The 228,296-nt window shown below is 59.1% G+C and carries 210 protein-coding genes, 4 tRNA genes and 1 other RNA gene (2 of these 215 running past the window's edge); 106 read left to right on the top strand and 109 right to left on the bottom strand.

Features of this window, described 5'->3' with window-relative positions; genetic code table 11:
* The 7 genes from ACZ1HH_RS05905 to ACZ1HH_RS05935 all read left to right on the top strand — a co-directional run.
* Nucleotides 1-51: the end of a DUF2059 domain-containing protein gene (locus ACZ1HH_RS05905; protein WP_472636130.1), read on the top strand. The gene continues 822 nt to the left of window position 1, outside the view; only the last 51 of its 873 coding nucleotides appear in the window; the start codon falls outside the window, past its left edge; the stop codon is at nt 49-51.
* Between the two features lie 252 nt (nt 52-303).
* On the top strand, nt 304-900 hold the full coding sequence (locus ACZ1HH_RS05910) for a 50S ribosomal protein L21 (protein ID WP_011538540.1): 597 nt from the start codon (nt 304-306) through the stop codon (nt 898-900).
* Between the two features lie 12 nt (nt 901-912).
* A complete protein-coding gene (gene rpmA, locus ACZ1HH_RS05915; RefSeq protein WP_005611266.1) occupies nt 913-1,182 on the top strand; it encodes a 50S ribosomal protein L27 in 270 nt (89 codons plus the stop codon).
* 222 nt (nt 1,183-1,404) lie between these two features.
* The gene (locus ACZ1HH_RS05920) at nt 1,405-1,941 is read left to right on the top strand and encodes a GNAT family N-acetyltransferase (protein ID WP_011538541.1); all 537 of its coding nucleotides are present in this window, start codon (nt 1,405-1,407) and stop codon (nt 1,939-1,941) included.
* A gap of 174 nt (nt 1,942-2,115) precedes the next feature.
* Nucleotides 2,116-3,162: a GTPase ObgE gene (gene obgE / locus ACZ1HH_RS05925; protein WP_011538542.1), complete on the top strand. Its 1,047-nt coding sequence runs from the start codon at nt 2,116-2,118 to the stop codon at nt 3,160-3,162.
* The gene (proB, locus tag ACZ1HH_RS05930; protein ID WP_472636131.1) at nt 3,150-4,256 is read left to right on the top strand and encodes a glutamate 5-kinase; all 1,107 of its coding nucleotides are present in this window, start codon (nt 3,150-3,152) and stop codon (nt 4,254-4,256) included. Before obgE ends, proB begins: the two co-directional genes overlap by 13 nt.
* 91 nt (nt 4,257-4,347) lie before the next feature.
* Complete coding sequence (locus ACZ1HH_RS05935; RefSeq protein ID WP_472636132.1) at nt 4,348-5,613, top strand: glutamate-5-semialdehyde dehydrogenase; 1,266 nt, start codon at nt 4,348-4,350, stop codon at nt 5,611-5,613.
* 85 nt (nt 5,614-5,698) lie between these two features.
* Here the strand turns inward: ACZ1HH_RS05935 and ACZ1HH_RS05940 are convergent, their stop codons facing one another.
* A complete protein-coding gene (locus ACZ1HH_RS05940; RefSeq protein WP_472636133.1) occupies nt 5,699-6,295 on the bottom strand; it encodes a histidine phosphotransferase family protein in 597 nt (198 codons plus the stop codon).
* Nucleotides 6,296-6,324: 29 nt separating this feature from the next.
* On the opposite strand from ACZ1HH_RS05940, the gene ACZ1HH_RS05945 reads away from it, so the two are divergent.
* From ACZ1HH_RS05945 to tsf, 5 genes are all read left to right on the top strand, one after another.
* Nucleotides 6,325-6,507 (top strand): DUF3553 domain-containing protein, encoded by a 183-nt coding sequence (locus ACZ1HH_RS05945; protein WP_011538546.1) that lies wholly within the window; start codon nt 6,325-6,327, stop codon nt 6,505-6,507.
* A 107-nt stretch (nt 6,508-6,614) separates the two neighbouring features.
* The gene (gene olsB / locus ACZ1HH_RS05950) at nt 6,615-7,376 is read left to right on the top strand and encodes an L-ornithine N(alpha)-acyltransferase (RefSeq protein ID WP_472636134.1); all 762 of its coding nucleotides are present in this window, start codon (nt 6,615-6,617) and stop codon (nt 7,374-7,376) included.
* A complete protein-coding gene (gene olsA, locus ACZ1HH_RS05955) occupies nt 7,373-8,233 on the top strand; it encodes a lyso-ornithine lipid O-acyltransferase (protein ID WP_487320425.1) in 861 nt (286 codons plus the stop codon). The genes olsB and olsA overlap by 4 nt, the downstream gene beginning before the upstream one ends.
* Nucleotides 8,234-8,402: 169 nt before the next feature.
* Nucleotides 8,403-9,173 carry a 30S ribosomal protein S2 gene (gene rpsB, locus ACZ1HH_RS05960; protein WP_011538549.1) on the top strand — a complete coding sequence of 257 codons (771 nt, stop codon included), beginning with the start codon at nt 8,403-8,405 and terminating at the stop codon, nt 9,171-9,173.
* 80 nt (nt 9,174-9,253) lie between these two features.
* Nucleotides 9,254-10,129 (top strand): translation elongation factor Ts, encoded by an 876-nt coding sequence (gene tsf, locus ACZ1HH_RS05965; protein WP_416368365.1) that lies wholly within the window; start codon nt 9,254-9,256, stop codon nt 10,127-10,129.
* Between the two features lie 453 nt (nt 10,130-10,582).
* On the opposite strand, the gene ACZ1HH_RS05970 is transcribed toward tsf, so the two are convergent.
* The gene (locus tag ACZ1HH_RS05970; protein ID WP_011538551.1) at nt 10,583-11,338 is read right to left on the bottom strand and encodes a helix-turn-helix transcriptional regulator; all 756 of its coding nucleotides are present in this window, start codon (nt 11,336-11,338) and stop codon (nt 10,583-10,585) included.
* A 528-nt stretch (nt 11,339-11,866) separates the two neighbouring features.
* On the opposite strand from ACZ1HH_RS05970, the gene ACZ1HH_RS05975 reads away from it, so the two are divergent.
* Both ACZ1HH_RS05975 and ACZ1HH_RS05980 read left to right on the top strand, forming a co-directional pair.
* The gene (locus ACZ1HH_RS05975) at nt 11,867-12,634 is read left to right on the top strand and encodes an enoyl-CoA hydratase/isomerase family protein (RefSeq protein ID WP_472636136.1); all 768 of its coding nucleotides are present in this window, start codon (nt 11,867-11,869) and stop codon (nt 12,632-12,634) included.
* Between the two features lie 70 nt (nt 12,635-12,704).
* Nucleotides 12,705-12,893 carry a hypothetical protein gene (locus ACZ1HH_RS05980; RefSeq protein WP_044026729.1) on the top strand — a complete coding sequence of 63 codons (189 nt, stop codon included), beginning with the start codon at nt 12,705-12,707 and terminating at the stop codon, nt 12,891-12,893.
* 387 nt (nt 12,894-13,280) lie between these two features.
* On the opposite strand, the gene ACZ1HH_RS05985 is transcribed toward ACZ1HH_RS05980, so the two are convergent.
* The 4 genes from ACZ1HH_RS05985 to mepK form a co-directional block, all read right to left on the bottom strand.
* Nucleotides 13,281-13,742 (bottom strand): response regulator, encoded by a 462-nt coding sequence (locus ACZ1HH_RS05985; protein WP_011538554.1) that lies wholly within the window; start codon nt 13,740-13,742, stop codon nt 13,281-13,283.
* Nucleotides 13,732-16,041 carry a sensor histidine kinase gene (locus tag ACZ1HH_RS05990; protein WP_472636137.1) on the bottom strand — a complete coding sequence of 770 codons (2,310 nt, stop codon included), beginning with the start codon at nt 16,039-16,041 and terminating at the stop codon, nt 13,732-13,734. Before ACZ1HH_RS05990 ends, ACZ1HH_RS05985 begins: the two co-directional genes overlap by 11 nt.
* Nucleotides 16,042-16,339: 298 nt before the next feature.
* Nucleotides 16,340-16,416 (bottom strand) — tRNA-Arg (locus ACZ1HH_RS05995).
* Nucleotides 16,417-16,654: 238 nt separating this feature from the next.
* Nucleotides 16,655-17,221, bottom strand: a complete 567-nt coding sequence (gene mepK / locus ACZ1HH_RS06000) for a peptidoglycan L,D-endopeptidase MepK (protein ID WP_416368368.1) — start codon at nt 17,219-17,221, stop codon at nt 16,655-16,657.
* 355 nt (nt 17,222-17,576) lie between these two features.
* On the opposite strand from mepK, the gene ACZ1HH_RS06005 reads away from it, so the two are divergent.
* From ACZ1HH_RS06005 to ACZ1HH_RS06020, 4 genes are read left to right on the top strand one after another with little or no spacing between them, the layout of a single operon-like run.
* The gene (locus tag ACZ1HH_RS06005) at nt 17,577-19,199 is read left to right on the top strand and encodes a L,D-transpeptidase family protein (protein WP_487320426.1); all 1,623 of its coding nucleotides are present in this window, start codon (nt 17,577-17,579) and stop codon (nt 19,197-19,199) included.
* A gap of 37 nt (nt 19,200-19,236) precedes the next feature.
* A complete protein-coding gene (gene lpxD, locus ACZ1HH_RS06010; RefSeq protein WP_472636138.1) occupies nt 19,237-20,310 on the top strand; it encodes a UDP-3-O-(3-hydroxymyristoyl)glucosamine N-acyltransferase in 1,074 nt (357 codons plus the stop codon).
* A 51-nt stretch (nt 20,311-20,361) separates the two neighbouring features.
* Complete coding sequence (locus ACZ1HH_RS06015) at nt 20,362-20,619, top strand: acyl carrier protein (RefSeq protein ID WP_472636139.1); 258 nt, start codon at nt 20,362-20,364, stop codon at nt 20,617-20,619.
* 34 nt (nt 20,620-20,653) lie between these two features.
* Entirely contained in the window at nt 20,654-21,862 is a 1,209-nt protein-coding gene (locus tag ACZ1HH_RS06020) for a beta-ketoacyl-[acyl-carrier-protein] synthase family protein (RefSeq protein WP_011538560.1), read from the top strand.
* 140 nt (nt 21,863-22,002) lie between these two features.
* On the opposite strand, the gene ACZ1HH_RS06025 is transcribed toward ACZ1HH_RS06020, so the two are convergent.
* Nucleotides 22,003-22,638 carry an invasion associated locus B family protein gene (locus ACZ1HH_RS06025; RefSeq protein WP_011538561.1) on the bottom strand — a complete coding sequence of 212 codons (636 nt, stop codon included), beginning with the start codon at nt 22,636-22,638 and terminating at the stop codon, nt 22,003-22,005.
* Nucleotides 22,639-23,231: 593 nt separating this feature from the next.
* Between ACZ1HH_RS06025 and ACZ1HH_RS06030 the strand changes: the two genes are divergently transcribed.
* The gene (locus tag ACZ1HH_RS06030) at nt 23,232-24,776 is read left to right on the top strand and encodes a helicase HerA-like domain-containing protein (RefSeq protein WP_472636140.1); all 1,545 of its coding nucleotides are present in this window, start codon (nt 23,232-23,234) and stop codon (nt 24,774-24,776) included.
* A 61-nt stretch (nt 24,777-24,837) separates the two neighbouring features.
* Here the strand turns inward: ACZ1HH_RS06030 and guaB are convergent, their stop codons facing one another.
* A complete protein-coding gene (gene guaB / locus ACZ1HH_RS06035) occupies nt 24,838-26,286 on the bottom strand; it encodes an IMP dehydrogenase (protein WP_416368373.1) in 1,449 nt (482 codons plus the stop codon).
* A 186-nt stretch (nt 26,287-26,472) separates the two neighbouring features.
* Here guaB and ACZ1HH_RS06040 point away from each other — a divergent pair, with 186 nt between their 5' ends.
* The 4 genes from ACZ1HH_RS06040 to ACZ1HH_RS06055 all read left to right on the top strand — a co-directional run bounded on the left by ACZ1HH_RS06040 (nt 26,473) and on the right by ACZ1HH_RS06055 (nt 33,504).
* A complete protein-coding gene (locus ACZ1HH_RS06040) occupies nt 26,473-27,621 on the top strand; it encodes a CaiB/BaiF CoA transferase family protein (protein ID WP_487320427.1) in 1,149 nt (382 codons plus the stop codon).
* A 121-nt stretch (nt 27,622-27,742) separates the two neighbouring features.
* Complete coding sequence (locus ACZ1HH_RS06045) at nt 27,743-29,788, top strand: ASKHA domain-containing protein (protein WP_487320428.1); 2,046 nt, start codon at nt 27,743-27,745, stop codon at nt 29,786-29,788.
* Nucleotides 29,789-29,922: 134 nt separating this feature from the next.
* Entirely contained in the window at nt 29,923-31,098 is a 1,176-nt protein-coding gene (locus ACZ1HH_RS06050; RefSeq protein WP_472636141.1) for an RsmB/NOP family class I SAM-dependent RNA methyltransferase, read from the top strand.
* Nucleotides 31,099-31,194: 96 nt separating this feature from the next.
* Nucleotides 31,195-33,504, top strand: a complete 2,310-nt coding sequence (locus tag ACZ1HH_RS06055; protein WP_472636142.1) for an ATP-binding response regulator — start codon at nt 31,195-31,197, stop codon at nt 33,502-33,504.
* A gap of 30 nt (nt 33,505-33,534) precedes the next feature.
* On the opposite strand, the gene ACZ1HH_RS06060 is transcribed toward ACZ1HH_RS06055, so the two are convergent.
* Nucleotides 33,535-34,131: a gamma-glutamyl kinase gene (locus ACZ1HH_RS06060; protein WP_472636143.1), complete on the bottom strand. Its 597-nt coding sequence runs from the start codon at nt 34,129-34,131 to the stop codon at nt 33,535-33,537.
* A gap of 195 nt (nt 34,132-34,326) precedes the next feature.
* On the opposite strand from ACZ1HH_RS06060, the gene recA reads away from it, so the two are divergent.
* The 5 genes from recA (at nt 34,327) to ACZ1HH_RS06085 (ending at nt 39,914) form a co-directional block, all read left to right on the top strand.
* Entirely contained in the window at nt 34,327-35,400 is a 1,074-nt protein-coding gene (gene recA / locus ACZ1HH_RS06065; RefSeq protein ID WP_011538569.1) for a recombinase RecA, read from the top strand.
* A 2-nt stretch (nt 35,401-35,402) separates the two neighbouring features.
* Entirely contained in the window at nt 35,403-35,951 is a 549-nt protein-coding gene (locus tag ACZ1HH_RS06070) for a hypothetical protein (protein WP_472636144.1), read from the top strand.
* A gap of 118 nt (nt 35,952-36,069) precedes the next feature.
* Complete coding sequence (alaS, locus tag ACZ1HH_RS06075) at nt 36,070-38,724, top strand: alanine--tRNA ligase (RefSeq protein ID WP_472636145.1); 2,655 nt, start codon at nt 36,070-36,072, stop codon at nt 38,722-38,724.
* A gap of 6 nt (nt 38,725-38,730) precedes the next feature.
* Nucleotides 38,731-39,018 carry a DUF1330 domain-containing protein gene (locus tag ACZ1HH_RS06080; protein WP_011538572.1) on the top strand — a complete coding sequence of 96 codons (288 nt, stop codon included), beginning with the start codon at nt 38,731-38,733 and terminating at the stop codon, nt 39,016-39,018.
* A gap of 119 nt (nt 39,019-39,137) precedes the next feature.
* Nucleotides 39,138-39,914: a class II glutamine amidotransferase gene (locus tag ACZ1HH_RS06085; protein ID WP_472636146.1), complete on the top strand. Its 777-nt coding sequence runs from the start codon at nt 39,138-39,140 to the stop codon at nt 39,912-39,914.
* A gap of 69 nt (nt 39,915-39,983) precedes the next feature.
* On the opposite strand, the gene typA is transcribed toward ACZ1HH_RS06085, so the two are convergent.
* From typA to ACZ1HH_RS06110, 5 genes are all read right to left on the bottom strand, one after another.
* Complete coding sequence (gene typA, locus ACZ1HH_RS06090) at nt 39,984-41,804, bottom strand: translational GTPase TypA (protein ID WP_011538574.1); 1,821 nt, start codon at nt 41,802-41,804, stop codon at nt 39,984-39,986.
* 126 nt (nt 41,805-41,930) lie between these two features.
* Entirely contained in the window at nt 41,931-42,260 is a 330-nt protein-coding gene (locus tag ACZ1HH_RS06095) for a DMT family transporter (RefSeq protein ID WP_011538575.1), read from the bottom strand.
* Between the two features lie 140 nt (nt 42,261-42,400).
* On the bottom strand, nt 42,401-43,567 hold the full coding sequence (locus tag ACZ1HH_RS06100; RefSeq protein WP_472636147.1) for an HD domain-containing protein: 1,167 nt from the start codon (nt 43,565-43,567) through the stop codon (nt 42,401-42,403).
* On the bottom strand, nt 43,564-43,812 hold the full coding sequence (locus ACZ1HH_RS06105; protein WP_011538577.1) for a hypothetical protein: 249 nt from the start codon (nt 43,810-43,812) through the stop codon (nt 43,564-43,566). Before ACZ1HH_RS06105 ends, ACZ1HH_RS06100 begins: the two co-directional genes overlap by 4 nt.
* Nucleotides 43,812-44,465: an alpha/beta hydrolase gene (locus ACZ1HH_RS06110; protein WP_011538578.1), complete on the bottom strand. Its 654-nt coding sequence runs from the start codon at nt 44,463-44,465 to the stop codon at nt 43,812-43,814. The genes ACZ1HH_RS06105 and ACZ1HH_RS06110 overlap by 1 nt, the downstream gene beginning before the upstream one ends.
* A 186-nt stretch (nt 44,466-44,651) precedes the next feature.
* Here ACZ1HH_RS06110 and iscR point away from each other — a divergent pair, with 186 nt between their 5' ends.
* From iscR to ACZ1HH_RS06160, 10 genes are all read left to right on the top strand, one after another.
* Nucleotides 44,652-45,110 carry a Fe-S cluster assembly transcriptional regulator IscR gene (gene iscR / locus ACZ1HH_RS06115; protein WP_011538579.1) on the top strand — a complete coding sequence of 153 codons (459 nt, stop codon included), beginning with the start codon at nt 44,652-44,654 and terminating at the stop codon, nt 45,108-45,110.
* Between the two features lie 67 nt (nt 45,111-45,177).
* Nucleotides 45,178-46,221: a cysteine desulfurase family protein gene (locus ACZ1HH_RS06120; RefSeq protein ID WP_472636148.1), complete on the top strand. Its 1,044-nt coding sequence runs from the start codon at nt 45,178-45,180 to the stop codon at nt 46,219-46,221.
* Between the two features lie 15 nt (nt 46,222-46,236).
* The gene (sufB, locus tag ACZ1HH_RS06125; protein WP_416368382.1) at nt 46,237-47,757 is read left to right on the top strand and encodes a Fe-S cluster assembly protein SufB; all 1,521 of its coding nucleotides are present in this window, start codon (nt 46,237-46,239) and stop codon (nt 47,755-47,757) included.
* A gap of 38 nt (nt 47,758-47,795) precedes the next feature.
* Nucleotides 47,796-48,110, top strand: a complete 315-nt coding sequence (locus ACZ1HH_RS06130) for a heavy metal-binding domain-containing protein (protein WP_011538582.1) — start codon at nt 47,796-47,798, stop codon at nt 48,108-48,110.
* A 12-nt stretch (nt 48,111-48,122) separates the two neighbouring features.
* Nucleotides 48,123-48,887, top strand: coding sequence for an FkbM family methyltransferase (locus tag ACZ1HH_RS06135; protein ID WP_011538583.1), 765 nt, complete (start codon nt 48,123-48,125; stop codon nt 48,885-48,887).
* Nucleotides 48,888-48,949: 62 nt separating this feature from the next.
* On the top strand, nt 48,950-49,705 hold the full coding sequence (gene sufC / locus ACZ1HH_RS06140) for a Fe-S cluster assembly ATPase SufC (RefSeq protein WP_472636149.1): 756 nt from the start codon (nt 48,950-48,952) through the stop codon (nt 49,703-49,705).
* A complete protein-coding gene (locus ACZ1HH_RS06145) occupies nt 49,705-50,985 on the top strand; it encodes a SufB/SufD family protein (RefSeq protein WP_168610868.1) in 1,281 nt (426 codons plus the stop codon). Before sufC ends, ACZ1HH_RS06145 begins: the two co-directional genes overlap by 1 nt.
* An 8-nt stretch (nt 50,986-50,993) precedes the next feature.
* Complete coding sequence (locus ACZ1HH_RS06150; protein ID WP_168610867.1) at nt 50,994-51,482, top strand: YIP1 family protein; 489 nt, start codon at nt 50,994-50,996, stop codon at nt 51,480-51,482.
* The gene (locus ACZ1HH_RS06155; RefSeq protein WP_472636150.1) at nt 51,479-52,057 is read left to right on the top strand and encodes a YIP1 family protein; all 579 of its coding nucleotides are present in this window, start codon (nt 51,479-51,481) and stop codon (nt 52,055-52,057) included. Before ACZ1HH_RS06150 ends, ACZ1HH_RS06155 begins: the two co-directional genes overlap by 4 nt.
* Nucleotides 52,050-53,270 carry a cysteine desulfurase gene (locus ACZ1HH_RS06160; protein WP_472636151.1) on the top strand — a complete coding sequence of 407 codons (1,221 nt, stop codon included), beginning with the start codon at nt 52,050-52,052 and terminating at the stop codon, nt 53,268-53,270. Before ACZ1HH_RS06155 ends, ACZ1HH_RS06160 begins: the two co-directional genes overlap by 8 nt.
* Before the next feature lie 176 nt (nt 53,271-53,446).
* Here the strand turns inward: ACZ1HH_RS06160 and ACZ1HH_RS06165 are convergent, their stop codons facing one another.
* The 4 genes from ACZ1HH_RS06165 to ACZ1HH_RS06180 form a co-directional block, all read right to left on the bottom strand.
* Nucleotides 53,447-53,878, bottom strand: a complete 432-nt coding sequence (locus ACZ1HH_RS06165) for a universal stress protein (protein WP_472636152.1) — start codon at nt 53,876-53,878, stop codon at nt 53,447-53,449.
* Entirely contained in the window at nt 53,878-56,475 is a 2,598-nt protein-coding gene (locus tag ACZ1HH_RS06170; RefSeq protein WP_472636153.1) for a TRAP transporter permease, read from the bottom strand. The genes ACZ1HH_RS06165 and ACZ1HH_RS06170 overlap by 1 nt, the downstream gene beginning before the upstream one ends.
* Before the next feature lie 104 nt (nt 56,476-56,579).
* Complete coding sequence (locus ACZ1HH_RS06175) at nt 56,580-57,551, bottom strand: TAXI family TRAP transporter solute-binding subunit (protein WP_011538591.1); 972 nt, start codon at nt 57,549-57,551, stop codon at nt 56,580-56,582.
* 94 nt (nt 57,552-57,645) lie between these two features.
* Complete coding sequence (locus ACZ1HH_RS06180) at nt 57,646-58,533, bottom strand: MurR/RpiR family transcriptional regulator (protein ID WP_011538592.1); 888 nt, start codon at nt 58,531-58,533, stop codon at nt 57,646-57,648.
* Nucleotides 58,534-58,680: 147 nt separating this feature from the next.
* On the opposite strand from ACZ1HH_RS06180, the gene ACZ1HH_RS06185 reads away from it, so the two are divergent.
* The gene (locus ACZ1HH_RS06185) at nt 58,681-61,080 is read left to right on the top strand and encodes a GcvT family protein (RefSeq protein WP_487320429.1); all 2,400 of its coding nucleotides are present in this window, start codon (nt 58,681-58,683) and stop codon (nt 61,078-61,080) included.
* Between the two features lie 457 nt (nt 61,081-61,537).
* Here the strand turns inward: ACZ1HH_RS06185 and ACZ1HH_RS06190 are convergent, their stop codons facing one another.
* Entirely contained in the window at nt 61,538-62,761 is a 1,224-nt protein-coding gene (locus ACZ1HH_RS06190) for an acyl-CoA dehydrogenase (RefSeq protein ID WP_472636156.1), read from the bottom strand.
* Nucleotides 62,762-62,856: 95 nt separating this feature from the next.
* Here ACZ1HH_RS06190 and ACZ1HH_RS06195 point away from each other — a divergent pair, with 95 nt between their 5' ends.
* The gene (locus ACZ1HH_RS06195; RefSeq protein WP_487320430.1) at nt 62,857-63,768 is read left to right on the top strand and encodes a LysR family transcriptional regulator; all 912 of its coding nucleotides are present in this window, start codon (nt 62,857-62,859) and stop codon (nt 63,766-63,768) included.
* Nucleotides 63,769-63,847: 79 nt separating this feature from the next.
* Here ACZ1HH_RS06195 and phoB read toward each other — a convergent pair whose 3' ends face one another.
* From phoB to ACZ1HH_RS06250, 11 genes are all read right to left on the bottom strand, one after another.
* Nucleotides 63,848-64,537, bottom strand: a complete 690-nt coding sequence (gene phoB, locus ACZ1HH_RS06200) for a phosphate regulon transcriptional regulator PhoB (protein ID WP_011538596.1) — start codon at nt 64,535-64,537, stop codon at nt 63,848-63,850.
* A gap of 3 nt (nt 64,538-64,540) precedes the next feature.
* The gene (phoU, locus tag ACZ1HH_RS06205) at nt 64,541-65,251 is read right to left on the bottom strand and encodes a phosphate signaling complex protein PhoU (protein ID WP_416368391.1); all 711 of its coding nucleotides are present in this window, start codon (nt 65,249-65,251) and stop codon (nt 64,541-64,543) included.
* 16 nt (nt 65,252-65,267) lie between these two features.
* The gene (pstB, locus tag ACZ1HH_RS06210) at nt 65,268-66,065 is read right to left on the bottom strand and encodes a phosphate ABC transporter ATP-binding protein PstB (RefSeq protein WP_011538598.1); all 798 of its coding nucleotides are present in this window, start codon (nt 66,063-66,065) and stop codon (nt 65,268-65,270) included.
* A gap of 12 nt (nt 66,066-66,077) precedes the next feature.
* Nucleotides 66,078-67,445 (bottom strand): phosphate ABC transporter permease PstA, encoded by a 1,368-nt coding sequence (gene pstA, locus ACZ1HH_RS06215; protein WP_472636157.1) that lies wholly within the window; start codon nt 67,443-67,445, stop codon nt 66,078-66,080.
* Nucleotides 67,445-68,923, bottom strand: a complete 1,479-nt coding sequence (gene pstC / locus ACZ1HH_RS06220; RefSeq protein WP_472636158.1) for a phosphate ABC transporter permease subunit PstC — start codon at nt 68,921-68,923, stop codon at nt 67,445-67,447. Before pstC ends, pstA begins: the two co-directional genes overlap by 1 nt.
* 109 nt (nt 68,924-69,032) lie before the next feature.
* Nucleotides 69,033-70,073, bottom strand: coding sequence for a substrate-binding domain-containing protein (locus ACZ1HH_RS06225; RefSeq protein WP_011538601.1), 1,041 nt, complete (start codon nt 70,071-70,073; stop codon nt 69,033-69,035).
* Between the two features lie 301 nt (nt 70,074-70,374).
* Nucleotides 70,375-71,415 (bottom strand): sensor histidine kinase, encoded by a 1,041-nt coding sequence (locus tag ACZ1HH_RS06230; RefSeq protein ID WP_472637307.1) that lies wholly within the window; start codon nt 71,413-71,415, stop codon nt 70,375-70,377.
* A gap of 53 nt (nt 71,416-71,468) precedes the next feature.
* The gene (locus ACZ1HH_RS06235) at nt 71,469-72,626 is read right to left on the bottom strand and encodes a trans-sulfuration enzyme family protein (RefSeq protein WP_416369382.1); all 1,158 of its coding nucleotides are present in this window, start codon (nt 72,624-72,626) and stop codon (nt 71,469-71,471) included.
* Between the two features lie 26 nt (nt 72,627-72,652).
* Entirely contained in the window at nt 72,653-73,174 is a 522-nt protein-coding gene (locus ACZ1HH_RS06240; protein WP_416368394.1) for a gamma carbonic anhydrase family protein, read from the bottom strand.
* The gene (gene gmk, locus ACZ1HH_RS06245) at nt 73,171-73,824 is read right to left on the bottom strand and encodes a guanylate kinase (protein ID WP_472636159.1); all 654 of its coding nucleotides are present in this window, start codon (nt 73,822-73,824) and stop codon (nt 73,171-73,173) included. The genes ACZ1HH_RS06240 and gmk overlap by 4 nt, the downstream gene beginning before the upstream one ends.
* Nucleotides 73,825-73,839: 15 nt before the next feature.
* On the bottom strand, nt 73,840-74,736 hold the full coding sequence (locus ACZ1HH_RS06250; protein ID WP_472636160.1) for a YicC/YloC family endoribonuclease: 897 nt from the start codon (nt 74,734-74,736) through the stop codon (nt 73,840-73,842).
* A 241-nt stretch (nt 74,737-74,977) separates the two neighbouring features.
* On the opposite strand from ACZ1HH_RS06250, the gene ACZ1HH_RS06255 reads away from it, so the two are divergent.
* Entirely contained in the window at nt 74,978-75,925 is a 948-nt protein-coding gene (locus tag ACZ1HH_RS06255; protein WP_472636161.1) for a PAS domain-containing protein, read from the top strand.
* Between the two features lie 229 nt (nt 75,926-76,154).
* Here ACZ1HH_RS06255 and ACZ1HH_RS06260 read toward each other — a convergent pair whose 3' ends face one another.
* A complete protein-coding gene (locus tag ACZ1HH_RS06260) occupies nt 76,155-77,525 on the bottom strand; it encodes a class II 3-deoxy-7-phosphoheptulonate synthase (RefSeq protein ID WP_011538608.1) in 1,371 nt (456 codons plus the stop codon).
* A gap of 200 nt (nt 77,526-77,725) precedes the next feature.
* Between ACZ1HH_RS06260 and ACZ1HH_RS06265 the strand changes: the two genes are divergently transcribed.
* Nucleotides 77,726-78,730, top strand: coding sequence for a GlxA family transcriptional regulator (locus tag ACZ1HH_RS06265; RefSeq protein WP_011538609.1), 1,005 nt, complete (start codon nt 77,726-77,728; stop codon nt 78,728-78,730).
* 6 nt (nt 78,731-78,736) lie between these two features.
* On the opposite strand, the gene ACZ1HH_RS06270 is transcribed toward ACZ1HH_RS06265, so the two are convergent.
* Entirely contained in the window at nt 78,737-79,843 is a 1,107-nt protein-coding gene (locus ACZ1HH_RS06270; RefSeq protein ID WP_487320431.1) for a PQQ-dependent sugar dehydrogenase, read from the bottom strand.
* 139 nt (nt 79,844-79,982) lie between these two features.
* On the opposite strand from ACZ1HH_RS06270, the gene ACZ1HH_RS06275 reads away from it, so the two are divergent.
* From ACZ1HH_RS06275 to ACZ1HH_RS06295, 5 genes are all read left to right on the top strand, one after another.
* Nucleotides 79,983-81,182 carry an ABC transporter substrate-binding protein gene (locus tag ACZ1HH_RS06275; RefSeq protein ID WP_011538611.1) on the top strand — a complete coding sequence of 400 codons (1,200 nt, stop codon included), beginning with the start codon at nt 79,983-79,985 and terminating at the stop codon, nt 81,180-81,182.
* Between the two features lie 106 nt (nt 81,183-81,288).
* Nucleotides 81,289-82,080: an ABC transporter ATP-binding protein gene (locus ACZ1HH_RS06280; protein WP_472636162.1), complete on the top strand. Its 792-nt coding sequence runs from the start codon at nt 81,289-81,291 to the stop codon at nt 82,078-82,080.
* Nucleotides 82,077-82,790, top strand: a complete 714-nt coding sequence (locus ACZ1HH_RS06285; protein WP_472636163.1) for an ABC transporter ATP-binding protein — start codon at nt 82,077-82,079, stop codon at nt 82,788-82,790. The genes ACZ1HH_RS06280 and ACZ1HH_RS06285 overlap by 4 nt, the downstream gene beginning before the upstream one ends.
* A 3-nt stretch (nt 82,791-82,793) precedes the next feature.
* A complete protein-coding gene (locus ACZ1HH_RS06290; protein WP_011538614.1) occupies nt 82,794-83,804 on the top strand; it encodes a branched-chain amino acid ABC transporter permease in 1,011 nt (336 codons plus the stop codon).
* Nucleotides 83,801-85,126, top strand: a complete 1,326-nt coding sequence (locus ACZ1HH_RS06295; RefSeq protein WP_472636164.1) for a branched-chain amino acid ABC transporter permease — start codon at nt 83,801-83,803, stop codon at nt 85,124-85,126. The genes ACZ1HH_RS06290 and ACZ1HH_RS06295 overlap by 4 nt, the downstream gene beginning before the upstream one ends.
* 81 nt (nt 85,127-85,207) lie before the next feature.
* Here ACZ1HH_RS06295 and ACZ1HH_RS06300 read toward each other — a convergent pair whose 3' ends face one another.
* Together ACZ1HH_RS06300 and ACZ1HH_RS06305 are read right to left on the bottom strand one after the other, a co-directional pair.
* Nucleotides 85,208-85,543, bottom strand: coding sequence for a hypothetical protein (locus ACZ1HH_RS06300; RefSeq protein ID WP_416368401.1), 336 nt, complete (start codon nt 85,541-85,543; stop codon nt 85,208-85,210).
* Between the two features lie 250 nt (nt 85,544-85,793).
* Nucleotides 85,794-85,878, bottom strand: a tRNA-Leu gene (locus ACZ1HH_RS06305).
* A gap of 214 nt (nt 85,879-86,092) precedes the next feature.
* On the opposite strand from ACZ1HH_RS06305, the gene ACZ1HH_RS06310 reads away from it, so the two are divergent.
* Nucleotides 86,093-86,166: transfer RNA gene (locus ACZ1HH_RS06310), tRNA-Gly, on the top strand.
* Nucleotides 86,167-86,249: 83 nt separating this feature from the next.
* On the top strand, nt 86,250-86,624 hold the full coding sequence (locus tag ACZ1HH_RS06315) for an acyl-CoA thioesterase (RefSeq protein ID WP_472636165.1): 375 nt from the start codon (nt 86,250-86,252) through the stop codon (nt 86,622-86,624).
* 128 nt (nt 86,625-86,752) lie between these two features.
* Here ACZ1HH_RS06315 and pgl read toward each other — a convergent pair whose 3' ends face one another.
* Nucleotides 86,753-87,424, bottom strand: coding sequence for a 6-phosphogluconolactonase (gene pgl, locus ACZ1HH_RS06320; RefSeq protein WP_472636166.1), 672 nt, complete (start codon nt 87,422-87,424; stop codon nt 86,753-86,755).
* A 100-nt stretch (nt 87,425-87,524) separates the two neighbouring features.
* Nucleotides 87,525-87,794 (bottom strand): usg protein, encoded by a 270-nt coding sequence (locus tag ACZ1HH_RS06325; protein ID WP_011538670.1) that lies wholly within the window; start codon nt 87,792-87,794, stop codon nt 87,525-87,527.
* A gap of 190 nt (nt 87,795-87,984) precedes the next feature.
* Between ACZ1HH_RS06325 and gyrA the strand changes: the two genes are divergently transcribed.
* Together gyrA and ACZ1HH_RS06335 are read left to right on the top strand one after the other, a co-directional pair.
* Entirely contained in the window at nt 87,985-90,723 is a 2,739-nt protein-coding gene (gene gyrA, locus ACZ1HH_RS06330; protein ID WP_472636167.1) for a DNA gyrase subunit A, read from the top strand.
* Nucleotides 90,724-90,853: 130 nt separating this feature from the next.
* A complete protein-coding gene (locus ACZ1HH_RS06335) occupies nt 90,854-91,204 on the top strand; it encodes a DUF6614 family protein (RefSeq protein ID WP_416368404.1) in 351 nt (116 codons plus the stop codon).
* Between the two features lie 53 nt (nt 91,205-91,257).
* On the opposite strand, the gene ACZ1HH_RS06340 is transcribed toward ACZ1HH_RS06335, so the two are convergent.
* The 3 genes from ACZ1HH_RS06340 to ACZ1HH_RS06350 all read right to left on the bottom strand — a co-directional run bounded on the left by ACZ1HH_RS06340 (nt 91,258) and on the right by ACZ1HH_RS06350 (nt 94,690).
* On the bottom strand, nt 91,258-92,727 hold the full coding sequence (locus ACZ1HH_RS06340; protein WP_472636168.1) for a carboxypeptidase M32: 1,470 nt from the start codon (nt 92,725-92,727) through the stop codon (nt 91,258-91,260).
* Nucleotides 92,728-92,731: 4 nt separating this feature from the next.
* Nucleotides 92,732-93,877, bottom strand: a complete 1,146-nt coding sequence (gene ctaA / locus ACZ1HH_RS06345) for a heme A synthase (protein WP_472636169.1) — start codon at nt 93,875-93,877, stop codon at nt 92,732-92,734.
* A 63-nt stretch (nt 93,878-93,940) separates the two neighbouring features.
* Entirely contained in the window at nt 93,941-94,690 is a 750-nt protein-coding gene (locus tag ACZ1HH_RS06350; RefSeq protein WP_416368406.1) for an RNA methyltransferase, read from the bottom strand.
* Nucleotides 94,691-94,846: 156 nt separating this feature from the next.
* On the opposite strand from ACZ1HH_RS06350, the gene ACZ1HH_RS06355 reads away from it, so the two are divergent.
* The 4 genes from ACZ1HH_RS06355 to ACZ1HH_RS06370 all read left to right on the top strand — a co-directional run bounded on the left by ACZ1HH_RS06355 (nt 94,847) and on the right by ACZ1HH_RS06370 (nt 98,227).
* Nucleotides 94,847-95,479 (top strand): thiamine phosphate synthase, encoded by a 633-nt coding sequence (locus ACZ1HH_RS06355; RefSeq protein WP_416368407.1) that lies wholly within the window; start codon nt 94,847-94,849, stop codon nt 95,477-95,479.
* A gap of 139 nt (nt 95,480-95,618) precedes the next feature.
* Nucleotides 95,619-96,527 (top strand): PfkB family carbohydrate kinase, encoded by a 909-nt coding sequence (locus ACZ1HH_RS06360; RefSeq protein WP_472636170.1) that lies wholly within the window; start codon nt 95,619-95,621, stop codon nt 96,525-96,527.
* Nucleotides 96,524-97,432 (top strand): pseudouridine-5'-phosphate glycosidase, encoded by a 909-nt coding sequence (locus ACZ1HH_RS06365; RefSeq protein ID WP_472636171.1) that lies wholly within the window; start codon nt 96,524-96,526, stop codon nt 97,430-97,432. The genes ACZ1HH_RS06360 and ACZ1HH_RS06365 overlap by 4 nt, the downstream gene beginning before the upstream one ends.
* An 87-nt stretch (nt 97,433-97,519) precedes the next feature.
* Complete coding sequence (locus ACZ1HH_RS06370; RefSeq protein ID WP_011538679.1) at nt 97,520-98,227, top strand: DUF502 domain-containing protein; 708 nt, start codon at nt 97,520-97,522, stop codon at nt 98,225-98,227.
* Here the strand turns inward: ACZ1HH_RS06370 and ACZ1HH_RS06375 are convergent, their stop codons facing one another.
* Entirely contained in the window at nt 98,228-99,256 is a 1,029-nt protein-coding gene (locus tag ACZ1HH_RS06375; RefSeq protein WP_487320432.1) for a patatin-like phospholipase family protein, read from the bottom strand.
* Between the two features lie 94 nt (nt 99,257-99,350).
* A complete protein-coding gene (locus ACZ1HH_RS06380; protein ID WP_011538681.1) occupies nt 99,351-100,124 on the bottom strand; it encodes a 3-hydroxybutyrate dehydrogenase in 774 nt (257 codons plus the stop codon).
* Nucleotides 100,125-100,458: 334 nt separating this feature from the next.
* Between ACZ1HH_RS06380 and ACZ1HH_RS06385 the strand changes: the two genes are divergently transcribed.
* Both ACZ1HH_RS06385 and ACZ1HH_RS06390 read left to right on the top strand, forming a co-directional pair.
* The gene (locus ACZ1HH_RS06385; protein WP_472636172.1) at nt 100,459-102,288 is read left to right on the top strand and encodes an extracellular solute-binding protein; all 1,830 of its coding nucleotides are present in this window, start codon (nt 100,459-100,461) and stop codon (nt 102,286-102,288) included.
* Nucleotides 102,289-102,523: 235 nt separating this feature from the next.
* Nucleotides 102,524-102,748, top strand: coding sequence for a hypothetical protein (locus ACZ1HH_RS06390; RefSeq protein WP_044026743.1), 225 nt, complete (start codon nt 102,524-102,526; stop codon nt 102,746-102,748).
* A 58-nt stretch (nt 102,749-102,806) separates the two neighbouring features.
* Here ACZ1HH_RS06390 and ACZ1HH_RS06395 read toward each other — a convergent pair whose 3' ends face one another.
* Nucleotides 102,807-103,436, bottom strand: coding sequence for a helix-turn-helix domain-containing protein (locus ACZ1HH_RS06395; protein ID WP_011538684.1), 630 nt, complete (start codon nt 103,434-103,436; stop codon nt 102,807-102,809).
* A gap of 78 nt (nt 103,437-103,514) precedes the next feature.
* On the opposite strand from ACZ1HH_RS06395, the gene ACZ1HH_RS06400 reads away from it, so the two are divergent.
* From ACZ1HH_RS06400 to ACZ1HH_RS06410, 3 genes are all read left to right on the top strand, one after another.
* Nucleotides 103,515-105,023 carry a class I adenylate-forming enzyme family protein gene (locus ACZ1HH_RS06400; protein ID WP_472636174.1) on the top strand — a complete coding sequence of 503 codons (1,509 nt, stop codon included), beginning with the start codon at nt 103,515-103,517 and terminating at the stop codon, nt 105,021-105,023.
* A 3-nt stretch (nt 105,024-105,026) separates the two neighbouring features.
* Nucleotides 105,027-105,728: a DsbA family oxidoreductase gene (locus ACZ1HH_RS06405; protein WP_472636175.1), complete on the top strand. Its 702-nt coding sequence runs from the start codon at nt 105,027-105,029 to the stop codon at nt 105,726-105,728.
* 190 nt (nt 105,729-105,918) lie between these two features.
* Entirely contained in the window at nt 105,919-107,142 is a 1,224-nt protein-coding gene (locus tag ACZ1HH_RS06410) for a multidrug effflux MFS transporter (protein ID WP_472636176.1), read from the top strand.
* Nucleotides 107,143-107,222: 80 nt separating this feature from the next.
* Here the strand turns inward: ACZ1HH_RS06410 and mfd are convergent, their stop codons facing one another.
* Together mfd and ACZ1HH_RS06420 are read right to left on the bottom strand one after the other, a co-directional pair.
* Nucleotides 107,223-110,672 (bottom strand): transcription-repair coupling factor, encoded by a 3,450-nt coding sequence (mfd, locus tag ACZ1HH_RS06415; protein WP_472636177.1) that lies wholly within the window; start codon nt 110,670-110,672, stop codon nt 107,223-107,225.
* Nucleotides 110,673-110,702: 30 nt separating this feature from the next.
* Nucleotides 110,703-111,224, bottom strand: a complete 522-nt coding sequence (locus tag ACZ1HH_RS06420) for a component of SufBCD complex (protein WP_472636178.1) — start codon at nt 111,222-111,224, stop codon at nt 110,703-110,705.
* A 177-nt stretch (nt 111,225-111,401) separates the two neighbouring features.
* On the opposite strand from ACZ1HH_RS06420, the gene hemB reads away from it, so the two are divergent.
* Nucleotides 111,402-112,400 (top strand): porphobilinogen synthase, encoded by a 999-nt coding sequence (gene hemB, locus ACZ1HH_RS06425; RefSeq protein ID WP_044027115.1) that lies wholly within the window; start codon nt 111,402-111,404, stop codon nt 112,398-112,400.
* 129 nt (nt 112,401-112,529) lie between these two features.
* Nucleotides 112,530-113,102: a lipid-binding SYLF domain-containing protein gene (locus tag ACZ1HH_RS06430; RefSeq protein ID WP_011538691.1), complete on the top strand. Its 573-nt coding sequence runs from the start codon at nt 112,530-112,532 to the stop codon at nt 113,100-113,102.
* Nucleotides 113,103-113,160: 58 nt separating this feature from the next.
* Here ACZ1HH_RS06430 and ACZ1HH_RS06435 read toward each other — a convergent pair whose 3' ends face one another.
* Nucleotides 113,161-114,033: an NAD(P)-dependent oxidoreductase gene (locus ACZ1HH_RS06435; protein WP_472636179.1), complete on the bottom strand. Its 873-nt coding sequence runs from the start codon at nt 114,031-114,033 to the stop codon at nt 113,161-113,163.
* A 113-nt stretch (nt 114,034-114,146) separates the two neighbouring features.
* Between ACZ1HH_RS06435 and ACZ1HH_RS06440 the strand changes: the two genes are divergently transcribed.
* The gene (locus ACZ1HH_RS06440) at nt 114,147-116,636 is read left to right on the top strand and encodes a penicillin acylase family protein (RefSeq protein ID WP_472636180.1); all 2,490 of its coding nucleotides are present in this window, start codon (nt 114,147-114,149) and stop codon (nt 116,634-116,636) included.
* Nucleotides 116,637-116,652: 16 nt separating this feature from the next.
* On the opposite strand, the gene hflX is transcribed toward ACZ1HH_RS06440, so the two are convergent.
* The 9 genes from hflX to dusB form a co-directional block, all read right to left on the bottom strand.
* Entirely contained in the window at nt 116,653-117,924 is a 1,272-nt protein-coding gene (gene hflX / locus ACZ1HH_RS06445; protein ID WP_472636181.1) for a GTPase HflX, read from the bottom strand.
* Nucleotides 117,924-118,163 carry an RNA chaperone Hfq gene (gene hfq / locus ACZ1HH_RS06450; protein ID WP_005611588.1) on the bottom strand — a complete coding sequence of 80 codons (240 nt, stop codon included), beginning with the start codon at nt 118,161-118,163 and terminating at the stop codon, nt 117,924-117,926. The genes hflX and hfq overlap by 1 nt, the downstream gene beginning before the upstream one ends.
* A gap of 132 nt (nt 118,164-118,295) precedes the next feature.
* Complete coding sequence (locus ACZ1HH_RS06455; RefSeq protein ID WP_472636182.1) at nt 118,296-119,834, bottom strand: TrkH family potassium uptake protein; 1,539 nt, start codon at nt 119,832-119,834, stop codon at nt 118,296-118,298.
* Between the two features lies 1 nt (nt 119,835).
* Nucleotides 119,836-121,212 carry a Trk system potassium transporter TrkA gene (trkA, locus tag ACZ1HH_RS06460; RefSeq protein ID WP_011538696.1) on the bottom strand — a complete coding sequence of 459 codons (1,377 nt, stop codon included), beginning with the start codon at nt 121,210-121,212 and terminating at the stop codon, nt 119,836-119,838.
* Nucleotides 121,213-121,311: 99 nt separating this feature from the next.
* Nucleotides 121,312-122,730, bottom strand: a complete 1,419-nt coding sequence (ntrX, locus tag ACZ1HH_RS06465) for a nitrogen assimilation response regulator NtrX (RefSeq protein WP_472636183.1) — start codon at nt 122,728-122,730, stop codon at nt 121,312-121,314.
* Nucleotides 122,727-125,006, bottom strand: coding sequence for a sensor histidine kinase NtrY-like (locus ACZ1HH_RS06470; protein ID WP_472636184.1), 2,280 nt, complete (start codon nt 125,004-125,006; stop codon nt 122,727-122,729). Before ACZ1HH_RS06470 ends, ntrX begins: the two co-directional genes overlap by 4 nt.
* 99 nt (nt 125,007-125,105) lie before the next feature.
* A complete protein-coding gene (locus tag ACZ1HH_RS06475) occupies nt 125,106-126,485 on the bottom strand; it encodes a response regulator (RefSeq protein ID WP_011538699.1) in 1,380 nt (459 codons plus the stop codon).
* Nucleotides 126,486-126,502: 17 nt separating this feature from the next.
* Nucleotides 126,503-127,591 (bottom strand): two-component system sensor histidine kinase NtrB, encoded by a 1,089-nt coding sequence (locus ACZ1HH_RS06480; RefSeq protein ID WP_011538700.1) that lies wholly within the window; start codon nt 127,589-127,591, stop codon nt 126,503-126,505.
* Nucleotides 127,588-128,574, bottom strand: a complete 987-nt coding sequence (dusB, locus tag ACZ1HH_RS06485) for a tRNA dihydrouridine synthase DusB (RefSeq protein WP_011538701.1) — start codon at nt 128,572-128,574, stop codon at nt 127,588-127,590. The genes ACZ1HH_RS06480 and dusB overlap by 4 nt, the downstream gene beginning before the upstream one ends.
* A 194-nt stretch (nt 128,575-128,768) precedes the next feature.
* Between dusB and ACZ1HH_RS06490 the strand changes: the two genes are divergently transcribed.
* Genes ACZ1HH_RS06490 through ACZ1HH_RS06500 form a run of 3 tightly spaced genes read left to right on the top strand, consistent with a single transcriptional unit; the run spans nt 128,769 to nt 130,887 of the window.
* Nucleotides 128,769-129,917 (top strand): bifunctional 2-C-methyl-D-erythritol 4-phosphate cytidylyltransferase/2-C-methyl-D-erythritol 2,4-cyclodiphosphate synthase, encoded by a 1,149-nt coding sequence (locus ACZ1HH_RS06490; RefSeq protein ID WP_472636185.1) that lies wholly within the window; start codon nt 128,769-128,771, stop codon nt 129,915-129,917.
* Nucleotides 129,914-130,411, top strand: a complete 498-nt coding sequence (locus tag ACZ1HH_RS06495; RefSeq protein ID WP_011538703.1) for a phosphatidylglycerophosphatase A family protein — start codon at nt 129,914-129,916, stop codon at nt 130,409-130,411. The genes ACZ1HH_RS06490 and ACZ1HH_RS06495 overlap by 4 nt, the downstream gene beginning before the upstream one ends.
* The gene (locus tag ACZ1HH_RS06500; protein WP_472636186.1) at nt 130,408-130,887 is read left to right on the top strand and encodes a CinA family protein; all 480 of its coding nucleotides are present in this window, start codon (nt 130,408-130,410) and stop codon (nt 130,885-130,887) included. Before ACZ1HH_RS06495 ends, ACZ1HH_RS06500 begins: the two co-directional genes overlap by 4 nt.
* A 33-nt stretch (nt 130,888-130,920) precedes the next feature.
* Here ACZ1HH_RS06500 and ACZ1HH_RS06505 read toward each other — a convergent pair whose 3' ends face one another.
* Nucleotides 130,921-131,367: a type II toxin-antitoxin system RatA family toxin gene (locus ACZ1HH_RS06505; protein WP_011538705.1), complete on the bottom strand. Its 447-nt coding sequence runs from the start codon at nt 131,365-131,367 to the stop codon at nt 130,921-130,923.
* A 74-nt stretch (nt 131,368-131,441) separates the two neighbouring features.
* Between ACZ1HH_RS06505 and hpt the strand changes: the two genes are divergently transcribed.
* The gene (hpt, locus tag ACZ1HH_RS06510; protein ID WP_011538706.1) at nt 131,442-131,984 is read left to right on the top strand and encodes a hypoxanthine phosphoribosyltransferase; all 543 of its coding nucleotides are present in this window, start codon (nt 131,442-131,444) and stop codon (nt 131,982-131,984) included.
* Nucleotides 131,985-132,109: 125 nt separating this feature from the next.
* A complete protein-coding gene (locus ACZ1HH_RS06515) occupies nt 132,110-132,436 on the top strand; it encodes a hypothetical protein (protein ID WP_011538707.1) in 327 nt (108 codons plus the stop codon).
* Between the two features lie 32 nt (nt 132,437-132,468).
* On the opposite strand, the gene ACZ1HH_RS06520 is transcribed toward ACZ1HH_RS06515, so the two are convergent.
* The 3 genes from ACZ1HH_RS06520 to ACZ1HH_RS06530 form a co-directional block, all read right to left on the bottom strand.
* A complete protein-coding gene (locus ACZ1HH_RS06520) occupies nt 132,469-133,611 on the bottom strand; it encodes an amidohydrolase (RefSeq protein ID WP_472636187.1) in 1,143 nt (380 codons plus the stop codon).
* The gene (gene lipA, locus ACZ1HH_RS06525; protein ID WP_044027117.1) at nt 133,608-134,558 is read right to left on the bottom strand and encodes a lipoyl synthase; all 951 of its coding nucleotides are present in this window, start codon (nt 134,556-134,558) and stop codon (nt 133,608-133,610) included. The genes ACZ1HH_RS06520 and lipA overlap by 4 nt, the downstream gene beginning before the upstream one ends.
* A gap of 191 nt (nt 134,559-134,749) precedes the next feature.
* Nucleotides 134,750-135,796 (bottom strand): DUF6456 domain-containing protein, encoded by a 1,047-nt coding sequence (locus ACZ1HH_RS06530; protein ID WP_472636188.1) that lies wholly within the window; start codon nt 135,794-135,796, stop codon nt 134,750-134,752.
* 234 nt (nt 135,797-136,030) lie between these two features.
* Here ACZ1HH_RS06530 and ACZ1HH_RS06535 point away from each other — a divergent pair, with 234 nt between their 5' ends.
* Entirely contained in the window at nt 136,031-136,363 is a 333-nt protein-coding gene (locus ACZ1HH_RS06535; protein ID WP_472636189.1) for a DUF6477 family protein, read from the top strand.
* 19 nt (nt 136,364-136,382) lie between these two features.
* Here ACZ1HH_RS06535 and ACZ1HH_RS06540 read toward each other — a convergent pair whose 3' ends face one another.
* Nucleotides 136,383-137,927, bottom strand: a complete 1,545-nt coding sequence (locus ACZ1HH_RS06540; RefSeq protein WP_011538712.1) for a trimethylamine methyltransferase family protein — start codon at nt 137,925-137,927, stop codon at nt 136,383-136,385.
* 196 nt (nt 137,928-138,123) lie between these two features.
* Here ACZ1HH_RS06540 and guaA point away from each other — a divergent pair, with 196 nt between their 5' ends.
* The 9 genes from guaA to ACZ1HH_RS06585 all read left to right on the top strand — a co-directional run bounded on the left by guaA (nt 138,124) and on the right by ACZ1HH_RS06585 (nt 148,832).
* Complete coding sequence (guaA, locus tag ACZ1HH_RS06545) at nt 138,124-139,686, top strand: glutamine-hydrolyzing GMP synthase (protein ID WP_011538713.1); 1,563 nt, start codon at nt 138,124-138,126, stop codon at nt 139,684-139,686.
* A 175-nt stretch (nt 139,687-139,861) separates the two neighbouring features.
* On the top strand, nt 139,862-140,755 hold the full coding sequence (locus ACZ1HH_RS06550) for a DMT family transporter (RefSeq protein ID WP_011538714.1): 894 nt from the start codon (nt 139,862-139,864) through the stop codon (nt 140,753-140,755).
* Between the two features lie 132 nt (nt 140,756-140,887).
* Nucleotides 140,888-142,027 (top strand): OmpP1/FadL family transporter, encoded by a 1,140-nt coding sequence (locus ACZ1HH_RS06555; protein ID WP_011538715.1) that lies wholly within the window; start codon nt 140,888-140,890, stop codon nt 142,025-142,027.
* 159 nt (nt 142,028-142,186) lie between these two features.
* A complete protein-coding gene (locus tag ACZ1HH_RS06560) occupies nt 142,187-143,059 on the top strand; it encodes an ATPase (RefSeq protein ID WP_472636190.1) in 873 nt (290 codons plus the stop codon).
* A gap of 45 nt (nt 143,060-143,104) precedes the next feature.
* Entirely contained in the window at nt 143,105-144,043 is a 939-nt protein-coding gene (metA, locus tag ACZ1HH_RS06565) for a homoserine O-acetyltransferase MetA (protein WP_011538717.1), read from the top strand.
* A gap of 9 nt (nt 144,044-144,052) precedes the next feature.
* Nucleotides 144,053-145,018, top strand: coding sequence for an alpha/beta fold hydrolase (locus tag ACZ1HH_RS06570; RefSeq protein WP_472636191.1), 966 nt, complete (start codon nt 144,053-144,055; stop codon nt 145,016-145,018).
* Between the two features lie 61 nt (nt 145,019-145,079).
* Nucleotides 145,080-145,949, top strand: a complete 870-nt coding sequence (gene ppk2, locus ACZ1HH_RS06575) for a polyphosphate kinase 2 (RefSeq protein WP_011538719.1) — start codon at nt 145,080-145,082, stop codon at nt 145,947-145,949.
* The gene (locus tag ACZ1HH_RS06580; protein ID WP_011538720.1) at nt 145,942-146,559 is read left to right on the top strand and encodes a TetR/AcrR family transcriptional regulator; all 618 of its coding nucleotides are present in this window, start codon (nt 145,942-145,944) and stop codon (nt 146,557-146,559) included. Before ppk2 ends, ACZ1HH_RS06580 begins: the two co-directional genes overlap by 8 nt.
* A 155-nt stretch (nt 146,560-146,714) precedes the next feature.
* Nucleotides 146,715-148,832: a methyl-accepting chemotaxis protein gene (locus ACZ1HH_RS06585; protein ID WP_472636192.1), complete on the top strand. Its 2,118-nt coding sequence runs from the start codon at nt 146,715-146,717 to the stop codon at nt 148,830-148,832.
* A gap of 97 nt (nt 148,833-148,929) precedes the next feature.
* Here the strand turns inward: ACZ1HH_RS06585 and rpsI are convergent, their stop codons facing one another.
* The 3 genes from rpsI to ACZ1HH_RS06600 all read right to left on the bottom strand — a co-directional run bounded on the left by rpsI (nt 148,930) and on the right by ACZ1HH_RS06600 (nt 151,478).
* Nucleotides 148,930-149,415, bottom strand: coding sequence for a 30S ribosomal protein S9 (gene rpsI / locus ACZ1HH_RS06590; RefSeq protein WP_005611659.1), 486 nt, complete (start codon nt 149,413-149,415; stop codon nt 148,930-148,932).
* Between the two features lie 5 nt (nt 149,416-149,420).
* On the bottom strand, nt 149,421-149,879 hold the full coding sequence (gene rplM, locus ACZ1HH_RS06595) for a 50S ribosomal protein L13 (protein ID WP_011538722.1): 459 nt from the start codon (nt 149,877-149,879) through the stop codon (nt 149,421-149,423).
* A gap of 183 nt (nt 149,880-150,062) precedes the next feature.
* On the bottom strand, nt 150,063-151,478 hold the full coding sequence (locus tag ACZ1HH_RS06600; RefSeq protein ID WP_011538723.1) for an aminotransferase-like domain-containing protein: 1,416 nt from the start codon (nt 151,476-151,478) through the stop codon (nt 150,063-150,065).
* Between the two features lie 92 nt (nt 151,479-151,570).
* Here ACZ1HH_RS06600 and ACZ1HH_RS06605 point away from each other — a divergent pair, with 92 nt between their 5' ends.
* From ACZ1HH_RS06605 to speE, 3 genes are all read left to right on the top strand, one after another.
* Nucleotides 151,571-151,801: a DUF1127 domain-containing protein gene (locus ACZ1HH_RS06605; RefSeq protein ID WP_044026746.1), complete on the top strand. Its 231-nt coding sequence runs from the start codon at nt 151,571-151,573 to the stop codon at nt 151,799-151,801.
* 231 nt (nt 151,802-152,032) lie between these two features.
* Nucleotides 152,033-152,539: an adenosylmethionine decarboxylase gene (gene speD, locus ACZ1HH_RS06610; RefSeq protein ID WP_416368433.1), complete on the top strand. Its 507-nt coding sequence runs from the start codon at nt 152,033-152,035 to the stop codon at nt 152,537-152,539.
* On the top strand, nt 152,536-153,390 hold the full coding sequence (speE, locus tag ACZ1HH_RS06615) for a polyamine aminopropyltransferase (RefSeq protein ID WP_472636193.1): 855 nt from the start codon (nt 152,536-152,538) through the stop codon (nt 153,388-153,390). Before speD ends, speE begins: the two co-directional genes overlap by 4 nt.
* Before the next feature lie 57 nt (nt 153,391-153,447).
* Here the strand turns inward: speE and ACZ1HH_RS06620 are convergent, their stop codons facing one another.
* Nucleotides 153,448-153,870, bottom strand: a complete 423-nt coding sequence (locus ACZ1HH_RS06620; RefSeq protein WP_472636194.1) for a PaaI family thioesterase — start codon at nt 153,868-153,870, stop codon at nt 153,448-153,450.
* Nucleotides 153,871-154,266: 396 nt separating this feature from the next.
* Here ACZ1HH_RS06620 and trmFO point away from each other — a divergent pair, with 396 nt between their 5' ends.
* The 3 genes from trmFO to gluQRS are packed head-to-tail and all read left to right on the top strand — an operon-like array spanning nt 154,267 to nt 157,103.
* A complete protein-coding gene (gene trmFO, locus ACZ1HH_RS06625) occupies nt 154,267-155,607 on the top strand; it encodes a methylenetetrahydrofolate--tRNA-(uracil(54)-C(5))-methyltransferase (FADH(2)-oxidizing) TrmFO (protein ID WP_472636195.1) in 1,341 nt (446 codons plus the stop codon).
* A gap of 36 nt (nt 155,608-155,643) precedes the next feature.
* Nucleotides 155,644-156,258, top strand: a complete 615-nt coding sequence (locus ACZ1HH_RS06630; RefSeq protein ID WP_472636196.1) for a class I SAM-dependent DNA methyltransferase — start codon at nt 155,644-155,646, stop codon at nt 156,256-156,258.
* A complete protein-coding gene (gluQRS, locus tag ACZ1HH_RS06635; protein ID WP_472636197.1) occupies nt 156,255-157,103 on the top strand; it encodes a tRNA glutamyl-Q(34) synthetase GluQRS in 849 nt (282 codons plus the stop codon). The genes ACZ1HH_RS06630 and gluQRS overlap by 4 nt, the downstream gene beginning before the upstream one ends.
* A gap of 9 nt (nt 157,104-157,112) precedes the next feature.
* Here gluQRS and hisI read toward each other — a convergent pair whose 3' ends face one another.
* Nucleotides 157,113-157,502, bottom strand: coding sequence for a phosphoribosyl-AMP cyclohydrolase (hisI, locus tag ACZ1HH_RS06640; RefSeq protein WP_472636198.1), 390 nt, complete (start codon nt 157,500-157,502; stop codon nt 157,113-157,115).
* A gap of 59 nt (nt 157,503-157,561) precedes the next feature.
* Here hisI and ACZ1HH_RS06645 point away from each other — a divergent pair, with 59 nt between their 5' ends.
* Nucleotides 157,562-158,014 (top strand): iron-sulfur cluster assembly scaffold protein, encoded by a 453-nt coding sequence (locus ACZ1HH_RS06645; RefSeq protein WP_472636199.1) that lies wholly within the window; start codon nt 157,562-157,564, stop codon nt 158,012-158,014.
* Nucleotides 158,015-158,250: 236 nt separating this feature from the next.
* On the opposite strand, the gene ACZ1HH_RS06650 is transcribed toward ACZ1HH_RS06645, so the two are convergent.
* The 5 genes from ACZ1HH_RS06650 to sciP form a co-directional block, all read right to left on the bottom strand.
* A complete protein-coding gene (locus ACZ1HH_RS06650) occupies nt 158,251-158,373 on the bottom strand; it encodes a hypothetical protein (protein WP_256378221.1) in 123 nt (40 codons plus the stop codon).
* A 146-nt stretch (nt 158,374-158,519) separates the two neighbouring features.
* A complete protein-coding gene (recG, locus tag ACZ1HH_RS06655; RefSeq protein WP_472636200.1) occupies nt 158,520-160,610 on the bottom strand; it encodes an ATP-dependent DNA helicase RecG in 2,091 nt (696 codons plus the stop codon).
* Nucleotides 160,611-160,617: 7 nt separating this feature from the next.
* A complete protein-coding gene (gene ligA / locus ACZ1HH_RS06660; RefSeq protein WP_487320443.1) occupies nt 160,618-162,837 on the bottom strand; it encodes an NAD-dependent DNA ligase LigA in 2,220 nt (739 codons plus the stop codon).
* Nucleotides 162,838-163,014: 177 nt separating this feature from the next.
* Nucleotides 163,015-163,734: a response regulator transcription factor CtrA gene (gene ctrA / locus ACZ1HH_RS06665; protein ID WP_011538736.1), complete on the bottom strand. Its 720-nt coding sequence runs from the start codon at nt 163,732-163,734 to the stop codon at nt 163,015-163,017.
* A 125-nt stretch (nt 163,735-163,859) separates the two neighbouring features.
* A complete protein-coding gene (sciP, locus tag ACZ1HH_RS06670; RefSeq protein ID WP_011538737.1) occupies nt 163,860-164,138 on the bottom strand; it encodes a CtrA inhibitor SciP in 279 nt (92 codons plus the stop codon).
* A gap of 157 nt (nt 164,139-164,295) precedes the next feature.
* Between sciP and mnmA the strand changes: the two genes are divergently transcribed.
* Entirely contained in the window at nt 164,296-165,441 is a 1,146-nt protein-coding gene (gene mnmA, locus ACZ1HH_RS06675; RefSeq protein ID WP_416368442.1) for a tRNA 2-thiouridine(34) synthase MnmA, read from the top strand.
* 67 nt (nt 165,442-165,508) lie between these two features.
* Here mnmA and lpxB read toward each other — a convergent pair whose 3' ends face one another.
* The 13 genes from lpxB to pyrH form a co-directional block, all read right to left on the bottom strand.
* Nucleotides 165,509-166,669 carry a lipid-A-disaccharide synthase gene (gene lpxB / locus ACZ1HH_RS06680; protein ID WP_472636201.1) on the bottom strand — a complete coding sequence of 387 codons (1,161 nt, stop codon included), beginning with the start codon at nt 166,667-166,669 and terminating at the stop codon, nt 165,509-165,511.
* 3 nt (nt 166,670-166,672) lie between these two features.
* On the bottom strand, nt 166,673-167,461 hold the full coding sequence (locus ACZ1HH_RS06685) for an LpxI family protein (protein WP_472636202.1): 789 nt from the start codon (nt 167,459-167,461) through the stop codon (nt 166,673-166,675).
* Between the two features lie 13 nt (nt 167,462-167,474).
* Complete coding sequence (lpxA, locus tag ACZ1HH_RS06690) at nt 167,475-168,260, bottom strand: acyl-ACP--UDP-N-acetylglucosamine O-acyltransferase (protein WP_011538741.1); 786 nt, start codon at nt 168,258-168,260, stop codon at nt 167,475-167,477.
* A complete protein-coding gene (gene fabZ / locus ACZ1HH_RS06695; protein ID WP_005617880.1) occupies nt 168,260-168,742 on the bottom strand; it encodes a 3-hydroxyacyl-ACP dehydratase FabZ in 483 nt (160 codons plus the stop codon). Before fabZ ends, lpxA begins: the two co-directional genes overlap by 1 nt.
* Before the next feature lie 63 nt (nt 168,743-168,805).
* Nucleotides 168,806-169,351 (bottom strand): OmpH family outer membrane protein, encoded by a 546-nt coding sequence (locus ACZ1HH_RS06700; protein ID WP_416368444.1) that lies wholly within the window; start codon nt 169,349-169,351, stop codon nt 168,806-168,808.
* Between the two features lie 95 nt (nt 169,352-169,446).
* Complete coding sequence (gene bamA, locus ACZ1HH_RS06705) at nt 169,447-171,783, bottom strand: outer membrane protein assembly factor BamA (protein WP_472636203.1); 2,337 nt, start codon at nt 171,781-171,783, stop codon at nt 169,447-169,449.
* Between the two features lie 209 nt (nt 171,784-171,992).
* Nucleotides 171,993-172,121, bottom strand: a complete 129-nt coding sequence (locus ACZ1HH_RS06710) for a hypothetical protein (RefSeq protein WP_011538744.1) — start codon at nt 172,119-172,121, stop codon at nt 171,993-171,995.
* Nucleotides 172,122-172,260: 139 nt separating this feature from the next.
* A complete protein-coding gene (gene rseP / locus ACZ1HH_RS06715) occupies nt 172,261-173,613 on the bottom strand; it encodes an RIP metalloprotease RseP (protein WP_472636204.1) in 1,353 nt (450 codons plus the stop codon).
* Between the two features lie 4 nt (nt 173,614-173,617).
* Nucleotides 173,618-174,790 carry a 1-deoxy-D-xylulose-5-phosphate reductoisomerase gene (gene dxr / locus ACZ1HH_RS06720; protein WP_472636205.1) on the bottom strand — a complete coding sequence of 391 codons (1,173 nt, stop codon included), beginning with the start codon at nt 174,788-174,790 and terminating at the stop codon, nt 173,618-173,620.
* Between the two features lie 47 nt (nt 174,791-174,837).
* A complete protein-coding gene (locus ACZ1HH_RS06725; RefSeq protein ID WP_472636206.1) occupies nt 174,838-175,635 on the bottom strand; it encodes a phosphatidate cytidylyltransferase in 798 nt (265 codons plus the stop codon).
* Entirely contained in the window at nt 175,632-176,402 is a 771-nt protein-coding gene (gene uppS, locus ACZ1HH_RS06730; protein ID WP_011538748.1) for an undecaprenyl pyrophosphate synthase, read from the bottom strand. The genes ACZ1HH_RS06725 and uppS overlap by 4 nt, the downstream gene beginning before the upstream one ends.
* A 9-nt stretch (nt 176,403-176,411) precedes the next feature.
* Entirely contained in the window at nt 176,412-176,975 is a 564-nt protein-coding gene (gene frr / locus ACZ1HH_RS06735; RefSeq protein WP_011538749.1) for a ribosome recycling factor, read from the bottom strand.
* A 176-nt stretch (nt 176,976-177,151) separates the two neighbouring features.
* Complete coding sequence (gene pyrH / locus ACZ1HH_RS06740) at nt 177,152-177,901, bottom strand: UMP kinase (protein ID WP_011538750.1); 750 nt, start codon at nt 177,899-177,901, stop codon at nt 177,152-177,154.
* Nucleotides 177,902-178,054: 153 nt separating this feature from the next.
* On the opposite strand from pyrH, the gene miaA reads away from it, so the two are divergent.
* The 6 genes from miaA (at nt 178,055) to ACZ1HH_RS06770 (ending at nt 186,712) form a co-directional block, all read left to right on the top strand.
* The gene (gene miaA / locus ACZ1HH_RS06745) at nt 178,055-178,918 is read left to right on the top strand and encodes a tRNA (adenosine(37)-N6)-dimethylallyltransferase MiaA (protein ID WP_487320433.1); all 864 of its coding nucleotides are present in this window, start codon (nt 178,055-178,057) and stop codon (nt 178,916-178,918) included.
* Nucleotides 178,919-179,097: 179 nt separating this feature from the next.
* Nucleotides 179,098-179,928 carry an AraC family transcriptional regulator gene (locus ACZ1HH_RS06750; protein ID WP_472636208.1) on the top strand — a complete coding sequence of 277 codons (831 nt, stop codon included), beginning with the start codon at nt 179,098-179,100 and terminating at the stop codon, nt 179,926-179,928.
* A 260-nt stretch (nt 179,929-180,188) separates the two neighbouring features.
* Nucleotides 180,189-181,856, top strand: a complete 1,668-nt coding sequence (locus ACZ1HH_RS06755) for an ABC transporter substrate-binding protein (RefSeq protein WP_011538753.1) — start codon at nt 180,189-180,191, stop codon at nt 181,854-181,856.
* Between the two features lie 168 nt (nt 181,857-182,024).
* Nucleotides 182,025-183,077, top strand: coding sequence for an ABC transporter permease (locus tag ACZ1HH_RS06760; RefSeq protein WP_011538754.1), 1,053 nt, complete (start codon nt 182,025-182,027; stop codon nt 183,075-183,077).
* A gap of 15 nt (nt 183,078-183,092) precedes the next feature.
* Complete coding sequence (locus ACZ1HH_RS06765; protein WP_011538755.1) at nt 183,093-184,529, top strand: ABC transporter permease; 1,437 nt, start codon at nt 183,093-183,095, stop codon at nt 184,527-184,529.
* A 95-nt stretch (nt 184,530-184,624) separates the two neighbouring features.
* Nucleotides 184,625-186,712 (top strand): dipeptide ABC transporter ATP-binding protein, encoded by a 2,088-nt coding sequence (locus tag ACZ1HH_RS06770; RefSeq protein WP_168610652.1) that lies wholly within the window; start codon nt 184,625-184,627, stop codon nt 186,710-186,712.
* A gap of 118 nt (nt 186,713-186,830) precedes the next feature.
* On the opposite strand, the gene ACZ1HH_RS06775 is transcribed toward ACZ1HH_RS06770, so the two are convergent.
* From ACZ1HH_RS06775 to ACZ1HH_RS06790, 4 genes are all read right to left on the bottom strand, one after another.
* On the bottom strand, nt 186,831-188,246 hold the full coding sequence (locus ACZ1HH_RS06775; RefSeq protein WP_011538757.1) for a tetratricopeptide repeat-containing sulfotransferase family protein: 1,416 nt from the start codon (nt 188,244-188,246) through the stop codon (nt 186,831-186,833).
* A 128-nt stretch (nt 188,247-188,374) separates the two neighbouring features.
* Entirely contained in the window at nt 188,375-189,511 is a 1,137-nt protein-coding gene (locus tag ACZ1HH_RS06780) for a cytochrome-c peroxidase (RefSeq protein ID WP_487320434.1), read from the bottom strand.
* Nucleotides 189,512-189,642: 131 nt separating this feature from the next.
* Nucleotides 189,643-190,017 (bottom strand): hypothetical protein, encoded by a 375-nt coding sequence (locus ACZ1HH_RS06785; RefSeq protein WP_011538759.1) that lies wholly within the window; start codon nt 190,015-190,017, stop codon nt 189,643-189,645.
* 165 nt (nt 190,018-190,182) lie between these two features.
* Complete coding sequence (locus ACZ1HH_RS06790) at nt 190,183-190,758, bottom strand: lytic transglycosylase domain-containing protein (RefSeq protein WP_011538760.1); 576 nt, start codon at nt 190,756-190,758, stop codon at nt 190,183-190,185.
* A gap of 282 nt (nt 190,759-191,040) precedes the next feature.
* Here ACZ1HH_RS06790 and ssb point away from each other — a divergent pair, with 282 nt between their 5' ends.
* Nucleotides 191,041-191,571, top strand: a complete 531-nt coding sequence (gene ssb / locus ACZ1HH_RS06795; RefSeq protein WP_416368456.1) for a single-stranded DNA-binding protein — start codon at nt 191,041-191,043, stop codon at nt 191,569-191,571.
* A 109-nt stretch (nt 191,572-191,680) separates the two neighbouring features.
* Here ssb and ACZ1HH_RS06800 read toward each other — a convergent pair whose 3' ends face one another.
* The 5 genes from ACZ1HH_RS06800 to ACZ1HH_RS06820 all read right to left on the bottom strand — a co-directional run bounded on the left by ACZ1HH_RS06800 (nt 191,681) and on the right by ACZ1HH_RS06820 (nt 198,367).
* Nucleotides 191,681-194,098 (bottom strand): GcvT family protein, encoded by a 2,418-nt coding sequence (locus ACZ1HH_RS06800; protein WP_472636209.1) that lies wholly within the window; start codon nt 194,096-194,098, stop codon nt 191,681-191,683.
* Nucleotides 194,099-194,345: 247 nt separating this feature from the next.
* Nucleotides 194,346-195,659 (bottom strand): HlyC/CorC family transporter, encoded by a 1,314-nt coding sequence (locus ACZ1HH_RS06805; protein WP_011538763.1) that lies wholly within the window; start codon nt 195,657-195,659, stop codon nt 194,346-194,348.
* Between the two features lie 79 nt (nt 195,660-195,738).
* Entirely contained in the window at nt 195,739-196,692 is a 954-nt protein-coding gene (locus ACZ1HH_RS06810) for a site-specific tyrosine recombinase XerD (RefSeq protein ID WP_472636210.1), read from the bottom strand.
* Nucleotides 196,693-196,695: 3 nt separating this feature from the next.
* A complete protein-coding gene (locus ACZ1HH_RS06815) occupies nt 196,696-198,228 on the bottom strand; it encodes a hypothetical protein (RefSeq protein WP_416368459.1) in 1,533 nt (510 codons plus the stop codon).
* Nucleotides 198,218-198,367: a hypothetical protein gene (locus ACZ1HH_RS06820; protein WP_011538766.1), complete on the bottom strand. Its 150-nt coding sequence runs from the start codon at nt 198,365-198,367 to the stop codon at nt 198,218-198,220. Before ACZ1HH_RS06820 ends, ACZ1HH_RS06815 begins: the two co-directional genes overlap by 11 nt.
* 83 nt (nt 198,368-198,450) lie before the next feature.
* Here ACZ1HH_RS06820 and ACZ1HH_RS06825 point away from each other — a divergent pair, with 83 nt between their 5' ends.
* Genes ACZ1HH_RS06825 through ACZ1HH_RS06835 form a run of 3 tightly spaced genes read left to right on the top strand, consistent with a single transcriptional unit; the run spans nt 198,451 to nt 200,806 of the window.
* A complete protein-coding gene (locus ACZ1HH_RS06825; protein ID WP_011538767.1) occupies nt 198,451-199,041 on the top strand; it encodes a shikimate kinase in 591 nt (196 codons plus the stop codon).
* Nucleotides 199,041-200,162, top strand: a complete 1,122-nt coding sequence (gene aroB, locus ACZ1HH_RS06830) for a 3-dehydroquinate synthase (protein WP_487320435.1) — start codon at nt 199,041-199,043, stop codon at nt 200,160-200,162. The genes ACZ1HH_RS06825 and aroB overlap by 1 nt, the downstream gene beginning before the upstream one ends.
* 17 nt (nt 200,163-200,179) lie before the next feature.
* The gene (locus ACZ1HH_RS06835) at nt 200,180-200,806 is read left to right on the top strand and encodes a nucleotidyltransferase family protein (protein WP_472636211.1); all 627 of its coding nucleotides are present in this window, start codon (nt 200,180-200,182) and stop codon (nt 200,804-200,806) included.
* Here ACZ1HH_RS06835 and ACZ1HH_RS06840 read toward each other — a convergent pair whose 3' ends face one another.
* From ACZ1HH_RS06840 to ACZ1HH_RS06900, 13 genes are all read right to left on the bottom strand, one after another.
* A complete protein-coding gene (locus tag ACZ1HH_RS06840; protein ID WP_011538770.1) occupies nt 200,807-201,469 on the bottom strand; it encodes a Hint domain-containing protein in 663 nt (220 codons plus the stop codon).
* Nucleotides 201,470-201,992: 523 nt separating this feature from the next.
* The gene (locus ACZ1HH_RS06845; protein ID WP_472636212.1) at nt 201,993-202,820 is read right to left on the bottom strand and encodes an enoyl-CoA hydratase; all 828 of its coding nucleotides are present in this window, start codon (nt 202,818-202,820) and stop codon (nt 201,993-201,995) included.
* A 63-nt stretch (nt 202,821-202,883) separates the two neighbouring features.
* Entirely contained in the window at nt 202,884-203,729 is an 846-nt protein-coding gene (locus ACZ1HH_RS06850) for an inositol monophosphatase family protein (RefSeq protein WP_472636213.1), read from the bottom strand.
* 202 nt (nt 203,730-203,931) lie between these two features.
* Nucleotides 203,932-204,021 (bottom strand) — tRNA-Ser (locus tag ACZ1HH_RS06855).
* A 243-nt stretch (nt 204,022-204,264) separates the two neighbouring features.
* Nucleotides 204,265-206,787, bottom strand: coding sequence for a DUF3772 domain-containing protein (locus ACZ1HH_RS06860; protein WP_472636214.1), 2,523 nt, complete (start codon nt 206,785-206,787; stop codon nt 204,265-204,267).
* A 5-nt stretch (nt 206,788-206,792) separates the two neighbouring features.
* Entirely contained in the window at nt 206,793-207,827 is a 1,035-nt protein-coding gene (locus ACZ1HH_RS06865; RefSeq protein ID WP_044027127.1) for a cysteine synthase A, read from the bottom strand.
* A gap of 269 nt (nt 207,828-208,096) precedes the next feature.
* The gene (locus tag ACZ1HH_RS06870) at nt 208,097-208,537 is read right to left on the bottom strand and encodes a TrgA family protein (protein WP_044027129.1); all 441 of its coding nucleotides are present in this window, start codon (nt 208,535-208,537) and stop codon (nt 208,097-208,099) included.
* Nucleotides 208,538-208,669: 132 nt separating this feature from the next.
* Nucleotides 208,670-210,094: a cryptochrome/photolyase family protein gene (locus ACZ1HH_RS06875; RefSeq protein ID WP_472636215.1), complete on the bottom strand. Its 1,425-nt coding sequence runs from the start codon at nt 210,092-210,094 to the stop codon at nt 208,670-208,672.
* A gap of 30 nt (nt 210,095-210,124) precedes the next feature.
* Entirely contained in the window at nt 210,125-211,354 is a 1,230-nt protein-coding gene (locus ACZ1HH_RS06880) for an aminotransferase class V-fold PLP-dependent enzyme (RefSeq protein WP_472636216.1), read from the bottom strand.
* 108 nt (nt 211,355-211,462) lie between these two features.
* Nucleotides 211,463-212,458, bottom strand: coding sequence for an acryloyl-CoA reductase (gene acuI, locus ACZ1HH_RS06885; protein ID WP_472636217.1), 996 nt, complete (start codon nt 212,456-212,458; stop codon nt 211,463-211,465).
* Nucleotides 212,459-212,472: 14 nt separating this feature from the next.
* On the bottom strand, nt 212,473-213,588 hold the full coding sequence (locus tag ACZ1HH_RS06890) for a dimethylsulfoniopropionate demethylase (protein ID WP_487320436.1): 1,116 nt from the start codon (nt 213,586-213,588) through the stop codon (nt 212,473-212,475).
* A gap of 81 nt (nt 213,589-213,669) precedes the next feature.
* Nucleotides 213,670-214,344, bottom strand: a complete 675-nt coding sequence (locus ACZ1HH_RS06895) for a DUF1326 domain-containing protein (RefSeq protein WP_416368469.1) — start codon at nt 214,342-214,344, stop codon at nt 213,670-213,672.
* Nucleotides 214,345-214,362: 18 nt separating this feature from the next.
* Entirely contained in the window at nt 214,363-215,136 is a 774-nt protein-coding gene (locus ACZ1HH_RS06900; RefSeq protein WP_472636218.1) for a DUF2182 domain-containing protein, read from the bottom strand.
* A gap of 124 nt (nt 215,137-215,260) precedes the next feature.
* On the opposite strand from ACZ1HH_RS06900, the gene ACZ1HH_RS06905 reads away from it, so the two are divergent.
* From ACZ1HH_RS06905 to ACZ1HH_RS06925, 5 genes are all read left to right on the top strand, one after another.
* Nucleotides 215,261-215,992, top strand: a complete 732-nt coding sequence (locus ACZ1HH_RS06905; RefSeq protein ID WP_011538783.1) for a FadR/GntR family transcriptional regulator — start codon at nt 215,261-215,263, stop codon at nt 215,990-215,992.
* Between the two features lie 61 nt (nt 215,993-216,053).
* Nucleotides 216,054-216,430: a transfer-messenger RNA gene (ssrA, locus tag ACZ1HH_RS06910) on the top strand.
* A gap of 240 nt (nt 216,431-216,670) precedes the next feature.
* On the top strand, nt 216,671-217,105 hold the full coding sequence (locus tag ACZ1HH_RS06915; protein ID WP_011538784.1) for an ester cyclase: 435 nt from the start codon (nt 216,671-216,673) through the stop codon (nt 217,103-217,105).
* Between the two features lie 110 nt (nt 217,106-217,215).
* The gene (chrA, locus tag ACZ1HH_RS06920; protein WP_472636219.1) at nt 217,216-218,502 is read left to right on the top strand and encodes a chromate efflux transporter; all 1,287 of its coding nucleotides are present in this window, start codon (nt 217,216-217,218) and stop codon (nt 218,500-218,502) included.
* A 114-nt stretch (nt 218,503-218,616) separates the two neighbouring features.
* Complete coding sequence (locus ACZ1HH_RS06925) at nt 218,617-219,096, top strand: SspB family protein (RefSeq protein WP_011538786.1); 480 nt, start codon at nt 218,617-218,619, stop codon at nt 219,094-219,096.
* A gap of 145 nt (nt 219,097-219,241) precedes the next feature.
* On the opposite strand, the gene ACZ1HH_RS06930 is transcribed toward ACZ1HH_RS06925, so the two are convergent.
* Nucleotides 219,242-219,826: a hypothetical protein gene (locus ACZ1HH_RS06930; protein ID WP_472636220.1), complete on the bottom strand. Its 585-nt coding sequence runs from the start codon at nt 219,824-219,826 to the stop codon at nt 219,242-219,244.
* A 244-nt stretch (nt 219,827-220,070) separates the two neighbouring features.
* Here ACZ1HH_RS06930 and fumC point away from each other — a divergent pair, with 244 nt between their 5' ends.
* The 4 genes from fumC (at nt 220,071) to ACZ1HH_RS06950 (ending at nt 223,147) form a co-directional block, all read left to right on the top strand.
* Complete coding sequence (gene fumC / locus ACZ1HH_RS06935; protein WP_011538788.1) at nt 220,071-221,468, top strand: class II fumarate hydratase; 1,398 nt, start codon at nt 220,071-220,073, stop codon at nt 221,466-221,468.
* A complete protein-coding gene (locus ACZ1HH_RS06940; RefSeq protein ID WP_487320437.1) occupies nt 221,468-221,644 on the top strand; it encodes a DUF4169 family protein in 177 nt (58 codons plus the stop codon). The genes fumC and ACZ1HH_RS06940 overlap by 1 nt, the downstream gene beginning before the upstream one ends.
* Nucleotides 221,645-221,817: 173 nt before the next feature.
* Nucleotides 221,818-222,912, top strand: coding sequence for a Hint domain-containing protein (locus ACZ1HH_RS06945; protein ID WP_472636221.1), 1,095 nt, complete (start codon nt 221,818-221,820; stop codon nt 222,910-222,912).
* A gap of 4 nt (nt 222,913-222,916) precedes the next feature.
* The gene (locus ACZ1HH_RS06950; RefSeq protein WP_011538790.1) at nt 222,917-223,147 is read left to right on the top strand and encodes a ribbon-helix-helix domain-containing protein; all 231 of its coding nucleotides are present in this window, start codon (nt 222,917-222,919) and stop codon (nt 223,145-223,147) included.
* 8 nt (nt 223,148-223,155) lie between these two features.
* On the opposite strand, the gene ACZ1HH_RS06955 is transcribed toward ACZ1HH_RS06950, so the two are convergent.
* The 3 genes from ACZ1HH_RS06955 to ACZ1HH_RS06965 all read right to left on the bottom strand — a co-directional run bounded on the left by ACZ1HH_RS06955 (nt 223,156) and on the right by ACZ1HH_RS06965 (nt 226,624).
* Entirely contained in the window at nt 223,156-224,514 is a 1,359-nt protein-coding gene (locus ACZ1HH_RS06955; RefSeq protein WP_472636222.1) for a cytochrome P450, read from the bottom strand.
* On the bottom strand, nt 224,511-225,758 hold the full coding sequence (locus ACZ1HH_RS06960; protein WP_472636223.1) for a hypothetical protein: 1,248 nt from the start codon (nt 225,756-225,758) through the stop codon (nt 224,511-224,513). The genes ACZ1HH_RS06955 and ACZ1HH_RS06960 overlap by 4 nt, the downstream gene beginning before the upstream one ends.
* Before the next feature lie 113 nt (nt 225,759-225,871).
* Nucleotides 225,872-226,624: a cytochrome c biogenesis CcdA family protein gene (locus ACZ1HH_RS06965; RefSeq protein WP_472637308.1), complete on the bottom strand. Its 753-nt coding sequence runs from the start codon at nt 226,622-226,624 to the stop codon at nt 225,872-225,874.
* 94 nt (nt 226,625-226,718) lie between these two features.
* On the opposite strand from ACZ1HH_RS06965, the gene ACZ1HH_RS06970 reads away from it, so the two are divergent.
* Nucleotides 226,719-226,955: a sulfurtransferase TusA family protein gene (locus tag ACZ1HH_RS06970; protein ID WP_011538794.1), complete on the top strand. Its 237-nt coding sequence runs from the start codon at nt 226,719-226,721 to the stop codon at nt 226,953-226,955.
* A 121-nt stretch (nt 226,956-227,076) separates the two neighbouring features.
* Here ACZ1HH_RS06970 and ACZ1HH_RS06975 read toward each other — a convergent pair whose 3' ends face one another.
* On the bottom strand, nt 227,077-228,296 hold the 3' portion of the coding sequence (locus ACZ1HH_RS06975; protein ID WP_472636224.1) for a ribonuclease E/G. It continues 1,720 nt past the right edge of the window; the window shows 1,220 of its 2,940 coding nt (coding positions 1,721-2,940); its start codon lies off the right edge, out of view; its stop codon occupies nt 227,077-227,079.

Genomic DNA, 228,296 nt, shown 5'->3' on the forward strand with positions numbered 1-228,296 from the left:
GAGGAACTGGCGCATCGGATGTCGGATCTGCAGCCCGTGCAGGAACTCTGAGCATCCAACGGCCCCGTAGCAGGTGCTGGGTCATGTCCGTCTGTGGATAAATCTTTGCCGAGTGCAGACGAAGGCTTGACTTTGACTTTGTTCAGGTCCAAAAGCCCGTATCCCGGCCCGGAATCCCCGCGCCGGGGTTTTATTGTCATACCGTCCCGATAGGGGCGCGCTGTTCGAGGTGACACGGGCCAAGCCCTGTCGCAAACGCCCGCAAGGGGACCGAAGGACGCGGTGAGAAAAGGAAAGACTGAAATGTTCGCAGTCCTCAAGACTGGCGGCAAGCAGTACAAAGTTCAGGCGGGCGACATGCTCCGCGTTGAGAAACTGGCTGCAGACGCTGGCGAAACCGTCCAATTCAATGACGTTCTGATGATCGGTGGCGATGCCCCCGTCGTTGGTGCTCCGTTTGTGTCCGGCGCTGCCGTGCAGGCGGAAGTGGTCGAACAGATCAAAGGTGACAAGGTCATCAAGTTCGTCAAGCGTCGCCGTAAGCACTCCTCCAAGCGGACTGTCGGTCACCGTCAGAAGCTGACCCTGGTCAAGATCACCGAGATCCTGGCTTCTGGTGCGGATGCATCCGGCGTGAAAGCGGCAACCGGCAAAGGCGAGGCGGCTCCTGCTGCCAAAGCGGCGCCGAAAGCCAAAGCTGCTGCACCTGCAGCCGCAGGCTCCGACGATCTGACCCAGCTGACCGGTGTTGGCCCTGCCGCCGCCAAGAAGCTGGAGGCCGCTGGCCTCACCACCTTCGCTCAGATCGCAGCCTTGTCTGAAGACGACATTGCTGGTATCGACGCCATCAAGATCAAACCCGAATGGGTTGAGCAGGCCAAAGAGCTGGCTCAAGGCTAAGGAGAGACAAGAATGGCACATAAAAAAGCTGGCGGTTCGTCCCGTAACGGTCGCGACTCCGCAGGTCGTCGTCTTGGCGTGAAACTTTATGGTGGTCAGTCTGCAATCGCGGGCAACATCATTGTGCGTCAGCGCGGCACCAAGTTCTGGCCGGGCGAAGGCGTTGGTATTGGCAAAGATCACACCATCTTTGCGACCGCCAACGGCAACGTGACCTTCCACAAGGGCCTCAAAGGCCGCACCTTTATTTCGGTTCTCCCGGCGGCGGAGGCCGCTGAGTAAACCGGACCCAAAGGGTAATAAAATCTTTAGGGGGATCGGTTAAAAGACCGGTCCCTCTTTTCGTTTCTGGATGGGCCTGCTGGATCTAGCTGGGTGTGCGTGCAGGGGTGACTTGTTTGTAGCCTGTGCACTCCCCATCTCTTTGGCGCGGGGCAGAGGAGATAAGCCCCGGAAAGCCAAGTGTATTATCGAGGTCAGAGTTTCTTGAGGAGGAGCGTCGTTATGGGTTTGGATCAGACAGATCAGCAAGCCATCATCGAGGCGGATCGTTTTGATCTGCGGCCCTTGCGTCCGTCGGATGTGGGATTGATCGAACACTACGCAGGAGATGCGCGCATCGCCAAGATGACCGCGCCGATCCCGCATCCGTATCCCCCCGGCGCAGCCGAAGCCTATGTCAAACGCGGCATCGAGGCAGAGCAGGGCGAGTTCATCTGGGCGATGGACGGCACGAAGGACGGCAATCCTGAACTCATGGGTGTGATCTCGCTGAAGTCCATGGACCGCAACCAGTCCGAGGTTGGCTATTGGGTGGCACCAGCGTTCTGGAACACGGGCCTTGCGTCGATGGCGGTACAACTTCTGGTCGAGGCGAACCCTCTGGGCGATGCCACCATGTTTGCAAGTGTGTTTCAGGACAACCCGGCCTCGGCGCGGGTACTGGCGCATTGCGGCTTTGAATACCTTGGTGACGCAGAAGATTTCAGCGTCGCACGGGATGCCAATGTCCCAACATGGACCTACAGCCGAAAGCTGTAACCGACAGGCAGCATGCGGTATCATCGCGGGCGCGCCACCGGGCGGGTCCGCGTTTTTATGCCGGGCTGCGCAGCTTGGGCATGGAACGGGATCTCCTCAGATCCAAAGACGCAGGGTTGAGCCATCCCCTGAATTCAAGTATTGGCGATCCAACTCGAACATAGAGGCCTACTCATGAAATTCCTCGATCTGGCAAAGGTCTATATTCGCTCCGGCGCCGGCGGGAACGGTTGCGTCAGTTTTCGGCGCGAAAAATTCATCGAATACGGCGGCCCCGATGGCGGTGACGGCGGCAAGGGCGGCTCGGTCTGGGCGGAGGCCGTGGATGGTCTCAACACGCTCATCGATTTTCGCTATCAGCAGCATTTCTTTGCCAAAAACGGCCAGTCCGGCATGGGGCGCCAGCGCTCCGGCAAGGACGGTGACGAGATCGTGCTGCGGGTGCCTGTGGGCACCGAAATCCTCGATGAGGACGAAGAGACGGTTCTGGCGGATCTGACCCATGTGGGCGAACGCGTGCTGCTGGCCAAAGGCGGCAATGGCGGCTTTGGCAACCTGCACTTCAAATCCTCCACCAACCAGGCGCCCCGGCGCGCGAATTCCGGTCAGGAGGGTGTCGAACGCACCATCTGGCTGCGCCTGAAGCTGATTGCGGATGCGGGTCTATTGGGTCTGCCGAATGCGGGCAAATCGACGTTCCTGTCGTCGACCTCCAACGCGCGACCCAAGATCGCCGACTATCCTTTCACCACATTGCACCCGAATCTCGGGGTGGTGGGCATCGACAATACCGAATTTGTGATGGCGGATATTCCGGGCCTCATCGAGGGGGCGCACGAAGGCCGTGGCATTGGGGATCGTTTCCTAGGCCATGTGGAGCGCTGCGCTGTGCTGCTCCACCTGGTTGATGGCACCTCTGAAACGGTGGCCGAGGATTACCGCACAATCATCAACGAACTCGAAGCCTATGGCGGCGAGCTTGCGAGCAAGCCCCGTGTCACCGCGCTCAACAAGATTGACGCGCTGGATGACGAGGAACGGGCCGAGGCGCGTGCTGCGCTTGAGGCCGAGGTGGGAGCGCCGGTTCTGATGATGTCGAGCGTGAGCCGGGAAGGTCTGGATCTGGTCCTGCGTGCGGTGCGCGCCGAGATTGATGATGACCGCCTTCGGATCAAACAGGCGGAGGCGTCCGAGGAGGAGGACACCCCTTGGCAGCCCTAAGCACGGCGCGGCGCGTCGTCATCAAGATCGGCTCCGCCCTTTTGGTGGATCGCACCAGCAGTGCCTTGCGGCAGGAGTGGCTCCTGTCGCTGGCAGAGGATGTGGCCCGCCTGAAAAAACAGGGCAAGGATGTGATCCTCGTGTCCTCGGGCTCGATTGCGCTGGGGCGCGGTGCCCTGGGCCTGCCGCGCAAGGATCTGCCGCTTGAACAGTCACAGGCCGCCGCAGCTGTGGGCCAGATCCGGCTTGCGCGCGCTTATGAGGAGGCCCTGGCGCCGCATGGGATCACCACGGCGCAGGTGCTTGTAACGCTGGAGGACAGCGAAAACCGCCGCCGTTACCTCAATTCCCGCGCCACGCTCGAGACTTTGATCGGTCTGGGCGCGGTGCCCATCGTCAATGAGAACGATACCATCGCCACCGACGAGATCCGCTATGGCGACAACGACCGTCTGGCGGCCCAGGTCGCGGTGACGGTGGGGGCCGATGTGCTGATCCTGTTGTCGGATGTGGACGGGTTCTACAGCGCCAATCCTGCGCTTGATCCAGACGCCAAACGGTTTGACCGTATCGAACAGATCACGCCCGAGATCGAGGCAATGGCGGGCGATGGGGTCTCGGGGCTGTCCAAGGGTGGCATGATTACCAAGCTCTTGGCGGCCAAGATGGCCACCGCTGCGGGCTGCGCCATGGCAATCTCCGAAGGATCGGTGATGTCGCCGGTTTCGGCACTTGAGGCTGGGGCTGCTTCGACGTGGTTCACAGCCCAAGGTGATCCGCAGGTCGCGCGCAAACGCTGGATCGCCGCGATGAAAACCCGCGGCGTGATCACCGTGGATGAAGGTGCGGCCAAGGCGCTGTACAACGGAAACAGTCTGCTGCCCGCAGGGGTGCGTCATGTGGAGGGTGACTTTGGCCGCGGAGATCCGCTGGCCATCCTCGGCCCAGATGGCCGCAAGCTGGGGCAGGGGCTGAGCCGCTACACGGCCGAGGAAGCCCGCGCCCTTCAGGGACATCGTTCGGATGAGATCGAGGCGATCCTCGGCTATGCTGGACGTGCGGCCCTGATCCACCGGGATGACATGGCGCTTTGATCCTGTCATTCTGGCGCTAAGAAGACGTCCTGCCGGCGCGTGATGTGGCGGTATGGCTCGCACCCCGCCTGGGGAAGAAAAGGGCAAAGACATGAAAGATCTGGAAAATATTCCCGCGCTGATGGAAGACATCGGCAAGCGCGCCAAAGCGGCTGCGCAACAGCTTGCGACAGCCTCGGCGGCGCAAAAGGAGCAGGCGCTCAACGCGGCCGCCGATGCGGTCTGGGCTCAGCGCGGCGAGATCATTGCCGCCAATGCCAAGGACCTGGAGTTCGGGCGCGACAAGGGCTTGTCCTCGGCGATGATGGATCGCTTGATGCTGGATGAAGCCCGTATTCAGGGCATCGTGGACGGGTTGCGCGCCGTGGCAGCGCAGGCGGACCCGGTCGGCGCCGTCCTGGACGAATGGACCCAGCCCAGTGGTCTGCGCATTCAGCGCGTGCGTACGCCGCTGGGTGTCATTGGTGTGATCTATGAGAGCCGCCCCAATGTTACCGCAGACGCAGGCGCGCTGTGTCTGAAATCCGGCAACGCGGTGATCCTGCGCGGCGGCTCTGAGAGCCTGCATTCCGCGCAGGCAATCCATGGCTGTCTTGCGGCGGGATTGCGCGCCGCAGATCTGCCCGAGGATGCGGTGCAACTGGTGCCGACCCGCGATCGCGCGGCGGTGCAGGAGCTCCTGACGATGACCGCGTATGTGGATGTGATCGTTCCGCGCGGTGGCAAAGGGCTGGTGGGGCTGGTGCAGCGCGAGGCCCGGGTGCCTGTCTTTGCCCACCTTGAGGGGATCGTGCATATCTACCTCGACAAAGATGCCGACCGTAAAAAGGCAATCGACGTGGTCTTGAACGCCAAGACCCGGCGTACCGGCATCTGTGGCGCGGCGGAGTGTTTGCTGATCCACGAGGACATTGCCGACAGCATCGGCAAGGATGTGCTGGATCTGCTTGCCATGGGTGGGGTCGAAATCCATGCCGAAGAGGGGCTGCCCGGCCCTAATAGCATGCAGGTCGCCACGTCCGAGGATTGGGGCAAGGAATATCTCGACGCGATTATCGCCGCCAAAAAAGTGGCAAGCATCGACGAGGCAATTGCCCATATCCGCACGTATCACTCGGCCCATACCGATTGCATCATTACCGAGAATGACGCTGCCGTGGCGCAGTTTTTCTCTGAGCTCGACAGCGCGATCCTGATGCACAATGCCTCCACCCAGTTTGCCGATGGCGGCGAGTTTGGCATGGGAGCAGAGATTGGCATTGCAACGGGCAAGATGCACGCGCGGGGACCGGTTGGGGCGACGCAGCTGACGAGTTTCAAATATCTCGTGCGCGGTGACGGCACCGTGCGCGCCTGACCTGCGTGACGGATGTGACGCCTTGCTGAAACGCAAAAACGCCGCTGAGAGATCAGCGGCGTTTTTCATAGGGCTGGCGACATGATCAGAAGCTGATCGAGATCTTCTCCGCAGTCTGGTTGAAGGCCAGCGTGTAGCCGGCTTCGTTGGCCGCGGCGGGCAGCAGTGCAAATTGCACCAGTGCTGGCGTGATTTCCGCAGGTGTGGTGTCTGCCACCAGACCAGACCAGAGCGTCTCGTCCACGTTGATTTTGCGCCCTTCGCCGGTGACGGTCCAGCCGTCGGTACTGCGCAGGATCTGGACAGTGCCGCCGTAGGGCAGTGCGCTTTCGAGACAGAGCCCCGCCAGAAACGCCATTCGTACATCGCGGCGCGCAGCCGAGTCCTGAGACGACCAGTTGTATTTGATCCGCCCGCCTTTGCTGACGTCGCTGAGAACGCTCATGATTTCCATTCGGCCCAGTTCTTGTTCGCCAGCGGCGCCAAAAGCGACACGAAAGAAACGAATGCGGGCGTTGGCATTGTTCACACTGTCCGAAATCAGTTCAAGCTCCGGCCCCTCGAGCGAATTGGACATGCCGAGCAATTCCAGACCGTTGTTGATCGCGCCCACCGGGCTGATCAGGTCGTGACATATGCGTGAGCCTACCAATGCGGCCAGATTGGCGTTATCTACACTCATAACTTTCCTCCAATAGGGCCACCCAAGCGATGAATGACCTGAATGCGATCCTGGCACCCGGCATGTTTGTCCGTCATCCCGACCACCCGGATTGGGGGCTGGGGCAGGTACAGTCAAACGTGGGCGGTAAGATCACTGTCAATTTTCCCGACCAGGGCAAAGTCGTCTTTGACGGCGCGCGTATTGCCCTTGTTCCTGTCTTTGATCCGTAAAAACGGTTTATGAAAGGTTAACCAATCATAGACAAGTGTGCATATTTCTTGCGCACGAATATGCCGATGGGCTATTGCCCGCGACAAATCAAGGGTAGAGCTGAACCATGCACGATGGCGCGCCACAGTTTTCCGTGAGGATGGCAAAGACCGACGAGGACCTACGCGCCGCGCAGGCGCTGCGCTACGAGGTCTTTGTGCGCGAGCTGGGCGGAAGCGGGGCTCTGGTGGATCACGAAGCCGGGCTGGAGCGCGACCAGTTCGACCCTTATTTCGATCATATGCTGGTGAGCGACGACACCTCGGGCGAGGTGGTTGGCGTCTACCGGTTGCTCCGAGGGGATCAGGCCGAGCGTTTGGGGCGGTTCTACTCCGAGGATGAATATGACCTTGCGCCCTTGCGGGCTTCGGGGCGCAAGCTTTTGGAGTTGGGGCGCTCCTGCCTCCATGCGCAGTATCGCGGTGGCATGGCGATGTTTCACCTCTGGAACGGGCTTGCGGCTTATGTGGCCGAACATGAAGTCGAAGTGCTCTTTGGGGTGGCGTCCTTTCATGGCACTGATGCCATGGATCTGGCGCAACCTCTGTCCATGCTACATGCAAACCATCTCGCGCCCGAAGAATTACGCGTTTGTTCAAGGGCTTATCAGCCAATGAATGTATTGCCCGAAGATCAGATCGACCGCCGCAAGGCGATGCTGAAGACACCTGCGCTCATCAAGGCATATCTGCGGCTTGGCGGGTTTGTTGGCGACGGCGCTTATGTGGATCATGATTTCAACACCACGGATGTCTGTCTGATCCTCGACACCGCGCGCATGAACGCGCGCCAGAAGAGCATCTATACCCGCGGAACCGCCTCTGCATGAGTGTCAGCTGGCAGAGCGAGACGCCCCCCGAGAAGACCCGGATCACGGCGCTTGGTTGGGGCATGGTGGTGCTACGGGGCAGTGCGCTCGCGGTGCTTGTATTTGGCTGTCTGGCACTGTTGCTGATCGTCCGCCTCATTGAGCGCCCGCTTTTTGGGGTTCAGAGGCCGCTGACGCCGTTCATCACCGTGTTTGTCTGCCGCAACGCCTTTCGCATTCTTGGCATGCGGTTTCACACCCGTGGCCGCAGCATGCGCGCACCGGGGATTGTGGTGGCGAACCATTCGTCCTGGCTCGACATTTTTGCGCTGAATGCCAAGAAGCGAATTTATTTTGTTTCAAAGTCCGAGGTCGCGGGCTGGCCCGGCATCGGCTGGCTGGCGCGGGCGACAGGGACCGTGTTCATCGAACGCAACCGAGCCAAGGCCCAAGAGCAAAAGGCGCTGTTTGCCGCACGCCTCAAGGCCGGGCACAAGCTGTTGTTTTTTCCCGAAGGCACCTCTACCGACGGGCTGAGGGTGTTGCCGTTCAAGACCACGCTGTTTGCCTCCCTCTTTGAAGAAGATCTGCGTGAGGAAATGCATGTGCAGCCTGTCTCTGTCGTCTTTGATGCCCCCAAAGGCGCCGAGCGCCGGTTTTATGGCTGGTGGGGCGACATGGACTTTGGCTCGCATCTTCTAAAAGTGCTTGCGGCGCAGCCACAGGGCGGGGTGGAGATCCTGTATCATACGCCGGTTCGGGTGGCGGATTTTGCCGATCGCAAGGCGCTGGCGGCCTATTGCGAAGAAGTGGTGCGCGACGGACATGCCTCTGCGCTGCCTCTGGTGGCCGACGCGGTAGCCAAAGATCACCCCTGAGCCGTGCGCTTTTGCGCTTGCGCAACAGGAAAACCTGCCTTATACGCGCGCCATCGAACCCGCAGGCGGGGTTTGGCCTGTTCAGGGGAGACATCCCTGACAGACCGCCGGTTGGACACATTCCTGTCTGAACCCCCGCTGAGGATAAAACCGGAAAGGAAAGAATAGCATGGCTCTTCCCGAGTTCACCATGCGTCAGCTGCTCGAAGCTGGCGTTCACTTTGGTCACCAGACTCAGCGCTGGAACCCGCGCATGTCGCCCTTCATCTACGGCGCGCGCAACGGCATCCACATCATGGACCTCACCCAGACTGTTCCGATGCTGGACCAAGCTCTGACCGCGATCCGTGACACCGTCGCCAAAGGCGGCCGCGTTCTGTTTGTTGGCACCAAGCGTCAGGCCGCAGCGCCGATCGCCGAAGCCGCAGAGAAATCCGCGCAGTACTACATGAACCACCGTTGGCTCGGCGGCACGCTGACCAACTGGAAAACCGTGTCCCAGTCGATCAACCGTCTGAAAGAGATCGACGAGCGCATGGCTGCTGGCGCCGAAGGCCTGACCAAGAAAGAGCGTCTGGGCATGGAGCGTGACCAGGAGAAGCTGCAAGCGTCCCTCGGCGGTATCCGCGATATGGGCGGCGTGCCGGACCTGCTGTTCGTCATCGACGTGAAAAAAGAAGCGCTGGCAATCGCCGAAGCCAACAAACTGGGTATCCCGGTTGTGGCTGTTGTCGATACCAACTGCTCGCCCGATGGTGTAGACTACATCATCCCCGGCAACGATGACGCGGCGCGCGCGATTTCGCTCTACTGCGATCTGGTTGCCCGTGCAGCACTGGACGGCATGTCCGCGCAGCTCGGCGCTGCCGGTGTTGACCTCGGTGCTCTGGAAGAGGCACCTGTCGAAGAAGCCGTCGCTGAAGAAGCAGCCGGCGCCTGATCCGACAGCGTGTCATCGAATTGACATGTGGGGCAGGGTAGACCTGCCCCAAACCGCATTTGACTTGAGGAGAGCCTAAGATGGCAATCACTGCAGCAATGGTGAAAGAACTGCGCGAATCCACCGGCGCAGGCATGATGGACGCGAAAAAAGCACTGGTCGAAAACGACGGCGACATGGAAGCCGCTGTTGACTGGCTGCGCACCAAGGGCCTCGCCAAAGCGGCCAAGAAATCCGGCCGTACCGCCGCAGAAGGTCTCGTGGCAGTTGTCGTCGACGGCGGCAAAGGTGTTGCTGTTGAGGTGAACTCCGAAACCGACTTCGTCGCGAAAAACGGCGAGTTCCAGACCATGGTTGCTGGCATCGCCAAAGCAGCCCTGTCCGTGGACTCTGTCGAAGCTCTGGCCGAAGCAGATCTGGGTGGCAAGACTGTTGCCAACACACTGACCGACAAGATCGCGACCATCGGCGAGAACATGACCCTGCGCCGCATGGCGAAGCTCGAAGGTGAGACCGTTGTGTCCTACGTGCACAACGCTGCCACCGACGGCATGGGCAAAATCGGCGTTCTCGTTGCGCTCTCGGGTGGTGACGAAGCGATCGGCAAGCAGGTAGCGATGCACATCGCAGCTGTGAACCCGGCGGCTCTCTCCGAGGCAGACCTTGATCCGGCGATCGTTGAAAAAGAGCGTCAGGTTCAGATCGACATCGCGCGCGAGTCCGGCAAGCCCGAGCAGGTCATCGAGAAGATGATCGAAGGCCGCATGAAGAAATTCGTTGCTGAATCCACACTGCTGAACCAGCAGTTCGTGGTGAACCCCGACCTGACCGTGGAAGCGGCAGCGAAAGAAGCAGGCGCAACCGTCACCGGCTTCATCCGCGTTGAGGTTGGCGAAGGCATCGAAGTCGAAAAAGAAGACTTCGCAGCAGAAGTGGCAAAGGCCGCTCAGGGCTGATTGCCCGTCTGAATAAGTGTTGAAGAGACCCCCGTAACCTTATGGTTGCGGGGGGTTTTCTATTTGATCTGCGCGTTTTCGGCAGGTGTATTGGCGATATCGATGCAGGCTCTGGCGCATTCCGCTTCTAGTGAAAGAGCGCGTTCTGAATTGTGTCTGCGTTGTAAGCTGAAGCTCCGGCCATCAGCGCGGAAAAATACACGCTGACAGGCCGGACAGGTCAGAGAGCCCTTGTAATATCAGGGATCGTTTCCTGAAGTTCCCAGGCTAAGCCACCACTCACGGAACATCCTTAGTCTGAGCCGCCGATAAGATTCCGTAAAGTCTGCTTTTCCATACCATTTGAGGGGCTTACTGCATGAAAGTCACACGGAATCGTCATGAAAATGTAGCGATTTATCGGGTACTCCCGGCACCGTGTTGGGCGTTTCAATGCACTTTGAGGGCTGCGTTTTAATGCTCGACCGCATACATTTGATTGTGCAACGCCGCCTTCAGCACCGCCTGGGCCGTTGTTTCAACACTCAGTGTCGCGCGCGCCAGACGGAGGTGCTTTTCGATCGTCGCAGGCGTCAGCCCCATCAGGAGCGCGATGTCCTGAGTGGTTTTGCCGTCGCCCACCCATTGCAGCACCTCGCGCTGTCGCTTGGTCAGGCCTCGTTTCGGTGCGTGGTAGGGCAGGGTCAGAATCTTGAGATGCGCCACATTGTTCATCAACACGATGTCCGCGCCATGCTCGGCCCAGATCTGATCGATTCCATCCTGATCGAGGTCCGCGCGCGCCGCCAGTGAGATCGCCCCCTTGAAGCGCTCTGAAGCGGAGTTGAAGCTGATCGTATACCCGGCATGCACCCCCATGGATTGATTGAAGTCCTGCACTTTGCGGGCCTGTTTGTCCAAGAGCCCCTGCGCGGCCATCTCCTGCGACACGCGCCAGCTTGCATGGCCCTCGTTCTCCAAGGCCCAGGTCAGCATCGGCGCATGTGCGTATAGCCCATCGGCAAGAAAGCCCTGCAGATACTCTGGGCAATGGTTGGTCAGGATCACAAAATCATCCGGATCCCCCAACGAGGTGCGTGTCTTGAACAGCGTGTAGCCATAGAGCAGGCGATCAAAGCCATAGCGGCTCATTTGTTGGACATGCGCGCGCCACAACTCCTCGATGGTTTTGAACTGGGTCAGTTGTTGCAAATACTCAGACAGGGTCATGTCTGAGTCTCCAGCTTCCATGCGGGACACGGGACTGTTCGTGCATTGAGGCATAGTGCATGCGGGGTCCAGAGACGCCGATCATGAATTCGCGGCGTCTCGGGATCAAAGCGGACTGTGGCGGTGCCAGCTGCGTGTTCGTTCTGCCAATTCAGTTTATCGCGCGTGTTCATGTCGCTTTTTGGTGCCCCCGTTGACCCAAACCGTTGGTTCAGGTTGCGAAAACCTGATGCGTGATGGGGTGTCACCTGCGTGAAAGCCGGTCTTGCCGCAGTCATTTAAAGCGACGTGGCATCCCATTGGTTTTGCAAAGGCAGCCCCCTGATCCCCAGACGTGTTTGCACAAACCTTGCGCAAAATGACCGGGCATTCAACTGCGGGTTGCCGCTTTGGAGGAAATCTTCTGCTGATGAGGTCGCAAAGCGCCAATGCGGCCCACCAGGGTGATGGTTCCAATACGATTAGAATTGCGCGTGGATCGGCTGAGGCTGGTAACACAATAGCAAACCTCCCTCTCCAGACTCAATCATGGTGGGTTTGCTGCAGGATTATCTGCGGTGCCAAGAATTTGAATTTGGGGGACTTATGGAACGCGAGGAATGGATCAACCGTCGGCTGCATGGTGACGGCGTGGTCGAGCTACAGTTGGGGCATGCGCCTCAAAACCAGCTCACGTCAGCTTTTCTGAAGGATTTTGCGCAAGAAATCAATGAGATGCGTTCTGATTCTGACGTGAGGTCCGTGCTGTTGACCAGCCCGTTCAAGGATTTTTCTACCGGCGTAGATCCTGAACTTAAGGATGTCAGCGCGCTGGAAGGCGACCTCAACGCTGCATTTCTGGCGCTCTATTCCTTCCCCAAGCCTGTTGTCGTTGCGTCTGTCGGCCTGAGCTCCGGGGCGGGCATGTTTTTTGTCTTGGCCAGCGATCTGCGGGTCGCCCACGCGCGGGCCGGATTTGAGCTGATCGACGTACAGTTGGGGCGTGCCTATCCCGCCGCCTTGATGGAGATTGCCCGCGCGACGCTTGATACCAACACCCAGCGACGCTTGATGCTCACTGGACAGCGCCTGGGTCCGATTGCGGCCCGCAACGCGCAGTTCATCGAAGTCTTGGCAGATGACCTTGAGGATCTGCACGGCTACGCTCTGAAAGAGGCCCGACGCATGGCGCAACTGCCGGCGGAGGCTTATGCGGCGATCAAACGCGATCTGCGGACCGATACAATCAAAAGGATCGAATCCCGCCTCGACGCCGCATTGCAGCCCACTTTTGGCACGTCGCGCCTCGCGAGCTGAGCGCGTGCTTGGATTTTTGAACCTGCGCGGTTAAACATGGCTCAAAACCAATAGGTTGGAGCGGGATGTTATGATCGCGAACAAGATCGAAGTGCGCCGCGCCGAGGACGGACAGATCGTGGTGAGCAAAGGCACCTGGTCTGATACCTTTCCGGAAGAACAGCGCGAAGCCTGGGCAACTTGGTATGAGCAGATGTATCAGGACTATGCCTATGATGGTTATGCGCTGATGGCGCAATCCCTGCGCGATCTCGCCTAGCGCGCGGAGGTAGTTCTTTTACCAAAGATGCATCGCCGCAGAGGATTGAGGTTCGCCCCGCACATTCTCTGCGCCGTGGTCGGAACTGAACGATCCGAGAGCCGGGGAATGGAGCCTTTATGTCGGATACGTGTTGATGCTTGCCACGATAGCAATGCGTGCGTATTCGAGCGGTTCAACCCGTTGGCTAAGGGCCTTCACTTGATTACTCAAGCAGTCGAGTGATCGTGCTCTCGTGCTCTCGTGCTCTCGTGCTCTCGTGCTCTCGTGCTTCTCGGCCTGAGGGGCGAGGTAGCAAGCTCCTGCAGCGTTTCGAGTGGCCCCGTCACGGGGCGCCTTCGTCGGCTAAACCGCCAACCCGTCAGCGCGCGAAATTCGCGCACCGTATCAGTGTCTGGGCGTATCGGGCAGTTCCACGGTGATCCAGTAATCGTCCAGAAGGGAGAGCAGCCGTGTGAAATCCTGGCCTGCGGTTTCTTTGACGACATAGCCCGCCACATGGCTGCTATAGGCCTGATGGATGTCTCCGGGATCTCGGGAGGTCGTGAGCATGAAGCAGATTAAATTCTGCAAGGCAGGCTTTGATCGAATGATCTCAACCAATTCGAGCCCGGTCATTTTCGGCATATTGATGTCGATGAGTGCGATGAGTGGCGTCGGCACGTGAATATGCGGGTGTGTGTTCTCAAGGATGGCCAGAGCCTCTTCCCCGTTCACGGCGCGCACGATTTCGTTCTTGATGCGGGCTTTGTGAAATGCGCGGCGCACGGCCTTTGCCTCAAAATCATCGTCCTCAACGAGAAGGATATTTGCCTTCTGCAAACCCTCCATCGCGTTTTCATGCAACATTTTGTACCTCCTCCAAATTTGGTTTTGGCCAGGTGAAAACGAACTCTGCACCGTTGCCATCGCCTTCTGAAATCACTTTGATCGACTGACCAAGGACCGCGAGGTGCTTGGCGACAAAAGCGAGACCCATCCCGCTGCCCTCGACTTCGTCCTTGGATTTCAGGGTGCGGAACAGGCCAAAGATAGCCTCCTGGAATTTCGGGTGAATGCCGGGGCCATTGTCCTTGACTGAAATCTCGAAGTGATCGCCTTGATCCTTGAGCGCCACGAGAACATGGCCCTGTGCCTTGTCATTGTGCTTGAAGGCATTGGACACCAGATTGAGCAAAACGACCTGCAACGGCATCTGGTTCATCTGCGCAGCAAGGAAGTCCTGCGAAAACTCGAGCTGAGTATCCTGGCCGGAGCCGCAAAGATCGGCAATGTTATGCGACAGATCCAAACCGGACATGATGTTGGATTTTGGATCAAAATCCCTTGTCCCGATCTTGGAGTGCGCAAGCAGATCGTCCAGCAAGCCAGACATCCGCAGGATGCGGGATTTCATGTAGTGAAGATGCTCTGTGGTTTCCTCTGTAAGATGCTCCTCGAGATCCTCCTCAAGCCAGGTTGCGGCGTGAGAGACTGCTCTCAGCGGGGCTTTCAGATCATGCGAGGCCACATATGCAAATTCCTCGAGATCCTTGTTGGACCGGTTGAGCTGCTCGATCAGGTCCTTTTGAGATTTCGACATCGCCTCGCGTTCCGTCACGTCCCGGATCACCACCAGCGCCAGTTTTTGCTCGGCCTCCCTGAGCAGGGCGAGGGTAACTTCGAACCAGTTCGAGCTGCCATCTTTTGCGTCTCTTTTGCCGCGGCATAATACGGCCTCCGCAAAATGTTTTCCGGCGTTGCCGGAAGCCAGAAGTTTGACTTTGGCCTCAATCGCCTGGGCGTCCCCTGAGGCGAAGTAGTCCGTTAGGGTGCTCTCCCCCATGACGACCGGGCCAAACAATGCACCAAAGGCCGCGTTGGACTGCTGGATCAGGCCATTGGAGGTGACCAAAACCATTCCATCGGTGGTGCCGTCAAAGACTTGGCGAGCGTCGGATTCCTGGCTGCGCAGGCGGGTGATCAGACCTTTGAAGGATTGCGCGAGATCGCCGACCTCATCCTCGAGATGGATGGGGAGAACGGGATCCTGCCCGGTTTCTGCTGATGCGAGAATACTGCCGCGCATGGTTTGCATTGGCGCCAGTGCCGTTTCAATGCCGCGTCTCGCAAAGGCGTAGCTGCAGAAAATGAGCAAAAGCCCCAAGACGATGAGATTGAGTGTGCTGAACGGCAGTATATTGGAAAAGAAATGCCGCTCCTTGATCAGTGTGAGAAATACGCTGTGTGTGGCTGAGCTCACGCTCTCGAGCTTGAGGGTGATGTATTCCGCGCCCTCGTTCACGAGCCGGAGCGGCTGCTCTGCATTGGCCCGGGATAGGTCGGTGCGCACGATTTCTGGCAATCCAACAACCGTGCCGCCGTGATACTGTCCCGATTGCGCCTCTGCATCCCAGACGTAGCTGCTCCCCTTGGAGTTATGTATGACGAAACTTGATGCCAGATTGAGCGGCTTGTACGCGACTTGGTTATGTTTCAACAGGTCGACGTTGATAACGATAAAGCCAAATCTATGACCCTCGAATTTGTAGCCTGCCGGTTCCAACACGGGCACAAGCACCCGATACATCAGGGTTTTGGGTTCCTGGATGATGCCATTTTCGCGGTTGTAGGAGGGAGGCAGCGGTACTGCCTGACCGATGGGAACAGTCCGCGCAGCCTCGACATAGGGTTCGTTTCCCTTTTGCTGGAGCCGATCATCAGGAACCCGCTCTATCCGTTCCCCGACTTTGTCAACACGCAGGATCTCCTGAGCGTTGTCCGCAAAGCCGACAAAGCGGATTTGCAGGTAATTCGGGCGAAGCGCGTGAAACGAGGAGAAAATCGTTGTCAGCCGTTCTTTCCATTCCTCGGTGGAATCGCCACTCACTGGGTCGATCCCATTATTGTAATGCGCCCTGATCAATGCAGCGACCGGGGGCATATTCGCAAGGATTTCGGCGTCGGTAATGATGGCCGCGGTGGCATCCGCACTCGCGCGGCTGATTTTGTCGGCCGTTTCCCGTGTTAGAATGTTGGCATGCTGCAATTCAAGGTTTCGGGTGACCAAGGCGCTGGCCAAGGTGAGGGACGTCACCGCTGCAACGGCCACGATCACGGCAATTTTGCGCACCTTTGCGCTGATCGACTTTCTGGCGGAGCTGGTCAATGTCCGAGAACCTATGTGAGCGGCGCGCAAGACATCTCATTGAGGCTTGCATTGGAAAGCCTGCGCAGGAGTGGTCAAGCAAAGGTTAACACAGCAGGCGCAAAGGACGATATTGCGCTATTGTAACGCTTTATGTGGTCTTCGGGGAAGCCTTCACCAAAGAGCCCGCGGACAGGATCGGTTGCGTTTTGCGCCTTGTGCGACGGTGCCTTGGGATTGTCAGGCGCGCGAGAGTAGAGTTGATGCATGCGAACATGCACGATCTGCGAAAAGCAACTCTCTTGGGATAAAGGGGAAATGGCGCACCTGAGAGGATTCGAACCTCTGGCCTCTGCCTTCGGAGGGCAGCGCTCTATCCAGCTGAGCTACAGGTGCGTCTGTCTGCGCGATATACGCGGCTGTGAAAACCACTGCAATCGAAAAATCACCGTCTCTGATCATTCATTGAATTTCCAGTGAATGATCAATGAGTTCCGCAGCGCATGCAAAAAAATCTGCCGCGAACAGAGCGCAGGCTAGGCGAGGGCTTGGGCGGGCCCTATCATGCCTGACACAGGTTCAGGACCACGCTGCGCGTGCAGCGAGGCTCCGATTGCAATCGGATGGGGCGCTGTTAGCCGCGCCAGCTACGGACCACGCCGCAGTCCATGTGTACGAAGTTCGAGCCATAGTAGCGCCCGACGCCACCCGCTTTGCAGGCCTGAGCGGCTTGCGCCATCTGGCTGACGGTACGGGTAGACAGACGCAGGTCTGCAGCCTGACCCTTCATGTGAAGCGAGTTCTTGGCCACACCACGCGAGCGGCTGCGCAGCATCGCATTGGTCTGCGGGCTCCGGTAGCCGGAGAGCAGCAGGTAGGGTTCGTTCACTTCAAGAAGGTTCGACGAGGCCGCCATGATGTCAATCGTGCGCAGGTCGATCGCCTTGACCTGATCATTGCGCCAGTCGCGCATGAAGTGATTGATCTCTTTCACCGCGTCCTTGATGTACTTGCCATCGATCCAATAGATCATGTCCAAGCGCTCGCCTGTGCGACCGGAGTACATACGAATGCGGCGGATGTCGCCACCTCCACGGAGGAAGCCGGCTGCCTGTGAGTAGGTTGGGGCTGCTGCGACTGTTGTGGCCGCAAATGCCTTTAGGAGTGCTCGACGGGATAACCCGGTAGTTTTTTCTGTCATCGTGATGAGCGTTGTCCCATACGCTTTTGTTTTCACACGTCCCGAAGTTTCGGGAAATTTGCGCTATTTCGCGCGAGAACTGTATGGCACAGCGAGAATCGACTGCCAACTGATGAATGATTGATTAAGACAGAGGGGCGTTTTTTCGGCAAAAATTTGCGCAAAAGGGGAGGGAGTGAGCTATTTTCCCCCTCATGCGATGCGCGTTTCTGCGTCAATTGGGGTTTCAAAGCATCACTGCGCCGCCTTCGGGTGCCGGTGAAGCAAATGTGAGTGGACTTGCAAGGGTCTCGTTTACCAACACTCGGATACAGTCTAACTGGACGTCTGCGTTACATACTGGAGTTTTTCAACAATGCCGCTGGCTCGCGCCCCGAAATTTGCTTCGTTCGTCACTGGTGGAATTTTTGCCGCCGTTCTGGGGACGACCCTGCTTTTTGCTGAAAAGGCCGAGGCGGCGAGCACCGGGTTTCGCCAAGCGGTTGCCGAGATGGCGTGGGAGGACGAGGCGGTCTCCAGCTATTACCGTCAAAACCAATACGCCCCCCTTTGGACCGCAGACACACCAGAGGCGACGGCGCGGCGCCGTGCCCTGATGCAGGCGCTCGAAGAGGCCTCCATGCATGGGCTGCCTGATATGTCGGCGCGGGCGGCGGACCTCGTTGAACAGATGCGCAACGTCCGTTCCACCCGCGATCTTGGCGCGGTCGAGGTTGCTCTGAGCCGGGCCCTGGTGGACTACGCAACGGACTTGCAGACCGGTCTGATCGACACGCCCGTCCGCATTGATGAAGGCATCGTGCGGGAAAAGCACAAGGTGGATGCGACGCGTTTCCTCGAGGGGATTGCGACCGATCGCCCGGCAGCCTTCCTGCAGGATCTTGTTCCGACCTCCTCTCAATATCGTGCACTGCTGCGCGAGAAGATGCGGCTTGAGGCGCTGCTGCAGGCTGGCGGCTGGGGCGCAACCGTTCCCGTGCGCAAGATCGAGCCGGGCGACACGGGCCAGAGCGTGCTTGCCCTGCGCAACAGGCTGGTGTCTATGGGCTACCTGGCGCCCACGGCGACACGCAGCTATGACCTTGATGTTGAGGACGCCGTACGCCGGTTCCAGTCTGAACATGGCCTCGAAGTCGATGGCGTCGCAGGCGAGGGCACACTCAAGGAGCTGAACCGCCCGGTTTCGGATCGGATCAAGTCGGTTCTGGTCGCCATGGAGCGCGAACGCTGGCTCACCCCTGAGCGCGGCCTGCGTCATATCCTTGTGAATCTCACGGATTTCTCGGCCAAGATCATGGATGAGGGTGAAATCTCCTTTGAGACGCGCTCTGTGATCGGCAGCACCAAAAGCGACCGCCGCACGCCCGAGTTCTCGGACGAGATGGATCATATGGTGATCAACCCGAGCTGGTATGTCCCGCGCTCGATCATCACCAAGGAATATCTGCCCAAACTCAAGAATAACCCCAACGCCCACAGCTATATCGAGATCACCGATAATCGGGGTCGGGTGGTCAATCGAAACAACGTGGACTTTAGCCAGTTCACCGCGCGCAGCTTTCCGTTTGCCATGCGCCAGCCTCCGAGCAGCCGCAATGCGCTTGGTCTGGTCAAGTTCATGTTCCCGAACAAATACAACATCTACCTGCATGACACCCCGCAAAAGCATCTCTTTGGCCGCGAGGTGCGCGCCTTCTCGCATGGCTGCGTCCGTCTGCATCAACCCTTTGAATTTGCGTACGAACTCTTGACGCCTCAGACGGAGAACCCAAAGGACTACTTCCACCGGGTGCTGAACAGCGGCAAGGAAACCAAAGTGCCGCTGGAAACCAAGGTGCCGGTGCATCTGATCTATCGCACCGCCTTTGTGTCGCAGGATGGCCGCGCCGAATTCCGCCGCGATGTCTACGGACGTGACGCAAAGATCTGGTCCGCTTTGGAGCGGGCAGGGGTGGCACTTCCCGGCGTTCAAGGCTAAGTCTCAGGCCAAGATCCGCATTTGGAGGGATGGCCTGATGTTCACCGTTCGTGAAATTGCCACGGCACTTGGCGCGCAGGCGGCGGGTGATCTAGACCTCAAGATCACACATGCCTCAGAGCCCCAGGATGCGGGCGCTGAGGCGCTCGCGATGGCGATGTCGCCGCAATATGGCAAGGCCCTGACACAGGGCAATGCACGCGCCGCCCTTGTCTGGGAGGGCGCAGACTGGCAGGCCCTGGGTCTAGACGCTGCGATTTTTGTTGTCCGACCGCGACTCGCCATGAGCGGTGTCACCCGCATGCTGGACCGAGGTCAGCGCTTAGCTGTGGGAATCCATCCTTCTGCCGTCATCGACCCCTCAGCCGAGATCGGCGCGGATGTCACGATTGGGCCTCTTTGCGTGGTTGGACCGGACGCCAAGATCGGGGCGGGGTCGCTTATCGGGGCGCATTGTTTCATCGGCGCGGATGTCACAATTGGTCCAGAGGCCACCCTGCGGGAAATGGTGTCGATTGGTGCGCGCGTCACCATTGGTGCGCGGTTTCGCGCCCAGCCAGGCGCGCGGATTGCTGCGGATGGGTTTTCCTATGTGACGCCCGAGACCTCTGGCGTCGAGAATGCCCGAAAAACGCTTGGAGATCAGGGCGACACCTCCGCCCAGTCCTGGGTTCGGATTCATTCGCTCGGCTCGGTGCGGATCGGCGACGATGTAGAGATCGGCGCAAACTGCACCATCGACAATGGCACCATTCGGGACACTGTGATCGGCAATGGAACCAAGCTCGACAATCAGGTGCATGTAGGCCACAACTGCAGCATCGGCAATGATTGCCTGCTCTGCGGCCAGACTGGCCTCTCTGGTTCGGTCGATATTGGCAACAACGTTGTCCTTGGCGGGCAATGTGGCGTCGCCGACAACCTCTTTATCGGTGACCGCGTGATTGCGGGAGGAGGCACCAAAATCCTCTCGAATGTTCCGGCCGGGCGAGTGATGATGGGCTATCCTGCGGTCAAGATGGACACCCACACAGAGATGTACAAAGCCCAGCGCCGTTTGCCGCGCCTGATGCGCGATCTCGATGCGTTGAAAAAGGCTGTTTTCAAATAGCGGCGCAGTCAGTAAACCACAGGCAATCTTATCTCCCGCAGGAGCCGCCCTATGAGCACGCAGGACAAGGTCATCGCAATCATCGCAGAGCAGGCGGTGTTGGAACCTACGGATGTTTCTCTCGACAGCACGCTGGAAGATCTTGGCATTGACAGCCTCGGACTGGTCGAAAGCATCTTTGCGATCGAGGAGGAGTTTGACATCTCGATCCCGTTTAACGCGAATGAACCCGAGCAGAGCGATTTCGATATTTCAAATGTCGCAGCCATTGTGGCCGGGATTGACAAGCTGATCGCTGAAAAGGGCTAACCGCCCAGAGCGCCATCGGACAAGAGGATTTGCGATGAAACGGGTTGTGATTACCGGCGCCGGGACCATCAACGCGCTGGGGCATTCGGTCGCCGAAACCTTGGAGTCCATGCGTGAAGGGCGTTGCGGAATTGGCGAGTTGGACTTTCGCGATGTTGATCGTCTTGCGATTAAGATAGGCGGGCAAGTCCAGAACTTCGAAGCAGAAGGTCGCTTCAATCGCCAGCAGATGGTGCTCTATGATCGGTTCACGCAGTTCACCTTGGTGGCGGCCTCTGAGGCGATCCGTCAATCCGGTCTCGAGTTCACCGGCGACTTGGCTGCGCGGTCCGGGGTCGTGCTGGGAACGGCAGGTGGTGGTGTCTCGACCTGGGATGACAACTACCGATCGGTCTACGAGGATGGCAAGAATCGCGTGCATCCTTTTGTTGTTCCGAAACTTATGAACAACGCCGCTGCCAGCCATGTGTCGATGGAATACAACCTCAAGGGGCCGAGCTTTACGGTTTCTACCGCCTGTGCGTCCTCAAATCATGCGATGGCGCAGGCCTTTCAGATGGTGCGCAGCGGCATGAGTCCCGCCATGGTCACGGGTGGGTCTGAATCGATGCTCTGCTTCGGCGGGGTGAAGGCGTGGGAAGGACTGCGCGTGATGTCCAAGGACGCCTGCCGCCCCTTCAGTGCCAACCGCAATGGCATGGTGCAGGGCGAGGGTGCTGGGATCTTTGTGTTTGAGGAATATGAACACGCCAAGGCCCGCGGCGCGGAGATCCTGTGCGAAGTGATCGGCTACGCCATGAGCTCGGATGCGGCCGACATTGTGATGCCCAGCAAACAGGGCGCGGCGCGTGCAATCTCGGGCGCGCTCAGGGATGCTCAGATCAACGCCAGCGACGTGGGGTATATCAACGCGCATGGGACCGGCACCGCCGCCAATGACAAGACCGAATGCGCAGCTGTTGCGGATGTCTTTGGGCCGCATGCTGATAACCTCATGATTTCGTCAACAAAATCCATGCATGGTCACCTTATTGGTGGGACGGGCGCGGTAGAGCTTTTGGCCTGCATCATGGCGTTGCGCGACGGGGTGATCGCGCCGACCATCGGCTATGAAGAGGCCGACCCTGAATGCGCGCTGGACGTGGTGCCCAATGAGGCGCGAGAGGCCAAGGTAGACGTGGCCTTGTCAAATGCCTTTGCCTTTGGCGGCCTCAACGCTGTGCTAGCGCTGCGTCGGGTCTGACGGTCAGGGCTGAGACCTGTCCGAGCGCACAGTAATCTTCTGCCGGGGCTCAAACCCGCCAGACCTCATATCGACCAGACATTAAAAAGCCCCGCCTGATTGATATGTCAGGCGGGGCTTTTTGTTGTTAGGCCAGAGGCTTACTGCTGGACAACGTCGACGGCGTTATAGCCTGCGGTAAAGCCTTTGAGCGACATCGGCACGGAGACGGTGGTGTCCGGTGCTGGCGCCGGGCGCAGGCTGAAGATGGCCTGGCTACCTTGTTTGAACGCGTTGATATCGGCTTCTGTAAGGCCGATCTGCGCGATGCAGCCAGCGGTGTTGCAGAAGGAGAAGTTATAGCGCTTGCCCGGAGCCCCATCGACGGAGACGGTCAGGCCTGCAGGCAGCAGGGTTTCAAGCGGTGCAATCACGGTTGCGCCTGCCACAGCCTGCCCACCGGTCTGTTCAATGCGAAAGAGGGAGACTTCGGCGACCGGGCCACCTTCTTCGTCGAGGAGAACCTGCAACAACGAGCACGGATCATCGCCGGACTGGGTCCGGACACAGGCCAGATCCCAATCGCCAAATTTTTCTTTGGAATATCGCTGACCAACCTGAAGCGCAGCCTCCGCAGGGGTTCCCAGATCGAGCAGTTGATCTGCAGAAGCCGTAGGGGCGTCTGCGCTTTCCTCTGCGGTTTGATCGGCGGTGTCCTGATCTGTCGTCTCTTGCGCCACCAGCGGCGACGCCGCAAGAAGAAGTGCGAGAGAGACGGAGCTGAGGGATTTCAACATAAATGCCTCTTCTGTTTGAATCTGTCCTCGCCGTTTACCACGCTATCCCATGAGTGTCAGGCGAATAAGCGGGCGGGCCCAAACATATCCCTGATTTCCGCCGATTTGCAGCTGAGTTGCGTCTTGATCGGCCGCCGTCATCGCGTCTGACCTGGCAAGGGCGTGTTTTGTGGGATTGGTCGGGCGAGGGCGAACACACTGTATACGGGTGCACCGAAAAAAGGGGGCCGAAGCCCCCTTTTTGCGTCTACATCTCCCCGTCGGACTGGCCGACTTAGTTATTATTCAGAACGTTACGAGCGAAATCGCCATCGGTCAACATGGAATAGAAAAAAAATGATCCCAGACTGCTGCGCGGCGTTTTACGGTCCAGTTACTGTGAAAATATGACAAGCTGGCTGCAGTCTGGCGAAGGTTTCGGCGATGAGGCAGAGAGCGAGATAAAAAAAGGCCGTGCGCGAGGCACGGCCAGTCTGACAGGGAGGAAATGTCCGATGACTCAACCGCATTCGAGCCAACGGGCATCTTCACGCTGGCACATAAAGGTTAACATTGTATTTTGATCCGGGCGCAATTTGGGGAGATACACGGGCATGGCAGAAGAAATATTCGTCGGTGGCGGAGGGGACGTATATGGCGATCCACAATACCTCACGTTGAAATATGCCAACCGGCACGGTCTGATTGCAGGCGCAACGGGAACCGGTAAAACCGTTACACTTCAAATTCTTGCCGAGAGTTTCTCGAATGAGGGCGTGCCGGTCATCTTGGCGGATGTCAAAGGAGACCTGTCGGGACTGGCGCGCGCAGGCAGCGAAACGGCGGAGTTGCATGCACCTTTCGTGAAAAGAGCGCAAAAAATTGGATTTACCTCTTTTTCCTATCACGACACGCCCGTCACCTTCTGGGATCTCTTTGCACAACAGGGCCATCCGATCCGGACCACGGTTGCCGAAATGGGGCCTTTGCTGCTGTCGCGTCTGCTGGAACTCAGCGAAGCACAGGAGGGCATCCTTAACATTGCCTTCCGGCTTGCGGATGAGCAGGGGCTTCCGCTGCTGGACCTCAAGGATCTACAAGCGCTGTTGGTCTGGGTCGGCGAGAACCGCGAAAGCCTGTCCCTGCGTTACGGCAATGTCTCCACCGCTTCGATCGGCGCCATCCAGCGCCGCCTGCTGGTTCTGGAGAACCAGGGCGGGGCGCAGATCTTTGGCGAGCCGGCCTTGGATCTTGAGGATCTGATGCGCTTTGATGCTGCGGGTCGGGGCATGGTGAACATTCTGGCCGCGGATAAATTGATGGCGTCTCCAAAGCTTTACGCGACGTTCTTGCTGTGGCTATTGAGCGAGCTGTTCGAGAGCCTTCCTGAAGTCGGAGATCCGGAAAAGCCCAAGCTGGTGTTCTTTTTCGACGAGGCGCATCTCCTGTTTGAAGACGCACCCAAAGCCCTCATCGACAAGGTGGAACAGGTCGCACGGCTGATCCGCTCCAAGGGGGTTGGGATCTATTTTGTCACCCAGTCTCCGGACGACATTCCTGAGGATATTCTGGGGCAGTTGGGCAATCGCATTCAACATGCGCTGCGTGCGTTTACGGCGCGGGATCAGAAGAAGCTGAAGCTTGCCGCAGAAACCTATCGTGCAAACCCGCGTTTTTCGACCGAAGACGCCATCCGTGAGGTCGGCGTCGGCGAGGCCGTGACCTCCATGCTTGAGAAAAAGGCCGTACCGGGCGTTGTGGAGCGGACGCTTATTCGCCCGCCCTCGAGCCAGCTTGGACCGATCACCGAAGAGTTCCGCAGGAGTGTAATGCAAGCGTCTGATATGGCGGGAAAATATGACAAGTCTGTTGATCGCCATTCAGCCTATGAAATCCTGAAAGAGCGGGCGGACAAAGCCTCGAGAGAAGCGGCAGACGCCGAGGCGCAAGCTGAAACAGCGCCTGATCCGGTGGTGCGTGAGTTCAGCGCCGCGCGGCGTTATAGCGGCAGTCGTGTGGGGCGGTCCACCTCGCGCCGGATCGGCGGCGGTGACACTATTGCCTCCGCCATGTCCGAGGCGGTGATCAAAGAACTGAAAGGCACCACCGGGCGGCGCATCGTTCGCGGGATTCTGGGCGGGCTCTTCAAGGGGCGCTGATGTAAAAAGAGCCGGAACCTCAGTGGGTTCCGGCTCTTTCTTTGTCTGTGATTTGGAGCGATCAGCCGATCCGGTAGTTCGGGGATTCGCGGGTGATCTGCACATCGTGCACGTGGCTCTCTTTGAGGCCTGCGCCCGTGATGCGAACAAATTCACAAGAGGTGCGCATGTCATCGACCGTGGCGCAGCCGGTATAGCCCATGGCTGCACGCAGGCCGCCGACGAGCTGGTGGATCACTGCGCCAGCGGCGCCCTTATACGGAACCTGGCCTTCGATACCTTCGGGCACCAGCTTGTCGCTGGCAGCGTCTTTCTGGAAATAGCGATCCGCAGACCCGCGCGCCATCGCACCCATGGAGCCCATGCCGCGATAGGATTTGAAAGAGCGGCCCTGGTAGAGAATGACTTCGCCGGGCGACTCGTCGGTGCCCGCAATCATCGACCCTACCATAGCGCAAGAGGCGCCAGCCGCGATGGCCTTGGCAAAGTCACCAGAGAACTTGATGCCACCATCCGCAATTACAGGCGTATCGCCCGCAGCGCTTGCGCAATCCATGATGGCCGTCAGCTGAGGCACGCCGACGCCGGCCACCATGCGGGTGGTGCAGATGGAGCCCGGACCAATGCCGACCTTGACCGCATCCGCGCCCGCATCGATGAGCGCCCGTGTTGCGGCCGCGGTGGCGACGTTGCCTGCGATGACCTGAACATCGCTCGATAGCGCCTTGATGCGTTTCACGGCTTCGATCACGCCAGCGGAGTGGCCGTGGGCTGTATCGACCACAACCACGTCGACGCCCGCGTCAATCAACGCCTCGGAACGCTCGAACCCGCTATCCCCGACGGAGCTTGCTGCTGCAACACGAAGGCGGCCCAGGTCGTCTTTCACCGCTGTCGGGTTCAGGACGGCCTGTTCGGTGTCCTTGAGGGTCAAGAGGCCCGTCAGCTTGCCGTCCTTGTCGGTCACGAGCAGCTTCTCGATCCGCCGCGCCTTCATCAAAGAGATCGCCTCGTCGCGCTCTGCCGGTTCTTGCAGCATTGCAAGATTGTCAGAGGTCATCATCACCGAAACCGGCGTCTTGTCATCGGAGGCAAAGCGCATGTCGCGATTGGTCACGATCCCGACCACACGGCCGCTGTCATCCACAACCGGGAACCCGGTGACGCGATAGCGCTCTTGCAGTGCTTTTGCATCTGCCAGCGTCTGGTCGGCGCGCAGGGTGATGGGGTTGTAGACGATGCCGCTCTCGAAACGCTTCACGCGACGCACCTGACGGGCCTGCTCCTCGATGTCGAGGTTCTTGTGGATCACGCCCATGCCACCGGCCTGCGCCATGGTGATCGCCATGCGCGATTCCGTGACCGTGTCCATTGCCGAACTCAGCAGCGGGATATTGAGCGAGATAGCACGGGTCACCCGCGTGCGCGTGTCCGCCGTATTTGGCAGTACACTGGATGCGGCCGGAACCAGCAAAACATCGTCAAAGGTGAGAGCCTCACGAATCTGCATCTGTCTTCCCCATGCAAAACACCGTTTGGCGGTGACCCTATTGCACAGTTCCGCAAAAGGGGGAAGGGGGGCGCGACATTTTTCGCCGCATCGCGGCGGTCTTCGCCCCGGTGGCTGATGCAGATCAAAGAGGTGTTGGAATGGCCGGGTATTGGGTAGGCATATGGAAAACGCGCGGAGACTCCTATGTTAGCCCCCCTCGACGGATTGATCATTCTCGACCTCACACATGTTCTTGCCGGGCCCTATGCCTCCATGACGCTTTCGGATCTTGGCGCGCGGGTCATCAAGGTGGAACGCCCTGGCGTTGGTGACGACACCCGCGCCTTTCCGCCGTTCAAAGACGGCGAGAGCGCCTATTTTGCAACCATCAATCATGGCAAGGAAAGCATCGCGCTCGACCTCAAGAATGCCAAGGACCGTATTGTTTTTGAAGAGCTACTTCAAAAATCGGATGTGGTTCTTGAGAACTATCGCCCCGGTGTGATGGAACGCCTCGGATATGGTTGGGATGACCTTCAGCCAAAGTACCCCAAGCTCATCTATGGTGCGGTTTCCGGCTTTGGTCACAGTGGTCCCGACAGCCAGCGCCCGGCCTATGACATGGTGGTGCAGGCCCGGGGCGGCGTGATGTCGATCACCGGTGAACGAGACCGCGAACCTGTGCGCGTGGGCGCCTCTATCGGAGACATCGCCGCCGGTATGTTTCTGGCGCAAGGGATCCTGGCCGCCCTGTTGCAGCGCGAGAAAACCGGCGAAGGGCAAAAGATCGACATTGCCATGCTCGATTGCCAACTCGCCATGCTGGAACATGCAATTGCACTGACCACCATCAGCGGCGAGGCCCCCCGGCCCTCGGGGGCAAGACATCCCTCGATCACCCCGTTTGAGACCTTTCATGCGGCAGATGGGCTGTTTGTAATCGCGGCAGGAAATGACGTTCTGTTTGCCCGGCTCTGCGAGGCATTGGAGTTGCCCATTGCGCAGGATGAGCGCTTTGCCACCAATCCCGCAAGATGCGAAAATGCGCGCCTTCTCAAGCGGTTGATAGAAGCAGTTACACTGGAGCATGGCAAACGGCACTGGATCGACCTACTGACCAAAGCTGGGGTGCCCACAGGGCCGATACAGAATGTGGCCGAGGTGCTGGAGGACCCGCAGATCCGGGCGCGAAACATGGTGGTGGATGTGCTCGATCGGGACGGAAACCCGGCCTATGTGGCGGCAGGCAACCCGATCAAGATGAGCGCGCTCAAGGACCCAAGCACCCGCCCCGCCGCGCCCAAGCTGGACGAGAATCGCGAAGAGATCCTGACGTGGCTGAGAGAGGCCTGAGGTCTCTCGGGTATTTTGCGCAAATGCCGCCGTTGGAACAGAAAACGGCGGTGTTCGACGTTCTCGCGCCTGAAACTGCCATATGCTTCGCATCAACTGCGCAGAATTAAAGGCTAAAGACATGTCGAACGATCCCCTCGTCGTGTTCACCCCCTCCGGCAAACGCGGACGTTTTCCAGTTGGCACTCCGGTGCTGACGGCGGCGCGCCAGCTGGGGGTCGATCTTGATTCCGTTTGTGGTGGGCGGGGCATCTGCTCCAAATGCCAGATCACGCCGTCTTATGGTGAATTCTCGAAACACGGTGTCACCGTGGCCGATGACGCCCTGTCGGAATGGAACAAGGTCGAGCAGCGCTATAAGGACAAGCGCGGCCTGATCGACGGGCGCCGTCTGGGCTGTCAGGCGAAGATCGAAAAAGACGTGGTGATCGACGTCCCGGCCGAGAGCCAGGTCCACAAACAAGTGGTTCGCAAGCGGGTCGAGGCGCGCGACATCGTCATGAACCCCTCAATCCGCCTGTATTATGTCGAGGTAGAAGAACCGGATATGCACAAGCCCACCGGCGACTTGGAGCGTCTGTGTGAGGGGCTTGAGAAGCAGTGGAATATCAAGGGCGTAAAAGCCGATTTTGAGGTTCTTAGAGAGCTGCAGCCGACCCTGCGCAAAGGCGGCTGGACGGTGACGGTCGCGGTGCAACTGGGGACTGAGACCGCGCCCGCGCGCATCATGCAGATCTGGCCGGGCTACTATGAAGGTACGGTCTACGGGCTGGCGGTGGACCTTGGCTCTACCACCATTGCGGCGCATCTGTGCGATCTCAAAACCGGCGAGGTTCTGGCGTCCTCGGGGATCATGAACCCGCAGATCCGCTTTGGCGAAGATCTGATGAGCCGGGTGTCCTATGCGATGATGAACAAGGGCGGTGATCTGGAGATGACCCGCGCCGTGCGTGAAGGGATGAACGCGCTCTTTTCGCAGATTTCAGAAGAGGCGCAGATTGATCAGGGGCTGATCATGGACGCGGTCTTTGTCTGCAACCCCGTCATGCATCACCTGTTTCTCGGAATCGATCCCTTTGAACTTGGACAGGCACCCTTTGCGCTGGCCACATCGGACGCCTTGGCGCTGCAAGCACGCGATCTGGATCTGAAACTTCACCGTGCGGCGCGGATCTATCTGTTGCCCTGTATCGCGGGACACGTCGGCGCGGATGCAGCGGCCGTCGCCCTCTCTGAGGCACCGGATAAATCCGATGACCTCGTGCTCGTTGTCGATGTGGGAACAAATGCCGAGATCCTCCTGGGAAACAAGGATAAAGTGCTGGCGTGCTCTTCGCCAACGGGCCCTGCCTTTGAGGGGGCGCAGATTTCCTCCGGTCAGCGTGCAGCCCCCGGTGCCATCGAACGTGTCGAGATCGATCCCGTCACCAAAGAGCCCCGGTTCCGTGTCATCGGGTCCGAGATCTGGTCGGATCAGGACGGGTTTGAACAGAGCATCGCAACCACCGGGATAACTGGCATCTGCGGCTCTGGCATCATCGAAGCCATCGCAGAGATGCGGCTGGCTGGTGTTCTGGATGCCTCTGGTCTGATCGGATCCGCCGAGCAGACCGGAAGCGCGCGGTGTGTCCCCGAAGGTCGCACCAATGCCTATCTCCTGTGGGACGCAACCGCAGAGGGGGGGCCACGCATTACAGTCACCAATCCCGACATCCGGGCGATCCAGATGGCCAAGGCGGCGCTCTATTCCGGGGCGCGGCTGCTGATGGACAAGATCGGCGTGGATCAGGTGGACCGCGTGGTTCTCGCGGGGGCCTTTGGCGCGCATATCTCGGCCAAACATGCGATGGTGCTGGGCATGATCCCCGATTGCCCCCTCGACAAGGTGACAAGCGCAGGCAACGCGGCGGGAACGGGCGCGCGGATTGCGCTCCTCAACACTGACGCGCGTCAAGAGATCGAAGATACCGTGCGCAAGATCGAGAAAGTCGAAACCGCTGTCGAGCCACGTTTCCAGGAGCATTTTGTCAATGCTTCTGCAATTCCGAACTCCGCCGAGCCTTTCCCGATCCTGCAAAGCGTGGTGAGCCTGCCGGAGGTGAGCTTCAACTCCGCCGGGGCAGACGCCGCCCGCAGCGGTGGTCGGCGCAGGCGCCGCGGCGGCTGAGGAATAGCACACGCCTCGGGTCATCGCCATCGGTGTTGAAACCGCTTGTGGCGTGCCCGGCGCGGGCGTTAGAGAGGCATCCAAACGGAAACCGCGCCGGCAATCTGCATGGCGTCTCTGGAGCGGATGCAAATATGACACCGGGTGCGCGTGTACAGGCGGCTATTGAAATTCTCGATGAAATCCTCACGGGTCAGGCGGTGGAAAAGACCCTGACCAACTGGGCGCGGCGCAGTCGATTTGCCGGATCAAAAGACCGCGCCGCGGTGCGCGATCACGTCTATCAGGCGCTTCGGTGCCGCCGATCCTATGCGGTTCTGGGGGGAAGTGAGACCGGACGGGGCTTGATGCTTGGCGCTTGCAAGGATCAAGGGCTTGATCCGGCGGCCCTCTTTCACGGTGAAGGGCATGCGCCGTCCGCCCTCAGCGCCGCCGAACAGAGCATCGCGCCCGAATTTCACAGCGACGCAGAGCGTCATGATATCCCGGAGTGGCTCTGGCCCGTGTTTTCACGCAGTCTCGGCACTGAGGCGATTGCAGCGGCAACCGCGCTCAGGTCTCGAGCGGCAGTTCATCTGCGGGTGAACCTTTTGAAAGGAGATCGCGACAACGCCATCGAGCGGCTCACGCGGGAGGGCATTGCCACAGAGCCGCATCCAGCCTCGCCGACCGCCCTGACCGTGACAGAGGGCGCGCGCCGCATAAAAAACGCAGAAAGCTACCTGCAAGGCTTTGTGGAATTGCAGGACGCTGCCAGTCAGGCAGTCGTCGATAAGCTGCCAGTGCAAAATGCCCCGAGGATATTGGACTATTGTTCCGGCGGTGGAGGCAAGGCTCTGGCGATTGCGGCACAGACCCAGGCTGAGGTCTGTGCGCATGATGCAGACCCACGACGCATGCGCGACATTCCCGAACGCGCCATGCGGGCGGGGGCGGATATTCGCTGCCTTACCTCCGAGGAGCTTGTAACGCAGGCGCCGTTTGACCTCGTGCTCTGTGATGCGCCCTGCAGTGGTAGCGGATCTTGGAGGCGTGATCCCGAGGGTAAGTGGCGCCTCACGCAGGACACACTTGATGACACCGTAGCGCTGCAGGCCCGAATTCTGGATGAAGCTGCTCAACGCGTCGCGCCGGGGGGCGTCCTAGCCTTTGCGACCTGTTCGATGCTGGATGTGGAAAACAGCCAGCAGACACAGCGCTTTCAGGAGCGGCACACCGGCTGGGCGCACTTGTCTGAAACGGCATGGCATGTGCATAGTGGAACAGACGGATTTTACGTATCGGTGTTTCGGCGGAATGGCACAGAATAAACGATTGTAAAGTTTCGCATTTCGGCGCTGTGGTTAACCTCGCTTTAACCATCCGTGTCATGATAGTGCGTCAATAAGACTGTTAACGGAGCCGTAATGATTGGTCGCTCTTCTTCGATTGCCCCCAGCCTGAAGATCCAGACGCCGGAGCAGGCGCGCTTGGCGGCGACCTTTCTGCTATCGGCGCTGTTGATCGTGTTGCCGTGGCTGTTGCCGGTGCCGGAGTGGATCGGGCGGGCGCTGGTGGCGGTCGGGCTGACGCTGGGCGGTGTCTCTGCGATGATCTTGATACAGACCCGGGTCCGCATGGGCGCGCGCACGATGGCGAGCGAGTTGCTGACGGGCTTTATCGACAAGGACGCATCCGCCAGCTTCGTCACCGACGAGGACGGGGTGATCCATGCCTGCAACACCGCTGCGCTCAAGCGATTTGAGGGCAGCGAAAGTGATACGATCTCGGGCACATTGCGCTCGGTTCTGGCCAATCCGTCCGCTGTGCTCTTCCGTTTGCAGAGCCGTGCCAAGCTCGAAGGGTCGGCCCGCGAGGACATCGTGACGCGGCGTGGAAACGTCCGCATTGCGGTGCATGAGATGGCCAATGGCAGCTTCTTGTGGCGAGTTGAGGACATGGGCGAACGCCCCTCCGGGCGCACGGCGGATGCCAGCCCGGTGCCGATGATCTCGGTTGGACGCACGGGCGCCGTCCTGTTCATGAACGAATCCGCGCGCAGCCTGATCGGAGAGCGCGTGAAATCGACAGAGCGGCTCTTTACGTCACTGCCGGTGATCCCGGGGCGGATCAACACGATCATGACCAAAAGCGGCCCCGTTGAGGTGCTGGTCAGCGAACACGCGCGCGGCCAGGGACGCAGCGAAATCTACTTCATGAAAGCCGTTGTCGAGGACAGTGGGCCTCATACCGGGTTCGAGAGCCTGCCGGTGCCGCTCCTCAAGGTTCGCGCGGGTGGTGAGGTGATGGCGGTCAACCGCATGGCCATGCGGCTTTTGGGCATCGAAGAAGCCGAAGGCGTGCAGTTGGGGCAATTGATGGAGGGCCTTGGCCGCCCCATGAACGATTGGCTGCAAGAAACGTCCAAGGGGCTTGCGCCGCATAAGTCCGAGTTCCTGCGGGTGTCACGCGACGACAAGGAAGTCTTTGTGCAGGTGACGCTCACGCGGATCATCGAGGATGGCGAGACGCTATTGCTGGCGGTTCTGAACGATGCAACCGAGCTGAAAACCCTTGAGGCGCAATTTGTTCAAAGCCAGAAGATGCAGGCGATCGGTCAGCTCGCCGGCGGCGTGGCACATGATTTCAACAATCTTTTGACTGCGATTTCAGGGCATTGCGACCTGCTTTTACTGCGTCACGATCAGGGCGATCAGGATTATGGTGATCTGATCCAGATCCATGAAAACGCCAATCGCGCTGCTGCCTTGGTGAGCCAGCTGCTCGCGTTTTCGCGCAAGCAGACCCTGCAACCCGAAGTGCTGGATGTGCGCGAGACGCTCTCGGATCTGACCCATCTGCTGAACCGTCTGGTGGGGGAGAAAGTCTCGCTCACGCTGAGCCATGACCCGGTTATGCGCTCCATTCGGGCTGACAAACGCCAGCTTGAACAAGTTCTGATGAACCTCGTGGTGAATGCGCGGGACGCGATGCCACACGGGGGCGAAATCCGCGTGGAAACCGAGGTGGTTGCGCTCGACACAGCACTTGAACGCGATCGCGCCGTTGTGCCGCCGGGCGAGTGGGTCACCATCCAGGTGAGCGACGAGGGCACAGGGATCTCGCCGGACAAGCTTCAAAAGGTGTTTGAGCCCTTCTACACCACCAAACGCACCGGCGAAGGCACGGGGCTTGGGCTTTCCACCGCCTATGGCATCATCAAACAGACTGGTGGCTTCATTTTTGTAGATTCCGTGCTCAATCAGGGCACCAAGTTTACGCTCTATTTCCCGGTTTATCGCAGCGATGCGTCACACGACGTCGAAGAAGCGGTCGCGCCGGCCAAGATCAAGGCGCCGGCAGCACAACACGGCGAAGGCGTGGTTCTCCTGGTGGAGGACGAAGCTCCGGTTCGGGCCTTTGCATCGCGCGCGCTGCGCATGCGCGGCTATACGGTCCTTGAGGCCGAATCCGCTGAAGAGGCGCTCGACACGCTCGAAGATCCAAACCTCAGCGTTGATGTCTTTGTGACCGATGTCATCATGCCCGGGATGGATGGGCCGACTTGGGTGCGGGAAGCCCTCAAAACGCGGCCCGGCACCAAGGTGGTCTTTGTGTCCGGGTACTCCGAAGGGGCCTTTGGCGATGCGGAGCCGGACGTGCCGAATTCGGTCTTCCTGGCCAAGCCGTTCTCGCTCTCGCAGCTCACGGAAACTGTTCAGTCGCAGCTTCAGTAAGCGGGCTCCGCGTTGTGCGGCGTGCCGGCTTCAGGTGGTGATCGATTGATAGAGCGCAAACTCCTCAGGGTGTTTGCGCTTGAATTTTTGCTCCGTGGCCGCCGAAAGTGTTAGATCGCCCTTGGGGCTCACATTTTCCGGCTGCGTCTCATAGTTTAGGCCCGTACGATCCTTCAAAAAGGCGTGAAAGGGCGCGAGGTCTTCATAGGCGAAGAGATGCGTCACGCGGCAGCCATTTGGCTGAGATTCCAGAAACTTGGCCTGACTTCCTACATTGGCATGAGCGGGTCGTTTGCCGCGGCAATAGTCAGTCACGAATTCATCAAAGCTGAGGTCTTTGGTTGATGCGGGCTGCCCGTCCAGATGCGGACGTTGGCGAAACCGGTACCAGCTGCCGAGCCAGCTGATCGGCTCGCGCATGATGGCGGCGACTTCGAGTTCGGCATCGCAGACCTTCTCAAACATTGGACGGATCCAGCGATTGTAGCGATAGAGCGGCGCGTGTTTGAGCTCTGGCGGGTCGGAAATCACCAGATCGGCATGAGGCCTCAGCGCGCTCTGCAGGGCGGTTGTGCCGGTCTTGGGCACCGAAAGCAGCACCAGCCGCGCGCGGTAAAATACCATCATGACGTTAAAGCTCCGGCAATAGTTCAAACTGTCTTCGCTTTGTAAACCTATCCTTAACCACACTGCCAGTCCCGTAAACGAACTGGAAATCATCTTGCAATGTTCTTGTTTTGACCCCATAAGGAACAAGAGGAGAACAAAGCAGTCATTGTCGTCCGCCTCCGGGTGTGACACATAGAGAAGGACACGGGTACTATGGCGGATCTATTGACCATGAAGGACGACAAGAAGAGCGGCGACAAGCAGAAGGCCTTGGACAGCGCGCTTGCCCAGATCGAACGGCAGTTCGGCAAGGGCTCGATCATGAAACTCGGCGATGGCACAGCCTTGCAAGAGATCGAGGCAAGCTCTACCGGCTCTCTTGGGCTGGATATCGCGCTTGGCATTGGTGGTCTGCCGATGGGCCGGATCGTCGAGATCTACGGGCCGGAAAGCTCCGGGAAAACCACGCTGACGCTGCACTGTATTGCTGAGCAGCAGAAAAAGGGCGGCGTTTGCGCCTTTGTGGATGCCGAACACGCGCTGGACCCGCAATATGCCAAAAAGCTGGGCGTCGATCTGGACGAGCTGCTGATTTCGCAGCCCGACACCGGCGAACAGGCGCTTGAGATCACCGACACGCTGGTGCGCTCCGGTGCGGTCAACATGGTGATCGTCGACTCGGTGGCGGCTTTGACCCCGAAGTCAGAGCTCGAGGGCGACATGGGTGACAGCAACGTGGGCGTGCAGGCCCGCCTGATGAGTCAGGCGATGCGCAAGCTCACCGGTTCCATCAGCCGCTCCAAATGCATGGTGATCTTTATCAACCAGATCCGCATGAAGATCGGCGTGATGTTCGGCTCGCCCGAGACCACCACCGGCGGCAACGCGCTGAAGTTCTACTCCTCGGTGCGACTGGACATCCGCCGCATCGGGTCGATCAAGGACCGCGACGAGGTTGTCGGCAACGCCACCCGCGTGAAGGTCGTCAAGAACAAGGTCGCACCGCCGTTCAAACAGGTGGAATTCGACATCATGTATGGCGAAGGCATCTCCAAGATGGGCGAATTGCTCGACCTGGGTGTGGCCGCAGGCGTGGTCAACAAGTCCGGTGCCTGGTTCTCTTATGGGGACGAGCGGATCGGGCAGGGGCGCGAGAATGCCAAAGGGTATCTGCGCGAAAACTCCCGCATCGCACTGGAGATCGAAGACAAGATCCGCGCTGCGCATGGGCTTGATTTCGACATGCCCCCCGAAGCGCAAGACGACGATGTTCTGTTTGAAGGCTGACGATGCACGTCACCGCTGAGGAACTTGATGCGGCGCTGCCGCATGTGATGGCCGCCCCGAAGGATCGGGCGGCCATTTCCATGTTGTGCCTGCGTCCCGGCTATAATCAGCGCCACTTTGTGGATGAGATTACTGTCACCCCCGAGGGCGGCATTCCCGGCGAACGCTGGTCGAGCCGACCTTGGCTGCAATTGGACGACGGCAGCGCCCATCCGGGCATTCAGGTCTGCATCCTGTCAAAGCGGGTGCTGGATCTGGTCTGGCGTCACCGGGAAGAGGTGCCCCATCCGGGCGATACATTTATCGTCGATATGGATCTGTCCGAAGAAAACCTCCCCGTGGGGCAGCTGCTGCAGGTGGGCAGCGCGCTGTTGAGGGTGTCGGATGTGTTCAACGATGGCTGCGTAAAATGGAAAACCCGCTATGGTGTCGCGGCAAAGGATTGGGTGAACCGGCCAGAATACCGCGCATTGCGGCTGCGCGGTATTCTCTGTTCCGTCGCGCAGGCTGGACGCTTTCAAACCGGGGATCTTATGATCAAAAAACAGTGACCAACCCCACTGTTTTCCTTGGGAATATGCGCCAGGCAACTTGGGCGGTGGACAGCCCTGCATGGGCGCGATAAACCGCTTTGGACTGTTCCAATCACATCTAGAGAGCCGCGTTGACATGCCCAGCTTGAACGACATCCGGTCGACCTTTCTGAACTACTTTGCAAAGCAGGGCCATGAGGTCGTGGATTCCAGCCCGTTGGTTCCGCGCAATGACCCGACGCTCATGTTCACCAACTCCGGCATGGTGCAATTCAAAAATTGCTTCACCGGTGTGGACCGGCGTGACTATGTCCGCGCCACCACGGCGCAAAAATGTGTGCGTGCTGGCGGCAAGCACAATGACCTCGACAATGTCGGCTATACCGCCCGCCATCACACGTTTTTCGAGATGCTCGGCAACTTCTCCTTTGGGGATTATTTCAAAAACGAGGCGATCCCCTTTGCTTGGGAGCTGATCACCGGCGAGTTTGATATTCCCAAGGATAAACTCTACACGACCGTCTATCACACAGACGACGAAGCCTTTGAAATCTGGAAGAAAGTAGGCGTCCCGGAGGAGCGGATCATTCGGATTGCGACCTCTGACAACTTCTGGCAGATGGGCGACACGGGCCCCTGTGGTCCCTGCACCGAGATTTTCTATGACCACGGCGATCACATCTGGGGTGGCCCTCCGGGCTCGCCCGAGGAAGATGGCGACCGGTTCATCGAAATCTGGAACCTCGTTTTTATGCAGAACGAGCGCTTTGCGGATGGATCCATGGTGGACCTCGACATGCAGTCGATCGACACCGGCATGGGGCTGGAGCGGATTGCGGCTCTTTTGCAGGGCACCCATGACAACTATGAGACCGATCTTTTCAAATATCTCATCGAGGCCTCGGCCACGGTGACCAAGAGCGAGCCCTATGGTGACCAGAACGTGCATCACCGGGTGATTGCGGATCATCTGCGCTCCTGTTCGTTCCTGATTGCCGAAGGTGTGCTGCCCTCCAACGAGGGACGGGGCTATGTGCTCCGCCGCATCATGCGCCGCGCGATGCGCCATGCTTCTCTCTTGGGGGCGACCGATCCGGTGATGCACAAGCTGGTGCCCGCGCTCGTGAGCCAGATGGGAGCGGCCTATCCGGAACTGGGTCAGGGGCAGGCGCTCATTGAAGAGACCTTCGAGCAGGAAGAAACCCGTTTTCTCAAGACCTTGGATCGCGGCCTTAAGCTCCTGGACGATGCGTCCGGTGATCTTGAAAAAGGCGATGTCCTGCCGGGCGAGACGGCCTTCAAGCTCTATGATACCTTCGGTTTCCCGCTTGACCTCACCCAGGATGCGTTGCGTGCGAAGGGCATCGAGGTGGACACCGACGGCTTTGACGCCGCGATGAAAGCCCAGAAAGAGCAGTCGCGCGCCGGGGGGTTGGGTCTGGACGCCTCACGCATGGATGCAAAGACTTACTTCGATATAGTTGATGAATTCGGTCCAACCGAATTCTTGGGGTATGAAACCGAAACTGCCGAGGGACAGATCCTTGCAATCATTGCTGATGGAGAGAGGTTTGATTCGGCTAGTGAAGGACAGGAGTTCGAGCTAGTTTTGAACCAGACACCCTTTTATGCGGAAAGTGGCGGACAAGTGGGGGACCGCGGAATAATTTCGGTAGGGCACAACCATATCGAGATTTCCGACACAAAGAAATTCGAAGGGCTGATCATACATTTTGCCAAACTTGTAAAAGGAGAGGTGAAAACTGGTGACAATTCGTTGCTTGAAGTCGACCACGCCCGCCGCAGCCAGATCCGGGCGAACCACTCTGCCACCCACCTGCTGCACGAGGCGCTGCGCAATGCGCTTGGCGATCACGTCGCCCAGAAAGGCTCGCTCAACGCCGCAGATCGTCTGCGCTTTGACTTTAGTCACAACAAGGCGGTAAGCGCAGAGGACTTGTCGAAGATCTCCGCAGAAGTGAATGATTTCATTCGCCAAAACTCGGCCGTAAGCACCCGCATCATGACGCCCGATGATGCCCGCGCCCTGGGCGCTCAGGCGCTCTTTGGTGAGAAATACGGCGAAGAGGTTCGCGTTGTCTCCATGGGGCGCGCACCGACTGGCAAGGGTGCGGATGGCGAAACCTACTCCATCGAACTCTGCGGTGGCACCCATGTGAAACAGACTGGTGACATTGGCACCTTTGTGATCTTGGGTGACAGCGCATCCTCGGCTGGCGTGCGCCGGATCGAGGCGCTCACGGGCGCGGCCGCTTTTGCGCATCTGGAACGCGAAGCCGGGCGTATGGCTGAGGTTGCCGCCTCGCTCAAGGCACAGCCTGCGGATGTGATGGAACGGCTGAAGGCGCTTATGGACGAGCGCAAGGCCCTGCAGAACGAGATTGCGACCCTCAAGCAGCAGATCGCCATGGGCGACGGCGCCGGTGGCGGTGCTGAAACCAAAGAGATCGGCGGCAAGACCTTCCTCGGTCAGGCTCTGCAGGGGGTATCGGGCAAGGATCTGCGTGGGCTGATCGATGCGCATAAGCAGAAAATCGGCTCTGGCGTGATCCTGCTGATTGCCGAGGATGACGGCAAGGTCGCCGTTGCTGCCGGGGTCACCGATGATCTGACCGGCGAAATTTCTGCTGTGGATGTGCTCAAGGCGGCTGTGCCAGCTGTGGGCGGCAAAGGGGGCGGTGGTCGTCCCGACATGGCGCAGGGCGGCGGTAAGGATTTCTCCGGCGCCGACGAGGCCATCAAGGCTGCCGAAGCTCTTTTGAAAGGATAAGACATCATGCCAGCTCTTTGGATTGCTCATGTAACCGTCACCGATGCCGACGCGTATGGAAAATACGCCGAGCTTGCCGGGCCAGCGATTGCGAAACATGGCGGAGAGTTCATCGCCCGGGGAGGCCGCTTTGTGCAGCTCGAGGGCAAGGAGCGTCCGCGCAATGTGGTTGCAAAGTTCCCCAGCGTTGAGGCCGCAGTCGACTGCTACAACAGCCCCGAATACCAAGAGGCGCTGAGCCACGCACGCGATGCCTCCGAACGTGAGCTGATGGTTGTCGAAACCAGCGCCTGAGGCGTAAAACCTGTGCAAAACAGAAGATTGGGCTGCGCGTTTCGCGTGGCCCTTTTTCGTGATTAACAGCACCTTGACGTCTGGGTGAGAGAATAGCCAGACGAGTTGAGGAGAACATCATGTGCCGTTGGGCCGCCTATATTGGTCCCCCCGTCCATCTGGACGAAGTCGTGTGCAAGCCCGAGCATTCGCTGGTCGCGCAATCTGTCCACGCCTTTGAGTGCAAAACACAAACCAATGCCGACGGGTTTGGGATCGCCTGGTATGACAGCCGCGAGGAACCGGGGCTTTATCGCGACACCCACCCGGCCTGGTCCGATCCGAACCTGAAGTCGATCACCTATCAGGTGCGCTCCGGGTTGTTTCTGGCGCATGTGCGCGCCTCAACCGGAACCGCGACCAGTCGCAATAACTGTCATCCCTTCACCCATGGGTGCTGGTCCTTCATGCACAACGGTCAGGTGGGCGGGTTTGAAAACTTTCGCCGTCGCGCCGATATGATGATCCCGGATGAGCTTTATTCTGCGCGAAAGGGGGCGACGGATAGCGAAGCGCTGTTCCTGATCGCCATAGCGGAAGGGCTCTACGAGGACCCCAAGGGCGCCATGCAGCGCGCAGTCGGCAGGCTGGAGGCGTTGAGCAGAGAGTTTGGTCACACACCCCACATGCGGATTGGCGCGGCCTTCAGCTGCGGCGGCGCACTCTATGCGGTGCGCTATGCCTCGGATCACCTGGCACCCACGGTCTACAGCAGCAAAAGCGCAGATGGCACCGGGCGGCTCGTGGTGTCCGAGCCCCTCCACAAAGGCGAATGCTGGGAAGCAGTTCCCGCAGGATCTTTCTGCCGTTTCACGGCTGATGACACGGAGATCGAGGACTTTGTTCCTCAATTCTGATACCAAGCGCTCAAATGAAAAGGCCCGGTCAGTTTTGACCGGGCCTTTTTGCATTTCTGAGGGGGGCGATCAGCTGTTTGCCTTGGCCATCCGCTTGCGCTCATGCGGATCGAGGTAGCGCTTGCGCAGACGCACGGAGTTCGGCGTCACTTCGACCAGCTCGTCGTCGTTGATATAGGCAATCGCCTCTTCCAGCGAGAGCGTGACGGGCGTGGTCAGGCGCACGGCGTCATCAGAGCCAGAGGCCCGCACGTTGGTGAGCTTCTTTCCCTTGAGCGGGTTCACCTCAAGATCATTGTCGCGGCTGTGCTCGCCAATGATCATGCCGGTGTAAACGTCGGCTTGTGCGCCGATGAACATTTTGCCGCGTTCTTCGAGGTTCCACAGCGCATAGGCCACGGATTGACCGTTCTCCATGGAGATCAGAACGCCCGCGCGACGGCCCGGGATGGCGCCCTTGTGCGGAGTCCAGCCATGGAACACGCGGTTCAGAACGCCAGTGCCGCGGGTGTCGGTCAGGAACTCGCCGTGATAGCCGATCAGGCCACGCGACGGCACATGCGCGATGATGCGGGTCTTGCCTGCACCGGCGGGCTTCATCTCTACGAGCTCGCCCTTGCGGTTGCCGGTAAGCTTTTCAATCACCACGCCGGAGTATTCGTCATCCACGTCAATGGTGGCTTCCTCAACCGGCTCCATGCGCTGACCGTTCTCTTCTTTGAACAGAACCTGCGGGCGCGAAATAGAGAGTTCAAAGCCCTCGCGGCGCATGTTCTCGATTAGAACGCCCATCTGCAATTCGCCACGACCTGCGACCTCAAAGGCCTCACCGCCGGGGGTGTCGGTGACCTCGATGGCGACATTGAGCTCGGCCTCTTTCAGGAGGCGATCCCGGATCACGCGCGACTGGACTTTCTTGCCATCACGACCCGCCAGCGGGCTGTCGTTGATGCCAAAGGTCACGGTGATCGTCGGCGGATCGATCGGCTGGGCGGGCAGGGCTTCGGTGACGGAGGTGTCCACGAGCGAATCCGCAACGGTGGCCTTTGCCATGCCGGCGATGGTCACGATGTCGCCGGCTTCGGCGAGATCGATTGGCTGCTGGGCCAGACCACGGAACGCGAGGATCTTGGTGGCGCGGAAGTTCTCGATCAGCTCGCCCTCACGAGTCAGCGCCTTGAGGCTGTCGCCCACCTTGAGCGTGCCGCTTTCCACACGACCGGTCAGGATGCGGCCCATGAAAGGGTCGGAGCCGAGCGTGGTTGCGAGCATGCGGAAGGGTTCATCCTTCTGCGCGATCTGCTTGGGCGCGGGGACGTGCTTCACGATGAGGTCAAACAGCGCCGAGAGATCCTTGCGCGGACCATCCAGTTCCATATCGGCCCAGCCGGAGCGGCCGGACGCATACATGGAGGGGAAGTCGAGCTGATCGTCATCCGCACCGAGGTTTGCAAACAAGTCAAAACACTCGTCGAGCGCGCGGTCGGGCTCGGCATCGGGCTTGTCGACCTTGTTCAGCACAACGATCGGGCGAAGGCCCAGCGCAAGCGCTTTCGAGGTCACGAATTTGGTCTGCGGCATCGGGCCTTCGGCGGCGTCCACAAGCAGAACAACACCGTCCACCATAGAGAGGATGCGTTCTACTTCGCCACCAAAGTCGGCGTGGCCGGGAGTGTCGACGATGTTGATCCGCGTGCCGTTCCATTCCACCGAGGTGGCTTTGGCCAGGATGGTGATGCCGCGCTCGCGTTCCAGATCGTTGGAGTCCATGGCGCGTTCAGCCACGGCCTGGTTTTCGCGAAAGGCGCCGGATTGTTTCAGAAGCTCGTCAACCAGAGTGGTTTTGCCGTGGTCAACGTGCGCGATGATCGCAATATTGCGCAGGTCCATGAGGTATGCCTTTGATTGGGGTTGCCGGGCGCATACCGCGATAAAGCCCCCATGGCTAGTGCAAAAGAGGGACAAAGCCACAACTGTCGCCGCACTGCCGCGTGATCCTGGTCTTTGCGGCGGGTGTCAGTGGCCAGAGCTGCTTGAGAACAGGTGGATCACCAGAATGCCTGTGATGATCAACGCCATTCCCGCAATTGCAGGCAGATCAATGCGTTGGCCAAAGACAAGAAAGCCGATGGTGGCGATCAAAACAATCCCGAGCCCGGACCAGATCGCATACACGATCCCCACTGGCATCACCTTGAGCGTGAGGCTCATCAGAAAGAAAGACAGGCCGTAAGCAACGACAACAATCACCGAGGGCAGCAGCCGGGTGAATTGCTGGCTGGCCTGAAGCGCGGTTGTCCCAATGGTTTCGGCCAAAACGGCGGCCATCAGGTAAAGATAATGCATGGCATCTCCTCATCGGTCCTGAGAGTCCCACCTCAAGCGGGCAGGGCATGCTCCCCTCAAATCCTGCCATGCGCGCCGACGCAAGAGGGGAAATGCAGGCGCGCCCCTCGTTTGAGCCGTGCGCGCCGGGTTCTTAGCCTTCAGAGGCGGCCTTGTGCCGTAAACCAGGGCAACAGAAGCGCGCGCACATGGTCCCAGACCTTTGGTGCGCCGCGCGCAATTTTGACGCCCACGCGGGTTTCCAGCTGCGGTAGGGTGACGTCATAGGCCACCCAGCTGCCACCGCCGGTGGCAATATTCAACAAGACCGGCTGCACCCGGTCGATGGATTTGGCAAAGACCGCATCCGCGCTCTGGGCGGCTTCGAATTCCTGCCAGATCATGAGGCAGTCCTTGGCCTGCGCGTCCGGCAACAGCCCAAAGATCCGCTCTGCGGCGGCTTTCTCAGTCTCTTCGATCTGGCGCAGCGCGGCGGCGTCCAGATTGGAGTGAATGGGCACATCGCCGGCGTCAATCTCGACCAGATCGTGCAGTAGCAGCATCTTGAGAACGCGCGAGACGTCGACTTCCGACAGGCTATGCGGAGCGAGGATCCAGCCATAGAGCATGATGTGCCAGCTGTGTTCTGCCGAGTTTTCATATCGGGCGCCGGAGGCAATCCGCGAGGCGCGTAGAACCGACTTCAACCGGTCAGCTTCGGACAGAAACGCGAGCCGTGCTGCAAAGTCCGGATCGCTGACGGTCTGACCGTCAATGAGGCTGCATGCTGCTGCATAAGCCTCGGGAAACCGCTCTCGAAGAGAGGTGGCGCGACCGGTGGTCAGGTTTTCGCGTACCACCCGAAGGTGATCGGCGGGAGGCGAAACAGCGCAAAGCGTCTGGAAGATCGGCTGGCAGTAGTCCAGCGATTTTGCAAAGCGCGCATCTGCTGTATGCGCCGCTTCAAATTCCTGCCAGAGCGCCTGCAGCCGGTGGCCCTGCGCTTCTGGAAGCAGTCCGAATATCCGTCGCTGCGCGCGGTCTTCGGCTTGTGCCACCGCCTCCCAGTCTGTTGGCTCATCAATCGGATGATCGCCAACGTCGATCTCCACGATGTCATGCAGCAAGAGCATCTCGATGACACGGGTTATGGACACGTCGGAGGGCGCATAGGGGGCAAACACCAGCGCATAGAGCGCCAGATGCCAGCTGTGCTCGGCCGAATTTTCAACCCGGCTGCCGTCCAGCAGAAGGTTTTGCCGTTCCACCTCGCGCAGCCTTTCGATTTCAGTGAGGAATTCGAATTGCTGCTCAAGATCTGTGGTCATTGGTGTTTTTTGGCCTCTGCTTCGAGTGCAGCCTTGGCGGCCTCTAGGCGTTTGCTGAGAAAATCACGGGCCTTGCGCTCGGCAAGACGAATGCGAACCTCTGTCAGAAAGGCTTCTTCAAGAGATTGGGAGGCCGCCCCGAGCACCTGGGCGATCTCCATGTAGATGCGATCTTCGCCGAGCGCATCTTGGACCTTGAGGGTGTCCTCCGCCAGCTTTGCAGCCAGTGTGTCCAGCGTCCCCATCAGCGGGTGTTCTCTGTCAGGCGTCGCTTCACATAATCGGTCACGCTGCCGATCATCGTGTCCATATGCGGCTCCTGGAAGAAATGATCCGCGCCTTCGACTTCTTCGTGGGTGATGGTGATGCCCTTCTGCTCGTGCAGCTTGTTCACCAGCCCCACGGTGTCCGCAGGCGGCGCCACGCGGTCGGCGGTGCCGTTGATGATCAGACCAGAAGACGGGCAGGGCGCCAGGAAGGAGAAATCATACATATTGGCAGGCGGCGCGACAGAGATAAATCCGGTGATCTCCGGACGGCGCATCAGCAGCTGCATGCCGATCCAGGCCCCGAAGGAGAAGCCCGCAACCCAGCAGTGCTTGGAGTTGTTGTTCATCGACTGCAGGTAGTCCAGAGCAGAGGCAGCATCCGAGAGCTCGCCAACGCCCTGATCATATTCGCCTTGCGAGCGGCCCACGCCACGGAAATTGAACCGCAAAACGGTAAAGCCCATGTTGTAGAAGGCATAATGGAGGTTGTAGACCACCTTGTTGTTCATTGTGCCGCCGAACTGCGGATGCGGGTGCAACACGATCGCGATCGGCGCATCCTTTTCCTTTTGCGGGTGATAACGGCCTTCCAGGCGTCCTTCGGGTCCGGGGAAAATGACCTCAGGCATGGGTGGGTTAATCCTACTCTGCTTCTTGGCGAGGTGGCGGAGACAAATACTTGACGAATTTTATCCGGCACCTTAGAACTGTTCTAAAGAGGCGCAGGTGAAGGACCGGCACCCTGTCAAGCTGAGATACGCATTGGCAGGGCTATCGTCAATCATTTGCTGCTTTTTCGACAAAAGGGTTGGCAGATGAAGCTTTCGACAAAAGGACGGTACGCAATGGTGGCCTTGGCTGACATCGCGTTGCAGCCATCAGAGGGACTGGTCGTCCTGGCCGATATCTCCAAGCGTCAGCAGATCTCTTTGCCGTATCTCGAGCAGCTCTTCGTGAAACTACGTCGTGGCGGGCTTGTGGCCTCCGTGCGTGGGCCCGGGGGTGGGTATCGTCTGGCGCGGCCCGCATCCGAAATTCGGGTCGTTGAGATCCTCGCCGCCGTTGATGAGACCGTAGACGCCATGCACAAGGGGGCAGGGGCGTCGGGTGGATCAAGTGGGAGCAGGGCGCAATCACTGACCAACCGTCTGTGGGAGGGGCTGAGTGCGCATGTCTACGTCTTTCTTCATCAAACACGCCTTTCGGATGTGATCGAGAACGACCTCGCGCCCTGTCCAGCAGTGCCCAATCTCTTCTCCGTGGTCGATGAATAGACCATGCGCGAGGGCCCCCCTTGACCTCTGCGTGAATGCAACTGTGACTGCCTGAAAATATGACTCCATGACTCGTGTTTATTTAGATCATAACGCCACATCGCCCCTGCGCCACGACGCGCGGGCAGCGATGATCGCGGCCATGGATGTGTGCGGCAACCCGTCGTCGGTGCACGCCGAAGGACGCGCGGCCAAGGCCGTGGTGGAGCGTGCCCGGGCCCAGATTGAAGCGGCCTTTGGCGCCGACGGGGCAGACATCGTGTTTACCTCGGGTTCGACCGAGGGAGCAGCACTTGCGTTGATGGGGCGTGATCTACACGGATCCGCGCTTGAGCATGACGCTGTAAGGGCTTGGATCAAAGAGGATCTCACAGTTGATGCTCAGGGTCGTGTCGCGGTTTTGGACCCGCAGATTTCCTGTCTTCAGCTTGCCAACTCGGAAACCGGCGTCATCCAGGATCTGCCCGAAGGGCTTGCGGTCACGGATGCCACGCAGGCCTTTGGAAAGCTGCCGGTCGCCTTCAACTGGATGGGCGCGACGATGGCGCTCATCTCGGCGCACAAGCTCGGTGGACCCAAGGGTGTCGGGGCGGTTGTGCTGAAGCGCGGGACGGATTTGGCCGCGCAGATCAGGGGTGGCGGCCAGGAGATGGGGCGCCGCTCCGGGACGGAAAATGTCATTGGAATCGCAGGGTTCGGCGCCGCAGCTGAAGCAGCCGCGAAGGATCTTGATAACGGTGTCTGGGACCGGGTTGCAGAAATTAGAAATATTCTAGAAAAGGCGGTTGCGGCCCAGTGCCCGGGCACTATTTTTATTGGCAACGAGGCGCGCCGCCTGCCCAATACCTCGTGTTTTGCGACCCCCGGCTGGAAGGGCGAGACGCAGGTGATGCAGATGGACCTTGCGGGGTTTGCCATCAGCGCGGGGAGCGCCTGCTCTAGCGGCAAGGTGCGCGCAAGTGCGGTTCTGACCGCGATGGGATTTGATGAGAAGACAGCTCAGGGAGCGATCCGCGTATCGCTTGGGGCTGACACGACCGAAACGGATGTGCTGCGGTTTGCAGAAACGTGGTGCGCCAAACAGAAGAAACATCGCGCCCGCTCGGCGTGAGTGCAGGAGAAGACGATGGCCGCTCTGGACCAATTCGAAGCCAAGGAAGGCGTTGATCAGGAAACCGTGGATGCGGTGCGCGAGGTCAGCACATATAAATACGGCTGGGACACCGATATCGAGATGGAATACGCCCCCAAAGGCGTGAACCCGGATATCGTGCGCCTGATTTCCGAGAAAAATGAAGAGCCTGAGTGGATGACCGAATGGCGTCTGCAGGCCTTTGAGCGCTGGGAAGGCATGAAAGAGCCGAACTGGGCGATGGTGAACTACCCTGAAATCGACTTTCAGAACCAGTATTATTACGCCCGTCCCAAGAGCATGGAAGTGAAGCCGAAATCGCTGGATGAAGTCGATCCAAAGCTGCTTGCTACTTACGAAAAGCTCGGCATCCCCTTGAAAGAGCAGATGATTCTTGCGGGTGTTGAGGGCGCAGAGGATGCGCCCGCAGAGGGCCGCAAGGTGGCTGTGGATGCGGTGTTTGACTCCGTGTCTGTCGGCACGACCTTCCAGGACGAACTCAAGAAGGCTGGCGTGATCTTCTGTTCCATCTCCGAAGCCATCCGCGAGCATCCCGAGCTGGTCAAGAAATACCTCGGCTCTGTGGTCCCGGTATCGGACAATTTCTACGCCACACTGAACTCGGCCGTGTTCTCTGACGGATCCTTCGTGTATGTGCCGCCAGGCGTGCGCTGCCCGATGGAACTCAGCACCTATTTCCGCATCAATGCCGAAAACACCGGACAGTTTGAGCGGACGCTGATCATTGCCGATAAAGGCAGCTATGTCAGCTACTTGGAAGGCTGTACTGCACCACAGCGTGACACTGCGCAGCTGCATGCTGCCGTGGTTGAGATCATCATCGAAGAAGATGCCGAGGTGAAATATTCCACCGTGCAGAACTGGTTCCCCGGCGATGAGAACGGCAAGGGTGGCATCTACAACTTCGTGACCAAACGTGCCGATTGCCGCGGCGACCGCTCCAAGGTGATGTGGACGCAGGTGGAGACCGGATCTGCAGTGACCTGGAAGTATCCCTCCTGCATTTTGCGCGGCAATGAAAGCCAGGGTGAGTTTTATTCCATCGCCATCGCCAACAACATGCAGCAGGCCGATACCGGCACCAAGATGATCCACCTTGGCAAGGACACCAAGAGCCGGATCGTGTCCAAAGGGATCTCTGCCGGCAAGGCGCAGAACACCTATCGCGGTCTGGTGTCGATGCACCCAAAGGCCAAGAATTCGCGCAATTATACCCAGTGCGACAGCTTGCTGATCGGCGATAAATGTGGCGCGCATACAGTGCCTTACATTGAGGTCAAGAACAATTCCTCGCGCTGCGAACACGAGGCGACAACCTCCAAGGTGGATGATGATCAGCTGTTCTACTGCCGCCAGCGCGGTATGGACGAAGAAGAAGCGGTTGCACTGGTCGTGAACGGTTTCTGCAAGGACGTCCTACAGGCTCTGCCGATGGAATTTGCGATGGAAGCGCAGCAGCTTGTTGCAATCTCCCTTGAGGGCTCGGTCGGCTAATGGCCGGCCCCTGGCAAACGAGCGAAGGAGCGACCTCCATGATCGTCACGACAACAAATAGCGTCGAAGGCTACCAGATCTCCGAGTACAAAGGCATCGTCGTGGGCGAGGCGATCATGGGTGCCAATGTGGTGCGCGATGTATTTGCCCAGATCACCGACATTGTTGGCGGTAGATCAGGCGCTTATGAGAGTAAGCTGCAGGACGCGCGCGAGACGGCTTTGAGCGAACTCGAAGACCGGGCGCGTGCGCTTGGCGCGAATGCCGTTGTGGGGGTCGACCTCGATTATGAAGTTGTCGGGCAATCGATGCTCATGGTCTCTGCCAGCGGCACCGCTGTCGTGATCGGCTAAAGAGGAAACGCCGTGCTGTTTGACCCTTCAAAACTCCCTGACATTGTTGCCCGGATCTCTTCCGGGCAATCAGTGGGGTTTGCGGATGTGTCGCTCTACACGAGCGAAATTCACGGGCGCCGCATGGTGTTTTCTGTCGATATGCAGCGCGACCCGATCCAGCGCTCCCATCGCGAAGGGCACTTTTACGAAGAGGAAGAACTCTCTGTAATCAAGTCTCTTTTCCCGCTTGGGGGCACCTTTGTCGACATCGGGGCCAATGTTGGAAATCACGGGCTTTATGCCGCAGCCTTCTTGTCGGCTGCGCGCGTGATCCCCTTTGAGCCGAACCCAAAAGCGCTAAAGCTCTTGCTGGCAAATATCTCTGCCAATGGGCTCGCCCCCAAATATGACCTCAGCCATCTTGGCAAAGGTCTGGGGGACGCGCCACGCGCGGGGTTTGGGATGGAGGCCAGAGACCGCAATCTCGGGGCTGCAAAGATGCTTGCCGGAGAGGGTGATATCGAGATCACCACGGGGGATCTGGCGCTTCAGGATGAGCAGGTCGATTTCATCAAGATCGACGTGGAAGGTATGGAAATCCTGGTGCTTTCCGGCCTGCAGGACACGATCAAACGATGCCGGCCAGCCTTGCTTGTCGAGGTCGACCGGGAAAACGATGCAGCGTTCCACGCCCTGATTGAACAGATGGGCTACGGGGTGTTCGACACCCTACAGCGCTATAACCGAAACAAGAATTACGTCATCAAGCCGCTTCAGTTGGATGCGGAGAGCTGACGAAACCACGATCTGCAGATCGCGCAGCCAGCGCTGACTGCAAGCAGAAAAAGGCGAAAAACATGCTAGAAATCAAAAACCTGCACGTGAAACTTGAGGAAGAAGACAAGCAAATCCTCAAAGGTGTGAACCTCACCGTCGAAGCTGGCAAAGTGCATGCGATCATGGGGCCGAACGGCTCAGGCAAATCGACGCTGTCCTATGTGCTGTCCGGCAAGGACGGCTATGAGGTCACTGAGGGCTCCGCATCCCTGTTGGGCGAAGAACTCCTGGAGCTAGAGCCCGAAGAGCGCGCAGCGCTTGGCGTGTTCCTCGCGTTCCAATACCCGGTCGAGATCCCCGGTGTGGGTAACATGACCTTCCTGCGGACTGCGGTGAATGCGCAGCGCAAGGCGCGTGGCGAAGACGAACTCTCAGCGACCGACTTCCTGAAGCACGTGCGCGCGCAGGCCAAAGAGCTGAAGATCGACGCCGACATGCTGAAGCGTCCGGTCAATGTCGGCTTCTCCGGCGGTGAGAAAAAGCGCAACGAAATCCTGCAGATGGCGATGCTTGAGCCCAAGATGTGCATCCTCGACGAGACCGACTCCGGCCTTGACGTGGACGCGATGAAACTGGTCGCGGACGGCGTCAACGCGCTGCGTGACGAAGGTCGCGGCTTCCTCGTTATCACCCACTACCAGCGTCTTCTGGATCACATCAAACCGGATGTGGTGCACATCATGGCGGATGGTCGCATCGTTAAAACCGGTGGTCCCGAGCTGGCGCTTGAGGTCGAAAACAACGGTTACGCAGACATCCTGTCCGAGGTGGCATAATGGGACTTCCCGAGCTGAAACAAACAACGACGGAGGCACGCCTGGCGGCGTTGTCCTTGCCCGAAGGTGGATGTCTTGAGGCGGCGCGTCGCGCTGCTGTGGCCCGGGTTCAGACCATGGGACTTCCGGACCGTCGGGATGAGTATTGGAAATACACCCGCCCGGACACGCTAACGGCGGCAGACGCACCTGCGGCTGCCGTTTTCGACAGCGGCGAGGCGCCGATGTTCGACAGCTTCGACCGGCTGCGCATCGTTTTTGTGGATGGCGTGTTTGACGCAGAGGCCTCTGATGACCTCGCGCTTGAGGGCGTGAGCATCGAGCGTCTGGCTGACATCGATCGCAAAGATATCCATTGGGCCAAGGACATCTACGGTGTTCTTGAAGCGCGTGGCCAATCCCCGGTGGAGCGTCCTCTGGCAGCGCTCAACACGGCTTTTGCGACGGATGGCGTGGTCATCCACGTCACCGGCAAGCCGTCCAAGCCGATCAACTTGGTCTATCAGCACGCGAGCGAAAACTCGGATGCGATCCTGCACCACGTGATCAAAGTCGACAGCGGGGCCGAAGCGACGATCCTCGAAAATGGCCCAGCCGCGTCTCGCTTTAACAAAGCGATGGAAATCGACATCGCAGACACGGGCAAGCTGCATCTGGTGCGCGCCCAGGGGCGCGATCACGAGCGCCGCGCCGCAACGCATCTCTTTGCGCGGCTTGGGACGGAGTCCGTTTTCAAGAGCTTTACGCTGACGGTGAACGGTGTGCTGACGCGCAACGAGGCCGTGGTCGAATTCCTCGGTGATGACGCTGTGGCGCATCTGGCTGGTGCCTGTGTTGGTGATGGTGATTTTCACCACGATGACACCGTGTTTGTTACGCATGACGCGGTCAATTGTGAGAGCCGCCAGGTCTTTAAGAAGGTCCTGCGCAACGGCGCCACCGGCGTTTTCCAGGGTAAGATCCTTGTGAAGGAAGGCGCGCAAAAAACTGATGGGTATCAGATTTCTCAGTCTTTGCTCTTGGACGACGACAGCCAGTTCCTCGCCAAGCCAGAGCTTGAGATCTACGCAGACGACGTGGCCTGTTCGCACGGGTCCACCTCCGGTGCCATTGATGAGGATGGTTTGTTTTACCTGCGTTCTCGTGGCGTGCCTGAGGCCGAGGCCACTGACCTGATGACGCTCGCGTTCCTGGCCGAAGCGGTTGAGGAAATCGAAGACGACGAGATCGCCGCAAGCATCAACGACCGCCTTTACGGCTGGCTCGCACGGCGGCGCTGAGGTCCGGGATGGCTGTGACCGCAGACATCACGGCGACATATCGGGGGCCGCGCAAGGTGATTGCGCGGCTTCTCGCTATGGGGCCGCGTGAAGACCGGCTTTTGGCTTTTGTCATGGGCGCTTGCGTGCTGTTGTTCATTGCACAGATGCCGAGATTGGCCCGTGAGGCTCATCTGAGTGGGCAAGAGCTGAATATGCTGCTGGGCGGAGCATTGATGGGGATCATCTTCATCGCTCCTTTGGCGCTCTATGCGCTTGCGTTGATCTCGCATCTGTTCGTGCGACTGGTCGGAGGGCAGGGCGATGCCTACTGTGGTCGGCTTGCCCTGTTCTGGGCGCTTCTGGCGTCTTCGCCATTGTTGTTGCTCAATGGTTTGGTGGCAGGCTTTATTGGGCCGAGCCCTGCACTGAGTTCAGTTGGACTTTTGTGGCTTGCTGTTTTCCTTTGGTTCTGGATCTCTGGTCTGATCGAGGCCTACTGGGGTAAAAACCTATGAACTTCAAAGACCTATTGGTCGAAACTATCGTTAATCCTGCCTCGGCTGCGCGCCGGATCATGGCGCTCAATCTCACTGACGAAGTGGTCTGGACGGGGTTTGCGCTGAATGTCGTGCTCAGCGTTCTGCTCTATGCGGGGCAGAGCGTGTTGCTGGGAGATCCCTCCAATGCGCTCTTTCCGGGACTGAGCCCCGCGCTCTTTGGCGCGTTCCTTGTCGTGCTGCAGCTCAGCTACACTGCCGCGTCGATGGTTGCGGCGAGGTGGATGGGCGGAGACGCAGAATTTGGCACCATTCTGGGACTGCTCGTCTGGCTGCGCATCGTGAACATCGTTGTGCAGGTTATTGCGATTGCGATGGTTTTTGTCATTGCACCCTTGGCCGTTCTGTTTAACTTCGCAGCCGCGCTCTATGGGCTCTATGTCTTGGCGCACTTCACCAAAGAAGGGTTTGGCCTCTCTTCGCTTGGCAAATCTGCAGGCGTGATCCTGTTGGCCGGGCTTGGTGCGATGATCGCTGTTTTGATCCTGATGGGCCTTTTTGCGCCCACAATTCTGGAGACGTCCAATGTATGATGTCGAAAAAATCCGCTCTGACTTTCCGATCCTGTCACGCGAAGTGAACGGAAAGCCACTGGTCTATCTCGATAACGGGGCCTCTGCGCAGAAACCTCAGGTTGTGATTGATGCCGTGACAAAGGCATACGCGGAAGAATATTCAAATGTTCACCGTGGCTTGCATTATCTTTCTAATCTCGCGACTGAGAAATACGAAGGCGTACGCGGCATCATCGCAAAGTTTCTGAACGCGGCTCACGAAGATCACATCGTGCTGAATTCCGGGACCACAGAGGGTATCAATCTCGTGGCATATTCCTGGGCCATGCCGCGGATGGAAGCAGGCGATGAGATCATCCTCTCCGTCATGGAGCACCATGCGAACATTGTGCCCTGGCATTTCCTGCGCGAACGCCAAGGTGTCGTCATCAAATGGATCGACACGGACGCGGATGGAAGCCTGGACCCGCAAAAGGTGCTGGACGCCATTACACCAAAGACCAAGCTGGTCGCAGTCACCCAGTGTTCCAATGTCTTGGGAACCGTTGTTGATGTAAAATCCATCACAAAAGGCGCGCATGACAAAGGCGTGCCAGTGCTTGTCGACGGCTCTCAGGGCGCGGTTCACATGCCCGTGGATGTGCAGGATCTCGACTGTGATTTCTATGCCGTCACCGGGCACAAGCTCTATGGTCCGTCCGGGTCCGGCGCGATCTATATCAAGCCGGAGCGTCTGGCCGAGATGCGTCCGTTTATTGGCGGCGGCGATATGATCAAAGAAGTGTCCAAGGATCAGGTGATCTACAACGATCCGCCGATGAAGTTCGAGGCTGGTACGCCAGGGATCGTGCAGACGATCGGTTTCGGCGTCGCGCTTGACTATATGATGGAGATCGGAATGGCAGAAATTGCCGCCCATGAGGCCGATCTACGAGACTATGCTTCGGAGCGTTTCAAGGGATTGAACTGGTTGAATATTCAGGGCCATGCTCCTGGAAAAGCAGCGATATTCAGTCTGACGCTTGAGGGCGCTGCACATGCGCATGACATCTCAACCATTCTCGACAAGAAAGGTGTCGCGGTGCGTGCCGGGCATCATTGTGCGGGGCCTTTGATGGATCATCTTGGCGTCTCTGCAACGTGCCGCGCGAGCTTTGGCATGTACAACACGCGTGCAGAGGTAGATACGTTGATTGAGGCGCTAGAACTCGCACATGAGCTTTTTGGCTAGGACTGGTGGGGCTCCAATCGGAGTGTATGCTCTATAGAAGCACATTTTACATAATACTGATTATGGGATTTGTATTCGCCCTCATATCCAGCGTCGATCAGCACCCTTGAGCCCATGAAAACAGACAAAAAAACGCGCTCCGGTTTGGAGCGCGTTTTCTTTTATTTGATGTTGGTTCAGTCTCGCACGATCAGCACCGAACATGGTGCGTAGCGCGCCACGCGTGCTGAGTTTGGACCTTGCAGTCGATCCATCAACTCAGGCTTATGCGCGCCCATCACGACGAGATCTGCTTCGGAGCGTTTGATCGCATCCAGGATCATCTCGTAGACATTTGCCCCGACTTCAACGATGTGCTGCACGTCCCTCATGTCCGGCACGACCTTTTTGACATAGGCATGCAATTGGCGGTCCGCTTCTTTGACTGCCTCTTTCATGGTGCCGTCCTTGAAGAACGATCCCACAATGCTCATGCCGTAGTCCGGGACCACGGTCACCACGCTCAGCGTGGCACCGTAGAATTCCGCAAGCTCTGCTGCGCGCTTCAGCAAGGTCTCTTCCGCGTCCATATGCGTCAGGTCGATGGCGCAAAGTACATGTTTGGTCATCAGGCTACTCCTTCTTCTTTGCGCTTCCGGCCCATTTGCAGGAAGACCACGAAACCAAGGATCAAGAACGCCGGCAGATAGAAGACTTCTTTCGGCAGACGATCAGCCTCAACCTCCATCTCGACCAGTTCCCAGTCGAAATCGATGCCAAGCTGCTCTGCCGGACCGCCAAAGTTCAGGTTGTCGACGTAGATCTTGCCATCCTCATCGCGGAACTCAATCCCAGCGCCATCATAGAGACGGGTCTGCCCATCCGCGCCCTTTTCGCCAAGCGGCAACAGGAAACGGGCATCGACCATATCGCCTTCAAGGCTTTCGCCCATCAGACGCACACGCAGTGTTCCGCCATCTTCGACCGCTTCGGCCATCTCGTAGATCGCAGAGCCCGGTCGGGTTTCAAAGGCGGGTTGCAACTGATCGAGGAAGAACCCGGGCCTGAACAAGGTAAAGGCCACCAGGAGCAACAAGACACTTTCCCAAATCTTTGATTTCACGATGAAATAGTTCATCGTCGAGGCCGCAAACAGCAGCATCGCAATCATCGCGACGATAAAGACAAAGATGGCCTGGATCGGTCCCACATCAATCAACAGAAGATCGGTGTTGAAGATGAAGAGGAATGGCAACAGCGCGGTGCGGATCGAGTAGAAAAACGCCTGAAAGCCGGTGCGCAGCGGATCACCCTTGGAGATTGCCGCAGCTGCAAAGCTTGCAAGGCCCACGGGTGGCGTCACATCCGCCATGATCCCGAAGTAGAAGACGAACATATGGACAGCAACCAGCGGCACGATCAGGCCGTTTTGCGCGCCAAGTTCGACCACAACGCCGGCCATCAGCGAACTCACCACGATATAGTTGGCGGTTGTTGGCAGACCCATGCCCAGAACAATGGAGATGAGCGCGACAAATATCAGCATCAGCATGACGCTGCCACCCGAGAGGAATTCTACGAATTCCGCCATCACCTGCCCGATCCCCGTAAGGGTCACGGCGCCCACGATGATCCCGGCAACACCCATGGCGCAGGCCAGGCCAATCATGTTGCGCGCACCGATGATCAGACCTTCAAAGATGTCCGCAATGCCTTGTTTGAAATCAGCAATTGCAGTGTCTTGACCTCGGAACATCGACTTGATCGGGTTCTGCGTCGCGAGGATCACAAGCATTGCGACGGACGACCAGAAGGCCGACAGACCCGGCGATTTCCGTTCGATCATCAGAAGGTACATCAGCAGCAGGATCGGCATGATATAATGAATGCCGGTTTTAAAGATCTCGCGCGTGGGAGGCAGGTTTTGCATCGACTCGATGCTGATCTCCAGATCCTCTTGTGCGGCAGCCACTTTCAGCGCCAGAACATAGAGCACCGCCATGATCACGACGATCAGCCATGTGGTTGCGCCACCTGCAATGCTCTCCAGCGCGTTCACGAGAACACCGCAGAGCCAGAGCGTGCCGCCCCCGATCAGGATCGAGATCGAGATGGTGAAGATTGCACCGAGGAAGAACTTGACCGGATGCATCCGGCTCGAGCCCTTCATGCCCATTTTCAGCGCTTCAAGGTGCACGATGTAGATCAGCGCGATATAGGAAATCGCTGCCGGGATGATCGCAGTTTTGACCACTTCCACATAAGGAATGCCGACATACTCGGTCATCAGGAAGGCCACCGCGCCCATCACGGGCGGCGTCAGAACGCCGTTGATTGACGAAGAAACTTCGATCGCGCCTGCCTTGGTGGCGGGAAAGCCCACGCGCTTCATCAGCGGAATGGTGAAGGTCCCGGTTGTGACCACATTGGCGATGGACGAACCCGAAATAAGACCGGTGGCGGCCGAGCCGATCACAGCTGCTTTGGCGGGGCCGCCGCGCAGGTGCCCGAGGGCCGCAAAGGCCAGTTTCAGAAAGTAGTTCCCTGCCCCGGCTTGATTAAGAAGTGCACCGAAGAGCACAAAAAGAAACACAAAACCCGAGGATACGCCCAGAGCGACACCAAAAACGCCCTCAGTGGTGAGCCACATATGGCTCATGGCTTTGTTGATCGAGGCGCCCTTCCATTGCACCACTTCCGGCAACCATGGCGAAGAGCCAAAAAAGACATAGGCGAGGAAGAACAGCGCAACACCCATCAACGGGAAACCAAGGCTGCGGCGTGCGGCCTCCAGCAGCAGCACCAGCCCCACGATGGAGACGATCACATCGGTCTGGTTGGGCGCACCAGAGCGCGCGGCGACGCCGGAGTAGGCATAAAACAGATAGGAGGCACAGAGCGCACCAACGGCACCAATGATCCAGGTTGGGATCGGAATGTGGTGTCTTGGGCTCGATTTCAGACCGGGAAACGCGATGAAGGCCAGAAGCACCGCAAAACCAAGGTGAATGGCCCGGGTCTGGGTGTCATTCCACACGCCAACCCCGAGGATAAAGGGCAGCGGTGAGGCGATCCAAAGCTGATACAGCGACCAGACAAGCGGTAGATACCACAGCGCATTACGTCCCAACGCATCCTGCGGCAAGCGACCGCCAGTGTCGCTATCGGCTACAAAATCCTCAAGCGAACGGTCTTCTTGAGCCGTCGCGCTCTGGTTATCTGTCATCGTGTCCCCACCCGGTTTGTTATGCACTCTTGTTAAAACGAAAACGGCTCCCGCCCCTTAAAGAAAGGGCGAAAGCCTTTGATTTCACGAGAGAAGTGATTGGATCACTTCCAGCCGCGCTCTTTGTAGTACTTCATCGCGCCGGGGTGGATTTCAGCCGACAGCGCGTCGCTTACCATCTCTTCTTCGGAGAGACGGGAGAAGGCCGGGTGCAGCTTTTTGAAGTCGTCGAAGTTTTCGAATACCGCGCTTACAACCGCATAGACCACTTCGTCGGAGACGTCAGCGGAGGTCACGAAGGTTGCTTTGGGCCCCCAGGACGGAATGTCGTCCGGGTTACCCGGATACATGCCACCGGGGATGGTTGCGGCTGCGTACGGCGTGTTCTCTGCCAAGAGAGTGTCAATGTTTTCACCGGACAGCGGAACGATGTTCACGTCACAGGACGAGGTCGCTTCCTGGCTCGAACCATTCGGCAGACCGGAGGCCCAGATGGTTGCATCGATCTTGCCGTCGCACAGCGCCGCGGCCTGCTCGGAGGACTTCAGCTCTGCTGCCAGCGCAAAATCATCGGTGGTCAGACCGGAGTACTTCATCAGGGTTTCGGCCAGAACGCGGGTCCCGGAGCCGGGGTTCGCGATGTTGACTTTCTTGCCCTTCAGATCGTCGACGGAGGCGATTTCCGCATCCTTGCGCGCCATCAGGTGCATCGGCTCCGGGTGGACCGAGAACAGAGCGCGCAGACCTTCGAACGGGCCGTCTGCTTCAAATGCGCCGGTGCCGTCGAGACCAGCCTTCTGAACGTCGGACTGGACAACGCCGAACTCCAGCTCGCCTTCACGGATGGTGCGGGTGTTGTAAACGGAACCACCGGTGGATTCCACGGAGCAGCGAATGCCGTGCTCTTTGCGGTCTTTGTTCACCAGACGGCAGATCGCGCCACCCGTAGGGTAGTAAACGCCGGTCACGCCACCGGTGCCGATGGTGATGAACTGCTGTTCAGCCGCGGACGCCGCCCCGGCAAAGCCGAGCGCAACAGTTGCAGCAGATGCAAGAAGTGTGTGCTTGAGGACCATAAGTACTCTCCCTGATTTAAAACCTAAAATCGGTCGCGGTGCCGATAGTATGCGCGCGATGCTTCCACAAGTTATTTTTGCAGTCACGACATAACTAATGTTTTTTCTTCGCCACCCAGTAGGCGTTGTTGTCCTTGCGCAGGGTCTCATAAGACGTGATTCTGTCCTTCACGTCCTGACCGCCCAAAGCCACCAGCAATGACACAAGATTTTCGGCCACCGCCATAACCCCCGTGTAACACCCAAAGTGATGTGTGCTCAACGTAGACGCAACAAGAGTTTCTTCAGGGGTGAATTTTGAAGAAATCACCTCACTATCGGAGATCATGACCAGTTTGACCCCCTTTTTACGTGCAAATTCACAGGCTTCGATGGTCTCGCGCGAATAAGGCGTGAGCGTGATCGCGATCATCACGTCGCCTTCGTCGGCATAGTTCAACTCATCAATGGCGCTGTTGATATGGCGAGGAATCAGTTGCAGCGATGGCAGCGCCATGCGGCCGACGTAATGAAAATAGTAGGCAATGGAATAGCTTGCGCGCACAGCGGTCAGATAGACATTCTTGGCACCAAGGAGCATCTCGGCCACCCGCTGCAATTGCCTTAGATTCTGCCCCTCCAAGCTGCGTTGGACAATTGCCATCGAATTCAGCGCCGCTTCAGCCTGTTTCTGGCCAAGCTCTCCACTTTCGCGCCATCGGTTGATCCATTCAGGCGCATCGACAAACTGTGTTGGTGCCACCAGCGCGACACGAAACGGATCCCGCATGTCCTCGTAGCTGTCAAAGCCGAGCCGTTCGGAGATCCGCACCAAGGTATAGGTCGAAACCTCGGCCTTGCGTGCCGTGTCGCGGATCGAGTCGAGCCCAAAGTCGGCCGGGTGATCCACGATGTATTTTGCGGCCACCTGGAGGCGCGGTGACAGGTCTGAAAGCTCCTCTTTGAGGCGTGTTATCGTTTTATTTCTGAGGGTTGGGTCCATACTCTCACCCGTTTTCTCTCCTGTTGCGATTATAACGAACGTTATTTTTTGCTCACATTGACGGGTTTCGTGATTTCATCAAGGCTTTTTTGCACGCCCGGTTCGTCGGGACGCTGATCCTGATTCCGCCTGAAATGGAATGACACCATGCCCAAAGACCTTCCCGCACACGCCTCCGTAGTCGTCATCGGCGGCGGCATCATGGGGTGTTCGACACTCTATCACCTCGCAAAGATGGGGGCGCACGACGCGATCCTGCTCGAACGCAACCAGCTGACCTCTGGCACCACCTGGCACTCTGCGGCTCAGGTGCGGGCGCTGCGCCATTCGCGCAACCTCACCCGGATGATCCAATACTCGGTGGAGCTCTACAGCCAGCTCGAGCGCGAAACCGGGCAGAGCGTCGGCTGGATACAAAAAGGCTCCCTGTCGCTGGCCACCAATCCTGACCGGCTGGTTCATATCCAGCGGCAGGAGGCGCTTGCACATGCCTATGGTATTGAAGCGACATCGATTTCACCGCAGGAGGCCAAAGAACGCTGGCCGCTGATGAACGCGGATGATGTGCTTGGCGCAGTGTGGTCGCCCGATGATGGCCGGGTCTCGCCCTCGGACGTCTGTGCCGCATTGGTCAAGGGCGCTAAATCCCTGGGTGCGCGTCTCTTTGAACAAACCGGTGTGACGGGAATTCTGACGGAGAATGGCCGCGTCAAAGGGGTCGAAACGAGCCGTGGTGTCGTCATGTGCGATGCGATTGCCCTATGTGCGGGGCTGTGGTCGCGTGAGATCGGTGCCATGGCCGGGGCCGAGGTCCCTGCCCTTGCCTGCGAGCATTTCTACCTGCTGACCAAGCCGATTGACGGAATCCAGGGCAACACGCCGACCCTCTCGGATCACGACAACCATCTGTATATTCGAGACGATTCCGGCGGGCTGCTGGTGGGTTGTTTTGAACCCATGGGCAAAGCAATCGCGCCCGGGCGTCTTGATGAAAGCTTTGAATTTGGCCTGCTCCCCGAGGATTGGGACCATTTTGAGCCGATGATGCTGAACGCGCTGCACCGTTTGCCCGCATTGGAAACGGCAGAGGTCAAAATGCTGCTCAACGGCCCCGAGAGTTTCACGCCCGATGGCACGTTTATGCTCGGTGAAACCGCCGAGACGCGCGGGTTGTTCTTGGGGTGTGGGATGAATTCGGTGGGGATCGCGTCGGGAGGTGGAGCGGGCATGAACCTTGCGCATGCAATCCTGCATGGCGCGCCGGCCTATGATCTCTCTGAAGCGGACGCAAAGCGCTTTGCGCCGGTCTTCAATTCATTGAATCACCTGATGGCGCGCGCGCCCGAGATCCTCGGCACCCATTACGAAATTGCATACCCGGGCCGACAATTGTCTACTGCGCGCAATCTGCGCCCCCTGCCCGTTCACACGGCGCATGTCTCCTCCGCTGCGCATTTTGGTCAGGTCTACGGGTGGGAACGCCCGCTCTATTTCGGAAAGACCGCGGAACCAAGGCTGAGGTTCGATCGGCCAGACTGGTTCTCCAATGTCGCCAATGAGGTCAAGGCCGCACACACCCGTGCCGCAGTGTTTGATGCCTCTTCCTTTGGCAAAATTGACGTGACAGGACCGGATTCTGAGGCGTTTCTTTTGCATGTTTGTTCGGGTCACATGGCGCGCGCGCCCGGATCCGTCATCTATACCGCCATGCTGAATGCTCAAGGTCGGTTTGAATCTGACATTACTGTGCACCGTCTTGCGACAGATCATTACCGTTTGTTTGTCGGCACAGCGGCCATCAAGCGAGACATGGCTTGGCTTCTGCGGCACAGCCGCGAGTTCGACGTAAATATATGTGATACAACAGAAGATTTCGCCACCTTTGGTTTGATGGGGCCAGAGGCTATGCGCATTGCGCGCGATCTTGGCGCCGCAGAGCTGGCCTCACTTGGCTATTTCAAACATGGCGAAGCGATGATCGCGGGGCATCCTGTGCGCGCGGCCCGGCTCTCTTATGTTGGCGAGGCTGGTTGGGAAATCACCTGCAAGACTACATCCGCGCAAGAGGTCTACACCGCGCTCCTTGATGCAGGTGCGACCCCGGCCGGGCTCTATGCGCAGACCTCCATGCGCATCGAGAAAGGGTTCTGCGCGATGGGGCATGAATTGGACAGCGATGTAAGCCCGCTTGAGGTCGGCCTTGGTTTCGCCCTACGCAAGAGTGGTGGCTTTATCGGTGCTCAAGCGCTTGAAGAGATGAAGAAAAAAAGCCTCAACCATCAAATCGTTTCGCTCCTGTTCGAGGAGGGGGATGTGGTGCCGCTGGGGCATGAGCCGGTCAGTGCGCGCGGTGACATCATAGGGCATACGACCTCCTGTGCCTTTGGCTACCGCGTCGGGCGCCCGGTCGCTTTGGCTTTTTGCAAAGCGGGACTGGAAACCGGCCATGAGGTAGAGGTCAATATTGCAGGGCGTCGGGCGACAGCGCGGGTTCAGATTGGGCCGGTGTTCGATCCTGAAGGCCTCCGGATGCGCGACATTGGCTAAAACAGGGCGCGAAACTGCGATTCTAGGGGTGATTTTGCAAAAACGCACCTCAAATCCCACCCGATTGGGGGTGCTTGGATGAGATATCGCAAAGCGCATTAACCTCTGGAAGGGCACGCCTTAGCACTGTTCGTTCAGAGGTTTTGCGCGGATACCCCTGCCTTTCTGATGGGCGCACATGTGAAGGAGATCTGCAAAAATGTCCCTGCACTACGCCAAGATGATGCATTGGGATGATCCATGTGCAAAGCGACTTGGGATCAATTAAGACCTCTTAATCGCAGAGCCGCTGGCCTAAGCGGTTTTGCCTCCTGTGTTAATCCGCGCCTTAAGGTTTGTCGCGAGCTGCTCACCGATCCCGTGAGTGTTGGCGCCTCTTGCGTCGCGGAATCCCCGCAAAATAGCCGCCCTTGCATTTCTGCAAGGGCGGCTTTGCGTTTTTGAGCCTCGTTAAGGCTTAGAAGAACGCCTGCAGGCCGGTCTGCGCGCGCCCAAGGATCAGGGCATGGACGTCATGCGTGCCTTCATAGGTGTTCACGGTCTCAAGGTTCATCATGTGACGGATGACCTGGAACTCAAGGCTGATGCCGTTGCCGCCGTGCATGTCACGCGCATGCCGTGCAATTTCGAGCGCCTTGCCGCAGTTGTTGCGCTTTACGATGGAGATCATCTCCGGCGCTGCATTGGCCTCATCCATGAGGCGCCCAACACGCAAGGAGGCTTGCAGGCCCAACGCGATCTCGGTTTGCATATTTGCCAGTTTCAACTGGAAAAGCTGCGTGTTCGCCAGAGGGCGTCCAAACTGATGGCGGTCGAGGCCATACTGGCGCGCCGCATGCCAGCAGGCTTCCGCCGCCCCCATGACACCCCAGCTGATCCCGTAACGCGCGCGGTTCAAACAGCCAAAGGGTCCCTTCAGTCCTTCGACATGTGGCAGCAGCGCCTCGTCGCCAACCTCGACCCCATCCAGGACGATCTCACCCGTGATCGAAGCGCGCAGTGACATCTTCTGTTGAATTTTCGGAGCCGACAGGCCCTTGGTGCCCTTATCGAGCACAAATCCGCGGATCTTGCCGCCGTGGGCTTCGGATTTTGCCCAAACCACAAAGACATCGGCGATGGGCGCGTTCGAAATCCACATTTTGGAGCCCGTGAGGCGATAGCCATCTGCGGTCTTTTCGGCGCGTGTTTTCATGCCGGCCGGATCAGAGCCCGCATCGGGTTCGGTTAAACCAAAACAACCGATCCACTCACCGGAGGCAAGTTTCGGCAGATATTTCTGGCGCTGCTCCTCGCTGCCATAAGCGTAGATCGGGTACATCACCAGCGAGCTTTGCACCGACATCATGGAGCGATAGCCGCTGTCGACACGTTCCACTTCGCGTGCCACCAGACCGTAGGAGACATAACCGCCACCGAGGCCGCCGTATTCCTCTGGGATCGTGGTGCCCAGAAGCCCCATTTCGCCCATTTCGCGGAAAATCTCGGGATCGGTCTGTTCGGTCTCATAGGCCTCAGTCACACGGCTTTGCAGTTTTTCCTGTGCGTAAGCGCGTGCAGAGGCTTCGATCATGCGTTCGTCTTCGGTCAGCTGATCGCTCAGGCGCAGCGGGTCGTCCCAAGCAAAGCGGCCAAGGTCAGGTGCATCTTTTGCGCGAAGTGTGGGTTTGTCATCCAGCATGTGGGCCTCCAATCAAAGTGTTGACGAGAGCTTAAGCGCGGCTGGCCGCAAAAAACAGCGAGACTTTGGAAAGAATGTATGACAAAAAATCATACATGTCGGTACCTCGCAGATTTCTTCCTTCGATTGCGTCCCTCCGCGCGCTGGAGGCGGTTGACCGCCTCGGGAGCGCTTCTGCGGCTGCGGTAGAGCTCTCCTTGACGCAAGGGGCTGTGAGTCGCCAGTTGCAGGCGCTGGAGCGGCAGCTTGGCATTGAGCTTGTCCTGCGCGATGGAAAGGCGCTCTCTTTGACGCCAGATGCGACGGACTATGCCCAGGAGGTACGCCATGCGCTCGACCGGATTGCGCAGGCAACCCTGCAGGTGCAATCTGTTCCATTGGCCGGAAGCCTGAACCTCGCCATTTTGCCCGCCTTTGGCATGCGCTGGCTGATGCCTCGTTTGCCGGCGTTCTCACGGCGACATCCGGATGTGACAATCAATATGTCCACCCGGTTGTCGCCTTTTAACTTTGCAACGCAAAGCTTTGATGCCGCGCTTCATTTTGGACATGCAGACTGGCCGGGGACGGATTCTCTGCTGCTCAAGCACGAGCAGCTTTTGCCGGTCTGTGCGCCGGAGCTTGTCAAACGCGCCAAGGTTGATGCACCGGGCGATATCCTCGCCCTACCGCTTTTGCATATTCAAACCCGGCCGACCGCTTGGGCGGATTGGTTTCAACGGCAGCTAGTTCCGACTTCGGGCACGCTCGGTGGTAGCATGTATGACCAGTTCTCGACCATCAACCAGGCTGCGCTGCATGGTTTGGGGGTAGCCTTGATGCCGGATTATCTCGTGGAACAGGACCTCGCGACAGGGCGGCTGGTGTCATTGCATCCCGTGCCCGAAGACATTGGCGGCGCATACTATCTGGTCTGGCCGACCAGCAAGTCTCGCCACAGCGGCCTTCAGAAATTTCGTGACTGGCTAGCCGGACAGGCACAGCCCGAAGATCCCTTGCCGCGCTAAGCCCACTGTTTGATGGAAAAACGGCTCCGGAAAACCGGAGCCGCAATAAATCGTTACAGTACAAATCTAATGTGGTCGGCTACCCGAGCGCATAGCCCGCACCGCGTACCGTGCGGACGGGGTCATCGCCGCCGTGCTGGGTCAGCGCCTTGCGCAGACGGCCGATGTGAACATCGACGGTGCGGGTATCGACATAGATATCCCGCCCCCAGACGCGATCCAGCAGCTGTTCACGGCTCCAGACACGGCCCGGCTTCTCCATAAAGGTCGAGAGCAGGCGAAACTCGGTCGGGCCAAGCTTGAGCGGGTGTTCCGAGCGGCTCACCTTGTGCGTTTCCGCGTCAAGGATAATGTCGTCAAACTCGAGCCGCATGCCAACGGTGGCTGGCCGGACGCGGCGCAGTTGCGTGCGCACCCGGGCCATCAGCTCGATCACGGAGTAAGGTTTCACCACATAGTCGTCCGCGCCGGTCTCCAGACCGCGCACCTTGTCGACCTCTTCCGAGCGCGCGGAGAGCATGATGATCGGAATGCTCCGGGTGTCCGTGCGCGTCTTCAGGCGGCGGCAGATCTCGATTCCGGTCAGATTGGGCATCATCCAGTCGAGTACGATGATGTCAGGCATGTCCTCTTCGACGAGCAGCAGCGCCTCTTCGCCGTTCTCCGCCTTGATCACCCGAAAGCCGTCCGCCTCCAGATTGTAAGCAAGCACTTCGCGCTGCGCCAGTTCGTCCTCGACGACCAGAACAGTGGGCTGATCGACTGCCATGGCTTAGATCTCCTGCATCGTCACCGACGTATTGTCGGCTTTTGCGCGTTCTTCCTCGGGCTTGTTGCCGGTCACGAGATAGACCACCTGCTCTGCGATCGCGGTGACATGATCGCCCATGCGTTCGATGTTTTTTGCAATAAAGTGCAGGTGCATACAGGATGAAATGTTGCGCGGGTCTTCCATCATATGCGTGAGGAATTCCCGAAACAGAGCGTTGTACATTTGGTCCACGTCGCGGTCGCGCTGGATCACGTCGCGCGCCAGCTCATCATCTCGCTGAATATAGCTGTCGAGCGCGTCCCGGAGCATCAACTCCACCTCACGCGCCATGCGCCGCAAGGCTGCTGCACTGTCCGCAACTGCCGGGCTCTGGGCCAGAACGCTGGTGCGTTTCGCCATGTTCTTGGCATAGTCGCCAACCCGCTCCAGGTGCCCCGAGATCTTAATGACGCTGAGCACGACGCGCAGATCAACGGCGGCCGGTGCGCGGATGGCGATCACGCGGGCGGCATCCTCATTGATCAGCTCTTCGAGTCCGTCGATAGCTTTGTCGTCCTGCACCACTTTTGCGGCCAGCTCTTCGTCGCGTGTTTCAAGCGCGCGCGCGCCTTCCATGATGGCGGCCTCGACAAGCCCGCCCATCTTCATGATCCGGGCCTGAATGGCCTCCAGGTCGCGGTCGAATGCAGATGCAATATGTTGTTCAACCATTTGATATGTCTCCAACTTAGCCGATGCGGCCAGTGATGTAGCTTTCGGTGCGCGGATCTTCGGGATTGGTAAAGATCTGACCGGTTGGGCCGAACTCCACGAGGTTTCCGAGGTGGAAAAACGCGGTCTTTTGGCTCACGCGTGCAGCCTGCTGCATGGAGTGTGTCACGATCACAACCGAATAGTTTTCGCGCAGCTCGTCGATCAGTTCTTCTACCTGTGCAGTTGCGATCGGGTCCAGTGCTGAGCACGGTTCGTCCATCAGCAGAACCTCGGGCTCTGTGGCGACCGCACGGGCAATACAGAGGCGCTGCTGCTGGCCACCGGAGAGCCCGGTGCCCGGCGCGTGAAGCCGGTCTTTGACCTCGTCCCAGATCGCTCCGCGACGCAGGGATTTCTCAACAATTTCATCGAGTTCCGCTTTGTTCTTGGCCAGGCCATGAATGCGGGGACCATATGCGACATTGTCATAGATCGACTTGGGGAACGGGTTGGGTTTCTGAAACACCATGCCAACCTGCGCGCGCAGCTGGACCGGGTCGACGCGTTTGTCGTAGATATCCTCGCCCTCAAGCAGGATGTCCCCGGTGACGCGGCAGATGTCGATCGTGTCGTTCATCCGGTTGAGGCAGCGCAGAAAGGTCGATTTTCCGCAGCCCGACGGACCGATGAAGGCGGTCACGGTCTTGTCCTCGATCTCGACGTTCACGTCCTTGATGGCGTGGCTGTCGCCGTAATAGACGTTGACGCCCTTGGCTGCGATCTTGGTGCGTTGTGTTTCCACGGTGCTGTCCATTGCTGTCATATCGTTCATTGTAGGGCCCCTTTACCAGCGGCGTTCAAATCGGCGGCGCAAGATAACGGCCAATGTGTTCATGGTGATCAAGAAGACCAGCAGGATGATGATACCGCCCCAGGCGCGTTCGTAAAACGCTGGATCGGCGCGTTTGGCCCACTCATAGATCTGTGCGGGCATGGCGGAGTTCGGCGACAAGAGACCGGAGGCAATGCTGTCGGGGGCGTTGGAGGCGATAAAGCCCACCATGCCGATCAGCAGAAGCGGCGCGGTTTCACCCAGTGCTTGTGCCAGACCGATGATGGTCCCGGTGAGGATCCCCGGTGCGGCGAGCGGCAGAACATGGTGAAACACGGCCTGCATCTTGGAGGCGCCCACGCCCAATGCGGCATCGCGGATCGAAGGCGGTACGGCCTTAAGCGACGCGCGGGTCGAGATGATGATGGTCGGCAGTGTCATCAGCGTGAGCACCAGACCGCCCACAAGCGGCGCCGAGGTCGGCAGGTGCATGTAGTTGATAAAGACCGCAAGCCCCAGAATACCAAAGACAATCGAGGGTACCGCCGCGAGGTTGGAGATGTTCACCTCGATGATGTCGGTAATCCAGTTCTGCGGTGCAAACTCCTCAAGATAGATCGAAGCCGCAACCCCGATCGGCAGTGCAAGCGCCAGCACCACGAACATCATGAAGAGCGACCCCAACATGGAGACCCCCATGCCTGCAGCTTCGGGGCGTGCGTCCGATGCATCCGCGCCAAGGATGAAGTCGAGGTTGAAGGTTTTTTCGATCACATTGGCCGCCACCAGCGCGTCAACGAGATCGAGCTGTTCAGCCGAGATATTCTTGTCATTCTCGATGCTGTCCCGGCTCACGCGCCCTTTCAGATACCCGTCGACACGGCTCTGTGCGAGGAAGCGGAACTCCACAGTGGTGCCGATCTGATCCGGATTGGCGATCACGAATTCGCGCAGGGTTGCGGCGGCGTTCTTGGACAGAAGCCCCGCCATGTCCTTGGCCTTGAGCGAGGTTTCAACGCCAAGCTCGGTCACTTTCGCCTCGACGGCGTTGCGAATGATCGGCGCATATCCAAAGGTCGTGACCTTCTTGATGTCTTCAATATCGCGGTTGCCGTTCTTGTCGAGCTTGTTTTCCAAGAGCTCGACCGGGAGCGTGATGAATGTCTGCTGAAACGCGCCTGTGCCCTTGCTGACGATGGTTGTCACCAGAACAACAAGCATCAACAGGCCGACCGCGATGGCGGCAATGCCATAGGCCTTGAACCGGGTCTCGGCGGCGTTGCGGCGTTTGGTGCGATCCGACAGTTCCAGCAGTGAGGTGCCAGGTTTGCGCGACATGGGTGCGTCTCCGGAGGAGGGATTTTGGCTAAGATCGGTCATCAGTCATACTGCTCCCGGTATCTGCGCACGATGTAGAGTGCGAGGACATTGAGCCCGAGGGTCAGCACGAAGAGTGTCAGGCCAAGGGCAAAAGCGACCAGGGTTTCCGGGCTGGCGAAATCGGTATCGCCAGTCAGCTGGCTCACGATCCGGGTGGTGATTGTTGTCATGGAATCAAGCGGGTTGAGCGAGAACTTCGCAATCGCGCCTGCGCCCATCACCACGATCATGGTCTCGCCGATCGCGCGGGAGGCTGCCAGCAGGATCGCGCCGACGATGCCGGGCAAGGCTGCGGGCATGACCACCTGGCGCACGGTCTCGGACTTTGTGGCGCCAAGACCAAGCGAGCCATCGCGCATTGCCTGTGGCACCGCGTTGATGATGTCATCAGAGAGCGAGGAGACAAAAGGAATGAGCATGATCCCCATCACGACGCCTGCGGTCAGAACCGAAGTCGCGCCGCTCATCCACTCCACCCCCAGGACGCCATTTTCGCCCTGCCCGAAGAAACGCACAAGCGCCGGTCCCACGGTCAAAAGCGCAAAGAGGCCATAAACGATGGTCGGGATCCCGGCGAGGATCTCAAGCAGAGGCTTGGCAAAGGAACGGGTGGTCTTGCTGGCATATTCGCTGAGGTAGATCGCGGCAAACAAACCGATCGGCACTGCAACCATGAGCGCAATAAAGGAGATATAGAGTGTGCCCCACAGAAGCGGCAGGATCGACAGATCGGAATCACCGCGAAAGTTCGGAGCCCAGGTGTCGCCAAAGAAGAAATCGGTCCAGGAATGCAGCGCAAAGAAGTTGCGTGTCTCAAACAGCATCGAAAGGACAATACCGATGGTGGTGAGGATCGCGAGCGATGCCGCAAGGATCAGCAGTGCCATGATGCCCTGCTCGACCACGTTGCGGGCGCGAAAATCCTTGTGCGTGCGCCCGTAGGACCAGCCAAAGCCGCCCAGAGCCACCAGAATAACGCTCACCCACATGGACAAATGGCCGGTGCTGGAAAGCGCGCGATAGGTTTGCGCGGCGCTCAGCACCTCGGGACGCACGTCCGATCCCAAGGCGACGCCAACATCGCCCAGAACGGCGCGTACGTCGGTGGTGCCGCTGCTGAGGTCATCTGACTGTGCCTGCGTCATGGCCCCCTGGGCCACGGCAATGTCGAGCCCCTCGGCCACGCGGCGCACGTCGCTCATGACAAGGCTCAGGGTCGAGCCTTCGGAGATCGCCGCGTCGGGGATCATGCCGGAAACCCGTTTGTCGATGATCATGGGCTGCGCCAAGAGCCAGACGGCAAGAAGGACAAGCGCCGGCACCAAAGCCGACAGTGCCACGTTATGCCCATAATAAGAGGGCAGCGAGTGTAGATCCTTGGGGTTTCCATCCGCGGAAACCAAGGCCCGATTGCGGCCGAGGAAGAACCCGGCGACCGAGAGGGCGATCAAGCCGAGGATAAGCCATAGGGTAGGCATCAAGAGCTCCGTTTGGCGGTGCAAGAAGGGAGGAAAACAGCGATACTTTTGAAACGAAAGGCCGGGACGTCATATCCGCCCCGGCCTGAACTTTACATGCGCGGGGCTATTAGGAGTTGCCGCCCATGGTTGCTTCTGCTGCAACAGCTTCCTGAGTCTTTGCAAGCTCGGGGTCTGCTACGAGGCCGTATTCGGCCAGCGGGCCGTCGGGGCCAGCAACTTCATCTGCAACGAAGAACTCAGCGAATTCCTTGAGGCCGGGGATCACGCCGATGTGCGCTTTCTTCACGTAGAAGTACAGCGGGCGGGACACCGGATATTCGCCGGTTGCGATGGATTCGGTGGAGGGAACAACGCCGGACATGGTTGCAACCTGCAGCTTGTCGGTGTTGTTCTCGTAGAAGGCCAGACCGAACACGCCGATACCGTCCTTGTTGGAGTCGATACGTGCGAGGGTCTCGGTGTAGTCACCGTCGATGTCCACGGACACGCCGTCGGTGCGCAGAGCGATACAGGCTTTCTCGGCTGCTTTCTTGTCGCCGCCGTTGGCTTCTTTCAGCAGATCGAACGCGCCGGTTTCTTCACAGCCAGCGAGGATAACTTTGTCTTCAAAGACTTCGCGGGTGCCGTGCTTGGTGCCGGGGATGAAGGCCTGGATAGGCTGTGCCGGGAAAGCGGCGTTTACATCGGCCCAGGTCTTGTTCGGGTTGTCGACCAGCGCGCCGTCAACAACAACTTTGTCGGAGAGCGCGAGGAACCAATCGGTCGGGGTGAATTCAAAACCGTTGCCGTCGATGTCGGAGGCAAACACGATGCCATCATAACCGATGCGGACTTCGATGATGTCGGTCACGCCGGCTTCGGCACAGGCCTTGATCTCTTTTTCTTTGATCGCGCGGGAGGCGTTTGCAATGTCGATGGTGTTTTCGCCAACGCCTTCGCAGAAACGCTTGAGGCCGGCGGAGGATCCACCGGATTCGACAACCGGTGTCGGGAAGTCGAAGTTTTCGCCAAAGGCTTCGGCAACGATCGAGGCATAGGGCAGAACGGTGGAAGAACCTGCGACCTGCACCTGCTCACGTGCAGAAGCTGCGGTGGCCGATACGGCTGCGATGGCGAGAGTGGATGCGGTCAGTTTCACAAAGGACATTGAAGTCTCCATGAGTTTAAGAAGTTTACGATCACCCCCAAGATGATCTTGCGCCCCTCCTAGAAGGCTCAGGTGTGGCTTTTGTGACAGCTATGTAACAGCTGTATGACAAGAGCGGGCCTGAGGTGAAAAAAATCCGAAACACTTGGAAAAGAGACCTGTGAACTTGGTGCAACGGCCGGTTTGCCGGGGATGGCGTGGCAGAAAGTATGAATCCTGTGTCACAAAACGCGCCAGTACCAATGGTTCGCGCGCAGGATTGCACGTGAAAGCCGTCTCAACGAAGAGAAGGACGCGGGACCTATTGGGGCAAGATCACGGTGAAGGTCGCGCCTTTGCCAAGGTCGCTCTCGACGCGCAGGCGTCCGCGGTGGCGGTTGATGATGTGTTTTACAATCGCGAGTCCAAGGCCCGTGCCCCCCAACTCGCGGGAGCGGTGATTGTCGGCGCGATAGAATCGTTCGGTCAGGCGCGGCAGGTGAACCGGATCAATGCCAGGGCCATCATCGATCACCTGCACCCGCACCGCCGGACATCTGAGCGCGGGATCCCGCTCCAGCGCCATCAGGGAGACGGTCACATTGTCCCCACCATATTTCAGCGCATTCTCTATGAGGTTGGTGAAAACCTGCTGGAGCTGATCCGGATCCGCAGGGATCTCCACTGCGCCTGCGGGCGCATCAAGCGTAAGCTGGGTGCCGCCGCTCTCGGCGAGGGGCGCCAGCGATTTGATCGTGGACTGAAGATGCGCCAAGAGGTCGATACGTTCCTTCGGGCGTACGCGTTCCTCGCTCTCGACACGGTTGAGCGACAGCAGATCCCCCACAAGGCGATTCATCCGGCTCGCCTCGCCTTCCATGATTTCCAGGAAACGATCCCGTGCCGTCGCATCATTGCGCGCAGCACCCCGCAGGGTCTCGATGAACCCCATCAATGCGGTCAGTGGCGTGCGCAGCTCGTGGCTGACATTGGCGACAAAATCACGCCGCATCTGGCTGGCCTGCTCGCGGTCGGTGATGTCGTCAAAACACAAGAGCACCGCGCCGCCATTCACGGCCCCTACTCCCGGCACATATCGCAGGGTCACTTCAAAGGTGGTGTCCTGCGCGCCATCATTGGAAAGATGGCGCGCGGTGCGCGGTTTGCGGTCCAGAAGACAGGCCTCGATCGCAGTGGTCACATTGGGCTGACGCAGGATCGTTGCAAAATGACGCCCGATGACTTGCGGGCCAAGCAGGGTCGCCCCCTCCACATTGGCCGCAATCAACCGCTCTGTCTGATCGATCAAAACAGCCGGCATCGGAAACGCGGCCAGAAGCCCGTCGATCAGCTCTTGCGACATGATTTTATGCCTCGTCATTGCGTCGTGGCGGCCTTCTTAGGGTTCAATTGTAACTAGGACATGGCAGAGGTGATGGCGTTCTCGAAGATCGCGCAGAGGGCCTCTGGATCCTCCAGCCCCACGGACACGCGAAAGAAACCCTCGTGCAGGCCGAGTTCTGCCCGGTTTTCAGCCGTGAGCGCCCGATGCGATGAGGATGCAGGATGCGAGAGCGTCGTGCCCACATCGCCCAAGGTTGGCGCAAAGGACAGGCCTTCTGCTGCGCGGGTAAAGGCATTGGCCGCCGCGCGCCCGCCATCAAGCTCAAAGCTCACCATATTGCAGCCCCGCCCCTTCAGGAGCGCCTCTGCGCGCGCATGATCGGGATGATCCTTGCGCGTGGGGTAGATCACGCGTTTGATGCCCGGCAGGGTTGCGATGTGATCCGCAAGCCGTGCAGCCGTCGCCTCGGCGCGGTCAAAGCGCAGATCAAAGGACAACAGCCCCCGCTCCGCCAACCAGCAGTCAAAGGGGCTTGGCGTCATGCCGGTGGTCACGGAGAACACGCGCATCCGGTCATTGAGCGCCGGATCTTTGGCGACCACATACCCAAGCATCACATCAGAGTGACCCGCGAGCAGCTTTGTCACTGAATGGATCACGATGTCCGCACCATGCTCAAAGGGTTTGAACGCGCGCGGCGTGGTGAAGGTATTGTCGACAGCCAGCAAAATACCGTGCTCGCGGCAGAGCGCTGCAAGGCCATCGATGTCGGCCACCGCCAGTGTCGGATTGGAAACGGCCTCGACCAGAATGAGCTTGGTCTCGGGGCGGATTGCCGCGCGGATCGCCGCAACGTCACCGGGGTTGGCGAGGGTTGTTGCGATCCCCAGCCGTGGCAGGTCTTCTTTCATCAGGCGCAGCGAGCGCCCGTAGAGCTGATCGCCGCCGATGACATGATCACCGGTTTGCAACAGCCCCAGCAGCACCGCTGAGACCGCCGCCATCCCGGAGCCACAAACAACGCCGCCCGACGCCCCTTCCATGTCGTCGAGCCGCCGCGCGATCACATCCGCGTTTGGGTGTCCCTCGCGCGAGTAGGTATAGCCATGGACGCGGCCCTCATATTGATCATCCAGCGCATCCGGGGTTTCAGACGCGTAAACGACCGAGGGGCTCAGCGGAGTGACAACCGGGTGGCTGGCGCTGTCCGGCAGGCCATGGGGACGCATTACGGAGGGGCGAGAATTCTTCACGGTCAAATTTCCTTCAGGTCTTCTTTGAAACGGCGCATGTTGTCCTGGTAGTGAATGGCGCTTGCGGTGAGCTTGGCGACAAGCGCATCGTCCACCTCGCGCACCACTTTGCCGGGGGCGCCCATCACCAGAGAATTATCAGGGATCTCCTTATTCTCGGTGATCAGGGCGCCCGCCCCGATCAGGCAGTTTTTACCGATCTTGGCGCCATTCAGGATGGTAGCCCCCATCCCGATCAGGGAGTTGTCGCCGATGGTGCAGCCATGCAGCATGACCTTATGGCCGATGGTGCAGTTCGCGCCAATGGTGAGCGGGTAGCCCGCATCAATATGCATCACCACGTTTTCCTGCACATTGGAGCCACGGCCAACGCGGATTTCCTCGTGATCGGCGCGGATGGTGACGCCAAACCAGACCGAGGCCCCCTCTTCCAGCACCACTTTGCCAATGAGATTTGCGTCAGGCGCGACCCATGTGTCGGCATGGATCTGGGGGCGGTCTTCTCCGAGGGCGTAGAGGGTCATGACAAGTCCTCAAATTCCTGCTGCAGGGTGCGTGCGTGTTCGATGAGCGACGGCTGTTGAATGCGGCGCAAGCGGGTGGCGGTGATGATCGTCTTCAAGGCTTCTTCGGTCTCATCGAGATCCTCATTGATCAGCACATGATCATAGGACCCCCAGTGCGAGATCTCGTCCCAGCTCTTTTGCATGCGACGGCTGATGGTTTCCGCGTCGTCCTGACCGCGGCTTTCGAGGCGGCGGCGTAGCTCGGTAATGGAGGGCGGCAACAAAAAGATCGACAGCGTGTGTTTGCCGAGATCCGAATTGGTGATCTGCTGCGCGCCCTGCCAGTCGATGTCAAAGAGCACATCGCGGCCTTCGTTGATGGCTGTCTGAACCGGCCCCTTGGGAGAGCCGTAGAAATTCCCGAACACATGGGCGTGTTCGAGCATATCGCCATTGGCCACGTCCTGTTTGAACGACTCGACCGTGACAAAATGATAGTCCTGCCCATCGACCTCGCCCGGGCGGGGCTTGCGCGTCGTGGCCGAGACCGAAAAGCTGATGTCGTTGTCCCAGGCCCGCAGCCGCTTGGCGAGGGTGGATTTGCCTGCACCGGAGGGGGAGGACAGGATGATGAGAAGACCCCGTCGCTGCGCTTTTGAATGTGCCATGTTAGGGAGTTCTCCTTATTCTATGTTCTGAACCTGCTCGCGCATCTGGTCGATCACGGTTTTGAGTTCCAAACCCACTTCGGTCAAGGCCGCGTTCTGCGCCTTTGAACAGAGCGTGTTGGCCTCCCGGTTGAACTCCTGCATCAGGAAGTCGAGTTTGCGTCCCACCAATCCCCCCTGCCCGAGCAGTTTGCGTGCGGCGGCAACATGCGCCTTCAGGCGGTCGAGTTCTTCGGTAACATCTGCTTTGACCGCGATCATGGCGAGCTCCTGCGCAACGCGGTCGGGATCTGCGCCGTCGCTTTGGTCCAGCACACGGGCAAGATTTGCGCGAAGCGCCTCCTTTATGAGGGGGTCGCGAGCTGCGGCGCGCTGGGCGGCCTCCTGGCTCAGGGATTCGATCCGTTCAAGTTGTGCGCTCAAAACCACCTCCAGAGCCGCCCCTTCATTAGAACGCATGTTAATGAAGTCGGCCAAAAGTGAGTCGAATTCGGATAGCAGCTGGGTCACGAGGTCTTCGGTTTTGGCTTCTTGACTGACCTGTTCGAGCACGCCACGTATCTGAAGGATATCCGTCGCTCGTACCGGTGCGAGGTCTAGGCCCGCTTCGGTGGCGGCAGCCTGTGTCTGCTGGATCGCCGCCAGTGCAGCCGTCATCGCAGCAGCATTGATCTGTAGCTCGCCTTTGCCATCGTCGGCACGGCTCAGCCGCAATCCGATCGTGACATTGCCACGGCCTAGGCTTTTGGTTGCGCGTTTTTTAATTTCATTTTCAAGACCTTCGAGCCAGTCAGGCACGCGCACACGCACATCCAGCCCCTTGGCGTTCACCGATCTGATGTCCCAGATCCAAGCCAAGGCACCCTCACCGCCCTGCCCTGAGGCAAAGCCTGTCATCGAATGCAAAACCATCTGTGATCCTCCTGCATCCTGAATACAGTGGCAGGGTCCGGGGTCAATGGTCCGGCGGATAGTGCCTTACACATAGGCAGAGCGGACCTATACCAAAGTGTTAACCATTGATTAAACTATTGGTCCAAACTTTAGTCAGATTGTGTCATGTTAACTTCAAGGTAACCACTATGGCGTTAACACTTGAGCATGGGCCTCCTGCCAAGTTTCGATGCTGGAACCGGATGCAGAGGACAAGAGAATGATGTTTCGCGGTCAAGACGACACAGATAAAAAGACAGGGTTGGATAAAGTGGTAGCTATGGATCGCTTTCGCACACGTTCGAACGTGTCGCCTCTGCGTCAGGCCGAGGCCTATTGGACCGCACTGCGTCGAGGGGATGACATTCCCAGCCGCTCGCAGGTCGACCCGCGCGGCCTTGAAAACATCCTGAGCCAGACCTTCATTCTGGAACGTGTTGCACCGGGCATCGCGCGATTCCGCCTTGCCGGGCAAAAGGTCAACGAGCTCGCGGGGATGGAAGTGCGCGGTATGCCTCTGACTGCGTTTTTCACCGCCGAGTCCCGCAAGACCGTGAGCGCCGCGCTCGAGCACATGTTCGACGACCCCTCCATTCTGGAATTTGAACTGCACACCCAGGCCACCCGTCTGCGCGGCAGCCGCACCGCAAAGATGATCCTGCTGCCGCTGCGCAGTGATCTCGGCGATGTGAGCCGGGCGCTGGGCGTCATGGTCTCCGAGGGGGCAGCAAGCCGCGTGTCGCAACGCTTCCTCGTCGACAGCTGCGATATTCGCAAGATCACCAAGGCCAGCGAGTCCAAAACTGCGCCCGAGTTCAAGGCCGCACCCCGTGTGTCCGAACCCCAGATGCAGGGCCAAACGCAACGCGATCTCACGAACAAACCGGTGAGTACCGGTGGTTTCAGCGAGCCGCGCACGGGATTTGAACGCAAATCCCCGAGCCTGATGGATGAGGCCCGCTCGCTTCTGGATCGGGCCCGCCGCGAAAACCGCGACGCTTTGAAATCTGCCCGCACGCCTGCCAGGGCCGATGCGCGCCCCGAGGGTCCTGTGACGCTGGAGACCGTCTCAACCACCGATGTCGAAAAACTTGTTTCGCGCCCGCCGCGCGGTGGCAAGCTGAAGAAAGGCACGCCGCACCTGCGTCTTGTGGTTTCGCGGGACTGATTATTAAAATTCGAATCGAAAACGCCAAGAATTCTTATAAGTTTCAAGCTACTGGACATAGACCTTGAAGCATTGACGCCCGAACGCAGAACGCGTTTCGGGCGTTCTTTTTGCGTACAAGGACGATACCGCGCCCAGACTATCACGCGCTGCCCGGCACTTCGCAAAAGCCCGGATAAAAAAAGGCCCGCAAAGCTGCGGGCCTTTTGAAATGCTGCGGACGGATCACTCAGATCGCGGCGCGCGTGTCGTCCGGTGTGCGCAGGCGCGACAACTCTTCTGCCACAAGAAACGCCAGTTCCAGCGATTGATCCGCGTTGAGACGGGGATCACAGGCGGTGTGGTAGCGATCGCTCAGGTCCTCGTCGGTCACTTCGCGCACGCCGCCGGTGCATTCGGTGACATCCTGGCCCGTCATCTCAAAGTGAACGCCACCGGGGATCGTTCCTTCGGCCTGATGCACACCAAAGAAATCACGCACTTCGCGCAGTACTGAGTCAAACGGACGGGTCTTATAGCCGCTGGCGGATTTGATGGTGTTGCCATGCATCGGATCACAGACCCAGGTGACATTGGCCCCTTCGTCCTTCACGGCCTGAATGAGGCGCGGCAGATGGTCTGCAACTTTGCCGGCGCCAAAGCGCGCGATCAGCGTCAGTTTGCCTTCTTCGTTTTCAGGATTGAGCTTTTGCATCAGGACCTTGAGGTCGTCAGCTGTGGTGGTCGGACCACATTTGAGACCGATCGGGTTCAAGACCCCGCTGCAAAATTCCACATGCGCGCCATCGGGCTGGCGTGTGCGGTCCCCGATCCAGATCATGTGACCCGAACCCGCAAGCCATTTGCCGGAAGTCGAGTCGAGACGTGTCAGCGCCTCTTCATACTCCAGCAACAGACCTTCATGGCTGGTGTAGAATTCCACCGTCTGCAGCGTATGAGCATTGTCGGCGGTCACACCGGCGGCTTTCATGAAGTCGAGCGTATCGGTGATCCGGTTGGCCATATCCCGATAGGCTTCGGCCTTGTCGCCTTCGGTGAACCCCAAGGTCCAGGCGTGGACCTGATGCACATCCGCATAGCCGCCGGTCGAGAAGGCGCGGATCAGGTTCAACGTCGCCGCCGCCTGGGTATAGGCCTGCAGCATTTTGCGCGGATCGGGAATACGCGCTTCGGGTGTAAAGGCCAGCTCGTTGATGATGTCACCGCGATAGCTCGGCAGTTCGACCCCATCAACGGTCTCGGTCGGCGCCGAGCGGGGTTTGGCAAATTGACCGGCCATGCGGCCCACTTTGACCACCGGCACCTTGGCGCCATAGGTCAGCACCATGGCCATCTGCAACATCACCTTGAAGGTGTCGCGGATGCCGTCTGCGCTGAACTGCTCAAAGCTCTCGGCGCAGTCGCCGCCTTGCAGCAAGAAGGCCTCGCCGCGCCCGGCAGCACCCAGTTGCGCCTTCAGGCGACGGGATTCACCGGCAAAAACCAGGGGCGGATACTTGGCCAGCTGCGCCTCAACAGCCTGCAGCGCGGCCTGATCGGTATAGTCAGGCATCTGTACGCGCGGCTTGCTGCGCCAGTTCGTTTTTTGCCAGTCGCTCATGGCTTTCACTCCGAAAATAACTTTGGAACCGTGATTTACGAAAGAAGCGTATACATAAGAGCGCTAACAGAGGCCAGTTTAGAATTTCCACATCTTGACCATGACGCTATCCTATGAGCAGGGTCTTTGAATTCGCGGCCATCGTGTCGCGTGGCTTTCCCAGCTCCGTCTAAAAGACCAGATTTGTAAGGACCAGAGCCATGCAAACCAAGCCAGAGGCGATTCCCGAGCTCACGTCGGGCGGTAAACATCGTCGGTTTACGTTTGTCCTGTTGGATCAATTCACCCTCCTGTGCTTCTCCGCCGCGATGGAATCGCTGCGGATCGCCAATCGCATGGCAGGTCGCGACCTCTATTCCTGGACCCTTGTTGGCGAAGGTGGCGAGACTGTTACCTGCTCTGCCGGGACCGTGTTTCAGGTGGATTCTGACCTCACAGAGTTACAACGTGATGACACCATTATGCTCTGCGGTGGGATTGAGGTGCAAAAAGCCACCACCAAGCGGGTGCTCTCTTGGCTGCGTCGCGAGGCGCGCAAGGGTCTGACCATCGCGGGCTTGTGTACGGCCTCTTATACCCTGGCCAAGGCCGGGTTGCTGGATGGCAAGCGCGCGACCATTCACTGGGAAAATTCCGACAGTTTTGCCGAAGAGTTCGAAGATGTGGATCTGACCAAATCGGTCTTTGTGATCGATGGCAATCGTCTGTCGACCGCGGGGGGCACCTCGTCGATCGACCTCATGCTCAAGATCATTGCCGACGACCATGGCGAGGAGCTTGCCAATATGGTGGCGGATCAGCTGATCTATTCGTCGATCCGCACTGATCAGGACACCCAGCGCCTGTCGATTCCGACCCGCATCGGCGTGCGCCATCCCAAACTCTCGATGGTGATCCAGATGATGGAGAAGAACATCGAAGAGCCGATCAGCCCGTCGATCCTCGCAGAAGACGTGGGCATGTCGACGCGTCAGCTTGAGCGTTTGTTCCGCCGTTACCTTAATCGCAGCCCCAAGCGGTACTACATGGAGCTGCGCCTGCAAAAGGCCCGCAACCTCCTGATGCAGACAGATATGAGCGTCATCAATGTGGCGCTGGCCTGTGGCTTTGCATCGCCGTCGCATTTCTCCAAATGCTACCGCGCCCATTACGACACCACGCCCTATCGAGAGCGTGGCAGCAAGGGCGTACGCCACATCACCTGAGTTTGCTCAGTTCGGGGTGATCCGAAAGAGGGCGCCCTCGTATTCCGAGGCAAACCAGATGCTGCCATCGGGGGCTTCTCGGATATCGCGCACCCTTGCGGTTTCGGGCGATTTCATCTGCTCGACCTCCTGCAGGGGTGCCCCCGAGAGCCTTGAGATGTGATCAAATTTCAGGGATCCCACAAAGATGTCTCCGCGCCAGTTGGGCCAGAGCTTGCCCGAGTAGATCATCATACCCGAGGGCGCGATGGAGGGATCCCAGTACCACTCCGGCTGTTGCAGCCCCGGCTTTTCGGTGCCCTCGCCGATCTTCAGCCCTGAATAGTGGCGCCCGTAGGAAATGACCGGCCAGCCATAGTTGGCGCCCCGTGTGATCCGGTTGATCTCATCGCCGCCGCGCGCGCCATGTTCAACGGCCCAGATGTCGCCGGCCGCATCAAGCGCCATGCCCTGCGGGTTGCGGTGGCCGTAGGACCAGATCGCCGGACGCGCGTCCTCTGAATTTACAAAAGGATTGTCCGAGGGAATGCTGCCATCCGGAAGGATGCGAATAATCGAACCCTGCTCGCGTGACAGATCCTGTGCGCTGGGACGGTCACCACGTTCTCCGAGGCTGACATAAAGACTGCCGTCGGGGGCTTCGACCAGCCGCGAGCCAAAGTGCCGCCCGCCCCGCGCGCCTGGCGTGGCTTCAAAAATCACCTCAAGCGAGTCGAATCGGCTGCCGTCTTCAGAGAGTTCAGCCCGTGCCACAGCGGTCCCCGCGCCGCGCCCCTGTGGACGGGCAAACGTGAGATATACGGTGCGGCTCTGAACGAAATCCCGCGCGGCAACAACGTCCAGAAGGCCACCCTGCCCGTCCGCAGCGACCTCAGGGACACCATCGACCTGTTGGCGTCGCGCGCCGTTCAGATACCAAAGTTGTCCGGAGCGCTCCGTGACCAGCAGTGCGCCTCCGGGCAAAAACGTAAAACTCCAAGGAACATCAAACCCATCGGCCATTTTTTCAACGCGGAGCGTGCCTTGGCTTGAGTCCATTTGCTGCGCCAGCGAGGGCACGGCCATCGCGGCACTAAACATCAAACTGGCGATCACGGCGAGCGGGCGTAGCATCGGCTTTCTCCTTTGACAGTGGGATGTTAGCGCAGACATTGTGACGTAACAAAAAGCCTGTCCGATCGCTCTTCCCTTTCTTGCGGGGCTTGCATAGGGTTCGTGTCGAACAACATTGTTCCAATTAGGGAGAATTCAAATGAAAAAACTGCTGACCGCGACGGCAGCCATCGCATTGAGCGCTGGCACCGCGTTTGCAGACGGCCACGGCCACCCCGACGAAGTAAAGCTGGGTGTCCTGTTTGGCTTCACCGGACCGATCGAATCCCTGGCGCCGACCATGGCCTCTGGTGCTGAACTCGCGATGTCCGAAGTCACCGAGTCCGGCAAACTCTTTGGCGGTGCAAAAGTGACCCCGATGCGCGCGGACACCGGCTGTATCGACAATGGTCTTGCGACTGCGAACGCAGAAAAGCTGATCGCAGATGGCGCCAACGGCATCGTGGGTGGTGACTGTTCCGGCGTGACCGGCGCGATCCTGCAGAACGTCGCGATCCCGAACGGCATGGTGATGATTTCTCCCTCCGCGAGCTCGCCGGGTCTGACCTCGATGGAAGACAACGGCCTGTTCTTCCGGACCACCCCGTCTGACGCACGTCAGGGCGAGATCATGGCGTCGATCCTTGCAGATCGTGGCGTCGACAGCATCGCCATCACCTATACCAACAACGATTACGGCAAGGGTCTGTCGGATTCGATCAAATCCGCATTCGAGGCCGCAGGCGGTGAAGTCACCATCGTGACCGCGCATGAAGACGGCAAGGGTGACTACTCTGCCGAGGTTGCAGCGCTGGCATCAGCCGGTGGCGATATTCTTGTGGTTGCGGGCTATCTCGACCAGGGTGGTCTGGGCATCATCCAGGGCGCGCTCGACACCGGTGCGTTCGACACCTTTGGTCTGCCGGACGGGATGATCGGCGATTCGCTGCCCAACAACGTGGGCCCGGACCTCAATGGCTCCTTCGGGCAGATCGCCGGCTCTGACAGTGAAGGTGCCGAGATGTTCGCTGCCAAAGCCTCCGAGCTTGGCTTTGACGGTACTTCTGCCTATTCGCCGGAATCCTATGATGCGGCAGCGCTTTTCCTGCTCGCGATGCAGGCATCGGGCTCTGTTGATCCCAAGGATTACGTCGCCAAGATCACCGAAGTCGCCAATGCTCCGGGTGAGAAAATCAACCCCGGTGAGCTCGGCAAAGCGCTCGAAATTCTCGCCAATGGCGGTGAGATCGACTATGAGGGCGCAACCGGCGTCAACCTGATCGGCCCCGGCGAGAGCGCAGGCTCTTTCCGTGAGATCGAAGTTCAGGACGGCAAGAACGTGACCGTGAAATTCCGCTAAGGCGGACCACTGTTGCACATCGCATCTGATCAGCCCGGGAGCCATTGCGCCCCGGGCTGTTCCAAATAAAAGGGCCGACAAAGAGATCGGCAGGGGTAAACATGACATGATCGTCGTCGAGGATTTGCATAAGCACTTCGGCGGGTTCCACGCGGTTGACGGCGCCTCGCTCGAAATCGCCAAGGGCTCGATTACGGGTTTGATCGGACCAAACGGTGCCGGAAAGACCACGCTTTTCAACGTTGTGGCAGGGGTTCTTCCTCCGACGTCAGGCCGCGTCCTGATGGATGGAGAGGATATTACCGGCCTGCCGCCACATGAATTGTTCCACAAAGGTCTGCTGCGCACCTTCCAGATCGCGCATGAGTTCTCCTCGATGACCTGCCGCGAGAACCTGATGATGGTTCCGGGCAACCAATCGGGTGAGACGCTGTGGAACACCTGGTTTGGCCGCAAGCGCATCGCCGATGAGGAACGCGCCCTGCGCGCCAAGGCAGATGAGGTCCTGGAGTTCCTCACCATCAGCCATATCGCCGATCTCAAGGCCGGCGAGATTTCTGGCGGCCAGAAGAAGCTCCTAGAGCTGGGCCGTACCATGATGGTCGATGCCAAGATCGTCTTCCTCGACGAGGTGGGCGCCGGTGTGAACCGTACCCTCCTTTATACGATTGCCGATGCCATCAAACGCCTCAATGAGGAACGTGGCTATACCTTCGTGGTGATCGAACACGACATGGAGTTCATCGGCCGCCTGTGTGATCCGGTGATCGTCATGGCCGAGGGCAAGAAACTGGCCGAGGGTACCCTCGACGAGATCAAGGCGAATGAGCAAGTCATCGAAGCTTATCTCGGCACGGGCCTGAAAAATAAAGATAAACTGCAAGGGGCTGACGCATGAGCGAACCCTTTTTGATTGGCGACAGCATGACGGGTGGCTATGGCAAGGGGCCGGACATCCTGCATGATTGCACCATCGCCGTGAACCCGGGCGAAATCGCCGTGATCGTGGGCCCCAATGGCGCGGGAAAATCCACCGCCATGAAAGCCGTCTTTGGCATGCTGAACGTGCGCTCAGGCGCGGTACGTCTGGGCGGAGAAGACATCACCAGACTCAGTCCGCAAGAGCGCGTGATCAAGGGCATGGGTTTTGTGCCGCAAACGAGCAATATCTTCACCTCGATGACGGTTGAAGAGAATCTCGAGATGGGCGCCTTTATCCGCACTGATGATTATTCCGACACCATGGAGCAGGTCTATCACCTGTTTCCGATCCTGAAGGACAAGCGCCATCAGGCGGCCGGGGAATTGTCGGGCGGTCAGCGTCAGCAGGTGGCCGTGGGCCGCGCGCTGATGACCAAGCCCAAGGTTCTGATGCTGGATGAGCCGACCGCTGGCGTGTCGCCCATCGTGATGGACGAACTGTTTGACCGCATCATCGAGGTCTCCCGCACCGGGCTGCCGATCCTGATGGTGGAACAAAACGCCAAGCAAGCGCTTGAAATCGCGGACAAAGGCTATGTCCTGGTGCAGGGCGCGAACGCCTATACGGGCACCGGTCAGGAACTGCTGGCCGATCCCGAAGTGCGCAAATCTTTCCTGGGAGGCTAAGAGATGGATTTCCTCAATGCCTTCGTGGCGCTTTCAAACTTTGTTCTGATCCCCGGCATCGCCTATGGCAGCCAACTGGCGCTTGGCGCGCTTGGGGTAACGCTGATCTACGGGATCTTGCGCTTTTCGAACTTTGCCCATGGGGACACCATGGCCTTTGGGACCATGGTCGTGATCCTATTCACTTGGCTGTTCCAGTCCTGGGGCATCTCCGCCGGCCCGCTGCCGACCGCGCTTCTGGCGTTGCCAATTGGGATCGTGATGACCATGGGGTTGGTGCTGATCACCGACAAGGCCGTGTTCAAGTTCTACCGCGAGCAAAAGGCAAAGCCCGTGGTCTTTGTGATGGTCTCGCTTGGCGTGATGTTCATGATGAACGGGCTTGTGCGCTTTATCATCGGTCCCGGCGATCAGCGGTTTGGTGATGGCGAGCGGTTCATCATCAAGGCCCGCACCTTCAAGCAGATGACCGGTCTGGATGAGGGTCTAGCAATCAAGACCTCGCAGGGCATCACCGTGGTCACGGCCATTGTTGTGGTGGCGCTGTTGTTCTGGTTCCTCAACAAGACCCGAACGGGCAAATCCATGCGCGCCTATTCCGACAACGAGGATCTGGCGCTGTTGTCTGGCATCAATCCCGAACGCGTGGTCATGATCACATGGATCATCGTCGCAGCGCTGGCGACCATTGCCGGCACGCTATACGGGCTTGATAAGTCATTCAAACCTTTCACTTATTTCCAGCTGCTCCTGCCTATCTTTGCGGCGGCCATCGTGGGCGGCCTCGGCAGCCCTCTGGGCGCAATCGCTGGTGGGTTTGTCATCGCCATGAGCGAAGTGATGATCACCTACGCTTGGAAAAAAGTGGGCGGTTACCTGCTGCCTGAAAGTCTGGAACCAGAGGGGCTCGCACAGCTTCTGAGCACGGATTACAAATTCGCGGTTTCCTTTGCGATCCTCGTTGTTGTGCTGCTGTTCAAACCCACCGGTATCTTCAAAGGAAAAGCGGTATGAGCGATACGTTGAAACATACGCTTCTGTTCGCCTTCGTCGGCCTGTTGCTGGTGCTCGAGGGGACCACAAATGCGTTTGGCGTTTTCTCGGGATCGTGGAACTCTGCGTTGACCATCCTCAATATGGGGCTGATCTCGGCCATCATGGCGATTGGGGTCAATCTGCAGTGGGGGTTTGCCGGGTTGTTCAACGTCGGCATCATGGGCTTTACCGCGCTTGGCGGGCTGGCCGTGGTTTTGACCTCCATGCCGCCCACCCCCGGTGCCTGGCAGGCTGGTGGTTGGCAGATCCTGCTGGCGCTGGTGCTGGGTGCGGCGACCATCGCAGCCGCAATCTACAGCTATCGGGTGATGGCGGCGGGCAAGGCGCGCACGCTGACCCTGCTTGCAATCCTGATCGTGGGATTTGTGGTTTACCGCGCAGCGCTGGATCCCGGTGTTGAAGCCATCGAGTCGATCAACCCCGCGCTTGAGGGCAACATTGGCGGCTTTGGCCTGCCCGTACTCCTGGCCTGGCCGCTGGGCGGTCTGCTGGCGGCGGGTGTTGCGTGGATGATCGGCAAGACAGCGCTGGGGCTGCGGTCGGACTATCTGGCGATCGCAACACTTGGCATTGCCGAGATCATCATTGCGGTGCTGAAGAACGAGGACTGGCTGTCGCGAGGGGTCAAAAACGTCGTCGGCTTGCCGCGTCCCCTGCCCTATGAGGTTGATTTGCAAGCAGACCCTGCGTTCGTGAACCAGGCTGCGGCTTGGGGCATGGATGCCACCACAGCCTCCACGCTCTACGTGAAACTGGGCTATGCGCTCATGTTCACGGTCGTGCTGCTGGTCTTCCTCTGGATGGCACAAATGGCGCTCAAGAGCCCCTGGGGGCGGATGATGCGCGCCATTCGGGACAATGAAGTGGCCGCCAACGCCATGGGCAAACATGTCACCCGGCGCCATCTGCAGGTCTTCATCCTTGGTTCGGCCATTTGCGGCGTGGCTGGTGCGATGATGACGACGCTCGATAGCCAGTTGACACCCGGCACCTACAACCCGCTGCGGTTTACCTTCCTCATCTGGGTGATGGTGATCGTCGGAGGCTCCGGTAACAACTTCGGCGCGGTGCTTGGCGGGCTCTTGGTGTGGTTCCTGTGGATCAAGGTGGAACCGATGGGCGTGATGCTGATCGAGCTTGTGACCTCTGGCATGTCCGAGGACAGCAGCCTGCGCGCACATCTTCTGGAGAGTGCCTCGCATATGCGCCTGTTCACCATGGGGCTGGTCTTGCTGCTGGTGCTCCGGTTTAGCCCAAGGGGTCTGATCCCGGAGAAATAACCTCGGCAAGCCTGCCAACTTGAAGACAAACAAAAACGCCTGTCGAAATATTCGGCAGGCGTTTTCAATTTCCCGAGAGCCTTAATCCCTAAGCTTTGTAAATACCAGTTTCATGGGAATATCCGGCGCATCCCGGCTTGCGGCGGTGCCGACGATGCGGTCGTTGCTCAGCAGTTTTGCGTTCACTGCGATGCTCACATGCTCTTTGCCAAAGACCGGCACCATGTCGTTTTTATGCGCGTGTCGAAACGCTTCGAGTTCGAGCGCCACATCAGATCCTGCCTGCGAATAGGTCCCGTCGTATGCGATGATACTGTCACCTCCGCGCGCGCGCCCGCCCGCAAAACTGATGACACCAAATCCGCGCAGAGCGGGGGTTACAAATTCGACTGTGTAAAGACCATCGATGTTCTTCAACTGCTACTCCAAAAACCATGTCGCAAAACGCCCCAAAGGAATGTCGCAATTCCATCGGGGTCTATGAAAAATAGAATCGATATTGATCAAAAAGAAGTGGTTCGGAGCAAAATGGTGAATGGGACGGGCCTATATTGCAAGCCCCAACGCAGTATCTGGTCTGAGCTGCCCCATGTGACATGGCGTCATCATCAGGCAAAGACTGGCCACGCTGAAAAGCGCAGCGTCCAGTTTGAAACTTATGGAGAAGTGGTGCGGGTGAAGGGACTTGAACCCCCACGCCTTGCGGCGCCAGAACCTAAATCTGGTGCGTCTACCAATTCCGCCACACCCGCAGTGAGAGGCTATTTGTCAGCCTCGCTTCAGAATGTAAAGAGCTTTTGGGGAGAACGCGACGTGAATTGCCTCGATAATCTTCTGCAATCTGGGGTGGTTGCGTCACTGGATAGGTATCCACTGCTAGCCTACTGAAAGCGGATGAGAAATCACCACAACCCGGGATCAATTCGCTTGCCGAGGTCAGCCGGTCAGTGGTAATGAACCCCTGTCGCGGGTGTAGCTCAATGGTAGAGCAGCAGCTTCCCAAGCTGACGACGAGGGTTCGATTCCCTTCACCCGCTCCAAACTCCCCCTGACCTCTATCGTACCTCGTCTGCCGCCGCTGGAACGGCTTGCGTTTGCGTGGGTTTCGAAATAGGCCAGTGCCATGGAACCTCGATTTCTCACCCCGCTCACCGCCGAAGAACAACGCGCGTATGGCCTGTCAAATCCCGCGCCCATGGCAATGGCGGACCGGGTTCGGTTCTCTGAAATCGACATCCTGCAGCATGTAAACAACAAAGCCTATCTCGACTGGTTCGAGGCGCTTCGGGTGAACTATTACAACAGCCATTTTCGCCATCATTTCAACGGCGAAGAGCCACGTCATGTGGTGCGCAACGCGGATATTCACTATCTGCGCGAGATGGTGCTCGGGGAAACCTATATCACCACTGCCCGGGTTCTGTCGTTCCGGCGCGCTCTTATGTGCTGGAACAGCAGATATGGTCCGGCGATCTTCGCGCCAGTATGGTCGGGGTGATGGTGTTCCGAACCGCGGACGGCAGCGCTGGCTATCCGATCCCGGAGAGCCTGACGCAGCAGTTTGTCGACCTTGATGGGGCGACGCAGGCAGGCTGAGCACCTCCCTGCGGCGAGGTCATCGAGGGCTCAGGCGGCCCAGTGGACCTGACATTCAGACAAGACAGCCTGGATCGGCGCTTCTTCTGGTGGCAGGCTTTGCGCGCGTTCCAGCGCCTCGCGCTTGTCCGCACCAAAAATCACCAGATGCTTTGCCATAGCGGCGTCCAGGACCCGTGCGGTCAGCGTGATCCGCGGCTCGGGCTGGCTATCGGGGCGCATTACGGCAAGCTCTGGCGCGTCTGCGGCCAGCGCGGCCTCGAGCCCGGAAACACCCGGAAAAAGGCTGGCTGTGTGCATGTCCGTGCCCATGCCCAAGAGCGCAACCCCAAGGCCACCCTGCCCGCGCACCTCTTCGCAGAGCGGCGCGATCGCTTCGTCTGGCGCAAGCCCTGCTTTGTAAAACGGCAAGAACCGGGCCTCGGACGCTCGGTTGGTCAAAAGCCGATTGCGGATCAGCTTCGCGTTCGAGCGATCGCTATCCTCTGGGACCCAACGCTCGTCCGAAGCCATCACGCAGACATTGGCCCAATCGAGCTCGGCAGCGCAGAGGTCGTCGAATATCGGTCCCGGAGTGGTGCCGCCAGCGACGGCGATGGCGGCGTGCCCATCGTTCAAAAGCTGGGTTTTCAGATCCCCGGCAATCCGATTGGCAACCGAGATCGAGAGCATCTCTCTATCCGGATATTCGTTGAAATACATGACACTGCTCCTGAAACTTGAGGTCGCATCCCGCAGGATGAAATCGTCTGTTCAAAACAGTGTCACAGCTTGCTGTAAAGGCCAAGCCATCGAACCGGATCTAGTTGATGTAGAATTCGCCCACGACGTTTCGCCATTCCCCGGCGGAAACCATCTTGCGATGCGCAAAGCGAACGTGATGAAGGGCCCCTTCGATCTCTTCCTGCCAGAACTCGATGAAGGAAAACAATCGTGGGTGGTCCGGGGCGAGATCATAGTCTTGCCAGACGAAGGTGTTCAAGACATGGGCGTAGTCGGGCATTCTGTAGGTCAATTCGGCCGTTGTGAGCCCATATCCCTTGAGCATCAATTCTGTCTCTGATGGCGCCATTTGTGTCCTCCGAAAAGTTGCGACATACCCAGCCTATTCATGATAGGTAAATTTTCAAATAAATCAGATTGTTAGCAGTTATCCGTAGATGCTGCTAAGGTTTGCAGGGCTGCTTGCTTGCACGGTATATGCGCAGTCTGATAAGGTAGTCCCACAATATATAGATCCCAAAGAGAAGCGGGCAGCCAACGTGAGCGATACGCCGGAAACCCCTGAAAATCCTGACGAAAACCTACCTCAGCGTCCATCTTACGATGGCCCGACGGTCTCCATCGAATCCGAGATGCGCAACTCGTATCTCGACTATGCGATGTCGGTCATCGTCAGTCGCGCCATCCCCGATCTTCGGGATGGTTTGAAGCCGGTCCACCGCCGGATCCTCTATGCGATGCATGAGACCGGAAACAGCCACGACAAGGCCTACCGCAAGTCGGCGCGTCCCGTTGGCGACGTGATGGGTAAGTACCACCCGCATGGCGACAGCGCGATCTATGACGCCCTTGTCCGTATGGCGCAGGACTTCTCCATGTCCCTGCCGCTGCTGGACGGCCAGGGCAACTTTGGCTCCATGGACGGCGATAACCCGGCTGCGATGCGCTATACAGAAGTGCGCATGGACAAGCCTGCGGCCTTCATGCTCGCCGATATCGAAAAAGAAACGGTTGATTTTCAGGACAACTACGACGGCAAGGACAAGGAACCCACTGTTCTGCCAGCACGTTTCCCGAATATGCTGGTCAATGGCGCCGGGGGTATCGCGGTGGGGATGGCCACCAATATTCCGCCGCATAATCTAGGCGAAGTGGTGGATGCGACGCTTGCGCTGATCGAAGATCCCGATCTGACATCCGAGCAGCTCATCGAATATGTGCCGGGACCGGATTTTCCGACCGGCGGCGTGATGCTGGGCCGATCGGGAGCGCGCAAAGCCTATCTTGAGGGGCGCGGCAGCGTCATCATTCGCGCGAAAACCCGCGTCGAAGAGATCAGGAAAGATCGCTATGCTATTGTAGTTGATGAGATTCCCTATCAGGTCAACAAAGCGTCCATGATCGAGAAGATCGCCGAACAGGTGCGAGAGAAGCGCATCGAAGGCGTGGCACATGTGCAGGACGAGTCCGACCGCAACGGTGTGCGCGTGGTCGTCGAACTGAAGCGCGACGCGACACCCGAAGTAGTTTTGAACCAGCTTTATCGCTTTACACCGATGCAGACCTCTTTTGGCTGCAACATGCTGGCGCTGAACGGCGGTCGCCCGGAGCAGCTGACCCTGCGCAAATTCCTTACGTCTTTCATCGACTTCCGCGAGGATGTTGTCGCACGCCGCACCGCGTATAACCTGCGCAAGGCGCGCGAGCGCAGCCACATCCTCTGTGGCTTGGCGGTGGCCGTCTCCAACGTCGATGAGGTGGTCGCCACCATCCGCTCCTCTGCGGATGCGGCCGAGGCCCGTCACAAGCTGATGACCCGTCGTTGGCCCGCGGCAGATATTGCCGGCTACATTCGCCTGATTGATGATCCGACCCACACGATGAACGACGACGGGACCTATAACCTCTCTGAGGTACAGGCCCGCGCGATCCTCGAACTCCGGTTGCAACGCCTCACCCAACTGGGGGTCAAGGAAGTCACCGACGAGCTTGAAGAACTGGCAGGTAAGATCAAGGAATACCTTGAGATTCTCTCGTCACGCGAACGCATCATGAGCATCATCGCCGATGAACTCGCCGAGGTCCGCGAGAGCTTTGCCGTGCCGCGTCGCACCGAGATCGTCGACTGGTCCGGCGACATGGAGGACGAGGATCTGATCGAGCGCGAGGACATGGTCGTGACCGTGACCTCTGGTGGCTACATCAAGCGTACGCCGCTCGCCGATTTCCGCGCCCAGAAACGTGGCGGCAAAGGGCTGTCCGGGATGCAGACCAAAGAAGAGGATGTGGTGACCACGCTCTTTGTGGCGAATACCCACACGCAGCTTCTGTTCTTTACCACCGACGGGATGGTTTACAAGCTCAAGACCTGGCGCTTGCCGCAAGGGGGACGGACCTCCAAGGGCAAGGCGATCGTCAACATTCTGCCAATCCCCACGGGCGTCTCCATCGCGGCGATCATGCCAGTCGATCGGGATGAAAAGGAATGGGATGATCTGCAGATCATGTTCGCGACCTCTGCTGGAACTGTGCGTCGTAACCGGTTGTCGGACTTCACAAATGTGATGCGCAACGGCAAGATCGCGATGAAGTTCGAGGATGAGAACCAAGGCACCAAGCTGATCAATGCGCGCATCTGCTCGGAAGATGACGACATCATGCTGGTGACCAATACCGGTCGCGCGATCCGCTTCCCTACCACTGAGGTGCGCGTCTTCAACTCTCGCAACTCGGTCGGTGTACGCGGGATCAAGCTTGGCGAGGACGACGAGGTCGTCTCCATGTCGGTGATCCGTCACTCGAAATACACGCCCGAGCAGCGCTCCGCCTATCTCAAGATGCGTCGCGCCATGGCGGGTCTGACGGATGAGGATGCCTCTGACGAGGATGCGGTTGAGGATCCGAATTTCTCTACCGAGCTCTTTGCCGAGATGTCTGCGGCGGAAAACCTGATCCTGACGATCACTGCAGGCGGGTCCGGTAAGCTCTCGTCCAGCCACGATTATCCGGTGCGCGGACGCGGCGGCATGGGTGTCACTGCCATGGACAAAGCCATGCGCGGCGGGGCGCTTGTCGCCTCCTTCCCGGTGGAGCTCGACGATCAGATCATGCTCGCCACATCCAAAGGCCAATCGATCCGGGTGCCAGTTGATGGCATTTCCTTCCGGTCCCGCTCGGCGGGTGGCGTGCGCATCTTCAACACCGGAAAAGGCGAGGAGGTTGTCTCGGTTGCCTGGATTGCCGACAATGGCGATGAGGAAGAGGCCGCAGAAGAATAAGCACTTAGCTGGCGCTCTTAACGAAAATGCCGCCCTGTTGTGGGGCGGCATTTTTTGTTTACGCTTCGCTCATGTTTTGGGCGCAAACTTATCTGGCGAAGTTCGCCTATCGAGTCGGGAGACACCGTCCATGAACCTGTACCATTGCCAGATCGACCTTCACCACGAGGCTAAGGCCCTCGCTTTTGCGAGCGCGGTGGAGCAATGGATGGAATACCTGAAGGGCCGCGGCGCGATCACCAACTGGCGATTACTGCGGCGCAAGCTCAATCTCGCAAATGACAGCTGCAAGGATTTCCTGCTCGAGGTCGAGTTTGAGAACATGACCCAGCTGGATCAGGCATTCCGGATCCTCGGCGAACATGACGAAGAGGTTGCGCGCCTTTATGCAAACGTCAACGTTCTGATCGCGAGATCCGATTTTGGCCTCTATCGACCTTTCCCCGATCCCGAACGCGCGGAGCGGATGGCGTTAATCTAAAAAAGCCCGGGACATATTGCCCGGGCTTTGATCTTTCTCCGACGTCACCTGTGTCAGAGATCATAGATCTCTGAGAATTTTGCCTCGAGGTAGTGCATCAATGGGGCGTGGGTCGGCGCAGAGCCTGCAGCATGGGCAATGGTCTCTTGCGGCTCTCGCAGCCCGCCGAATTGCTGCAGGTTTTCCCGCAACCATTCGGTCGCACCAGAGGTGTTTCCTTCAGACAGTTGTGCATCCAGATCCGCGATGTCGCGGCGCAGCGCCTCATGTAGGCAGCCAGCGTAGACGTTGCCAAGCGAGTAAGTCGGGAAATATCCAAAGAGCCCAACGGACCAGTGAACGTCCTGGAGGCATCCGTTTGAGGGCTTGTCCACCGCATAGCCAAAATCGGCAAGGAAGCGATCATTCCAGGCGCTCTCGAGGTCCTGAACCTCCAGATCACCCAGCATCAAGGCGCGTTCCAGGTCGAACCGGAGCATGATGTGCAGGTTGTACTGCAGCTCATCCGCCTCTGTCCGGATGTAGCCATTCTCCACGCGGTTTACCGCTTTGTAGAACTCCTCCGGAGAAGAAACGCCAACATCCCCAAAGGCTTCGGTCATTTCCTTGAAGAGCGATCCGGTGAAGGCGCGGCTGCGACCGATCTGATTTTCATAGATCCGGCTCTGGCTTTCATGCACCCCCATGGAGACGCCTCGGCCAAGCGAAGTCAGCAGATGAACCCGGTCGATATTCTGCTCATAGGCGCCGTGGCCGACTTCGTGAATGGTGGAGTAGATGCAGTTAAACGGATCTAGCGGGTTGGTTCGCGTTGTAATGCGCACATCCAGACCGCTACCCGAACTGAAAGGATGGACCGCTTTGTCGACGCGACCGTGGCTCATATCATAGCCAAAGGTCTTGGCGACCTTGCGCGCGAGCTTCATCTGGGTGTTCTCGTCAAAGGTGCCAGACAGCCCCGCCGGGGTCGGTTTTTCCAGCACGCGCGCGCGCAGATCGACCAGGCCCGGACGCATCGCATCAAAAATTTCCGCAATTTCCGAAGAGGTTGTGCCCTGCTCGTAATCTGCAACCATTGCGTCGTAGAGGTTTCCACCCGCCGCCAATGCCTGACCTTCCTGCCGCTTCAGTGCGACCACTTCGCTGAGGACCGGCAGGAATGCCGCGACATCTTCATCGGCGCGCGCCTGCGCCCATTTTCCTTGCGCCTCGGATGTGACTCGCGCGATCTGACTGGCCAGATCACCGGGGACCTTGACCGCCCGCTCGTAGGCGCGGCGAATTTCGCGCAGTTGTGCCGCGCCGGTCTCATCCGGGGCCTGCGCAGTGTCGAGCCACTCTGCGACCCGAGGATCAGAGCGTCGCGCGTGCAGCACCGCTTCGATTGCCGCCATCTCCTCACCGCGCTGGGGGGCCGCGCCGCGAGGCATCATGGTTTCCTGATCCCAGCCCAACCGACCTGCGATTTGACCAAGAGCCTGCGTTTGGCGTTCAAAAGCAATCAGTTCTTCAAAAGAGCTCATGTCTTCAATGTCCTTTGATGGAAGTTGCGACAGGATAGGCAGAGAGGAAGCGCGCGCGCAAGATCAGCACCCAAACCAGCACGGCGACGGCTTGGTGAACGATTGCGATCTCGACCGGGGCTGCGGTCATGACTGTGACGATGCCGATCACGAGTTGGAGGCTCAGTGCTGCGAACACGGCGTTGAAGGCAAATTGCGTCGCCTTGTGTGCGCTCCGGCGTCCCCGCAGCCAGACCACAACGGCAAAGGCAAAAAGAAGATAGCCGGCAACCCGGTGAATGAACTGAACAAGCCCCGGATTTTCAAAGAAGTTTTTCCACAGAGGCTCAATCATGAAGGGGCGCGGTGGCAGGATCTGCCCCCCCATAAGCGGCCAATCGGTGTAGGATCGCCCTGCATCAATGCCAGCCACCAGCGCACCCAGCAGGATCTGCAGGAAGGCAAAGTGCAAAAGGCCGGTGCTCATGCCAAAGAGCTTTGTCTCCTTCAGGCGCCGTGCCTGCATCAGGTCGCGTTCTTCGCGCCCGAGAAGAAACATGTACCAGGCCAGGAAACCGAGGATCACAAAGGCCAGGCCGAGGTGTGTCGCCAGCCGGTATGAGGCAACCGACGTCATCCCCTCACCAAGCGTCACACCGGAGGCAACCATCCACCAACCGATAGCGCCCTGAACACCGCCGAGGATACCCGGAAGCAGCAAACGCCCGGTCCAGCCAGTTGGAATGCTTCGGGTGACAAGAAAGCCGAAAAAGCCCAAGGCCCAGATCAATCCGATCACACGACCAAGCTGGCGATGGCCCCATTCCCACCAGTAAATAGTTTTAAAGTCAGAGAGTTCCATCCATGTGTTCATCAGATGGTACTGGTCGATCTGCTTGTATTTCTCGAACTCGGCCTGCCATTCGGCTTCGCTCATCGGCGGCACCGCGCCGGTCACGGGACGCCATTCCGTGATCGAGAGACCAGAGTCGGTGAGACGCGTCAGGCCGCCGACTGCAATCATAGCCACTACCAGTGCAAACAGCACCGCAAGCCAGACACGGATCGCACCGCGCGCGCCCCGGCGCTTGCGATCAATCCCGCCCGGCGTTGGCGAGGACTGTTGTTTGCTGTCGGAGGAGACTTCCTCAAAAATCGTGCGATTGCTCATCTTGGCCTCACATCTTAATCTTGCAGGACGCTAGGGTCTGAGGGTGGAAAGGTCCAGCGAGAGTTAGTCCTCTTCGCGCTGCTTCCAACGGACCATCTGTCGCATCACCCCATGTAGCATTTGCACATCAGCGCGCGTCAGTTGCATCCGGCTCCAGAGGTTGCGGAACACTGTCTTCATGCCGGGAGCTTTTTCGGGCGGGAAGAAATAGCCCGCTTCCGTCAGGCGCTCCTCATAGTGGTTCACAAGGGCTTCCACCTCTTGATTGGTTGCCCATTCGGATTTCCCGATTTCAAAGGTCTCATGCGCGACCTGCTCCTGCTGGCGGCGCCATTCATACGCGGTCAGCAAGACGCATTGCGCAAGGTTGAGCGAGGCAAACTCCGGGTTCACCGGCACAGTGATGATGGCGTTGGCCTTGGCAATGTCATCATTTTCCAATCCAGCGCGTTCCGGACCAAAGAGAACGGCAACCTTCTCGCCCTGCGCCATCAGTTCTGCGGCCTTCTTCATTGCCCCTTCGGGGCTGAACACCGGTTTGGTCAGCTCGCGCGGGCGCGCCGTGGTGGCAAAGACATAGGTGCAATCCGCCAGCGCTTCGGGCAGGTCCTGTGCCAGTTGCGCTTCGTCGAGGAGGCGCCCCGCTCCGGAGGCCATGGCCACGGCCTTGGGATTTGGCCAGCCATCGCGCGGCGCAACGATACGCATGCGGTCGAGGCCAAAGTTCCACATGGCCCGCGCGGCCCCACCGATGTTTTCACCCATCTGAGGGCGCACGAGCACAAAGTCAGGTTGAGGACGGTCTGAGGGCATCTTGGAACTCCGCAAAAATCGGCTCTGCCTTACTGTCTGCGCCGGGTTGGGGCAAGGCTTCGGGGTGGGAAAACCCACGCGATCCGTGCCCAAATCCTTGCGTTGCGCGTGAATTCGGGTAAATACCCGCCAATCACGCCAACAGGAGCCCTGACAATGGACAGCGCAGAGCAGACACCGGAGCAGCCGCAGATTTACCTGGTCACGCCGCCGAGCTTTGAGCTGGGGCAGTTTCCCGGCCAGTTGGCCCGCGTTCTGGACGAGATTGAAGTCGCCTGTGTCCGGCTCGATCTGGTGAGCCGCGATGAGGACACCCTGAGCCGTGCGGCCGACGCCCTGCGCGAAGTCACCCACGCCCGCGACATTGCGCTGGTGATATCGGATCATCAGATCCTCGCTGAACGGCTGGGGCTCGACGGGGTGCATCTGACGGATTCGTCGAAATCCATCCGCAGCGCCCGCAAGGCTCTGGGCACAGAAGCCATTGTCGGCTGTTTCTGCGGCGCCTCGCGTCATGAAGGCCTCACCGCCGGCGAAGCAGGTGCGGATTACGTCTGTTTCGGTCCGGTCGGGGCCTCTGGGCTTGGCGATGGGGCGATGGCAGAAGCGGATCTGTTCCAGTGGTGGTCCGAGATGATCGAAGTCCCGGTCGTGGCTGAAGGCGGTCTCACCGACGATGTGGTGCGCAATATCGCTCCCTTTACGGATTTCTTTGCCGTCGGCGAAGAAATCTGGCGCGAGGAGGATCCGGTCGCAGCGCTGAAGTCGCTTCAGGCGGCGATGGGCTAACCACCGCACAGACCATTTCAACCTTACCAATGATTGCGCGGCATCGCCCGGCCGTGCACAGTCATTCCTGTTGCGACAAGAGGCTTCCGGCACTGCAAATGGGCTTGCGGGGGCCAACGAAAGGCGTCATGAGATCCCTATGACTGAAAGCGCTGATTTTTCCAAACCTGATATTCTCTGTGTCGGTTCCGTCCTTTGGGACATTATCGGCAGAAGCACCATGGAGATGCAGCGTGGTTCTGACATGCCCGGGCGCATCACCCGCCTGCCCGGCGGAGTTGCCATGAACATCGCGATGACGCTGGCGCGTTTTGGAATGAAACCCGCCGTGCTGAGCGCCATTGGGCGCGATCCCGAAGGGGATGAGCTGGTTTCGGCCTGTGGGCATCTGGGGCTGATGACGGACTATCTATATCGCTCGGAGGATTTGCCGACCGATCGCTACATGGCGGTTGAGGGTGCCAATGGGCTGATCGCGGCGATTGCCGATGCGCATTCGCTCGAGGCGGCAGGCGACAAGATCCTGCGCCCCCTCGTCGAGGGCCCGCTGGGCTCGGCCGATGCGCCGTTTGAAGGACCGGTTGCGCTTGATGGGAACCTGAAGCTGGTGCTTCTGGATGAGATCGCGACCCATCCTGCCTTTGCGCGCTCGGATTTGCGCGTCGCGCCCGCCTCGCCCGGAAAGGCGGAACGGCTGCGCCCGTTTCTGACCCATGCGCGAGGTACGCTTTACGTGAACCTCGAAGAGGCAGGCCTGCTGTGTCAGGACCAGTTTACCGACAGTGAAACCGCTGCACAGGCGCTGCTGGCGCGCGGGGCTGCCCGCGTTCTGGTTACCGATGGTGGCCAATCCGCCACCGAAGCCGATGCCAGCGGTCACCGCACCCAAGTTCCGCCACGCGTCACCGTCGCCCGGGTCACCGGCGCAGGCGATACGTTCATGGCCGCCCATATCGCTGCTGAGGCGCGGGGAGAAGACCGCGACAGCGCGCTCGCTTCTGCGCTTCATGCAGCCGCAACCTATGTTTCCGGAGAACCACCCCTTTGATCGACATTACCTATTCCGCAGAAGTCGACGCAGCCCGCGCGGCAGGCAAACCGATTGTTGCACTTGAAAGCACCATCATAACCCACGGTATGCCTTACCCGCAGAATGTCGAGGTGGCCGCACAGGTCGAGGCTGACATCCGCGCTGCAGGCGCTGTGCCCGCGACGATGGCTGTGATCAATGGCACATTGCATGTCGGGCTTGAGGCCGACACGCTGAAGTCGCTCGGTCAGGCCAAAGACGTCGCTAAAATCTCGCGTGCTGATTTTGCCGCCTGCATGGCGACGGGCGGCACCGGGGCAACCACGGTGGCCGCGACCATGATCGCGGCGCGGCTTGCCGGTATCTCCGTCTTTGCCACGGGCGGCATTGGCGGTGTTCACAAAGGTGCTGAGACGAGCTTTGATATTTCTGCCGATCTGCTGGAGCTGGCGCAGACGCCTGTGACGGTTGTGGCCGCTGGCGCCAAAGCAATCCTAGATGTTCCGAAGACGCTAGAAGTTCTTGAAACACAGGGCGTTCCGGTCATCGCCTATGGTCAGGACAGCTTTCCTGCGTTCTGGTCCGCGACATCGGATCTGAAGGCCCCGCTGCGTATGGACAGCGCCACCGAGATTGCTCGCGCGCATTTCCTGCGCGGCGCGATGGAGTTGCCCGGCGGTCAGCTGGTGGCAAACCCGATCCCTGTCCAGGACCAAATCGCAGCCACCGACCTGGCCCCGATCATTGCACAAGCGCAAAGCGAGGCAGATGCACAGGGTGTGACCGGCAAGGATGTGACCCCCTTCCTGCTGCAGCGCATTTTTGAGCTTACCGAGGGGCGGTCTTTGGAGGCCAATATCGCACTTGTGCGCAACAACGCGCGCCTTGCGGCTGAAATTGCCAAAGAATTGGCCAAACTCTGAGACAATCTTAACCGGCTCGCATGCGAAACCATTGTAGCGCAGGGCGACAGTCCCTAATTTGCATGCGAGCCAACTAGATAGCAGACCATGAACACGCCATTTGACGAGACCCCGCCCCCGCCCCGCCGTCCCGGGCTCTTTGCCCGCCTTCGGTCGTCCTTTCTGACGGGGATTGTCGTCATTGCGCCAGTCGGTCTGACGATTTGGCTCCTTTGGACCGTGATGGGCTGGGTGGATGGCGTTGTTCTGCCGCTGGTGCCAAATACGTTTCAGCCGGAGCAGTATATCGGCATCAACCTGCGCGGTGTCGGGCTGATTATCTTCCTGCTCTTCACCATTGTGGTGGGCTGGATCGCCAAGGGCATCATCGGGCGTTCGCTCATTGGGTATGCCGAAAGCCTGGTCAATCGGATGCCGGTAGTGCGATCAATCTATTCCGGGATCAAACAGATCTCGGAAACGGTCTTTGCCCAGACCGAGCGCAGTTTTGAAAAGGCCTGCCTGATCCAGTATCCGCGTCGCGGCATCTGGGCGATTGGGTTCATCTCGACCACCGCCAAGGGTGAAATCGTCAAACACACGGAAACGAGCGGGCGTCTCGTAGGTGTTTTTGTGCCCACCACTCCGAACCCGACCTCCGGTTTTCTTTTGTATTTTCCCGAAGAGGACGTGGTCGAGCTCGACATGACCGTCGAGGACGCGGCAAAGCTGGTGATTTCGGCGGGTCTGGTCTACCCCAATGGCAAGGACGCAGCCGAGGCGCTTGAGGAAAAAGCCGCCAAAGAGCTTTCCTGATCAGCCAAACATCTCAACAAGATCAACGGTTTGCCGTTGATTGAGGTCGTCTCTATGGGCTGCTAGAAACGCGTCGGCTGCGTTGCGCCCCGCTTCTTTGAGCATGTGAAGGACCTGCGGGATCGGTATGAGCTTGGTGGTCACCGAAAGTCGCGTCATCAAGGCATCATCAGCAATCATATGCACCAGAACCCGCTTCATCTGGCCTTCTCCAATATTGCCCTGCGAAATCAGCCTTTGCACAAACGAGATCGCGCGGAGTTCGCGAAGCAAGGACGAGTTGAAGCTTATCTCATTGATCCGGTTTTGAATGTCATGAGCCGTCTTTGGCACTTCCTCACGCACCAGCGGATTGATGTTCACAACAATCAGGTCGTCAGGAAGGTCGTCGCGAAACAGCGGAAACAGCGCCGGATTCCCAGTATAGCCGCCGTCCCAATAGGACTCGACATGCCCGGTCTCGGGATTATCAATCTCGATCGCCTGAAACAGATTGGGCAGGCAGGCCGAGGCCAAAATGGCGTCGGTTGAAACATCTGTTCCGGAGAACACCCGAACTTTGCCGGTTTGAACGGATGTGGCGCAAATAAAGAGATCAGGCCCCGCATCGGCGCAAACCTTGTCGAAGTCGAATTGTTCAACGACCGGTCGTAAAGGGTTTCGATAAAATGGACCGTAGGTATAGGGGGAGATCGCCTGGCTCATCGCCTCAAGTGGAGAAAAAGGCGCAGCCACCTTGAGCGCGCCCAGGATTGGAGCGGCGTCAAAGCCGGCGATCCAATTTGCCATCCGCATGTCGCCCACAGCCCCCATGCGTGCCCAGAGCCGATCCAGGGACGCCTTGGCGCCTGCACGCCCCTCTTTGGCCATGCCCGCCTTGAAAGCCGCACCGTTGAGCGCCCCCGCAGAGGTTCCGGTAATGGCTGCGACCTCAATGTCCGGATCTTCCAGGATTCGATCCAGCACCCCCCAGGTGAAGGCACCATGTGCGCCGCCGCCCTGCAGGGCCAGATTGATCTTTTTGACCATGGTTGCTGTTTCCCTCGCGTTCCGGTCCTGAACATTCAGGTCCCGGCACAGATGCGCGCTGCCGGTTCAGTGCCCCGGCCGCGCGCAGGCATCCTCAGAGTGCGGTCCAGCCGCCGTCGACGCTGATGGTGGTTCCGGTGATTTGCTTGGCCGCATCCGAGCAGAGGAAATTCACGGTCCCGCCCAGTTGTTCGACGGTGGCAAACTCTCGCGAGGGCTGGCGTTCGAGCATCACCTTCTTGATGACCTCTTCGCGCCCCATGTTGTATTTCTCCATGGTGTCAGGGATTTGCGCCTCCACCAATGGGGTCAGGACATAACCCGGACAGACCGCGTTGCAGGTGATCGGCTCTTCGGCGGTCTCAAGCGCAACGGTTTTTGTCATGCCCACAATCCCGTGTTTGGCCGCGACATAGGCCGATTTATAGGGAGAGGCCGTCAGCCCATGGGCCGAGGCGATGTTTACCACCCTGCCCCAACCGGCCGCGCGCATCATCGGCAGGGCCGCCGCCGTGGTGTGAAACGCAGAGGTGAGGTTGATCGCAATGATCGCGTCCCATTTTTCGGTGGGGAAGCTGTCAATCGGGGCAACATGCTGGATGCCGGCATTGTTCACAAGAATATCGCATTGGCCCGCCGTCTCGATCAGCGCGCGGCATTGCTCCGCTTTGGACATATCCGCCTGAATATAACGCGCCTCCACTCCGAATTCCTTGCCGATCTCGGCGGCGATGGCGTGGTCTTCATCGCGATCGGTGAAAGAGTTCAACACAACATTGGCGCCAGCCTTGGCCAATTCCCGGGCGACACCCAGACCGATTCCGGAATTGGACCCGGTGATCACTGCGGTTTTACCTTTGACGGACATGAGCATTCCTCTGCTAGCCTGTTTTCCTTTCACTCAGCTTCGCATGCTGCAGGCGCAAAATAAACGCCCTTCGGATCGGAAATTTACATCACAGGAGTGCAACGCGGGAATTGGCTGCTGCACCGGGCGCGGTCACCACAAAAGAAAAAAACGCCGGCACGAAGCCGGCGTTCAGTTATTGAGGCAGGTTTCATACAGGCAAGAAACCTATCGAGCAGTGACACTGTTATAAGCAATTTCTGGCCTCGGTCCAAGCTAAAAGTTTGAACTCTTCCCGTAGCCCAGATAGCGTCATGACTTATGAAAATAAGGGCAGCGCAGGATTGTTCTCAAAATGAGACCATTATTTTTCTCTTCTATCCGCTCAGCCGTGGCTGGAATCACGTTTCTCACCGGGGCGTCCTTTGCGGCCGCAGAATCAGCCCATGGCATCGCCATGTATGGCGATCCCCAGCTTTCGCCGGGGTTTGAATCTCTGCCCTATGTGAACCCCGAAGCCCCAAAAGGCGGCGCGGTTGTATTTGGCAATCTGGGCGGTTTTGACTCCCTCAATCCATTTACCCAGAAAGGCAACCCTCCCTGGCAAATGCGGTTCTGGGGCTACGAGAGTTTGATGGGGCGCTCCTATGACGAGCCGTTTTCGCTCTATGGGTTGCTGGCCGAATCGATTGAAACGCCAGAGGACAGATCCTGGGTCGAATTCACGCTGCGCGAAGAGGCCAGGTTTTCGGACGGCACCCCGGTCACGATCGAGGATGTCATCTGGTCCTACGAGACACTCGGCACCGAGGGAAACCTGCGCTATCGCGGTTTCTGGGCCAAGGTTGACAGCATCGAGCAGACCGGCCCGCGGAGCCTGCGGCTGACGTTCAATGTCGAGGATCGCGAGCTCGCGTTGATCGCTGGGCTGCGACCCATCCTCAAGAAGTCACAGTGGGATGGGCGTGACTTTGCAGATGCTCCGCCGAATGAGGCCCCCATCGGCACGGCGCCCTATGTGGTGAGCGACTTTGAACTTGGTCGCTCTGTGACTTTCACCCGCAACGCTGACTATTGGGGCAAGGATCTGCCACTGCGCCGGGGCACCAATAATTTCGACGAAATGCGACTCGAGTTCTTTGGCGACCAAACGGTCCTCTTTGAAGCCTTCAAGGCAGGGGAACTCTCGGCGGTGCGCGAATTCAATGCTGCAAAATGGGATAGCGATTACGGTTTTGCGCGCGTGCAAAATGGGGATGTCATCAAGACGGAAATTCCCAATCAGAAACCCTCGGGCATGACGGGGCTTGTGATGAATACGCGGCGCGCACCATTGGATGACTGGCGGGTGCGGCAGGCTCTTATCGAGGCGTTCAACTACGAGTTCATCAATGACACGCTGACCGGCGGGCGACTGCCGCGCATCACCTCTTATTTCTCGAACTCTTACCTGTCGATGCAGCCGGGAGAGGCAACAGGTCGTGTGGCAGAGCTGCTGGAGCCCTTCGAGGATGCGCTTCTTCCCGGCACGCTCGAAGGCTATGCGCTTCCGGTTTCTGACGGCAGCGAGCGCAACCGCGCCAATCTGCGCCGTGCCCGCGCCCTGTTGCAGGATGCCGGCTGGACCGTCGGAGACGACGGGATACTGCGCGACGCGAAGGGCGACACGATGGCGCTCAAGGTTCTGCTCCAGAATGGCAACCTCGGCGAAGCTGAGATGCAAAAAGCCGTCGACATCTATGCCACCGCACTGGAACGTCTGGGGATCAGCCTGACGACAGACCTCGTTGACAGCGCACAATATGTCGAGCGCCAGGACGCCTATGAATTTGATCTGACCTTCTTTCGCCGCGCGCTTTCGCTCAGCCCCGGCAACGAACAGATGCTCTATTGGGGCAGCGCAGGGGCGGACACGCCCGGCTCTCGTAACCTGATGGGCATGAAAAGCCCCGCTGCCGAGGCGATGATCCAGCATATGCTGACGACCAAATCCTCGGAAGAGTTCATTGCCGCAGCCCGTGCTCTGGACCGGGTTTTGACCGCAGGACGCTATGTGATTCCCATCTGGCAGTACGCAAAAAGCCGCATCGCGCATGAGGCAAGCCTGCGCTACCCGATGCGCATCCCGATCTATGGCGATGGCATCTATTACATGCCCGAGGTCTGGTGGAACGCCTCCGAATAGTCCTCTAACCGGCCCTCTGGGCCGGTTTTTTTTCGCATCTGGCGAGGGGATCGAGTGGAAAATCATGCGCTGTTTTGCCACTGAAACGGCGCCTTTGAGCGAGGACACAGGCAGCACTGGCTCTGCCAAGATGAGCCTAATGTTTCAAATCCACTAAATTCTTATGACATTGTTGTTGTTTCTTGCTAGATTTGCGGCACAGAGTTCGAAATCTGTCTCAGACGCGAGTGATCCGATGTTGAACTGCACTGAAGTCGATCTTGCTCAGAGTTTGCCACGCCTGCGACAGCGGTTCCCGGGCTTTGTGGTCGATTCCAAATTCACTGCCAAGGCGCGTGGTGAGGATCTCGTCCGTGCGCTCGCCACCTCTCAAGGAATATCGATGACAGAAGCCCGCGAAGAGATGCGGGATTTTCTTTATCTGGAAAGCCTCAGAGCGGAGCTCAGCCTGACGCGTTGACCTCCACCGGCCCCGCCAGCAGGCAGGTCCGTGAAAGACTTCCGCTAGAATTGCCAGCTCACATCTGATTGAGCGATGTCACCCAGAGAATAGTCGCGTCTTCGGAACTGACCGAGATCACATTGTGCCCCATGGCGCCGTCATAATAGGCGCTGTCGCCTCGGCGCATCTCCACCGGTTCGTAAAACTCTGTATAGAGTTTTACGACCCCCGTCAGGACATACATGAATTCCTCGCCGTCATGGCGCACCCAGCCATCAAATTCATCCATGGAGCGCGCGCGCACGCGGGCGCGATAGGGCAGCATGTTCTTGCGTGTCAGCCCATCTGCCAGCAGTTCATGCTCGTAGGTTGCCGTGGCATGCGCAGAGCCCTCGCCGAATTTGGTCACGATCATGCGGCCATTGACCTGATCGCGCTGCGGCGGCGTAAAGAGCTGCGGCACGGAAATCTGCAGGCCGACTGCCAGCTTCTTGAGCGCGTCATAGGTCGGGGACATCTGGCCGTTTTCGATCTTGGACAAAGTGGATCGCGCAAGTCCGGCCTGGCTGGCGGCATGTTCGAGTGTCCAGTCCCGCTGCTTGCGCAGCTCGCGCACACGCGCGCCCAGATCTAATGCTTCGGGCGCGCTTTGATCGCCATTGGCGTGCGCGATAGAGATGAGTTTCTTCGGGTCGCGTTCCTGCATAGCAACCCTATAAGTCTGCACGCAGGGCCTTGCAACGCCGACTTGCTCGAATGCGCACCTCAGGATAGGCATTTCACCATGCTTTCCATTTTTGACACCGGCGCACCGCCTGCCTGCCCCCCAGCTTTCAATCTTGCGACGCATGTCTTGCGCCACGCCGCGGACCGTGCCGACCACCCCGCACTGGTGATTGCAGGCCCGGAGCAGGATCAGATCTGGACCTATGCTGCCTTTGAACGCGCGGTGCGGGGAACCGCACGGGGCTTTCTCGAATTCGGGTTCAAGCCCGGCGATATCCTCTTGATGCGATTGGGAAATACCGTCGAATTCCCGATCACGTTTCTCGCCGCGATCCTGGTCGGTATTGTGCCAGTGCCGACATCTTCGCAGCTGACCAAACGCGAGGTCGCGCGGATGGTGGAGGATCTATCCCCCGCAGGGATCGTCAGCGCGCCTGACATCGCCACCCATCCGCACTCGCGCGCGGTCTCTCTCGATAGGCTGCGCGCCATGCAGTCCTGCCCACCAGCCGACGCCGTGCTCGGTGATCCGGATCGGCTCGCCTATATCGTCTATACCTCTGGCACTGGCGGATCTCCGCGCGCGGTGCAACATGCCCATCGGGCTATCTGGGCCCGGCAGATGATGATCCGCGACTGGTATGACCTGAGCCGAAATGATCGCCTGCTGCATGCAGGAGCCTTCAACTGGACCTTTACCCTTGGTACCGGGATCATGGATCCGCTGTCCGTCGGTGCAACCGCCATCATTCCATCTGCCGACACGGATCTTTTGGACCTGCCGCGGGTATTGACGCGCACTCAGGCTACGATCTTTGCCGCCGTACCAGGTGTTTATAGAAAGATTCTGAAGTGCGACACCCTGCCCGTTCTCCCTGACCTCAGACATGGGCTTGCAGCGGGTGAGGCTCTGAGTGGCGATATCCGCGACGGCTGGAAAGATCGAATTGGCACCCCGATCTTTGAGGCCTTTGGCATGTCAGAATGCTCCACCTTTATCTCCTCGGCCCCGCATCGCCCTTCTGTCGCTCAGAGCATGGGCGCGCCACAACGCGGCCGCAGAATTGCGATCATCGGCGAGGATGGCCCCGCTGCAATCGGCGAAGAAGGGATCATCGCGGTTCACCGATCTGATCCCGGTTTGATGCTCGGCTACCTCAATGCCCCCGAGGAGACTCGCGCGCGCTTTGACGGTGAGTGGTTTTTGACCGGGGATCGTGGCATCATGCGGGCGGATGGCCAGATCATCTATTGCGGGCGCAACGACGATATGATGAATGCAGGGGGCTTTCGCGTCTCCCCGCTCGAGATCGAAGCGGTGTTTGCGACCCATCCCGGTCTGTCTCAATTTGCGGCGGCTGAGGTGGAGGTGAAACCCGGCGTCCACATCGTCGTGGGCTTTTTCAAGGGTCGCGAGGATGTGACCGAAATGGCGCTACAGGCTTTTGCACAAGAGCGTCTGGCCGCGTACAAACGCCCAAAGACTTATAAGCGCCTGGCGGAGTTTCCAACCAACCCGAATGGAAAACTCTTGCGCCGCGCCCTGCCCGATCTGTTTAAGGACTGACCCATGACTGAACCGCTTGCGCAAGTGAAACTCGATATTCTGTCGGATCCGATCTGCCCCTGGTGCTATATCGGCAAGACCCATCTGGACCGCGCTCTGGCAGAGGCGCCAGATCATCCTTTTGTGATCGAGTGGCACCCGTTCCAGCTCAATCCTGATATGCCACACGATGGCATGGACCGTCGTACCTATCTGGAAACGAAATTTGGTGGCAAAGACAACGCGGTAAAGGTCTATGCTCAGATCGCGGAGCATGCGCAGGCCGCAGGTGTCGAGATCAACTTCGAAGCCATGCAGCGCACCCCGAACACGATCAACGCGCATCGTCTGATCCATTGGGCCGGATTGGAAGCCAAACAATCCGACGTCGTCGACGCTCTGTTCAAAGCCTATTTCGTCGAGGGCAAGGATATTGGCGATCCCGTGGTGCTCGCCGATCTGGCCGAACAAGCAGGCATGGAGCGCGCCGTTGTTGAGCGTCTTCTGAATGGTGATAGCGATGCAGAGGACATCCGCGCACGCGACGCGCATTCGCGCAAGATGGGTGTCAATTCGGTCCCGACCTTTGTGATTGCCAATCAGCATGTGGTGCCGGGTGCGCAGCAGCCCGAGCTCTGGGCGCAGGTCATAGCGGATATTCGCGCTCAACTTGAACAATCGGCCGCCGCATCAAACTCGCCTGAAGAAGGTGATGCAGTGCATTAATAACACGCGTGTTTTGCGGATCTGGCTCGCCCAGGCCGCCGGACATCGCTCCAGAGCGCACAGGGATCTGTGCGCTCCTTTAACACTTGAAGCACTTCCCGCCACATTCATATCGTGCTAGCGCCGTTGGGCTGGTGGCCGAACCTTTCGCAGAGTGCGCCTATGTTCATGTCACCGCGAGAGGTTACACATGATTGAAAAACGCAAAAAAGCCCTGCCGCAGGGCGAATTCATTGCTCTGATCGCGATGATGTTTGCAACCATCGCGTTCTCGATCGACGCGATGCTGCCCGCACTTCCGGAAATCGGCGCAAGTCTAAGCCCTGACGATATAAATCAGGCTCAACTTATTATTTCTTCCTTTGTTCTTGGCATGGGGGTTGGCACCTTTTTTACCGGCCCCCTGTCAGATGCCTTCGGGCGCAAGCCGGTGATCTTTGTTGGCAGCGGTCTCTATTGCCTTGGCGCTCTGGCTTCGTTTTTCAGCCAGTCTCTGGAGACTATTTTGATCTCGCGGCTGCTGATGGGGCTTGGGGCTGCTGGCCCACGGGTGGTCGCGATCGCGATTGTGCGCGACCTTTATGTCGGGCGCGACATGGCGCGCATCATATCGCTCGCGATGATGATATTTACGCTGGTGCCTGCCTTTGCGCCCCTGCTCGGAAGCGGCATCATTGCTGTCTCCAGCTGGCGAGGAATCTTTGTCGCCTTTGCGGTGTTTTCGCTGATCACCGTGCTCTGGATGAGCATCCGTCTTGAGGAGCCCTTGCCCCGGGACAAGCGTCGGCCTTTCCGGTTGCCGCAGCTCATGGGCGCGCTTCGCGAGATGGTCAGCCATCCAACCGTACGTCTCTCGATCATGGCGCAGACCTTTTGCATGTCGATGTTGTTCACTGTTATCATAATGGTACAGCCCGTTTATGATGTCGTGTTCGCACGCAGCGAAAGCTTTCCCTTCTGGTTCATGATGGTCGCTCTGATGGCCGGCACCGCCAGCTTGTTGAATGCCTCTTTGGTGGGGCGCATTGGTATGCGGCGCATGGTGACCTGGGCATTGGGTGTTCAGATCCTCATCAGCACAGGTGTCTTCGCCCTGACACAGCTCTCCTTTGGCGAGCCGACGAGCTTTTACATTTTTGTCTTCTGGCAGACGAGCGTATTCTTCATGGTAGGGCTCACCCTCGGAAATCTGAATGCTATCGCCATGGAGCCAATGGGGCACATCGCTGGCATGGCAGCGTCCGTCATGGGTGCCCTTTCCACCGTGGCGGCAGCCGTGATTGCCGCGCCGATTGGCCTTCTGTTTGACGGCACGATCATCCCGATGGTTGGCGGTGTACTTGCAACCGCTGGCCTGGCATTCATCGTAATGCTCTGGATGGGGCGCGTTGAGGCGGCAGCAACTCCCGCATAAAAGAACAGTCCCTCTGTCAGGCAGAGGGACTGTTTTAAATCAACACCTTATGTAGATCAGTTGATGGGGTGGCCATCGCCCTAGCGGTTCTTCTTGCGCTCCGCGATGATCTTTTCAGCAAGGTCACGCGCGATGGCAAAGGCCCCTTTGATCTTGTCGCTGTCCTTGCGCCAGTCGCGACGCACGACGATCTTGTTGTCCTTGACCTTCGCCAACCCATCTTGGGATTGAATGAACTCAACCAGACCTTGGGGCGAGGCAAACTTGTCGTTGTGAAACTGGATGGTCGCGCCCTTGGGGCCACCATCGAGCTTGGCAATCCCGGCCTTCTTACACATGGCCTTGATCCGAACCACCAACATCAACGTGTTGACTTCTTTTGGCAATTTCCCAAATCGGTCGATCAACTCGGCGGCAAAGCCCTCAAGTTCCACTTTGGTTGTGAGCGAGGACAAGCGGCGATACAGGCCCAGACGCACGTCGAGATCCGGCACATAGGCTTCTGGGATCAGAACCGGCACGCCAAGATTGATCTGCGGCGCCCATTGATCGTCGCCTTCAACCAGCCCCTCGACCTCACCGGATTTGATCTTGGCAATCGCCTCTTCGAGCATCGATTGATAGAGCTCATAGCCCACATCTCGCATCTGACCGGACTGTTCCTCGCCAAGAAGGTTCCCTGCACCGCGGATGTCAAGGTCCTGAGATGCAAGAGTAAAACCTGCCCCCAGAGTGTCGAGCGAACCCAACACACGTAGCCGCTTTTCTGCGCTATCGGTGAGTCTTTGTCGTGGCTTTGTGGTCAGATAGGCATAGGCGCGGGTTTTGGAGCGCCCCACACGTCCACGGATCTGGTAGAGCTGCGCCAGTCCAAACATATCGGCGCGATGCACCACCATTGTGTTGGCGGTGGGAATATCGAGGCCGGACTCAACAATCGTGGTCGCCAGAAGAATATCGTATTTGCCGTCATAAAAGGCGTTCATCCGGTCATCGAGTTCACCGGCGGCCATCTGCCCATTCGCCACCACATAGGACAGCTCCGGCAGTTGCTCCTGAAGGAAGGCTTCGATCTCGGGCAAATCGGAAATCCTCGGCACCACATAAAAGCTCTGCCCGCCCCGGTAGTGCTCGCGTAGCAGTGCTTCGCGAATGGTGATCGCGTCAAATTCGGTCACATAGGTACGGATCGCAAGACGATCCACTGGTGGCGTGCCAATAATCGAGAGATCCCGAACCCCTGTCAGGCTGAGTTGAAGTGTCCGCGGGATCGGGGTTGCGGTGAGCGTCAGCACATGGATGTCGGATCGGAGCTGTTTCAGGCGCTCTTTGTGGGCCACACCAAAATGCTGCTCCTCGTCGATGATCAAGAGCCCAAGGTTCTGAAAGCGGATATTCTTGGCCAATAGCGCATGGGTCCCCACAACGATGTCGACCGTGCCCTTGGCCATGCCTTCGCGTGTCTGGCTGGCCTCTTTTGAAGTCACAAAGCGCGACAACTGTCTGACTTCGAGAGGAAATCCACGGAACCTCTCTTTGAAAGCCGCAGCGTGCTGACGGGCGAGCAATGTGGTCGGCGCAACAATCGCGACCTGAAGGCCGGACATTGCCGCCACGAATGCGGCGCGCATGGCCACTTCGGTCTTGCCAAAGCCAACATCGCCGCAGATCAGACGATCCATCGGCTGACCCGAGTTGAGGTCGCTCATCACATCTTCAATGGCGCGCAGCTGATCGTCGGTTTCCTGATAGGGGAAACGGGCGGAGAACTCCTCCCAGGCATGCGGCGGCGGATCCATCGCAGGCGCTTTGCGCAAGGCGCGCTCAGCGGCAATGCGGATCAAGCGATCCGCCATCTCGCGGATGCGCTCCTTGAGGCGGGCTTTCTTGGCCTGCCAGGCACCGCCTCCGAGCTTATCCAAGAGGCCTTCGTCATGGCCGTATTTGGACAGCAGTTCGATGTTTTCAACCGGGAGATAGAGCTTTGATTCCTCTGCATATTCCAGCAACAAACACTCATGTGCAGCGCCCGCGGCAGTCACGACCTCAAGCCCGATATAGCGGCCAATGCCGTGATCGACATGCACCACAAGATCTCCCGGAGAGAGGGATTGCGCCTCGGTGAGGAAATTCTCCGCCTTGCGGCGCCGCTTGGGCTTGCGGATCAGCCGATCCCCAAGCACGTCCTGTTCGGAGATCACCGTCATATCCGGTGCTTCAAAACCGTGTTCCAGCGCCCAGACCGCGAGGTGGAGGCCAGACTTTCCGATCCGCCGTCCGTCCGAGACAGCGATCGTCTCGGCGAGGCCCTCATCCTCGATGAGGCCGCTCAGGCGTTCACGCGCACCCTCGGAATAGGAGGCAACAACCACTGGCCCCTTGGTCATCCGCGCTTTGATATGGTCGGCTAACGCCGCAAAGAGGCTTATGTTTTCCTGCTGGCGCTCGGGCGAAAAATTGCGTCCGATGCGACCGCCCGCATCGACCACACCAGGACCGGAGGCCTGAGGGAGCGGATGGAATTGAACCGCGCGATGGGCGCCAATCTGCGTCTCCCAGGTGGTGTCATCGAGATAGAGAAGCCGTGGCGGGGTCGGTTTATAGACCGAGTCCATGCGCCCCTTGGTGTCCATCGCGATTTTGCGGGTCTCATATTGATCGACGATGCTGTCCCATCGCGCCAGACGCGCCGGGGTCAGCTGATCGTCCAGCGTGACCGATGCATCGGGCATATAGTCAAACAGGGTCTCAAGCCGCTCGTGAAAAAACGGCAACCAATGCTCCATGCCTTGATGTTTGCGCCCTGCACTTACGGCCTCATAAAGCGGATCATCACTGCCGGCCGCGCCGAACTCGATGCGGTAATTCTGTCGAAACCGGGTGATCGCGGCCTCATCAAGGATCACCTCGGAAACCGGCGCAAGCTCGACCACCTCGAGCTTTTCGGTGGTGCGCTGGGTGGCGGGATCAAACCGGCGCGCGCCATCAAGCGTGTCGCCGAAGAGATCAAGCCGAACCGGGCCGCTTTCGCCGGGCGGAAAGATGTCGATGATGCCGCCGCGAATGGCGTAGTCGCCGGGTTCCATCACCGTTGGGCTTTGGGTAAACCCCATACGCACCAGGAACTTACGCAACGCATCTTCATCAATTCTGGAGTTCACCCGCGCGGAGAATGCGGCTTCTTTCAAAACCTCGCGCGCAGGGACGCGTTGCATGGCGGCATTCAGCGTGGTGAGCAGGATGAACTGGTCCGGCAACCCATGCACCAGTGCCGCAAGGGTCGCCATGCGCGCAGCGGAAATATCAGCATTGGGCGAGACACGGTCATAAGGCAGACAATCCCAGCCGGGGAAGATCACCACCGGAACCTCTGGGGCAAAGAACCGCAAAGCCGCGCGCATGGCTTCAAGCCGCTTGTCATCGCGGGCGATATGCAGCACCGGGCCGGCGCTTCGCGCCATTTCTTTCAGAACCAGGCGCGCGTCATACCCCTCGGGTGCGCCCCCCATTACGACGGATTGCTGTGACATAAGCGTTCCTTAGTAGATCCTGTTGGCTCTTTACCCGAGCGCGCCAAAAGTGAGGTTCTGATACATTCCCCAAAGGGCCGTGACAAATATCGAGATAACGCCGACCAACTGTATCAGAACCCGCGTCCGTGTGAGCCGTTTGCGCAGCGCATCAATATCATGCGGCGTGCGCAGGGCCCGAGCGGCGCGCAGGTTGATTAGGCCCACGACATACATCGGTATCAGCATCAGCACCACGGCCTGCGCAAATTCGACGCGGTAGTAAAACCCCAAAAGCACCAAGGTGGTGATCATAAAAAACGCAAAAGCAGTGAGGGCAAATCCCGAAACTTCAGAGATATATAGAAGCCTGTTCACCTGAACGCGTACCGCATCCTCGAGGTCTTGGGCCGCTGATCCCCCGTGTTTTGCCGCACGCGCGACCATGTCAAAGGGGACGCCAAGAACCCAGTGGCTCGCCGAGGACCACAGCACCGCCAGCGCGATCCAGTACCAGAGGTTCGAGAAGGACCTGAGGTCGATCAACTCGAAGATGAGACTAAATAGATCCAAGGTGTTTGGGTTCCCCAAGAGAGTAAACAAAAGACGCCCTGCGCGCTGCCTGCCCTGTATCCATCGCCACGCTCTGCGACACAAGTGCTGCTGCGTCAGAAATGCGCGGATCGGAGACTTGTGAAGCACCACTGTTCCATGCAACCCATGTGCACCGGAACAGAATACGAGACCGAGATGCCCCATATCAGCGCTTCCTTTCCTGCCTCCCGCCCCCGTCGCCTGCGTGCCTCTGCCGCTTTGCGCGACCTCACGCGGGAGAACGAACTCTCGGTGAATGACCTGATCTGGCCGGTTTTTGTACGCGATGGGGAGGGGATCGAGGAGCCGGTTCCCTCGATGCCAGGCGTGGTGCGGCGCTCTGTCGACAAGGTGGTTGAGGCCGCCGTCGAAGCGCAGGCACTCGGAATTCCGGCGATCTGCCTCTTTCCCTACACCGATCCGTCTTTGAAAACAGAGGATTGTGCCGAGGCCTGGAACCCGGAGAACCTCTGCAATCGGGCCATCCGTGGGATCAAGGCCGCGGCGCCCGATCTCGCCGTGATGACCGATGTCGCGCTAGATCCCTATAATATCAACGGCCACGACGGCTTTGTGATTGATGGCGAAATTCGCAACGACGAAACCGTCGAGGCGCTGGTCAAGATGACCCTCGCACAGGCCGAGGCCGGGGCGGATATCATCGGCCCCTCTGATATGATGGACGGGCGCATCGGAGCCATGCGGTCTGCATTGGAAAGGAAGGGATTTCAGAATGTTACGATCCTGTCCTACTCTGCAAAATACGCGTCTGGATTTTATGGACCGTTTCGTGATGCGGTCGGCGCCTCGGGGGCCCTGACCGGCGACAAGAAGACCTATCAGATGGACCCCGCCAACACCAATGAAGCCCTTCGCATGATTGAACGCGATCTGCGCGAGGGGGCGGATATGGTGATGGTGAAACCCGGATTGCCCTATCTCGACATCTGCCACCGCGTGAAAGAGACCTTCCAGGTCCCGACCTTTGCCTACCAGGTGTCAGGGGAATACGCGATGATCCAAGCGGCGGCTCTGAATGGTTGGATCGATGGGGAAAAAGTGATGCTCGAAAGCCTCATGGCCTTCCGTCGGGCTGGATGTGATGGTGTGCTTACCTATTTTGCGCCACAGGTCGCGAAACTGTTGAACGGCTAAACCTCTTTGCAAGACCCCGGCAGGAACCTGCTCAATCGGGCAGGCTTCAAAGTGACAGCTTTAGGGATTATGCATATAGTTGTGTCGAACAAAGCGCCAAAGCGCAGATTCACGAGCAGGTAACAGAACATGAGCACATCCAAATCCCGTCTTTCCCGTCGTGCGTTTACCGCCAGCGGTCTCGCGGCCATTGGGGCCACCGCAGCATGCAGCAACGGGATCGGCAACACCAATGACGTGAAAATCGACGCCCGCGTCAATGCCACCCTCAATCAGATGTATGACCGCTATCCCGGCACACGCGATCTGGCACAGAAATCTGCCGGTATGCTGGTGATGCCCCTCGTCACCGAGGCGGGCTTTATCTTTGGTGGCGCCTATGGGCGCGGCGCGCTGCGGATCAATGGCGCCACGGTTGACTATTATGCCGCCCTCAAGGGCAACGCCGGTCTGCAGCTGGGCGCGCAGCAATATTCCCATGTCTTGTTCTTTATGACCGACGCCGCGCTGGCGCGGTTCCGCCGCTCGTCGGGTTGGACGGCCGGTGCAGATCTTGAGTATGTGGTCATCGACGAAGGCGACGCACTGACGGCGGATACAAATACGCTGACGGCGCCTGTGGTTGCTGCAGTCTTTGGTCAGGCCGGGATTCGGATCGGAGCCACCATCGAGGGCTCCAAATACACACGTATCATTCCCTGATTTTGTTTTATATCAAGGTGATGAAGACCTCCCCTCATTCGAGGGGAGGCTTTTTTGTTCAGCCCAAGGCTCGCAGCCGTTTGATCAGGGATGAGGTGTCCCAACGCCCGCCGCCCAGTTTTTGAACGTCCTTGTAGAACTGATCGACCAAGGCCGTGACGGGCAGGCTTGCGCCAATGTCGTCGGCGGTATCAAGGCAGATTCCGAGATCCTTGCGCATCCAGTCCACGGCAAACCCGTGCTCGAACTCATCGTCGAGCATGGTCTCATAGCGATTTGCCATCTGCCAGCTGCCCGCTGCCCCCTGACTGATCACCTCGACCACCGCGCGCCCGTCGAGCCCGGCTTTCTCCGCAAAATGAAGCGCTTCGCTCAAACCTTGCACAAGGCCGGCAATGGCGATCTGGTTGCACATTTTGGTCATCTGGCCTGCGCCACTTTCACCGATGCGCCGGCAGATCCGTGCATAGGCTTCCATCACTGGCGCAGCTTTGTCGTAATCCGCAGCATCCCCGCCGCACATCACCGAAAGAACCCCATTCTCGGCCCCCGCCTGACCGCCCGAGATCGGAGCGTCGACAAACCCAAGCTGCGCGTCTTTGGCGCGGGCGTAGAGCTCTGCCGTGACCTCTGCTGATACAGTGGTGTGATCGACAAAGATCGCACCCGGTTTCATTCCGTTAAAGGCACCGTCCTCACCAAGGCAAACAGAGCGCAAATCATCGTCATTGCCCACACAGGCCATGACAAAATCCGCGTTTTGTGCGGCCTCTCTGGGCGTTGGCGCAGACCGACCGCCCGTCGCTGCCGCCCAGCCTTCGGCCTTTGCAGTTGTGCGGTTGTAAACCGTGACCTCATGCCCGGCCTTTTGCAGATGCCCGGCCATCGGATACCCCATGACCCCGAGCCCAAGGAACGCAATTTTTGCCATGTCCTTTCCCCCTGTTCTGTCTTCGCATATGTTGGCGCCAACCCTAGCAGCACCCGCCCAAAGCGCAATGCGGCTTGGCAACAAACACAGAAATACCAAGGGAATAGAAAAGAATGGCACGCCTCTTCCGCTGGCTCCTCCGCCTCACGGCTGGTACGATTCTGCTTGGTATTCTGGGGGCGATCCTGGTCTATTTCCTCGCGGCGCAGTCCTTGCCAGACTATGACAAGGAGATCGCCCTGCCCGGCCCTACGGCTCCGGTCGAAATCGTGCGCGACAACGCGAATGTGCCGCATATCTTTGGCAGCTTTGGTGCCTCGGATGAGGACGTGTTTTTTGGGCTCGGGTATGCCCATGCGCAGGATCGACTGTGGCAGATGGCCGTGATGCGGCGCACGGCGCAGGGTCGGCTTTCCGAGGTCTTTGGCCCCCGTACCGTCCGCACAGACAGTTTTTTGCGGCGGCTTGATCTTTATGGGGCGGCGCGAAGTTCGGTTTCCGCCCAGAGCCCCGAAACGCTCCGGGCGCTGCAGGCCTATGCTGCGGGCGTGAATGCGCGCCTGCAAGAGATCAACGAAGATGCGCTGGGGCGCGGGGCACCGGAAATGTTCCTGTTCAACATGCCCATAGCGCCGTGGCAGCCCGCCGACAGCATCGCCATTATGAAACTGATGGCCGTGCAGCTCTCATCCAATATGCAAGAAGAGATCCTGCGCGCGCAGACTTCCATTGCCCTCGATGATCCCAAACGCCTTGAGGATATCCTGCCCGATGCTCCCGGCTCTGGGACGGCGACGCTTCCGGAATATACGGAGCTGTTTCCCGGCCTCCCGGGATTTCGTGGTCTCGAGGAACAGCGCCGGGCGCAAACGGCGCATGCTGCGTTGATGCCTCTGGCGCCACGTGGGCTTGGTGGGGCTTCGAATGCCTGGGCTGCGGCGCCCAATCGTTCGGCGGCGGGTGGCACGCTTCTTGCCAATGACCCGCATCTGAAGCTGACAGCGCCCGGAACCTGGTATCTGGCACGTCTTGAGCTTGGCACCGGCGGTGTGATTGGTGGCACAATTCCGGGGATTCCGGCTGTGCTCACCGGGCGTTCTCAGCAGCTGGGGTGGGGGCTCACCTCCTCCTATCTGGATGATCAGGACCTCTTTATCGAGAAGATCAACCCGGACAACCCGCAGCAGTATCTGACGCCGAATGGTTACAAGGACTTCACATCGCGGCCTTCGATCGTGCAGATCAAGGGCAATGCGCCGCTGACGCTGACCCTGCGCTGGACCGAAAACGGGCCGGTTCTGCCCGGCTCGCTGTTTGAGCTCAGCACCATTACGCCGCCCGGCCATGTTGTGAGCCTTGGGTGGACGGCATTGTCGCACGAGGACACCTCGATGACCGCGGCGCTCGATCTGATGCGGGCAGAAAATGTCGCGCAGGCCATTGCCGCAGGCGAGAACTTCATCGCGCCTTCCCAAAATATCACACTGGCGGATCATGACACCATCGCGCTCAAGACCGTGGGCGTCATGCCCGACCGCGACCTGCGCAACCAAAGCCGGGGCCGCCTGCCCAACCAGGGCTGGCGGCGCGAAAACCGCTGGCAAGGGCGCTTGCCCTATGCGGCGAACCCGGAGTTCATTGCGCCCAGCGGTGGGATTTTGGGAAATACAAACAACAAGTTGCTAGAGCGCCCCTTTCCCAACCACGTCAGTTATTCCTGGGGCGACACACAGCGGATCAATCGCTGGCGCCGTCTGATGCAGAGCCGCGAGGTGCATACCCGCGACAGTTTCATCGAAGCGCAGCTCGATACGGTTTCCTATAGCGCGCAAACCCTCCTGCCTCTTATCGGGGCGGATCTGTGGTTCACCGGTGAAGCTGCGCCCAATGGCACGCCGGAACGCCAGCGCCAGATCGCATTGTCGCTCTTGGCGGAGTGGAACGGCGAGATGAACGAGCATTTGCCCGAGCCTCTGATCTACGCAAGTTGGGTGCGTGCTTTGCAAAAACGTCTGATCGAGGACGACCTAGGCCCCCTTGCTGATGCGTTTGACCGGGTTGAGCCGCTGTTCCTGGAACGGGTGTTCCGCAATATCGATGGCGCTGCAGCCTGGTGTGATGTCGCCCAGAGCGCCCCGACCGAGAGCTGCACCGACATGGCGCGCCTCGCTCTGGACGACGCGCTCGTCTACATCAGCGAAAACTACGGCAGTACATTGGAAAGCCTGCGTTGGGGGGATGCGCATCAGGCCACCCAGGATCACGAGGTCTTGGGCGAGGTGCCGTTCCTGCGCTATTTCGTCAACATCCGTCAATCTACCAGTGGTGGAGACAATACGCTGCAGCGCGGCCTCACCTCGGGCGAGGAGCCGGCGCCCTTCAACAATGTGCATGGGGCGGGCTATCGCGGAGTCTATGATTTCGCCGATCCCGACAGCTCTGTTTTCATTATTGCGACAGGCCAGTCGGGGCATTTCCTGTCGCGCTACTACGATGACATGGCGCAGTACTGGCGGCGTGGGGAGTATATCCCGATGTCTCTCGACGAAAAACTGGCGCGCGCCGCTTCCGTCGGCGTCACCCGCATCCTGCCGCGCAACTAAAGAAAAACGCAGCGCTCTAGAGCGCTGCGTATTGTGCTTTTTGCTTTTCGGTCCAGCGCACGGAAATCTCAAACCCAGTGTCGGTCTGGTTTTCCTCTTGCACAACATCTTGTTTGAAGAGCCAGGCGCGCTGTTTTCCTTGGGAAAAGTCCAGCGTCAGTACCTCATCCACACGCACGCCCTGAAGCTTCATGGCAATGTCGTGCAACAGTTGAGGCAGCCCCTCGCCGGTGATCGCGGAAATCGCGTAGAGCGAGTCGTTGCGGTCTGCCCGTTGGCGGCAGGCATCCGCCTCTTCCTCGGAGAGATGGTCGATCTTGTTCCAGACCTCGATGACCGTGCGGTCCTCGTCCACTCCAAGCGAGCTCAGGATCTGCTCCACGTCTTCGGCCTGATGTTCGGTGTCGCTGTGGCTGATGTCGCGCACATGCAGGATCACATCTGCGGCCAGCACCTCCTCGAGTGTCGCGCGAAACGAGGCAACCAGTTCGGTCGGAAGATCAGAGATGAATCCCACGGTGTCCGAGAGGATGACTTCTGGCCCATCCGGCAGCTCAACGCGGCGCATGGTGGGGTCCAGCGTGGCAAAGAGCATGTCTTTCGCCATCACCTCTGCCCCGGTCAGACGATTGAACAGAGTGGATTTTCCAGCGTTGGTATATCCCACAAGCGCAACAATCGGATAAGGCACTTTGGCGCGCGCGGCGCGATGCAGCGTACGCGTTTTCACAACCTTGTCGAGTTGTCGCCGCAGTCGGACAAGCTGTTCGTCGATGGCGCGGCGGTCCGCTTCGATCTGGGTTTCGCCGGGGCCGCCGACAAAGCCAAGACCACCACGCTGACGCTCCAGGTGGGTCCAGGCCCGCACCAGTCGCGTTCGCTGATAGCTGAGCGCTGCCATTTCCACCTGCAGCACGCCCTCACGGGTGCGCGCACGATCCGAGAAGATCTCAAGAATAAGCCCGGTTCGGTCAAGAATTTTGACCTTCCAGGCTTTTTCGAGGTTGCGCTGCTGGACCGGGCTTACGGGGCCGTCAATCAAGACCAGTTCGACCTCTTCGGCTTTGAACAGGGTCTTCAGCTCTTCGATCTTGCCGGAACCAAACAGCATACCAGGATGCGCCTTGGGCAGACCCACGACAGTTGAGCCGACCACTTCAAGGTCGGGCAGCGCGGCGGCGAGCGCCACACCTTCCTCAAGCGCCGGAACTGCGTCGCGACGATCCCTATCTGACTTGATATCCGGATGCAGAACCCAAGCCCGGGTCTGCTTCCTGTCATGCTCCATCAATTGGAGTCTTCACCTTCATATAGGCTGATGGGCTGGGCCGGCATGATGGTGGAAATCGCATGCTTGTATACAAGCTGCGACTGGCCATCGCGGCGCAGCAACACACAGAAGTTGTCGAACCAGGTGATCACGCCCTGCAGTTTCACACCGTTGATCAAGAAAATTGTGACTGGAACTTTTGTTTTGCGAACGTGGTTCAGGAAAGCGTCCTGAAGATTCTGTCTGTCCGAAGCCATTTGCTTATTATCTCGCCTTTGTTCTTGCCACGCGCTGCGGCCCAACGCGTCCCTTATGGCGAGTATGGACGCAGATTTAGCGGGTTTCCACCCGAAAAACGTCACTTTTTCGCATGACTTAGCCAGTATGTGTCAGTTGCGCCAAAGATTGGGCGACAGAAGCGCGATAATGGCCAGCGTTTCCAGACGCCCCAGAACCATCGCAAAACACAAGATCAGCTTTGCGGGGGCATCCAGCAGATTGAGCTCGATGGGAACCTGCCCTGCGGCCTCCACCAAAGGCCCCGTTGTGGAAAGCCCCGCAACGGCGAGAATCATAGCCTGTTCAAACGGAATACCAAAGGCCGAGAGCGCCACCGAAATGAGCGTCAAAGACAGCGCAAAGAGCATGAAAAAGATCCAGGCCACAAAGGCACCATTGCTCTGCAGGCGTCGATTGCCCCGCCCCTCGCCACTAACGGAGGACGGTAGGACCAGACGCTCCATTTCCCGAAGACCATTGAGATATAGCGCATAGACACGCAGGAGCTTTACGCCGCCCGCCGTGGTCGCAACGCCACCGCCCATGACCGCCAGCCCGAGCAGGATCATACCCGGTGTCTCCAGTCCCGACCATTCCTGCGCGCTGAACCAATACGCGCTCTCAAATCCGTTGGTTGTGAGGAATGAGGCAACGGTGAAAATCGCGCCCCAAAGAGAGGTCAGCGCCATGCCCCAATCGTCAGACGCATTCACCTCGAGCGAGGCCAGCCAATGCCGCAGAAACAAGAGCATCGGCACGCCGAGAATGATGAGAATGCCAGAGCGGAACTCTGGATCCTTGTCGAGACGCCCATGCCCCACAGCCACTGTATCGCTGGAAAACGTCAGGCGTGAGAGCGCAAACAGCAGAAAAAGGAACATGATCATCTCGCCAGCGAGGCCCGCCTGTGCATCCTGAATGCCGCCAATCGGCGACAGACCGGAGGTCGCCATGATCGACATGGCATGGCTGACGGCGACAAGGCCGCTCTCGCCACACAGCATGAGCAAAAGAGCCAGCGCAAGGGTCAGGCCCGCGTAAACCGGCGCAAGCGCACGGGTCACGATGATCAGCTTACGCCGCGGGTCGGGGCGCTGGCTTTCGCGCAGGATTGCATCGCTGCGACCGGGTTCTGCGCGTGTGGTGACCTCAAACCCGCCGAGCGACAGAGGCGCCAGCACGGCTGAGGCCGCAATCCACATGAACATGCCTCCAAGCCACGCCACCAGAACGCGCCACAGATGCACCGAGTCCGGCACCCGTCCAGGACGGTCAAAAATATCGGCCCCCGTGGTCGTTAGCGCCGAGACCATATCGAAGTAGGCATTGAGATAGCTCGTGTTTCTCAACGCATCCTGCAGCGGAATGGCGAGGTAGAGCGGCAAAAGCACAAAGGTCGCGAGCAGGGTCATAAGCTGCCCTGGCATCCCGTAACGCGGCACGCGGTTCGAAACCGAAAGCCCCACAAAGGCCACCAACGTGAGCCCGACAATCCCGGAATAAAAGAAGCTCTGCGATGTCTGGTGGTCATCCACAATCACCGCATGTACGGCCGGAATCCACATCGCAATGGCAAACACCCCCCAGATGAGCAGCAGCAGCGGCAAGCGCAGCACACCGCGCACTTGTTTCAGGGGGCGGCGTATCATCCTAGAAGTAGTCGATCGAGACTTGCATCAGGCGCTCGACCTCCCGCACATCAGCGGCCATCGCAAAGAGGGCAATCGTGTCCCCCGCCTCGATCCGAAGCCCGCCACTGGGGCGCATGACCTCGCCGTTCTTGGATACAGCGCCCACCAGCACACCTTCGGGGAAATCAATGTCCCGAATGGCCTGCCCCGCCATGGGAGAGGTAGAAAGCACTTCTGTTTCAATAACTTCCGCTTCGGCGTCGCCAATGGAATAAACCTGCCGGATACGGCCATAGCGGATGTGACGCAGGATAGAACTGACGGTGGTGGCGCGCGGATTGATATGCGCGTCAATCCCGAGGTGCGGCAGCAGCGGCAGCAGCGTCGGGTCGTTGATCAGGGCGATTGCAAACGGGCAGCCTTCGGTCTTGGCACGCACCGCTGCCAGCATGTTGGTCTTGTCGTCATCGGTCACCGCCAGCATGGCGTCGGCCTTGTCGATGCCCGCCTCGATCATCAGCCCCCGGTCCAGACCATCGCCATTCAGAACGATCGTGCGTTCCAGAGCCTCTGCGGCAACCTCAGCGTTCTTGCGGTTCTTTTCGATCATCTTGGCCCGCGTGCGCCGGGTGCGCGCCTCGAGCGCTTTGGCAACTTCAAGGCCGACATTGCCGCCGCCGACGATCACCACCCGCTCTTGCCGTTTCTCAGTCTTTCCAAAGACCTCCATCGTGCGGCTCACGTCGTCTGCATGGCAAAACACATAAGCCGCATCGCCCACAAACAGTTGATCCCCTGGCTCCGGCGCAAACAGCGATCCGTCGCGGCGAATGCCAACCACAATGGCACGCAACGTCGAGAAGAGCTCCGTCAACTGGCGCAGCGGCGTGTTTACAACGGGGCAGTCTGCCTCCACGTTGATGCCCAACAGCTGCGCACGTCCGTCCATGAATACTTCGGTGTCAAAAGCTGCCGGCGCGCGCAGACGCTGCATAGCCGCCGCCGCAACTTCCCGCTCCGGGCTGATCACCACATCGATCGGCAGATGGTCCCGGCGATAGAGATCGGAATAAATCGCGTTCAGATAGCTCTTGGCCCGCAGACGCGCGATCTTGCGCTGGATGGCAAACACGGAATGCGCCACTTGGCAGGTGACCATGTTCACCTCGTCCGAGTGCGTGGCGGCGATGATCATATCCGCGTCCCGCGCCCCGGCCCGATCAAGAACATCCGGATATGAGGCAAAGCCCGCAATGCCTTGAACATCAAGCGTATCTGTCGCGCGGCGCACAAGGTCAGGATTGTTGTCGACAACCGTCACGTCGTTGTGTTCGCCGGACAAATGCCGTGCGATCTGCCAACCGACCTGCCCGGCTCCACAGATGATAACTTTCATAGATCCGCTCTCCGGGCGCTGGACTGCCTGATTTGCATGCCAGATGGTGCGAAGGGGGTCAATTCAATTGTCCCGCCGCAGCCCTGGCCTACACCTGATTTACGCTGTCTCTTCCGTGGCTTCCTCGCTCTCGACCCGCGCCACCCGCGCGCCCGCCTTGTTCGATGTGACAACGCCGAGCGATTTCAGTTTGCGGTGGAGCGCCGAGCGTTCCATGCCCACAAAGGAGGCCGTGCGGCTGATGTTGCCGCCAAAGCGATTGATCTGCGTCAGAAGATATTCGCGTTCAAAGGCCTCGCGTGCCTCGCGCAAAGGCAGCGTAGCCAAGGCGCCAGAGAGCACGACGCGACCTTCTGTTTCGACCTTTTCTTCTTCGCTCGGCAGATCCTTTGCCTGAATGGGACCGGAGGTTTCTCCAAGGATCAGAACGCGTTCCACCAGATTCTTCAGCTGGCGCACATTGCCCGGCCAGGTCATCGTCTGCATCAAGGCCACGGCGTCTTCGCTAAGGGCGCGCAGTGGCAGGCCCTGCGTCTGGTTGAAGCCTTCGATGAAATACTCCGCCAGCAGCGGGATGTCCTCGCGCCGGTCCGAGAGCGATGGCACGCAGATCGGAACCACATTCAGACGGTGATACAATTCCTGACGGAAGTTGCCATCCTTGATCTCCTGTTCGAGATCGCGATTTGTGGCCGAGATCACCCGCAGGTCCACCTTGACCTTCTCGGTGCCGCCAACGCGCACAAACTGCTGATCCACCAGCACGCGCAGGATCTTGGATTGAGTCCCAGAGGGCATATCCGCCACTTCGTCAAAAAAGACGACGCCCCCGTCTGCCTGTTCCAGCAGCCCCGGCTCGATGCCGCGTTCGCTGCTCTCACGCCCAAAGAGCACATCTTCCATGCGCTCGGGCTCAATGCTGGCGCAATTCACGGTGACAAAAGGCTCACTGGCGCGGTGGGAGTTTGCGTGAATATAGCGGGCTGCTACTTCCTTGCCGCTGCCCGCAGGCCCGGTGAGCATGACGCGCCCATTGGATTTCGTCACCTTGTCAAGCTGGCTGGTCAAGGCACGAAACGCGGGCGACGTTCCGACCATATCTGTTGCACCCACATCCTTGCGGCGCAGATCCGTGTTCTCGCGACGCAGGCGAGAGGTCTCCATCGCGCGCCGGATCACAACCATCAACTGGTCGATATTAAAGGGCTTCTCGATGAAGTCATAAGCGCCCTGCTTGATCGCCGCGACCGCAATTTCGATGTTGCCGTGCCCAGAGATGATGACCACCGGAACCTCCGGGTAATCCCGCTTTACGGTTTTCAGGATGTCGATCCCATCCATCTGGCTGTCCTTGAGCCAGATGTCCAAAATCAGCAGCGCAGGCGGAGCGTCTTCAAAGGCGGCCATGCATTCTTCGGAATTGGCCGCTTTGCGCGTGGCGTAGCTTTCGTCCTCCAGGATGTCTGAAACCAGCTCCCGGATGTCACGTTCATCATCAACAATCAGAATATCACTCATGTCAGCCCTGCTACTATAGTTTGTTTCTGGACGGCATTTCCTGGCGCCAGCGCCGGGAGACGGATCACCGCCATTGCGCCTTGGTGGCTCATCCCGTCAAAGATGGGCGCGTCTTCCAGCACCAAACTGCCACCATGCTCTTCGATAATTTTCTTTACGATCGGCAGGCCGAGGCCTGTGCCCTCGTCACGGGTGGTGACATAGGGTTCAAACAGCCGGGCGCGATCTGCGGGCAAGCCGATCCCATTGTCCGCAATCGTAATGACAAACCCGCTGTCATCGCTGCTCACATCCACCCGGATCTCCGGCGCATAGCCCGGCTCTACGCCTTTCTTGCGCAAGGTCTCCGTGGCTTCGCCCGCGTTCTTGATAAGATTGGTCAGCGCCTGCCCGATCATTGTGGCGTCAACATCCACGTTCAGCGGATGATCCGGGATCTGCGCGTGGATCTTGAGATCAGGTTGCCCGGCTTGCTGCAGCAACACGGCACTATGCACCAGCGCGCCTAGGTCTTCTTCGTGTCGATCGGGTTCCGGCATCCGTGCAAATTTTGAAAACTCATCAACGATGCGACGCAAGTCGTTGGTTTGACGCACAATAACATCGGTCATCGACTGCAGTTGATCGCTCTGCTCTTCGCCGAGTTTTGGAGCAAACTTGCGCTTGATCCGCTCCGCGCTGAGCTGGATCGGGGTGAGCGGGTTCTTGATCTCATGGGCGATCCGGCGCGCCACGTCACCCCATGCCGCCATGCGCTGCGCACTCACGAGATCGGTGACATCGTCAAAGGCAACCACATAGCCCTCGAGCGTATTGTCATCGCCGTGTCGGCGCGACATCCGCACAAGGAGGTTCTCCAACTGCCCTTGTCGGGTTACTTTGATCTCACCCTGGGCATTGTTGCTGCCGCCTTTGACGAGATCGTCAAACAGCGGGCCAAACTCCGGAATGGCCACCGCAAGTGCAAGTGACTTCTGGTCCTCACGCCAATCCAGCAAGCGCTTGGCCGAGGTGTTCACAAAGGTCACGCAGCCCTTGGCATCAAGCCCCACAACGCCAGAGGTCACCGACGACAGCACCGAGTCAAACAGACGACGGCGCTGCTCGATCTGATGCGTGTTCTGTAGCAAGGTTTCACGTTGTGCCTGAAGTTGCTGCGTCATCTGATTGAAATAACGCCCCAATTGCGCAATTTCGTCGTCGCCGTTCTCTTCGACCACCTGAACGCTCAGATTGCCACCGCCCACACGCTGCGCCGCAACCGTCAAGCGCCCGACCGGGCGTGAAAGGCGCTCCGCAAACCACATGCCAAGCCACATCGCCGCAAGGATCAGGATCACTGCAAAGCCGAGATACAACAGGCCGAATTCAAATAGCACCCGCCCGCGCTCACTCTCGAGTTGTTGATAAAGATGCGCAGTTTCCTGGGTGTCGTCGAGCAGGTTCAGCAGTTCACCGTCGACTTCACGACTGACGTAGAGATACCGATCCACAAAGGCGTTGAGACGCACCAGGGCGCGAAACTCGCTATTGTCCCAATCCTGGATCAGGTGCAGCCCCTCGGATTCGGCGGCTGCGATCTGTGCATCAGTGGGTTCTTCGAAGTCAAACTCGTAGGATCGCTCTCCGCGGGTTTGGATCGCCCCGATCCCATTGATCACATAGGCCTCTTGCAGGCCGCGCTGGATCTGCAGCTGGCCTTGCGACAGAACCTGCCGCAACTGCCCGTCGCTCATGAAGAAATTCTTGTTCCGGCTTCGATCCAGAAAACGCGCCAGCGCCAGCGCATCCTGTTCGAGATCCTGACGCTGCTGGCGTTCATAGGCTTCTGCAGCCTTGACCGAGTTGCCAATCACATCGCGCACGCGCTCGGAAAACCAGCCCTCAAGACCCACGTTCACCGTCAAGACAGCAAAGACCGCAACCGTCACGGTGGGCACCAGCGCGAGGAAGGCAAAGGCGCCGATCAATCGCAGGTGCAGACGCGAGCCCGCCGACTTCTCACGCCGCGCGGCGATCAGACGTCCGATCTGGCTGAGGACCAGCGCTGCAATCGACAGCACATAGACAAGATCAGCGAGCAGGATCAGGCGCAGCGCCGGGGAGCTCGCATTCTGGCCAAAGGGACCGATCACAAGAAATGTCACCAAAGCCATGATGGGCCCGAGCAACACCAGCCCCAAGGTGGTGATGTTGCGCGCGCGGCGCGTCTTACGCCAGCGATCCAGGGCGCCAAGCCACAGATACACCGAACGGATATGTGACAACTGTGCCACCGCCTGCCCCCAGTTGATGTTGAGCCTTCTTGGCTCACCACACTATCTCGCGTTGCCCCATGGGCCTATTGACCTCCGGGCAACGCTGCTGTGGCGATATTACATCAGTTTGCGGCGGCGTGTCACCTCTATATCGAGATCAGTGATTTTCTTGCGCAGCGTATTTCGGTTGATCCCGAGGAGATCGGCACATTTCGCCTGATTTCCGCCGGTTGCAGCAAGCGAGATCTCGATCAACGGCGCTTCGACTTCGCGCAGCAGCCGCGCATACAGCCCCGGTGGTGGCAGCATGTCGCCATGCAGATCGAAATATCTCTGCAGGTGGCGCGCCACAGATTCGGAGAGCTTTTCATTGCTTGCCCCGCCCCCCATGACGGGCGCAACTCCGGTGCTCTGCGGCCCAAGCGCTGCGGCGACTTCCGACTTGCTGATTGTATCTCCGCGCGCTGTAAGCGCCAGTCTTTTCACGATATTTTCAAGCTGACGCACGTTCCCAGGCCAAGAATAGTGCCGCAAGAGGTCCCGCGCTTCGTCGCTCAGCATGCGTCGCGGCCCCCCTTCGGCGTCCGCACGGGTCAGGAAATGCTCACACAGAAGTGCGATGTCCTCGACCCGTTCGCGCAACGCAGGCACCGCAAGCTCCGTCCCGCAAATCCGGTAGTAGAGATCCTGACGCAGTTTGCCGGCTTCGATCTGTTCAGCAAGATCTTGCTGACTGGAGGTCGCAATAAAGCGTGGTGCGTGGTCTCCGGGCGAATCCATCATCCGCACAAGCCGCGCCTGAGCCTCATCGGTCAGATCAACCAGCTCATCGACCAGCAAGGTGCCGCCCTTCACTTGACTGAGCAGGCGCGAGGGGCCTTCAAGCTCGATGAGATCAGACGCCTCAGCGACCACAAATGGCAGGGTCCTGCGGTCCGAGAAATCGTGTATTGCCTTGGCAATCAAGGACTTCCCAGACCCGCTCTCGCCCGTGATCAAAAGCGGCATATCGGTGTTCATAACCCGCGCAATCAGACGATAGAGCGTCTGCATCACCTCTGTGCGCCCCACCAGCGGCAGCTCATCGGGTCGCTCCTCGACGACCTCGACATGGCTGGTGCTCTGGGCGCTGCGCTTTTCCGTGAGGGCCTTGGCCGTGCGCTTCATCAGCTCAGGCAGGTCAAAAGGTTTGGGCAGATAGTCATAGGCTTCGGCTTCGGCAGCCTTGATGGCGGTCATGATCGTATTCTGCGCCGAGATCACGATGACCGGCAGCCCGGGCCGGTCCTGGGCAATCTTGGGGAGCATCTCCAGCCCATTGCCGTCCGGCATCATCACATCCGAGATCACAACATCGCCTTTGCCTTCGCCAACCCAGCGCATCAACGTTGTGAGAGAGGACGTCGCATGGACCTTGCACCCCGCCCGCGTCAGCGCCTGTGTGAGCACAGTGCGGATCGTACGGTCATCATCTGCAACAAGAACTGTGCCATCCATGTCTTTGGTCTCCTGAGTTATTTCTGCTCTCGCGGAACGCGCGAAAGCGACAGTCTGAAGGTCGTGTTGCCGGGCTCTGAGCGCACGGAAATCCAACCGTTATGGTCGCCGATGATCTTGCTGACCAAGGCCAGGCCAAGACCTGTTCCGTTCTCCTTGCCAGAGACAAAAGGCTCAAAGATATCGTCACGGATCTTCTCCGGCAGCCCTGGCCCATCGTCGCTGATCTCGATCTGCAAGGGCAGCAGCTTGCCCTGTCCGTCGCTGCGACGCAGGCGGAAGGAGTGTTCATAAAAGGTGCGTACCGTAATGGTGCCACCCGCGCTGCCTGCGGCCTCGGAGGCGTTCTTGAGAAGGTTCAAAACCACCTGCAACAGCTGATCCGGGTCGCCCCAGGCCAGCGGCAGCGAGGGGTCGTATTTCTCGACAATCTTCATATGTGCGCCGAAGCCCAGCAGCGCGGAGCGGCGCGCGCGGTCCAGAACATCATGCAGATTGACCGGTTTGAAGTCCGGCTCGGAGAGATTTCCAAACTGCTCCACCTGCTCCAGCAGCTTCACGATCCGGCGGCTCTCACTCACGATTAGATCCGTAAGTTCAAGGTCATCCGTGGAGAGGTTCATGCTCAGAAGCTGCGCGGCACCGGTGATCCCCGCCAAAGGGTTCTTGATTTCATGCGCCAGCATCTCTGCCATGCCGATCGCCGATTGCGCGGCCGATTTGGCGGAGTGGGTCTGCGTCATCCGCCCCGCAAGCTCTCGCGGCGAGAGCATCAGCAGCATATGACCAGGATGCCCGTGGAGCGGCGCAATCTGCACAGCACATTGCAACGGTGCGCGTTCGCGGGCGCCGACATCGACATCATTCACAAATAGGGGCGTGCCCTGCTCTCGAGCCTTGTCAAAGGCCAGTTCGATCGAGGACTCAATCGCGACCTTCTGCCAGATTTTCTTACCAATCAGGGACTTGCGCGAGGAGTTGATAAAGCCCTCAGCAGCTGAGTTCACATCTTCAATGCAATTATGCTCATCGACCAGAAACGCGGGTACCGGCAGCGAAGCCCAGATGTCGCAGTCGTTGCTGTGAGGATTCGAGGCATCATTCATGCGGCAGTCTCCTGCTCAGTTCCCTGAAGCGCACTCGGGAGCAATCGCAACACATCAGAGGGGGATTTGGCCGTCAGAACCTCGCGCCGCAGGGCCGCAGGTGTCCCGGCCTCATCCATATACCAGCCTAGGTGCTTGCGCGCGACGCGGAGGCCCAACTCCGCCCCATAAAAGGCAAGCATCGCCTCGTAGTGCTTTGAAACCAGATCAATAAATGCGCGCCCTTCGGGAACGTCCGGAGCAGCCGTGCCCCAGAGATCATGCGCGATCTGAGCCAGAAGCCAGGGTCTTCCCTGCACACCGCGCCCGATCATGACGCCATCCGCTCCGGAGTCTGAGAGCGCCTTGCCCGCGCTTTTTGCATCGACAATATCGCCATTGGCCAGCAAGGGAACAGAGATCGCATTCTTGATCTCCGAGATCGCAGCCCAGTCAGCATGACCTTTGTAAAACTGGCACCGGGTACGACCATGGATAGTGACCATCTGGACACCCGCGGCTTCGGCGCGGCGCGCCACATCAGCGGCATTGAGACAGTTATCGTCCCACCCCAACCGGGTCTTGAGCGTGACAGGCACATCCACCGCCTGAACGACTGCCTCAATCAACGACAGCGCGTGATCGGGGGTCTTCAGGAGCGCAGAGCCCGAATAGCCGTTGGTCACTTTCTTTGCCGGACATCCCATGTTGATGTCGATCATCCGCGCCCCACGATCTGCCACCTGACGCGCGGCCTCTGCCATCCAATACGCGTCGCGCCCGGCGATCTGAACCGAGGTATTCTCCACATCGGCGCTCAGTTCCGCCTTCTCGCGCACGCCGGGCTTGGCTTGAACCATCTCCTGACTGGCGACCATCTCGCTCACCACTAGGCCCGCCCCGAAAGAGCGCACCAGATCCCGAAACGGGCGGTCAGTGATCCCGGCCATGGGCGCCAGAGCGACGGGGGGATCGAGATGTGTGGGTCCAACTGAAAAGGACAACTGCTTAATCCTTATGCATACGAGTGTTTTTTAGCTTGAATCGGAGCTATGCTCCATTCCAACACGCCATTCCAGCCCTGCTCATGACACTGTATGCCTATTTTTTAATCACACCTGCTCGAAACATTGCTACTTTATCCGCCGCAGCTTAAACACGCCGGCAAGTTGCTCATGCACAGGACGAACACCGCGCCATGACCCTCGCCGTATTGATCGTTGCCGCCGGCAAAGGCACCCGCGCAGGCGGTGGTCTCGCCAAGCAATGGCGCCCACTGGCCGGGCGACGGGTCATCGACTGGACGATCGAGGCCTTTCAACGTGCGGGGTGCGGCACCATCATGGTTGTGCGCGATCCCGACAATGAGCACGCGATCGAGGCGCTTGCGCCCTACCCTGAATTATTGCTCGCAGATGGCGGTCCCTCGCGGTCTGAATCCGTGCGTAACGGTTTGATTGCGCTCCAAGAGATCGGTGTCGAACGCGTTCTTATTCATGACGCGGCGCGTCCATGTGTGTGTCCTCAGGTGATCCAACAGGTGCTCGACGCACTTGATGACACGCCTGCTGCCGCGCCAGGACTTGCGGTGACAGATGCGCTTTGGACCGGGGCCGATGGCCATGTCACAGGCACGCAGGACCGAAGCGCGCTCTTTGCGGCGCAAACGCCGCAAGGCTTTCATTTTGACGCGATCCTTGCGGCGCATATGCGCCACGACGGCACCGCAGCGGATGATGTCGAGGTTGCCCGTCAAGCGGGGCTCGCGGTCCGTATCACGCCGGGTGACGTCAATAATATCAAGATCACCCGGCCCGAAGATTTCTCCCGCGCCGAGCACATATTGAGGAGCACCATGGACAACATTCCTGACATCAGGCTTGGAAATGGCTATGACGTTCACCGGTTCGGACCCGGGGATCATGTCATGCTCTGTGGGGTTCAAGTGCCGCATGAGCGCGGTCTGCAAGGCCATTCCGATGCGGATGTGGGCATGCACGCGGTCACCGACGCACTCTACGGGGCGATGGCAGAGGGCGACATCGGCCACCACTTCCCGCCAAGCGACCCTCAGTGGAAAGGCGCGGCGTCGGACATCTTCCTGCGCCATGCGGTCGAATTGGCACGCTCCAAAGGGTTCACCATCAATAACGTGGATTGCACCCTCGTCTGTGAATACCCCAAAGTCGGCCCCCACGCAGAGGCGATGCGCGCCCGGATGGCAGAGATCATGGGCATGGATATGGGACGCCTCTCGATCAAGGCGACAACTTCAGAGCGGCTTGGGTTCACCGGTCGCAAAGAAGGCATCGCGGCACTGGCGACAGCAACATTGGTGCGGGCATGACACTTCCACAACTTCTCGGAACCTGTTGCGGAATAGGGTATTTTCGCCCTGCGCCCGGAACCTGGGGGTCACTGGCCGCGCTGCCGTTGACCTATGTGTTGCATGTCACGGGTGGCTTTCCTCTGCTCGCCGTTTTTACCGTGGCCTCTGTTCTTGTGGGCCTGTGGGCGGCCAAGGAAATGACCCGCGGCCAGGAAGATCTGGACCCTTCGGAATTCGTGCTGGATGAGCTCGCGGGGCAGATGCTTGCGCTCTGGGCCATATCTCTGCCGGCCTGGTTGCATGGACTGGAGATCACCGCGCTCTGGCCCGGTTGGGTCGCAGGATTTTTGCTGTTTCGGCTCTTTGATATCTGGAAGCCCGGGCCGGTGGGCTGGGCGGACCGCAAGAAAGGTCCCTTTGGCGTTGTCATGGACGATGTCATAGCCGGTGGTATGGCCGCGGTAGGGGTCGCGATGCTTGCAGGCCTCTCCCATGGGGTGCTTGGGCTATGAATATCAAAGACTTACTTCGCGCAGCTCAATCAAAGAATGCCACCATCGCCACAGCCGAAAGCTGCACCGGAGGCATGGTTGCGGCGGCGCTCACGGATATTCCCGGCTCCTCTGCGGTGGTGGATCGTGGGTTTGTGACCTATTCCAACGCCGCGAAGATGCAGATGCTCGGCGTCCGTCCCGAGACACTTCGGGAGTTTGGAGCCGTGAGCGAAGAAACCGCGCGCGAGATGGCAGATGGGGCGCTGAAGGAAGCCGGAACGCAACTGGCCATCTCTGTCACCGGCATCGCAGGTCCTGGTGGCTCGGAGCATAAGCCCGAAGGGCGCGTCTGCTTCGGTCTGGCACAAATCGGGGCCGAGACCAGAACGGAACTGGTGGAGTTTGGCGCGCTAGGCCGGGACAAGGTGCGCCTCGCCAGCCGCGATCATGCGCTGGCGATGTTGATGCAGGCGCTTAGCCACAGCGGCGCCTGACGGCGCAAACCGCCTTGTTAGAGCCTGATGTGGTCAGCCATAAAGCTCGGCCGCGCGCCGCTCAAATGCGCGCACGATCCGCTGCATCGCCTCGTTGAAGACGACCCCGATGATCCCCTGTAGCACGGCGTTCTTGAACTCAAAGTCGACAAAGAAACTGACATCGCAGCCCCCATCCGCGCGGTCCTGAAACGCCCAGTTTGACTTCATGTAGCGAAACGGCCCGTCGAGATATTCGGTGTCGATCTTGTGCTCATTGGGATGCAAGACCACACGGCTGCCAAAGCGTTCTCGGAACACCTTGAAGGAAATCACCAGATCCGCCTCCATCACCTCGGATGCGCCCTGCGGTGTGCGGCTGCGGATGCGCGCTGCAGCGCACCACGGCAGGAATTTCGGGTATGATCCCACATCGGCCACCAGATCATACATCTGCTGGGCGCTATAGGGCATCGGTCGGGTTTCCGAATGTGTTGGCATCTCAGCTCAATTCGTCTTCTGTACAGGTGGCGCGTGGTGTCCTATGAACGCGTGCGAAATTCAAGGGGGCAAGCATGTCAGAGCGACCATATGTCATTGATGTAATGATCTCGGCCAAGGCCATCGCTGCACGAATCGAAGAGCTATGCGGCGACATCACGGCTGAGTTTGGCGATACCGACAAGCTCGTGGTCGTGGGCCTGTTGCGCGGAAGTTTTGTCTTTATCGCGGATCTGGTGCGTGAGCTGGATCTCCCGATCGAGGTCGACTTCCTTGAGGCGTCCTCTTATGGCGACGGCATGGAAAGCAGCCGAGAAGTGCGTATACTCAAAGACTTGCGTGGCGCTATTGAAGGGCGCGACGTGCTGGTGGTCGAGGATATCGTCGACACGGGCCATACACTGAACCATGTGATCTCGCTCCTGAAGAGCCGCAAGCCTGCGCGTCTCAAATCCATTGCGCTTCTGGACAAACCCTCGCGCCGCGAAGTCGACTTTCGCGCGGACTGGATCGGCTTTGAGATCCCGGATGAATTTGTCGTGGGCTACGGAATCGACTTTGCCCAACGCAACCGCAACCTGCCTCACATTGGCAAAGTGCGCTTCACCGAAGTGTGACCCCAGACCAGCAAAGCCTTGCCGGTTTGCCTTGATGCAACCGGCGGCATCTGGCGCATGAGATTTGGCTCTGAACGGCATGTACGACATATACTGACGCAACCTACCGTTCAAAGGAGCGTCGCATGTCATATTCAAAGCTCATCCCCAGCCTTGCGATTGCAGGGCTGACCCTCGCACCGCTCGCCGCGCTGGCCGGTCCACCCAAATGGGCACCAGGTCATAAAAACAGCGCCGCGCATTACGCGCCGGGACAAGTCAAGAAGCTTCACGCGCACGACCAGTATCTGAGCGGGGCTTGGGACTATGTCACTGACTATCAGCGCTGGGGACTGCAGCCCCCGGCTCCCGGCCATCACTATGTGCGCAAGGATGGCGAAATCCTTGAGGTGGTCAAAGACACGCTCGCCATCGTGGGCGCGGTCGCCGTTGTCGATGCCCTGATCGACTGATCACACGACCGCATTCTGGCAGAGCGCTGAGCCTACCCCAACAGCTGACGGATCGCGCGAATAAAAATCCCGGACCCGATTGGGATGAGAGCATCCGGAAAATCATAATCGGGATTGTGCAATTGGGGATGGCTCTCTCCTACCCCCAACCAGAACATCGCGGTCCGGGCAGATTTCCCAAACTGGCCGAAGTCTTCGGAAAACGCCTGCGGGCTCTCGGTCAGGGTGATTGGAACCGCGCCTGCGTGGCATGCGGCTTCGATCACCTGAACCGCATCAGGAGCGTTTGTACAGGCGTCAAAAACATCGTGATAGGTGATCATGTGACCAAGCCCAAGATCCGCGGCGGCGCTCTCGACCATGACGTGCACAGCTTCGATGAGCTCTTGCATCTTGCGATCCGTTGCGGTCCGAAGAGTTACCCAAACCTCACCCACCCCCGGTGCGACCCCAAAAGTGGGCTCGCCCAAAGTGGCGTGTGTTAGGGTGGTTAGGGCGTAGTCTTCATCCAACGCGCCGCCCGTCGCCAGCGCTGCAAGCTTCTGCATCAGCTGCGCAATCGCCAGCGCAGGAGAGCGCCCATCCTGTGGCGCAGCGGCATGGGAGGTCCGCCCCGTCAACCGGATCCGCGCGCCGCGCGAGGCGCAATTTGCTGGTCCTACCGGCAAGGAGACATGCCCAAGCTCCAGCCCCGGCAGGTTGTGCAGCGACAGAACCATGTCGGGTCGGATCTCAGCGAACTTAGTATCTTCGCGAAAGGCTTTCGCCCCCTGACCGGTCTCTTCTGCTGGTTGAAAGATCAACACAACACGCCCTGAGGCTGGCCGCTGACGCGCCATTTCCTCGGCCACGGCCAGAACCATGACCATATGTCCGTCATGCCCACAAAGATGAGCTTTGCCAGAGGTTTGAGAGATGTAACTGAGACTGCTTTCTTCCTGGATCGGCAGCGCGTCCAGCTCACAGCGGATCGCAACAGTTGCACCGGGCGCGGCGCCGTCAAAAACGGCAGCGATCCCATGGCCGCCAATGTCTGTTAGGATCTGATCAGGGTTGAGGCGCTGCAACTCGGACAGGATGCGGGCAGCCGTTTCCTGTTCAGCGCCAGAGAGTTCCGGCGCTGAATGAAGTGCATGGCGCAGTGCGATCAACCGATCCAGTTCGTCAGGCGTCATGCAAGCCCAAGCTTGGCATTCCGCGCCGCGCGCAGTTTGGCGAAATCATCGCCCGCGTGATAGGACGACCGGGTCAGCGGTGTTGCCGACACCATCAGGAAGCCTTTGCCATAGGCTGCTTTTTCATATGACTCAAACTCTTCCGGCGTTACGAACCGATCCACCGCATGGTGCTTGGGCGTCGGCTGCAGATATTGGCCGATGGTCAGGAAATCCACATCCGCCGCGCGCATGTCATCCATCACCTGTTTCACCTGAGGAGCCTGCTCTCCCAGCCCCACCATGATGCCCGATTTGGTAAAGATGCTCGGATCGAGCTCTTTGACGCGCTGCAACAACCGCAGCGAGTGGAAATAACGCGCACCTGGCCGCACCTCAGGATAAAGCCCGGGAACGGTTTCGAGGTTGTGGTTGAACACGTCTGGCTTGGCCTCGACAACCGTTTCCAGCACCTCAGGGGCACATTTCAGAAAGTCCGGGGTGAGGATCTCGATCGTGGTCTGCGGCGAGCGATGACGCACCGCGCGGATCGTTTGCGCAAAGTGATCGGCACCGCCATCCTCTAGATCGTCGCGGTCCACGGATGTGATCACAACATGGTTGAGGCCGAGTTTTTGCACCGCATGCGCCACGCGCCCAGGCTCAAACGCATCCAGAGTGTCGGGGCGACCGGTTGCAATATTGCAGAAGGTGCAGCCACGAGTACAGATTTCACCCATGATCATCATGGTTGCGTGGCCCTGGCTCCAGCATTCGCCCACATTGGGGCAGCCCGCCTCTTCGCACACGGTTACGAGGTTGTTTTCCCTCATAATTTTATGCGTCTCGGCATAGCCCTTGCCACCTGGCGCCTTGACGCGAATCCAGCTTGGCTTTTTGGGCTGAGCATTGTCGGGACGGTGCGCCTTTTCCGGGTGGCGCTGTTCCGGGATTTTCAGATCTCTCACAGGGTCTTCCTTGTGACTGCGACAGGTATTTGGGGGCAACATAACAGTCCCTGCCCTGCTCCACCAGTGCCGCTTCGCAATAACGATGTGTCGCTCTTGGTTCTGCAACGGACTTGGAACTCAGGCGCGCGGACAACTGCCCGAAACTTTTACCACCCAAGGCAGAATGAAACCCGCATTTGAAACAGCAATCATCCGATCATTTGGGTTTGCGGCGGCAAAGATTCATAATGGTGATGCAATTGCTGAAGCGCAATTCTGAGAACGATCTTGCCCGACCTTGCGGACCAGCCGAGTTCGCGTTCCGCCACCTCGAGCCCCTCGAGATGACAGCAGCAGCGCAGGGCAATATCGCTCAAGCCCGGTCCTAGCGCACAAAGCGCGGTTGAGGCGCGCTGGAAGGCGTCGCGACTGAGGGCGTTTGTCGGACCCGGCGCATGCTCTGCCGCGCGCGGATTGTCGTCAAAAACCCGGCGCTCCGTGGCGACATGCTGACCAATCTGCGCGAGTTCGAAATCTTCTCTTAATCGCTCACCTGCGCGTACCATCTCTTTGCTCAGAAACGAATTTCCATCACGGTCTACCAACCGCGCAAGGGTTTGCAACGGCGTGTCCTGCTGGCCATACCGCGCTCGTTTTGCGTGAATTGCGTCAGACTGTGAAAGCTTCGCAATCTGTCCTGCAAGGCCCGATTGCGTTGTCGTTTCCATGCGCGAACGGTGACACGCCTCGGCCTTTGCTGACAGCTGGGCAAGTGCGCTACGACCGTCCTTGCTGAGCCGATAGCGATAGACGCGGCCAGAGGAAAAACAGCTGACCCAATCGCGCAGCGCAAGGATTTCGGCAAGGCTACGCTCTATGACGGTTTTGTGCACCTCGGACCCGACCTCGCGCAGGATCACCGCCTTGGGCATATCCCGCCCAACCGCAAGTACCGCACCACCATATGAGAGAAGCGTTAAACTTCGCACTGCATCTTCTTCTTTGTAATGGGAAATTTCCCCAGATGGATCTGAATCCGCATCACAGAGTTCAGACAAGCGCTGCAATGCGCCGTCCATCAATGGATCTTCGCGCAGTTGCTCGACACGGTGGATCTGGCGCATAACGGTCGACGGGTGACACGCCGCGCTGCGCGCCAGTTCGCGGATCGAAATCTGAGAGACCGTGTGCGCGAGATAACGAGAGATTTCAACAGGTACCCAATCCGGCAGACACGGCCGGGTTACTCCATTCATAGCTGACCCCTAGCTTTGCCCAGGCCCACGCCACCGATCACCGGCCGGATGACACGCATCATGACCTTGATCTCTCCCCATTCCTGAACGTTAAAACTTCGGCAATTTCAAAATATTGCCACAAATTGTCAAAACTATTGGAAATGGACCGTTCGCTCACATGCTGATTTGTGCAACACCCGTTTAGGTTGTTTACTATTGCCCCTGTTGTTCACTCAGGCTCGGGGAATTGTCATGCAGGATCTTAGAACACGGCTTACCAAGCTTCATCGCCCACGTCTGCTGGCGCGGACCGCGCGTATTGGGGCGGATGACTATATCCGTCAGCGCGATCTTAAACGCCTTCTGCCGTCGACGCCATCGCAGGGCACCGGCGCAATCCTGATGCAGCTTTTGGACCTCGAAGCCACGCAGGAGCGCGGGCGCCTAGGGCAGAATCCCGGCTATTCCTTTGCCCGTCATGTCGCAGTCCTCACGGCGTTGAGCGCCGAAAGCCGTCTCTATCTGGCGTCGCGCTCGCAGCCCTCACGCGCAACAAAAAACGGCGCCCCGCAGGACGCCGTTTGAACTCAATACCACGAATCGCTTACATAAAGGCGTCGGGCATCGAGGCTTTCTTTTCTGCGATGTAAGCCATCAGCGCCTCACGGATCGCGGGATCCAGTTCGGGCTGTTTGTAGGTGGCGAGCAGATGTTCCACACGCGCCGAGGCAAGTTTGTAGGTGTCGCGCGCGCCTTCTTCTTCCCACTGCTCAAAAGGCTTGTAATCCAGGAGGTTGGACTTCCAGAACGCCGTTTTGAAGTTCGCTTGCGTGTGGGCGCAGCCAAGGTAGTGACCGCCCGGGCCAACCTCACGGATCGCATCAAGGCCCTGCCCGTTTTCATCCATCTGGATGCCTTTGGCCAGTCCATGCAGCACGCCGAGCTGATCGGCGTCCATCACGAATTTCTCAAAATCGGCAACAAGACCGCCTTCGAGCCAGCCGCAAGAATGCAGCATGAAGTTCACGCCGGACAAGAGCCCCATGTTGAGCGAGTTCGCCGTCTCATAGGCCGCCTGCGCATCGGGGAGTTTGGAGCCGCAGAACGACCCCGCCGAGCGGAAGGGCAGATTGAGGCGCCGCGCCAGCTGCCCGGCGCCATAGGTCACCATCGAGGCTTCGGGCGTGCCAAAGGTCGGCGCACCGGAGTTCATGTCGATCGACGACACAAAGGCACCGAAGATCACCGGCGCACCAGGACGGATCAGCTGGCTATAGGCCACACCGGCCAGAACTTCTGCCAGGACCTGTGTCAATGTGCCCGCGATGGTGACCGGTGCCATTGCTCCGCCCACGATGAAGGGCGAGATGATGCAGGCCTGGTTGTTCTTGGCATAAACCTCAAGCGCGCCCATCATCACATCGTCAAACGTCATTGGCGAGTTGATGTTGATCAGCGAGGTGGTGACAGTATTTTCCTGCACGAAATCCTTGCCGAACAGGATGCCGCACATATCAACGGTGTCCTGCGCACGGCTCGGTTCCGTAACCGACCCCATGAAGGGTTTATCCGAGAGCTCGATATGCGCCATCAACATGTCGAGGTGGCGTTTGTTCACCGGAACATCGGTGGGCTCGCAGACGGTCCCGCCAGAGTGATGCAGCCATTTCGACATATAGCCGAGCTTTACGAACTTCTGGAAATCCTCCAGCGTTGCGTAGCGCCGGCCACCATTGGCATCGCGCACAAACGGCGGGCCGTAGATCGGCGCGAGCACGAGGTTCTTGCCGCCGATCTCAACGGATTTCTCGGGGTTGCGCGCGTGCTGGGTAAACTGGCTCGGCGCGGTTTCGCAGAGTTTGCGCGCCAGACCACGCGGGATCCGGACCCGCTCGCCCTGAACATCGGCGCCCGCGTCGCGCCAGCGTTCAAGCGCGGCCGGGTTATCCACGAAATTGACGCCAACCTCCTCGAGGATGGTCTCGGCGTTTGTCTCGATGACCTCGAGCGCCTCTTCTGTCAGCACCTCGTAGTTCGGGATATTGCGCTCGATATACTTCGCTGTCTCGATCTTGACGCTGGTGCGTTCGGCACGACGGGCGGCGCCACCGCCACCCCGGCTTCGACGACGCGGTGCTGCATCCGTCATTGTTCTTCCTCACGACAGTATGAATTCTGTGCATTCTGATTATCGGAGCAAGACTGGGCCGCGCCGAAGGATAACGGCTATTCTCGCATAAATGCGACATTCCAGAGTAGAATTTCCGGACTCGGAGAGAGAATTTGCCCCGCCACAGCTCATCTGACCTCTTGCCAGACGTCCCGCCAGACCCTAAGAGCCAAGCATGACCGAGACAGCCCATGACCGCCTTTTAATTATAGACTTCGGCAGCCAGGTAACGCAGCTGATTGCGCGCCGCCTGCGCGAGTTGAACGTCTATTGTGAAATCCACCCCTATCAGAATGTCACCATGGACTTCGTGCGCGAGTTCGCGCCCAAGGCGGTGATCTTCTCTGGTGGTCCCGACAGCGTGACGCGCGAAGGCTCTCCCCGCGCGCCGCAAGAGATTTTTGACTACGGCGTGCCGATCCTTGGCATCTGTTATGGCCAGCAAGTGATGATGCATCAGCTTGGCGGCACTGTTCAATCCGGCCATGGAACCGCCGAATTTGGCCGCGCCTATGTGACACCCACCGAAGAGCGCATCGACATGCTCAGCGGCTGGTTCCTGGATCAGACGGAACAGGTCTGGATGAGCCACGGCGACCATGTCTCTGAAATCGCACCCGGTTTCAAGGTCTACGGCACCTCGCCCAACGCGCCATTTGCGATCACGGCGGATCTGGAGCGCAACTTCTACGCTGTTCAGTTCCACCCCGAGGTTCATCACACTCCCAACGGCAAGACGCTCTATGAAAACTTCGTGCGTCTGGCCGGGTTCAGCGGTGACTGGACCATGGGCGCCTATCGCGAGCAGATGGTCGAAACCATCCGCGAGCAGGTCGGCGACAAGAAGGTCATCTGTGCCCTTTCGGGTGGCGTCGACAGTTCCGTTGCGGCGGCTCTGATCCACGAGGCGATCGGCGATCAGCTGACCTGTGTGTTTGTGGACCATGGTCTTCTGCGCAAGAACGAGGCGGAAGAAGTCGTCGGCATGTTCCGCGACCACATGAACCTGCAGGTCATCCACGCGGATGAGACCGAGCTCTTCCTCGGCGAGCTCGAAGGTCAGTCCGACCCCGAAACCAAGCGCAAGATTATCGGCAAGCTGTTCATCGACGTGTTCCAGAAATACGCCGATCAGATCGAAGGTGCGGAGTTCCTGGCCCAAGGTACGCTCTACCCGGATGTCATCGAGTCGGTCTCGTTCTCTGGTGGCCCTTCGGTGACGATCAAGTCGCACCACAACGTCGGTGGTCTGCCCGAAAAAATGGGCCTGAAACTGGTGGAGCCGCTGCGCGAGCTCTTCAAGGACGAAGTGCGCGCGCTCGGGCGTGAACTTGGCCTGCCCGACAGCTTTATTGGGCGTCACCCCTTCCCCGGACCGGGTCTGGCGATCCGCTGCCCCGGCGAGATCACCCGCGACAAGCTCGATATCCTGCGCGAAGCGGATGCGATCTACATCGACCAGATCCGCAAGCACGGTCTCTATGACGAGATCTGGCAGGCCTTTGTGGCGATCCTACCGGTGCGCACCGTGGGCGTGATGGGCGACGGTCGCACCTATGACTACGCCTGTGCCCTGCGCGCGGTCACCTCGGTCGATGGGATGACGGCGGATTACTACCCGTTCAGCCATGAGTTCCTTGGTGAGACCGCAACGCGGATCATCAATGAAGTCAAAGGCATCAACCGTTGCACCTATGACATCACCTCAAAGCCTCCGGGCACGATCGAGTGGGAATGATCTCAGGCCCAAGTCTGATACGAGCCCCGGTGCTGCGCACCGGGGCTTTTCATTTCTGCCCCCCACGGGCTCCGCCTCAAAAGACCGAGGAGCGCGAAGCGCCAGGATGTCATCCCCCGGGGGTTGACCTCCCGCGCTTTTTGTCGCCTCTCTGCACCAAACAAACCGGTGCACCATGACCCAAACCGCAACAGACTCCGCCGCTGCCCAGCAAAACGCGCTTCTGCGCGCTGCGATCTGGATGATCGGGGCGATTCTGTCGTTTTCTGCCATGGCTATCGCGGGTCGCGAGGCGGGGCTCACGCTCGATACCTTTGAAATCATGATGTATCGCAGCCTTGTCGGGGTGCTCGTCGTTGCCGGCGCGATCACGCTGATGCGGCGCTGGCACTTGGTCAGCTCCGAGCGGCTCACGCAGCACGGCCTGCGCAACATGGCGCATTTCACCGGACAGAACCTGTGGTTTTACGCGGTGTCCGTGATCCCTCTGGCGCAAGTCTTTGCGCTGGAATTCACCTCTCCGATCTGGGTGATCCTGCTGGCGCCGCTGTTTCTGGGCGAAAAGCTGACCCGGATGCGTGCGCTGGCTGTCGCGCTTGGCTTTGTGGGCATCCTCATCGTGGCCCGACCAAGCCCGCAGACATTCAACATTGGTCTTGCCTGTGCGGCGGGATCGGCGGTGTTCTTTGCGCTGACCAACATCGCGACCAAACGCCTGACCCGCAGCGAGAGCATCTGGTCGATCATGTTTTGGCTCACCGCTATGCAGCTGGTGCTTGGGATTGTCTTTGCGGGCTGGGACATGGATATCGCCCTGCCCGATGCCCAGAGCCTGCCGTATCTTCTGGTGATCGGCTGCGCCGGTCTCAGCGCCCATTTCTGCATTACCAACGCGCTTTCGCTGGCGCCTGCGGCATTGGTGGTGCCGATTGATTTTGCCCGATTGCCCTTCATTGCCCTTCTGGCCTGGCTCATCTACGGCGAGTCGGTAGAGATCTGGCTCTTTGTGGGTGCGGCACTTATTCTCATCGGGAATTTCATAAATATTGTATCCTCTCGGCAACAGTAGGCCGTGTGACGCACAGTCGCGCCACAAGCTGCCGCCCCGTCAACATTGCGAGATTTGTGACGTTTCTTTTACGATTTTCCCCAGTAAGCGCTGCGCAACATCGTTTCGCGACGCGCCTGAGGGAGGATCTTTATGAAACATTATATCGCGGCATCCGTTGCTTCGACGCTTCTGGCGACCACGGCGATGGCGAGCGGCTTGGACCGCACCGGACAGCCGATCGGACTGATTTTCGAGGAAGGCACCTATGCGGAGTTTTCCTTTGCCACCACATCGGTTGACCTGAGCGGCAACGATCGCACAAGCCTCAACCCGGCCGGTTCCGCAAGCGGCGACGTTGGCGAGCGTTTCAACATGCTCAGCGGCGGCTTCAAGACCGACATCAACGATGAGCTGTCTCTGGCCATCATCTACGACCAGCCCTGGGGCGTGGACGTGGACTATCCGACCACCAACGGATCCGCACTGCTCGGCGGCACCATGGCGCAAGCGGATTCCAATGCCATCACCGCTCTGCTGCGCTATAAGCTCAATGATCGCTTCAGCGTGCACGGCGGTCTTCGCTATCAGGAGATCGACGGCGAGATCACCCTGGCAGGCGCAGCCTATAACGCCACGGTTCCCCTCTCCGGCTACAACGTGAAAGTGGACCGCGAAGGCGGCTTTGGCTGGGTTGCCGGTGTTGCCTACGAGATCCCAGACATCGCGCTGCGGTTTGCCCTGACCTACCAGTCCGAAATCGAGCATGATTTCAATCTCACCGAAACAACGCCTGCAGGCGTTCCGGTGATCGGCGGCACGACGCTGAATACTACCACCACCACCAAGACTCCTCAGTCTGTGAACCTCGACTTCCAGTCCGGCGTTGCCAAGGACACCATCGTCTTTGGTGGCATCCGCTGGGCCGAGCACAGTGTCACCGATCTTGTGGTGCTTAGTGCGCTTGGTGGCCGTGATCTGATCGATCTGGATGACTCCATAACCTACACCATCGGTGTGGGACGCCGCTTCAATCAGAACTGGTCCGCATCGCTCGCGTATATCTATGAGGACGCGGATGGCGACAACCTCGTGTCTCCGCTGGCGCCGACCCACGGGATGGAAGCGATCCGCCTTGGTGTGCAGTACCAGACCGAGAAAATGAAAATCGGCGCGGGCGTGCGCTACACCAAGCTTGGGGATGCGGTTGCATCGCCGGGTGGCACGCCGGTTGCGAATTTCAACGACAACGATGCGCTGAGCTTTGCCGTCAAGGTTGGCTTTTACTTCTAAACGCCGCATCAAAGGACACGGAACTGCCCCGCCCTCACTGGCGGGGCTTTTTTGTGGGTGACGCCGCGCCGCTTGGCGTCTGGCGTCGCGCCTGTGATTGACCTGTCGCTTCTGCCTGTCTAGCAAGGCAGCGTAGACCGCGAATAAGGCAGCAGTTTCATGCTATATACCTCCGCTCAGGCGTGGCGCGACGCGCCCTCAAAACGGGTTCTTTTCTTCGGCATGTCCGGGCTTGGAAAAACCTATATCAGCAACATCCTGCGCCGCTCCGGTCAGTGGTTTCATTACTCTGCCGATTACCGCATCGGGACGCGCTATATGGGCGAATATATCGCGGACAATGCCAAGGCGGAGGCGATGAAAGTCCCGTTTCTGCGTGATCTTCTGCTGTCGGATTCGATTGATATTTCCTCCAATATCACCTTTGAAAACCTGAGCGCCGTAACCGCCTATCTCGGGGTGCCGGGTGACGCCCAAAAGGGCGGCCTGCCCATCGAGGAGTACCGCACCCGCCAGGACCAGTTCCGCCGCGCCGAAATCGACGCGCTGCTGGATACGCGCTATTTCATCGACCGTTCCGACCGCATTTACGGCTATCCGCATTTCATCTGCGATTCCGGGGGCTCGATCTGCGAGTGGGTCGATGCAAATGACCCCAATGATCCGCTCTTGAGCGAACTCAGCGCGCATACGCTTCTGGTCTGGATCAAAGGCACCGAGGATCACACGCAAGAGCTCATTCGTCGGTTTGATCGCGCCCCAAAGCCAATGGCCTATCAGCCCGCCTTCCTCACCCGTGTTTGGGAGGAATATCTGAATGAAAACAACATCACAGACGCAGATGTTGATCCTCATGCCTTCTTGCGCTGGACCTATGCGCAGGCGCTTGCGCACCGCCAGCCCCGCTATGAGGCGATGGCCGCGCATTGGGGCGTGACGGTCACGGCAGATCAGGTGGCACAGGTCCAGAACACAAGCGATTTCGAGGAGTTGATTGCATCCGCTCTTGAGACACGGGCGGAACAGACTTAATTAACGGCACCCTGCTACTTTTAGCGCACCCACAAAGGACACGACATGCCTATCAAGATCCCCGCTGACCTGCCCGCCTACTCCGTCCTGTCGGACGAGGGCGTCATGGTCATGTCGCCGGATCAAGCGGCGCGTCAGGACATACGACCGATCAAGATTGGCCTGCTCAACTTGATGCCGAAGAAAATTCAGACGGAAAACCAGTTTGCCCGTCTGATTGGGGCGACGCCGCTGCAGATCGAGTTCTCCTTGATCCGCATGACCGAGCATCAGACCAAGAACACCGCCGCCGCCCACATGGAAGAGTTTTATCGCCCCTTTCAGGAGGTGCGCGACGAGAAATTCGATGGTCTGATCATCACCGGTGCTCCGATTGAGCATCTGCCGTTCGAGGACGTCACCTACTGGCAGGAGCTCTGCGAGGTCTTTGAGTGGACGCAGACCAATGTGCATTCCACCTTTGGTGTTTGCTGGGGCGGCATGGCGATGATCAATTACTTTCACGGCGTGCGCAAACATATGCTGGATCACAAGGCCTTTGGCTGTTTCCGGCATCAGAACCTGCAGCCAACCTCGCCCTATCTGCGCGGGTTTTCGGATGATTTTGTGATCCCCGTGTCGCGCTGGACCGAAATGAGCCAGAGCGAGATCGACGCCGCACCGGGTCTGACCACGCTCTTGGGCAGCGCCGATGTCGGCCCCTGCCTCGTTGAGGACAAGGCGCACCGTGCGCTCTATATCTTCAACCACTTTGAATATGACAGCGACACGCTGAAACAAGAATATGACCGAGATGTCGCCAGCGGCACCGAGATCAATGTGCCGATCAACTACTACCCGGACGACGATCCAAGCCAGCGCCCGCTCAACCGATGGCGCAGCCACGCGCATCTGCTCTATGGCAACTGGGTGTCTGAAATCTATCAGACGACCCCTTATGATGTGGAGCGCATCGGTCTCGACACGACGGACCTTCGGGCCTGATCTTTGCGGATGAGTGCCATCCTTGCTCTTGGCGTGACGCTTGGCCTTGCTGGGGTTGCGGGCTTTACCGCCCTGCGCGCCCCGCTGCGCGAGGCCGAGAGTATCGCCAATCATCCGCCTCAAGGGCAGTTCCTGAACGTGGACGGCCATCAGATCCATGTGGTCGAGCGCGGCCAGCCGCAAGGCAGCGCCCCTGATCTGGTGCTGATTCATGGGTCCAACGGCAGCATCCGGGACATGACGTTCCGACTGTCGCCCGCGCTCGAAGAGGCCTATCGCATCTTGATCTTTGATCGACCGGGGCTTGGCTATTCCGATGCGGTCTCCGCTGATGGGACCAGCATCCAAACCCAGGCGGCCATTCTGCAAAAAGCCAGCGCGCGCCTCGGCGCACAGCGCCCGATCGTGCTGGGCCAGAGCTACGGCGGCGCCGTGGCGCTCGCCTGGGCGACTGAGTTTCCGCAGCATACCGCAGCCGTTGTCAGCGTTTCTGGTGTCTCGCACCCTTGGGACGCGGAGCTGCCGACCTTTTACAAACTGACCTCGTCGCGCTTTGGCAGCGCGGTTATCGTCCCGCTGCTCACCGCCTTTGTGCCCAAGAGCTATGTACGCGACTCGCTCAAGGACGTCTTTGCTCCGCAAGCGGTGCCCGACGGGTTTGCAGATCATTTTGGGCTCGCCATGAGCCTGCGCCGCAGTTCCTTGCGGGCCAATGCCAAGCAGCGCGCCAATCTTCTGACCGAGGTCGAGGCGATGGCGCCAAAGTATCCTGACCTCAGCATGCCCATCGAAGTGGTGCACGGCACCGCCGACACCACCGTTGGCATATCAATTCATGCCGAGCGCCTTGTTGCGGACAGCCGGACCGCGCGTCTCACGCCGTTGCCGGATGTTGGACATATGCCGCATCAGACCCACACGCAGGAGGTGGTGGCAGCGGTCCATCGAGCGGCAACGCGGGCAAACTTGCGTTAATCGCTTTAACATTGAACAGTGACAGGGCAAGTGTGTGCGGGCGAGAAAGGACAGGGTGGAAATGACTTTGCCATTTGACGGCGCAATCAGCCAGTATTTCGAGAATGAAGCCCCCAAAGAGGTGCGTAAGGCGATCGAGGATGCTGGCAAGGATGACATTCTGAGCCCCAGCTACCCCTATGACGAAGAGCTCTCCAAGGGCGACTACAAGGATCAATACAGGGCGCTGCAGGTCGAGCTGGTCAAGCTTCAAGCGTCGCTCAAGGCGTCTGGTCAGCGCGTCGCGATTGTCTTTGAGGGGCGCGACGCTGCTGGAAAAGGCGGTACAATCAAACGCTTCCGCGAGAACCTGAACCCCCGCGGGGCCCGCGTTGTGGCGCTTGGCAAACCCACCGAAACCGAGGCAACGCAATGGTATTTCCAGCGCTACATCTCTCAGCTGCCGGCGGGCGGAGAGATCGTCTTTTTTGACCGCAGCTGGTACAATCGCGGAGTCGTCGAGAAGGTTTTTGACTTTTGCACCGACAGCCAGCGCAGGCACTTCTTTTCGCAAGTCACTGACTTTGAAAAGATGCTGGTCGACGAAGGGATCCAACTGTTCAAATTCTGGCTGAATGTGGGGCGTGCCGAACAATTGCGCCGTTTTCTGGCCCGCGAGAGCGATCCACTCAAACAGTGGAAGCTCAGCTGGATCGATGTTGAAGGGCTGAAACGCTGGGACGCCTATTCAGAGGCAATCCAGGAAACGCTCACCCTGAGTCACCGCCCCGAGGCCCCCTGGACCATCGTGCGCTCTGATGACAAGAAACGTGCGCGGCTTGAGGCCATCCGGCATGTGCTGCTGTCTGTCGACTACGCCAACAAGGATCGCGCTGCACTCGGCAGCGCTGACCCGCTGATTTGTGGAGGCCCCGAGATCTGGGATGGCTAAACGTGGCTATCATCACGGTAATCTCCGCCAGGCTCTGGTGGAATCCGCCCTGCGCCTCATCGAGGTCAAGGGGCCGACGGGGTTTACGCTTTCGGAGGCCGCCAAACAGGCTGGCGTCACCCCGGCTGCCGTTTACCGCCATTTCGAGGGGCGCGAAGATCTGATTGCAGAAGCCGCACGGCAGGGCTTTTTGATGTTTGCGGACTTGTTGCAGCACGCCTATGATAAATATCAGTCGTCTGCGCTGGCCGCGTTTGAAGCGACCGGACGTGCCTATCTCGCCTTCGCGCGCAAACACCCCGGTCACTATATCGCGATGTTTGAAAGCGGCATTTCAGCCAATCGCACGCCCGAGCTGGCAGAAGCCGCGAGCCGCGCGCGCGGAGTCCTCGAACAAGCCGCCGCCAAACTCAGCCAACATATACCGGCCGAAAAACGCCCGCCTGCCTCCATGTTCTCGGCCCATGTCATGGCTATGAGCCACGGCGTCGTGGAACTTTATGCGCGCAACGCGCCGGGCACCGCCTCGCCTTATGCGCCAGAGGATCTCTTGGAGAGCGGCATTGGCGTGTACCTGCGGGGCCTTGGATTGATTGATCCAGATAGCTGAGTGATTGAGGGCGCTCTTGTCCGTGCCCGGTGCCTCTTTTATCCGTGCGCGCTTAATCCGCAGCCTTTTAATGATCGCAGTATTCCCGTTTCAGGATGAGTTAACCATCGCCTCCTAGATTGCTCTAAGTTTGCGCTGTTTACGAGGATGAGTCTATGCGTCTGCGATTGGTTATGCTGTTGGTCATTGGGCCAATGATGGCATTGTCGAGCTATCTTGCTTATGACGAGCTGCACATTCAGTGGGACAAATACGCACACGCAAGGTTAACCAAAGAGAAAACTCTCGAAGAATCCCTCATGAACAATGTGGTTCACGAGATGCAAAAAGAGCGCGGCTTCTCTGCCGGTTTCATCGCTTCGCAGGGCAAGAACTTCCCCACTGAACTCACGGAACAGCGGCGCCTCACAGACGAAGCCATTGCAGACTCCATGTCGCGGATTCCGGTGATTGAGGTCGCTAAACCGGACATGACCGCTGCGGTGCGCGAGCGGATCGGCCAGCTTCAGGATATGCGCCAACGCGTGGACAGCTTGGGCCTGACGGTGCCTGAAATGGCCAAGTTCTACACCTCGACCATCGGCTTGATGCTTGAAATGGCGCGCCCAGCGACAGAGGGCGAGCCCGCAGAGCGGCTACGTCTTCTCGAAGAAGCTCGGGTCTTGCTCGCCTCAGCCAAGGAGGCCGCAGGGCTTGAGCGCGCTATGGGGGCAACCGGCCTCGGGAAAGGCTTTGACCTTGCGTTGCACGATCGCTTTGTCCACCTCGGCGGCGAACAGGGGGCCTATCTCCACGAGGTCGATGCGCTGGTAGATCTCAATGTGTGGTTGTCAGAACTGCTTTCGACCGACGCCTACAAAGAGATTGCAGAAACGCGCAGCACGCTCGTGCGGGGATATTCCACCGGGGACTTCGGCGGGCTGACCGCAGGGGAGTGGTTTCAGATTTCAACGAACTGGATCAACACCTTGCGCGAACAAGAGATCGAGATTGGCGCCCTGATTGACAGAATTGCGACCGACATCGAAAGCAGTTCCCAAACCGCGTTCCGCGCGTTTGCAGCCGTGACACTGATTTCACTTCTGCTGGCGTTCAGCATTGCGGTTTATATGTTTGGGCGTGTGATCAAACGCGTGGGCGAGCTCACCGATGTTGTCAAAGCCTTCACGCGTGGAGATTACAGCGTCTTTGTACAGGGTATCGAAGGCAAGGATGAGCTCAGCGTCATGGCGCATGCGATCTATTCCTTCAAGCAAGAAACCCTCAAGACCCTGCGCGAGGCCGAAGCGCTTGAGGCTGAGCAAGATAAGCGCAAAAAGGAACAGGATCACATCGTTGGCGAACTTCGCGGTGCCTTCACGCGTCTTTCCGTGGGCGACCTGACGGTTGAATTCACCGAGCCCTTCCCCGAGGACTACGAAGATGTCCGCGCCGATTTCAATCAGACCATCGGTCGACTGCGTGAATCGATGGAGGAACTGGTCGATACCGCTGGCAGCCTCTGCACCGGTGCCGCTGAAATCGACCAGGCGGCCAGCGATCTGTCACAGCGCACAGAGAGCCAGGCGGCCACGCTTGAGGAAACGGCGGCTGCGCTCGAGGAAATGACGGCCAGCGTCAAATCCGCAGCAGACGGCGCCCGCAACGCAGAGCGCACCACCGAAGAGGCAAGATCAGAAGCAACCCAGAGCGGCACTGTCGTAAAAGACGCGGTTGAGGCCATGTCCGAGATTGAAAAGGGATCCCAGCAGATTGCGCAGATCATCAGTGTGATCGACGACATCGCGTTCCAGACAAATCTCCTTGCGTTGAATGCCGGCGTCGAAGCCGCGCGCGCAGGCGAAGCCGGTCGCGGATTTGCTGTGGTGGCCTCCGAAGTCCGCGCCTTGGCGCTGCGCTCCTCGGATGCGGCAATGGAAATCAAATCGCTGATCGGCAACAGCTCCGAACAGGTTGAGCGTGGCGTGGATCTGGTGCGCCATGCAGGCGAGGCGCTTGAGAGCATCGTTGGCCAGGTGACCCATATCTCGACGCTTGTCACCGAGATCACCAAAGGTGCGGTTGAACAGTCCACTGGGCTCGAAGAGATCAACACCGGTGTGGTTCAGCTTGATCAGGTGACCCAGCAGAACGCCGCGATGGTCGAGGAAACCACTGCCGCCAGCAGCATCCTCAACTCCAACGCGCGCCAGCTTGGCGAGATCGTCCAGCGTTTCAAGATCCGCGGCGACCAGGCGGCGGACAACATGCCTCAGCTCTCGCGCGCTAGCTGACCCTGCGCGCAGGTTCGCCTGCGACGGTGGACGCTATCCTACAACAGAAAAGGCCGCCCAAGAGGCGGCCTTTTGCGTATTCGTAAGTTCCGGAAGCTTAACGCTTGGAGAACTGGAAGGAGCGACGGGCCTTGCGGCGGCCGAACTTCTTACGTTCCACAACGCGGCTGTCGCGGGTCAGGAAGCCTGCGGCTTTGAGAGCGCCACGCAGGGAGGGATCATAAAGCTGCAGCGCTTTGGAGATCCCGTGCTTGACCGCGCCGGCCTGACCGGAGAGACCACCGCCTTTGACGGTTGCGTAGACGTCGAACTGGTCTTCGACACCGGCAACCGTGAACGGCTGGCGCAGGATCATCTGCAGCACCGGACGTGCGAAGTACTTGTTGATCTCTTTGCCGTTCACTTCGACCTTGCCGGAACCCGGCTTGATCCAAACGCGGGCAATTGCGTCTTTCCGCTTGCCGGTGGCGTAGGAACGACCCAGCTCGTCACGAACGGGCTCGCGCGGGGCCAGCTCTTCGGCTGCGGTTTCGACGCCTGCGACGGCGCCCAGCTCTTCGAGAGTGTTGATCTGATCAGCCATCGTCATTAGCTCCGGGTGTTTTTCTTGTTCATGGATTTGACATCCAGAACTTCGGGGCTCTGGGCTTCATGCGGGTGCTCGGCACCAGCATAGATGCGCAGGTTGGTCATCTGCTGACGGGACAGGCGGTTGCCCGGCAGCATGCGCTTGACGGCCTGCATGACCACGCGCTCGGGGTGTGCACCCTCGAGGATCTGCTGCTTGGTGCGGGATTTGATGCCGCCCGGATGGCCAGTGTGCCAGTAGAAGTTCTCTTCGCGCTTCTTACCGGTCATCTGGATTTTTTCAGCGTTGATGACGATTACGTTGTCACCCATGTCCATGTGGGGGGTGAACGACGGTTTATGCTTGCCGCGCAGGCGGGTGGCAACGATCGACGCCAGACGGCCCAGCACCACGCCCTCGGCGTCGATGATGATCCACTTCTTGTCGATGTCTGCCGGAGTAGCAGAGAAGGTTTTCATGTCAGGTCAATCCTGTTTGTCGTGACGATGGCGCCGTGGACGACTCCATCTGAATTCGATGGAGGGGGTTTACGGCGCTGTTACACAACAGTCAATACAGTCAAACCACATAAAAACCATTCATTACAAGGGGTTACAAAATAGGTATCAAAATACCCCAAAGATCTGGAGCCGATTATGCCCTCAGACGCTGATTTGCTCTGGTGGGTTGTCCAATAGCATACGCAAACGCAGCATGGCATCCTCAAATCGCGCCAGCGTGACATGCCCATTGACGGCGATGCGCACTGCATTGGGCGCACGCCCGTCCCTCAGGGCAAACTCATCAGCAGAGCGCAATTGCACCCCCTGCCCTTCGGCCGCACGTGTAAACGCACCCGCACGCCAGCCCGAAGGCAGCCGCAGCCAAAGGAACGGCACCTGCGAGTCCCAGGTGAGTTCAAAGGCTCCGAGGGCGTTTACGGCGACACGGACATATTCCGCCATCTCGTCGCGCACGGTCTGGACCAGCTTCTTGCTGCGCGGGTCCGACAATAGCAGGCGTGTCACCTCGGCGAGCGGCTGCGCAAGCCCAAAGAAACCGTATTCCGCAACGCGGCGCAGATCTGCGGATTTGCCCACGGGGGCGATTGCAAACCCCACCCGCAGCGCCGGGGTGAGCGATTTGGAAATCGATGTCACATGCCAGCTGAGCTCCGGCGCGAGCGCGCGATAGGTCGGCGCGCGGGCCTCCCCCATGCGATAACAATCGTCCTCGATCAATTGTACATTGTGTCGTCTCAATATGGCGAGGATCTCTTTGCGCCGTTCAAGCGGGGTAAAAGCGCCAGTTGGATTGTGCACTTCGGGACTGGTACAAAGTACAGATGCACCCGATTTCTTGATCGCAGCCTCCAACGCCTCTGGCACAATGCCGTTTTCGTCGATCGCAACACCGACCACTTTGGCACGCAGGATCTCTGCAGCGCGCCTGAACCCGGCATAAGAGAGGTCCTCGACCAAGATGGTGGGATTGCTCTCTTTCAGGATCGCTTGCATCACCGTCATGACGGCATTCTGGCCCCCATGGGTCAAGACCACATCGCGCTCACTCAGTGGCCCAAGCGGGGTATCGGATAGCCAGTCGACAACCGCTTGGCGCACCGGCTGATAGGCGTCGCGCGTCGGATAATTCAACAACGCCAAGCGGTCGCAATCAGCGGCTTTTCGGAGCGCTTCGCGGATCAGCTTGACTTGACCCACGTCGACAAGACGCGGGCTGAACAGAGAGACGTGGTTGGGGTTGCTGCGTTCAAGAAGATGCAACTGCCGCGACCAGACGTCATCCATCACAGCCGTTTCGCGTTCGGCCACAAAGGTTCCGCGTCCGACCTCGGCCTGCAAGATGCCCTCGTCTGTCAGGATCGTATAGGCCCGCGCGACGGTGCCAGGCGTGATACTGAGCTGATAGGCGAGCTCGCGGACAGGCGGCAGCTTTGCGCCCACCTGCAATGTACCACTCTCCACCGCCAATCGTATCGTATCAGCCACGCGCTTGTACTTGGGCCCCGGCTTTTCGGTCAGGGACCCGGTCAGGGTGGAGGGCCAAATTGTACCCATCACAATCTCCGCTTAGACAATCCGTATCACGCTTTGTATTCAATACATGCCAGTACATTCAAATTGCATCAATACAAAATGTGAGACAGACCATGACAAATGTGACAGAACACCCGACGCATCTCGCTTATCTGACCAACCGCCCGGCCCTGCCGATGATTGCGGAAGCAGCGATTGGATTTGCGGTTCTGGTCACCAAATGGTCGGTCCGAAAACGCACCCGCCGCCAGCTGAGCCGCCTCGATGCTCATCAGTTGCGCGATATTGGCCTCCATCGCGAGGAAGCCATGCGCGAAGGAACTCTTCCGTTCTGGAGACCCTGATCCCCGGGGCACAGAACCAACTGGCAGGCCGGAGCTCGTCTCCGGCCTTTTTTATGTCGTCACTTCACATCCTGATGCCGAATTCAAGTTTCATAAATTTTTGCCTTGATCGAATCTCTGCGCTTTCCTATCTGCGCCTCACTTTCGGTACCGATCCCAACCCTGAACTCTTATTCGGGGGGGCGCTAAGGACCGTCTGGATTGTCATCTACTGGAACGAAGGGGAGTGTCATGTCGGACGCCAACCTCTTCCAACTGGGGATCGGTCTGGAGACAGGCGCCCATGAGGAAGATACCGCCCGCGGTGTACCCACCGCTATTGTTAACTCTTTGGTCGAAGCCGACCGGGAGGATCACTTTATCCGTCGCGACGGAAAGGTCTTTGCCGGGACCCATCTGATCATCGAAGTGATGAAAGGCTCCGGACTGGATTGTCAGGCCCGGATCGAAGACGCGTTTCGCAAGATGGTCGAGGTCTGCGGCGCAACTCTGCTGCATATCCACACCCATAAATTCTCGCCGCAGGGCGTGTCGGGTGTGGCCGTGCTGGCCGAGAGCCATATCTCCGTGCACACATGGCCGGAAATTGGCTACGGCGCATTTGACGTCTTCATGTGTGGCGATGCAGAGCCGTGGAAAGCCGTCGATGTGCTAAAAGCCGCCTTTGAGACCGATGTGGTAGAAGTGCGCGAATTGCTGCGCGGCGAGGAAATCGTCGCCAAGGAGATCGCAGCATGACGGAAGAGGTCTGGAACACAGAACGCCTCCACGATCATTTCGCCCAATCCCTGCGCGTGAGCGAGATGTATTATGACAGCAATACCGAGCACCAGCGGCTCAAGGTCTTTCAGAATGGCACCTTCGGGCGCGTTCTGACGCTGGACGATGTGGTACAGACCACCGAAGGCGACAACTTCATCTATCATGAAATGCTGACCCATGTGCCGATCCTGGCACATGGGGCCGCCAAACGTGTGCTCATCATCGGTGGCGGCGACGGTGGCATTGCGCGCGAGGTGCTGAAACACGCCTCCGTCGAGCATGTCACCATGGTGGAAATCGACGCTGGCGTTGTCGATTTTTCCAAGGAATACCTGCCGATGCTGAGCCAGGGCGCCTTTGACGATGCGCGTCTCAACCTGGTGATCAATGACGGTGCGGTCTTTATGAAAGAGACCGAAGATAAATTCGACGTCATCATTGTCGACTCGACCGACCCCATCGGCCCCGGCGAAGTGCTGTTTACCGATACATTCTATGGCCATGCAGCGCGTGCGCTAACCGAGGATGGCATCATCGTCACCCAGAATGGCGTGCCGTTCATGCAGGGCGATGAGCTGACCAACACGATGCGGGCCTTTCAAGCGCTGTTTCAGGATGCGACCTGCTATCTCGCGACGATCCCGACCTACGTCGGCGGCCCGATGGCATTGGGCTGGGGCAGCCACTCCACAAAGGCGCGTTCGGTGGATCTGACAACGCTTGAAGCTCGGTTTGCAGCGGCAGGCCTTGCGCCGGATTACTACACCACAGAGGTGCACAAGGCGGCATTCGCGCTGCCCGGATACGTCAAGAAACTGTTTCCATAAGGCAGCTTACTGAGCGAACTTAAAGCAAACGCGCCCAGGTTCCAACCGTGGGCGCGTTTAGCGTTTCGGCGGGATGGAATAGGTCATGGTTGAGCGCGCGACCGGTTCGTCCATTCCTTCGGAGAACAACAGGATATCCCCGACTGCCAATGTGCGCCCCAATTTCAACAGGCGTGCTTGCCCCAAGAGATCGCGTCCGCTTTCGGGTTTGCGCATAAAATCGAGCGAGGCATTGGTCGTGACCGCCAGCGCCTCTCGTCCGAGGTGCGCCAGAACCAAAGCGTAGACCGAGACATCGGCAAGCGCGAACATCGACGGGCCTGAAACCGTTCCTCCCGGACGCAAATGCCGCTCCTGCACGTTGAGGCGCATGGTGATCTCGCCTTTTGCAAGCGCATCGATGCTGAACTCGCCCCGTATCTGAGGAAAGACCTCCTCGAGATAGGCGCTGAGGCCGTCTTTATCAAACACCAGTTCCATGTTGCCTCTTCCACTTAATGCCGTATCAGTCTGCACGCCCGAACCAGCCACTCAAGAGGCAAAGATAAAAACGCCACGGCATTTTTATGAGACAAATCAGATCGCTGGGTGTTCTGACGTTTTTCCTAAAATTTTCGGATAATTTAGTCTTTGTTTACGAATGGCGCGATATTGTTTCCATATTGAGGCTTCTAAAGAAGGCAAGAAAGTGGCAAGAGTTGGGCAAGCCAACCGGCTACACGCTATTGGGGCCGCAGCTTTGGATCGTCCCTCCTACCGGATCTCTCACCCGGATTTGACGTCCTCGAAGCTGCGGCCCAAATAATTTCCCTTCAGAGACAACGTGCGCGCACGACGATATTGCGCCCAAAGGCCGCCTGCCCTATGTGGCCTTTCATGACACAAGAGCTTCATATCGTCGGCGGCGGAATGGCCGGATCGGAAGCCGCCTGGCAGGCGGCGCACATGGGCGTTGACGTGGTGATCCACGAGATGCGGCCCAAGGTTGAAACCTTTGCCCATCAGACCGGCAACCTCGCCGAGATGGTCTGCTCCAACTCGTTCCGCTCGGATGATGACGAGCAGAATGCAGTGGGGCTTTTGCATTGGGAAATGCGCGCGGCCAACGGCCTCATTATGACCACTGCTGGTGAACACCGCCTTCCGGCTGGGGGCGCGTTGGCCGTGGATCGCGATCCCTTTGCGGAATCCGTGACCGCCAAACTTAAGGCGCTGCCCAATGTGCGCGTGTCCTACGAGGAAGTCACGGATCTGCCCACCGAGGGGCACTGGATCTTTGCCACCGGCCCCCTCACCTCGCCCGCGCTTGGCGAAGCGATCCAGCGCGAAACTGGGGCAGAACGGTTGGCATTCTTTGATGCCATCGCGCCCATCGTCTATGCCGAGAGCATCGACATGTCCCAAGCCTGGATGCAGTCGCGCTATGACAAGGGCGAAACCGAGGAAGAGCGCACCGCGTACCTCAACTGCCCGATGACCAAGGACCAATACGAGGCCTTCATCGACGCGCTTCTGGCCGCAGACAAGACCGAGTTCCATGAGGGCGAAACCGCTGGCTATTTCGACGGCTGCCTCCCGATCGAGGTGATGGCAGAACGCGGCCGCGAGACCCTGCGCCATGGCCCGATGAAGCCCGTTGGCCTTACCAATCCGCACAAGCCGGACGAAAAGGCCTGGGCCGTGGTGCAGTTGCGCCGCGACAATGCGCTCGGGACGCTTTTCAACATCGTTGGTTTTCAGACCAAGATGAAATACGGCGCGCAAACGGATGTCTTCCGGATGATCCCCGGCCTCGAAAACGCCAAATTTGCGCGTCTCGGCGGCATTCATCGCAACACGTTCCTGAACTCTCCGACGCTGCTCGATCATGAGATGCGCCTGAAATCAAAGCCGAACATTCGTTTTGCCGGACAGGTGACGGGCGTCGAGGGCTATGTGGAAAGTGCGGCGATGGGCTTGCTGGCGGGGCGTCTGGCCGCCGCTGAGATCCTCGGCAAGGACCTGCCTCAGGTGCCGCAGGACAGCGCCATGGGGGCCTTGATCCACCACATCACCGGCGGAGCCGAAGCCAAGACTTTTCAGCCGATGAACGTCAATTTTGGCCTGTTCCGCCCGGTCGAGGGGCTGAAGGGTGGACGTCGTGGCCGCAAGGACCGCTACAAGGCCTATACCGATCGCGCCAAGGTGGCCTGGCAGGAATGGCTCACAAATTTTTGATGGACGCACTCATGTTCCCGGCTCTAGACTGGGATCATGAGTGATACATTCCTCGAGAAAACATATGAGTTGAACACAGTCGAAGAGACTGTCGATCATTACAACCGCTGGGCCGAGAGCTACGACGCGGAGATAGCGGAGAACAACTACGCAACGCCGGGTCGCATTGCAGATGCACTTTGGTCCGTTCTACCGGACGCAGAGGCGCCCCTCCTCGATTTTGGATGTGGCACCGGGCTTTCGGGGATCGCGCTGCGACGCGTAGGCTATAAGCAGATCGACGGGATGGACCCTTCGTCAGAGATGCTGAAGGTCGCCCAAGGCAAAGGCGCCCATCGTCACCTCTCCGTTGTGGACCCCGACAGCCGCAAACCGTTCAAATCCGGCGTCTACAAGGCCGTGGTCGCCTGCGGCGTGCTTGGGACCGGAGCCGCACCGGCCTCGGTCTTTGGGCATCTGATGCACTGCCTCAATCGTGGCGATCTGCTGGCGTTTTCGCTGAACGATCATGCTCTTGCCGACCCCTCTTATATCGGTGCCATGAACGAATGGCTTGATTGCGGGGCTGCGCGGTTGCTATTCAAGGAACATGGCCCCCACCTGCCGGGCCTCAACCTGAACGCCTGCGTCTATGTGATTGAAAAAGTGTGACATTCACAACTCGTTTTGCCCCTTCTCCGACGGGGCCTCTGCACTTGGGCCATGCCTATTCCGCGTTGCTCGCTTCTGATTTTGCGCGCCAGCAGAACGGTCTGTTCCTGCTGAGGATCGAAGACATCGATCAGACGCGCGCCCGAACCTCTTGGGAAGAGCAGATCTATCAGGATCTCGCCTGGCTTGGTCTCAGTTGGCCGGAGCCGGTCTTGCGCCAATCTTCACGCTTGCCCCGATACCGCGCCGCGCTGGAACGCCTGAGCGCATTGGGGCTAACCTATCCCTGTCGCTGCAAGCGCGCCGATATTGAGGCCGCGGCAGGCGCACCTCAGGAGGGTGTGCCGCAGTTTGGCCCCGACGGGCGCATCTACCCCGGCACATGCCGCCAGCGACCGCTCTCGGATGCACGCCCAACCGACGTGATCCGCCTCAATATGAAAGCGGCGCTCGCACGGCTCCCGGACCTGAGTTTTATTGAGACATCCGAGGAACTTGGCGGCCATATCTCGCTTGAACCCGAAGAACTTGTGCAAGCAGTCGGCGATATCATCCTGGTGCGCCGCAATATGGGCAGCTCATATCACCTCTCGGTGGTGGTGGATGACGCCGATCAGGGCATCACGGATGTGGTGCGCGGTGCGGATCTCTTTGAAAGCACGCAGATCCATGTGGTGCTGCAGACGCTTCTGGATCTGCCAGTCCCGCGCTACCATCATCACCGCCTGATCCGGGACGATCAGGGCAAGAGACTTGCCAAACGCGATGATGCCCGCGCCATTTCAAAATACCGTGCCGAGGGCGCCAGCCCGCAAGATATCAGACAACTCGTCGGGCTGGATTAGCATTTTAGATCAGGATATTGGCGTCATGATCTCATGCTCTTCGCCATCCCGAATAGCCGTGTAGAAACAGCTGCGGCGATTGGTGTGGCAAGCAGGCCCGGTCTGACGCACCATTGCCAAAAGCGCATCACGGTCGCAATCGACGCGCAGTTCGACCAGTTCCTGCACATGGCCCGAACTCTCCCCCTTGATCCAGAACGACTGGCGCGAGCGCGACCAATAGGTCACCCGCCCGGTCTCGAGCGTTTTGGCGACGCTCTCCGCGTTCATCCAGGCCATCATCAGGATCTCGCCGCTTTCCTCATCCTGTGCAATACAAGGCACAAGGCCAGCTTCGTTGTATTTGAGCGTCTCGGGCGAGAACTTCACCAAATCGTGCATGTTAAAAACCTTTTGCATATCAGGGGCACGCCCCTATGTATGAGGAACACGGCGCAAGGGAAACCCAGGAACACGACATGTCCGGCGAAACCGATCTGATCAAGCTCTACTCCACCAAGATCCTCGCACTGGCGGCTGATATTCCCCATCTTGGGCATCTCGAGCAGGCCGATGCCACGGTGAAACGCCGCTCGCCGCTATGCGGATCAACAGTGACAGTGGATGTGACCCTTGAGGGCGGAAAAGTCGCGCAGTTTGCGCAGGACGTCAAAGCCTGCGCTTTGGGTCAGGCTGCAGCTGCCGTTGTGGGCGCCGCCATCATCGGACGCAGCGCTGCCGAGGTGGAGCGGGCCCGTGATCAGCTGAAGGCAATGCTCACCGAAGGCGGGCCGGTACCGGAGGCTCCGTTTGACGGGCTCGAAGTACTGATCCCTGCGCGGGACTTCAAAAACCGTCACGCCTCGATCATGTTGGCGCTAGAGGCCACGCTGGAGGCGATGCAAACGGCGCAAAAAGCAGACTGCGCCTGATCCGGTTGACCTGCAACATCCCACGTTAACAGAAAAAACCGCCGCTCATCCGGGCAGATGGCGGCGGCAAGTGATCGCGCGGTCATGCGGGACCCGGTGGGCACCAATCACCAGAAACGAAAGTTCTGGTGCGGATCGAACAGGCAATCGATCCTAACACGGGACTTGAGGCTGGTGCCCCCGGCATGACAGCACAGAAGAAACTGTGAACGGGTTACGAAACTGAAAAACGTCGCTCAGACGAGACCCGGAAGATGCAGGCCCACGATCAACATCACGACCAAAGCGGCCGCACCGAGAGTATCCTGCAGCAATGTGGATTGTGCGTTGCGCAGTGCGGTTTTGAATTGCGTGACCATCTGAAAACCTCCTCGATCTCTGTCTGACGTTTGCAACGTCTTGTTATCCTTTTGTTCTCATTTTGAGCGAGTCGTGTAAAGAACTTTCTAAGAACATTTGCGAACAAACTGGAACACAAATCTGTCAGGATAGGAACACAGGCCAATTAGCCGACTGAAATCAACCGGATAGCCTCATCCTGACGCAACAACCACAAGAGCGTTCTTGCTGCGCGCCCGCGCGCACTGGAGAGATCGGGATCTGAGGTCATCAATGCGCGCGCATCGCTTTGCGCGATTGCCATCAGATCCGACTGACGCTCGAGATCCGCGATATGGAACCGTGGCAAACCAGATTGTGCCGTGCCGATGACGTCTCCGGCACCGCGCATTTGCAGATCGGTTTCGGCGATGACAAATCCATCTTCGCTCTCGCGCAGCACCTCGAGCCGCTTGCGTCCGCCTTCGGTCAGGGGCGGCTGATACATCAGCAAACAGGTGGACTGCGCCTCGCCGCGCCCCACCCGTCCCCGCAATTGGTGCAGTTGGGCAAGGCCAAAGATCTCGGCACGTTCGATCACCATGATCGACGCGTTGGGGACATTGACCCCGACCTCGATCACGGTGGTCGCCACCAGAACACGGGTGCGGCCTTCTTGAAACGCGAGCATGGCGGCATCTTTTTCCGCTGGCGGCATTTGGCCATGCACCAGCCCCACCACCTCCTCGCCCAAGACCGCGCGCAGGTGTTTGAACCGCTCGTCCGCAGCGGTCAGATCCATCACCTCGGATTCCTCAACCAGCGGGCAGACCCAATAACACTGCCGTCCCTCGTCGATGGCACGACGCAGGTGGTCCACAACCTCGGACATCCGCTCTGTGCTCAGAATCGCAGTTTTGATCGGTTTGCGTCCTGGCGGTTTTTCATCGAGGATCGAGACCTCCATATCGCCATATTGGGTCAACGCCAGCGAGCGCGGAATCGGCGTCGCGGTCATGACAAGAACATCCGCGCGCTTGCCTTTTTCAGCCAGTTCCATGCGTTGCCGCACGCCAAAGCGGTGCTGTTCATCAACGATCACGAGGCGCAGATCGTCAAAGACGACATCCTGCTGGAACACCGCATGAGTGCCGACAAGAATATGGATGTCGCCCCGCGCGAGGGCCTCCAGCTTGGCGCGACGGTCCTTGCCCTTGTCGCGCCCGGTCAGGATCTCAAGAACGACACCGGCGTCTTCGGCAAGCGGCTTGAGCCCTTCAAGATGTTGCCGCGCAAGGATTTCTGTCGGCGCCATCATCACACCCTGACCGCCAGCCTCGACCGCAACCAGAAGCGCCATGAAACCGACCAGCGTTTTCCCCGCTCCCACGTCGCCTTGCAGCAAACGGTTCATGCGCCGCTCAGAGCCCATATCGGCGGTGATCTCTTCTATGGCTCGCCCCTGCGCCCCGGTGGGGCGGTAGGGCAATGCGGCAAGCACCTTTCTCTGCAGCGCGCCCGTCGCGACTGACCGCCGTCCCGGCAGGTCCCGCTCCACCGAGCGGGCAATCGCAAGTGTAAGCTGGTGCGCAAAAAGCTCGTCATAGGCAAGGCGCGCGCGCGCCGGGGCCTGTGCGTCTAGATCCTCCAGCGTCGCGGGCGCATGTGCGGCAGAAATCGCCGCGTGCCAATCCGGCCAGCCCTGTTTCGCTTTTTGCGCGGGATCCATCCACTCTGTGAGGTCCGGCACCCGCGCAAGGGCGCTCTGGACGGCCTTGTACATGGTTTTTTGGGTGATGCCGTGTGTCAGATGATAGACCGGCTCAAAGTCCGGTATGTCCCCGGCCTCCTCCGGGGGCAGCATGTGTTCGGGGTGGACCATCTGAGCCATGCCATCAAATAGCTCAAGCTTGCCCGAAACCACACGCCGCGACCCTTCCGGCAATTGCGCGGTCAGATACCGGCTGCGGCCGTGGAAAAAGACCAGCTGAAACTCAGTTTCCTGATCCGTCACGTCAATGCGATAGGCGCCGCCCCGGTTGCGGGCCGGACGATGGCGCCCCACGGTGACTTCGACCGTTGCGGTCGTCGGCAGATCCAACCCCCGGATGGTTTCGCGCCTACGCCGGTCAACAACGCTGTATGGCAGCGAGAACAGAAGATCGCGGGGGGCCGTGATATGCAGCTGCGCAAAATGCTCGGCAATCTTTGGTCCGACGCCTTGCAAGGTCTCAAGTTCCGCGAAAAGCGGGAACAATTGTTCTGGGCGACCGCTCATGATGCGTCTATGCCTGCCCGATCAAGTCCAGCCATCCGTCCTCATCCAATGTCTGAATGCCGAGCTCTGCAGCCTTGGCGGCCTTCGACCCCGCGCCCGGTCCGGCCACAAGAATATCGGTTTTCTTTGACACCGACCCAGACACTTTGGCCCCAAGCGCCTCGGCGCGCGCCTTTGCCTCGGCGCGAGTCATTTTCTCGAGCGTGCCGGTAAAGACGACGGTCTTGCCCGCAACGGGGCTGTCATCTGCCGGGGCATCCGGTTCAATGATCTCTAGATGCGCGATCAGACGATCAAAAGCGGCGCGTTCTTCGGGGTTGGCAAAGGCATCCGACAAAGACAAAGCCACGGTTGGGCCAAGCCCATCCACACTGATGAGATCATCCCACGCCGCCTGCGAGTCCGGCGCAACTGCACAGGTTGCAACCGCGGCATTTCGGGCCTCAGAGATTTTTGCGCGGCGCGCACTGGCTTGTGCCTCCTGCCGTTCAACAATCTCGGCTTCATCCGCAGCCCGGTGCGCCAGCGCCGCTGCGCGCGCGAGATCCGCGGCCTCCGCCAGGGCGCTCCAGGTCCGGAAATGCAGGGCAAGGTCCTTGGCGGCAACTTCTCCCACATGGCGGATCCCGAGGCCAAAAATGAGCCGGGCAAACTCAATTCGCCGCTTGTCCTCGATGGCTGCAAACAGAGCAGACGCAGATTTCTCCCCCCAGCCTTCGCGGTTTTTCAACTGCTGCAAACCAGAGCCATATCTCTGTTGGAGCTCAAAGATATCGGCGGGTTCCTTCACCCATCCATCGCTGTGGAACTGCTCCACCTGTTTGGCGCCCAGCCCTTCGATATCAAAAGCCGCGCGCGAGACAAAATGCTTGAGTTTCTCAACCGCCTGCGCCGGGCAAATCAACCCGCCGCTGCAACGTCGCACAGCATCACCTTCTTCGCGCACCGCGGGGCTATCGCATCGGGGACAGCGCGTGGGGAACGCATAACGCTCCGTGCCCTCGGGGCGTCGGCTCAGATCGACGTCGGCGACCTTTGGGATCACATCGCCCGCGCGGTAGATCTGCACCCAGTCCCCGACGCGGATGTCCTTGCCGCCCCTGATCGGAGCGCCTTTGGAATCAAGTCCCGCAATATAGTCTTCGTTGTGCAACGTGGCGTTGGAGACAACCACACCGCCCACGGTCACCGGATGCAGACGCGCAACCGGGCTCAGGGCGCCGGTGCGTCCAACCTGAATGTCGATCCCCTCAAGATGGGTCCAGGCCAGCTCGGCAGGGAACTTATGCGCAATGGCCCAACGTGGCGTCGTTGAGCGAAAGCCAAGACGCTCTTGCAAGGACAGATCGTTCACCTTGTAAACAACTCCGTCTATGTCATAGCCGAGATCCGCGCGCTGCTCCTCGATGGCGTGATAATGCGCGAGCAGCTCAGAAATCTGCTCGCAGCAGCGTGTCAGCGGATTGGTCTGAAAGCCAAGGGACGCCAGTCTCTTGATCGCGTCAATTTGCGTTTCTGCGAGAGGTTCAGACAGCTCTCCCCAGCTATAGGCAAAGAACCGCAAAGGTCGGGCGCGGGTGATTTCAGCATCGAGCTGGCGCAGCGAGCCCGCCGCCGCATTGCGCGGGTTGGCAAATATCTTGCCGCCGGTCTCGGCATGACGCGCATTCAGAGCCTCAAAATCTGCGTGGCTCATGTAGACTTCGCCACGCACTTCCAGGACCTCGGGCGCGCCAGAGATCTCTTGCGGAATATCGCTGATGGTGCGGGCGTTTTCGGTGACGTTTTCCCCCACCGCGCCATCGCCGCGGGTTGCAGCTTGCACAAGTTTGCCCGCCTCATAGCGCAGGGAAAGCGAAAGCCCGTCAATTTTCGGCTCTGCGGTGAAGGCGAGCGGAGCCTCGGAGGAGAGGCCCAGATAGCGGCGCAACCCGGCAGCAAAATCCTCAACGTCTTGATCCTCAAACGCATTTCCGAGGGACATCATACGTTGCGCATGCGTGACCTTGCCAAAGCCAGAGGCGGCCGGCGCGCCAACGCTCGCTACACGGGTGCCGTCTTTGGCCAAGATGGGAAAGGCGTCTGCAAGGGCCAGATAGCGACGCTTGAGGCGATCGTAATCCGCATCCGACAGAGTGGGCGCGTCTTTTTGGTGATAGTCGAGATCGGCTTTTTCGATCTGGGACTGCAGCGCCTCAAACTCAGCGCGCGCGTCGGCCTCATCCATCGACCGGGGATCCTGCTCTGTCATTCTGGCTCCGCCCTTTGGGTAGTGTTCTGCCCATGGTGATAGTGCCCGCAATGAGAGAGGTCCAGTGTCAGATCCAGAGACGCAAAAACCCCGCCGGGATGCTCAGCCCGACGGGGTTTTTAAATGAATGGGCTATGATGGCCCGTCTGACGTTCAGGCGCCGACCGCCATGCGTGGCCCACCAGCGGAGAGATCTTCTTGCGGATCTCGCAGCACATAGCCACGGCCCCAGACGGTTTCGATATAGTTCTCGCCGTCGGTTGCTGTGCTGAGCTTTTTGCGCAGCTTGCAGATAAAGACGTCGATAATCTTGAGCTCGGGCTCGTCCATTCCGCCATAGAGGTGGTTCAGGAACATCTCTTTGGTCAGGGTTGTGCCCTTGCGCAACGAGAGCAGCTCGAGCATCTGGTATTCCTTACCAGTGAGATGCACAGATTTCCCTTCGACATCAACGGTCTTGGCGTCAAGGTTAACCGAGATCTTGCCCGTCTTGATGATCGACTGCGAATGCCCTTTCGAGCGACGAATGATCGCGTGGATCCGGGCGACCAGCTCTTCACGATGGAAGGGTTTGGTCAGATAGTCATCCGCGCCAAAGCCAAAGCCTTTGATCTTGTTCTCGGTGTCATCAGCACCGGAGAGGATCAGGATCGGGGTCTCAATACGCGACAAACGCAGCTGACGCAGAACCTCATGGCCGTTCATATCCGGCAGACCAAGATCCAGAAGGATCAGGTCGTAGTCATAGAGCTTGGCCAGGTCTATGCCCTCTTCGCCAAGATCCGTGGTGTAAACGTTCAGGTTCGCATGAGTCAGCATCAGCTCGATGCTTTTCGCTGTCGTGGGATCATCCTCGACCAGAAGAATGCGCATATTAGGTCTCCGCCTGTACTCTGTTGTCCTCAGGTTGCGTTAACCTTGCTGCGAAAAGGTTAATGTCTCGTTACCATGTTGGTTAATTTTTTAGGATCACACAAGTTAACGCGGCGGTTTTTACCTCAAGGATTACGGAAATCCTTTAGGCGCGTGGTTTTCAATGCGTCTTCGCCATGATCAGCAACGGCGGCAACCCAGCTTCTGAACTCCTCTTCACTGAGGTTGTAGAGGCGCAATGCCTCGGTCTGGGGAATCAATCCGTACAAAACTCCGCGCACAACGGCCGCCTTGCGCGAGGCAACCCAGCGTTTCGTGGTCTGAGGCGGCAAATCCGCCCGAGTCATGACTGTTCCGTCCGGCAGAGTGACCGCACGGGGGCCATCAACTTTCTTTAAAAACATCGCTATGCCCTTACTAGGATGCGTATTCAGCTTGATACGGGCAGAGTGGCGCGGAGGCCTTAACGCGAAGTGAAATCGGCCCCTTGAGAATACTTAGCATTTTCCTATATTCTTCGATGCTTTCCATCTTCCCCACTCGACTCGTAAGGAGTACGCCATGGCGCTGGACAACGAGGCACCAGTGAATTCGCTAGGTTTTGCAAAATCTCCCGCCGAGACGCGTGTCGTCGTCGCCATGTCTGGCGGCGTAGATAGCTCTGTTGTGGCTGCATATTTGGCCGATCAGGGCTATGATGTGGTGGGTGTGACGTTGCAGCTTTATGATCACGGCGCGGCGCTTGCGAAAAAAGGCGCCTGCTGTGCGGGCATCGATATTCACGACGCACGCCGTGTCGCAGAGGAACGCGGCTTTCCGCACTATGTTCTGGATTATGAGAACATTTTTAAGGATGCCGTCATCGACGAGTTTGCTGACAGCTATCTGGCGGGCGCAACACCGGTGCCCTGCATCCGCTGTAATGAGCGTGTGAAGTTCAAGGATCTGCTGGAAACGGCCAAGGATCTGGAGGCTGACTGCATGGCGACCGGCCACTATATCCAGCGCAAGATGGGGGAACACGGGCCGGAGTTGCATTCTGCCGAGGATGCCAACCGCGATCAGAGCTATTTCCTGTTCTCCACCACACCAGAGCAGCTCGATTTTCTGCGATTCCCGCTGGGCCATTTGCCCTCCAAGGACGCAACCCGCGAGATGGCGGCGCAGTATGGCCTGTCGGTTGCTGATAAACCGGACAGTCAGGATATCTGCTTTGTGCCCAATGGCGATTACGCCTCGGTCATCGAGAAACTGCGTCCTGGTGCTGCTGAACCCGGACAGATCGTGCATGCCGATGGCCGCGTGTTGGGGGAACACAACGGGGTGATTCACTACACCATCGGTCAACGCCGCGGTCTTGGCATCGGGGGCCTCAGCGAGCCGCTCTACGTGGTGAAGCTTGATGTGGACCAGAAACAGGTGATCGTCGGCCCCAAGGAAATGCTGGCCACCCGCCGGGTGCCCGTGCGCGAAATCAACTGGTTGGGCGATGCACCTTTTACCAGCCGTGACGAATGGCACCTGAGCGTCAAAGTGCGCTCCACCCGCCCGCCGCGCGACGCGATCATCCGCCCGATCTCAGAGACAGAGGCCGAAGTGGAGCTCTTTTCTGCCGAAGAAGGCATCTCGCCCGGTCAGGCCTGCGTGTTCTACGACCCCAATGGCAGCCGAATCTTTGGCGGCGGCTGGATCTGGAAGGGTCAGTAAACCAAAAAATGCGGGAGCCTTCGGGCTCCCTTTTCTATTGCATGATACACAAAGGGCAGGCTCAGGCTTATGGGAGCCGCGCGAGAACTGCGCGGGCGGCACGCAGCCCCGGCGCGTCACCGCCTTCCCCCACTCGTTCCATTGTGAGGCGCATGGCATCTTGCTGCGTCTCGGGTGACATCAACACCTGATCGAGACGCGCCGCAATGGTTTCGGCGGTGCAATCGGGACCAAGGCATTCCGGCACCACGCGAGTTTCACTCACCAGATTGACCAAAGTCACCGTATCGATCAGCGCCATGCGCTTCATGATCTGCCAAGTGAGCCAGTTGAACCTGTAGGCAATCACCATCGGTGTACCCGCCGCAGCCAATTCGAGCGAGACAGTCCCAGACGCAGCCAGCGCCAGATCGGCAGTGGCAAAGGCTGCGCGCTTGTGCGCGGCAAACTCTGCGGGCGCATGATCCGCCGGATCCAGCACGAGGCTGTCCGCAGGCCAATTCGCGAGTGCCTCGCGCACCATAGGCGCCACATGTGATGCGGATGGGACAACGATCCGGTGGTCGGGGTGTTTGGCTTTGAACTGTGCAAGTGCTGCACCGAACACATCAGCAAGGCGCTCCACCTCGGACCGCCGAGAGCCCGGCAGCGCCAAGAGAACGGGCGCATCGCCCAGATCAAACGCCGCGCGAAACGTTCCAATTTCCGCCTCGCTCGCCTTGGGCTCAGCCACAACCGGATGGCCGACAAAATCGCACTCCATCCCGGCGGCTTCCATATAAGGCGGCTCGAACGGCAACAGTGCCAGCACATGATCGATGACCTTCGCCATCTTTGTCGCGCGCCCCGGCCGCCACGCCCAGACCGACGGGGCGACATAATGGACGGTGCGAATATCGCTGGCGTCTTTCACCAACTTTGCCACCCGCAGAGAAAAATCAGGGCTGTCGATGGTGATCATTACGTCAGGCTGCATCGCCACCACCGCATCGGCGGTTTCCTGAATGCGGCGCTTGAGGTCGAAATACTTCGGCAAGACCTCGGCAATCCCCATCACGGACAGCTCTTCCATGGGAAATTGCGACCTGAGCCCCTCGGCCTGCATCAGACTGCCGCCGACGCCTTCAAAGAAAACGTCGGGCGCGAGCGTTTTAAGGCCCCGCATGAGCGCCGCGCCAAGGCGGTCACCCGAAGGCTCCCCCGCGAGGACAAACACCCTGAGGCCCAAGGCTCAGGCCTCGCGCAGCCAGAGGAACAGGCCGTGGCGGTCGCAGGCGGCCACCACCTCTTCTCGGTCGAGCACAATCACGCCCTCCGCTTCGAGAACAATCCCGTTTAGTCCAGCCCGTGCTGCACCAGCGACGGTTGCCGGTCCAATGGTGGGCAGATCCGCGCGCCTGTCCTGCCCGGCCTTTGGGGCCTTGTAGAACAGACCGCCCTGCCCGTCTGGGCGTTGCGCAAGGCTTTCGAGCATCCAGTCGGTACCAAAAAGCGTTTCAATCGCAATCGCTTGCCCGGAGCGCACGGCACAGGCTTGACCGATGTCTGCGGCGCTCAGACCAAAGGCAATCACGGCGGCACGTTCAGCATCCGCCTTGTCGATCTCGCCTGGTTTGACCTTGGTGGGCACGCCCTCGGGCATCAGAAGATCTGGCGCGATCTCATGCGCGGCCTTCACCTCAAAACCGCCCTGTTCGAGAATGCCGATCACCGCACGCAAGGCGCCGTCGTCGCCTGCGGCGATTGCCGCTTGCAACACGGGCACCAGCGGCAAGGTTGCGCCATCAATCGCGCTTGGGTCGATCTGTGGCCGTGTCACTGCCCCGGCCATGCAGACCTGCGTAATCCCTTTGGACTTCAGCTCCTCCAGAAAGCTGCCAAGCTGTTCGAGGCGAAAGGTCACATCCGCCTCGACCTGATCCGGTTCTGATCCGGACATCGCGCAAACCATTGGGCGCTCGGGCAGACGTGCGATGAGCTCCGCAGGCAAGGCACCGCGACCAGCAATGAGTGCAATCATAATCGGACCTTTCTCAGCCGCCGGGAGTCAGGAAGTGGCGGTCGCTCTGACCGGTGATAAAGGCCACGATTTCCTGCACATATTCGCTGTCGTTTTCATCGCCCAAGCGGCGGGCGCGTTCGGAGAACGTCCCCTCGCCCTGCGCCAGCATCTGAAAGGCTGCACGAAGGGCGGTGATGTCCGCGCGACTCACACCGCGCCGTTTCAGGCCCACAAGATTGAGCCCATCCAATTCGCCGCGCGAGGCCTGCACGAGACCGTAGGGAATAACGTCATTCGTCACCATGGTGACAGCGCCGATGATTGCGCCGCGGCCGATGCGCACCCATTGATGGATGCCCGACAGCCCGCCGATGATCACGTCATCCTCAAGCACACAATGCCCTGCAATTGCGGCAGAATTCACCACGATCACACGGTCGCCCACCTGCGCGTCATGGGCGATGTGGCAGCCAGCCATGAACAGCCCGTCATCCCCGATCCGGGTCACGCCGCCGCCGCCTTCGGTGCCCGCGTTCACGGTCACGTGCTCGCGGATGCGGTTGCGCTTGCCAATCACGGTGCGGCACTTCTCGCCCTTGAACTTCAGATCCTGCGGGATCTCGCCCAGCACAGAGAAGGAAAACACAACCGTGTCATCGCCGATCTCCGTGTCGCCGGTCACGACCACATGGGACTTCAGCACCACGCGGTCGCCCAACACCACCTCAGCGCCGACGATGCAAAAGGGGCCGATTTCGCAGCCTTCGCCGATTTTGGCGCCATCCTCGATAATGGCGCTGGGGTGAATCGTGCTCATCAGCCGTCCTTTCCGTCCCGGTCGATCATCGCGGTGAACTCGGCCTCAGCGGCGAGTTCGCCATCAACGGTGGCGCGACCGGAAAACTTGAAGATCTTGCCACCGGGTTTGCCGCGCACCGTCTCCACATGCATTTCCAGCACATCACCGGGAACAACCTTGCGGCGGAATTTGCATTTGTCGATATTCATGAAATAGATCAGCATATCGGTGCCGATCAGATCCATGCCAACCCCGAGCATCACACCAGAGGTCTGCGCCATCGCTTCGACGATGGTCACACCGGGCATGATCGGAGTACCGGGGAAATGGCCCTGAAAATGCGGCTCGTTCATGGTGACATTCTTGATGCCGCGCGCGGATTGATAGCCGTCGATATCGACCACCTTGTCCACCAGCAAAAACGGATAGCGATGCGGCAGAATCTGTTGAATCAGGCCGATATCGGCGCTCTTGAGGTCGGGATTGGCGTCAGCACTCATGGGTCACGTTCCATTGGTTTCGTCAGATATGTGTGGTAGCAATTGCCGCCCCTTCGGGCAAGTTCAGGGCTGATTGCTGTCCGGTTCGCGGGCATCGAGGCCTTCGCCGAGGATGGTGTCGATCCGCGTGATGGCGAGGTCGGTGACATCAATGGCGTCAGCACTCAGAAGCACGGTCGATTGTTCAAGGATCGCAGCAGCTCCGGTTTCTGCCATGATCTGCTCGAGGATCGGGATCGACGTCTGTCGAAACGCCCGCCGTGCCTCGTCTCTGGCGGTGGTGATTTCCACAAACTTTGCTTCTTGGGTCGTGCGGGTTTCCTGCACCTTCTGATCAAAGGCCTGCGCCAAGGCGCGGAACGCCTCCGGGTCGGTGGTGGCGCGTCGCTCTGCCAAATCCAGTTCCTCGGCTCTGAGCTCAGCTTCGATTCGACGGTTTTCCGCCATCAACACGGCGCTGCGTCCTTCCATCTCCCGCGCGATCCGCTGGCCATAGGCGCTCTCGGAATAGAGCCGATCGGAATGGATGGTCAGGATCAGGCTTTTGGGAATGCCGAGATTCTGCTCTGGCGAAAAGCCCCCAAGGCCAATCCCCGGCACGGTGGCCACAGGAGGTTCCTGTGCCGTCAAAGTTGCTGCGGGCAGCAGGGCACTCAGCCCCACTGCCCAAAGCAGATGTGTTGAGATCAGACGTCGCAACGGGATTAGAACCGCGCCTGAATGGTCAGGTCGAAGTTCCGCTCCTTGTCGAAGTCTTCCTTGACCAGTGCCTTGGAGAAGTTGAACCGCAATGGTCCAAGGCCCGTGGTCCAGAGAAGCGAAAAGCCGACGACATGGCGGAAGGAGCCGTCGCGTCCGACGACATTGCTGCCGAAATCAGCGTTGGAATCTTCCAGCCCCCAGAGGTTGCCGACGTCATAAAAGAGACCGCCACGCAGGCCGAGCTCTTCCGGCAGGCCCAGAGGGAACTCCGCATCAAAACGCGCGACCGCATAAAGGTTGCCGCCGAGCGCGTCGTCGTAAGAGCCGCTCATATCACGCGGACCAATCCCGCCAGGCTCAAAGCCACGCAGAGTGTCCGAAGTCAGAAGAAAGCGATCGATGGTGCGGCTGCGATTGTCACCGAGCCAGCCAAGATAGCCTGCTTCCACGGTGGCGCGCAGAGTGACCTCTTCGTTGAACACAAGCTTCTGCGCCACGATCTTGCTGGTGGCACGGATGTATTCATTGTCCCCACCAAGACCCGCATAATCGATGCCGCTCTGGACAAGGAACCCGGCCGTTGGGTTGAGACCGGTGCGACGGCTGTCATAGGTGAAGGTCGCCCCGATGGAGCTTGTCGTGCGCTTGCCTTCTGCGATCTCGCGCTGAAGCACCGGACCAACCAGAGGTTGATTGTTGCTGTCGAGACCACGGCTTTCCATCTCGTCCTGCTCAAACCCATACCGCAACTGCAACGATGTGGTTTCGCTGGCATCAAAGGTGATGGATGGGCGGAAGACCACCTCTTTGGTGCCATACTCGGAGTAGCTCGACTCTGTTTCGCTCAGACCGAGGTCGATGGCGAACTGCAGATCACGGCCGAGAAGCTTGGGCTCGCCAAAGCGCAGATTGTAGGCTTCGGTGTCTTCTGTGGTCGAAATATTGAACGACAGTTGCTGACCGCGTCCAAGGAAGTTTTTTTCGGAAATCCCGATTGCCACCCCGATCCCGTCGTCCACCGAGTAGGAACCACCAAGGTTGAACGAACCGGTGGGTTGCTCGACCACATCGACATCAACAATGACCTCGCTTGGCGTGCTGCCCTGACGCACATCCACCTCGGATTCCGAGAAGAAGCCCAGAGCCTTGATACGTTCGGCGCTGTTGCGGATTTCGCGCTGATTGAGAGGGTCGCCCTCAACAATGCGGAACTGTCGACGGATCACCCGGTCGAGAGTGGTGGTGTTGCCTTCAATGTCGATGCGCTCGACAAAGACCCGCGGTCCGCGGACCATTGCAAATTCAACATCGAGTGTCAGATCCCGATCATTGCGCGTGACACGCGGCTCCACCCGCAGGAAATCAATCCCCTGACGCACCGCGAGTTGCTCGAGCGTCTCAATCGCATTTTCGATCAACAGCGGCGAGTAGGTCACGCCCGGCTTCAGGCGCAATTTACTGCGGTAGAGATCCGGATCTGCATCGGCAAACTCGCTGGTGACGGTGATCTCACCAAACTCGAACTGCTGGCCTTCGGTCACATCCACCACGAGGAAGGCCGCATCGCGCTCCTTTGTGACTTCGGCATTGACGCTGTTGACCCGGAAATCGACGTAGCCGCGCGAGCGGTAGAAATCGGTCAACACCTGACGGTCGAACTGGATGCGATCCTCGATCAGCGTATCGCGGTTGATCAGAGCCCGCAGGAATGTGGCCTGTTTGGTCTCAAGGATGCGCCGCAAACGCCGATCCGAGAACGCGCGGTTGCCGACAAAGGAGACGCGCTCGACTTCGACGGTATCGCCTTCGGAGATCTCAAAGATGAGATCGACGCGATTGTCGCTGCGGCGGATGATGCGCGGCGTCACCCGAGAGGCCAGACGGCCCTGCGCGCGATAGAGTTCAGCAATTGCGCCCGCATCGCGTTCTGCCTGATCGGCGCTGAACACACGGCGCGGTGAGGATTCAATCACCTCGCCCAATGCGTCGTCCTTCAGGCGTTTGTTGCCCTCAAAACTGATCCGGCTGATGGTGGGAAATTCCACCACTTTGATGACGAGCGTATTGCCACGGGGCACCAGTTCGACAGACTCGAACAAACCGCTGTCAAACACGCCGCGGTAGGCATCGTTGAGCTCACCACCGCTCACCCGCTCTCCTCGCGAGAGGCCCGTATAGGCCACGATGGTCGAGCTTTGAATGCGCTGGTTTCCCTCGACGCGTACATTGGTGAACCGGAATTCCTGAGACTGCGCCGGCAGCGGCGCGATCCCAAGCCCAATCGCCAGCACCGCAGAAAGCGCGGTGGTTCCCAGAAAGCCCTTAAAAGAAACGGACATTGCGCCCTCTCGGCGCGCATCGCGGGCACATGCCGCGTTTTTCCCCCAGACCATCAATTATACCCAATTATTATAGCAGCTTGATAAGCTGCGTACCGGGTTTGAACCCCGTTGTCAAAAACAAGAAAAGCAGCAGGCGTGGAGCCGCTGCTTTGAAATTTTGCCTAAGCTGTTTTGGCTTCGCAGAAATCTGCGGCTGCGCCCTCTGATCAGAGAAAAGAGCCGATCCAGACCCCGGCAAAAATAGCAAAAGAGATCGCCCCCACAAACAGGACGCGGTCGATGTTCAGGCGGACCAGAAGGTCCAGACCTTCATAAGATCGCTGCAGCGTATGCATGAAAGTTCCCCAGATTCACTTATGGTCCGGCAGCCGCCGGAATCACTCACCCAAAGAGAAGCTAGGAAAGATTTGTGGCGAGATCTGGGCGGGAACGAGGCAAGACTGCCCCATCCCGCCCAAGCGCCATGGCGCAGTCTCAGCAGAACAAAAGATCGTTGCTGACGGAAAAGATCATCAGACCAAGGATCACGGTCAGGCCGATCGTCATCAGGATCTGCATCGCGCGATCATTCGGGGGCTTCCCGGTCACGGCCTCATAGGCAAAGAAAACCAGGTGACCGCCATCCAGCACCGGCACTGGAAAAAGGTTCAAAAGACCAATCCCTGTCGACAGCGCCGCAATCAACCAGATGAAATTCATCGCCCCCTGGCTTGCCAGAGTTCCGGAAATCTCGGCGATCGCAACCGGGCCAGAGAGATTACAGGTGCTGATCTGACCCGTGATCATGTGTTTCAGACCCGAAAGGGATTGTTCAATCATGATCCAGACCTGTGTAACACCCTGCCCGACGGCGGCCACAGGCGAGACCGACTCGCGCGCAGGCTCAAAGGCAAGCCCGCCGGCGATCCCGATCCGCCAATTGGTCTGGAACCCGCCATCGGCTGTCGGTTCATCGGTTCGGCGTGGCGTCAGTGTCACCTCGCGTGTCTGGCCCGCGTTCCAGACGGTCAACTCCAAGGGCGCACCCGCACCGGTCTCGACACGTTCCTTCAAGTGGGAGAAGGCAAAGATCTCTTCACCATCAACCCTTACGATCACATCGCCTTCGCGCAGGCCTGCGTCAGATGCCGCGCTGCGCGGCGCCACACCGGAGACGAGGCTTGGGGTGAGATAGGGCCCGCGGGCGATCATTTCCTGACCGTCGCGCACAACGCGATACTCCAGAACCTTTTCCACTGGCAGGCCGCCCTCGAAGGCGCCCCAAGCAACGGCGTCAGAAAAATCTGGCGTCTCGATCCCTGCGACCGACAGGATTTCGTCACCAGGCTGAAGGGTGTAGCTCTCTGCGGGCAGTGGCTTGATTTCGCCCACTGCAAAAGGCTCCTGCATCTGACCTCGGCTCAGGTTGACGCCTGTGAAGATCACTGCAGCAAGGATGAAGTTGAAAATAGGACCCGCCGCCACGGTTGCCGCCCGCGCCCAGAGCGGCGCGCCATGCATGGTTTTGCGCAGCAGTTCAGGGTCGCGCTCGGCCGCCGAAATCGCGCTGGCATCCTTGCCAGAGGCCGCGTCCGCGTCGCCCAGAAATTTCACAAACCCGCCAAACGGAAAGGCCGCCAGCTGCCATCGGGTGCCGCGCTTGTCGACCCGGCTGGCCAGCACCGGGCCAAACCCCAGCGAGAAGACCTCAGGGTGAATGCCGCACCAACGCCCCACGATGTAATGACCGTATTCATGCACGAACACGATGATCGAAAGCACCACGACAAAGCTGCCGATCGTGTAAAGGAGCCCGCCCAGTTGCGAGACCAAAAATACTGCGTCCAAAACTCTATCCTGTTCGTTGCGTCACGACCTGATCCACCGCCCTACGCGCCAGATCGTCAACTCGGGTGACGTTTTCAAGTGTCATTGAGGCATCAATAAGGCCCGGTTGGGCCTCGAGCGTCGCCAGTCCCTCTTCAGTTAGGCTGGCCATGTCCAGAAAACCAATGCGCCCCGCGATAAAGTGATCGAGCGCGCGTTCCTTGGCGCCGTTGAAGGCCGCCCCGCTCAGCCCGCCACGCCGCATGACCTCTTGCGCAAGCCTCAGCGCCGGATAGCGCTGAAGATCGGGCGCGCGAAATTCCAGCTGGCCGATTGCGGCCAGATCGAGCCGCGCCACCGGCAGCGCATTGCGGTCCGGCCAGTGCAACGCATAGCCGATGGCATGGCGCATATCCGGCGCGCCAAGGTGGCTCATGAGCGCACCATCGCGAAATCCGACCAGCGCATGAACCAGCGACTGTGGATGCACCAATACCTCGATCTGCTCAGGCGCAACACCAAAGAACTCTCTGGTTTCAATGACTTCAAGCGCCTTGTTGAACATCGACGCACTGTCGATCGTGATCCGCTGACCCATGTCCCAATTGGGATGAGACGAGGCCTCGGCCAATGTTGCCGTTTTTAACCGTTCCAGCGGCCAGTCCCGAAAGGCACCGCCCGACGCAGTGATGATAATACGCTCGACCTCTTCGATACGTTCGCCGACAAGCGCCTGAAACACAGCTGAGTGTTCACTGTCCACGGGCAAAATCCGCGCGCCGTGATCTGCAGCGGTCTGCATCAAGAGCGCGCCCGCACAGACGAGGGATTCCTTGTTGGCCAGCGCCAGCGTCGTGCCCTGCTCCAGCGCCTTGAGGCCCGGCGCAAGACCCGCAGCGCCCACGATAGCGGACATGATCCAATCCGCAGGACGGCTTGCGGCCTCCACCAGGGCCGCCGCGCCCGAAGCCGCCTCAACGCCACTGCCCGCGAGCGCGGAGCGCAGCTCCTCAAGCCGGGCGTCATGCGCCGTGATCGCTATATCTGCTTGCAGTTCAATGGCGTCACGCGCCAGCTGCGCCACATTATGCCCACCGCTGAGCGCCACCACGTCATAGGCGCCGGGGGCGCGGCGGATCAGGTCAATGGTGCTCTGACCAATTGATCCCGTTGCCCCAAAGATCGATATCTTTTTCATAGTGACCCCATGCATCACCCGCCCCCGCGCCCCGCGTTGGGGCAGGTTCATCCCCAGATGATGGCGATCAGGAAACAGAGTGCTCCAGCGCCCAGCATGCCATCAAAACGGTCAAAAACACCGCCATGTCCCGGGATGATCTGGCTTGAATCCTTGACGTTCCGGTAGCGTTTGACCGCGCTTTCCACGATGTCACCAGCCTGGCTTGCCATCGACACAAGAACCGAGATCCAAACGAGGCTCCAGGGAAGACCGACAAAGAGCGCAAAGACCAGCCCCACGCCTGCTGCAGCGCCCCAGCCGCCAGAGGTGCCGGACCAGGTCTTCTTTGGGCTGACGGCAGGCCAGAGTTTCGGTCCGCCGAACGTCTTTCCAGCAAAGTACCCTGCCACATCCGTCGCAACGACGACGGAAATCAGCCAGATGGTCCAGGTGACTCCCATGCCCTCACGCATCCAAATCAGTCCAAAACCGCCAAGAAGCACCCAGACCAGGATCGCCAGAAACGAGAGGTTGCGCTCTTCGAGGATGCGGGTTCCAACCACCATCGGCACCGCGAGAACCAAGAGCGCGAGAAACAGCGGCACGATTGACGCAACGCACACCGCAGCTGCAGCCAGCGCGCCAAAGCCAAGCGCAAGGAGGCTCCCATCGGTGCGATACATCCGGGTGACTTCCCAGAAAACCGCGCCCACACTCAGGGACACAAACAGGGCAAACGCAAGGTTGCCGAGATAAATCGCAGCGCCGCCCAACAGGACCAGCACGACCGCAGAGGCCGTACGCGGTCCGAGATCGGCCCAACGGTTCGCCTTGGAGGCATGCGCGCTAAGAGGTGTTTTCATTTCTTGGTGGCCCCGAACCGTCTGTCTCGATTGCCAAAGTTGCGACACAGGCGCGCCAGTTCTTCGGATGAAAAATCAGGCCAGAGCGTGTCGATGAACTCGTATTCAGAATAGGCGGACTGCCACAGCAAGAAATTCGAGATCCGCGCCTCACCTGACGTACGGATCACCAGATCCGGATCCGGCAGCACATGGGTGTCGAGATAGCGCGGCAGGGTTTCTTCATCGACGTCCCTGGGGTCCAGCCGCCCATCCGCCACATCCTGTGCCAGACGCTGAGTTGCGCGTGCCACCTCATCCCGCCCGCCGTAATTCAGCGCAATGGTGAGGTGAGTGCCGTCATTGCCTGCGGTTTCGAGCTCGAGCGCATCCATCAGCTGCACCAGTTTGGTGTCGAGCCGCACGCGGTCTCCGATGAAACGCACGCGCACGTTCTTTGCCGCCAGCGCCTTCATTTCCTTGGAGATATAGCGCCGGAACAGGCTCATCAGGCCTGCAACCTCGACCTGTGTGCGTTTCCAGTTTTCAGTCGAGAAGGCAAAAATCGTGAGATACTTGATCCCGAGCGACGGACAGCATTCCACCACTTCCCGCACGCGTCGCGCGCCCGCATGATGCCCGAACAGCCGTGGCCGCCCGCGCGCCTGCGCCCAGCGGCCATTGCCATCCATGATGATCGCTACATGTTTCGGCCCGTCACCAACGCCCGGTGCAGGATCTCCCGCACCAGCCGCACGCGGCGTTGCGCTATCTGTGACGAGTGACATCTGAGCTGATCAAACCTGCATGATTTCGGCTTGCTTGGTCTCCAGCGCAGCGTCCACGGCCTTGATCATCTTGTCGGTCAGTTCCTGAACTTCGGTCTCCCAGAATTTCTGGTCGTCCTCGGACATGCCGTCGGCTTTGGCTTTCTTGATCTGATCCATCCCGTCGCGGCGCACATTGCGGATCGACACACGGGCGTGTTCGGCATATTGGCCGGCAACCTTGGTCAACTCGCGGCGGCGTTCCTCGTTCAACTCGGGGATCGGCAACATGATGATGGTGCCATTAAGCTGCGGGTTGATACCGAGGCCCGACTCGCGGATCGCTTTTTCAACTTTACCAACGAGACCCTTGTCCCAGACATTGATGGTCACCATACGCGGCTCGGGCACGTTCACGGTGCCCACTTGGTTGATCGGAGTCATCGACCCGTAGGCATCCACCATCACCGGTTCCAGCATCGACGCGGAGGCGCGACCGGTGCGCAGCGACGCAAATTCTGTTTTGAGATTCGCCATCGCGCCGTCCATGCGGCGTTTCAGATCATCGGTGTCCAGTTCAAACTCTTCAGACATTCTGCTCTCCCCTTGCTTGAGGCGGTCTTGAGGATGGCTCTTACGCCATCATGTATAGATTGTATAGCGATCTCGGCGGACAAACACCCGCGAAACCTTCGGAACTTGGTGAAATTGCACGCAAAACACGCGCCTCTGCGGCTGGCGCGTGCTGCAAGTTCTCGCCCGATGCCGGTTTAACCGTGTACCTTGGTATAGGTGCCCTCGCCCGCAAGCACGCCGCGGAATCCGCCAGGCTCGTCCAGGCCAAAGACAATCAACGGCAGGTTGTTGTCCCGCGCCAGCGCGATGGCCGAGGCATCCATGACCTTCAGGCGTTTGGCGAGTACATCGTCATAGCTCACGCTGTCATAGCGCTTGGCGTCCTCGTTGGTTTTGGGGTCCTTGTCATAGACCCCGTCCACCCCGTTCTTGCCCATAAAGATCGCTTCGCAATTCATCTCATTGGCGCGCAGGGTCGCGGCGGTATCGGTGGTGAAATAGGGGTTACCGGTGCCCGCAGCAAAAATGCAGACCCGTTTCTTTTCCAGGTGGCGCACGGCGCGGCGACGGATGTAGGGCTCTGCGACCTCATCCATGCGGATGGCCGAGATCACGCGGGTAAACACCCCGAGATCCTCAAGGGCGGACTGCATCCCCAGCGCGTTCATCACGGTGGCCAGCATCCCCATGTAGTCGGCGGTGGTCCGCTCCATCCCCTGTGCCGAGCCCGAAAGCCCGCGAAAGATATTGCCGCCCCCGATCACCATGCAAATCTCGACGCCGAGATCATGCACAGATTTCACTTCTTCGGCGATTCTGCGCACGGTCGGCGGATGCAGACCAAACCCTTGCGTTCCCATAAGGGCCTCGCCGGAAATTTTCAGCATCACACGGTTATAACTTACGGTCGATGAGACGTCCGGCTGCTCTGGGCTCTGGGGCATGTTGCGCTCCGCGATATGTCGGGGTTAAAACTCGCGGCAAAATGAAGCAAAACCCGCCGAGGATCAATCCGGCCAGCCGGATAATTGCCAATCTTCTTAAGTAGAGCGACCTCATCGCGGCAACGGCAAGCAAAGGCGCAGGGCAAAACCTTGTTGGATATTGATAAAATCCCAGCTGATCAGCCCGTGTTGATTGCCGGTCCAACCGCATCTGGCAAATCCGAGCTGGCGCTGCGCATCGCCGAACACAGCGGTGGCGTGATCGTCAATGCCGACGCAAGCCAGGTCTATGACTGCTGGCGGGTTGTGACCGCGCGCCCCTCGGCAGAAGACGAATCCCGCGCAGCGCACGCGCTTTATGGTCATCTGAGCTATGACACACTTTATTCCGCCGGTCACTGGCTGCGCGATGTCACACCGCTCTTGAAGGGCACGAAGCGCCCCATCATTGTTGGGGGCACCGGGCTTTATTTTCTGACGCTTACAGAGGGGATGGCAGATATTCCCGCAACCCCGTCCGAAGTGCGCGCCGAGGCGGATACTCTGTCGCTCGAAACGCTCGCCGCAGATCTCGATCCAGAGACGCGCGCCCGCATCGACATGCAAAACCGTGCGCGTGTGCAACGCGCCTGGGAGGTGCTGCGCGCCACAGGACGCCCGCTCGCCGAGTGGCAGGATGACACACCGCCGCCGCTCTTGCCTGCCAAGGATTGTACCGCGCTGGTGGTCGAAGCAGAGCGCGACTGGCTCGAAGCGCGTATTCGGCGTCGGTTTGCCATGATGATTGCCCAAGGCGCGCTCGAGGAGGCGCGCGCCATGCAGGACAGGTATGATCCCGCGCTTCCCTCCTGCAAAGCGATCGGCGTCCCGGAACTGATGGCGCATCTGAGTGGCGCACTCACCCTAGAGCAAGCAGAGGAACGCGCCTCAGTTGCGACCCGGCAATATGCCAAGCGGCAGCGCACTTGGTTCCGCGCCCGAATGAAATCTTGGCAGAGGGTCTCGCCGCAGGCATGATCTGAGCCTGGACAATCTGAACCCGCTTTCGCGCGGCGTGATCCAAAGCTTGCACAGAATTTCGCAGCCCGGCGCACGCTTTTCCGCCTGCTCTGGCCAAATCCTGCAAAGAATTTGATCGAATCAGCCGCAGGCGTCAGTCTCGGGCCGATCACGCTAGGAATTTAAGACTGCTCATAATGCCATTTGACCCCAAGATCCGTGGACCGCTGGACGTACGACCGCTTTTGCAGCTGATGTCCGCAGGGGCCTGGCAGGTTGAATTGGCCCATGAGCGCGACTGCCATCTGGTGATCTGGATCACCCGCGGTCAAGGCCGCGTGTTGTTGGATGGGCAGTGTCGCGGCTTTGGTCCTCATACGGCCCTGTGCATACCAGCGCGAACACTGTTCTCGCTCGAGTTGGGCCGACAATGCATTGGGCAAGTCCTGCGCATCGGCGAAGACATCCCCAGCGGCCTTCCTGAAACCCCGATGCAGATCCGCATAAACGACATGCAGGAGCAGGGGCGGATCAATGCGCTCTTTGACGCGGCCTTGCGCGAGCAGCAGGTCGCGGATGACCACACCGCCAAAGCCATCACGAGCTATGCTGATCTGGTGGGCATCCACCTGCAACGGCTCTGGGTCAGAGCGCCCGAGAACCGAAAACCCACGGCAGCGCGCAGGCTCTGCCGCGCCTATTGTGCGCGGCTGGCGCAAGACGCCGAAGGGGCGTTCAACATGGCGGGCCATGCGTCAGAGCTTGGCGTGACACCGACGCATCTGACGCGCGTTTGCAAGCAGGAGACCGGCAAGACCGCCGCAGCGCTGCTCACCGAGCGGCAGTTACACGCGGCGCGGAGCCTCCTTGCCTCGACACGTTTGCCAATGCGAGACATTGCCCAAAGTCTCGGTTTCGGAAGCGCCGCCTATTTCACCCGGTTCATTACCCAGCACACGGGCAGCACCCCAAGCGATCTGCGCAAGAAGGCACATGGCGCTCAGCTTGCCTCTGGTCGGAATCCCTGAATCGCTTCAGAACGCCCAGTTTCTAGACACAAGTGTCTTTTTATCAAAAGCGACGCCGATAATGTCGCATTTAGACATCTTAATGCCGATACTGTGCATTGACCTGTCCGCCCAACTGGTGCCGTATAGTGATGTTGGGGAACCATATGACAAATCAAACACCTCCGTAAGATGCGTGCCATTTTGGATCGACCGCAGATCGCACAGCCGCATCATGGGAAGGTCGCCGCCCAACGACGCTCTAGTACAGGGAGAAATATATGACCACCACCAAACTCAAGAGCTCGACGACCCATCATTGGGCGGCTGAGATGCATGCGCAGGAACTGAAGGCGGGCAAGATCTCGCGCCGCGAGTTCCTGACCCGTGCGACAGCGCTTGGTGTCTCGGCCACCGCCGCCTATGGGATGATCGGCCTGAGCGCCCCTGCCCGTGCGGCGGACAACATGAAAGAAGGCGGCACCCTGCGTGTGCAAATGAGCGTGCGCGGCCTCAAGGATCCCCGCACCTTCGACTGGTCCGAAATCGGCAACCAGGCGCGTGGCACGCTTGAATACCTGGTTGAATACAACAACGACGGCTCCTTCACCCCGATGCTCCTGGAGAGCTGGCAGGTGAATGACAGCGCCGATGAATACACCCTGAACGTTCGCAAGGGCGTCAAATGGAACAACGGCGACGATTTTACCGCCGAAGATGTGGCCCGCAACATCGAAGGTTGGTGCGACAAGGACATGGAAGGCAACTCCATGGCTGGCCGCTTTGCCACGCTTGTCGATCCCGACACCGGCAAAGCCATCGAGGGCGCGATCGAGGTGGTAGACAGCCACACCGTGAAACTGAAACTGCCTAACTCCGACATTTCCATCATTCCGGGCATGGCGGATTATCCGGCAGCGATCACCCATGCGAGCTTTAGCGCGGATGATGCGCAAAACGCCGTGGGCACCGGTCCCTATCTGATTTCCGAGCTCGAAGTCGGCGTCAAATGCGTGCTCACGCGCAATGAGAACCACAGCTGGTGGGGTGAAGCGATCTACGGCAAGCCGGCGCTCGACAGCATCGAATACATCGATTTCGGCACCGATCCGTCGTCGTGGCTGGCAGCGCTGGAATCCGAAGAAGTCGATATGCTCTATGAATCCGTTGGCGAATTCATCGACTTGATGGACTCGCTTGGCTTCGTGAAATCCGAAGTCGTCACCATGGCGACCATCGTAGTGCGTCCCAACCAGCTGGCCGAGGTGGACGGCATGTCCCCCTATGCCGACAAACGCGTGCGCAAGGCGCTGCAGATGGCGGTGGACAATGATGTCTGCCTGGAGCTTGGCTATGGCAACCGCGGTGTTGCTGCGGAAAACCATCACGTTGGCCCGGCGCATCCTGAATATGCCGAGCTCCCTAAAGAGGCGGCTGATCCCGATGGCGCCCGCGCGCTGATGGAAGAAGCCGGCATGATGGATTTCGAACATGAGCTCTTCTCCATCGACGATGACTGGCGCAAGAACACCACCGATGCGGTCGCTGCCCAGCTGCGTGACGCGGGGTTCAAGGTCAAGCGGACCGTGCTGCCGGGATCGACCTTCTGGAATGACTGGACCAAATATCCGTTCAGCTCGACCAACTGGAACCACCGTCCCTTGGGGGTTCAGATCTGGGCCCTGGCCTACCGTTCAGGTGAGGCCTGGAACGAATTCGGCTGGTCCAACCCCGAGTTCGACCAGATCCTGGCCGACGCGCTTGCCATCGCCGATGCCGACGCACGCCGCGAAGTCGTCGCCAAAGGTCAGAAGATGATCCAGGACGAGGGTGTCACCATCCAGCCCTATTGGAAATCCCTGTTTCGTCACATGCGCGAAGGCGTGCGCGGTGCCGATATGCATATCTCCTACGAGCACCATCACTACAAATGGGGCTGGGCTGCCTGATCGCGCCACCTTTACCTAAAGGCCTGTCCCCAATCCGTTTTTCGGACCGGATTGGGGGCAGGCCCAACGCACCACGCCTGAATTCAAAACAATAAAGGCCTCCGCGATTTGGACGACCCACGTCCAAATGTCTCAGGGCCAGCTGACCGCCAGTCTGCAGGGGAACACATGGGACCATTCATATTGCGCCGCACGGGTGTGATGATCATTACGGCTTTGTGCCTGACGTTCATCGTCTTCGTGATGACCAATCTCTATCCAAACCTCGAAAAACTCGCCAAGACCGAAGGCAACTTCCGCATGTCGGACGAAGCGGTTGCAAGCTGGCTTGATAAGAATGGCTACGGTCAGCCGATGCTGTTGAAATACGGCCAGTGGCTGGGCGTGGTTCCCGGTTGGCAGCGCAGCGGCGAGGAAGGCGTCACCGGGCGTTGCATTGATGGAACCGTCACCCCGGAAGAAGCCGCGCAGGCCGCGCGGTTTTGTGGCATTCTGCAAGGCGACTGGGGCTATTCCACACGTTTCAAAACAGACGTGAGCGAAATCATCCAGACCCGGCTGGGCAACACCGGCTATCTGATGATGTGGGTTTTGATCCTCATGGTGCCCTCGGCGCTGATCGTGGGCGTTCTGGCCGGGATGCGCGAAGGTTCGGCAACCGACAGGTCCCTGTCGACCGTGTCGATCATGACGACCGCGACGCCGGAATATGTGTCGGGCGTGATCTTCATTGCGGTCTTTGCCTCCTCCACAGTGGGGCTCAAATGGTTCAAAGGCACCGCAACCGCTGCCATGGAGAACCCGACGTTTGAGAATTTCTTCCTGCCGGTACTGACCATCGCGCTCTATGGCATGGGCTATATCGCCCGGATGACACGCGCCTCCATGACCGAAGTGATGACGGCCCAATACATCCGGACTGCACGCCTTAAGGGGGTGAGTTTTCCAAACATCGTTCTGCGCCACGCGCTGCGCAATGCGTTGATTGCCCCCTTCACGGTAATCATGCTGCAGTTCCCCTGGTTGTTGAACGGAGTCGTGATTGTCGAAACCTTGTTTAACTACAAGGGCTTCGGCTGGGCACTGGTCGAGGCGGCCAGCAACAACGACATCGAGCTTCTGCTGGCGATTTCGGTCGTCTCCGTCATCGTGGTTCTGTTGACGCAGCTGATTTCCGACATCGGCTACATCTTCTTGAACCCCCGTATCCGTATCTCGTAAGGCAGGAGGCTTTTCATGGACCCTTTGACTTGGACTGGCGCTCTTGGCTTTCTCACACCGATCCTGGTGATCGCGCTCATCCTGCTGGCGGCGAGCATTGTGATCTGGATGTTGGCGTCCGCAATGAGCGCGGGCACACGCTATGTGGCAAATGCCGATGGCAGCCTCTCTCTTGCAGGCAATCCGCAGGCGATGGCCGCGCTGGCGGTGCGCGCCACATTCGGCGCGGTCGCGGCGATCGCACTCGCCTATCTCGTCCTGGGCCTGATCATGGGCACGGGTGCGGGGATCATCGGAGCAATTTCACAGCAGATGTGGCCCACCTGGGTCGCGCTGCTCTTGCTGTTCTCGCTGTCGATCAAGTTCAAGAGACGCCTTGGGCTCTATGGCAAGCTCTTTGACAGCCCCATCGGCATGATCGGGTTTGGCCTCGTGATGTTCTGGGTCTTCACCGGCGTCTTTGGTGCGATGGACCTTATCGCCACCCATGACCCGCTGGCGCAGGTCTCCGGCATGAAAAACAAAGTCCCCGGCACTCCGTTGCGCAGCGTGGAAGACGGAGAATATGCCTGGTATCTTCTCGGTGGAGACAACCTTGCACGGGACGTGTTCTCTCGCATGGTCAAAGGGGCGTGGGAGGTATTGAAGTACGCGCCTCTGGCAACGCTTTTTGCCTTTATGGTTGGGATCACATTGGGGCTTCCGGCAGGCTATTACGGTGGCAAGCTCGATACGTTCCTGTCCTTCCTTGCCAACCTCATTCTGGCCTTTCCGGTGATCCTGCTGTTCTACCTTCTGGTGACGCCCGAGATCGTTGCGACAGGCCTGCCGCAGTATATGGCGGTGGTGCTCTTTGCCTTTCCAATGGTGTTTTGCGGGGTCTTGATCCACTCAAGATTTCGCACACAGCCCAGCAAGAACGCTTTCTGGCTGGCGTTGGTTCTGGTTCCGATGGTCCTGATGTACATGTCGCTCATCAACGCCGAAGGTTCCAAAATCGCGTTTTGGCCGCTGGATTTCTTTGACATTCCCGGGGGGGTGCTGGTGGTGTTTGTCTCGGTGGTGTTTGTGAACTCCCCCACGGTGTTTCGGATCGTGCGTGGCCTTGCGCTGGACATCAAGACCCGCGACTACGTCGCTGCCGCGCAGACCCGTGGTGAGCGCCCCTGGTACATCATGCTGTGGGAGATCCTGCCCAATGTCCGCGGTCCATTGATCGTCGATTTCTGCCTGCGCATTGGGTACACCACCATCCTACTGGGAACACTTGGATTTTTTGGCCTTGGCCTGCCGCCGGAAAGCCCCGATTGGGGCTCCACCATCAATGATGGACGCAAGCTGTTGTCGATCTATCTGCACCCCGCCCTGCCGCCCGCCATTGCCCTGATGAGCCTTGTTCTTGGGCTCAACCTGCTGGCAGATGGATTGCGTGAAGAGAGCCTTCGGGACTGATGAGAACACGGCCGGGGGCGCTGCCCCCGGACCCCCGGGATATTTTGGGTTAGAAGAGGCTTTGAGGTCTCGGCTGACCCGTCAGGGAGAGCAAAATGAGCAAACTCGCAGACTATGACGGCCCGATCCTTGAAATCGACAAGCTGTCGATCTCATTTTTTACAAGGCTGCGCGAGATTCCAGCGGTGATGGACTTTTCGGTCGCCGTGCAACCGGGCGAAGCGGTTGGGCTGGTCGGAGAATCCGGCTGCGGCAAATCCACCGTGGCGTTGGGCGTCATGCAGGATCTGGGCAAGAACGGGCGCATCGTCGGTGGTTCGATCAAGTTCAAGGGCCGTGATCTCGCGGAGATGAGCGCCGAGGAGCTGCGAGATGTGCGCGGCAACGAGATCGCGATGATCTATCAGGAGCCGATGGCCTCGCTCAATCCGGCGATGAAAATCGGCAAGCAACTGATGGAAGTGCCGATGATTCATGAGGGTGTCAGCGAGAAAGAGGCCTATGATCGCGCGCTCGAGGTGGTCACGGATGTAAAACTGCCGGATCCCAAGCGGATGCTGAATTCCTATCCGCATCAGCTCTCGGGCGGGCAGCAGCAGCGGATCGTCATTGCAATGGCACTGATGTCCAAGCCTGCACTCTTGATCCTCGATGAGCCTACCACCGCACTTGATGTGACCGTTGAGGCCGCGGTGGTCGAACTGGTCAAGGATCTGGGCAAGAAATACGGCACCTCAATGCTGTTTATCTCGCACAACCTCGGGCTTGTTCTTGAGACATGTGACCGGATTTGCGTGATGTATTCCGGTGAAGCGGTTGAGCGCGGGTCGATTGAGGATGTCTTTGACCACATGCGCCACCCCTACACGCAGGCCTTGTTCCGCTCAATTCCCCTGCCTGGCGCCGACAAGAACGCGCGTCCGCTGGTGGCGATCCCCGGCAACTTTCCCCTGCCCCATGAACGCCCGCGCGGCTGCAACTTTGGCCCACGCTGTGACTATTTCGAAGCCGGGCGCTGTGATGCAAGCGACATCGCAATGGCGGCGGTGCCGGGCAATGAACGCCACCATACCCGCTGTCTGCGCTTTGAAGAAATCGACTGGAACGCACCGCTCGCTCTGGCGGAGCAAACCAGCAAGACAGAGCCCGGGCGGGTTGTGCTCAAGATGGACAAGCTCAAGAAATATTACGAGGTCGCGGCCAATGCGCTGTTTGGGGGCGGCGCGCGAAAGGTTGTCAAAGCCAATGAGACACTGAGCTTTGAGGCGCGCGAATCCGAGACGCTTGCCATCGTTGGCGAGTCCGGCTGCGGTAAATCCACATTTGCCAAGGTACTGATGGGGCTGGAAACAGCGACCGAGGGCGAGATCCTTCTGGACGACCGCAACATCGAGGACGTGCCGATCGAGGCGCGGGATGCAAAGACCATTTCCGATGTGCAAATGGTGTTCCAGAACCCCTTCGACACGCTCAATCCTTCGATGACGGTCGGGCGGCAGATCATCCGGGCGCTGGAGATCTTTGGCATCGGTGACAGCGATGGCGCAAGAAAGCAGCGCATGCTCGAACTTCTGGATCTGGTGAAGCTGCCACGTGCCTTTGCCGACCGGATGCCGCGACAGCTCTCGGGCGGGCAGAAACAGCGGGTTGGTATTGCCCGTGCCTTTGCCGGGGGCGCGCGGATCGTGGTTGCGGATGAACCCGTCTCGGCGCTGGATGTGTCGGTGCAGGCTGCTGTGACCGATCTCCTGATGGAGATCCAGCGCAATGAGAAGACGACCCTGCTCTTTATCAGTCACGATCTCTCGATTGTGCGCTATCTCAGCGATCGGGTGATGGTGATGTATCTCGGTCATGTGGTCGAGCTTGGCGATACCGAGCAGGTGTTCTCACCGCCCTATCACCCCTATACCGAGGCGCTGTTGTCTGCTGTGCCAATCGCGGACACATCGGTCGAAAAGACCCATATCGTGCTTGAGGGGGATATCCCTTCGGCCATGAACCCGCCCTCCGGGTGCCCGTTTCAGACTCGTTGCCGTTGGAAATCGAAGGTTCCAGGTGGCCTCTGCGAGGCTGAGGTGCCGCCCATCCAGACCCTTGAAAACGGGCACCAGATCAAATGCCATCTGAGCGGCGAAGTTCTGGAGAGTATGGAGCCGGTCATCAAGATCGCGGCGGAGTGATGCCTTTGCCCGTTTGAAAACAAAGCGGCCTTCCCGATTGGGAAGGCCGCTGAGATTGCCAAATCCTATGGCATTTGTCGGACAGGACTTCTGTCGCTGGCCGTGACCGCGTCAGGGATCAGCGCAGTGTCTTGTCAAAATCTTCCCAAGCAGAGACCCAGCGTTCGCCGCCCAGTTGCTCGTAGAACCCCTGCAGCTGCTCCTCATAGGGGAGCCACTGGTTCTGCGTCTCAGTCGAGAGCTCTTCCTGACCAAGCATGGTCGCAATCTGCGGCACGTCACAGAGCGCATTTGGTGTGAGGCATGCGGCGTTGTATTCAAGACCCGCATGCTCCAAGAGGAGGCCGATTTCACGCTCGGAGTTTTGCACCAGCGCCTCGTAGGACTGCAGGCGCATGCTGTCGCCAAGTTTGGAAGCATAGACGGTCGCCGAGGAATAGACCGTGCGCATCACCTGAGCGATCCACTCGGTACGCGATGCCAGCGCATTGCCGTTCAGCACGTTGGACGCGATATTGGCCAGCGCCGTGTCCATCGGGTGACGCGACATGAAGACAAATTTGGCCTCGGGGAAGAGGAATTGTGCAAGGCCGAATTCCAGACATCCCAGCGGATGCGCGTCAACAATGGTCTTGCCACCAGCCACCTGACCGCCAAGGGCGCGCTCAAGGTAGTACTGACGGAAGATGTCGATTTCTTCTGCGCTCAGATGCTCCATCCAATCCCAGTAGTTGCAGGGACGGTCGGTCTTGGCGAGATGCATGCGGATGGCACCATGGGTGCGCGAGAGCGCCGTTTTTGCGCCAACACTGAACACACCAGGGTGCTGTGCGAGAATTCGATCCACCAGACCAGTGCCAGACATCGGCATGCCGCCGATAAAGACCAGTTTGGGCAGCAGCGACGCATCTTCAGAGGCCGGGCGCGGTTCAAACAGGGCTTCTTGCTCGGCGACCATCTCGTCGAAAATCGCAGGCGCAAAAGGACCGGCCACCTCGTTGCGCGCAGATTGGAACAGCGTAAATGCGACCTCTGCCTCGCCCGACCCATGGGCGATCTGGGCCAGCGCATAGTGGATCAAGGCACGGTGTTTGGCATCCAGATCCTCACGCTCGGAGAGCGACATCAGGCGCTGGGCATAGAGGCTGTCGACGGAAAATGTCTCAATCCCGTTGAGCGCAGTCAGCGCCGGGATCGAATTGGGATCGCGCTTCAGCACTTCCTCAAAGGCCTGCTCGGCACCAAGGAGATCGCCCTTGGTTTGCAGCATCAGACCAAGCTTGCCCCATGCGGAGGGATCATCGGGCCAGGTTGCAGTGACATGGCGCATGACGTTGACCGCATTCTCGTAGTCACGCATTTCAAAGAAGCAATCGGCGGTGCGATCCAGCAGGCCAGCATCCAGCTCACCTGTTTGAACAAAAGGCAGCATCACGCTGAGAGAGCGTGCAAATTTGCCCGTGGCCATAAGACCGTCGACGGTTGCAAATGCCTCAGCCAAGGCATCGGGAGTATGGCTGTTTTCTACCAGCATGTGTTGTTCGCCCTTCTGTAACGATGGGCCGAAGTTGCGGGACAGAAGTGAATCCCCGGTAAAGCGCTTGGTTCGAAATTGTGTCTTTTTCTTGGAATTTAACGCCCAATCCCTAAATGCCCGCCTTTCTACTCCTGCAGGAGCGGCTCGTAACGGGAATCGGTCAGCGTTTTGAGAAAAGCAACCAGCGCATCCACCCGACGATCATCCAGTGCCGGCCCATGGGTTAGCTCCTTTTGCGCCAATGTGTCCGGCACCGGGATCTCTCCCCAGGGTGCACCGGTCTCGGGGTTGATCTGTGCAGAGGCGGCCTTGCTGTTGTAGCGATTGTAAAACAGCACAACGGTGCGCAGGTCCTGAAACACCCCATTGTGCATATAGGGCCCCGTCACGGCCACATTCCGCAGCGTGGGAGTTTTAAACTTGCCGCGCTCCGCGCGATCCAGAACGCGGGGGTTCTCATAAAGCCCGGCGTCCACCCAATCCTCTGCCACCCCGTTTTCAAGGCGACCCGCCAGATTCGCGGGAACACCGATGTTGTGATAGCGAAAATCGCTAAACGGCTCTGCGGGATCAATCGCGCTGCGGCGCAACTGGTGGCATTGGTTGCAGTTGGTGAACTGCTCGGAGAAGAACAAGAGACGGCCTAACTCCTCTTCGCTGCTCAACTCGGCATCCCCGCGCAAGAAGCGGTCGTACTTGCTGTCGAAAGGCTGAAAGACGTCACTGCTCTCAAAGGCGGCGAGCGCTTGGGTCAGCGCCTTGAACCCCGCCTCCGTATCTGTGGTGATGTCGACACTATAGAGCGTCTGAAAACTCTCGACATACTCTGGATGTGCGGCCAGTCGAGCGATGGCCTCCGCTTGGCTTGAAAGCCCCAGTTCGATGGGGTTCAGGATCGGCCCTCCGGCCTGCTCTACCAAATCCGCGGCACGGCCATCCCAGAACTGGCCCCCGACCCACTCGCCCGCGTCATTCTGATGAAAGGCAGGCGACAATGCTGCATAGGCTGCGGTGGGCGCGTGACGCCCCCCAAGCGACACGCCATCGTCTCCACGGGAAAACGCGCCTTCGGCGTCACCTCTGGGATCAACGAAGCCCGCACCGGGATCATGGCATGTGGCACAGGACTGACTGCGGTTCAAAGACAGATCCGTCTCAAAGAACAGCGCCTCCCCAAGATCCTCAGCTGTCTGATAGGGAGCTGCAACCAATGGCGCGGCACATAGTATAAGGCAGGAAGCATGGCGTAAGAGTTTGAACATCGCGATCTCCGGGGTCTTTGCAGCGGTCTAGCGCAGCGCCACCACAACTTCCAGATGCAGAAAGGACGCAGCCCTATGCGCCGCGCCCTTTCAACCCCACAGTCCCACCCGAGGGTATCTCGTGGTCAAACTCAGACCATATAAACGATCAACAGCGTCAGCAGGTTGATCGATGCAAACTGCAATAGCTCTGGTTGGGACTTTGCGCGCAGCGCCGCCAAGAACGCAACCAGCACCGCGCCCAGAAAACCGCAGAGCGCAATGGCGCCGATGACGTCCCCAAAGAGCCCCGTTCCCGCGCCCCAAGGCGACCCATCCAACGCCATGCCCTTGAGCAGCAGCCCCAGAAGTGCGCCAAAGGCAACGCCCAGAAGCGTCGGGCCGATGTCACGACGCCCACCGCGGCCATGATAATCGAGAATGTCGTCCACCAGTTCAGGACGCGGCCGCGCACCGGGCTCCCACCCGATCCGTGTCAGCTGTCCTTCAAACGTTTTCCCACTCACTGAATGTCCCTCCGTGTTGAGGGAGAGATTTACGTCTGATTAAGGCAGATTAATGACCGGTTAACGATAGGGGCGCGGCAAATTGGTTAACGATGCTGAAAATTGTATTAACGCACCCGTCAACCGAGGGACAGAAACCCGCCACAACCAACTCCAAAGGCACGATTAGCTGCCGAGGATCTTGCGCACGTAATTTTGGGTTTCCTTGTAGGGCGGCACGCCGCCATGGCGTGTGACCGCCTCAGGTCCAGCGTTATAAGCCGCCAGCGCAAGTCGCCAAGAGCCGAACTTGCGATACTGCTGCGCGAGATACTTGGCGCCACCCCGCAGGTTTTCAGCCGGGACCAACGGATCCACGCCCAAAGTACGGGCGGTCTGCGGCATCAACTGCGCCAAACCAAGCGCACCCTTGTGGGACTCGGCGGTGGGGTTCCAGTTGCTCTCCTGCTGCACCAATCGCAAAAAGAGATCCTCTGGCACACCGTTTGCACGCGCAGCGCTGCGCGCCACCTCCAGATACTCCCCGCGATAGCTGCCGCGATAGACCGGCAGCACGTCATCTTGAAGACTGTCGGGTTTCAACCGCTCCGAGCCGCGATATTGGGTCGCCCCGCGGGTATCCAGAAACTTGGTCTGGGCAGCAAACACCTTACGCTTGGAGCTGTTGCTGAACAGATCACTGGCCACGACAGGCGTGGCAAGGCAGGTCACGATGAGAGCAGCAGTCGAAATACGTCGCATGTGTGAAATCGAAAACTCTTCGGTTCAGATGGCGGGAATATAGCGTCTCGTTCCTTAAAATGAAAGATAAGCACAGCAGAAGTGTCCTCCCGGTTGCGAAACTCTGCGCAAACTCCTGTGGAAATCACGCGCAGACCGCCCTTTCCCGCGTCCGGCGCTCTTTCATCGCGCGGTCAGGCTCGTTACTCTGACCCGCAGACAGCGAGCGGGATTCGACATCACGCTCTGGCGATGCCTCGCACTCGCTCCGAAATAGATAAGAAAACAAAGGACAGGACCCCCATGGCCGGATCCCTGAACAAAGTAATGCTGATCGGCAACCTTGGCCGCGACCCCGAGGTGCGCAGCTTCCAGAACGGTGGCAAGGTCTGCAACCTGCGGATTGCGACCTCCGAAACCTGGAAAGACCGCAACACCGGCGAGCGCCGCGAGAAGACCGAGTGGCACTCGGTTGCGATCTTCAACGAAGGGCTGGTGCGTGTGGCAGAGCAATATCTGCGCAAAGGGTCCAAGGTCTATGTCGAAGGTCAGCTGCAGACCCGCAAGTGGCAAGACCAGAGCGGCCAGGATCGCTATTCTACTGAGGTTGTGCTGCAGGGCTTTGGCTCCACACTCACCATGCTCGACGGTCGTGGCGAAGGCGGCGGTGGCGGCGGCGGCTTTGGCGGTGGTCAGGGCGGCGGCGATTACGGTGGCGGCGGGGGCGGCTACGGTGGTGGCGGCAGCTATGGCGGCGGCGGTGGCAACCAGGGCGGTGGCTTTGGCGGCGGTGGCCCCTCGCAAAACATCGACGACGACGAAATCCCGTTCTGATCGTCGCGCGTTTTGGAAACGCTCCGCGAGATACAAATCTCGCCAGGAACAAGAAGGCCCGACGTGTGTCGGGCCTTTTTATTTAAATCAACATGTTACCGGCGCATCCCTAGCCGCGCATACGGGCGCCATCCGCATCGAACAGGGGCTCGGTGATCAACCGCGCGCGCTGTTTCTTGCCGAGGATCTCGATCTCCACCTCCAGACCTTCTGTTGCGCGCTCAACCGGAACAAAGCCAAGCGCGATGGATTTCTGCGCAAAATGGCTGTAGCCACCTGAGGTGCAGAACCCCACGACGTCTCCATCGAGCCAGATCGGCTCATAGGCAACCACATCGGCGTCTTCGGCGTCGACCTCAAACGCGCAGAGCTTTCGCTCCGCCCCGGTTTCCCGCTCGGCTTCGGCAGCGGATCTCCCAATAAATTCAACGGATTTCTTAAAGGAGATAAAGCGATCGAGACCGGTCTCTGCCGCCGTGTAATCCGGCGAAAACTCCGACAGCCAAGATCCAAAGAACTTGTCCAAGCGCAAAGACATCATGGCCCGCATGCCAAAGGGCTTCATCCCGTGGCTCTGACCTTCACTCCAGAGGGTCGTCCAGAGTGCACGCTGGCTCGGCAGGTCGCAGTAAATTTCATACCCAAGATCACCCGTGTAACTGACCCGCTGCACCACGCAGTCCACCATCCCGACCGTCAGGCGACGCACATCGAGAAAGCGCATGTCGGAGATATCGGTCCGCGTGCAGGCCTGCAGCACCGCTGCGGCCTTTGGCCCTGCGATCTGAAAGCCGTTCACTTGATCCGACACATTCTCGATGGAAACATTCGCATCGAGATTTTGCAGGAACCAGCGCATGTGATAGGCCTGCGCACCATATGACGCTGTCAACTGGAACTCCCCCTCCGAGAGGCAGGAAATCGTGAAATCCCCGATCAGGCGTCCCTTGGGTGAGAGCATCGGCGTGAGGCTCAGGCGGCCTTGTTGCGGCACGCGGCCCGCCATGATGCGATCGAGCCAGGCGCGCGCACCGCTGCCTGTGATGCGATATTTGCCAAAGTTGTGAATCTCATTGATTCCAATGCCTTCTCGCACGGCCTTCACCTCGCGGGCAGTGGCCTCAAAGGCGTTGGAGCGGCGGAAGGAGGGCGTTTCGAACCTCGCCTGGCCCTCGGCGGCAAAATAGTTGGGCACCTCCATGCCATATTGGTGCCCCCAGACAGCGCCCATCTCATCAAAGATGTCGTACATTGGCGTTGTGCGGAAGGGGCGCGCGGCAGGCAGTTCTTCGTTCGGATAAGAAATCGAGAAGCGTTTCTGATAGTTCTCGACCACTTTGGGGCGCGTGTAGCCGGGGGTGATCCAATCGCCATAGCGCGCCACATCCATGGCTGCGGTGTCGCGTTCGCACTCGCCATCGACCATCCATTGCGCCAGCATCAACCCGACACCGCCGCCCTGGCTGAACCCGGCCATCACGGCACAGGCCGACCAGTAATTGCGCACGCCCGGAACCGGCCCCACCAGAGGATTGCCATCTGGCGCAAAGGTAAAGGGGCCGTGGATCACGGACTTCACCCCAGCCTCGGCCAGCGCTGGGAAACGTTTATACGCAAAATCAATACTGTCTTCGATCTTGTCGAAGTCATCCGGCAGGAGTTCATGACCAAAGTTCCACGGGGTTCCGTCGACCGCCCAGGGCCGGCAGGGTTGTTCATAGAACCCGATACAGAGCCCGCGACCCTCTTGACGCAGATAGCTTTCACCAGCGGGATCCATCACATGCGGATGCTCGCCGCCCGCCTCAACAATCTCCTTTATAAGCGGCACCTCGTCGGTGACGATATACTGGTGCTCCATCGGGTGCAGCGGAAAGTAGATGCCCGCCATCGCCCCGACTTCGCGCGCCCAGAGCCCACCTGCATTGACGATGTGCTCGGCGTGGATGGTGCCTTTTTCCGTGACCACGTCCCAACTTCCGTCAGGGCGTTGATTGGTCTCGATCACCTTGCAATGGGTCTCGATCGTCGCGCCGCCCAACCGCGCGGCCTTGGCATAGGCATGCGTGGTACCGGAGGGGTCCAGGTGGCCGTCGAGCGGATCATAGAGGCCGCCAATGATCCCATCAATATTCGTGACAGGCGCGATTTTCTTGATTTCTTCGGGGCTTACGATCTCTGTCTCAAGTCCCATAAAGCGATGTTTGGCACGTTCTGCCTTCAACATGTCAAATCGCTCTTGCGTCTCCGCAAGGGTCACGCCGCCCACATGGTGCAGGCCGCACGACATGCCGGTGATGGCCTCGAGCTCTTTGTAGAGCTTGATGGTATAGCCCTGAAGCGCCGCCATATTGGTGTCGCCGTTGAGCGTGTGAAAGCCACCGGCGGCGTGCCAGGTTGAGCCCGAGGTAAGCTCGGACCGCTCGATCAGCATCACATCGGACCAGCCAAGTTTTGTCAGATGATAGAGGACGGAACAGCCAACAACGCCACCGCCGATAATCGCCACACGCGTGGTGGTTTTCATGGGTTTATCTCCCTGTCAGGACCGATTTCCCCCATTCTGGACACATGTGTTCATTAGTCCAGTCAAAAAACGACCGCCGATGTCGCACAATAGCCTAATCGTCGCCCCACGGACCCAACGCACTCTGCCACAAAGAAACCATTCATCTTGTACGAAGCGCGGCGCCCCCCAATGGAGGGCGCCGCGCAGTTCGCCTTGGGCTCCGCCCAAAGCGAAACACAGGAATAAGTTCGCTGATAGTGCGGTGTCAGCCGTGCAGGGGGCGGATCTTCAACCGTGTCACGCGATTACCTTCTCGGGCCGTCACTTCGAACCGAAACCCGTGGAAAGAGAACACCTGCCCCACCGTCGGGATCATCTGTGCCTCATGGATAACCAGGCCTGCAACGGTGTTGGCCTCAAGATCCGGCAGGTTCCAATCCATCGCACGATTGAGATCGCGGATCGTGGTCGCCCCTTCGACGATGAAGTTCCCATCACTGGTCTTGCGCGCAAAACTCTGCTCGGCGGGGTCGAATTCATCGGTGATCTCGCCCACGATCTCTTCGAGAATATCCTCAAGCGTGATCAGCCCCTGCAGCGAGCCATATTCATCCACCACCAGTGCAAAATGCGTCCGCATGCGCAGAAACTGGCGCATCTGGTCATCAAGCGTCGTGGTTTCGGGCACAAAATAGGGCGGCTTGCAGACCTCGGTGATCTGAAAATCACGCAGCGCAGAGGCATCCCCATCCGCGCCACCGATCTTGGCATACATCTGCCGCAGCAGGTCCTTGGCGTGCACCACGCCGATAATGTTTTCCTGATCCTTGCGATAGAGCGGCAGACGCGTGTGCGAGGACGTCAGACATTGCTCCAGAATCGCCTCGGGATCGGCCTCCGCGTCAATCATTTCGATCTTTGAACGGTGGAGCATGATCTCTTCGACAAAGCGGTCAGAGAGATCAAGCGCCCCCAGGATACGGTCGCGGTCTTCTTTCTCGACCACACCTTCGGAATGGCCGATCTGAAGCGCGCCCACGATTTCCTCGCGCACCGCCATGATGTGACTGTCGGGATCGATTTTTACACCAAAGACACGCAGCACACCGCGCACGAGAAAGCGCACCGCGCCCACGATCGGGGCCAGGATTTTCACCAGCGAGCCGATGATCGGCGCGACCGCGGCCGCAGCCTTCTCGGAGTTGGTGATCGCATAGGTCTTGGGCAGCACCTCTGCAAAGATCAACACCAGAAGCGTCATGACGAGCGTGGCGAGCGCCACGCCGCTCTCTCCAAAGAGTTTGGTGAAAAGCGCCGTCGCAAGCGAGGCGGCAAGGATGTTCACGAGGTTGTTGCCCAGAAGAACCGAACCGATCAGCTTCTCATTGTCCTCGGTGACTTCGAGTGCGCGCGCGGCGCCGCGCGATCCCTTGTCGGCCTGGCTGCGCAGCTTGCCGCGTGAGGCTGCCGTCAAAGCGGTCTCGGATCCCGAAAAGAACCCGGAGAGAACCAACAACAAAACAATGCCCCCGGCGGTAATCCAGAAGGAAGTGTCAAGTGCGGCTGTAGCGCTGTCCATTTTAGGGTCCTGATTGATGTGGGGTTTCAGTGGTTATGGGGTGCAGAGCGCCGTGGTTCAAGCGGCGCGCCCCCCGAAATCAACGGGTTTCGTCGTCTTTTGCCGCAAGCGGGTGATGCTGGTGCACCAACTCCGCCAGCCGTGCATCCAGCACATGGGTGTAGATCTCGGTTGTTGCAATATCCGCATGCCCCAAGAGCGCCTGAATCGCCCTGAGGTCTGCACCGTTTTGCAACAGATGCGTGGCAAAGGCATGACGCAACGTATGCGGTGTGACCTTTTCGGGCGAGACGCCGCCTGCGACCGCCAATTCTTTGATCAGGAGATAAAACCGGTGCCGCGTAAGATGGCCCTCTTTACTGCGCGAGGGAAAAAGAAAGTGCGATGCCTTGTGCCCCTGCCCTTCGCGCTTGTCCTCAAGACTGTCGCGCAGCACGATCCACGCCCCTAGCGCCGCGCGGGCGGGTGACGACAGTGGGACCATACGTTCTTTTCCACCTTTGCCGAGGATCAACAGCATGTTGGGATCACCTCGGGTGGCGGACACCGGCAACGAGACCAGCTCGCTCACCCGCATGCCCGTCGCGTACAAAAGCTCCATCAGGCAGGTGTTGCGCAACCTGTCGGCCTCGGTTCGCCCGACTTCGCGCGCGGCAGCAAGGAGGCGATCAACTTCTGCCTCATCAAGGGTCTTGGGCAGTGATTTGTCGCGCCCCGGTCCTTTGATCTGCAAGGCAGGGTTGTCCTGCCGCCATCCTTCTTCAAAAGCAAAACGGTAAATCTGCTTGATCGCGGACAAGCGGCGTGCACGCGTGGCGCGGCTCAGCCCCTCGGCATCGCATGAGATCAGATAGGCCTCGATGTCAGCCTGCTGCATCTGCGCAAAGCTCTGCCCTTTGGTGCGCATCCAGGTGGTGACATTCCGAAGGTCCCGCCCGTAAGCCAGCAGCGTGTTGCGCGCTGCACCGAGTTCTGCGGCCTGCGCATCGAGAAAGGTCGAGATCCATTGCAGATCGTCCGCGGGTGCCTGCATGGTTCAGCTTCCTCGCGGCAACAACAGGAGCTGCAGCGCTGCGCGGCGGGCGCTGTCTTCAAGACCCATCCGCCGAAACGCCGCGAGTGACAAGGTGATTGCCTCGATATTGCCGTCGGCACCGTGGCTAAAGCTCTTCATGGTCACCAGGATGGCCTCCCCCAAGCGGGCCTGATCCAGCAACAGTTTCTGGGCGGCTGGCATCTCGCTGTCTGCAGCAAAACCGCGGGCGATCGCCTTTTCCTGTGGTGTCGAGGCCAGATCCATCGCAGGGGTGCCTTGAGCGAGGGAGACAAGGAACCGGGTCGCGCGGCTTTGGTCGGGCGGAGACTGTGCGGCGATCTCATACTCTGCCGAGAGCAGACCCATGTGCCAGGCGATCTGTGCGGCCGGACCGTCGAGTGCGAGACCGGCCAGACGCGGCGCAAACAGATCTGCCATCGCCATCTCAAGCCCTGCCGCCTGTGCCGCCGCCCAGAACGCAGGCAGGGTTTTGCGCACCGCTTCGGCACTGCCGGTCCCAAGCGCCGCGTCAAAGCGTTGCACGGCCTCGACACGATCCCAAATGCCTCCCGAGGCTGCGGGCTTTCGTTGAGTAAACAGGCCAAGCAATTGATTGGGGTTCATGGCGCGGCTGCGGGTCAGGCGCTCTGCCGCTTCGAGCTGCGCCTTCCAGCCCGCCACATCGCGCAGATCCGCACTGGCAAAGGCGCGTGGCAACGACCGGGTCGGCATGGGTTCGCCGATGGCCTCGAACATGCGAAATTCGAGCGGGGTCGGGTTCTGCGGCAGCGGCAGCGGCGGCATGCCCTCGTAGATATCCGGGTTCAGGAAACGATCCAGCAGCGCCATTTCGTCGGACTCAAGGAGCCCGAGCGCATCGGCTGTTTCCAGCATCAATGCCGCAGTTGGCCAATCCCCACGGCGTGCAGCGCAAAAGATGCGCGCCGGATAATCCTGCATCAAATAGGGATCGGCCGTCAGCGCCGCGCAGCTGCGGTCCTCGTCCCCATTCAAGAGCGTCGCATCAAACCAGCGTTCAAAACGTGCAGCGCTCTCGGTGGGGCCTGCTTCTTGCACAAGGGCCTGCACCGGTTCCGTCGCGCCCAGATCACGCAGCCGGTCGAGTCGCGCCAGCAGGATTTCATCATTGTCACGAAACGGCGGGCGCGCTTCCGTCAGCAGCAGTGTCATCAGCAAGGATTGCATCGAAGGCAGATCCTGAACCGGCACGTCACGGATCAAACCCGCAAGCTGATCCGGCGGGCTGCCCTGCCAGAGTGTGATCGGAAGCCCGGTGCGCGACTGTGGCACCAGCCCCACAGGCGGCAGAAGCCGCTCAAGCGGGGTCACGGTAATGTCCGGCCCATAGGCGCTCTTGGCGACCGGGGGTTCCTGGAGCAGGGTCGTTGGAATATTGGCAACCGGCGGCGCACTGTTGAGCCAGTCAATCGCGGCCAGCGGCTCGCGCGCGTCTCCGGGCGCGCTCGCAAGCAAAAAGACGCCGATCGCCAGCGATGCAGTCTTAGTCGGCATTGAGCACCACAGGCTTGCGCACTTCTTCCGAGGGCGCCGAGAAATCCGCCCCAAACCAAGGCCCCACATACGCATAAGCAATCAGTGCGATTGCGGCGAGTACAATAAGAATAGCAAGGTATTTTATCAAACGTGCCATGGGTGTCCCGGAGCCTGCTTCTTTGTGTGTTTTGAGAGTTTTATATATGGCCTTTTTGCCAATATCACGTCATTCACAGAAGAATGAGCGAAAATCACCAAATCAGCGATGCGACGGCAGAAACTCGCGCGCCGGGACGATTGAAAAAGACCATTGTGCTGGTGGGTATGATGGGAGCGGGAAAGACCGCAGTCGGGCGCGCCTTAGCTGCCCGCCTCGACGTCCCTTTTCTCGACAGCGATCATGAGATCGAGTCTGCCGCGAATATGTCGATCCCCGAGATCTTTGCCCGCGATGGCGAGCCGTTCTTTCGTGAAAAAGAACATCAGGTGATCGCGCGCCTCCTAAAAGAGGAATGCGGTGTCCTGTCGACCGGCGGCGGCGCTTTTCTGGCTGAGCGCAATCGCACCATGATTTCCGAGATCGGAGTCTCGGTCTGCCTGCAAGCCGATCTTGATGTGTTGTGGAAACGCGTAAAAGGGCGCGACACGCGCCCCCTTTTGCGCTCCGCCGACCCTTACCAGACGCTCTCGGACCTGTATCACGCGCGGGTGCCAACTTACGCGATGGCGGATCTCAAGGTGATCTCCGACGGGCAGGTTTCGATCGACAATATGGTGGACCGGGTGCTGGAGGCCTTGCGCACCCGACCGGATGTACTGGAGTTTGACTGATGGAACAGACCGTTCACGTCCCTCTTGGCGCGCGCGCCTATGATGTGGTGATCGGCCCCGATCTCGTTGCACAGGCGGGCCAGCGTATTGCGCCCCTCGTGCGCCGCAAGACAGTGGCTGTGCTCACGGATGAGACCGTGGCCGCGCTTCATCTTGAGGCTCTGCGCGCGGGACTCGCAGCCGAAGGCATCGAGATGGAAGCACTTGCCTTGCCGCCCGGCGAGGCCACCAAAGGCTGGCCCCAGTTCACCCGCGCGGTGGAGTGGCTCTTGGACAAGAAAGTCGAGCGCGGCGACATCGTCATTGCCTTTGGCGGGGGCGTCATCGGCGATCTGGCGGGTTTTGCCGCAGCCGTGCTGCGCCGGGGCGTGCGTTTTGTGCAGATCCCCACATCGCTGCTGGCGCAGGTCGACAGTTCCGTCGGGGGCAAAACCGGCATCAACGCTCCACACGGTAAAAACCTGATCGGCGCCTTCCACCAGCCCAGCCTGGTACTGGCCGATACAGCGGTTCTTGGCACGCTCACAGAGCGCGATTTCCTTGCTGGCTACGGTGAGGTGGTGAAATACGGGCTCTTGGGCGATGCGGCCTTTTTTGACTGGCTCGAAGAAAATGCCCCGGCAATGGCGGCAGGTGACATGGCGCTGCGGGTCGAAGCCGTGGCGCGTTCGGTTCAGATGAAAGCCGACATCGTGGCCCGCGACGAAACCGAACAAGGCGACCGGGCGCTGTTGAACCTTGGTCATACCTTCTGTCACGCGCTGGAAGCGGCGACCGGCTATAGCGACCGGTTGCTGCATGGCGAAGGCGTGGCGATCGGCTGTGCGTTGGCCTTTGAGCTCTCAGCCCGCCTCGGCCTCTGCAGTCAGGAAGATCCCAGCCGCGTGCGCGCGCACCTCAAGGCGATGGGCATGAAAACAGATCTCTCGGACATTCCCGGCGATCTCCCCCCCGCCCAGGAGCTGCTGGACCTCATGGCGCAGGACAAGAAAGTCATCGATGGACAGCTGCGCTTCATTCTCGCGCGCGGCATCGGAGAGGCCTTTGTCACCGCCGATGTGCCCTCTGAAAAGGTGCTTGAGGTGCTGCAAGAGGCGCTGGCGCACACACAACCCGCCTGATCTCGATGGGGCAAGAGATGAGCGCTGGCCCTTCAAAACATATGCCGAAATTGGCCATTCTCCTGCTGGCGGCGGGCGCGTCGTCACGGATGCGCGGGCGCGACAAATTGTTGGAACAGGTGAACGGCCGCCCCCTGGTTGCGGGGCTGAGCGATGCGGCGGGCGCATCGGGATGTGAGGTCTATGTGACTGTGCCGCATCTCGAACACCCGCGCGCCAATGCTGCGGGCGAGGCTCATCTGGTTGCGGTTCCGAATGCGGTCGAAGGATTGAGTGCCTCGCTCCGCGCGGGCATCACCGCTCTGGCGGGCGACATCGACGGTGTCATGGTGTTGCCAGCCGACATGCCCGAAATCACTACTGCGGATTTCTTGAAAATGGCAGAGCAATTTACAGGTCCAGAGGGGGCTATTCTACGTGCAAGCGGCACAGATCAAAGCGGCGCTCGCCGAGCAGGTCACCCCGTGCTGTTTCCACGCCGATGCTTTGATACGCTGCAAACGCTCACGGGCGATGTGGGCGCGCGGGAACTTCTAAAACAGGAGGCGGTGCAGTTGATCGCGCTGCCGGGCGCGCATGCGCTCACGGATCTGGACACGCCCGAAGACTGGACCAAGTGGCGCGCGCGCCAAGGTGACGTCTGATCAGTGCAGCAACATCCGCGCTTCGCGTTCCTTCAACTCGCGCCGTGCCGAGGGATAGGCCTTTTGCCCTTCCTTGGTGCGAAGTTCGGGAAACAGTTCAAAGATTTCATTGCGCTGGGCATTGTCCAAACCACGCAATGACTGATCCACCGGCTGAAAGCTCTCGGTCCAGGCACCATCAGAGAGCACGACCTCATGCTGATTGAACATAAAATGAATATAGGTCACTGCGGTTGTCACAATGGCATCAATTCCAGTCAAACCGGTGAGGTGCTTTGCGGCCACCAGAACCTCGCGGTCCTCGAAATAGAGCGCCGTTTTATCGTTCGCCACAAGAACGCGGTGGTTGGGGCTCACCATCATGTCGCGCTCGGGCAGCCCATTGCCAAGGGCCCCCTGCCGGATCAGGATGGGTTGCAGATGGGAGGCATGGGACAGATCCTGCGGCCCCATCGCATTGTGACCAAACCAGCGGATTTCCTGGATGCCATTATCACGGGTAATCACCCGGTCCCCCACCTGAAGGTTCTCGACCAAGCGCTCACCGCGCGGAGTCGCAATCAAGGTGCCGGGGGTAAAACAGGGCGTGACCCGATCGCTGGCGGCGCGGGCTTTGCTCTCGCCCGTACAGTCGCCAGACGTGCGTTCGCATGTCTTGTTCATGCTGTGGTCTCCTCCACTGTCTTTTCTTTGAGTTGTATTTAGGCAACCCTATCCTCGCTGTGATTGTATCACGCGTCTGGAGGTAAAGACATAGCCGAGCGCCCTGATCGCACCTAGCTTAAAGAGGCCCGTCGAGCCCCAGACCGCTGATTTCAGGGGCAGTTTCGGAAGAGTCTGGATGCAGGATTGTTTCCAAACGGGCTAAGGACCTTGGGCCCGGTGCGCAGACATCTTGAAAATTATGTGATAATTTGAGGCAAATTGGACTGCCCACCCAATAGGCCAACCAAAGTGACGCCACCGGAGCGATCTTTGTTTCCGAGGTCGAAACCAACAACAGGCCAGAAGCGCCCCCTCGCCTGCTGAAAATCCTTCGGGTGATAATCCCTTGATTGTTGCAAACACGCGCGCGAGTTCAAACAGTTTGACGCCTTTGTTCACTGAACGTGGCACAAAGCGCTCGAATCGCGCGATTGCATAGCGTTACGCCTGCGGGTCAAACTCGACGTAACTTGGCCACGCCCTACTCGCCTGTCCAATCCGGCATAGGGGCTTTGGAGAGAAATGCGCCAATGCCCGCCTCGGCATCGCGCGCCATCATGTTTTCGGCCATGGCACGACCGGTGTAGGCATAGGCCTCGGCCAGCGACATCTGCGCCTGCTCATAAAAGGCCGATTTGCCGATCTTGATCGCGGCTGGGGATTTGCCGGCGATGCGACGCGCCAGTTCGGTGGTTTCTTGCGCGAGATCTGAAAGCGGCACCACGCGGTTGACCAGTCCGATCTCGGCCGCACGGGAGGCCGGGATAAATTCGCCAAGCAAGAGCATCTCCATCGCATGTTTGCGGGATAGGTTGCGGGTCAGCGCCACCATCGGCGTGGAACAGAACAGACCAATCGTCACCCCGGAGGTCGCAAACCGCGCATCCTCGGAAGCGACCGCAAGATCGCAGGTGGCAACCAGTTGACAGCCTGCAGCAGTCGCGATCCCCGACACCTCGGCAATGACCGGCTGCGGCAGCTCCACAATGGTCTGCATCATCCGCGAGCAGGTTGCAAAAAGCTGTTGGAAATACTCAAAACCGCCGTCGTCACCAGCGCGCGCTTCGGTCATTTCCTTTAGGTTGTGACCGGCGCAAAAATGATCCCCAGCGCCACTGAGGATCACCGCTCGCACGCTGCGATCCTCGGCGATTTCATCCAGTGCCGCCTGCAGCGCATGGAGCATCGCCTCCGAGAGCGCGTTGATCCGGCGCGGCTGGTTCAGGGTGAGCCGCGCAACGCCGGCATCATCGTGTCGCGTGATCAGCGGCTCTGCGATGTTGTTGTTGGCAATATCGTCTTTGGCCATGGGGCACCTCCTGTCGCAGACCAAAGCCTAGATCAGCAACCTCGCACCGCCAAGCCTGAAGCCTCAGCCGAGACCAAATTCCGAAATCGCCTCTTGGGTCAGAGTTACGCCGCTGGAGACGGTTAGCCGCCCTGTGGTGAGGGCCGGATCATAGGCACGCCCATCCGAAAGCTGCGCATGTCCCCCCGCCTCAAGCGCGGCCAGAACGCCCGCCGCGTGGTCCCAGCAATTCAGCCCCTCGGTCTGCACAAAATCGACGTGGCCCTGCGCCATCATCCGATATTCGTGGCAGGAACAGAACAAGGAGGTTGTGCGCTTGGCGCGCACCATTCCTTGCGCCACGGCCAGTTGTTCCTCCTTGGCAAAGACGAAATGCGGCACAAATCCCGTGGCTTCGGAGAACCTGCATTCAGGGGCGACGCGCAGGCGCCGTGCCTCAAGACCGGGGGCCGCCATCCAGGTTCCACCACCAAGGCTTGTCTGTACCCAGTCATCGCTTACCGGATCATACAAAAGGCCGAACACAGTTTGTCCGCGCAGCGTCACCGCAAGAATTACCCCAAATGTCGACAGACCATGGGCGTAGTTCCACGTCCCATCAATCGGGTCCACGATCACAGCGACCTCGGCCTGTCCCACCTGATCGAGCACGCGGGGATCAGCAGAAACAGCCTCTTCGCCGATGACGACGGCGCCGGGCAAAATGTTCTCTACCGCGCGGGTCATATGTTCTTCTGCCGCGACGTCCGCAACGGTCACCACATCGATAGAAGAGGTCTTGGCCGAGATCGCCCCTGCCGAGAGATTACGAAACCGCGGCATGATCTCAATGCGCGCCGCATCTCTGACCATGGAAATCAGCGCGTTTTCAATATCGTGATCGAGCCGCATGTGATCCTTGCCTTTCATAAAGAGCCTTGCAGCAGGTCCTATCGCCTCAGCGCGGATAGTTCACGCCCGAGATTGCTGATTGGTATGAAATTTTTGCGACAGCCGCCTTCCCGCGCGACATGTGATCGAACCGTGTGATAGGCTGGCTTCGACGCCAAACGGATCGCCAGAACCCTTCCGAATTGCAGATCTTTGAAGAAAGAATGCTGATTGGGGGTTATGGCGGAGAGACAGGGATTCGAACCCTGGAGACGGTTTCCCGCCTACACACTTTCCAGGCGTGCGCCTTCGACCACTCGGCCACCTCTCCGTGGGGGCGACTTTTGATGCATTCCGGGGGGGATTGCAATAGGCTTTCTGAGAAAAAGTTCAGTTTTTTTCGCCGCCCCCGATTTTACCCTAAGTCGCTGTCACCATGAGGGAATTATCCCCAGCCCACGCCTCGTCTTTAAGGGTCCGCCCCCTGCCCTCGGCGCCACAAAAGAAAGCGCCGCTGCGGGATCTCCCGGCAGCGGCGCACTCTGGTGGCATCAGTTTGCAGGCGAGCTCAGACCTAGCGGTCGCCGTCGCCATCGCCCTCTGCGTCGGCGTCCTGATCCTGCGCAAGATCGTCGAGATCGGGTTTGAGCGGAGCCGCATGCGTTGATGCGTCTGCTGAAGTCGAGGTCTCGGCCTGAGGTGACTCTTTGCTGGTCTGGATCGCCTCGGGATTGCGGATCCAGATGTCACGCTGGGCAAAGGGAATCTCGATCCCTTCTTCCGTAAATCTCTTGGCGATCTCGTAGTTCATGTCGGACTTTACCGACAGAACCCAGTTCACATCGCGCAGGATGGCGCGGATCTCAAAGTCGAGACTATCCGCACCAAAGCCCTGGAACACGACCGAAGGTGCCGGGTTCATCAGGACCATAGGATGCGATTGCGCGACCTCCATGAGGATCTCCTCGACCTTGCGCGGATCGGTACCATAGGCCACGCCAACCGGAACGATCACCCGTCCAACAGTATTGCCTCGGGTATAGTTCGTGACGGTGCCGGAGATCAGATCCGAGTTCGGGACAATCACATCGGTACGGTCAAACGTCTCGATCCGGGTGGAGCGCACAGAGATGTCACGCACATAGCCCATGAGCCCGCCTACCTCGATCCAATCTCCCTTGGAGACCGGTCGTTCGATCAACAGGATGATGCCCGACACGAAGTTCGACACGATCGTCTGCAGGCCAAAGCCGATCCCGACCGAGAGCGCACCGGCAACAATCGCGAGCGACGACAGGTCGAGCCCGGCGGTAGAAACCGCGATGAGCGCCGACAGGAAGATGCCGATATAGCCGACGCCGGACACAATCGCGTTCTGCCCACCGGGGTCAATCTTGGTCTTTGGCAGCAGTGACGAGCGCAGACTCCCCTGCAAGAGCCGGGTCAGCACATAACCGCAGACAAAAATCACCACAAACGTCAGGAAGATCGTCGGAGAGATCTTGGTGTCGCCGATGCTGTAGCCTTCGAGGAAGCGCGACCAGAGTTCGGTCAAATCCGAGGTCCGCGCGCCCCAGATCAACGCAAAGAAGGGCAGCGACAGCAGGGCCAACACAAAGCCGGTGATCACCGCAAAGAGCGAGTCCTCCGCGCCTTGACCGTTGCGTGTGACATATCCGTATATATCCGACAGGAACCGCTGCAGGATCATCAGGGTGGTGACCAGACCAAGCGTCAGGATCACCGGGTAAACAATTGCGATTGCTGCGTTAATATAGCCCAGAGCCCCAAGGATCGGCGCAACAAGGGCCATGATGAACACCGCCCGCCGCAGAAGCGACATGGCGCGATTGGCCCCGGCCGCAATGGCGCCCTCATCCTCGCTGCCGCCGTTTTCTTCGATCTCGAGGCGGCGTTGACGCACCCGGATACGGTTCAGACGCACGAGGAACAGCGAAGCGAGAATGACCAGAGGCCAGCTCAATACAGCATAGGTCGCATCGGTGAAATTCTCGATGGTGTCGAGACGATCCAGCATCATCTGCATCACCAGCACAAGTGCCAGCGACACAAGGATCACACGCACCTGACGCTGAAAGCGCGGCTCAAAGGGTATGAGCTCATTGGTGATCTGATACACGTAAAGCCGCTCGCCCAGCCAATGCGAAGCAAACAGGATAAAGGACCACAGCGGCACATCATCCAACAGCAATGTCCCCCTGACGCCCAGCACACCGGACATATCGATCGCACGCACCAGAAGAACCGTCCCCACATAGGGCAACAGCACCTGCAGAAGCGAGACGATGAACCGCCAGACGCCTGTGCCGCGCCAGCCGAGTTCGCGCAGATGGGTGCCCGCACGACGCGCCCAGTAGCGTCCGCGCCCCAAGAGCAGCAGCGCCCCGGCAGTAAACAGCAGCAGGACCGGCAAACGGCCCCGGATGGTTTCCAGAGTGGCCGCGCTCGACAGAAGGGTTGCGGTCTCGTACCAAAACGCGCCCAGCACCTTTGCCGTGTCAGAGAAGGCGGTCGGCCAGTGCTCGGGATTGACCGGCATTGGCGCGCGTTCCAAGAGCGTGCGGGTTGCGCGTTCTCGGATCAGCTTGTCGATTTCGGTAATCAGACCCTGCGCCCGGCTATAGCCGAGATCCGCCAGCACCTGCGGCGCGCTGAGGTTGGCAAGCTGGCTCTGCAACTCCTGCCGCAGTTTGGCAATGTTTTCAGGCTCGCTGCCATTTTCTTCGGGCGGTGGCCCGAGTGCCTCGATCTGTGCGCGAAGAGTTCTCAGGCGATCCGCATTCTGGCTGCCTGCGTCGAGAAATTGCTGACGATACTCCGTCAGCTCCAGCCGCAGGGCCTCCAGCGCGCCATTGGACGCGCGTCCGGCATCCAGCACCCGCTCTGCACGATCTGCGGTGCGCTGCCAGGCCTCATAATACTCGCCCAATTTGCCAGAAGCGGCGGTCTGCACCAGATCGCGGGCCTCGTGCAGCCGGGTCTGCCCGCCGGTTTCCTGCGCCAAAGCAACAATAGGCAAAAGCAAACAGGTCAGCCCCAAAAGGCCGACCTGAAAAAGCGTTCTCAAATAAGTCATCTGATTCAGATGTCCTCGAATACTCCGGGAATTGAAGCAGGAGTATGGGTCATCCAGTCGGGGACCGGCAAGCCCTTGTCTTTGAGGAATTCCGGATTAAAGAGCTTGGATTGGTAGCGCGTTCCATAGTCGCACAGGATGGTAACGATGGTGTGCCCCGGCCCCAGTTCCTTGGCCAGACGCACTGCGCCGGCAATGTTCACGCCGGAAGATCCGCCAAGCACCAGCCCTTCTTCGTGCAGAAGGTCAAACACATAAGGCAGCGCCTCTGCGTCCGGAATCTGGTAGTTGAAATCTGGGGTGAGCCCCTCGAGGTTCTTGGTGATCCGGCCCTGACCGATCCCTTCTGTGATCGAGGAGCCCTCGGACTTCAGCTCGCCAGTGGTGTAGTAGGAATAAAGCGCGGCGCCATTGGGATCGGCAAGGCCGATCTTCACGCCCTTGGGCTGCAGCGCCTCGGCAATCCCGGCAAGCGTCCCGCCGGAGCCAACAGCACAGATGAAACCATCCACCTTGCCGCCGGTCTGCTCCCAGATCTCGGGACCGGTGGTTTCTACATGGGCCTGACGGTTGGCCACATTGTCAAACTGATTGGCCCAGATCGCGCCATTCGGCTCGGTCTTGGCCAGCTCGTTTGCCAGGCGTTCGGAGTAGCGCACATAGTTGTTGGGGTTCTTGTAAGGCGCTGCAGGCACCTGAACCAACTGTGCCCCCGCCAGACGCAGCATGTCCTTCTTTTCTTCGGACTGGGTTTCAGGGATCACGATCACGGTCTTGAAGCCCATGGAGGCGCCGACCAGCGCAAGCCCAATGCCGGTATTGCCCGCAGTACCTTCTACAATCGTGCCGCCGGGTTTGAGTTCCCCGCGGGCGATAGCGTCCTTGATGATGTAGAGCGCGGCGCGGTCCTTCACGGATTGGCCGGGGTTCAGAAACTCCGCCTTGCCAAGAATTTCGCAACCGGTTTCTTCGCTGACTTTGTTCAGTCGGATCAGAGGGGTATGGCCGACCGCATCGGCCAGATCGCGTGCAATGCGCATGAAATTCCCTTTCGCTCGTTCCCCTCTGATGTAGCTGGGCACCGGCGCGATCACAAGGGTCCAGAGCGCGCGCAGGCTGGCGTTTCGCCTGTCGGGGACGATTTCGGCGCGACCGTGGTTCCACTGCGTCTGACTTGCCCGCAAAACCATCGCGCCGCGGCGGGCATCGTCACAACACTGTCCATGCTGTGTGGGGTTTTGCGGAACGTGCTGACTTTAATCGCTCTTGGGCGCGCGCAGCATAATCGACGACTGCCGCGAGGTCTGAATCACTTCCAGCGCTTGCTGGCAATCTCGACCGCCATGCCGATCAATGTTCCTCCCACAGCGAGGGTCAACAGAACACTCGGGACCGCCATGATGAAGAAATACTCCAGCGCGATGGTAAAGATCGCAGCCAGAGCTTCGAACGGGCCATCATAAATGCTGCGCTTTGCGAGGCGAAACATCTCGACGGCGCCCTGAATGAAGAGGCCCCACAGCACCAGCACCGCAGTGCCGGTGATCCCGTTTGTAATGCCCGCCGCCCATCCGCGACCGGCGCGCGGACCAATAGACTTCCAGCCGATCACAAGTCCCAGCCCCATGTTCACAAAGGTAAAATAGCCAAAATCCGTGTCATCCGGCATCAAGGGCATGATCTGGCCGGATACGACAAACGCCAGAAGAGCAAGGGCAACGGCGGCCACGAGGCGGGCGGCGGTGGGCATGGGGATTTAATTTCCTGCAATTGCGAGACTGTCGGCGAGGCTATGCGCAGGTCGCGCAGAAATCCAGCGCAAACCCACAGCAGACACCGCCCCAAAAGACAACCTGTGTACCCATCGCCACGACCGCGTGGCTCAGCTCTGATTACGGCTTTCTTTGTAGGCAGAAAGCGCGCGCTCGCGGCCCTCTTTCAAACCGATAATCGGTGAAACACGCGACTGGTCGGGATGAAGCGACCACCTGCGCGGGATCGCCTCAAAGTATGCCATCGCGGTTTCGGGCGGGTTGGCCTGGCCTTCGGCCAGCCATCGGCGCGCATAGTCTCCCTTGGGGTCGAACTTCTCGAGCTGACCATCCGGGTTGAAAATGCGAAAAAAGGGCGCCGCATCAGGACCGGAACCCGCCACCCACTGCCAGCCCATCGCGTTAGAAGCGGGATCCCAGTCGACAAGACAGTCCTCGAACCACTGCAAACCGTATTTCCAATGGATCATCAGATGCTTGGTAAGAAAACTTGCCACGATCATGCGAGCGCGATTGTGCATCTTGCCGGTGACGTAGAGCTCTCGCATCGCGGCATCGACAAAATCATAGCCGGTCTGTCCCTGTTGCCAGCGCTGCAAAGCGTCGCCAGGGTCGTCCTGCCAGGGAAAACCGTCCCATTCCTCTCGCCAGTTTCGCGTCAGGATGCGCGGCGAGCGATGCATCAGGTGATAGGCAAACTCGCGCCAGACAACCTCTTTGAGGAAATGCTCCGCGCCGGGCTGGCCGTCCTGCATCGCCTGCGCGCCCAGATGCCACATCCGATGTGGGCTGATTTCCCCCCAGGCGAGATTTTCCGAAAGCTCCGAGGTTGCAGCGCGGGCGGGAAAATCCCGATCGGCTTTGTAGTTCGAAACCCGTTCTGTCAGGAAGTCATCCAGTTGCGCGAGGGCTGCGTCCTCTCCCACACGGCAATGTTGTGCAACAATCGCGCCACCCCGACGCATTGCGGCATCCATGCCAAGATCCGCGAGCGCTTCACCTGACGGCCAACTCTCGGGCGCGGCCAACCGGGAGGGGGCGGCAGTCAGCTCCGCGACATCGCGCGTACGGACTGCCTTCCAGAACGGCGTATATACCCGGTACATGCCGCCGTCCTTGGTGTCGACGGTCCAAGGTTCGAACAGCAGCCGCCCACCCGTGGATTTTGCCTTTATATCAGACGCTTTGAGCGCCTCCTTGATCTTTGCGTCACGTTTTGTGGCCGCCGGATCGTAGAGCCGCGACCAGATCACATGTCCGGCGCCGCTCTCCGCGATGACCTCGCGAAGCACCTCGAGTGCGTCGCCACGGCGGACGATGAGACGGCTGCCTTTCTCCTCGAGCGTTTTGGCAAACCGTTCAAGCCCGAGGCCAAGGCGAAACTTTGGTGCAGCACCGAGGGTCTCTTCTTGCGCGTCATGGATATAGAGCGGGATAATCGGTCCGCCCGCCTCCTGCGCGGCCCTGAGGGCCGGATTGTCGCGCAGGCGCAGGTCGCGCCGAATCCACCAGATCACCGGTCGGGTGTCAGCCATGGTCAGTTTTATCCCTTGCTCGATCAGTCTTTACAGGACGCGATCTAGGGCCTCGATCAGCGCTGTCACCTCCGATTGATCGGTATAGTGAGTAAAACTCAGCCGCAGCACGCCCTGCGCGGGGGCGACCCCCATTGCCCTGAGCGCACGCACTGCGTAAAAGTCGCTGCCCCCCGCCATGATCCCAAGCTCTGCCAATTGCTTGGCAACGGGCTCTGCTGCCCGCCCAAGTGCAAGCGCGACGGTCGGGGCACGCTCTTTGGCGTTCGCGGGGCCAAGCAAGCGCACATCGTTTCGCCCCTTCACCGCATCCAGGAGCGGCTGCAACAAGGAGATCTCCTGCTCGCGCATCAGATCGTGCACAAAGGCGCCCGCCCCTGTGCCTGTGATCTCAGGTGCGTTGTGATGTTCGGCGAGCGCCTCGAAGTAGTCGACCATTCCCGCACAGGCGGCGACCTGCGCGTGATCGGGTCCGGCGGGGGTGAAGCGTTTGTAAGGAACATCCCCGTTAAAGTAGTGCGCCTGATTGGGCAAAAGCTCGGCAAGAGCGGGATTGATCACCATGATCCCTTGATGAGGGCCATAGGTTTTATAGGCGGAGAACAAATAGATATCCGGCCCCAGTTCGCCCACGTTCGGCAAACCATGCGGCGCGTAAGAGACGCCATCAACGCAGACAAAGGCCCCCGCAGCATGGGCCAGCGCAGTGATTTCCGTGACCGGATTGATCTCGCCCACCACATTGGAGCAATGGGGAAAACAGACCAGCCGCACGCTCTCGTCCAAGAGGTCCTCCAGCGCGCTCGGATCAAGATGGCCGGTGGCAGGATCGATCTGCCACTCCAGCACCTCGATGCCCTCGTCGGCCAAGCGTCGCCACGGGCCGGAGTTGGCCTCATGGTCCTGATTGGTCACGATGATCTTCTCGCCCGGCTTCAAGAAGCCCCGGAAGGCCTGCGCCAACACATAGGTGTTCTGGGTTGTCGAAGGACCGAAGCTCAGATCCTGCTGAGAGACACCCAGCATCGCCGCCAGACGACTGCGCGCTTCATCCATCTCGGCCCCGGCTGCCTCGGAGGCGGCATAAGGCGCGTAGGGCTGGACCTTATGCTCGGTGTAAAATCGAAACAGGCGGTCGATCACCTGCCGGCAGGTGTAAGAGCCGCCCGCATTCTCAAAGAAGGCCTGACCCTGCAAAGAGGGCTGTTCAAATGCCGGAAATTGTTTGCGGACAAATTCGATATCCATGGCGCGTTTCATGCTCCCTTTGCAGCCTTGGCAAAGACAGTGCAATTCCAAGCGCCAAGATCAAGCCCGGAAACGCTCTGGCGCGACTTCGCGCCGCGCCAGAACTCGGGTGTGATAGGCTCAGGCGTTGACGTCGACCACGACGCGCCCCTTCACCTGCCCGGCCAGAATATCGGCGCCGAGTTTTGGCAGGTCGGTCAGTGATGCGGGCTGGATCATGGCGTCGAGCTTTTCGAGCGGCAGATCGCTGGCAATCCGCTGCCATGCGCGCTGGCGGTTCTCAAAGGGCTGCATAACAGAATCGATGCCGAGGAGGTTCACACCACGCAGAAGGAAGGGAATCACAGTGGCCGGCAGAGCCGCACCGCCCGCAAGCCCCACGGCCGCAACCGAGGCACCGTATTTCATCTGCCCGAGCACGCGCGCCAGCATATCCCCCCCGACCGCGTCGACACAGCCTGCCCAGGTCTCGCTTTCGAGCGGGCGTTTTACGGTCTCGTTCAGATCCTCGCGGGGCACGATTTGGGTTGCACCGAGGCTCTGGAGGTAGTCGGCTGTCTCGGGACGCCCGGTAACGGCAGCCACCTCGTAACCGAGGTTGGCGAGGATCGCCGTCGCCACGGAGCCAACGCCCCCGGCCGCGCCTGTGACCAGAACCGGTCCCGTTCCGGGTTTCAGCCCGTGATCCTCCAGCGCCATCACCGCCAGCATCGCAGTAAAGCCTGCAGTGCCCACGGCCATCGCCTGACGGAGCGTGATCCCTTCGGGCAGCGGCACCAGCCAATCCGCCTTGACACGGGCCTTTTGTGCATAGCCGCCCCAATGGGCTTCGCCGACGCGCCAGCCGGTCAGGACCACCTTATCGCCCGGGGCGTAGCGCTCATCAGAGGAGCTCTCGACGGTGCCGGCAAAATCGATCCCCGGCACATGCGGATAGTTGCGCACCAATCCGCCGCCCTTGGGGCTGAGACACAGGCCATCCTTGTAGTTCACGGTGGAATAGTCGACGGCGACCGTGACCTCTCCTTCCGGCAGATCCTCAAGGGTCAGATCCTGAATTTCAGCAGCGGCTTTGCCGCTCTCGCTGTCTTGCGTCATAACAAGGGCTTTGAACATCTTGATCTCTCACATTAATTCCAGAAATTTTCGCGCACCAGAGCAGTACGCATTCCATCCGGTGTCTCCACCTCTAGCTGCGTCCCCGAATCCCAATGCGTCATCTTGACCATCCCGATCGCAACATTCGTGGCATGATCCGGTGACCAGGTGGCCGAGGAGACCCGACCGACACGGCGCCCATTTGCAACGAGCGGCCAGAACTGATCACAGGGCGGCACCGCTTCGCCGGAAATCTCGATCGGGCGGATCTGCTGCACCGGGCCTTCCTTGGCCACCCGCAGCAGCGCATCACGCCCGATACACCCAATGGCCGTGTGGGTGTTACAGAACCGCCCAAGGCCGCATTCGTGCGGTGTGTTGTCGTCGGTCATATCATTGCCGTAGCTCAGAAGACCGCTCTCGATCCGCTCAATGAGGTTGGGACAGCCCGCACGCACCTCGAGATCTGCGCCAGCCTCAAACAGACGGTTCCAGAGCGGCATGCCAAGATCGCCGCCCTCGACATAGATCTCGAACCCACCCTGCTTTGAGTAGCCCGACCGCGCCACCACCAGATCGCGTCCTTCGAACTGGTAGACGCCAAAGCGGAAAAACCGGATCGCGCGCACGGTCTCGCCGAAGACACGCGCCATCAAGTCCTCTGCCTTGGGGCCCTGCACCGCAAGCGGCGAAACATCCGGTTCATCCACCAGCACATCGAGGCGCCAGCCGTTTGCAATCCCCTTGACCCAGTACAACAGATCACTGTCCGCAATGGAGATCCACCAACGATCCTCTGCGAGCTTTACGGCTACGGGATCATTGAGCATTCCGCCGGTCTCATCGACGATGGGGACATAGTAACATTGACCGGGCATCATGCCACGCAGATCGCGCGGGGTCAGCATCTGCATCAGGCGTCCAGCGTCGGGGCCGCGCAGTTCCACCTGGCGTTCGCAGGCGACGTCCCAGACTTGCACATGACGCTTGAGGTGGTGGTAGTCGGCTTCGACACTCTCAAACACCGTGGGCAGCAGCATGTGATTGTAGACGGTGTAGCCTTTGACTCCAGCGGCTTCGACGCCCTCCGAAAAAGGGGTTCGACGCAGGCGCCGAGAGAGGGAAATGGCAGGTTTCAGAACGGTCATGGCAAACCCTTTCATACCATGAGTTGAGGGCGAGCGGCGCATCACGACGCGACCGCCGCTCGGTCACGTAGGTGCTGCGCGTCAGCGCGGCCCCTTCCAATCGATCTGGCAGATCTCGGCAGAGCGGCCGTCAAAATCCCAGACCCGGCCAAAGGCGCGCACACGCCCCTTGGTGGCGGTTGCAACGGTGATATCGGGGCCCATCCAATACTCGGTATTGGTCACCACGATGTCCTGGTCGCTGTCGGCACCACCTACGGGAACCACTTCGCCGTGGATCTGCTTGCCCACGATCAGACGCCGGGTCTTACCCTCAGTCTCGAACAGCACCGGTGCGCGTTCGGCGCCGAGGAATTCGCTGACGAGCACTTTGAAGAGACCGGTGGTACCTCTTGCTTTTCCGGAGAAAACATCGATCAGCCCCTCATAGGCCGCGTCGCTGGCGCGTTCGTCGATATAGGCGGCGGCCTTCCAGTTGCCGCGCGCCATGAGACCCGGAATCTCCAACACAAGCCCGACATTCAGTCCCGAAAGATCTGCATCGCCGTAGTGGCCTTCGTCGATGCGCACACCTGCCCAGGCCTGGCAGTAGCCCTCGGTCGGCGGGTGCTTGCCCAGCGACACGACGCAGGGGCAGAACACGGTGCAGTTGCAGTTCAGGATCAACTCGCCCTTGATCGCCCAAGGAATTGTTCCAACCGCGCTCGGATCGCGCGGCGCGACCTCTGTCTCAGACTTGATGCTGTCATTTGTCATGTGAATTCTCCTCCAAATTCAGATAGATGTCATCAGAACCCAAAGACCGCTTGCGCAGAGGATCACGCCCATTGGGCGGGTCAACCAGCGCCCGATTTCGGGCAATTTTTCCAAAACCATAAAAACCGTCGCCAGCGCCATAAATGCGAGGTTCATCACCCCGCCGACAAAGGCCAGCAGCATCAGCGCCCAGCAACAGCCCAAACAGACCGCACCCAGACGCAGACCATTTCGCCACGGCCCTTCATCCCAGTGCTGCATGAAGAACACCAGCGGTCGACGGCACTTGGACAGGCAGGACTCCTTCAGGGGTGTGAACTGATAGGCCCCCGCAATCAGCAGCAAAGCGCCAGACAAAAGCCCCGAGCGACTATCGCCAAACACGGTGATGAGGTCAGCGCGAACCAGCCCCAATTGCAGGGCCGCCGCAAGCACCGAAAAACCGATCCAGACCGTCAGATAGCCAAACACCAGATCACCAAAACGCGTGTTCTCACCGGTTTGGCTGAGATCGTCATAGGTGGCAAAAGCCGGAAGCGCGGTGGGTGCCATCATCGCGGCCGACATCAGACCCCACATCAGGACCATCTTGCCCGCACCGGCCGCATCCGCGGTCATTGTACAGAGTGCCAGCCAGAAATCCGCCCCGTAGACCTGCCCCGCTGCACGCAGATCCGCAGGCACCGACATGGCAAAAAGCCCAGCCCAGGCCAGAAGAATACCAGCAAAGAGCAAGAGCCAATGCAGGCCGCTCATCTGGCGAATACTCTGTGTCAGGCGTGCTTTCAGCATGGCGTTTGCGATGACCTCCTCGTCTCGCTGCGACTCATTCCCTCTTGTGAATCAAATGTCAGACTTTTAAATGTCTGACAAATGAAAATTTTCACCCCCCAATCTGACGTGAGGGCACATACTCGTGAAGATCGATCCCAAAAGCAGCGCTGATCTCTCCGCTCAGATTGCCACTGCAATCCGCGACGCCATCATCTCTGGCGCACTGATTGTCGACGAACGCCTGCCCTCGGAGGCCGAACTGGCCGAGCAGTTCCAGGTTTCCCGCGCCACCGTGCGCGAAGGGTTGAAGAGGCTCGCAGCGCAATCGCTGATCCGCACACAACGCGGCGCGTCTGGCGGGGCTTTTGTGAATCGGCTGAGTTTTGAGGATGCTTACAGCCAGCAGATCACCACCTCGACCCTTCTGCTCAGCATGAATGCGGTGAGTTTCGATACGGCCTGCGAAGCGCGCTATGCGCTGGAGCGGGCCTGCGCGCCGCTTTCTGCAGAGCGTCGCACCGCCGACCAGCTGGCCACCATGCGCGCCGAGATCTTTCGCCAGGGGCAGCCCGGCCTCACGGATGAGGCCTTTTGCGCGTCTGACGTGGCCTTTCACCGCGCTCTGGTGGATGGCGCGCATAATCCGGTCCTGTCCTACCAGCTTGCCGGTGCCGTCGAGGCGATGCAGCCCCTCATGAACATGATCACCTTCACCGCAAGAGACCGCGCCACCATTCTTGCGCTGCACACCACCGTCGCCGATGCCATCGAAGCCGGCAAGGGAGACGCGGCAGTCGCGGGTCTCAGCGCATTAGAGGAGGAAACGCGCAACCTCGCCGCCGATGTCTTTGCCCGCCGCGCGACAAAACGCTGACCCTCTTCATCTTCTTTCAAATATCCCCGCCGGAGGCCACGCGCGTCAGCGCGTCAATTCTCCCCTTTAACTCCCCTCCAAACCACCCTATATTTGGAGTGTTCCTTCGGGAACTATGGACATAAACGCGCTCGTAATAAGCGGATCGGACCCGGGGGCGGTACCCGGCGGCTCCACCAAATCACTTCCGGCTTTCTCCTTCGTTTGGGGAGTTTATTCGGAACCGGGGGGCCGAAATAGGATCGACGGACGTCTAAAGGGGTTAGCTTTGTCTCGGCTGTCTGCCACCGTTACCGGCGAAAACAGTACAATTGCAAACGACAATCGTGCTCCGGTTGCTCTGGCTGCGTAAGCAGTTCGAGTCGAACCGACTTTAAGTCCTAGCGCCTAGCCGCGTTAGGCGGGGTTCGCAGGTACCTGGCAACAGAAACCTGCACTCCTCTCCTTGAGCCTCCGTTCTCCCATTTTCGAAGACACCCCCGCGCAATAGCCTCTGCACAGGGGCCATCGGTGGCGTCTGCGCCCCGATCTCCATAAAGTTTGACAGGAAATTCTCGACACCGCACCGCTATTTAACGGTAGGGTTGCGAAGTTACGGCGTTATGGCTCTCGACATTATGTGTAACTTCACTTAGGCGGCGCCTTTGGTAACTGTTAAGATGATGAAGCTTCTCTGAGATGAAAAACAGCGCCCTGCTGAAATACTGGTTCGAAGAAGTCTGGAACAAAGACAACCTCTCCGTCATCGACGAGCTTCTGGACCCGGATGTAACCTTCAATGGCGCGCTCGACGGCGTGGCAGCCCCCGGTGTGGACTACAAGGAAGTGGTCGGCGCGCTCAAGGCGCGGCTGGATCAGCCTTATGTGACCATCACCCACAGCATGGATGATGGCGATCTGGCGATGGTGCGCGTACAGGTACGTGCCCACGATCTGACCCGGACGCGCGAATTGGATTTCACCGGTCAGATGTGTGTCCGCGTGCGCGATGGCCGTTTTGTCGAGTTCTATTCAAACTTTGACTACTTGCGGATGTTCGAGCAGCTCGGCCAATTGCCCAGCGACGCCCTGCCAGTTTGCCTGACCGGAGAAAAGCTGACCTGGGTCGAATAATCCAGACCAGATGACGGCCCATCCCGCCTGCTCGGCGGGTGGGCAAGGCTCTGGCTATCCTGTCGGGCTTTGATAGAAGGGGCGCAGGTGTAATCAACCGGGCCGCCCTGATGACCACTCCCCTCGCCTCGCAGACCCCGGCCCCCTCGTGGTGGGCGCTGTTTCACTGTTTTGGAATGATCGGCCTTCTGAGTTTTGGCGGACCCGCCGCGCAGATCGCGCTGATGCACCGTGAACTCGTGGATCGACGCGATTGGCTTGAGGAAGAAGCGTTTTTAAGAGGGCTGTCGTTTTGCATGCTGCTGCCGGGGCCCGAAGCGATGCAGCTGGCGACCTACACGGGCTGGCGCATGCGTGGCGTTGGCGGAGGTCTCTTGGCGGGCAGCCTGTTCATCCTCCCCGGCGCGCTGGTGATTGCAGCGCTGGTCTTTCTCTACGTAAGCTTCGGCACCCTCCCCGCGGTGCAATCCGCATTTCTCGGCATCAAGGCTGCGGTGGTGGTGATCGTCATTCAGGCCCTCTGGCGGATCTCGCAAAAAGCGCTCAAGACCCCCGGTGCCTGGGCGCTTGCACTTGGCGGATTTGTGGCGCTCTTTGTCTTTGACCTCCCCTTTCCTTTGGTGGTGCTTCTCGCCGGGGGTATTGGTCTCCTTCAACGCGCGCCATCCACCGATCCCCTGCCTTCGGCGCATCATGTCCCGGCGCATCATGGGCGCACCATCCTGTTTTGGACGGCGCTTTGGCTTCTGCCCCTTCTCGGCCTCAGTCTGATCGGGGCGGAGTTTCTCGCCACAATTGGATGGTTTTTTGCAAAACTGGCGGTTGTGACCTTTGGCGGCGCATATGCTGTACTGGCGTATATGACCCAGACTGTCGTCAGCGATCATGGCTGGATCACCACGGGACAGATGATCGACGCATTGGGTCTTGCGGAGACCACGCCCGGGCCGCTTGTGCTTGTGACGCAGTTTGTGGCCATGCTTGCCGGTTCCGAAGTGGGCGGCGCAAAACTCGCGATTGCCGCCGGAGCAGTTGCGCTTTGGGCGACCTTTGTGCCCTGTTTTCTCTGGATTTTTGCTACCGCTCCCTATGTCGAACGACTGACGGCCCACCCGCGCCTGCGCAGTGCTCTGGCGGCAATCACGGCAAGCGTAGCGGGGATGATGCTCAATCTCTCTGTTTGGTTTTTGCTGCATCTGCTGTTTCAGACCAACACCCATCGAGATCTTGGGCCGATCTCGGTGCCTCTGCCCGAGTTTGGCAGCCTCGACCAGACTGCGCTGATCCTGACCGCTCTGGCGCCAGTCGTGGCTGCTCTCTTGCGCGGGCGGATCCTTTGGCTCCTTGCAACCATGGCGTGCTTTGGACTTGTTGTTGCAGGCTTCACGGTCGGCTAATGCGCGCGGGCTTGGCTTGCAATGCCCTCAAAATAGGTCCAAAACTGAAAGAGCTAAGGTGCGGTATCGACCTAAGGTACAAGGGCCGCACCCCCAATTATAAAAGGTGAGGCGATGTCCCGTCAGATCGACTATGGTAACCTGATGCATCGTGCCATGCGTGGCTTAATCCGTAATGTCCTTGACGATGTTGCTGAGCATGGCCTGCCAGGGGCTCATCATTTCTTTATTACGTTCGACACCTCGCACCCGGATGCGGAACTGGCCGATTGGCTGTCAGACCGGTATCCCGGCGAGATGACCGTGGTGATGCAGCACTGGTTCGACAATCTCAATGTCACCGATGAAGGCTTTTCGGTCACACTGAATTTCGGCGACGCGCCAGAGCCGCTGTATATCCCTTATGACGCCATCAAGACCTTCGTCGATCCATCAGTGGAATTCGGCCTCCGGTTTGAGAGCGCAAATGAAGACGATGACGAGGATATGCCGCCGATCGAAGTGGCAAGCGACATGCAAGACGTCGAAGAGGACGACGCACCGGCAGCCAAGAAAGACGCCGATGTTGTGTCGCTGGACAGCTTCCGCAAATAATCGCTCGGCGCGGGGTCTTCTCCGCTCTCGTGTGTCATACAGATGCAAAATGGCGTCCCGATCACTTCGGCGGCGCCATTTCTATTTCGGAGCATCCCTATCGCCGTGACAACCGCGTCCTTCGGTCCCGGGGCATTCTTTCGGATCAGTCTCGGGTCAGGAACGTGGATACCTTGCGCGACGGTTTGCCGTTGCGATGCAGCGAGAACTCAAGGTCAAGCCCGCCCTCAGCAAGGCTACGATCATATTGCTGCATCAGGTAGTCGCCGTTCTCGGCAACATAAAGCGAGAAAATCGTGAGCGTATCGCCAATCACACGCGCCCAGACGTAGGGCTCGCCCTTCATCGGGTTCATCTGCACCGTATGCCCAAATACATTTGTCTGCATTGCAGCAGCAAAAACGCCGTCGCGCTCGGACGGCAGGAACTCGATTTTATAGCTCTTAGTCTTGGAATCACCATCTGCGCGACGGATCGCGGTGCTCCATTTCACCTCGAACCCTTTAGAGGTCTCACGGATGACAACGCTCATGTCGCGTTTTTCCACCGTGCCGTCGATCTGTTCAACTTCGGCGCTGCCAGAATAGGAGCCGACGAATTTGTCGAGCAGCTCGGAGCCAAGAGCGCTTTGCACGCTCAGCATCAGCACTGAGAGCGCCATAAACGCCCAAAGCGCAAAGCGAGAGGTCTCTGGCAGGCTGCAAGGCGGACTAAGGGCGATGCTGCGCATGGTTTGAACTTTAACTCCTGTTGGTGCGGTGGTCTGACGACTCTTCTTTAGACTAATCTATGCATCTTCCCCAAACTGGCAATGGCACTTGCTGGTCTGGGACAGTATACCGAGCCCAGAAACCCCACGTCAGGCGTCCGCGTCTCAGAACAATTGCGTCGCGCCGCCAGCAGGGGTAAACGGCATACATCAGTATACCACTTGAATGTTCCAAGTGGCCGAACCAGCGACGGAGACAGACACGATGTCGAACACCCGCACCGAAACCGACAGCTTTGGCCCGCTTGAGGTCCCTTCCGACAAATACTGGGGGGCGCAGACTCAGCGTTCGATCATGAACTTTCCCATTGGCTGGGAAAAACAGCCTGTCGCCATCGTGCGCGCGCTTGGCGTGATCAAGAAGGCCTGCGCCATGGCCAACAAAGCTTCGGGCAAGCTGGACGCCAAGATCGCAGATGCGGTGATCCAGGCCGCAGGCGAAGTGGTTGAGGGCAAGTTCGACGACAACTTCCCGCTCGTGGTCTGGCAGACCGGGTCCGGCACCCAGTCCAACATGAACTCCAACGAGGTGATCGCCAACCGCGCGATCGAGATCCTCGGCGGCGTCATTGGCTCCAAAGACCCGGTCCACCCGAACGATCACTGCAACATGGGGCAGTCCTCCAACGACACGTTCCCGACCGCGATGCATATCGCCACCGCGATGTCCGTGCGCGACGTGTTGGTGCCGGGCCTCACGAAACTGGCCGAGGGGCTGGAAGCCAAGGCCGAGGAATTCAAAGACATCATCAAGATCGGCCGCACCCACACGCAGGATGCAACGCCGCTCACACTGGGTCAGGAATTCGGCGGCTACGCGCATCAGATCCGTCAGGGTCTGGCCCGGGTTGAGGCTGCAATGCCCGGCATCTACGAGCTGGCACAGGGCGGCACCGCAGTTGGCACCGGTCTCAATACCGTAGAAGGCTGGGGCGAGGAAGTCGCTGCAAACATGGCAGAAATCACCGGTTTGCCGTTTGTGACCGCGCCCAACAAGTTCGAAGCCCTCGCAGCGCATGACGCGATGGTGTTCCTCTCTGGCGCGCTCGCGACCATCGCTGGCAGCTGCTACAAGATCGCCAACGACATTCGGTTCCTCGGCTCTGGCCCGCGCTCCGGTCTGGGCGAGCTGATCCTGCCAGAGAACGAACCCGGCTCTTCGATCATGCCGGGCAAGGTGAACCCGACCCAGGCCGAGGCGCTCACTCAGGTGGCAGCACATGTCATGGGCAATGACGCCGCGATCAAATTTGCGGGCTCTCAGGGTCACTTTGAACTGAACGTCTACAACCCGATGATGTCCTATAACCTCTTGCAGTCCATCCAGCTCCTCGGCGACGCGGCCGACAGCTTTACCGAGCGGATGCTGAGCGGCATTCAGGCCAACGAGCCGCGCATCGACAAGCTGATGAAAGAAAGCCTGATGCTGGTGACCGCGCTGGCACCGACCATCGGCTACGACAACGCCACCACGGTCGCCAAGACCGCGCATAAGAACGGCACCACCCTCAAGGAAGAGGCGATCAAACTCGGCTTTGTGGACGAAGAGACCTTTGACAAGGTTGTCCGCCCCGAGCAGATGATCGGCCCCAAGGCGAAGTGATGGGAAAACCGGTAAACCTGAACCGGTTCAGAAAAGAAAAAGCGCGGGCCGAGAAAAAGGCCCGCGCTGACCAAAATGCTGTGAAATTCGGCCGCAGCAAATCTGAAAAACAACGCGACAAAACTGTTGATCAACGTGGCAAAGATCATCTGGACGGCCACAAGCTCGACGATTAGGGCTATCACAGCGCAGGCGCCATTTTCAAAGCGCCCTGCTCTTCGCGCGGCCCGATATTCGCGTTAGCAATTTCTTTACCTTTTTCCATTTCGCGCGCATACTCATGCGTCAAACGCGCTTCTTAAAAATGGCGCAACGAGCAGATTCAATTTTCGACGGAGGCATCACAGGCATGCCCACCCATGACTTTTTTGTCTACACGCCGGATGCGCTGACGTTTTCCGGCGGCACGATCCGCGTAAACTCTGGTTTTGACCCGCTTTCTGATCGGCGCGTTGTGTCTCTCACTGATGACGATTCCACGCTGGATGGGGATTTCACCCGAAATGAGCGCGGTATCGACAGCAACCAGCGGGCAACGGTTTTTGAAAGCGACGGCAGCACATTGGCGCGTATCGGCGGAGATTTTGTGCAAAACGACCAAGTCTATGCAGAAAATCAATATATGCTGACCGGCGATGATGGCAGCGAAATTACCGTTTATGCGCTGGAAAGCGGCGGCACACTTATTGGCTATCTGCCAACTGCGCCGCTTTTACGGGATGTGAATTACAGCTACCGGACCCACAATGTCATCAACGATGACGAGCTGACGGGCTCCTATCAATATTGGTATCGTCAATACCTCGGCGAAGACGCGACCGATGCCGGATCCTATGATGACATTCAGGGAGCCGTGATCGTGTGTTTTACGCCCAACGCGCAGGTCACCACCCCGGAGGGTTCCCGCCGCATCCGGGATCTTGCCGTGGGCGATCGCGTGCTGACACGGGACAATGGTTATCAGACCCTGCGGTGGAAATATCACCGCCGCCTGTCACGCGCAGATCTCGACCGCCAACCGCATCTGGCGCCAATAATCTTTGAGCCAGACGCACTGGCGCCGGGCTGCCCCAAACGCCGCCTCAAAGTGTCTCCACAGCACAGGATTCTCATTGAATCCCACATGAGCGGGCTCCTCTTTGCCAGCAATGCCATCCTCGCACCGGCCAAGGGGCTGGTGAACGGCACCAGTGTGCGACAGGATCAAAGTGGCATGCCGGTCACCTATGTGCATCTGATGTTTGATCGCCATGAGGTGATCGAGGCCGATGGGCTCTATTCCGAAAGCTACCATCCCGGTGCCTGGGCGCTTGCGGCTGCCGAAGATGCGGTCCGGCGCGAGCTTTTTGAGATATTCCCGGCTCTGGAGGCGGATCTCAATGCCTATGGCCCTACATGTTATCCCTCTATAAATGCTCAAGAAGCACGTCTACTGAAGGCATGAGATCATGATTGGCGAACGGCCCAAGAAACGCTCCCTCACCCTGCGCGGTCACCGGACCTCGGTCTCGCTGGAGGATGCTTTCTGGAGCGAATTTCGTCGCCTCGCTGCGCGCGAAGGTCGGGCGATCAATGAGCTCGCCGCCGAGATTGACGAGCAGCGCGGTACGGACTGCGGGCTTGCCTCTGCCATTCGTCTCTATGTCCTGAGCGCCCTAAAGGCAGAAACCGTGACCTGAGCGCGTCGCTAGCGATGCGAAAAACGCAGCCAGATGCCCGTGCGAGAGCGTACCGTCAGATGCGCAACGGGCTCGGGGCTCCGACCCTCGACAGGCGTGATGCGATAGTGGCGCAGAATTTGCGCGAGGATTAAAACACCCTCGACCATGGCAAACCCGGCTCCTGTACAGACCCGGGAGCCCGCCGAGAACGGCATATATGCGTTCCGGGCACAGGCTTTTCCGTTCTCGCTCTGCCATCGGCCAGGATCAAATTCATCCGGCCGCTCCCAGAGACGTTCGTGGCGATGCAGATGCCAGGGGCTGAGTACCATCTGAGATCCCCTGAGCACCTCGCGGTCCCGAAACCTCTCTGTCTGATCTGCCTCGCGCACCATCATCGGCACCGGTGGATACAGCCGCAGCGTCTCGCGAAACACATCGCGCGTCAGGCGCAGCTTTGACAGATCCGCAAATTCCTCTGCGCCATGCTCTGCTACTTCGGCGGCCAGCTTCTCCTGCCATTCGGGATAAAGCGCCAACAGGTAGAGCGCCCACCCCAGCGCTGAGGCACTGGTCTCATGCCCGGCCAGAAAGAAGATCGCCACCTGATCGACCATCTCCTCGGCTTCGAACCCTTTGCCGGTTTCCGGGTCCAGCGTGGTCATAATCTTGGTCGCCAAATCGTCTGGTGCTGTGCCCGCAGCGATCTCGGCCATCCGAGCCTTGGTCAGATCAGCAATCAGCCTGCGAATATGGCGCGCGTTTTGTCGGGTGCCCTTGGGGTAGAACCGGGGCATCCAGCGGGGCACCGGTACAAAAGCCGCCAGATTGAGGATCGGCTGCGCCTGCTGATAGGCGCGGAACCGGGCAAAGACCTCTGCGGCGACCTCATGTTCGATGGGAATAGAAAACAGCGTTCGAAAGATCACATCCGCCGCGATATGCGAGGTTTCAGCCTCGATCTCGAGCTCCGACCCATCCGCGTGTGGACGCAAACGCGCAACCCCTGCCTCGGCTGCGGCGCGCATCGCTGGAAAGCTCTCCTTCAGTCGACCGCCCTCAAAGGCGGGATCAATGATGCGCCGCTGCCGTTTCCAGGTCTCGCCATTGGTCAGAAAGACGGAGTTTCCAAGGAGTGGCCGCAGCCCCTCGCCCACGCGGTTGGATTTCGGGAAATCATCCGGGCGCTCTTTCAGGATCACATCCAGAAGCGCAGGTTGATTGACCAGGAAGGACCGAAAGAAGGGCGTGCGAAACTCTGCCATCCACGCCCGATAGAGCCGCTGCGGCTGCGCCGACAGAATATCGGCCCGAAACAGCTTCAGGTAGCGCCAGAGCGAGACTCTGTCAGGCCGTACCGGGGGTTTTGGCGGGCGCAGGGTCATCGCTTGTCCATATCCCGGTAGCGGCTCAACGGCTTTGCCAGACGAGAACGAGAATGCCCGCGCGCCTTCAGCCGCGCGCCGAGCGTCAATGGGCCAGCCGTGATCCGAAAATAGTCATATTGCTTGGGCTGATCAAACGCGCAAAGATACTGAAAATGAAGGCGGAAGTACCGCCGCTTCAGCGCCTGCCAGCGGGCGGGGCTGAGGGTCTTGGTAAACGCCGCGGAAAAGACGATGGGCCAGCGCTGTTCAGGTGGAGCAACGCCGCTGACGGCCACCGGATCACAAAGCGCAAACGCGCAGCCGTCGCCGGGTGCGGTCACATCATACCATGCGATGCTCTGCTGCTCTGACATCTCGCGCAGGTCACGTCGCAGACGTGTGGCGCGCGGCAGGAACGACACCATGGGCACCACTTGCCCTAATGTCAGAAAACTGAGCACGGGACGCTGTTCTGGCAGGTCCTCCTGCAAGAGATCAGCCAGCACAGAAACCCCGATATGGGCGCCGGAGGAATGCCCGACCACCAGCACCTCATCCACGGTGTTTTCTGTGAGCGCATCGCGAAGGGTGGCTGTAAACGCCTTCATCCGCGCCTCGAGCTCGGCAGGGATCGCGCCACAAAGCCCTGCAGAATAAGCATAATCATGCATGAGGTAATATACAAAGAGCTTGTTGTCATGCGCTTTGAACAACCTCAGCAACATCACAGCCGCCCCAGCCCCAACCGCCCCTTGCAGGAAGATTGCAACCAATTCAGGCAGGGAGAACCACGCGCCAATCGCCCCGGTTATTCGGGCGAACGCATAGCCTGCCAGCAGAGCAAGGAAGGCCTGCACCAAGAGAATGACCACTGGATATAGTGCAGCAATCACCGGTCCTTTTCGCAGGCGCATCAGACGCCACAATGTCCCCGTGGCCACATAGATCCAAACAGTGCGCAAAAGCTGCCAATAGGTCGCCGCGACTGTGCTGCGCATGCTGTGCTTGACGATGTCTGACCAGACCAGAACCTCGATGTCGGTCTCGACATCGGCCCCCTCGATAGAGGCGCTCACATGCCAGCCGAACGGTCCCGGCGAGGATTTCGGGCGCAGTGTCAGATCGTAGCCCGAAATCTCGGCCTGCTCCGCCCCTTCGCTGCGATATAGCTCGCGGTAACGGCGCGGGTGGAACGGGTCATACCCCGGTATGTAAAACACCCGGCGTCTCTGCACCGGACCTGCGCTGGATGTGCTGCTCATGCGTGATCTTGTCGCCCCGATCTTTATGCGCCCAAGCCTAACTCAGCTTGCTGCGCAGTGTAAGATGGTGCGTGCACCCCGCGTGGGCGGCGGGGTGGCGGTGGGATTGGTCCTTAGCCCAGAGTTGCGAGTGCCGGGAAGGTCTCGAGAAGCCAGAAAGAGAAGCTGGTGAAAAGCCCTGTGACCAGCATGAAGCCCACTACCAGAAGCAACACGCCCATCAGTTTCTCAATGAGGCTCATATGGCGTTTGATACGGTTCATCAGCACCATGGACCTGTTGAGGAAGATCGCTGCCAGAAGGAACGGCACGCCCAGCCCCAGTGCGTAAACCCCCAGCAGGATCGTACCGCGGCTCACGGAGGCCTCGGAGGCGGCAAGCGACAGGATCGCGCCAAGCTGCGGCCCGATGCAAGGCGTCCAGCCAAATGCAAAGGCCAGCCCGAGCACATAGGCCCCAAGTGCCGAGCCGCCGGTCTCGCCGGTTTCCATCCGCGCTTCACGATCCAGGATCGGAATCCGAAAAACCGACAGGAAATGCAGGCCAAAAATGATCACGACGACACCTGAAGCTTTGGCAAAAAGCTCCTGATTTTGAAGAACAAATGCGCCAAACGCGGAGGCCGTGAACCCCAGGAGCAGGAAAACCGTCGACAGCCCCATCACAAAGAACACCGCCGCCAGGATGGCCTTGCGCCGAGCAGCGGCCGTGCCTTGGATCTCGCCAATCGTCACGCCGCTCATATACGCCAGATAGGGCGGAACGATCGGCAGCACGCAGGGGCTCAGAAAGCTGATAATGCCCCCGACAAGGGCAACAAACATGGCGGGCAGAAGGCTCGCGTCTATGATCTCGATTCCAAACATGACCCGTACATAGTCGCTGCGCACAACGGCGTCACCTGCACGCTGTGTCACATCCTTGTGGACAGGTTGTAACACGCGCCTTATCTCGGAAAGCATGACTGATATTGACGCCACTCTGGATGCCATCGGCCTCCTCTGCCCTCTGCCTGTACTCAAGGCGAGAAAACGTCTTCAACCGCTTCGCGAAGGGGGGGTTCTGCGCATCCTCGCTGATGATCCGGCCGCAATCATTGATGTGCCGCATTTCTGTGCCGAAGCCGGGCATGAGTTTCTGGGAATGGAAGAGCAAGACTCCCACCAAGTATACCTCATTCGCAAGGGCGCAGCCTGAGACCTGCGCGCCAAATTCCCGGGCAACTGCATGTGGGCGCTGGCAGATCACACACGCAGACGACAGAAATGAAAGAGGCGGCCCCGGCGAAGGAGCCGCCTCTTTCATGTTTCTCAGGTCCTTAACGACCCACGGACCACCAGCCGCGCCGTTTGGGCTTGGCCGGTTCCTCGGGTTCAGGTTCCGCAACCGCAAGCGCCGGTTCCGGCTTCGCCTCTTCGGCTTCAACCTCTGCGTGGGTCTCCTCCTGAACCGGCTCCGGGGTCTCTTCAGGAGCAACTTCTTCAGATGCGGCCTCTTCTGCTGCGACCGGAGCAGATGTCGTCTCGGCAACAACAGTCTCGGCCTTCGGCGCCTCTGGCGCCTCTTGCGAGTCTGCAGTGTTCTGCGGTGCCTCGGAGGGTGCTTCCTCCGCAGTTGCCTCTTCGGATGCAGTGGTTTCTGCAGCGACAACAGGCGCCTCATCAACAGCCGCTTCCTCAACCGGAGCAGGTGCTGCCGGTTCGGCTGGGGCTGCCTCTTGTGCCTCAGGGGCTTCCGAAGGCGTCGCTTCCGGAGCGGCGTCCTGAGCCTCTGCCTCTGTAGCTACCTCGGCATCCACCTTCTTGCGAGAGCGGCTGCGGGTGCGCGTCCGAGTGCGCTTCTTCTTGGGCTCCGCCTCTCCGTCGCCTTCGCCAGCGGCATCCGGCGCGGTTTCGGTCTTGGCATCAGACTCAGCATCCTGAGAATCTGTCGCCGCATCGGAGGCATCGGAGGCATTTGCCTCACTTGCCTGCGCGTCAGCGTCCTGACCGTTCTCGCCATTGCCAGACTTCTTGCGACGCCGGCGACGACGCTTGCGCTTGGGCTTTGCCTCGCCTTCGGTTTCATCGGCTTCAGGGGCTTCGGGCGCGGGCGCCTCTTCCGGGGTTTCAGCAACCTCTTCAATGGCATCGACCTGATCCATGATCGATGCATCCACCGACACCACAGGGGTCGTGACTGCAGGGATCGCGCGCGATGCGGTCTTGAACTTCTCAAGCGAGAAATCCGGGCTGACGAGGGTCACATCGCCTTCGATCCGGACCGACAGGCCATAGCGCGCTTCGATCTGAGCGATATGCTCGCGCTTCTGGTTCATCAGGTAGTTCGCGATGTCCACCGGACATTTTACCAGCACTTCGCGCGACCGGCGGCGGGTGCCTTCCTCTTCGATCTGACGCAGGATCGACAGCGCCATGCTGTCGTCCGACCGAATGAGGCCGGTGCCGTGACAATGCGGACAAGGCGCTGTTGTTGCCTCGATCATGCCCGGACGCAGACGCTGGCGCGACATTTCCAAGAGACCAAAGCCGGAGATCC

The sequence above is a fragment of the Epibacterium sp. HA2-3 genome (genome assembly GCF_055693725.2).

Bases quoted from the DNA above. Each gene is read 5' to 3' on its own strand.
- ACZ1HH_RS06080 (WP_011538572.1), top strand. From the start codon at position 38,731: ATGCCAGCTCTTTGGATTGCTCATGTAACCGTCACCGATGCCGACGCG.
- ssb (WP_416368456.1), top strand. From the start codon at position 191,041: ATGGCCGGATCCCTGAACAAAGTAATGCTGATCGGCAACCTTGGCCGC.
- ACZ1HH_RS06970 (WP_011538794.1), top strand. From the start codon at position 226,719: ATGACTGATATTGACGCCACTCTGGATGCCATCGGCCTCCTCTGCCCT.
- tsf (WP_416368365.1), top strand. From the start codon at position 9,254: ATGGCAATCACTGCAGCAATGGTGAAAGAACTGCGCGAATCCACCGGC.
- ACZ1HH_RS06930 (WP_472636220.1), bottom strand. From the start codon at position 219,826: ATGCGCAGCATCGCCCTTAGTCCGCCTTGCAGCCTGCCAGAGACCTCT.
- ACZ1HH_RS06105 (WP_011538577.1), bottom strand. From the start codon at position 43,812: ATGGGGACGCTGGACACACTGGCTGCAAAGCTGGCGGAGGACACCCTC.
- ACZ1HH_RS06650 (WP_256378221.1), bottom strand. From the start codon at position 158,373: ATGGTCACGCAATTCAAAACCGCACTGCGCAACGCACAATCCACATTG.
- sufC (WP_472636149.1), top strand. From the start codon at position 48,950: ATGCTAGAAATCAAAAACCTGCACGTGAAACTTGAGGAAGAAGACAAG.
- ACZ1HH_RS06265 (WP_011538609.1), top strand. From the start codon at position 77,726: ATGCAAACCAAGCCAGAGGCGATTCCCGAGCTCACGTCGGGCGGTAAA.
- ACZ1HH_RS06945 (WP_472636221.1), top strand. From the start codon at position 221,818: ATGCCCACCCATGACTTTTTTGTCTACACGCCGGATGCGCTGACGTTT.
- sciP (WP_011538737.1), bottom strand. From the start codon at position 164,138: ATGTTTTTAAAGAAAGTTGATGGCCCCCGTGCGGTCACTCTGCCGGAC.
- guaA (WP_011538713.1), top strand. From the start codon at position 138,124: ATGACCGAGACAGCCCATGACCGCCTTTTAATTATAGACTTCGGCAGC.
- fumC (WP_011538788.1), top strand. From the start codon at position 220,071: ATGTCGAACACCCGCACCGAAACCGACAGCTTTGGCCCGCTTGAGGTC.
- ACZ1HH_RS06270 (WP_487320431.1), bottom strand. From the start codon at position 79,843: ATGCTACGCCCGCTCGCCGTGATCGCCAGTTTGATGTTTAGTGCCGCG.
- ACZ1HH_RS06455 (WP_472636182.1), bottom strand. From the start codon at position 119,834: ATGATACGCCGCCCCCTGAAACAAGTGCGCGGTGTGCTGCGCTTGCCG.
- ACZ1HH_RS06370 (WP_011538679.1), top strand. From the start codon at position 97,520: ATGAACACGCCATTTGACGAGACCCCGCCCCCGCCCCGCCGTCCCGGG.
- pstC (WP_472636158.1), bottom strand. From the start codon at position 68,923: ATGCCTACCCTATGGCTTATCCTCGGCTTGATCGCCCTCTCGGTCGCC.
- ACZ1HH_RS06875 (WP_472636215.1), bottom strand. From the start codon at position 210,094: ATGGCTGACACCCGACCGGTGATCTGGTGGATTCGGCGCGACCTGCGC.
- ACZ1HH_RS06060 (WP_472636143.1), bottom strand. From the start codon at position 34,131: ATGATGGTATTTTACCGCGCGCGGCTGGTGCTGCTTTCGGTGCCCAAG.
- ACZ1HH_RS06520 (WP_472636187.1), bottom strand. From the start codon at position 133,611: ATGACGCCTGACGAACTGGATCGGTTGATCGCACTGCGCCATGCACTT.
- olsA (WP_487320425.1), top strand. From the start codon at position 7,373: ATGAGTGTCAGCTGGCAGAGCGAGACGCCCCCCGAGAAGACCCGGATC.
- ACZ1HH_RS06275 (WP_011538611.1), top strand. From the start codon at position 79,983: ATGAAAAAACTGCTGACCGCGACGGCAGCCATCGCATTGAGCGCTGGC.
- ACZ1HH_RS06225 (WP_011538601.1), bottom strand. From the start codon at position 70,073: ATGTCCTTTGTGAAACTGACCGCATCCACTCTCGCCATCGCAGCCGTA.
- hpt (WP_011538706.1), top strand. From the start codon at position 131,442: ATGTCAGAGCGACCATATGTCATTGATGTAATGATCTCGGCCAAGGCC.
- ACZ1HH_RS06755 (WP_011538753.1), top strand. From the start codon at position 180,189: ATGACCACCACCAAACTCAAGAGCTCGACGACCCATCATTGGGCGGCT.
- hflX (WP_472636181.1), bottom strand. From the start codon at position 117,924: ATGGAGCATGACAGGAAGCAGACCCGGGCTTGGGTTCTGCATCCGGAT.
- ACZ1HH_RS06440 (WP_472636180.1), top strand. From the start codon at position 114,147: ATGGCACGCCTCTTCCGCTGGCTCCTCCGCCTCACGGCTGGTACGATT.
- uppS (WP_011538748.1), bottom strand. From the start codon at position 176,402: ATGTCACTCGTCACAGATAGCGCAACGCCGCGTGCGGCTGGTGCGGGA.
- ACZ1HH_RS05935 (WP_472636132.1), top strand. From the start codon at position 4,348: ATGAAAGATCTGGAAAATATTCCCGCGCTGATGGAAGACATCGGCAAG.
- ACZ1HH_RS06195 (WP_487320430.1), top strand. From the start codon at position 62,857: ATGTCGGTACCTCGCAGATTTCTTCCTTCGATTGCGTCCCTCCGCGCG.
- alaS (WP_472636145.1), top strand. From the start codon at position 36,070: ATGCCCAGCTTGAACGACATCCGGTCGACCTTTCTGAACTACTTTGCA.
- ACZ1HH_RS06230 (WP_472637307.1), bottom strand. From the start codon at position 71,415: ATGTCGCAAGAGCTGATCGACGGGCTTCTGGCCGCGTTTCCGATGCCG.
- ACZ1HH_RS06495 (WP_011538703.1), top strand. From the start codon at position 129,914: ATGACACTTCCACAACTTCTCGGAACCTGTTGCGGAATAGGGTATTTT.
- hfq (WP_005611588.1), bottom strand. From the start codon at position 118,163: ATGGCTTCGGACAGACAGAATCTTCAGGACGCTTTCCTGAACCACGTT.
- ACZ1HH_RS06050 (WP_472636141.1), top strand. From the start codon at position 29,923: ATGACACCGGGTGCGCGTGTACAGGCGGCTATTGAAATTCTCGATGAA.
- ACZ1HH_RS06850 (WP_472636213.1), bottom strand. From the start codon at position 203,729: ATGAAAGGCAAGGATCACATGCGGCTCGATCACGATATTGAAAACGCG.
- ACZ1HH_RS06335 (WP_416368404.1), top strand. From the start codon at position 90,854: ATGAACCTGTACCATTGCCAGATCGACCTTCACCACGAGGCTAAGGCC.
- ACZ1HH_RS06350 (WP_416368406.1), bottom strand. From the start codon at position 94,690: ATGCCCTCAGACCGTCCTCAACCTGACTTTGTGCTCGTGCGCCCTCAG.
- ACZ1HH_RS06160 (WP_472636151.1), top strand. From the start codon at position 52,050: ATGTATGATGTCGAAAAAATCCGCTCTGACTTTCCGATCCTGTCACGC.
- ACZ1HH_RS06955 (WP_472636222.1), bottom strand. From the start codon at position 224,514: ATGACCCTGCGCCCGCCAAAACCCCCGGTACGGCCTGACAGAGTCTCG.
- ACZ1HH_RS06535 (WP_472636189.1), top strand. From the start codon at position 136,031: ATGCAGGATCTTAGAACACGGCTTACCAAGCTTCATCGCCCACGTCTG.
- ACZ1HH_RS05975 (WP_472636136.1), top strand. From the start codon at position 11,867: ATGGTGGGTTTGCTGCAGGATTATCTGCGGTGCCAAGAATTTGAATTT.
- ACZ1HH_RS06175 (WP_011538591.1), bottom strand. From the start codon at position 57,551: ATGGTCCTCAAGCACACACTTCTTGCATCTGCTGCAACTGTTGCGCTC.
- ppk2 (WP_011538719.1), top strand. From the start codon at position 145,080: ATGACTTTGCCATTTGACGGCGCAATCAGCCAGTATTTCGAGAATGAA.
- ACZ1HH_RS06725 (WP_472636206.1), bottom strand. From the start codon at position 175,635: ATGAAAACACCTCTTAGCGCGCATGCCTCCAAGGCGAACCGTTGGGCC.
- ACZ1HH_RS06630 (WP_472636196.1), top strand. From the start codon at position 155,644: ATGAGTGATACATTCCTCGAGAAAACATATGAGTTGAACACAGTCGAA.
- ACZ1HH_RS06925 (WP_011538786.1), top strand. From the start codon at position 218,617: ATGTCCCGTCAGATCGACTATGGTAACCTGATGCATCGTGCCATGCGT.
- ACZ1HH_RS05940 (WP_472636133.1), bottom strand. From the start codon at position 6,295: ATGAGTGTAGATAACGCCAATCTGGCCGCATTGGTAGGCTCACGCATA.
- ACZ1HH_RS06790 (WP_011538760.1), bottom strand. From the start codon at position 190,758: ATGCGACGTATTTCGACTGCTGCTCTCATCGTGACCTGCCTTGCCACG.
- ACZ1HH_RS06950 (WP_011538790.1), top strand. From the start codon at position 222,917: ATGATTGGCGAACGGCCCAAGAAACGCTCCCTCACCCTGCGCGGTCAC.
- ACZ1HH_RS06515 (WP_011538707.1), top strand. From the start codon at position 132,110: ATGTCATATTCAAAGCTCATCCCCAGCCTTGCGATTGCAGGGCTGACC.
- lpxA (WP_011538741.1), bottom strand. From the start codon at position 168,260: ATGAGCACGATTCACCCCAGCGCCATTATCGAGGATGGCGCCAAAATC.
- sufB (WP_416368382.1), top strand. From the start codon at position 46,237: ATGGCCGCTCTGGACCAATTCGAAGCCAAGGAAGGCGTTGATCAGGAA.
- ACZ1HH_RS06800 (WP_472636209.1), bottom strand. From the start codon at position 194,098: ATGAAAACCACCACGCGTGTGGCGATTATCGGCGGTGGCGTTGTTGGC.
- ACZ1HH_RS06870 (WP_044027129.1), bottom strand. From the start codon at position 208,537: ATGCCCACCGCCGCCCGCCTCGTGGCCGCCGTTGCCCTTGCTCTTCTG.
- ACZ1HH_RS06410 (WP_472636176.1), top strand. From the start codon at position 105,919: ATGATTGAAAAACGCAAAAAAGCCCTGCCGCAGGGCGAATTCATTGCT.
- ACZ1HH_RS06815 (WP_416368459.1), bottom strand. From the start codon at position 198,228: ATGCCGACTAAGACTGCATCGCTGGCGATCGGCGTCTTTTTGCTTGCG.
- ACZ1HH_RS06235 (WP_416369382.1), bottom strand. From the start codon at position 72,626: ATGCGTCCCCATGGCCTGCCGGACAGCGCCAGCCACCCGGTTGTCACT.
- phoU (WP_416368391.1), bottom strand. From the start codon at position 65,251: ATGGTTGAACAACATATTGCATCTGCATTCGACCGCGACCTGGAGGCC.
- recA (WP_011538569.1), top strand. From the start codon at position 34,327: ATGGCGGATCTATTGACCATGAAGGACGACAAGAAGAGCGGCGACAAG.
- trkA (WP_011538696.1), bottom strand. From the start codon at position 121,212: ATGAAAGTTATCATCTGTGGAGCCGGGCAGGTCGGTTGGCAGATCGCA.
- mnmA (WP_416368442.1), top strand. From the start codon at position 164,296: ATGGCGCTGGACAACGAGGCACCAGTGAATTCGCTAGGTTTTGCAAAA.
- pstA (WP_472636157.1), bottom strand. From the start codon at position 67,445: ATGACCGATCTTAGCCAAAATCCCTCCTCCGGAGACGCACCCATGTCG.
- ACZ1HH_RS05920 (WP_011538541.1), top strand. From the start codon at position 1,405: ATGGGTTTGGATCAGACAGATCAGCAAGCCATCATCGAGGCGGATCGT.
- ACZ1HH_RS06780 (WP_487320434.1), bottom strand. From the start codon at position 189,511: ATGTTCAAACTCTTACGCCATGCTTCCTGCCTTATACTATGTGCCGCG.
- ACZ1HH_RS06400 (WP_472636174.1), top strand. From the start codon at position 103,515: ATGCTTTCCATTTTTGACACCGGCGCACCGCCTGCCTGCCCCCCAGCT.
- ACZ1HH_RS06560 (WP_472636190.1), top strand. From the start codon at position 142,187: ATGCTATATACCTCCGCTCAGGCGTGGCGCGACGCGCCCTCAAAACGG.
- ACZ1HH_RS06750 (WP_472636208.1), top strand. From the start codon at position 179,098: ATGCCATTTGACCCCAAGATCCGTGGACCGCTGGACGTACGACCGCTT.
- ACZ1HH_RS06600 (WP_011538723.1), bottom strand. From the start codon at position 151,478: ATGGGTACAATTTGGCCCTCCACCCTGACCGGGTCCCTGACCGAAAAG.
- gmk (WP_472636159.1), bottom strand. From the start codon at position 73,824: ATGGCACATTCAAAAGCGCAGCGACGGGGTCTTCTCATCATCCTGTCC.
- recG (WP_472636200.1), bottom strand. From the start codon at position 160,610: ATGAGCGGTCGCCCAGAACAATTGTTCCCGCTTTTCGCGGAACTTGAG.
- ACZ1HH_RS06150 (WP_168610867.1), top strand. From the start codon at position 50,994: ATGGCTGTGACCGCAGACATCACGGCGACATATCGGGGGCCGCGCAAG.
- ACZ1HH_RS06810 (WP_472636210.1), bottom strand. From the start codon at position 196,692: ATGCAGGCACCCGCGGACGATCTGCAATGGATCTCGACCTTTCTCGAT.
- rpmA (WP_005611266.1), top strand. From the start codon at position 913: ATGGCACATAAAAAAGCTGGCGGTTCGTCCCGTAACGGTCGCGACTCC.
- ACZ1HH_RS06820 (WP_011538766.1), bottom strand. From the start codon at position 198,367: ATGGCACGTTTGATAAAATACCTTGCTATTCTTATTGTACTCGCCGCA.
- ACZ1HH_RS06395 (WP_011538684.1), bottom strand. From the start codon at position 103,436: ATGCAGGAACGCGACCCGAAGAAACTCATCTCTATCGCGCACGCCAAT.
- ligA (WP_487320443.1), bottom strand. From the start codon at position 162,837: ATGGATGAGGCCGACGCGCGCGCTGAGTTTGAGGCGCTGCAGTCCCAG.
- ACZ1HH_RS06020 (WP_011538560.1), top strand. From the start codon at position 20,654: ATGAAACGGGTTGTGATTACCGGCGCCGGGACCATCAACGCGCTGGGG.
- ACZ1HH_RS06900 (WP_472636218.1), bottom strand. From the start codon at position 215,136: ATGCTGAAAGCACGCCTGACACAGAGTATTCGCCAGATGAGCGGCCTG.
- ACZ1HH_RS06860 (WP_472636214.1), bottom strand. From the start codon at position 206,787: ATGACTTATTTGAGAACGCTTTTTCAGGTCGGCCTTTTGGGGCTGACC.
- ACZ1HH_RS06355 (WP_416368407.1), top strand. From the start codon at position 94,847: ATGGACAGCGCAGAGCAGACACCGGAGCAGCCGCAGATTTACCTGGTC.
- ACZ1HH_RS06940 (WP_487320437.1), top strand. From the start codon at position 221,468: ATGGGAAAACCGGTAAACCTGAACCGGTTCAGAAAAGAAAAAGCGCGG.
- ACZ1HH_RS06070 (WP_472636144.1), top strand. From the start codon at position 35,403: ATGCACGTCACCGCTGAGGAACTTGATGCGGCGCTGCCGCATGTGATG.
- ACZ1HH_RS06190 (WP_472636156.1), bottom strand. From the start codon at position 62,761: ATGCTGGATGACAAACCCACACTTCGCGCAAAAGATGCACCTGACCTT.
- ACZ1HH_RS06775 (WP_011538757.1), bottom strand. From the start codon at position 188,246: ATGCTGGTAGAAAACAGCCATACTCCCGATGCCTTGGCTGAGGCATTT.
- ACZ1HH_RS06085 (WP_472636146.1), top strand. From the start codon at position 39,138: ATGTGCCGTTGGGCCGCCTATATTGGTCCCCCCGTCCATCTGGACGAA.
- ACZ1HH_RS06040 (WP_487320427.1), top strand. From the start codon at position 26,473: ATGTTAGCCCCCCTCGACGGATTGATCATTCTCGACCTCACACATGTT.
- ACZ1HH_RS06605 (WP_044026746.1), top strand. From the start codon at position 151,571: ATGACAAATGTGACAGAACACCCGACGCATCTCGCTTATCTGACCAAC.
- ACZ1HH_RS06130 (WP_011538582.1), top strand. From the start codon at position 47,796: ATGATCGTCACGACAACAAATAGCGTCGAAGGCTACCAGATCTCCGAG.
- ACZ1HH_RS06825 (WP_011538767.1), top strand. From the start codon at position 198,451: ATGAGCGAAAATCACCAAATCAGCGATGCGACGGCAGAAACTCGCGCG.
- ACZ1HH_RS06185 (WP_487320429.1), top strand. From the start codon at position 58,681: ATGCCCAAAGACCTTCCCGCACACGCCTCCGTAGTCGTCATCGGCGGC.
- ACZ1HH_RS06095 (WP_011538575.1), bottom strand. From the start codon at position 42,260: ATGCATTATCTTTACCTGATGGCCGCCGTTTTGGCCGAAACCATTGGG.
- ACZ1HH_RS06260 (WP_011538608.1), bottom strand. From the start codon at position 77,525: ATGAGCGACTGGCAAAAAACGAACTGGCGCAGCAAGCCGCGCGTACAG.
- ACZ1HH_RS06045 (WP_487320428.1), top strand. From the start codon at position 27,743: ATGTCGAACGATCCCCTCGTCGTGTTCACCCCCTCCGGCAAACGCGGA.
- ACZ1HH_RS06845 (WP_472636212.1), bottom strand. From the start codon at position 202,820: ATGGCCAAAGACGATATTGCCAACAACAACATCGCAGAGCCGCTGATC.
- ACZ1HH_RS06100 (WP_472636147.1), bottom strand. From the start codon at position 43,567: ATGACCACAGATCTTGAGCAGCAATTCGAATTCCTCACTGAAATCGAA.
- ACZ1HH_RS06880 (WP_472636216.1), bottom strand. From the start codon at position 211,354: ATGAAACGCGCCATGGATATCGAATTTGTCCGCAAACAATTTCCGGCA.
- ACZ1HH_RS06030 (WP_472636140.1), top strand. From the start codon at position 23,232: ATGGCAGAAGAAATATTCGTCGGTGGCGGAGGGGACGTATATGGCGAT.
- hemB (WP_044027115.1), top strand. From the start codon at position 111,402: ATGCCCCATATCAGCGCTTCCTTTCCTGCCTCCCGCCCCCGTCGCCTG.
- mepK (WP_416368368.1), bottom strand. From the start codon at position 17,221: ATGACAGAAAAAACTACCGGGTTATCCCGTCGAGCACTCCTAAAGGCA.
- ACZ1HH_RS06480 (WP_011538700.1), bottom strand. From the start codon at position 127,591: ATGAATGATGCCTCGAATCCTCACAGCAACGACTGCGACATCTGGGCT.
- pgl (WP_472636166.1), bottom strand. From the start codon at position 87,424: ATGTATTTCAACGAATATCCGGATAGAGAGATGCTCTCGATCTCGGTT.
- obgE (WP_011538542.1), top strand. From the start codon at position 2,116: ATGAAATTCCTCGATCTGGCAAAGGTCTATATTCGCTCCGGCGCCGGC.
- ACZ1HH_RS05980 (WP_044026729.1), top strand. From the start codon at position 12,705: ATGATCGCGAACAAGATCGAAGTGCGCCGCGCCGAGGACGGACAGATC.
- trmFO (WP_472636195.1), top strand. From the start codon at position 154,267: ATGACACAAGAGCTTCATATCGTCGGCGGCGGAATGGCCGGATCGGAA.
- ACZ1HH_RS06585 (WP_472636192.1), top strand. From the start codon at position 146,715: ATGCGTCTGCGATTGGTTATGCTGTTGGTCATTGGGCCAATGATGGCA.
- ACZ1HH_RS05945 (WP_011538546.1), top strand. From the start codon at position 6,325: ATGAATGACCTGAATGCGATCCTGGCACCCGGCATGTTTGTCCGTCAT.
- ACZ1HH_RS06145 (WP_168610868.1), top strand. From the start codon at position 49,705: ATGGGACTTCCCGAGCTGAAACAAACAACGACGGAGGCACGCCTGGCG.
- ACZ1HH_RS06805 (WP_011538763.1), bottom strand. From the start codon at position 195,659: ATGGACAGCGCTACAGCCGCACTTGACACTTCCTTCTGGATTACCGCC.
- ACZ1HH_RS06765 (WP_011538755.1), top strand. From the start codon at position 183,093: ATGGACCCTTTGACTTGGACTGGCGCTCTTGGCTTTCTCACACCGATC.
- rpsI (WP_005611659.1), bottom strand. From the start codon at position 149,415: ATGGCTGATCAGATCAACACTCTCGAAGAGCTGGGCGCCGTCGCAGGC.
- ACZ1HH_RS06180 (WP_011538592.1), bottom strand. From the start codon at position 58,533: ATGGACCCAACCCTCAGAAATAAAACGATAACACGCCTCAAAGAGGAG.
- ACZ1HH_RS06620 (WP_472636194.1), bottom strand. From the start codon at position 153,870: ATGGAACTGGTGTTTGATAAAGACGGCCTCAGCGCCTATCTCGAGGAG.
- pstB (WP_011538598.1), bottom strand. From the start codon at position 66,065: ATGAACGATATGACAGCAATGGACAGCACCGTGGAAACACAACGCACC.
- rplM (WP_011538722.1), bottom strand. From the start codon at position 149,879: ATGAAAACCTTCTCTGCTACTCCGGCAGACATCGACAAGAAGTGGATC.
- ACZ1HH_RS06170 (WP_472636153.1), bottom strand. From the start codon at position 56,475: ATGACAGATAACCAGAGCGCGACGGCTCAAGAAGACCGTTCGCTTGAG.
- ACZ1HH_RS05910 (WP_011538540.1), top strand. From the start codon at position 304: ATGTTCGCAGTCCTCAAGACTGGCGGCAAGCAGTACAAAGTTCAGGCG.
- ACZ1HH_RS06895 (WP_416368469.1), bottom strand. From the start codon at position 214,344: ATGACAAATGACAGCATCAAGTCTGAGACAGAGGTCGCGCCGCGCGAT.
- ACZ1HH_RS06285 (WP_472636163.1), top strand. From the start codon at position 82,077: ATGAGCGAACCCTTTTTGATTGGCGACAGCATGACGGGTGGCTATGGC.
- ACZ1HH_RS06360 (WP_472636170.1), top strand. From the start codon at position 95,619: ATGACTGAAAGCGCTGATTTTTCCAAACCTGATATTCTCTGTGTCGGT.
- ACZ1HH_RS06055 (WP_472636142.1), top strand. From the start codon at position 31,195: ATGATTGGTCGCTCTTCTTCGATTGCCCCCAGCCTGAAGATCCAGACG.
- ntrX (WP_472636183.1), bottom strand. From the start codon at position 122,730: ATGAGTGATATTCTGATTGTTGATGATGAACGTGACATCCGGGAGCTG.
- ctaA (WP_472636169.1), bottom strand. From the start codon at position 93,877: ATGAGCAATCGCACGATTTTTGAGGAAGTCTCCTCCGACAGCAAACAA.
- ACZ1HH_RS06375 (WP_487320432.1), bottom strand. From the start codon at position 99,256: ATGGTCAAAAAGATCAATCTGGCCCTGCAGGGCGGCGGCGCACATGGT.
- rpsB (WP_011538549.1), top strand. From the start codon at position 8,403: ATGGCTCTTCCCGAGTTCACCATGCGTCAGCTGCTCGAAGCTGGCGTT.
- ACZ1HH_RS06435 (WP_472636179.1), bottom strand. From the start codon at position 114,033: ATGGCAAAAATTGCGTTCCTTGGGCTCGGGGTCATGGGGTATCCGATG.
- ACZ1HH_RS06500 (WP_472636186.1), top strand. From the start codon at position 130,408: ATGAATATCAAAGACTTACTTCGCGCAGCTCAATCAAAGAATGCCACC.
- ACZ1HH_RS06505 (WP_011538705.1), bottom strand. From the start codon at position 131,367: ATGCCAACACATTCGGAAACCCGACCGATGCCCTATAGCGCCCAGCAG.
- ACZ1HH_RS06385 (WP_472636172.1), top strand. From the start codon at position 100,459: ATGAGACCATTATTTTTCTCTTCTATCCGCTCAGCCGTGGCTGGAATC.
- typA (WP_011538574.1), bottom strand. From the start codon at position 41,804: ATGGACCTGCGCAATATTGCGATCATCGCGCACGTTGACCACGGCAAA.
- ACZ1HH_RS06295 (WP_472636164.1), top strand. From the start codon at position 83,801: ATGAGCGATACGTTGAAACATACGCTTCTGTTCGCCTTCGTCGGCCTG.
- ACZ1HH_RS06155 (WP_472636150.1), top strand. From the start codon at position 51,479: ATGAACTTCAAAGACCTATTGGTCGAAACTATCGTTAATCCTGCCTCG.
- olsB (WP_472636134.1), top strand. From the start codon at position 6,615: ATGCACGATGGCGCGCCACAGTTTTCCGTGAGGATGGCAAAGACCGAC.
- ACZ1HH_RS06240 (WP_416368394.1), bottom strand. From the start codon at position 73,174: ATGACCCTCTACGCCCTCGGAGAAGACCGCCCCCAGATCCATGCCGAC.
- ACZ1HH_RS06340 (WP_472636168.1), bottom strand. From the start codon at position 92,727: ATGAGCTCTTTTGAAGAACTGATTGCTTTTGAACGCCAAACGCAGGCT.
- ACZ1HH_RS06570 (WP_472636191.1), top strand. From the start codon at position 144,053: ATGAGTGCCATCCTTGCTCTTGGCGTGACGCTTGGCCTTGCTGGGGTT.
- metA (WP_011538717.1), top strand. From the start codon at position 143,105: ATGCCTATCAAGATCCCCGCTGACCTGCCCGCCTACTCCGTCCTGTCG.
- ACZ1HH_RS06250 (WP_472636160.1), bottom strand. From the start codon at position 74,736: ATGGTTTTGCATTCGATGACAGGCTTTGCCTCAGGGCAGGGCGGTGAG.
- lpxD (WP_472636138.1), top strand. From the start codon at position 19,237: ATGTTCACCGTTCGTGAAATTGCCACGGCACTTGGCGCGCAGGCGGCG.
- pyrH (WP_011538750.1), bottom strand. From the start codon at position 177,901: ATGCCCCAGAGCCCAGAGCAGCCGGACGTCTCATCGACCGTAAGTTAT.
- ACZ1HH_RS06865 (WP_044027127.1), bottom strand. From the start codon at position 207,827: ATGCGCATTGCACGCGATCTGGCCGATGCGGTCGGCCATACCCCTCTG.
- ACZ1HH_RS05985 (WP_011538554.1), bottom strand. From the start codon at position 13,742: ATGTTGCATGAAAACGCGATGGAGGGTTTGCAGAAGGCAAATATCCTT.
- ACZ1HH_RS06120 (WP_472636148.1), top strand. From the start codon at position 45,178: ATGACTCGTGTTTATTTAGATCATAACGCCACATCGCCCCTGCGCCAC.
- ACZ1HH_RS06580 (WP_011538720.1), top strand. From the start codon at position 145,942: ATGGCTAAACGTGGCTATCATCACGGTAATCTCCGCCAGGCTCTGGTG.
- ACZ1HH_RS06760 (WP_011538754.1), top strand. From the start codon at position 182,025: ATGGGACCATTCATATTGCGCCGCACGGGTGTGATGATCATTACGGCT.
- ACZ1HH_RS06325 (WP_011538670.1), bottom strand. From the start codon at position 87,794: ATGGCGCCATCAGAGACAGAATTGATGCTCAAGGGATATGGGCTCACA.
- ACZ1HH_RS06965 (WP_472637308.1), bottom strand. From the start codon at position 226,624: ATGTTTGGAATCGAGATCATAGACGCGAGCCTTCTGCCCGCCATGTTT.
- ACZ1HH_RS06960 (WP_472636223.1), bottom strand. From the start codon at position 225,758: ATGAGCAGCACATCCAGCGCAGGTCCGGTGCAGAGACGCCGGGTGTTT.
- hisI (WP_472636198.1), bottom strand. From the start codon at position 157,502: ATGCAAAAGGTTTTTAACATGCACGATTTGGTGAAGTTCTCGCCCGAG.
- dxr (WP_472636205.1), bottom strand. From the start codon at position 174,790: ATGAAAAAGATATCGATCTTTGGGGCAACGGGATCAATTGGTCAGAGC.
- ACZ1HH_RS06835 (WP_472636211.1), top strand. From the start codon at position 200,180: ATGAGCGCTGGCCCTTCAAAACATATGCCGAAATTGGCCATTCTCCTG.
- bamA (WP_472636203.1), bottom strand. From the start codon at position 171,783: ATGTCCGTTTCTTTTAAGGGCTTTCTGGGAACCACCGCGCTTTCTGCG.
- ACZ1HH_RS05970 (WP_011538551.1), bottom strand. From the start codon at position 11,338: ATGACCCTGTCTGAGTATTTGCAACAACTGACCCAGTTCAAAACCATC.
- ACZ1HH_RS06005 (WP_487320426.1), top strand. From the start codon at position 17,577: ATGCCGCTGGCTCGCGCCCCGAAATTTGCTTCGTTCGTCACTGGTGGA.
- chrA (WP_472636219.1), top strand. From the start codon at position 217,216: ATGACCACTCCCCTCGCCTCGCAGACCCCGGCCCCCTCGTGGTGGGCG.
- ACZ1HH_RS06110 (WP_011538578.1), bottom strand. From the start codon at position 44,465: ATGCCTGAGGTCATTTTCCCCGGACCCGAAGGACGCCTGGAAGGCCGT.
- guaB (WP_416368373.1), bottom strand. From the start codon at position 26,286: ATGCAGATTCGTGAGGCTCTCACCTTTGACGATGTTTTGCTGGTTCCG.
- ACZ1HH_RS06645 (WP_472636199.1), top strand. From the start codon at position 157,562: ATGTCCGGCGAAACCGATCTGATCAAGCTCTACTCCACCAAGATCCTC.
- fabZ (WP_005617880.1), bottom strand. From the start codon at position 168,742: ATGAGTGCTGACGCCAATCCCGACCTCAAGAGCGCCGATATCGGCCTG.
- phoB (WP_011538596.1), bottom strand. From the start codon at position 64,537: ATGGCAGTCGATCAGCCCACTGTTCTGGTCGTCGAGGACGAACTGGCG.
- ACZ1HH_RS06025 (WP_011538561.1), bottom strand. From the start codon at position 22,638: ATGTTGAAATCCCTCAGCTCCGTCTCTCTCGCACTTCTTCTTGCGGCG.
- ACZ1HH_RS06165 (WP_472636152.1), bottom strand. From the start codon at position 53,878: ATGACCAAACATGTACTTTGCGCCATCGACCTGACGCATATGGACGCG.
- ACZ1HH_RS06280 (WP_472636162.1), top strand. From the start codon at position 81,289: ATGATCGTCGTCGAGGATTTGCATAAGCACTTCGGCGGGTTCCACGCG.
- mfd (WP_472636177.1), bottom strand. From the start codon at position 110,672: ATGTCACAGCAATCCGTCGTAATGGGGGGCGCACCCGAGGGGTATGAC.
- ACZ1HH_RS06840 (WP_011538770.1), bottom strand. From the start codon at position 201,469: ATGAACAAGACATGCGAACGCACGTCTGGCGACTGTACGGGCGAGAGC.
- ACZ1HH_RS06530 (WP_472636188.1), bottom strand. From the start codon at position 135,796: ATGAATGGAGTAACCCGGCCGTGTCTGCCGGATTGGGTACCTGTTGAA.
- ACZ1HH_RS06540 (WP_011538712.1), bottom strand. From the start codon at position 137,927: ATGACGGATGCAGCACCGCGTCGTCGAAGCCGGGGTGGCGGTGGCGCC.
- ctrA (WP_011538736.1), bottom strand. From the start codon at position 163,734: ATGCGCATTCTTCTGGTCGAGGATGATCCCACGACAGCGAAAAGCATC.
- ACZ1HH_RS06770 (WP_168610652.1), top strand. From the start codon at position 184,625: ATGAGCAAACTCGCAGACTATGACGGCCCGATCCTTGAAATCGACAAG.
- speD (WP_416368433.1), top strand. From the start codon at position 152,033: ATGTCGGACGCCAACCTCTTCCAACTGGGGATCGGTCTGGAGACAGGC.
- ACZ1HH_RS06255 (WP_472636161.1), top strand. From the start codon at position 74,978: ATGATGTTTCGCGGTCAAGACGACACAGATAAAAAGACAGGGTTGGAT.
- ACZ1HH_RS06710 (WP_011538744.1), bottom strand. From the start codon at position 172,121: ATGCATACGCTGCAGCGATCTTATGAAGGTCTGGACCTTCTGGTCCGC.
- ACZ1HH_RS06380 (WP_011538681.1), bottom strand. From the start codon at position 100,124: ATGTCCGTCAAAGGTAAAACCGCAGTGATCACCGGGTCCAATTCCGGA.
- ACZ1HH_RS06315 (WP_472636165.1), top strand. From the start codon at position 86,250: ATGGAACCTCGATTTCTCACCCCGCTCACCGCCGAAGAACAACGCGCG.
- ACZ1HH_RS06915 (WP_011538784.1), top strand. From the start codon at position 216,671: ATGAAAAACAGCGCCCTGCTGAAATACTGGTTCGAAGAAGTCTGGAAC.
- ACZ1HH_RS06685 (WP_472636202.1), bottom strand. From the start codon at position 167,461: ATGATTGCACTCATTGCTGGTCGCGGTGCCTTGCCTGCGGAGCTCATC.
- ACZ1HH_RS06405 (WP_472636175.1), top strand. From the start codon at position 105,027: ATGACTGAACCGCTTGCGCAAGTGAAACTCGATATTCTGTCGGATCCG.
- ACZ1HH_RS06430 (WP_011538691.1), top strand. From the start codon at position 112,530: ATGAGCACATCCAAATCCCGTCTTTCCCGTCGTGCGTTTACCGCCAGC.
- ACZ1HH_RS06390 (WP_044026743.1), top strand. From the start codon at position 102,524: ATGTTGAACTGCACTGAAGTCGATCTTGCTCAGAGTTTGCCACGCCTG.
- ACZ1HH_RS06490 (WP_472636185.1), top strand. From the start codon at position 128,769: ATGACCCTCGCCGTATTGATCGTTGCCGCCGGCAAAGGCACCCGCGCA.
- ACZ1HH_RS06890 (WP_487320436.1), bottom strand. From the start codon at position 213,588: ATGACCGTTCTGAAACCTGCCATTTCCCTCTCTCGGCGCCTGCGTCGA.
- frr (WP_011538749.1), bottom strand. From the start codon at position 176,975: ATGTCTGAAGAGTTTGAACTGGACACCGATGATCTGAAACGCCGCATG.
- ACZ1HH_RS06015 (WP_472636139.1), top strand. From the start codon at position 20,362: ATGAGCACGCAGGACAAGGTCATCGCAATCATCGCAGAGCAGGCGGTG.
- speE (WP_472636193.1), top strand. From the start codon at position 152,536: ATGACGGAAGAGGTCTGGAACACAGAACGCCTCCACGATCATTTCGCC.
- aroB (WP_487320435.1), top strand. From the start codon at position 199,041: ATGGAACAGACCGTTCACGTCCCTCTTGGCGCGCGCGCCTATGATGTG.
- ACZ1HH_RS06555 (WP_011538715.1), top strand. From the start codon at position 140,888: ATGAAACATTATATCGCGGCATCCGTTGCTTCGACGCTTCTGGCGACC.
- ACZ1HH_RS06550 (WP_011538714.1), top strand. From the start codon at position 139,862: ATGACCCAAACCGCAACAGACTCCGCCGCTGCCCAGCAAAACGCGCTT.
- iscR (WP_011538579.1), top strand. From the start codon at position 44,652: ATGAAGCTTTCGACAAAAGGACGGTACGCAATGGTGGCCTTGGCTGAC.
- acuI (WP_472636217.1), bottom strand. From the start codon at position 212,458: ATGTTCAAAGCCCTTGTTATGACGCAAGACAGCGAGAGCGGCAAAGCC.
- ACZ1HH_RS06475 (WP_011538699.1), bottom strand. From the start codon at position 126,485: ATGGATGGCACAGTTCTTGTTGCAGATGATGACCGTACGATCCGCACT.
- ACZ1HH_RS06290 (WP_011538614.1), top strand. From the start codon at position 82,794: ATGGATTTCCTCAATGCCTTCGTGGCGCTTTCAAACTTTGTTCTGATC.